The 226275-nt window shown below is 66.8% G+C and carries 213 protein-coding genes, 3 tRNA genes, 1 other RNA gene and 1 riboswitch (1 of these 218 cut by a window edge); of the genes, 106 read left to right on the forward strand and 111 right to left on the reverse strand.

The window, feature by feature from the left end; all coding sequences use genetic code 11:
* Window positions 1-755: the 3' portion of a glycosyltransferase family 2 protein gene (locus HAV18_RS24250; RefSeq protein WP_166960850.1), read on the forward strand. It extends 88 nt beyond the left edge of the window; 755 of the gene's 843 nt are visible here — the last part of the coding sequence; its start codon lies beyond the left edge, outside the window; its stop codon occupies window positions 753-755.
* A 161-nt stretch (window positions 756-916) separates the two neighbouring features.
* Entirely contained in the window at window positions 917-2197 is a 1281-nt protein-coding gene (locus tag HAV18_RS24255; protein WP_166960852.1) for an O-antigen ligase, read from the forward strand.
* Between the two features lie 128 nt (window positions 2198-2325).
* On the opposite strand, the gene HAV18_RS24260 is transcribed toward HAV18_RS24255, so the two are convergent.
* The 3 genes from HAV18_RS24260 to dnaE form a co-directional block, all read right to left on the reverse strand.
* The gene (locus tag HAV18_RS24260; RefSeq protein WP_166960854.1) at window positions 2326-3504 is read right to left on the reverse strand and encodes a glycosyltransferase family 9 protein; all 1179 of its coding nucleotides are present in this window, start codon (window positions 3502-3504) and stop codon (window positions 2326-2328) included.
* Between the two features lie 178 nt (window positions 3505-3682).
* Window positions 3683-4774 carry a glycosyltransferase family 9 protein gene (locus tag HAV18_RS24265; protein WP_166961362.1) on the reverse strand — a complete coding sequence of 364 codons (1092 nt, stop codon included), beginning with the start codon at window positions 4772-4774 and terminating at the stop codon, window positions 3683-3685.
* Between the two features lie 307 nt (window positions 4775-5081).
* Window positions 5082-8609 carry a DNA polymerase III subunit alpha gene (gene dnaE / locus HAV18_RS24270; protein WP_166960857.1) on the reverse strand — a complete coding sequence of 1176 codons (3528 nt, stop codon included), beginning with the start codon at window positions 8607-8609 and terminating at the stop codon, window positions 5082-5084.
* A 215-nt stretch (window positions 8610-8824) separates the two neighbouring features.
* Between dnaE and HAV18_RS24275 the strand changes: the two genes are divergently transcribed.
* Both HAV18_RS24275 and gluQRS read left to right on the forward strand, forming a co-directional pair.
* Entirely contained in the window at window positions 8825-9679 is an 855-nt protein-coding gene (locus HAV18_RS24275; protein ID WP_166960859.1) for a sulfurtransferase, read from the forward strand.
* 22 nt (window positions 9680-9701) lie between these two features.
* Window positions 9702-10595: a tRNA glutamyl-Q(34) synthetase GluQRS gene (gene gluQRS, locus HAV18_RS24280; RefSeq protein ID WP_166960861.1), complete on the forward strand. Its 894-nt coding sequence runs from the start codon at window positions 9702-9704 to the stop codon at window positions 10593-10595.
* Window positions 10596-10789: 194 nt separating this feature from the next.
* On the opposite strand, the gene HAV18_RS24285 is transcribed toward gluQRS, so the two are convergent.
* The 4 genes from HAV18_RS24285 to purT all read right to left on the reverse strand — a co-directional run bounded on the left by HAV18_RS24285 (window position 10790) and on the right by purT (window position 14634).
* The gene (locus tag HAV18_RS24285; RefSeq protein ID WP_166960864.1) at window positions 10790-12358 is read right to left on the reverse strand and encodes a DEAD/DEAH box helicase; all 1569 of its coding nucleotides are present in this window, start codon (window positions 12356-12358) and stop codon (window positions 10790-10792) included.
* 396 nt (window positions 12359-12754) lie between these two features.
* Window positions 12755-13135, reverse strand: a complete 381-nt coding sequence (locus tag HAV18_RS24295) for an MliC family protein (protein WP_069257242.1) — start codon at window positions 13133-13135, stop codon at window positions 12755-12757.
* Between the two features lie 80 nt (window positions 13136-13215).
* A complete protein-coding gene (locus HAV18_RS24300; RefSeq protein ID WP_166960866.1) occupies window positions 13216-13401 on the reverse strand; it encodes a DUF6726 family protein in 186 nt (61 codons plus the stop codon).
* Window positions 13402-13419: 18 nt separating this feature from the next.
* Complete coding sequence (purT, locus tag HAV18_RS24305) at window positions 13420-14634, reverse strand: formate-dependent phosphoribosylglycinamide formyltransferase (RefSeq protein WP_166960869.1); 1215 nt, start codon at window positions 14632-14634, stop codon at window positions 13420-13422.
* A 213-nt stretch (window positions 14635-14847) separates the two neighbouring features.
* On the opposite strand from purT, the gene HAV18_RS24310 reads away from it, so the two are divergent.
* Together HAV18_RS24310 and HAV18_RS40055 are read left to right on the forward strand one after the other, a co-directional pair.
* On the forward strand, window positions 14848-15393 hold the full coding sequence (locus tag HAV18_RS24310; RefSeq protein ID WP_166960871.1) for an META domain-containing protein: 546 nt from the start codon (window positions 14848-14850) through the stop codon (window positions 15391-15393).
* Window positions 15394-15648: 255 nt separating this feature from the next.
* Window positions 15649-20592 carry a DNA translocase FtsK gene (locus tag HAV18_RS40055; RefSeq protein WP_407062440.1) on the forward strand — a complete coding sequence of 1648 codons (4944 nt, stop codon included), beginning with the start codon at window positions 15649-15651 and terminating at the stop codon, window positions 20590-20592.
* Between the two features lie 100 nt (window positions 20593-20692).
* Here HAV18_RS40055 and HAV18_RS24320 read toward each other — a convergent pair whose 3' ends face one another.
* On the reverse strand, window positions 20693-21937 hold the full coding sequence (locus HAV18_RS24320; protein ID WP_208102108.1) for a lactonase family protein: 1245 nt from the start codon (window positions 21935-21937) through the stop codon (window positions 20693-20695).
* Window positions 21938-22103: 166 nt separating this feature from the next.
* On the opposite strand from HAV18_RS24320, the gene HAV18_RS24330 reads away from it, so the two are divergent.
* Window positions 22104-23933, forward strand: a complete 1830-nt coding sequence (locus HAV18_RS24330) for a glycoside hydrolase family 15 protein (protein ID WP_166960878.1) — start codon at window positions 22104-22106, stop codon at window positions 23931-23933.
* 317 nt (window positions 23934-24250) lie between these two features.
* Window positions 24251-25732, forward strand: coding sequence for a polyhydroxyalkanoate depolymerase (locus tag HAV18_RS24335; RefSeq protein WP_166960880.1), 1482 nt, complete (start codon window positions 24251-24253; stop codon window positions 25730-25732).
* 87 nt (window positions 25733-25819) lie between these two features.
* Here HAV18_RS24335 and HAV18_RS24340 read toward each other — a convergent pair whose 3' ends face one another.
* Window positions 25820-26452, reverse strand: coding sequence for a TetR family transcriptional regulator (locus HAV18_RS24340; protein WP_129512661.1), 633 nt, complete (start codon window positions 26450-26452; stop codon window positions 25820-25822).
* A gap of 156 nt (window positions 26453-26608) precedes the next feature.
* Here HAV18_RS24340 and rsxB point away from each other — a divergent pair, with 156 nt between their 5' ends.
* Window positions 26609-27613 carry an electron transport complex subunit RsxB gene (rsxB, locus tag HAV18_RS24345; protein ID WP_166960883.1) on the forward strand — a complete coding sequence of 335 codons (1005 nt, stop codon included), beginning with the start codon at window positions 26609-26611 and terminating at the stop codon, window positions 27611-27613.
* Window positions 27610-28254: an endonuclease III gene (nth, locus tag HAV18_RS24350; protein ID WP_085041993.1), complete on the forward strand. Its 645-nt coding sequence runs from the start codon at window positions 27610-27612 to the stop codon at window positions 28252-28254. The genes rsxB and nth overlap by 4 nt, the downstream gene beginning before the upstream one ends.
* 147 nt (window positions 28255-28401) lie before the next feature.
* On the opposite strand, the gene HAV18_RS24355 is transcribed toward nth, so the two are convergent.
* Entirely contained in the window at window positions 28402-29331 is a 930-nt protein-coding gene (locus HAV18_RS24355) for a DMT family transporter (protein WP_166960885.1), read from the reverse strand.
* A gap of 291 nt (window positions 29332-29622) precedes the next feature.
* On the opposite strand from HAV18_RS24355, the gene HAV18_RS24360 reads away from it, so the two are divergent.
* Window positions 29623-30090, forward strand: a complete 468-nt coding sequence (locus HAV18_RS24360; protein WP_373452734.1) for a DUF1841 family protein — start codon at window positions 29623-29625, stop codon at window positions 30088-30090.
* Window positions 30091-30189: 99 nt separating this feature from the next.
* Here HAV18_RS24360 and HAV18_RS24365 read toward each other — a convergent pair whose 3' ends face one another.
* Entirely contained in the window at window positions 30190-30549 is a 360-nt protein-coding gene (locus HAV18_RS24365) for a cytochrome c (protein ID WP_011352792.1), read from the reverse strand.
* Window positions 30550-30588: 39 nt separating this feature from the next.
* Complete coding sequence (locus tag HAV18_RS24370; RefSeq protein ID WP_043189035.1) at window positions 30589-30948, reverse strand: c-type cytochrome; 360 nt, start codon at window positions 30946-30948, stop codon at window positions 30589-30591.
* Between the two features lie 246 nt (window positions 30949-31194).
* On the opposite strand from HAV18_RS24370, the gene HAV18_RS24375 reads away from it, so the two are divergent.
* The 5 genes from HAV18_RS24375 (at window position 31195) to HAV18_RS24395 (ending at window position 36324) form a co-directional block, all read left to right on the forward strand.
* Window positions 31195-32037 (forward strand): MoxR family ATPase, encoded by an 843-nt coding sequence (locus tag HAV18_RS24375; protein WP_048249424.1) that lies wholly within the window; start codon window positions 31195-31197, stop codon window positions 32035-32037.
* Window positions 32038-32064: 27 nt separating this feature from the next.
* Window positions 32065-33240, forward strand: coding sequence for a VWA domain-containing protein (locus HAV18_RS24380; protein ID WP_166960888.1), 1176 nt, complete (start codon window positions 32065-32067; stop codon window positions 33238-33240).
* A gap of 54 nt (window positions 33241-33294) precedes the next feature.
* The gene (locus HAV18_RS24385; RefSeq protein ID WP_166960890.1) at window positions 33295-34506 is read left to right on the forward strand and encodes a benzoate/H(+) symporter BenE family transporter; all 1212 of its coding nucleotides are present in this window, start codon (window positions 33295-33297) and stop codon (window positions 34504-34506) included.
* A 168-nt stretch (window positions 34507-34674) separates the two neighbouring features.
* The gene (gene tal, locus HAV18_RS24390; protein ID WP_166960893.1) at window positions 34675-35628 is read left to right on the forward strand and encodes a transaldolase; all 954 of its coding nucleotides are present in this window, start codon (window positions 34675-34677) and stop codon (window positions 35626-35628) included.
* A gap of 240 nt (window positions 35629-35868) precedes the next feature.
* Window positions 35869-36324 carry a VOC family protein gene (locus tag HAV18_RS24395; protein ID WP_166960895.1) on the forward strand — a complete coding sequence of 152 codons (456 nt, stop codon included), beginning with the start codon at window positions 35869-35871 and terminating at the stop codon, window positions 36322-36324.
* Window positions 36325-36378: 54 nt separating this feature from the next.
* On the opposite strand, the gene HAV18_RS24400 is transcribed toward HAV18_RS24395, so the two are convergent.
* The 4 genes from HAV18_RS24400 to HAV18_RS24415 all read right to left on the reverse strand — a co-directional run bounded on the left by HAV18_RS24400 (window position 36379) and on the right by HAV18_RS24415 (window position 40246).
* Window positions 36379-36909: a hypothetical protein gene (locus HAV18_RS24400; protein ID WP_166960898.1), complete on the reverse strand. Its 531-nt coding sequence runs from the start codon at window positions 36907-36909 to the stop codon at window positions 36379-36381.
* 431 nt (window positions 36910-37340) lie between these two features.
* On the reverse strand, window positions 37341-38891 hold the full coding sequence (mctP, locus tag HAV18_RS24405; RefSeq protein WP_166960900.1) for a monocarboxylate uptake permease MctP: 1551 nt from the start codon (window positions 38889-38891) through the stop codon (window positions 37341-37343).
* Window positions 38888-39130 carry a DUF3311 domain-containing protein gene (locus HAV18_RS24410; protein ID WP_011657556.1) on the reverse strand — a complete coding sequence of 81 codons (243 nt, stop codon included), beginning with the start codon at window positions 39128-39130 and terminating at the stop codon, window positions 38888-38890. Before HAV18_RS24410 ends, mctP begins: the two co-directional genes overlap by 4 nt.
* A 198-nt stretch (window positions 39131-39328) precedes the next feature.
* On the reverse strand, window positions 39329-40246 hold the full coding sequence (locus HAV18_RS24415) for a spermidine synthase (RefSeq protein ID WP_166960903.1): 918 nt from the start codon (window positions 40244-40246) through the stop codon (window positions 39329-39331).
* 177 nt (window positions 40247-40423) lie between these two features.
* Here HAV18_RS24415 and HAV18_RS24420 point away from each other — a divergent pair, with 177 nt between their 5' ends.
* The 4 genes from HAV18_RS24420 to HAV18_RS24435 all read left to right on the forward strand — a co-directional run bounded on the left by HAV18_RS24420 (window position 40424) and on the right by HAV18_RS24435 (window position 42199).
* The gene (locus tag HAV18_RS24420) at window positions 40424-40702 is read left to right on the forward strand and encodes a YlcI/YnfO family protein (RefSeq protein ID WP_166961365.1); all 279 of its coding nucleotides are present in this window, start codon (window positions 40424-40426) and stop codon (window positions 40700-40702) included.
* Complete coding sequence (locus HAV18_RS24425) at window positions 40699-41007, forward strand: type II toxin-antitoxin system RelE/ParE family toxin (RefSeq protein WP_166960906.1); 309 nt, start codon at window positions 40699-40701, stop codon at window positions 41005-41007. Before HAV18_RS24420 ends, HAV18_RS24425 begins: the two co-directional genes overlap by 4 nt.
* Before the next feature lie 14 nt (window positions 41008-41021).
* Window positions 41022-41276 carry a hypothetical protein gene (locus tag HAV18_RS24430; RefSeq protein ID WP_166960909.1) on the forward strand — a complete coding sequence of 85 codons (255 nt, stop codon included), beginning with the start codon at window positions 41022-41024 and terminating at the stop codon, window positions 41274-41276.
* A 119-nt stretch (window positions 41277-41395) separates the two neighbouring features.
* Window positions 41396-42199, forward strand: a complete 804-nt coding sequence (locus tag HAV18_RS24435) for a hypothetical protein (RefSeq protein WP_166960912.1) — start codon at window positions 41396-41398, stop codon at window positions 42197-42199.
* A 35-nt stretch (window positions 42200-42234) separates the two neighbouring features.
* On the opposite strand, the gene HAV18_RS24440 is transcribed toward HAV18_RS24435, so the two are convergent.
* The 4 genes from HAV18_RS24440 to HAV18_RS24455 form a co-directional block, all read right to left on the reverse strand.
* A complete protein-coding gene (locus HAV18_RS24440; protein ID WP_166960914.1) occupies window positions 42235-42711 on the reverse strand; it encodes a DNA-deoxyinosine glycosylase in 477 nt (158 codons plus the stop codon).
* Window positions 42711-43310, reverse strand: a complete 600-nt coding sequence (locus tag HAV18_RS24445) for a chorismate lyase (protein ID WP_166961367.1) — start codon at window positions 43308-43310, stop codon at window positions 42711-42713. The genes HAV18_RS24440 and HAV18_RS24445 overlap by 1 nt, the downstream gene beginning before the upstream one ends.
* A gap of 8 nt (window positions 43311-43318) precedes the next feature.
* Window positions 43319-45217 carry a molecular chaperone HtpG gene (gene htpG / locus HAV18_RS24450; protein WP_166960917.1) on the reverse strand — a complete coding sequence of 633 codons (1899 nt, stop codon included), beginning with the start codon at window positions 45215-45217 and terminating at the stop codon, window positions 43319-43321.
* Window positions 45218-45375: 158 nt separating this feature from the next.
* Window positions 45376-46836 (reverse strand): PLP-dependent aminotransferase family protein, encoded by a 1461-nt coding sequence (locus tag HAV18_RS24455; protein ID WP_166960920.1) that lies wholly within the window; start codon window positions 46834-46836, stop codon window positions 45376-45378.
* 229 nt (window positions 46837-47065) lie between these two features.
* Here HAV18_RS24455 and HAV18_RS24460 point away from each other — a divergent pair, with 229 nt between their 5' ends.
* The 7 genes from HAV18_RS24460 (at window position 47066) to HAV18_RS24490 (ending at window position 55415) form a co-directional block, all read left to right on the forward strand.
* Complete coding sequence (locus tag HAV18_RS24460; protein WP_166960923.1) at window positions 47066-47758, forward strand: VOC family protein; 693 nt, start codon at window positions 47066-47068, stop codon at window positions 47756-47758.
* A 54-nt stretch (window positions 47759-47812) separates the two neighbouring features.
* On the forward strand, window positions 47813-48721 hold the full coding sequence (locus HAV18_RS24465; RefSeq protein WP_166960926.1) for a DMT family transporter: 909 nt from the start codon (window positions 47813-47815) through the stop codon (window positions 48719-48721).
* A 152-nt stretch (window positions 48722-48873) separates the two neighbouring features.
* Window positions 48874-50055 carry a PLP-dependent aminotransferase family protein gene (locus HAV18_RS24470; RefSeq protein WP_166960929.1) on the forward strand — a complete coding sequence of 394 codons (1182 nt, stop codon included), beginning with the start codon at window positions 48874-48876 and terminating at the stop codon, window positions 50053-50055.
* A gap of 42 nt (window positions 50056-50097) precedes the next feature.
* Complete coding sequence (locus tag HAV18_RS24475; RefSeq protein WP_006478174.1) at window positions 50098-50556, forward strand: RidA family protein; 459 nt, start codon at window positions 50098-50100, stop codon at window positions 50554-50556.
* 13 nt (window positions 50557-50569) lie between these two features.
* Window positions 50570-51454, forward strand: coding sequence for a PhzF family phenazine biosynthesis protein (locus HAV18_RS24480; protein ID WP_166960932.1), 885 nt, complete (start codon window positions 50570-50572; stop codon window positions 51452-51454).
* 218 nt (window positions 51455-51672) lie between these two features.
* Window positions 51673-54012: an EAL domain-containing protein gene (locus HAV18_RS24485; RefSeq protein WP_166960935.1), complete on the forward strand. Its 2340-nt coding sequence runs from the start codon at window positions 51673-51675 to the stop codon at window positions 54010-54012.
* Window positions 54013-54206: 194 nt separating this feature from the next.
* Complete coding sequence (locus HAV18_RS24490) at window positions 54207-55415, forward strand: chromate transporter (protein ID WP_166961369.1); 1209 nt, start codon at window positions 54207-54209, stop codon at window positions 55413-55415.
* 57 nt (window positions 55416-55472) lie between these two features.
* On the opposite strand, the gene HAV18_RS24495 is transcribed toward HAV18_RS24490, so the two are convergent.
* Entirely contained in the window at window positions 55473-55919 is a 447-nt protein-coding gene (locus HAV18_RS24495) for a multidrug/biocide efflux PACE transporter (protein WP_166960938.1), read from the reverse strand.
* A 113-nt stretch (window positions 55920-56032) separates the two neighbouring features.
* On the opposite strand from HAV18_RS24495, the gene HAV18_RS24500 reads away from it, so the two are divergent.
* Window positions 56033-56917 carry a LysR family transcriptional regulator gene (locus HAV18_RS24500; protein ID WP_166960941.1) on the forward strand — a complete coding sequence of 295 codons (885 nt, stop codon included), beginning with the start codon at window positions 56033-56035 and terminating at the stop codon, window positions 56915-56917.
* 57 nt (window positions 56918-56974) lie between these two features.
* Here HAV18_RS24500 and HAV18_RS24505 read toward each other — a convergent pair whose 3' ends face one another.
* From HAV18_RS24505 to HAV18_RS24525, 5 genes are all read right to left on the reverse strand, one after another.
* Entirely contained in the window at window positions 56975-57433 is a 459-nt protein-coding gene (locus tag HAV18_RS24505) for a CopD family protein (RefSeq protein ID WP_011352817.1), read from the reverse strand.
* Between the two features lie 250 nt (window positions 57434-57683).
* The gene (parC, locus tag HAV18_RS24510; RefSeq protein ID WP_166960943.1) at window positions 57684-60005 is read right to left on the reverse strand and encodes a DNA topoisomerase IV subunit A; all 2322 of its coding nucleotides are present in this window, start codon (window positions 60003-60005) and stop codon (window positions 57684-57686) included.
* A 69-nt stretch (window positions 60006-60074) separates the two neighbouring features.
* A complete protein-coding gene (locus HAV18_RS24515) occupies window positions 60075-62057 on the reverse strand; it encodes a DNA topoisomerase IV subunit B (RefSeq protein ID WP_166960946.1) in 1983 nt (660 codons plus the stop codon).
* A gap of 242 nt (window positions 62058-62299) precedes the next feature.
* Entirely contained in the window at window positions 62300-64285 is a 1986-nt protein-coding gene (locus HAV18_RS24520) for an ATP-binding cassette domain-containing protein (RefSeq protein ID WP_407062439.1), read from the reverse strand.
* Window positions 64286-64460: 175 nt separating this feature from the next.
* Window positions 64461-64865, reverse strand: a complete 405-nt coding sequence (locus HAV18_RS24525; protein WP_166960952.1) for a DUF4399 domain-containing protein — start codon at window positions 64863-64865, stop codon at window positions 64461-64463.
* A gap of 200 nt (window positions 64866-65065) precedes the next feature.
* Between HAV18_RS24525 and HAV18_RS24530 the strand changes: the two genes are divergently transcribed.
* From HAV18_RS24530 to HAV18_RS24540, 3 genes are all read left to right on the forward strand, one after another.
* Window positions 65066-65248, forward strand: a complete 183-nt coding sequence (locus HAV18_RS24530) for a rubredoxin (protein WP_045567368.1) — start codon at window positions 65066-65068, stop codon at window positions 65246-65248.
* 150 nt (window positions 65249-65398) lie between these two features.
* Window positions 65399-65473, forward strand: a tRNA-Arg gene (locus HAV18_RS24535).
* 163 nt (window positions 65474-65636) lie between these two features.
* Entirely contained in the window at window positions 65637-66851 is a 1215-nt protein-coding gene (locus tag HAV18_RS24540; RefSeq protein ID WP_166960955.1) for a phage integrase central domain-containing protein, read from the forward strand.
* Here the strand turns inward: HAV18_RS24540 and HAV18_RS24545 are convergent.
* The 11 genes from HAV18_RS24545 to HAV18_RS24595 form a co-directional block, all read right to left on the reverse strand.
* A complete protein-coding gene (locus HAV18_RS24545; protein ID WP_166960958.1) occupies window positions 66840-67637 on the reverse strand; it encodes a hypothetical protein in 798 nt (265 codons plus the stop codon). The genes HAV18_RS24540 and HAV18_RS24545 overlap by 12 nt on opposite strands.
* Window positions 67637-68125 carry a hypothetical protein gene (locus HAV18_RS24550; protein WP_166960961.1) on the reverse strand — a complete coding sequence of 163 codons (489 nt, stop codon included), beginning with the start codon at window positions 68123-68125 and terminating at the stop codon, window positions 67637-67639. Before HAV18_RS24550 ends, HAV18_RS24545 begins: the two co-directional genes overlap by 1 nt.
* Before the next feature lie 790 nt (window positions 68126-68915).
* The gene (locus HAV18_RS24555) at window positions 68916-71777 is read right to left on the reverse strand and encodes a DUF927 domain-containing protein (RefSeq protein ID WP_166960964.1); all 2862 of its coding nucleotides are present in this window, start codon (window positions 71775-71777) and stop codon (window positions 68916-68918) included.
* Window positions 71778-71905: 128 nt separating this feature from the next.
* A complete protein-coding gene (locus HAV18_RS24560) occupies window positions 71906-72232 on the reverse strand; it encodes a hypothetical protein (RefSeq protein WP_166960967.1) in 327 nt (108 codons plus the stop codon).
* A 9-nt stretch (window positions 72233-72241) separates the two neighbouring features.
* Complete coding sequence (locus HAV18_RS24565; protein ID WP_166960970.1) at window positions 72242-72589, reverse strand: hypothetical protein; 348 nt, start codon at window positions 72587-72589, stop codon at window positions 72242-72244.
* Window positions 72582-72794 (reverse strand): hypothetical protein, encoded by a 213-nt coding sequence (locus HAV18_RS24570; protein WP_006765346.1) that lies wholly within the window; start codon window positions 72792-72794, stop codon window positions 72582-72584. The genes HAV18_RS24565 and HAV18_RS24570 overlap by 8 nt, the downstream gene beginning before the upstream one ends.
* On the reverse strand, window positions 72787-73089 hold the full coding sequence (locus tag HAV18_RS24575) for a hypothetical protein (RefSeq protein WP_166960973.1): 303 nt from the start codon (window positions 73087-73089) through the stop codon (window positions 72787-72789). The genes HAV18_RS24570 and HAV18_RS24575 overlap by 8 nt, the downstream gene beginning before the upstream one ends.
* Window positions 73082-73258 carry a hypothetical protein gene (locus HAV18_RS24580; protein ID WP_017432173.1) on the reverse strand — a complete coding sequence of 59 codons (177 nt, stop codon included), beginning with the start codon at window positions 73256-73258 and terminating at the stop codon, window positions 73082-73084. The genes HAV18_RS24575 and HAV18_RS24580 overlap by 8 nt, the downstream gene beginning before the upstream one ends.
* Window positions 73259-73612: 354 nt before the next feature.
* Window positions 73613-73888 carry a hypothetical protein gene (locus HAV18_RS24585; RefSeq protein ID WP_166960976.1) on the reverse strand — a complete coding sequence of 92 codons (276 nt, stop codon included), beginning with the start codon at window positions 73886-73888 and terminating at the stop codon, window positions 73613-73615.
* A complete protein-coding gene (locus tag HAV18_RS24590) occupies window positions 73888-74151 on the reverse strand; it encodes an AlpA family transcriptional regulator (RefSeq protein WP_071751530.1) in 264 nt (87 codons plus the stop codon). Before HAV18_RS24590 ends, HAV18_RS24585 begins: the two co-directional genes overlap by 1 nt.
* A 117-nt stretch (window positions 74152-74268) precedes the next feature.
* Complete coding sequence (locus tag HAV18_RS24595) at window positions 74269-75138, reverse strand: hypothetical protein (RefSeq protein ID WP_166960979.1); 870 nt, start codon at window positions 75136-75138, stop codon at window positions 74269-74271.
* A 232-nt stretch (window positions 75139-75370) separates the two neighbouring features.
* On the opposite strand from HAV18_RS24595, the gene HAV18_RS24600 reads away from it, so the two are divergent.
* Together HAV18_RS24600 and HAV18_RS24605 are read left to right on the forward strand one after the other, a co-directional pair.
* On the forward strand, window positions 75371-76264 hold the full coding sequence (locus tag HAV18_RS24600; RefSeq protein ID WP_166960982.1) for a hypothetical protein: 894 nt from the start codon (window positions 75371-75373) through the stop codon (window positions 76262-76264).
* Window positions 76265-76479: 215 nt separating this feature from the next.
* A complete protein-coding gene (locus tag HAV18_RS24605) occupies window positions 76480-77055 on the forward strand; it encodes a recombinase family protein (RefSeq protein WP_166960985.1) in 576 nt (191 codons plus the stop codon).
* A 78-nt stretch (window positions 77056-77133) separates the two neighbouring features.
* Here HAV18_RS24605 and HAV18_RS24610 read toward each other — a convergent pair whose 3' ends face one another.
* Window positions 77134-78555, reverse strand: a complete 1422-nt coding sequence (locus tag HAV18_RS24610; protein WP_166960988.1) for a hypothetical protein — start codon at window positions 78553-78555, stop codon at window positions 77134-77136.
* Window positions 78556-78844: 289 nt separating this feature from the next.
* On the opposite strand from HAV18_RS24610, the gene HAV18_RS39710 reads away from it, so the two are divergent.
* The 3 genes from HAV18_RS39710 to HAV18_RS24620 all read left to right on the forward strand — a co-directional run bounded on the left by HAV18_RS39710 (window position 78845) and on the right by HAV18_RS24620 (window position 79860).
* Window positions 78845-79015, forward strand: coding sequence for a hypothetical protein (locus HAV18_RS39710; RefSeq protein ID WP_208102109.1), 171 nt, complete (start codon window positions 78845-78847; stop codon window positions 79013-79015).
* Between the two features lie 224 nt (window positions 79016-79239).
* Window positions 79240-79316, forward strand: a tRNA-Met gene (locus HAV18_RS24615).
* A gap of 211 nt (window positions 79317-79527) precedes the next feature.
* A complete protein-coding gene (locus HAV18_RS24620; RefSeq protein WP_166960991.1) occupies window positions 79528-79860 on the forward strand; it encodes a hypothetical protein in 333 nt (110 codons plus the stop codon).
* Window positions 79861-79903: 43 nt separating this feature from the next.
* Here the strand turns inward: HAV18_RS24620 and HAV18_RS24625 are convergent, their stop codons facing one another.
* Window positions 79904-80644: an SDR family NAD(P)-dependent oxidoreductase gene (locus HAV18_RS24625; RefSeq protein ID WP_166960994.1), complete on the reverse strand. Its 741-nt coding sequence runs from the start codon at window positions 80642-80644 to the stop codon at window positions 79904-79906.
* Between the two features lie 115 nt (window positions 80645-80759).
* Here HAV18_RS24625 and HAV18_RS24630 point away from each other — a divergent pair, with 115 nt between their 5' ends.
* Window positions 80760-81374: a TetR/AcrR family transcriptional regulator gene (locus HAV18_RS24630; protein ID WP_166960997.1), complete on the forward strand. Its 615-nt coding sequence runs from the start codon at window positions 80760-80762 to the stop codon at window positions 81372-81374.
* A gap of 43 nt (window positions 81375-81417) precedes the next feature.
* On the opposite strand, the gene eco is transcribed toward HAV18_RS24630, so the two are convergent.
* A complete protein-coding gene (gene eco / locus HAV18_RS24635) occupies window positions 81418-81918 on the reverse strand; it encodes a serine protease inhibitor ecotin (protein ID WP_166961000.1) in 501 nt (166 codons plus the stop codon).
* 143 nt (window positions 81919-82061) lie between these two features.
* On the opposite strand from eco, the gene HAV18_RS24640 reads away from it, so the two are divergent.
* Window positions 82062-82376 carry a hypothetical protein gene (locus tag HAV18_RS24640; protein ID WP_034190701.1) on the forward strand — a complete coding sequence of 105 codons (315 nt, stop codon included), beginning with the start codon at window positions 82062-82064 and terminating at the stop codon, window positions 82374-82376.
* Window positions 82377-82556: 180 nt separating this feature from the next.
* Here HAV18_RS24640 and HAV18_RS24645 read toward each other — a convergent pair whose 3' ends face one another.
* Window positions 82557-82958: a hypothetical protein gene (locus HAV18_RS24645; RefSeq protein ID WP_129512691.1), complete on the reverse strand. Its 402-nt coding sequence runs from the start codon at window positions 82956-82958 to the stop codon at window positions 82557-82559.
* Window positions 82959-83075: 117 nt separating this feature from the next.
* Here HAV18_RS24645 and HAV18_RS24650 point away from each other — a divergent pair, with 117 nt between their 5' ends.
* The gene (locus HAV18_RS24650) at window positions 83076-83456 is read left to right on the forward strand and encodes a DUF5594 family protein (protein ID WP_166961003.1); all 381 of its coding nucleotides are present in this window, start codon (window positions 83076-83078) and stop codon (window positions 83454-83456) included.
* Window positions 83457-83615: 159 nt separating this feature from the next.
* Complete coding sequence (locus HAV18_RS24655) at window positions 83616-84983, forward strand: MFS transporter (protein ID WP_166961006.1); 1368 nt, start codon at window positions 83616-83618, stop codon at window positions 84981-84983.
* Window positions 84984-85016: 33 nt separating this feature from the next.
* Here HAV18_RS24655 and HAV18_RS24660 read toward each other — a convergent pair whose 3' ends face one another.
* The 3 genes from HAV18_RS24660 to HAV18_RS24670 form a co-directional block, all read right to left on the reverse strand.
* On the reverse strand, window positions 85017-85610 hold the full coding sequence (locus tag HAV18_RS24660) for an AAA family ATPase (RefSeq protein WP_166961009.1): 594 nt from the start codon (window positions 85608-85610) through the stop codon (window positions 85017-85019).
* Window positions 85603-87024, reverse strand: a complete 1422-nt coding sequence (otsA, locus tag HAV18_RS24665; protein ID WP_166961012.1) for an alpha,alpha-trehalose-phosphate synthase (UDP-forming) — start codon at window positions 87022-87024, stop codon at window positions 85603-85605. The genes HAV18_RS24660 and otsA overlap by 8 nt, the downstream gene beginning before the upstream one ends.
* Before the next feature lie 141 nt (window positions 87025-87165).
* Window positions 87166-87363: a hypothetical protein gene (locus HAV18_RS24670; protein WP_043189690.1), complete on the reverse strand. Its 198-nt coding sequence runs from the start codon at window positions 87361-87363 to the stop codon at window positions 87166-87168.
* 288 nt (window positions 87364-87651) lie between these two features.
* Between HAV18_RS24670 and HAV18_RS24675 the strand changes: the two genes are divergently transcribed.
* Both HAV18_RS24675 and HAV18_RS24680 read left to right on the forward strand, forming a co-directional pair.
* Window positions 87652-88203: a hypothetical protein gene (locus HAV18_RS24675; protein ID WP_166961015.1), complete on the forward strand. Its 552-nt coding sequence runs from the start codon at window positions 87652-87654 to the stop codon at window positions 88201-88203.
* On the forward strand, window positions 88200-88694 hold the full coding sequence (locus HAV18_RS24680; protein WP_166961018.1) for a hypothetical protein: 495 nt from the start codon (window positions 88200-88202) through the stop codon (window positions 88692-88694). The genes HAV18_RS24675 and HAV18_RS24680 overlap by 4 nt, the downstream gene beginning before the upstream one ends.
* Before the next feature lie 122 nt (window positions 88695-88816).
* Here HAV18_RS24680 and HAV18_RS24685 read toward each other — a convergent pair whose 3' ends face one another.
* From HAV18_RS24685 to HAV18_RS24695, 3 genes are all read right to left on the reverse strand, one after another.
* Window positions 88817-89287, reverse strand: a complete 471-nt coding sequence (locus HAV18_RS24685) for a hypothetical protein (RefSeq protein ID WP_166961021.1) — start codon at window positions 89285-89287, stop codon at window positions 88817-88819.
* Window positions 89288-89578: 291 nt separating this feature from the next.
* Window positions 89579-90916, reverse strand: coding sequence for an AAA-associated domain-containing protein (locus HAV18_RS24690; protein ID WP_166961023.1), 1338 nt, complete (start codon window positions 90914-90916; stop codon window positions 89579-89581).
* Window positions 90917-90938: 22 nt separating this feature from the next.
* A complete protein-coding gene (locus HAV18_RS24695) occupies window positions 90939-92696 on the reverse strand; it encodes an ABC transporter permease subunit (protein ID WP_166961025.1) in 1758 nt (585 codons plus the stop codon).
* 509 nt (window positions 92697-93205) lie between these two features.
* Here HAV18_RS24695 and HAV18_RS24700 point away from each other — a divergent pair.
* Entirely contained in the window at window positions 93206-93472 is a 267-nt protein-coding gene (locus HAV18_RS24700) for a hypothetical protein (RefSeq protein ID WP_027786765.1), read from the forward strand.
* 42 nt (window positions 93473-93514) lie between these two features.
* Here the strand turns inward: HAV18_RS24700 and HAV18_RS24705 are convergent, their stop codons facing one another.
* Both HAV18_RS24705 and HAV18_RS24710 read right to left on the reverse strand, forming a co-directional pair.
* Window positions 93515-94831, reverse strand: coding sequence for an ATP-binding protein (locus HAV18_RS24705; protein WP_166961027.1), 1317 nt, complete (start codon window positions 94829-94831; stop codon window positions 93515-93517).
* Window positions 94815-95540, reverse strand: a complete 726-nt coding sequence (locus HAV18_RS24710; protein WP_021158495.1) for a response regulator — start codon at window positions 95538-95540, stop codon at window positions 94815-94817. The genes HAV18_RS24705 and HAV18_RS24710 overlap by 17 nt, the downstream gene beginning before the upstream one ends.
* Window positions 95541-95764: 224 nt before the next feature.
* Here HAV18_RS24710 and HAV18_RS24715 point away from each other — a divergent pair, with 224 nt between their 5' ends.
* Entirely contained in the window at window positions 95765-96316 is a 552-nt protein-coding gene (locus HAV18_RS24715; protein ID WP_166961029.1) for a periplasmic heavy metal sensor, read from the forward strand.
* Between the two features lie 69 nt (window positions 96317-96385).
* Here the strand turns inward: HAV18_RS24715 and HAV18_RS24720 are convergent, their stop codons facing one another.
* Window positions 96386-97081: a pirin family protein gene (locus HAV18_RS24720; RefSeq protein ID WP_166961031.1), complete on the reverse strand. Its 696-nt coding sequence runs from the start codon at window positions 97079-97081 to the stop codon at window positions 96386-96388.
* A gap of 368 nt (window positions 97082-97449) precedes the next feature.
* On the opposite strand from HAV18_RS24720, the gene HAV18_RS24725 reads away from it, so the two are divergent.
* The 4 genes from HAV18_RS24725 to HAV18_RS24740 all read left to right on the forward strand — a co-directional run bounded on the left by HAV18_RS24725 (window position 97450) and on the right by HAV18_RS24740 (window position 100659).
* Entirely contained in the window at window positions 97450-98232 is a 783-nt protein-coding gene (locus HAV18_RS24725) for an ABC transporter substrate-binding protein (RefSeq protein ID WP_166961033.1), read from the forward strand.
* Between the two features lie 229 nt (window positions 98233-98461).
* Entirely contained in the window at window positions 98462-99151 is a 690-nt protein-coding gene (locus tag HAV18_RS24730; RefSeq protein WP_011352852.1) for an ABC transporter permease, read from the forward strand.
* Window positions 99148-99861 (forward strand): ABC transporter permease, encoded by a 714-nt coding sequence (locus tag HAV18_RS24735; RefSeq protein ID WP_166961035.1) that lies wholly within the window; start codon window positions 99148-99150, stop codon window positions 99859-99861. Before HAV18_RS24730 ends, HAV18_RS24735 begins: the two co-directional genes overlap by 4 nt.
* An 18-nt stretch (window positions 99862-99879) precedes the next feature.
* Window positions 99880-100659 (forward strand): ABC transporter ATP-binding protein, encoded by a 780-nt coding sequence (locus tag HAV18_RS24740; RefSeq protein WP_166961038.1) that lies wholly within the window; start codon window positions 99880-99882, stop codon window positions 100657-100659.
* A 65-nt stretch (window positions 100660-100724) separates the two neighbouring features.
* Here HAV18_RS24740 and HAV18_RS24745 read toward each other — a convergent pair whose 3' ends face one another.
* The gene (locus HAV18_RS24745) at window positions 100725-101222 is read right to left on the reverse strand and encodes a GNAT family N-acetyltransferase (protein WP_166961041.1); all 498 of its coding nucleotides are present in this window, start codon (window positions 101220-101222) and stop codon (window positions 100725-100727) included.
* A gap of 133 nt (window positions 101223-101355) precedes the next feature.
* Between HAV18_RS24745 and HAV18_RS24750 the strand changes: the two genes are divergently transcribed.
* Both HAV18_RS24750 and HAV18_RS24755 read left to right on the forward strand, forming a co-directional pair.
* A complete protein-coding gene (locus tag HAV18_RS24750; RefSeq protein WP_166961044.1) occupies window positions 101356-102282 on the forward strand; it encodes a LysR family transcriptional regulator in 927 nt (308 codons plus the stop codon).
* Window positions 102283-102845: 563 nt separating this feature from the next.
* Window positions 102846-103925 carry a porin gene (locus HAV18_RS24755; RefSeq protein ID WP_166961047.1) on the forward strand — a complete coding sequence of 360 codons (1080 nt, stop codon included), beginning with the start codon at window positions 102846-102848 and terminating at the stop codon, window positions 103923-103925.
* Between the two features lie 136 nt (window positions 103926-104061).
* On the opposite strand, the gene HAV18_RS24760 is transcribed toward HAV18_RS24755, so the two are convergent.
* Window positions 104062-104400 (reverse strand): P-II family nitrogen regulator, encoded by a 339-nt coding sequence (locus tag HAV18_RS24760; protein ID WP_006398637.1) that lies wholly within the window; start codon window positions 104398-104400, stop codon window positions 104062-104064.
* 83 nt (window positions 104401-104483) lie between these two features.
* Entirely contained in the window at window positions 104484-106184 is a 1701-nt protein-coding gene (locus tag HAV18_RS24765; protein ID WP_166961050.1) for an NAD+ synthase, read from the reverse strand.
* Between the two features lie 110 nt (window positions 106185-106294).
* On the opposite strand from HAV18_RS24765, the gene HAV18_RS24770 reads away from it, so the two are divergent.
* On the forward strand, window positions 106295-107473 hold the full coding sequence (locus HAV18_RS24770; protein ID WP_166961053.1) for a GNAT family N-acetyltransferase: 1179 nt from the start codon (window positions 106295-106297) through the stop codon (window positions 107471-107473).
* 101 nt (window positions 107474-107574) lie between these two features.
* On the forward strand, window positions 107575-108447 hold the full coding sequence (locus tag HAV18_RS24775) for a GIY-YIG nuclease family protein (protein WP_166961056.1): 873 nt from the start codon (window positions 107575-107577) through the stop codon (window positions 108445-108447).
* A 54-nt stretch (window positions 108448-108501) separates the two neighbouring features.
* Here the strand turns inward: HAV18_RS24775 and ppa are convergent, their stop codons facing one another.
* Entirely contained in the window at window positions 108502-109029 is a 528-nt protein-coding gene (gene ppa / locus HAV18_RS24780) for an inorganic diphosphatase (RefSeq protein ID WP_011352863.1), read from the reverse strand.
* Between the two features lie 172 nt (window positions 109030-109201).
* Here ppa and HAV18_RS24785 point away from each other — a divergent pair, with 172 nt between their 5' ends.
* The 5 genes from HAV18_RS24785 (at window position 109202) to HAV18_RS24805 (ending at window position 114760) form a co-directional block, all read left to right on the forward strand.
* Entirely contained in the window at window positions 109202-110641 is a 1440-nt protein-coding gene (locus tag HAV18_RS24785) for an aldehyde dehydrogenase family protein (protein ID WP_166961059.1), read from the forward strand.
* A 71-nt stretch (window positions 110642-110712) separates the two neighbouring features.
* Complete coding sequence (locus HAV18_RS24790) at window positions 110713-111471, forward strand: SDR family oxidoreductase (RefSeq protein WP_166961062.1); 759 nt, start codon at window positions 110713-110715, stop codon at window positions 111469-111471.
* Between the two features lie 121 nt (window positions 111472-111592).
* Window positions 111593-112897: an MFS transporter gene (locus HAV18_RS24795; protein ID WP_166961065.1), complete on the forward strand. Its 1305-nt coding sequence runs from the start codon at window positions 111593-111595 to the stop codon at window positions 112895-112897.
* Between the two features lie 226 nt (window positions 112898-113123).
* Window positions 113124-113537 (forward strand): helix-turn-helix domain-containing protein, encoded by a 414-nt coding sequence (locus tag HAV18_RS24800; protein ID WP_166961068.1) that lies wholly within the window; start codon window positions 113124-113126, stop codon window positions 113535-113537.
* A complete protein-coding gene (locus tag HAV18_RS24805) occupies window positions 113534-114760 on the forward strand; it encodes an alpha/beta fold hydrolase (RefSeq protein ID WP_166961071.1) in 1227 nt (408 codons plus the stop codon). The genes HAV18_RS24800 and HAV18_RS24805 overlap by 4 nt, the downstream gene beginning before the upstream one ends.
* Before the next feature lie 114 nt (window positions 114761-114874).
* On the opposite strand, the gene HAV18_RS24810 is transcribed toward HAV18_RS24805, so the two are convergent.
* From HAV18_RS24810 to hemC, 3 genes are read right to left on the reverse strand one after another with little or no spacing between them, the layout of a single operon-like run.
* On the reverse strand, window positions 114875-116062 hold the full coding sequence (locus tag HAV18_RS24810) for a heme biosynthesis protein HemY (RefSeq protein ID WP_166961074.1): 1188 nt from the start codon (window positions 116060-116062) through the stop codon (window positions 114875-114877).
* Between the two features lie 2 nt (window positions 116063-116064).
* Window positions 116065-118035 (reverse strand): fused uroporphyrinogen-III synthase HemD/membrane protein HemX, encoded by a 1971-nt coding sequence (hemDX, locus tag HAV18_RS24815; protein WP_166961077.1) that lies wholly within the window; start codon window positions 118033-118035, stop codon window positions 116065-116067.
* Entirely contained in the window at window positions 118035-119039 is a 1005-nt protein-coding gene (gene hemC / locus HAV18_RS24820) for a hydroxymethylbilane synthase (protein WP_166961080.1), read from the reverse strand. The genes hemDX and hemC overlap by 1 nt, the downstream gene beginning before the upstream one ends.
* Window positions 119040-119246: 207 nt before the next feature.
* On the opposite strand from hemC, the gene ppc reads away from it, so the two are divergent.
* A complete protein-coding gene (gene ppc, locus HAV18_RS24825; protein WP_166961083.1) occupies window positions 119247-122273 on the forward strand; it encodes a phosphoenolpyruvate carboxylase in 3027 nt (1008 codons plus the stop codon).
* 137 nt (window positions 122274-122410) lie between these two features.
* Here the strand turns inward: ppc and HAV18_RS24830 are convergent, their stop codons facing one another.
* Entirely contained in the window at window positions 122411-123163 is a 753-nt protein-coding gene (locus tag HAV18_RS24830; protein WP_166961086.1) for a class I SAM-dependent methyltransferase, read from the reverse strand.
* 573 nt (window positions 123164-123736) lie between these two features.
* Here HAV18_RS24830 and HAV18_RS24835 point away from each other — a divergent pair.
* The 3 genes from HAV18_RS24835 (at window position 123737) to HAV18_RS24845 (ending at window position 126878) form a co-directional block, all read left to right on the forward strand.
* Entirely contained in the window at window positions 123737-124546 is an 810-nt protein-coding gene (locus tag HAV18_RS24835; RefSeq protein ID WP_166961089.1) for a helix-turn-helix transcriptional regulator, read from the forward strand.
* Between the two features lie 138 nt (window positions 124547-124684).
* Window positions 124685-126094: an argininosuccinate lyase gene (gene argH, locus HAV18_RS24840; protein ID WP_122946021.1), complete on the forward strand. Its 1410-nt coding sequence runs from the start codon at window positions 124685-124687 to the stop codon at window positions 126092-126094.
* A gap of 94 nt (window positions 126095-126188) precedes the next feature.
* The gene (locus HAV18_RS24845; RefSeq protein ID WP_166961092.1) at window positions 126189-126878 is read left to right on the forward strand and encodes an HAD family phosphatase; all 690 of its coding nucleotides are present in this window, start codon (window positions 126189-126191) and stop codon (window positions 126876-126878) included.
* A gap of 82 nt (window positions 126879-126960) precedes the next feature.
* On the opposite strand, the gene HAV18_RS24850 is transcribed toward HAV18_RS24845, so the two are convergent.
* The 5 genes from HAV18_RS24850 to apbC form a co-directional block, all read right to left on the reverse strand.
* Window positions 126961-127788 (reverse strand): lysozyme inhibitor LprI family protein, encoded by an 828-nt coding sequence (locus HAV18_RS24850; RefSeq protein ID WP_166961095.1) that lies wholly within the window; start codon window positions 127786-127788, stop codon window positions 126961-126963.
* Window positions 127788-130067: an arginine/lysine/ornithine decarboxylase gene (locus HAV18_RS24855; RefSeq protein ID WP_166961097.1), complete on the reverse strand. Its 2280-nt coding sequence runs from the start codon at window positions 130065-130067 to the stop codon at window positions 127788-127790. Before HAV18_RS24855 ends, HAV18_RS24850 begins: the two co-directional genes overlap by 1 nt.
* A gap of 81 nt (window positions 130068-130148) precedes the next feature.
* Complete coding sequence (gene dcd / locus HAV18_RS24860) at window positions 130149-130718, reverse strand: dCTP deaminase (RefSeq protein ID WP_047898759.1); 570 nt, start codon at window positions 130716-130718, stop codon at window positions 130149-130151.
* Window positions 130719-130913: 195 nt separating this feature from the next.
* Window positions 130914-131450 (reverse strand): superoxide dismutase [Cu-Zn], encoded by a 537-nt coding sequence (gene sodC, locus HAV18_RS24865; protein WP_166961101.1) that lies wholly within the window; start codon window positions 131448-131450, stop codon window positions 130914-130916.
* Window positions 131451-131583: 133 nt separating this feature from the next.
* Window positions 131584-132675, reverse strand: a complete 1092-nt coding sequence (gene apbC, locus HAV18_RS24870; RefSeq protein ID WP_166961103.1) for an iron-sulfur cluster carrier protein ApbC — start codon at window positions 132673-132675, stop codon at window positions 131584-131586.
* A 351-nt stretch (window positions 132676-133026) separates the two neighbouring features.
* On the opposite strand from apbC, the gene HAV18_RS24875 reads away from it, so the two are divergent.
* From HAV18_RS24875 to HAV18_RS24890, 4 genes are all read left to right on the forward strand, one after another.
* On the forward strand, window positions 133027-133671 hold the full coding sequence (locus HAV18_RS24875; RefSeq protein ID WP_166961106.1) for an OmpA family protein: 645 nt from the start codon (window positions 133027-133029) through the stop codon (window positions 133669-133671).
* 376 nt (window positions 133672-134047) lie between these two features.
* Window positions 134048-136204 carry a methionine--tRNA ligase gene (gene metG, locus HAV18_RS24880; protein ID WP_166961109.1) on the forward strand — a complete coding sequence of 719 codons (2157 nt, stop codon included), beginning with the start codon at window positions 134048-134050 and terminating at the stop codon, window positions 136202-136204.
* Between the two features lie 292 nt (window positions 136205-136496).
* Complete coding sequence (locus tag HAV18_RS24885) at window positions 136497-137651, forward strand: hypothetical protein (RefSeq protein WP_166961112.1); 1155 nt, start codon at window positions 136497-136499, stop codon at window positions 137649-137651.
* On the forward strand, window positions 137635-138759 hold the full coding sequence (locus HAV18_RS24890; protein ID WP_166961115.1) for a DNA methyltransferase: 1125 nt from the start codon (window positions 137635-137637) through the stop codon (window positions 138757-138759). Before HAV18_RS24885 ends, HAV18_RS24890 begins: the two co-directional genes overlap by 17 nt.
* 43 nt (window positions 138760-138802) lie before the next feature.
* Here HAV18_RS24890 and HAV18_RS24895 read toward each other — a convergent pair whose 3' ends face one another.
* Together HAV18_RS24895 and HAV18_RS24900 are read right to left on the reverse strand one after the other, a co-directional pair.
* Window positions 138803-142840, reverse strand: a complete 4038-nt coding sequence (locus tag HAV18_RS24895) for a translocation/assembly module TamB domain-containing protein (RefSeq protein ID WP_166961118.1) — start codon at window positions 142838-142840, stop codon at window positions 138803-138805.
* A 25-nt stretch (window positions 142841-142865) separates the two neighbouring features.
* Window positions 142866-144680 (reverse strand): autotransporter assembly complex family protein, encoded by a 1815-nt coding sequence (locus tag HAV18_RS24900; protein WP_166961121.1) that lies wholly within the window; start codon window positions 144678-144680, stop codon window positions 142866-142868.
* Window positions 144681-144945: 265 nt separating this feature from the next.
* Here HAV18_RS24900 and HAV18_RS24905 point away from each other — a divergent pair, with 265 nt between their 5' ends.
* The 4 genes from HAV18_RS24905 (at window position 144946) to panD (ending at window position 147548) form a co-directional block, all read left to right on the forward strand.
* Window positions 144946-145134 (forward strand): DUF3460 family protein, encoded by a 189-nt coding sequence (locus tag HAV18_RS24905; protein WP_166961124.1) that lies wholly within the window; start codon window positions 144946-144948, stop codon window positions 145132-145134.
* Window positions 145135-145138: 4 nt separating this feature from the next.
* Window positions 145139-146011, forward strand: a complete 873-nt coding sequence (locus HAV18_RS24910; protein ID WP_166961127.1) for a ScpA family protein — start codon at window positions 145139-145141, stop codon at window positions 146009-146011.
* Between the two features lie 265 nt (window positions 146012-146276).
* Window positions 146277-147116 (forward strand): pantoate--beta-alanine ligase, encoded by an 840-nt coding sequence (gene panC, locus HAV18_RS24915; protein ID WP_166961130.1) that lies wholly within the window; start codon window positions 146277-146279, stop codon window positions 147114-147116.
* 45 nt (window positions 147117-147161) lie between these two features.
* Window positions 147162-147548 (forward strand): aspartate 1-decarboxylase, encoded by a 387-nt coding sequence (gene panD, locus HAV18_RS24920; RefSeq protein WP_011545962.1) that lies wholly within the window; start codon window positions 147162-147164, stop codon window positions 147546-147548.
* Window positions 147549-147674: 126 nt separating this feature from the next.
* On the opposite strand, the gene HAV18_RS24925 is transcribed toward panD, so the two are convergent.
* The 4 genes from HAV18_RS24925 to HAV18_RS24940 all read right to left on the reverse strand — a co-directional run bounded on the left by HAV18_RS24925 (window position 147675) and on the right by HAV18_RS24940 (window position 150777).
* Window positions 147675-148343 (reverse strand): ParA family protein, encoded by a 669-nt coding sequence (locus tag HAV18_RS24925; protein ID WP_166961133.1) that lies wholly within the window; start codon window positions 148341-148343, stop codon window positions 147675-147677.
* Window positions 148344-148479: 136 nt separating this feature from the next.
* A complete protein-coding gene (locus HAV18_RS24930; RefSeq protein ID WP_166961135.1) occupies window positions 148480-148893 on the reverse strand; it encodes a DoxX family protein in 414 nt (137 codons plus the stop codon).
* A gap of 149 nt (window positions 148894-149042) precedes the next feature.
* Entirely contained in the window at window positions 149043-149180 is a 138-nt protein-coding gene (locus HAV18_RS24935; protein WP_166961138.1) for a hypothetical protein, read from the reverse strand.
* A 94-nt stretch (window positions 149181-149274) separates the two neighbouring features.
* A complete protein-coding gene (locus tag HAV18_RS24940) occupies window positions 149275-150777 on the reverse strand; it encodes a cobyric acid synthase (RefSeq protein WP_166961141.1) in 1503 nt (500 codons plus the stop codon).
* Between the two features lie 74 nt (window positions 150778-150851).
* Here HAV18_RS24940 and cobU point away from each other — a divergent pair, with 74 nt between their 5' ends.
* The 4 genes from cobU to HAV18_RS24960 are packed head-to-tail and all read left to right on the forward strand — an operon-like array spanning window position 150852 to window position 154270.
* Complete coding sequence (gene cobU, locus HAV18_RS24945) at window positions 150852-151406, forward strand: bifunctional adenosylcobinamide kinase/adenosylcobinamide-phosphate guanylyltransferase (protein ID WP_166961145.1); 555 nt, start codon at window positions 150852-150854, stop codon at window positions 151404-151406.
* Window positions 151400-152344 carry an adenosylcobinamide-phosphate synthase CbiB gene (gene cbiB, locus HAV18_RS24950; protein ID WP_166961148.1) on the forward strand — a complete coding sequence of 315 codons (945 nt, stop codon included), beginning with the start codon at window positions 151400-151402 and terminating at the stop codon, window positions 152342-152344. Before cobU ends, cbiB begins: the two co-directional genes overlap by 7 nt.
* A complete protein-coding gene (gene cobD / locus HAV18_RS24955; protein WP_166961151.1) occupies window positions 152337-153356 on the forward strand; it encodes a threonine-phosphate decarboxylase CobD in 1020 nt (339 codons plus the stop codon). Before cbiB ends, cobD begins: the two co-directional genes overlap by 8 nt.
* Complete coding sequence (locus tag HAV18_RS24960) at window positions 153353-154270, forward strand: cobalamin-binding protein (RefSeq protein ID WP_166961154.1); 918 nt, start codon at window positions 153353-153355, stop codon at window positions 154268-154270. Before cobD ends, HAV18_RS24960 begins: the two co-directional genes overlap by 4 nt.
* Before the next feature lie 103 nt (window positions 154271-154373).
* Here the strand turns inward: HAV18_RS24960 and cobC are convergent, their stop codons facing one another.
* The 5 genes from cobC to HAV18_RS24985 are packed head-to-tail and all read right to left on the reverse strand — an operon-like array spanning window position 154374 to window position 158627.
* Window positions 154374-154958 carry an alpha-ribazole phosphatase gene (cobC, locus tag HAV18_RS24965; RefSeq protein ID WP_166961156.1) on the reverse strand — a complete coding sequence of 195 codons (585 nt, stop codon included), beginning with the start codon at window positions 154956-154958 and terminating at the stop codon, window positions 154374-154376.
* Window positions 154943-155719, reverse strand: coding sequence for an adenosylcobinamide-GDP ribazoletransferase (locus HAV18_RS24970; RefSeq protein WP_166961372.1), 777 nt, complete (start codon window positions 155717-155719; stop codon window positions 154943-154945). The genes cobC and HAV18_RS24970 overlap by 16 nt, the downstream gene beginning before the upstream one ends.
* Window positions 155709-156764: a nicotinate-nucleotide--dimethylbenzimidazole phosphoribosyltransferase gene (gene cobT / locus HAV18_RS24975; protein ID WP_166961159.1), complete on the reverse strand. Its 1056-nt coding sequence runs from the start codon at window positions 156762-156764 to the stop codon at window positions 155709-155711. The genes HAV18_RS24970 and cobT overlap by 11 nt, the downstream gene beginning before the upstream one ends.
* A gap of 52 nt (window positions 156765-156816) precedes the next feature.
* Entirely contained in the window at window positions 156817-157632 is an 816-nt protein-coding gene (locus tag HAV18_RS24980; protein WP_166961162.1) for an ABC transporter ATP-binding protein, read from the reverse strand.
* The gene (locus HAV18_RS24985; RefSeq protein ID WP_166961167.1) at window positions 157629-158627 is read right to left on the reverse strand and encodes an iron ABC transporter permease; all 999 of its coding nucleotides are present in this window, start codon (window positions 158625-158627) and stop codon (window positions 157629-157631) included. Before HAV18_RS24985 ends, HAV18_RS24980 begins: the two co-directional genes overlap by 4 nt.
* 282 nt (window positions 158628-158909) lie before the next feature.
* Window positions 158910-159164: riboswitch (cobalamin riboswitch) on the reverse strand.
* Between the two features lie 155 nt (window positions 159165-159319).
* Between HAV18_RS24985 and HAV18_RS24990 the strand changes: the two genes are divergently transcribed.
* The 5 genes from HAV18_RS24990 to HAV18_RS25010 all read left to right on the forward strand — a co-directional run bounded on the left by HAV18_RS24990 (window position 159320) and on the right by HAV18_RS25010 (window position 161698).
* On the forward strand, window positions 159320-159670 hold the full coding sequence (locus tag HAV18_RS24990; RefSeq protein WP_166961172.1) for an ATPase: 351 nt from the start codon (window positions 159320-159322) through the stop codon (window positions 159668-159670).
* A complete protein-coding gene (locus tag HAV18_RS24995) occupies window positions 159667-159981 on the forward strand; it encodes a cell division protein ZapA (RefSeq protein ID WP_006478091.1) in 315 nt (104 codons plus the stop codon). The genes HAV18_RS24990 and HAV18_RS24995 overlap by 4 nt, the downstream gene beginning before the upstream one ends.
* Before the next feature lie 81 nt (window positions 159982-160062).
* Window positions 160063-160244: non-coding RNA, 6S RNA (gene ssrS, locus HAV18_RS25000), on the forward strand.
* A 71-nt stretch (window positions 160245-160315) separates the two neighbouring features.
* Entirely contained in the window at window positions 160316-160777 is a 462-nt protein-coding gene (locus HAV18_RS25005) for an EVE domain-containing protein (RefSeq protein WP_166961194.1), read from the forward strand.
* A 180-nt stretch (window positions 160778-160957) separates the two neighbouring features.
* Window positions 160958-161698, forward strand: coding sequence for an SIMPL domain-containing protein (locus tag HAV18_RS25010; protein ID WP_166961197.1), 741 nt, complete (start codon window positions 160958-160960; stop codon window positions 161696-161698).
* A 109-nt stretch (window positions 161699-161807) separates the two neighbouring features.
* Here the strand turns inward: HAV18_RS25010 and lgt are convergent, their stop codons facing one another.
* Together lgt and HAV18_RS25020 are read right to left on the reverse strand one after the other, a co-directional pair.
* On the reverse strand, window positions 161808-162698 hold the full coding sequence (lgt, locus tag HAV18_RS25015) for a prolipoprotein diacylglyceryl transferase (protein ID WP_166961199.1): 891 nt from the start codon (window positions 162696-162698) through the stop codon (window positions 161808-161810).
* 89 nt (window positions 162699-162787) lie between these two features.
* The gene (locus HAV18_RS25020) at window positions 162788-163702 is read right to left on the reverse strand and encodes a LysR substrate-binding domain-containing protein (RefSeq protein ID WP_166961202.1); all 915 of its coding nucleotides are present in this window, start codon (window positions 163700-163702) and stop codon (window positions 162788-162790) included.
* A 135-nt stretch (window positions 163703-163837) separates the two neighbouring features.
* On the opposite strand from HAV18_RS25020, the gene ilvD reads away from it, so the two are divergent.
* Together ilvD and HAV18_RS25030 are read left to right on the forward strand one after the other, a co-directional pair.
* Window positions 163838-165511, forward strand: coding sequence for a dihydroxy-acid dehydratase (gene ilvD / locus HAV18_RS25025; RefSeq protein WP_166961205.1), 1674 nt, complete (start codon window positions 163838-163840; stop codon window positions 165509-165511).
* Window positions 165512-165638: 127 nt separating this feature from the next.
* Window positions 165639-165965, forward strand: coding sequence for a c-type cytochrome (locus HAV18_RS25030; protein WP_166961208.1), 327 nt, complete (start codon window positions 165639-165641; stop codon window positions 165963-165965).
* A gap of 129 nt (window positions 165966-166094) precedes the next feature.
* Here the strand turns inward: HAV18_RS25030 and HAV18_RS25035 are convergent, their stop codons facing one another.
* The 3 genes from HAV18_RS25035 to HAV18_RS25045 are packed head-to-tail and all read right to left on the reverse strand — an operon-like array spanning window position 166095 to window position 168844.
* Complete coding sequence (locus HAV18_RS25035; protein WP_166961211.1) at window positions 166095-166856, reverse strand: DUF2486 family protein; 762 nt, start codon at window positions 166854-166856, stop codon at window positions 166095-166097.
* Window positions 166857-166881: 25 nt separating this feature from the next.
* Window positions 166882-167298: a DNA polymerase III subunit chi gene (locus tag HAV18_RS25040; protein ID WP_166961214.1), complete on the reverse strand. Its 417-nt coding sequence runs from the start codon at window positions 167296-167298 to the stop codon at window positions 166882-166884.
* 34 nt (window positions 167299-167332) lie between these two features.
* Window positions 167333-168844, reverse strand: a complete 1512-nt coding sequence (locus HAV18_RS25045; RefSeq protein ID WP_043189865.1) for a leucyl aminopeptidase — start codon at window positions 168842-168844, stop codon at window positions 167333-167335.
* A 122-nt stretch (window positions 168845-168966) separates the two neighbouring features.
* Here HAV18_RS25045 and lptF point away from each other — a divergent pair, with 122 nt between their 5' ends.
* Genes lptF through HAV18_RS25060 form a run of 3 tightly spaced genes read left to right on the forward strand, consistent with a single transcriptional unit; the run spans window position 168967 to window position 171618 of the window.
* A complete protein-coding gene (gene lptF / locus HAV18_RS25050; protein WP_166961217.1) occupies window positions 168967-170058 on the forward strand; it encodes an LPS export ABC transporter permease LptF in 1092 nt (363 codons plus the stop codon).
* Between the two features lie 3 nt (window positions 170059-170061).
* The gene (lptG, locus tag HAV18_RS25055) at window positions 170062-171210 is read left to right on the forward strand and encodes an LPS export ABC transporter permease LptG (RefSeq protein WP_166961220.1); all 1149 of its coding nucleotides are present in this window, start codon (window positions 170062-170064) and stop codon (window positions 171208-171210) included.
* 27 nt (window positions 171211-171237) lie between these two features.
* Window positions 171238-171618, forward strand: coding sequence for a sirohydrochlorin chelatase (locus HAV18_RS25060; protein WP_166961223.1), 381 nt, complete (start codon window positions 171238-171240; stop codon window positions 171616-171618).
* A gap of 81 nt (window positions 171619-171699) precedes the next feature.
* Here HAV18_RS25060 and cobA read toward each other — a convergent pair whose 3' ends face one another.
* From cobA to HAV18_RS25090, 6 genes are all read right to left on the reverse strand, one after another.
* Complete coding sequence (cobA, locus tag HAV18_RS25065; RefSeq protein ID WP_166961226.1) at window positions 171700-172449, reverse strand: uroporphyrinogen-III C-methyltransferase; 750 nt, start codon at window positions 172447-172449, stop codon at window positions 171700-171702.
* An 86-nt stretch (window positions 172450-172535) separates the two neighbouring features.
* On the reverse strand, window positions 172536-173852 hold the full coding sequence (locus HAV18_RS25070) for a sulfate adenylyltransferase subunit 1 (protein ID WP_166961229.1): 1317 nt from the start codon (window positions 173850-173852) through the stop codon (window positions 172536-172538).
* A 22-nt stretch (window positions 173853-173874) separates the two neighbouring features.
* Complete coding sequence (cysD, locus tag HAV18_RS25075) at window positions 173875-174837, reverse strand: sulfate adenylyltransferase subunit CysD (protein ID WP_166961232.1); 963 nt, start codon at window positions 174835-174837, stop codon at window positions 173875-173877.
* A 76-nt stretch (window positions 174838-174913) separates the two neighbouring features.
* Window positions 174914-175663 carry a phosphoadenylyl-sulfate reductase gene (locus HAV18_RS25080; protein WP_166961235.1) on the reverse strand — a complete coding sequence of 250 codons (750 nt, stop codon included), beginning with the start codon at window positions 175661-175663 and terminating at the stop codon, window positions 174914-174916.
* Window positions 175660-176217: a DUF934 domain-containing protein gene (locus tag HAV18_RS25085; protein ID WP_166961238.1), complete on the reverse strand. Its 558-nt coding sequence runs from the start codon at window positions 176215-176217 to the stop codon at window positions 175660-175662. The genes HAV18_RS25080 and HAV18_RS25085 overlap by 4 nt, the downstream gene beginning before the upstream one ends.
* A gap of 25 nt (window positions 176218-176242) precedes the next feature.
* Window positions 176243-177922, reverse strand: coding sequence for a nitrite/sulfite reductase (locus HAV18_RS25090; protein WP_166961241.1), 1680 nt, complete (start codon window positions 177920-177922; stop codon window positions 176243-176245).
* 218 nt (window positions 177923-178140) lie between these two features.
* Between HAV18_RS25090 and HAV18_RS25095 the strand changes: the two genes are divergently transcribed.
* From HAV18_RS25095 to HAV18_RS25110, 4 genes are all read left to right on the forward strand, one after another.
* Window positions 178141-179082 (forward strand): CysB family HTH-type transcriptional regulator, encoded by a 942-nt coding sequence (locus HAV18_RS25095; RefSeq protein WP_166961243.1) that lies wholly within the window; start codon window positions 178141-178143, stop codon window positions 179080-179082.
* A 64-nt stretch (window positions 179083-179146) separates the two neighbouring features.
* Window positions 179147-180304, forward strand: a complete 1158-nt coding sequence (locus tag HAV18_RS25100) for an ABC transporter substrate-binding protein (protein ID WP_166961245.1) — start codon at window positions 179147-179149, stop codon at window positions 180302-180304.
* A gap of 96 nt (window positions 180305-180400) precedes the next feature.
* A tRNA-Leu gene (locus HAV18_RS25105) sits at window positions 180401-180485 on the forward strand.
* A gap of 149 nt (window positions 180486-180634) precedes the next feature.
* On the forward strand, window positions 180635-180802 hold the full coding sequence (locus tag HAV18_RS25110; protein WP_166961247.1) for a hypothetical protein: 168 nt from the start codon (window positions 180635-180637) through the stop codon (window positions 180800-180802).
* A gap of 44 nt (window positions 180803-180846) precedes the next feature.
* On the opposite strand, the gene HAV18_RS25115 is transcribed toward HAV18_RS25110, so the two are convergent.
* Complete coding sequence (locus tag HAV18_RS25115) at window positions 180847-181749, reverse strand: LysR family transcriptional regulator (RefSeq protein ID WP_166961249.1); 903 nt, start codon at window positions 181747-181749, stop codon at window positions 180847-180849.
* Between the two features lie 117 nt (window positions 181750-181866).
* On the opposite strand from HAV18_RS25115, the gene HAV18_RS25120 reads away from it, so the two are divergent.
* Window positions 181867-182604, forward strand: coding sequence for an SDR family oxidoreductase (locus HAV18_RS25120; protein WP_166961251.1), 738 nt, complete (start codon window positions 181867-181869; stop codon window positions 182602-182604).
* Between the two features lie 40 nt (window positions 182605-182644).
* Complete coding sequence (locus HAV18_RS25125; protein ID WP_166961253.1) at window positions 182645-183544, forward strand: SDR family oxidoreductase; 900 nt, start codon at window positions 182645-182647, stop codon at window positions 183542-183544.
* Between the two features lie 30 nt (window positions 183545-183574).
* Here HAV18_RS25125 and HAV18_RS25130 read toward each other — a convergent pair whose 3' ends face one another.
* On the reverse strand, window positions 183575-184465 hold the full coding sequence (locus HAV18_RS25130; protein WP_166961255.1) for an alpha/beta fold hydrolase: 891 nt from the start codon (window positions 184463-184465) through the stop codon (window positions 183575-183577).
* A 106-nt stretch (window positions 184466-184571) separates the two neighbouring features.
* On the opposite strand from HAV18_RS25130, the gene HAV18_RS25135 reads away from it, so the two are divergent.
* On the forward strand, window positions 184572-185468 hold the full coding sequence (locus tag HAV18_RS25135; protein WP_166961374.1) for a LysR family transcriptional regulator: 897 nt from the start codon (window positions 184572-184574) through the stop codon (window positions 185466-185468).
* 41 nt (window positions 185469-185509) lie between these two features.
* On the opposite strand, the gene HAV18_RS25140 is transcribed toward HAV18_RS25135, so the two are convergent.
* The 4 genes from HAV18_RS25140 to copC form a co-directional block, all read right to left on the reverse strand.
* Window positions 185510-186457: a LysR family transcriptional regulator gene (locus HAV18_RS25140; protein ID WP_166961257.1), complete on the reverse strand. Its 948-nt coding sequence runs from the start codon at window positions 186455-186457 to the stop codon at window positions 185510-185512.
* 187 nt (window positions 186458-186644) lie between these two features.
* Complete coding sequence (locus tag HAV18_RS25145) at window positions 186645-187418, reverse strand: SDR family oxidoreductase (protein WP_166961259.1); 774 nt, start codon at window positions 187416-187418, stop codon at window positions 186645-186647.
* A 179-nt stretch (window positions 187419-187597) separates the two neighbouring features.
* A complete protein-coding gene (locus HAV18_RS25150; protein ID WP_166961261.1) occupies window positions 187598-188098 on the reverse strand; it encodes a DinB family protein in 501 nt (166 codons plus the stop codon).
* 63 nt (window positions 188099-188161) lie between these two features.
* Window positions 188162-188536, reverse strand: coding sequence for a copper homeostasis periplasmic binding protein CopC (gene copC, locus HAV18_RS25155; protein ID WP_166961263.1), 375 nt, complete (start codon window positions 188534-188536; stop codon window positions 188162-188164).
* A gap of 114 nt (window positions 188537-188650) precedes the next feature.
* On the opposite strand from copC, the gene HAV18_RS25160 reads away from it, so the two are divergent.
* Together HAV18_RS25160 and HAV18_RS25165 are read left to right on the forward strand one after the other, a co-directional pair.
* Window positions 188651-189367, forward strand: a complete 717-nt coding sequence (locus HAV18_RS25160) for a pseudouridine synthase (RefSeq protein ID WP_166961265.1) — start codon at window positions 188651-188653, stop codon at window positions 189365-189367.
* 106 nt (window positions 189368-189473) lie between these two features.
* A complete protein-coding gene (locus HAV18_RS25165) occupies window positions 189474-189662 on the forward strand; it encodes a hypothetical protein (RefSeq protein ID WP_166961267.1) in 189 nt (62 codons plus the stop codon).
* On the opposite strand, the gene HAV18_RS25170 is transcribed toward HAV18_RS25165, so the two are convergent.
* Window positions 189645-190682: an NAD-dependent epimerase/dehydratase family protein gene (locus HAV18_RS25170; RefSeq protein ID WP_166961269.1), complete on the reverse strand. Its 1038-nt coding sequence runs from the start codon at window positions 190680-190682 to the stop codon at window positions 189645-189647. The two genes, HAV18_RS25165 and HAV18_RS25170, sit on opposite strands and share 18 nt — an antisense overlap.
* Window positions 190683-190789: 107 nt before the next feature.
* On the opposite strand from HAV18_RS25170, the gene HAV18_RS25175 reads away from it, so the two are divergent.
* From HAV18_RS25175 to HAV18_RS25185, 3 genes are all read left to right on the forward strand, one after another.
* Window positions 190790-191821 carry a CDP-6-deoxy-delta-3,4-glucoseen reductase gene (locus tag HAV18_RS25175; protein WP_166961271.1) on the forward strand — a complete coding sequence of 344 codons (1032 nt, stop codon included), beginning with the start codon at window positions 190790-190792 and terminating at the stop codon, window positions 191819-191821.
* Between the two features lie 293 nt (window positions 191822-192114).
* A complete protein-coding gene (locus tag HAV18_RS25180) occupies window positions 192115-193299 on the forward strand; it encodes an acetylornithine transaminase (protein WP_166961273.1) in 1185 nt (394 codons plus the stop codon).
* A 13-nt stretch (window positions 193300-193312) separates the two neighbouring features.
* Window positions 193313-193768, forward strand: coding sequence for a GNAT family acetyltransferase (locus tag HAV18_RS25185; protein WP_166961275.1), 456 nt, complete (start codon window positions 193313-193315; stop codon window positions 193766-193768).
* Between the two features lie 24 nt (window positions 193769-193792).
* Here HAV18_RS25185 and HAV18_RS25190 read toward each other — a convergent pair whose 3' ends face one another.
* From HAV18_RS25190 to HAV18_RS25225, 8 genes are all read right to left on the reverse strand, one after another.
* Complete coding sequence (locus HAV18_RS25190; protein ID WP_166961277.1) at window positions 193793-194464, reverse strand: DUF2278 family protein; 672 nt, start codon at window positions 194462-194464, stop codon at window positions 193793-193795.
* Window positions 194465-194737: 273 nt separating this feature from the next.
* Window positions 194738-195454, reverse strand: a complete 717-nt coding sequence (locus HAV18_RS25195) for an ABC transporter ATP-binding protein (RefSeq protein ID WP_166961280.1) — start codon at window positions 195452-195454, stop codon at window positions 194738-194740.
* The gene (locus HAV18_RS25200; protein ID WP_011352945.1) at window positions 195454-196230 is read right to left on the reverse strand and encodes an ABC transporter ATP-binding protein; all 777 of its coding nucleotides are present in this window, start codon (window positions 196228-196230) and stop codon (window positions 195454-195456) included. Before HAV18_RS25200 ends, HAV18_RS25195 begins: the two co-directional genes overlap by 1 nt.
* 24 nt (window positions 196231-196254) lie before the next feature.
* On the reverse strand, window positions 196255-197424 hold the full coding sequence (locus tag HAV18_RS25205) for an ABC transporter permease subunit (protein ID WP_166961283.1): 1170 nt from the start codon (window positions 197422-197424) through the stop codon (window positions 196255-196257).
* A gap of 18 nt (window positions 197425-197442) precedes the next feature.
* Complete coding sequence (locus HAV18_RS25210; protein WP_006488946.1) at window positions 197443-198393, reverse strand: branched-chain amino acid ABC transporter permease; 951 nt, start codon at window positions 198391-198393, stop codon at window positions 197443-197445.
* A gap of 213 nt (window positions 198394-198606) precedes the next feature.
* Window positions 198607-199284, reverse strand: a complete 678-nt coding sequence (locus HAV18_RS25215; RefSeq protein ID WP_166961286.1) for an amino acid-binding protein — start codon at window positions 199282-199284, stop codon at window positions 198607-198609.
* 269 nt (window positions 199285-199553) lie between these two features.
* Window positions 199554-200534, reverse strand: a complete 981-nt coding sequence (gene ispH, locus HAV18_RS25220) for a 4-hydroxy-3-methylbut-2-enyl diphosphate reductase (protein WP_011352949.1) — start codon at window positions 200532-200534, stop codon at window positions 199554-199556.
* 2 nt (window positions 200535-200536) lie between these two features.
* Entirely contained in the window at window positions 200537-200992 is a 456-nt protein-coding gene (locus HAV18_RS25225; protein WP_046544593.1) for a peptidylprolyl isomerase, read from the reverse strand.
* Between the two features lie 135 nt (window positions 200993-201127).
* On the opposite strand from HAV18_RS25225, the gene radC reads away from it, so the two are divergent.
* The 4 genes from radC to nadB all read left to right on the forward strand — a co-directional run bounded on the left by radC (window position 201128) and on the right by nadB (window position 204304).
* Window positions 201128-201901: a DNA repair protein RadC gene (gene radC, locus HAV18_RS25230; protein ID WP_166961289.1), complete on the forward strand. Its 774-nt coding sequence runs from the start codon at window positions 201128-201130 to the stop codon at window positions 201899-201901.
* A gap of 237 nt (window positions 201902-202138) precedes the next feature.
* Window positions 202139-202372 (forward strand): 50S ribosomal protein L28, encoded by a 234-nt coding sequence (gene rpmB, locus HAV18_RS25235; RefSeq protein ID WP_004186391.1) that lies wholly within the window; start codon window positions 202139-202141, stop codon window positions 202370-202372.
* Window positions 202373-202389: 17 nt separating this feature from the next.
* Entirely contained in the window at window positions 202390-202557 is a 168-nt protein-coding gene (gene rpmG, locus HAV18_RS25240; protein ID WP_006478046.1) for a 50S ribosomal protein L33, read from the forward strand.
* Between the two features lie 160 nt (window positions 202558-202717).
* On the forward strand, window positions 202718-204304 hold the full coding sequence (gene nadB / locus HAV18_RS25245; protein WP_046544591.1) for an L-aspartate oxidase: 1587 nt from the start codon (window positions 202718-202720) through the stop codon (window positions 204302-204304).
* A 91-nt stretch (window positions 204305-204395) separates the two neighbouring features.
* Here the strand turns inward: nadB and nadC are convergent, their stop codons facing one another.
* The 6 genes from nadC to purN all read right to left on the reverse strand — a co-directional run bounded on the left by nadC (window position 204396) and on the right by purN (window position 211395).
* Window positions 204396-205280: a carboxylating nicotinate-nucleotide diphosphorylase gene (gene nadC / locus HAV18_RS25250; protein WP_166961292.1), complete on the reverse strand. Its 885-nt coding sequence runs from the start codon at window positions 205278-205280 to the stop codon at window positions 204396-204398.
* Entirely contained in the window at window positions 205277-206413 is a 1137-nt protein-coding gene (gene nadA, locus HAV18_RS25255; RefSeq protein ID WP_166961295.1) for a quinolinate synthase NadA, read from the reverse strand. The genes nadC and nadA overlap by 4 nt, the downstream gene beginning before the upstream one ends.
* A gap of 256 nt (window positions 206414-206669) precedes the next feature.
* Window positions 206670-207866 carry an acyl-CoA desaturase gene (locus HAV18_RS25260; protein ID WP_166961298.1) on the reverse strand — a complete coding sequence of 399 codons (1197 nt, stop codon included), beginning with the start codon at window positions 207864-207866 and terminating at the stop codon, window positions 206670-206672.
* Window positions 207867-208087: 221 nt separating this feature from the next.
* A complete protein-coding gene (locus HAV18_RS25265; protein WP_166961301.1) occupies window positions 208088-209452 on the reverse strand; it encodes a mechanosensitive ion channel family protein in 1365 nt (454 codons plus the stop codon).
* A gap of 18 nt (window positions 209453-209470) precedes the next feature.
* Entirely contained in the window at window positions 209471-210736 is a 1266-nt protein-coding gene (locus HAV18_RS25270) for an RsmB/NOP family class I SAM-dependent RNA methyltransferase (RefSeq protein ID WP_166961304.1), read from the reverse strand.
* Complete coding sequence (purN, locus tag HAV18_RS25275) at window positions 210733-211395, reverse strand: phosphoribosylglycinamide formyltransferase (RefSeq protein ID WP_166961307.1); 663 nt, start codon at window positions 211393-211395, stop codon at window positions 210733-210735. Before purN ends, HAV18_RS25270 begins: the two co-directional genes overlap by 4 nt.
* 122 nt (window positions 211396-211517) lie before the next feature.
* Between purN and HAV18_RS25280 the strand changes: the two genes are divergently transcribed.
* The 5 genes from HAV18_RS25280 to dut all read left to right on the forward strand — a co-directional run bounded on the left by HAV18_RS25280 (window position 211518) and on the right by dut (window position 217734).
* On the forward strand, window positions 211518-212510 hold the full coding sequence (locus tag HAV18_RS25280; protein ID WP_166961310.1) for a bifunctional riboflavin kinase/FAD synthetase: 993 nt from the start codon (window positions 211518-211520) through the stop codon (window positions 212508-212510).
* A gap of 102 nt (window positions 212511-212612) precedes the next feature.
* Window positions 212613-215450 (forward strand): isoleucine--tRNA ligase, encoded by a 2838-nt coding sequence (gene ileS / locus HAV18_RS25285; protein WP_166961313.1) that lies wholly within the window; start codon window positions 212613-212615, stop codon window positions 215448-215450.
* A 2-nt stretch (window positions 215451-215452) separates the two neighbouring features.
* Window positions 215453-215953: a signal peptidase II gene (gene lspA, locus HAV18_RS25290; RefSeq protein WP_166961316.1), complete on the forward strand. Its 501-nt coding sequence runs from the start codon at window positions 215453-215455 to the stop codon at window positions 215951-215953.
* A gap of 67 nt (window positions 215954-216020) precedes the next feature.
* Window positions 216021-217232: a bifunctional phosphopantothenoylcysteine decarboxylase/phosphopantothenate--cysteine ligase CoaBC gene (gene coaBC, locus HAV18_RS25295; RefSeq protein WP_166961319.1), complete on the forward strand. Its 1212-nt coding sequence runs from the start codon at window positions 216021-216023 to the stop codon at window positions 217230-217232.
* 55 nt (window positions 217233-217287) lie between these two features.
* The gene (gene dut, locus HAV18_RS25300) at window positions 217288-217734 is read left to right on the forward strand and encodes a dUTP diphosphatase (RefSeq protein ID WP_166961322.1); all 447 of its coding nucleotides are present in this window, start codon (window positions 217288-217290) and stop codon (window positions 217732-217734) included.
* A gap of 51 nt (window positions 217735-217785) precedes the next feature.
* On the opposite strand, the gene HAV18_RS25305 is transcribed toward dut, so the two are convergent.
* The 4 genes from HAV18_RS25305 to clpS form a co-directional block, all read right to left on the reverse strand.
* Complete coding sequence (locus HAV18_RS25305) at window positions 217786-218556, reverse strand: hypothetical protein (RefSeq protein WP_166961325.1); 771 nt, start codon at window positions 218554-218556, stop codon at window positions 217786-217788.
* A 135-nt stretch (window positions 218557-218691) separates the two neighbouring features.
* Window positions 218692-220071 carry an amino acid permease gene (locus HAV18_RS25310; protein ID WP_166961328.1) on the reverse strand — a complete coding sequence of 460 codons (1380 nt, stop codon included), beginning with the start codon at window positions 220069-220071 and terminating at the stop codon, window positions 218692-218694.
* A 103-nt stretch (window positions 220072-220174) separates the two neighbouring features.
* Complete coding sequence (gene clpA / locus HAV18_RS25315; RefSeq protein WP_166961331.1) at window positions 220175-222475, reverse strand: ATP-dependent Clp protease ATP-binding subunit ClpA; 2301 nt, start codon at window positions 222473-222475, stop codon at window positions 220175-220177.
* Window positions 222472-222786, reverse strand: a complete 315-nt coding sequence (gene clpS / locus HAV18_RS25320; protein ID WP_006398529.1) for an ATP-dependent Clp protease adapter ClpS — start codon at window positions 222784-222786, stop codon at window positions 222472-222474. The genes clpA and clpS overlap by 4 nt, the downstream gene beginning before the upstream one ends.
* Window positions 222787-223332: 546 nt before the next feature.
* Between clpS and HAV18_RS25325 the strand changes: the two genes are divergently transcribed.
* Entirely contained in the window at window positions 223333-223536 is a 204-nt protein-coding gene (locus HAV18_RS25325) for a cold-shock protein (RefSeq protein ID WP_006478030.1), read from the forward strand.
* Window positions 223537-223717: 181 nt separating this feature from the next.
* Here HAV18_RS25325 and HAV18_RS25330 read toward each other — a convergent pair whose 3' ends face one another.
* Window positions 223718-225325, reverse strand: coding sequence for a multicopper oxidase family protein (locus tag HAV18_RS25330; RefSeq protein WP_166961334.1), 1608 nt, complete (start codon window positions 225323-225325; stop codon window positions 223718-223720).
* 671 nt (window positions 225326-225996) lie between these two features.
* On the opposite strand from HAV18_RS25330, the gene HAV18_RS25335 reads away from it, so the two are divergent.
* A complete protein-coding gene (locus HAV18_RS25335) occupies window positions 225997-226221 on the forward strand; it encodes a hypothetical protein (protein ID WP_043190017.1) in 225 nt (74 codons plus the stop codon).
* The last annotated feature ends 54 nt before the right edge of the window (window positions 226222-226275 follow it).

Here is a 226275-nt window from a genome sequence, read left to right on the forward strand (position 1 = left end):
ACCAGATCATCGTGCACGTGAACGACGGCTCGGACGGTACGCTCGACTGGGTGCGCAGCGAAGGCATCGAACACACCGCGTCGCCGTCCAACATCGGCATCTGTCACGCGGTGAACTGGGCCGCCGCGCGCGCGACCCGCGACTACGTCGTCTACATGAACGACGACATGTTCTGCTGCCCCGGCTGGGACACGGCGCTCGTGCGCCGCATCGAACAAATGCCGACCGACCTGTTCATGCTGTCGGGCACGATGATCGAGCCGGTCGACACGCGCAACCCGTGCGTCGTGGTCAGCAATTTCGGCCGCGACGCCGAACAATTCGACGCGGCGGGCCTCGTCGCGGCAGCCCCGAAGCTCACGCGCGCGGACTGGCTCGGCTCGACCTGGCCGCCGACGCTCGTGCACCGCGACTGGTGGAACCGGATCGGCGGCTACAGCAGCGAACTGTCGCCCGGCATGAGCAGCGACAACGATTTCTCGATGAAATTCTGGGATGCCGGCTGCCGGATCTTCCTCGGTGTGGGCGACAGCCTCGTCTACCATTTCCAGCAGAAAAGCACCGGCAAGATCGTCAAGAACGACGGCCGCCGCCAGTTCCTGAACAAATGGGGCATGACCCAGGCGACGTTCGACCGCTACTACCTGCATCGCGGCGAACCGGCCGGCGCGCGCGTCGCGCTCGACACGCCGGCCATCGAAGGACGCCTGAAGCGCGCGCTGCTGCGCTCGCGGATCAAGCGCGCATTCAGCTGAATGTGCGCGGGTGATCGGACACGTCTGATCAGGCCCCGGAAACGACACGGAAACGCGGTCGGCTTCGCGTATACTGCGCGGTTCGTCCCGGCCCATGCCGCAGGGACACGCGGCGCGCAGCACGTGCCCGCGTGTTGCATTCGTCCATTCGACAGGTTCCGATGCTTTCGTTTTCCGCTCCCGCCACCCGGCGCCTGACCGCCGCCCGCGCCTTCGCCGTTGCCGCGCTCTGCATGGTGCCGGTCTCGACCGCGCTGACCAACGTCTTCTGCGGGTTGTTTGCCGCCGTGCTCGTCATCTCTCCCGAATTCTGGCGCGACCTGCGCTCGTTCGTCACCGACCAGGCTTCGCTCGCGGCACTGCTGATCCTCGCCGCGCTGACCGTCAGCGTCGCCTATACGGTTGCGCCGCACGACAAGGCGTGGAACTGGGTCGCCAAATACGACAAGCTGCTGCTGCTGCCCTTCGCCGTGCTCGCGTTCCGTCATTCGAACTGGGCGCCGATCGTGCAGCGCTGCTGGTTCGGCACGCTGTGCGTGATCCTGCTCCTGTCGACGACCAACTATCTCGGGCTGACCGCGATCGGGCCCGCGCATGCGACCCAGCTGCCGCTGTCGCGCGCGTGGGTGTTCAAGAACCACATCGCCGCCGGCATGTTCGGCGCGCTGCTGTTCTACCAGGCGGCCGATCTCGCGCTGTCGGCCCGCACGACGCTGTCGCGTGTCGCTTGCGCCGCCATCGCCGCGTGGTCGCTGGTGAACGTATTCGTGATGCTGCAGGGGCGCACCGGGCAAGTCATTGCGCTGCTGCTGATCCTCGTGGTCGCAGTGCGTTTCGTGCTGTTGCTGCGCCGCCGGTCGGCGCTGCGCGCAGGGCTCGTCGCCGGGGTGTTCGTCCTGGCCGGCATCGCACTGGTGGTCGCCGCGTGTACGGTTCACAACGGCCGGCTCGTCAAGGTCGTGTCGGAAGTGCAGCAGTATCGGCAAAGCGATGCGGCGACGTCGACCGGGCTGCGACTCGAGTGGTACAAGAAGGGGCTCGAACTGTATCGCCAGCGCCCGGTGATCGGCTATGGCGCGGGCGGCCTCGAATTCGAATTCGAGAAACTCACGGCCGGCAAGACGGCCGCCGAAGGCCAGCTCACGTCGAACCCGCACAACGAATACCTGCTGATGGCCGTGCAGCTCGGTATGCTCGGCCTGCTGCTGTTCATCAACTTGATCGTGCAGATCGCACGCGGCAGCCGCGCGCTCGACCCGCGCTCGCGGCATCTGCTGCTCGCCTGGCTCGCGATCTTCGCGATCGGCAGTCTCGCGAATTCGCTGCTGCTCGATTTCGCCGAGGGGCACCTGATCGTGCTGCTGGCCGGCATCCTGCTCGGCTGCGGCGAGCGCGGCGAGGCGCTGCCGCGCGAGACGTCGGCGATCCGGCGCAGCGCGTAACGACATACGCTCCGCGGCCGGCCGGTTTCGGCCACTGCGGAGTTCGCTATCTTCGAAGGAAACGGGCTGCGCGGCTCGTCACGTATCAAGGCGCCGGCAACCCGCGAAAAGCGCGCGCCTCCCGCGCGTCAGTCGGATCCGGTGCGATGCAGCCGCGACGTATCGACGACGGCTTCAGCCGGGCCCGGCGGATTCAGCCCGAGCATCTCGGCCGCGGCGGCTTTCACACGCTGCGCACCGAGATTGACGAGGCAGTCGCTGCGGCTGTCGACCTTGCGCTCGCAGCCCTCGTGCCGGCACGGCACGCAATCGCCCTCCCCCTGCAGCAGCCACACGTTGCCGTGCCGCCCCGAGCCGCGCAGCGGCCACGGATTCTCGGTCGCCGGCCAGTGCTGCGGCCATGGCCCCCAGCGCACCGGGTCGGACGGACCGAACAGCGCGATCGTGTCGGTGCCGGTCGCCGCCGCGACGTGTGTCGCGCCGGTGTCGGGCCCGATGAAGAGCCGTGCGCGCCGTACGAGTTCGGCGCTTTCACCGAACGTCAGGCGTCCGACCAGGTTCAGCACGTCACCGCCCGCTTCGGCCGCGACCTGCTCCGCATACTCGCGCTCGCTGTCGGCCGGGCCGCCCGACAACGCGACCGCGAAACCCTGCTCGCGCAGCCAGCCGACCATCTCGACCCAGCCGTCGAGCCGCCATTGCTTGTAACGGAACATCGGATAAGGATGCAGCACGACCAGCGGCCTGCCGTCGCGGATCGCCGGCGACTCGGCGAGCCACGCGTCGAAGCGCGCCCGCCGTGCCGGATCGTCGCCGATGCCGGGCGCGACGACTTCCGACACCGGCTCGATGCCGATCACCGGCGCGAGTGCCAGCGTACTGACGACCGTGTGCGCGGATTCGTGATGATTGATCGCGATCCCGTTCAGCATCATCCGCGTGAGCCACGTCACGCGGTTCGGATCGACGAGGCCCACCCGCTTGCGGCCCGCGAACCAGCTGTAGAAGCGCGGCCGGTCGGAGCTCAGCGCCGCGCACGCAAGATCGTAGCGGCGCCACATCGACAGCGCGTCGCGCAGCCGCTCGCGCAATCCCGCGCGCTGCGCGACGACGATCACGCGCCGCACGTCCGGATTGTGCTCGAGCACGCCTTCGGTGCCGCGAAACACCAGCATGTCGATCTGCGCATCCGGCCAGCGGGCCTTCAGCGAACGGACGAGCGGCGTCGTCAGCAGCACGTCGCCGATACGGCGCGGCGCGGCTACGAGGATGGTTCTGGGCGGGCGGGCGGAAGAAAACAGGGCCACGGCGATCGGTGTATCCGGCTGGCTGAACAAGGCTGGCAATGTACAGGATTTTGCAGCAGCCGGCGCGGCATGGCGAATCGGCCGTTCAGCTGCCCCGATACGGCCCCGTTCGCGGCGTGAACCACGGCAGGCGCAGCGTGTGCCGTTGCCGTACGCGGTGCTTGCAATGCCCGTGGTGCTACGAAGCGACCGTCATGATCGTCGGCGTTGCAGCAACGGTAACGGGCCGCGTGTGTGCTGCGTCGGCCAACGGTTCGTCGCGAAGGGCGGCCTGCGGCAGCAGGTGACGCACCGCGCGCTCGACCGCGTCGACATCGATCGCGTCGACGGTCGCGCCGGCGCGCAGGATCACGTGCGGCACACCGAGCGGGTGCCAGCGCAGGTATTTCTCGGGACGGTCCTCGAACAGCGCGGCGACCGGGACGCCGAGCGCCGACGCGAGATGCACGGGGGCGCTGTCGGCCGAGACGATCGCATCGAGCAGGCTCGCGGCCGCCACCAGTTCGGCGACCGAGGAAGGTGCAACATGGCGTGCGCTCACGTCGCGCCACGAATCGTCCTCGGGGGCGTGGCCGACGACCGGGTCGCGAAAGACGATCACGTCGGCGCACGGCGCAAGCCGCTCGGCAAGGTCGCGCCAGCGGTCCGCGGGCCAGCGGCGCTCGGCCGCCTTGTTCGTCACGAACAGCCCGACCCGCGGTTTCGTGCGCGCGCCGAGCAGCCGATACCACGCATCCTGCAGCACGCGGTCGGGATGAACCGACAACTCAAGACGGTCGAGATCGGCGCAGCCGAGCTCGGGCACGAGCCGGAAACCCGACAGCGCCTCGTGGCACATCGGCCGCTGCGCGACATGCTCGGGTTTGCGATCGTCGAATTCGGTTTCGGCATCGTGCCAGCGACAATCCTTCGCACCGATCTGGCGCGCGAACTGCATGCTGCTGCGATGCATGCCGCCGTTCGGCACGACCACGAGGTCGAACCGCAAGCGACGCAGGCGACGCACGAGCCGCAGCCGGTCGAAGAATGCGCGCATTCGCCCGGGACGGTCGTTGCGTTCGCATTGGCGGCTATACACGTAGGTGTGGATCGTGTCCACGTCCGGGTTTCCGGCCAGCGCCGCCGCGTTGTAACGGTTCGCGACCACATGCAGCTCCGCACCGGGCCAGCGCTCCTTCAGCGCGCCGAGAAACGCCGTCGTGCACAGCATGTCGCCCAGAAAATCAATCCGGATCACGAGGATCCGTTGCGTCGGGTTCCCATTGGCCATGGTCATGTGGTGACTGTCAGTTTTTGTCGTCGCGACGGGCCATTCCTCGGCATCCGATCCCGGGACGGCCTTGTCGCATATCGCCGTCCGCCGCAGGGATCGGACCCCATTCATGCGCGCGATACCGGCACCACCCGCCGGACGAGCGGCGAGCGATGCCGCGTTCGTGCGGCTAGCGCCGGATTGTATAGCGTCCGGATGGCCAGCCCAAGACCCGCTTGCGCGAACATGCAAAAACGGCCCGTCGCACCGCACGAGGGCGATGCGACGGGCCGCATGGCGCGACAGCCGTCCGGCTCAGGCGCGGTCAGTACGTGATTTCGACGACGCTACCGTCGAACGCCGCCCGCAGCTCCGCGAGCAGCACGTCGCTCGGTTTCACGCGCCATGCGTCGCCGAGGCGCATTTCGCCTTGTGCCCGTGCGTTGCTGTAATGGACCTGCACCGCGAGCCCGTTCGGCAGCGGCGCCTGCGGGCGGCGACCGCCGTCGCGCCCACCGCCACGCGGTGCCGGCGCCTCGACCGCAGCCGCGGGATCGTCCTTCGACACGTGCGGCTCGAGCACGCGGCGCAGCTCGGCCGCGTCGGCGTTGCCGTTCATCGTCAGCCGCACGGCCTGCGCATAACGGCTGCGCGCGCGTTCGAGATCCATCACCGTGTCGGTCGTGAAACGGATGCCGCCCGTGAACGCATCGTTGCGCGCCTGCCCCTGGACGATCAGCAGTTCGTCTTCCTTGAACAGCGCCTTGTTCGCCTCGAACTGCTCGTTGAAGATCGTGATCTCGCACTGGCCCGAGCCATCGTCGAGCAACGCGATCAGCATCTTGCCGCGCTGGGTCATCTGCGTGCGAAGCGACGCGATGATGCCGGCCACGAGCTTGTCGCGCCCTTCCTTCAGGTCGCCGACCTTCTGCCGCACGAAGCGACGCACCTCGTCGCGATACGCGTCGAACAGGTGGCCGGACAGGTAGAAGCCGAGCGCGCCCTTTTCTTCCTGCAGGCGGCGCTTGTCGTCCCACGCGGGCTCGTCGACGAGCGCATGCGCGTGCGGCGATTCGGCGCCCATGTCGAACAGGCCGGCCTGCATCGCATTCGCCTCGGCCTGGTCGGCCGCTTCCATCGCCAGCGGCACCGACGCGATCAGCTGCGCGCGGTTCGCATTCAGCGAATCGAATGCGCCGGCGCGGATCAGCGCCTCGACCGTACGGCGGTTGACGACGCGCCGGTCGATCCGCTCGCAGAAATCGAACAGGTCGGTGAACGCCTTTTCCTCGCGGGCGCGCAGGATTTCCTCGATCGCGTTCTGGCCGCTGCCCTTCACCGCGCCGAGGCCGTAGCGGATCGTGCGCGAACGCTTGCCGTCGGCTTCGGCGACCGGTTCGAAGCGGTAATGCGACTGGTTGATGTCGGGCGGCAGCACGGCGAGGTTGTTCACGACACAATCGTCGTACAGGATCTTCACCTTGTCGGTGTCGTCCATCGCGAGCGTCATGTTGGCCGCCATGAATTCGGCCGGATGGTGCGCCTTCAGCCACGCGGTGTGATACGCGAGCAGTGCGTAGGCGGCCGCGTGCGACTTGTTGAAACCGTAGCCCGCGAACTTCTCCATCAGGTCGAAGATCTCGTCGGACTTCTCGCGCGTGAGGCCGTTCGTCGCCGCGCCCTCGGCGAAGATCTCGCGGTGCTTGGCCATCTCCTCGGGCTTCTTCTTGCCCATCGCGCGACGCAGCAAGTCCGCGCCGCCGAGCGAGTAGCCGCCGATGATCTGCGCCATCTGCATCACCTGCTCCTGATAGACCATGATGCCGTAGGTCTCTTTCAGGACGGGTTCGACGCGCGGATCCGGATAGTCGACCTTCTCGCGACCGTGCTTCCGTGCGCAGAAGCTCGGGATCAGGTCCATCGGGCCCGGACGATACAACGACACGAGCGCGATGATGTCCTCGAAACGGTCGGGCTGCGCATCCTTCAGCATGCCCTGCATCCCGCGGCTTTCCAGCTGGAACACGGCGACCGTGTTGGCCTTCTTCAGGATCTGGAACGAGGCGGGATCATCGAGCGGCACCTGCGCGAGCGACCAGTCGGCCTTCGAAGGATCGAGGCGGCGGATGTAGCGCTCGGCCCAGTCGAGGATCGTCAGCGTCGTGAGACCCAGAAAGTCGAACTTCACGAGGCCGACGGCTTCGACGTCGTCCTTGTCGTACTGGCTGACGACACCGCCGTCGTCGCCCTGCGTGTACAGCGGGCAGAAATCGGTCAACTTGCCGGGCGCGATCAGCACGCCGCCCGCGTGCATCCCGACGTTACGCGTGAGGCCCTCGACGCGCTGCGCGAGATCCAGCAGCTGGTGCACTTCGTCCTCGTGGTCGTAGCGCTCCTGAAGCTGCGGCTCCTCCTTCATCGCGTCGGCGATCGTCACGTGCTTGCCCGGCTTGAACGGGATCAGCTTCGCGATGCCATCGGTGAACATGTAACCGACGTCGAGCACGCGGCCGATGTCGCGCACGGCCGCCTTCGCGGCCATCGTGCCGAAGGTCGCGATCTGCGACACCGCGTCCGCGCCGTATTTTTCCTTCACGTACTGGATCACGCGATCGCGGCCGTGCTGGCAGAAGTCGATGTCGAAGTCGGGCATCGACACGCGTTCCGGGTTCAGGAATCGCTCGAACAGCAGGTTGTAGCGCAGCGGGTCGAGGTCGGTAATGCCGAGCGCGTACGCGACCAGCGAACCCGCGCCCGAGCCGCGGCCCGGGCCGACCGGCACGCCGTTGTTCTTCGCCCAGTTGATGAAGTCGGCAACGATCAGGAAGTAGCCCGGGAAGCCCATCTTCGTGATGGTCCCGCACTCGAATTCGAGGCGCTTGTAGTACGTGTCGCGCTGCGCGTCACGTTCGGCTTCGGCCGGATACAACTGCGCGAGGCGGGTCTCGAGCCCTTCCTTCGACAGCTGGACCAGATAGTCGTCGAGCGACATGCCGTCCGGCGTCGGGAACAGCGGCAGTTTCGGCTTGCCGAGCTCGAGTTTCAGGTTACAGCGCTTCGCGATTTCGACCGTGTTCGCGATCGCCGACGGCAGGTCGGCGAACAGCGCGGCCATGTCGTCCTGCGTGCGGAAATACTGGTCGGTCGTGAAACGCTTCTGGCGCCGCGGGTTCGCGAGGATGTCGCCTTCCGAGATACACACGCGCGCCTCGTGCGCGGTGAAATCGTCGTCGGTCATGAACTGCGTCGGGTGCGTCGCGACGACCGGCAGCTTCAGCGCCGCGGCGAGCGTCGCGGCCTGCTGGATGTACGCCTCGGCGCCCGGCTGGCCGTAACGCTGCAGCTCGATGTAGAAACCGCCCGGGAACACCTTCGCCCAGCGCTCGGCGTGACGGCGCGCGGCTTCTTCGTTGCCCGCGGCCAGCGCGAGCCCGATATCGCCCTGTTGCGCGCCCGACAGCGCGAGCAGCCCCTGCGCGAGCTCGCCGTCGAGCCAGCTCGCGTCGAGTTCCGCACGGCCGCGGTACTGGTTCGTGAGCCACGCCTTCGACAGCAGCTCGCAGAGATTCAGGTAGCCGACCTTGTCCTTGACGAGCAGCAGCAGCCGCGACGGCTTGTCGCGATCGTCCGGATTGGCGATCCAGACGTCGCAGCCGGCGATCGGCTTGATGCCCTTGCCGCGGGCTTCCTGGTAGAAACGGACGAGACCGAATGCGTTGCCGAGATCGGTGAGCGCGAGCGCGCCCTGACCGTCTGCGGCCGCCGCCTTGACGATGTCGTCAATGCGCACGATGCCGTCGGCAATCGAGAATTCGGAGTGAACGCGAAGATGGACGAAGCGGGGATCTGACATGGGCGCTATTGTAGCCGCCCCGCCGCGCAGGCTGCCCAAAAAATCCCCGCGCCGGCCGTTCGGCCGATGCGCGCGAGCGCACGTCACGTGACTGGCCAAATGGCTGGATGCCGGCCCGAGCGCGGTTTGCGGGATAATACGGTTTTTCGAATCAACGCCCCGGCTTCGCACCCTTTTTTGCGGGCCGCCGTGCGGCCGTTTCCCGTCGGACCATCATGACCATCGTCAACCTCGCCGCCTACCACTTCGTGTCGCTCGACGCGACCGAGCAATGGCGCCCGCTCGTCACCGCCCGCTGCAACGAACTCGACCTGCGCGGCACGATCCTGCTCGCGCCGGAAGGCATCAACCTGTTCATCGCCGGCACGCGCGAAGCCACCGACGCGTTCATCGCGTACATCCGCCACGATCCGCTGTTCGAAGGCAAATTCGCGTCGCTGCAGTTCAAGGAAAGCCTGTCCGACTCGCAGCCGTTCCGCCGCATGCTCGTGCGCCTGAAGCGCGAGATCATCACGATGAAGAAGCCGGCGATCCAGCCGGAACTCCGCCGCGCGCCGTTCGTCGACGCGCGCACGCTGAAGACGTGGCTCGACCGCGGCCACGACGACACGGGCCGCCCGGTCGTGATGCTCGACACGCGCAACGCATTCGAAGTCGACGTCGGCACATTCGACGACGCGCTCGACTACCGGATCGACAAGTTCAGCGAATTCCCGGAAGTGATCGACGCGAACCGCGCCGACCTCGAAGGCAAGACGGTCGTGTCGTTCTGCACGGGCGGCATCCGCTGCGAGAAGGCCGCGATCCACATGAAGGAAATCGGCATCGAGAACGTGTACCAGCTCGAAGGCGGGATCCTGAAATACTTCGAGGAAGTCGGCGGCGCGCACTACCACGGCGACTGCTTCGTGTTCGACTACCGCACCGCGCTGAACCCGCAACTCCAGCCCACCGAGAACGTCACGTGCTTCGCGTGCCGCGCGGTCGTCACGCCGGAAGCGCAACAATCGCCGAGCTACGTGCCCGGCAAGTCGTGCCCCGCCTGCGCACCGGCAGCCAGCGCCGCGTAAGCGCGCGTTGCCCCGCGCCCCGATGAGCGCCTATCGCGGCCGCTTCGCGCCGTCGCCCACCGGCCCGCTGCACTTCGGCTCGCTGGTCGGCGCACTCGCGAGCTGGCTCGACGCGCGTGCGCACGGCGGCGCGTGGCTCGTGCGCATCGAGGATCTCGACGGCCCGCGCACGGTACCCGGCGCGGCCGACGACATCCTCGCGACGCTCGCGCATTTCGGCATGACGCCCGACGAGCCGCCCGTCTGGCAAAGCACGCGCGATGCGGCCTATACGGCCGCGCTCGAGCGGCTCGTCGCGGCGGGGCTCGTCTATCCGTGCGGCTGCACGCGCAAGGAAATCGCCGATTCGCTGCGCGCCGCGCATGAACGCCACACGACGCTCGCCTACCCGGGCACGTGCCGCACCGGCCTGCACGGCAAGCCCGCGCGCGCGTGGCGGCTGCGCGTGCCAGACGGCGACGGCGCGATCGTCACGTTCGACGATCGCTGGCAGCACACGCAATCGCAGAACCTCGCGACCGAAGTCGGCGATTTCGTGCTGAAGCGCGCGGACGGGCAATGGGCCTATCAGCTCGCGGTCGTCGTCGACGATGCCGATGCAGCCATCACGCACGTCGTGCGAGGCGCCGACCTGCTCGATTCGACCGCGCGCCAGATCCACCTGCAACACTGTCTCGGTGTGCCGACCCCGCAATACCTGCATGTGCCCGTCGTCGTCGATGCGAACGGCGAAAAGCTCAGCAAGCAGACGGGCGCGACCGCGCTCGACCGCGACGATCCGCTACCGGCGCTGCAGGCCGCCGCCGCGCATCTGGGCCTCGCGCCCGGCGGCACGCTCGCAGGCACGACGCTCGATGCGTTCTACGCAGCCGCAACGGCCGCGTGGGCGACGCGCTTCGGGCCGCAGGCCGGCTAACGCGCGGCAGCGCACCGGTTTCGCGGCGATCGGGCGCCCGCCGGGTGCCGCTCGCATCGCTCGCCGCCGACGCCCCGCGCCCTCCTCCGCTTCGCCATCGAACCACGGCCCCAATAAAAAACGGGCACATGCTCATCGCATGCACCCGCTTCTCCGGCGGCGCTCGCGCGCCGCCCCAGCCACGCCTGCCGGGCTTACGCCGACGGCTTGCGCGGCATCCCGAACCCGCCGAGCAGCGCGGCGACCTGGCGCTTCGGCCCCTTCTTTTCAGGCTGCTGAGCAGGCTCCGCATCGTGCTGCTTCGCCTGCGCCGACGGCTCATACGGCTTCAGGAAGAAATCGTCGACAGGCGCTTCGTGGCGACGCGGACGGCCACCGCGCTCGGCACCGGCCGACCGATGCGTCGACGCGCCACGATGCTCGTCGCGATCGCGCCGGCTGCCACGTTCGCCACCGCGCTCGCTTCGCTCACCACGCTCACCCCGCTCTCCGCGGTCACCGCCGCGCTCGTCGTGACGCTGGCGCGCCGGCTTGTCGAGCGCGAGCGTCTGCACTTCGAGCGGACGCTTGATCAGCTTCTCGATATCGGCGAGTTGCTTGCGCTCGTTCGGGCTGCACAGCGACAGCGCGTCGCCCGTCGCACCCGCGCGGCCGGTACGGCCGATCCGGTGCACGTAGTCTTCCGCGCTGAACGGCAGGTCGAAGTTGATCACGGCGGGCAGTTCGGCGATGTCGAGGCCGCGCGCGGCCACGTCGGTCGCGACCAGCGCCTCGATCTCGCCGCGCTTGAACGCGTCGAGCGCCTGCATCCGCTCGAGCTGCGTCTTGTCGCCGTGGATCGCCGACGCGACCACGCCGTCGCGCTCGAGATTGCGCGCAAGCCGGCTTGCGCCGATCTTGCTGTTGCAGAACACGATCACCTGCTTGAGCCCGCGATCGCGCAGCAACTGCACGACGGCCGCCTGCTTGTCGCCTTCGGCGACGTCGTAGACGATCTGCGTGACGTTCGCGTTGGTCGAGTTGCTGCGCGCGACTTCGATCGTCTGCGGATTGCGCAGATAGGTCGATGCGAGCTTCTTGATTTCGCCCGAGAACGTGGCTGAAAACAGCAGCGTCTGACGTTCCTTCGGCAGCAGGTTCAGGATGCGCTGCAGATCGGGCAGGAAGCCCATGTCGAGCATCCGGTCGGCTTCGTCGAGCACGAGGATCTGCACCTGGCCGAGGTTCGCGGTCTTCTGTTGCACGTGGTCGAGCAGGCGGCCCGGCGTCGCGATCAGGATCTCGACGCCGCGGCGCAACTCTGCCGACTGCGGATTCATGTCGACGCCGCCGAACACGACCGCGCTGCGCAGCGGCGTGTGCTTCGCATATGCGTGCACGTTCGCGGCGACCTGGTCGGCGAGTTCGCGGGTCGGCGTGAGGATCAGCGCACGAACCGGGTGGCGCGCGGGTGACGCGCTCGTGTTGGCTTGCGGCAGCAGGCGCTGGATGATCGGCAGCGAGAAGCTCGCGGTCTTGCCGGTACCCGTTTGCGCGGCGCCCATGACGTCGCGGCCGGCGAGCACGACCGGAATGGCCTGCGCCTGGATCGGCGTCGGCGTCGTATAGCCCTGCTCCGCAATGGCTTTCAGGATATCGGCGGCAAGGCCGAATTGGTCGAAGGTTGCGTCGACGGGCTTGGCGACAGAATCGGACATGGTGGCGTTTCGCTCAAAAGGCGCGGCGGGGACATCGTGCGTCAGGCCAGCCGGGCCTGCGCTCATCACAATTCGGAAATAGACGGAGCCGCGGCGCGCCGCGCGGCGCCGCTCTGGCGCTTGGGACCGGTTCAATACGAACGCTGGACGCCAGGCCGTGCGGACTCCGTTCGGCGCGAATGCCGGCGGAAAGGGGCGTATTGTAGCACTGCGCGGCCATCTGTCCGTGACAACGCCGCGAACGGCCGCAACGGCAGTTGGCGCAGCGGGGCCCAGGCAGGTCCCGCGCGGTCGACGGAGGCCCGATCGGGCTATCCCGATCGGCCGGCGGGCAGCTTAAAGGGTCCGATCCCGGATCGTCTTGTCCGATCGCGCGCCGCCAGCCAGCGTGCCAGGCAGTGAGGCCCAAGAGCCGGCCGCCGGCCGGCACCGGCCGGCACGATCCTCGTTCCCGCCAGGCGCTCAGCCCTTCTTCTTTTTCTTCTCGACCTGTACGCAGTCGCCCAGCAGCGGCGGCGAATTCTGGTCGGCGATCTCGTCGCGCAGCGTCGCTTCCTTGCCCTTCGTCCACCACGTATAGCGGCCAGCCTGGTAGCGCGCGCCCGACGCCGACACGGTGTCGACGAACAGCATCTGCTTCCCGTTGACCGGTACGAGCGCGAAGCTCTGGCCGTTGCCCGCGAGCCAGTACGACACGCGCACGGGCTGCTTCTGGTTCGCGCACTGGTAGACGGTGAACTGGCGCGAATCGGCGTCGATCTCTTCGACGGTCAGCTGCGCGGCATGCGCGACAGAAACGGCGGTGCCGGCGAGCGCGAGCGCGGCGAGGGTTTGACGAATCATGCAGGTCCTCTCACGAGACGGGTGGAAACGCGCCCTCGCGGGGCGCGCGGTTATTGTCGGTTTCGCGTCGGGTCGCGCTGTCAGGGATCGATGACGTCAGCACACGCGTCGGTCGGCGCGGCCGCGAGATGGCCGACGAGCGGCACGATCTTGAGCCCGGCCGACGCGACCCGGCACGGCGCGGCCGCGACGCCACAACCCGCGAGACTCGCGGCAAGCGCCAGCACGACCCCCAGTTTTCCGATACGCAGCCATCTCGGCGCCATCGCCCTCTCCTTGTTCCGTCAACGGGCCGACACGGGCCGGACGGCCGCGGCGGCGCGCTTCGCGCGTTCGCGGGCTTCGTCGACGGTCGCGCCGGTGGCCAGCGCGACGCCCATGCGCCGCTTCGCAAAACTTTCCGGTTTGCCGAACAGGCGCAGGTCGGCGCCCGGCACCGCGAGCGCGTCGCGCACGCCTTCGAACGCGATGCCGCGCTCGTCGAGCCCGCCGTAGATCACGGCCGACGCGGCCGGCGTACCGAGCGCCGGATCGACCGGCAGCCCGAGAATCGCACGCGCGTGCAGCTCGAATTCCGACTGGCGTTGCGACGCGAGCGTGACGAGGCCCGTATCGTGCGGCCGCGGGCTCACCTCGGAGAACCACACGTCGTCGCCGCGCACGAACAGCTCGACGCCGAACATCCCGCGCCCGCCGAGCGCCTCGGTGACCTTGTGCGCGATCTCGCGCGACTTCTCGAGCGCCGCTGCGCTCATCGGCTGCGGCTGCCACGACTCGACGTAGTCGCCCGCGACCTGCACGTGGCCGACCGGCTCGCAGAAGTAGGTACGCGTGGCGTTCGTCGCCGGATCGATCGCGCGCACGGTGAGCTGCGTGATCTCGTAGTCGAAATCGACGAAGCCTTCGACGATCACGCGGCCGTGATTCACGCGGCCGCCCGCCATCGCGTAGTCCCACGCCGGCTTCACGTCCGCTTCGGTCTTGACGACCGACTGCCCCTTGCCCGACGACGACATCACGGGCTTCACGACGCACGGCATGCCGATCTGCGCGACGGCCGCGCTGAACGCGTCGAACGAATCCGCGAACGCATACGGGGACGTCGGCAGGCCGAGCTCCTCGGCCGCGAGCCGGCGGATCCCTTCGCGATTCATCGTGAGCTGCGTCGCGCGCGCGGTCGGGATCACCTCGGCGAGGCCGGCCGCCTCGATCGCCGCGAGCGCATCGGTCGCGATCGCCTCGATCTCGGGCACGATCAGGTGCGGGCGCTCGGCCTCGACGATCGCCCGCAGCGCGGCGGCGTCCGTCATGTCGATCACGTGCGCGCGATGCGCGACCTGGTGGCCCGGCGCGTCCGGATAGCGGTCGACCGCGACGACTTCGACGCCGAGCCGCTGCAACGCGATGATGACTTCCTTGCCGAGTTCGCCGGCGCCGAGCAGCATGACGCGCGTGGCCGAAGGTGAGAGCGGCGTACCGAGCCGCTGACCGATCTGCATGTGATTACCCGCTTCTGGTGGAGGACGAAAACGGCTCCGATGTTAACACGCGCCACGACACCGGTTTGGCGCGTTTCGCCGCGCCGGCGCCCGGCCGCGGGCCGCTCGCGAGCGGGCTGCGAACGTTTTCACGCGCGAAGTGTCGACTCGCCTGCCGCGGGGCGGGTGCGTTACTCTTACGCCTTGATCAGAATCCGATGAGGAACGAGGCTCATGTCCCACCTGTCCGCAGCCGCACGCGCACGCACCCGCCTGCTTCGCCCGCTGCGCGCGCCGCTCTGCGCGTTGACGCTTGCCACGCTTCTCGCCGCCTGCGCGATGCCGACCCATCCCGATTCCGCCGCCCCCGCGCCCGATCCGTACAACCCGGCCGCCGTCCAGCTGCTCGACGACACGAGCTGGGAACTCACCAGCTGGCTGAACGCCGACGGTACGCAGCGCGCGATCCCGCACGGCGACAACGGCGAGCCGATCAAGCTCGCGCTGTCGACCGAGTCGGGCATCCGGCGCGCCAGCGGCTTCTCGGGCTGCAACCGCTACATGGGCACCTACGCGATCAAGAACGGCCTGTTGAGCTTCGGGCCGCTCGCCGGCACGCGGATGGCCTGCCCGAATACGCTCGGCGGCCAGCTCGAACCCGCGTACCTCGACGCACTCACCCACATCGACAAGACCGGCGTGCAGATGCGCGACCCGCAGCAACTGCAGATCGTGACCGCTTCCGGCGCAACGCTGACCTTCACGCACCGGAGCCCCTGATGCACGGCGCGCGCGAAGGCCGACCGACCGCCTTCGCGTAGCGCGCCACGCGCGTGTGCCGCGCACACGCGTCGCGCGGCGTGAATCGGATGCACGCCGCGTTAGAGTCTTGTTCGCCGGCCGGTTAAACTCGGCGGGTCGCGCCCCGCGCGCCCCTCCCCACTCCTGTTTCAAAGCATGCACACGGTTGTCTTCGGCTGGTTCGGCATTTCCGCCGTCTGGTTCCTCATTCTCCTCGGGCGTCTCGTGCAAACGATGCTGCCTGGCGGCGTCGGGCTCGCCGGCCGCGGCTCGATCCGTCTGTGGCTCGGCTTCGCCGCGGTGTTCGTGGCGAGCTGCACGCTGACGAGCCCGCTGTCGGGCCCCGACACGAACGCGCTCGGCCATGCGTTCTCGGCAGGCTTCGCCCACGTGCTCGGCCCGATCGGCACGCCCGTCGCGATGGTCGTGCTGTTCTTCGCCGGGCTGCCGTGGCTGACCGGCATCGGCTGGCGGCAGTTCGCCGCCTGGGTCGACACGTCGTTCGGCGTCAAGCTGTCGCGCGACGGCGGTGACGACGATGCGCGCGGCATTGCCGACCTGCCGCGCAGCGCGCTGCATCGCGACGACGACGTCGTACAGCCGACCACCGCGCATACCGTCAATTCGATGGCACCGCGCCAGAACGGCCGGTATTCGCGCCCGACGCTGTGGAAACCCGACCCGCAGGCGCGGCCGAAACCGCGTAGCAGCACGCCCCCGCGCCCTCACGTGGAACCCGTCGCGCCATCGGGTTGGTTGAAGCCGACCGCATCCCAGCGCATGCCGACGCCGCCCGCGCCGATTCCCCCGGCCAGCGCGATGCCGCCGCCCACGACCGGCAGCACCGCCAGCCTCGCGCGCGCAGCAGCAAACTCGCAAGTCCCGCGCCCCGATCCAGCCCCGCTTCCTGTCGGATTCGAACCCGTCCGTCCGCGGCCGACTGCCGCGCGACCGGCAACCGCCGCGTTGAAGCCGGTCGCGCCGCGTACCACGGTTACGCCGCGGCCAGCCGCCGCGCAGCCGCCGCGCCCACCGGTACGCCCCGTCGCAGGAGCAGGTTCGGCCGGCCTGCCGTCGGATACGGCACGACGCCGTCCGGCGCCGCAAACGCCGGCGCGTGCGCCGCTCTATGCATGGACGGAAAAGCCCGCCGCGCCGATCGCGCCGGCGCCGAGCGTGCACGACACGCTGCGCTCGATCGAGGCAAGTACCGCGCAATGGGCATCGCTGGGCGGTGCGCAGTCGGCCGACGCAGGGCATGCGGCGGCCGCAGCCGCTACCGTGGCCGGTATAGCCGCGGCAGCAACCGGCATTGCAACGCCGGCATCGGCGGCCGCGTCGACCGGGGTCGTCGCCGCGACCCACGGCCTCGCGGCGCATGACGCCCGTGTTTCGCTCGCACGCGATGCGGCGCCGGTGTACGACGACAACGCACCGATCGTGCTCGACGCGTTCATGCCGGCAGCTCCCGCTGTTCATGCACCGGTTGCCAATGCGGACACCACGGCGTTCGACGACGCCGCACCGCACGCGCTGTCGAATACCCGCATCGACGATGCCGCGTTTTCGCATCACGCCGATGACGAGATCCGGCACGCCGGCGGTGTACCTGCCGCGCCGGTGTCGGGAATCACGCCCGCACCGTCGTTCGATGCGCCCATCGATCTCGCACCTTGGGAAGACCTCGCCAGCCAGCCGGTTTCCGCGTTCGACGCATCCGCCTGGAACCCGGTAGCCGAATCATCAACGGACGCGACGGGATCCAAACCGGCCGATGCTGCCGCCGAGCAACCCAGGACCGAGGCGGTTCACGACATCGCCGCGAGCAACCCGCCGGCACCCATCGATTCCGGCGACAAGTACACGGCACAACCGGCTCCCGCAATCGATCGCACGGCATCGGCCCGCGTGCCGCAGGGTATCGCCGATGCGCACGCCGACGTGAAACCCGCGGGGAACATCGCACCGTTCGCGGCCCTCCCCTCTTCGCCGATCGCCGAAACGACGCCGCGCGCAAGTGTCGAAACCAGGCCGTTTGCGGCAGCGTCGGCACCGGCCGCATCGGGTGCAGCGTCGGGTGCAGCACTTGAAGCCGCCAAGCCGGACGCGGCGGAACCTGCGGCGCCGCTGTCGGCAAACACTCTGGGCGCCGCGCCGGCAGCGAAATGGACGTGGACGCCGTCGACGGCGCAACCTGCCCCGACGAATACCACCGTCGCCGCGGAATTGCCGAAATCGCCGGTCGCTGCTCAACCGTTTGCCGCCGCGCAAACGGCTTCGGCTACCGCTGCGTCGCCGCTCGTCGGCGCCGCCCACGGTTCGACCGCGCAAGCCCCTGCATCCGCTTCGAGCATTGCTCCTGTCACCGTTACCGCTTCATTGGATCGCGTGACCGGCACTGCATCCGGTTCGCCTGCTCAACCGCCTGCATCGGCATCGACCATTGCATCCGTCGCACCAACATCCCCGGTCGGCGTAACCGGTGCTGCGTCGGCTTCGCTTTCGCAGTCGGCCGCATCGGCATCGACCGTTGCACCCGCCGCGTCGACATCTCCGATCGGTGTAACTGGCGCTCCGCCGGCTTCGCTCTCGCAGCCGGCCTCATCGGCATCGACCGTTGCATCGGCCGCGTCGACACCCCCGATCGGTGTAACTGGCGCTGCGCCGACTTCGCTTTCGCAGTCGGCCGCATCGGCATCGACCGTTGCACCCGCCGCGTCGACATTCCCGATCGGTATAACTGGCGCTGCGTCGGCTTCGCTTTCGCAGTCGGCCGCATCGGCATCGACCGTTGCACCCGCCGCGTCGACATCCCCGATCGGTGTAACCGGTGCTGCGCAGGCTGCGCTCTCGCAGCCGGCCCCATCGGCATCGACTGTTGCATCTGTTACGTCGGCGGCCCCGGTCAGCGGGACGGGCACGACTTACGGTTCGCTCTCCCGCGCGTCGACGCCCGCGTCATCCGTTGCGCCCGCCGTAACGCCGTCGACGGCCGGCACGTCGGCTTCGACATCCGGTTCGACCGCACCGGCGCCAGCACCGACTGCCACACCGGCGCTCGCTACCGCGACGCCCGTGAATGTCGTGTCCGGCTCAATCATTGCACCGCCTTCCGCGCCCGCACCGACGTCTCAGGCCAACCCGGCAAGCTCATCGACGGGTACGACATTCGGCACATTCGGCACGGTCGCACCGCAGCCTTCCGCAAGCCTGCCCGTACCGCCGGCGGTTTCCGACACGACTGCACCGCTCTCCGGCACAGTCGCACCGATCACGCCCGCCGCCACGACTCCGGCGCAACCGATCGCCGGCTCGCCTGTCGCTCCGGCCGACTCGCTGCCCTCCTTCGCGGCAACCGCCGCCACGCAGGCACCGTCGATCGCTTCCGCACCGGCTGCAATCGGGGCCATGACGTTCTCGGCCCCGCCCGCCCCGGCCTCGTCGCCGGCAAGCTGGTCCGTGTCGAATGTCTCCGCAACATCGGCAGCCCCATCAGCCGCGGCACCGCAACCCGCAACAACCATCCCCGGTGCGAGCCTGTCCGCACCGGCGACGGTCACGACCGTACCGGCGATTCCCGTTGCCCCGCCGGCCGAAGCAACCACCGCCACGGCGACCGAACCCGCCACACCGGCCCCCGACACCCCCGCCCGCCCGCCGCGCCCGAACGCGTTCGAATTCCACGCGCCCGCGTCGTTCAACGTCGAACTGCCGACGCTCGACCTGCTCGAACCCGCGTCCGGCGACATCGAGACGATCACCGACGAACACCTCGCGCAGACAGCGCAGGTCATCGAACAGCGGCTCCAGGAATTCAAGGTGCCGGTGACGGTGGTCGGCGCGTCGGCCGGCCCCGTGATCACGCGCTTCGAGATCGAACCCGCGCTCGGCGTGCGGGGCAGCCAGATCGTCGGGCTGATGAAGGACCTGTCGCGCGGCCTCGGCCTCACGTCGATCCGCGTCGTCGAGACGATTCCCGGCAAGACCTGCATGGGCCTCGAACTGCCGAACGCGAAGCGCCAGATGATCCGCCTGTCGGAAATCCTCGAGTCGCGCCAGTACCAGCACTCGGCCTCGCAACTGACGATCGCGATGGGCAAGGACATCACCGGCCACCCGATCGTCACCGATCTCGCGAAGGCGCCGCACATGCTCGTCGCGGGCACGACGGGCTCGGGCAAGTCGGTCGCGATCAACGCAATGATCCTGTCGCTGCTGTACAAGGCGACACCCGAGGACGTGCGGCTCATCATGATCGACCCGAAGATGCTGGAGCTGTCGGTCTACGAAGGCATCCCGCACCTGCTCGCGCCGGTCGTCACCGACATGAAGCTCGCGGCGAACGCGCTGAACTGGTGCGTCGGCGAGATGGAGAAGCGCTACCGGCTGATGTCGGCCGTCGGCGTGCGCAACCTCGCGGGCTTCAACCAGAAGATCCGCGACGCCGAAGCGAAAGAAAAGAAGATCGGCAACCCGTTCTCGCTGACGCCCGAGGATCCCGAGCCGCTGTCGACGCTGCCGCTGATCGTCGTCGTGATCGACGAGCTGGCCGACCTGATGATGGTCGCCGGCAAGAAGATCGAGGAACTGATCGCCCGTCTCGCGCAGAAGGCGCGCGCGGCCGGCATCCACCTGATCCTCGCGACGCAGCGCCCGTCCGTCGACGTGATCACGGGCCTGATCAAGGCGAACATCCCGACGCGTGTCGCGTTCCAAGTGTCGTCGAAGATCGACTCGCGCACGATTCTCGACCAGATGGGCGCCGAGTCGCTGCTCGGGATGGGCGACATGCTGTTCCTGCCGCCGGGCACCGGTTATCCGCAGCGCGTGCACGGCGCATTCGTCGCCGACGAGGAAGTGCACCGGATCGTCGAGTACCTGAAGCAGTTCGGCGAGCCGCAGTACGAGGAAGGGATCCTCGACGGCCCGGCCGCCGACGGCGCGACGCAGGACCTGTTCGGCGATGCGCCGGACGCGGAAGCCGATCCGCTGTACGACGAAGCCGTCGCGTTCGTCGTGCGCACGCGGCGCGCGTCGATCTCGTCGGTGCAGCGGCAGTTGCGCATCGGCTACAACCGCGCCGCACGCCTCGTCGAGCAGATGGAAGCGGCCGGGCTCGTGTCGCCGATGGGCATCAACGGCAGCCGCGAGGTGCTCGTGCCGGCCGCGGCCGACTGAACGCGGCGGCCGCTCGGCCGCCGTCGATCGATACGGGCGCACCGGGAAACCGGCCGCCCCGGAAAGCAAAGGGCGCTGCATCGGCAGCGCCCTTTGTCCTTTACTGCACCGGCACCAGCTTGAAGTCGACCGGCTTGCCGACCGCCACCTTCTGCGGATTCGGGCCGAGCTGCCCCGTTTCCACATTGCGGCTGAACACGTAAAACGTATCGCTGTCCTGGTTGCCGACGATCAGCCACTTGCCGGTCGGGTCGATCAGGAACTCGCGCGGCGTCTTCCCGAGGCTCGACTGGCGGCCGACGTGCTTCAACCGGCCGTCCGCCTGGTTCACCGCGTAGATCACCAGGTCGTTCGCATCGCCGCGGTTGCTCACGTACAGGAAGCGGCCGTCCGGCGACAGGTGGATCGCGCCGCCGCCGACCTTGCCCTTGAAGCCCGGCGCGGTCATCGATACGGTCTCGACCGGCGTCAGCTTGCCGTCGTGGTAGCCGAACACCTCGACCGACGCGTTGAGCTCGCTCGTCACGTACGCGTAGCGGCCGTCGGCGCTGAACACCATGTGACGCGGGCCCGAGCCCGCCTTGACCGGCGTGTAGCGCGTGTCGGTCGGGCTGATCAGCCCGCGGCTGCCGTCCACCGTGTAGCGGTAGCCGTAGATCTTGTCCGTGCCGAGATCCTGCACGAACAGGTAATGGCCGTCCGGCGAAAACACCGTCGAATGCACGTGCGCGCCGTCCTGGCGGCCCTTCACGGGCCCCGTGCCCTCGTGGTGCACCGTCAACACGGCCTGGCCAACCGCGCCGTCGTCGCGCAGCGGAAACACCGCGAAACTGCCGCCAGGATCCTTCGCAACCGAGTAGTTGGCCGTCACGAGGGTCTTGCCGTCCGGCGACAGCGCGAGATAGCAAGGATCGTTCCCTTCCGACGACACGCGGTCGATGAAGCTCAGTGCACCCGTCTTCGCGTCGAAGCGGAATGCGCTGACGCCGCCGCGCTGCGACGCCGGCCCGTCGTCGCCGGGCAGTTCGTTGACCGCGTAGACGGTGCGACCGTCGCGGCTCGGCAACAGGTACGACGGATTCACGGTCTTCGCCGACGACACCGGCGCGACGCTGCCGGTTTTCGTATCGAAGCGGTAAACATAAATCCCGTCGCTGCCGCCGCCCGTGTAGGTGCCGACGAGCAGGTTGTAGACGCCGTCGGCCGGGGCGGGCGATTGCTGCGCAAATGCGTGGGTCGCGGAAAGAGAGAGCACGATCGCGAAACCTTTCATCCAGTGAGCGAGCCTAAGCGGGAACCCTCGTGTCGAAGCGCGTGCGTCACGCTCGCGTAAACGGTTGGGCATTGAATCCTCCTTGCATCGAGTCGCTTCAAGTGTTGAGATAGGACGAAACGCCGGCCGTTCATGCGCTCCGCCGCCCGGCCGAGTATACGGGGCGCGGTGCCAGCGCGTGAAGCCTTGGCCGCCGCCGTCCGCATTGTGAACTCGAATACCCAAGGATCGCCTGCCCATGCCTGCCCTGATCGAAGACTACGCCCTCGTCGGCGACGGCCATACCGCCGCGCTGATCTCGAAAGACGGCTCCGTCGACTGGCTGTGCTGGCCCCGCTTCGATTCGGGCGCCTGTTTCGCGGCGCTCCTCGGCACGCCCGAGCACGGCCGCTGGCTGCTCGCACCGGCCGCCGACGCCGCGATCACGCACACGACGCGCCGCTATCGCGGCGACACGCTGATTCTCGAAACCGATTACGAAAGCGCCGACGGTGCCGTCACCGTGGTCGACTTCATGCCGCCCGGCAACGGCTGGTCGGAGCTGGTGCGGATCGTCATCGGCCGCCACGGCACGATGAAGATGCGCATGGAGCTCGTGTTGCGCTTCGACTACGGCTTCTCGGTCCCTTGGGTCACGCAGTTGACCCGCGAGGACGGCATGAAGGCAATCGCGGGCCCTGACACCGTCGTGCTTCGCACGCCGGTGCCGCTCACCGGCGAAAACCTCCATACGCTCGCGGAATTCACGGTGAGCGCCGACGAGCGCGTGCCGTTCTCGCTCGGCTATGCGGCGTCGCACCTGCGGCTGCCGCCCGCACGCGATCCGCTGTCGATGCTCGCGCGCACCGAGAACTACTGGCTCGAATGGTCGGGCCGCTGCCAGGTGCAGGGCCGCTACGCGGCCGCCGTGCGCCGTTCGCTGATCACGCTGAAGGCGCTTGCGTACGAGCCGACCGGCGGCATCGTCGCGGCGCCGACCACGTCGCTGCCCGAGAAGATCGGCGGCAACCGCAACTGGGACTACCGCTACTGCTGGCTGCGCGACGCGACGATCACGCTGCTCGCGCTGATGCGCGGCGGCCACTACGACGAGGCGCGCGCGTGGCGCTCGTGGCTCGGCCGCGTGATGGCCGGCTCGCCCGAGCAGATCCAGATCATGTACGGGATCGCCGGCGAACGCCGGCTGCCGGAAATGGAGCTCGACTGGCTGCCCGGCTATCAGGACTCGAAGCCGGTCCGTATCGGCAACGGCGCCGCGAACCAGCTCCAGCTCGACGTGTTCGGCGAGGTGATGGCCGCGCTGCACCTCGCGCGCGTGGGCGGCCTGCAGGCCGACGACACGGTCTGGTCGGTGCAGTGTGCGCTGCTCGACCATCTCGAGAAGATCTGGCAGGAACCCGACGAAGGGATCTGGGAAACCCGCGGCGGCCGCCGCCATTTCACGTTCTCGAAGGTGATGGCGTGGGTCGCGTTCGACCGCGCGATCAAGTCGGCGGAAATGTTCCGGCTGCCCGGCTCGCTCGACCGCTGGCGCGCGCTGCGCGAGCAGATCCATGCGGATGTCTGCGCCAACGCGTGGCACGAAGGCAAACAGGCGTTCGCGCAGAGCTACGGCAGCGACGAGCTCGACGCGAGCGTGCTGCTGATGCCGCTGCTCGGCTTCCTGCCGCCGGAAGATCCGCGCATCGTCGGCACGGTCGAAGCGATCGAGCGCGAATTACTGCACGACGGGCTCGTGCTGCGCTACCGCACGACCGACTACGACGACGGCCTGCCGCCCGGCGAAGGCACGTTTCTCGCGTGCAGCTTCTGGCTGGTCGACAACTATGCGCTGCTCGGCCGGATCGACGACGCGCACCGCCTGTTCAGCCGGCTGCTCTCGCTGTCGAACGACCTCGGGCTGCTCGCGGAGGAGTACGACCCGGTGGCCGGGCGGCTCGTCGGCAACTTCCCGCAGGCGTTCTCCCACGTGGCGCTCGTGCATACCGCGATGAACCTGATGCACCACGAGGACGCGATGGCGCGCGCGGCCGGCCAGCCCGCGCCGGCCGTCGCCACGGGGCGTTGAACGGGGGCGCGAGCGGCTTGTTTGGAGCGCCCCCGGACCTGCCGCTTCGCGCCAGCCCCCCGAGGGGGTCATCCCCCAAGGGGACTTCCTTCGGAGCGGAAAACTTGGGGCGGCCCGGCGTTTTCTTGAGAGAACGTCAAATCGCAAAATCTTGATGAAAAATCGGGGAAATGTTGCATTGCACCACCCATCGTTGTCCGATATGATCGACGCGATTGTCCGGCTGCAGTGCAACATGGCCGGTCGCTGACCCACACGGCACGCCGCGACGCCCCACGCCGCCCTTGCGCACCGTCCCCCACGCGGGAGTAGTCTGCATGCTTTACCAACTGCACGAATTCCAGCGCGCCATGCTGAGCCCGCTGACGGCCTGGGCCCAGGCCGCGTCCAAATCGTTCGCCAATCCGTCCAGCCCGTTCTCGCTGATGCCCGGCGCGACGCGGATGGCCGCCGCGTACGAACTGATGTACCGGCTCGGCAAGGATTACGAGAAGCCCGAGTTCAACATTCACCAGATTGTCAAGGACGGCCACAACATCCCGATCGTCGAGCAGACGATCGTCGAGAAGCCGTTCTGCCGGCTGCTGCGCTTCAAGCGCTATTCGGACGACGCCGACGCCGTCACGCAACTGAAGGACGAGCCGGTCGTGCTGGTCTGCGCGCCGCTGTCGGGCCACCACTCGACGCTGCTGCGCGACACCGTGCGCACGCTGCTGCAGGATCACAAGGTCTACATCACCGACTGGATCGACGCGCGGATGGTGCCGGTCGAGACGGGCCCGTTCCACCTGCACGACTACATCGCGTATATCCAGGAGTTCATCCGTCACATCGGCGCGCGCAACCTGCACGTGATCTCGGTGTGCCAGCCGACGGTGCCGGTGCTCGCGGCGATCTCGCTGTTGGCGAGCCGCGGCGAGGACACGCCGCTCACGATGACGATGATGGGCGGCCCGATCGATGCGCGCCGCAGCCCGACGTCGGTGAATTCGCTCGCGACGCAGCACTCGACCGCGTGGTTCGAGAACAACGTGATCCACACGGTGCCCGCGAACTATCCGGGCGAAGGCCGCCAGGTGTATCCGGGCTTCCTGCAGCATACGGGCTTCGTCGCGATGAACCCGGAGCGGCACGCACAATCGCACTGGGATTTCTACCAGAGCCTGCTGCGCGGCGACGAGGACGACGCCGAAGCGCACCGCCGCTTCTACGACGAATACAACGCGGTGCTCGACATGGCCGCCGAGTATTACCTCGAGACGATCCGCGTCGTGTTCCAGGAATTCCGGCTGGCCGAGGGTACGTGGGATGTCACAGGCGAGCGCGTGCGTCCGCAGGACATCAGGCACACCGCGCTGATGACGATCGAGGGCGAACTCGACGACATCTCCGGCAGCGGCCAGACGCACGTCGCGCACGAGCTGTGCACGGGCATCCCGCAGGACCAGCGCCGCAGCCTGACCGCCGAGAAGTGCGGTCACTACGGGATTTTCTCGGGCCGCCGCTGGCGCACGATCATCTATCCGCAACTGCGCGACTTCATTCGCGAGCATGCGCCGGAGCCGAAACACGGCGCGACGAAGGATGTCCCGGATGCGCCGACGACCACGACGCTCGCGGCCGTGCCGGCCAGCGACGCGCCCGCCGAAACGGCGCGCGCCACCGCGGCGAAGCGCACGCGCGCGAAAGCCCCTGCCAAGGCCGTCGCACCGGCTCCCGCGAAGGCCGCACCGGCTGCGAAACGCGCCACCGGCGGCAGCCAGCGCGCAAAGACCGTGCGCACGCGCAAGGCCGCCTGACGCACCGCGTTCCGACGAAACAACGCCGCCGTTGCCTGCGCACGGCGGCGTTTTTACATCCGGCGGCCGCTTCTGCCGGTCAGCGCGTCAGCGACGCAGCAGATACGCGAGCAGCACCTCGGTGTTCATCCGGACCATCTCGGCGCGCTCGTCGGTGTCGGTGAAATCGCGGCCGAGCGTCGCGGCGAGCGTGAAGCGGTTCGACACGATGTAGTAGCCGAGCCCCGACAGCGTCACGTAGAAGCGCAGCGGATCGACGTCGGTGCGGAACAGCCCGGCCTTCTGGCCGCGCGTCAGCACGTTGCCGAGCTTCGCGACGATCGGCGACATCATCTCGCGGATCCGCGTCGACTTGTGCAGGTAGCGCGCTTCGTGCAGGTTCTCGTTGTTGATGAGCCTGAGCAGTTCCGGATGGTCGCGGTAGTAGTCCCAAACGAAATGCGCGAGCCGCGTGACGGCTTCGACCGGCGCGACGCCGTCGAGGTCGAGCACGCGTTCGGCCTCGGTCAGCGCGGAGAACGCGTGTTCGAGCACGGCCGTAAACAGCTGCTCCTTGCTGCCGAAGTAGTAATAGAGCATGCGCTCGTTGGTTTCGGCCCGCCGCGCGATCTGGTCGACGCGCGCGCCGAACAGCCCTCCACTCGCGAACTCTTCGGCGGCCGCCATCAGGATGCGGCGGCGCGTACCTTCAGGATCTCTTTTGATTTTTGGCTGATTCATGGTGGCGTTTTGCTATGTGAGCCGCTTGATCCGGACCGGCACCCCCACCGCCTTGGCGCCGGCCGCCCTGGAACGGGCGCGCCGCGAACGGCCGCCCTCCTGCTGAGCCCCTGCAAAAAAGCGGTTCGATTATGCGCACAGACGGCGTCCAGCGCAATGCGGGAAATCGGCGATAATCGAGCTTTGGCAAACCTTTCCGGCTGCGCCCGACGCGGCCGAGAGCCATTCGGCGCCGCTGCGCCCGTTGTCACCGTGACCGACTCCAAAACACTTGCAGATCGCATTGAAGATCTGCTTCCCCAGACGCAATGCACGAAGTGCGGCTATAACGGCTGCCGACCGTACGCAGAGGCGATCGCCGCCGGCGACGCGAACTACAACCAGTGTCCGCCCGGCGGCGCCGAAGGCATCGCGCGCCTCGCAGGCCTGCTCGGCAAGCCGGTGATTCCGCTGAACCCCGTCAACGGCAGCGAGCATCCGCGCGCCGTCGCCTTCATCGACGAAAGCCTGTGCATCGGCTGCACGCTGTGCATGCAGGCGTGCCCGGTCGACGCAATCGTCGGCGCACCGAAGCAGATGCACACGATCATCGAGTCGCTGTGCACGGGTTGCGACCTGTGCGTGCCGCCCTGCCCGGTCGACTGCATCGCGATGCTGCCGGTGACCGGCGAACGCACCGGCTGGGACGCGTGGTCGCAGGAACAGGCCGATGCCGCACGCGAACGCCACGACCTGCGGCTCGCGCGCCAGCGCCGCGAACGCGAAGCCGCCGAAGCACGCGCGGCCGCACGCCGCGCGGCCAGTGCCGCAAAGCCGGCCGCGGCACAAGCGGGAACGCCATCCGCCGCGCCGGCCACCGCACCAGCCGCAGACGACGCCGAAGCGAAGAAGCGCGCGATCATCGCCGCCGCGCTCGAACGTGCGCGCAAGAAGAAGGAAGAACTGTCCGGGCAAGGTGCCGCGCCGCAGAACACCGAAGGCGTGAGCGCAGCCGTCCAGGCGCAGATCGACGCGGCCGAGGCGCGCCGCAAGCGGCTCGCCGAACAGCAGGCCCAACGCGACGCCGAAGCAGCGGCCGCGAGCGGCAACGATGACGAGAACGACGCAGGCAACGACGGCCCGGGCGGCCCGTCTGCACCGCCCGACCAGAGCGCACCATGAACGCCAGCAAACGACACGCGATCTACGAAACGCTGCAGAGCCTCAATCCGCATCCGACCACCGAGCTCGAATACTCGACGCCATTCGAGCTGCTGATCGCCGTGATGCTGTCCGCGCAGGCGACCGACGTCTCGGTCAACAAGGCGATGCGGAAGATGTTTCCGGTCGCGAACACCCCGCGACAAATCGTCGCACTCGGCGAAGAAGGCGTCACCGAGTACATCAAGACGATCGGCCTGTACCGGACCAAGGCGAAGAACGTGGTCGCGACGTGCCGGATCCTGCTCGAGCGCTACGACGGCGAGGTGCCGGCCGATCGCGAGGCGCTCGAAGGCCTGCCGGGCGTCGGCCGCAAGACCGCGAACGTCGTGCTGAACACCGCGTTCGGCCAACCGACGATCGCGGTCGACACGCATATCTTCCGCGTCGCGAACCGCACGGGGCTCGCGCCGGGCAAGGACGTGCGCGCGGTCGAGGCTGCGCTCGAGAAGTTCACGCCGAAGGAGTTCCTGCAGGACGCGCATCACTGGCTGATCCTGCACGGGCGCTACGTGTGCAAGGCCCGCAAGCCCGAATGCTGGCACTGTGCGATCGAGCCGCTGTGCGAATTCAGGCCGAAGACGCCGCCGCCCAACGAGTGACGCCCAGCCGCGGGTGACCCGCCGCAGACCGTCCGGCGCCATGCGGCCAGGCGCTCGATGCACGTCCCGCCGGTCGTTGTTTTGTCGGCAAGCCGCGGCCGCGACCGCGCGCAGCCACCCGTGCCGCCGCCGCTTTCCCCTTTCCGACTATGCGTTGGACGTGGCAGTCGCATCGTCGGCAGCCGCACCGCCCGCCCGCACCAGCGCCAGCACGGCAGCCAGAATTGCCGCGCCGCCCGCCCACTGCAGCGGCGACAGCGCTTCGCCGAACAGCAGCGCCGCAAGCGCGACCGTCACGACCGGTTCGAGCGTCGACAGCATCGACGTGCGCGCGGCCCCGAGCCGCTCGAGCCCGGCAAAGAATGCGATCATCGCCGCGACCGTCGACACGAGCGCGATCGCAAGCATCGACGCCCAGCCACCGGCTGTCGCCGGCCAGCGCGGCGGCACGCCGAACGCCGAGGTCCGCACGACGGCGATCGCCACGAGCGTCGCGGTCGCCGACAGGCAGATGATCGCGGTGGTCGCGAGCGGATCGACACCGCGCGTCGCCTTCGTGCCGCCGACGATGTACAGCGAATAGATCACCGCGGCAGCCAGCGCGAGCCCGATCCCGAGCGGCTCGCCATGCCCGCCGCCGACCATCAGCGCCGAACCCGCGACGCACAGCACGAGCGCAACGCCCTTCGCGCGCGTGAGATGCTCGCCGAGCCACCACGCGGCCAGCAGCGTGACGAAGGCCGGATACAGGTACAACAGCAGCGCGACAAGGCTCGCCTGCGCGTGTTGCAGCGCGCTGAAGTAGCAGAACGACTGCCCGACGTAGCCGAGCGCGCCCATCGCCACGAGCGGCGCGAGCGCGCGCCCGCGCGGCCATGTGACGCGGCGATGCCGTGCGATCGCGGCGAGCACCGCGCCGCCGATCGCGAAGCGCACGATCAGCAGCCCGAGCACGTCCACACCGGCTGCATATGCATAGCGGCCGAAGATCGCCATCGCGCCGAACGCGGCGGCGGACAGCGCGACGTAGAGCGTGCCCTGCAGGGCGGCGGACGACGGGCGGATGGTGGCGGTCATGACGGAACGGACACGGACGGCGTGGCGACGGAAATCGTCGGAGTGTAACGGCGCGGCGGCGGCAAGCCTAGCCCGCGCTTACCCGTTCCACGGCCCGGGCACGACACGGCTGCAATCCGAGCCGCACGCCGGCTGCAACCAGCAACCACCGCGCCGCCAGTCCGGCTGCCACGCCCCTGCCCTCACCACCGCGCATCGCCCCGGCACTGCCTCGCCACCGCGAACCCCGCGAACCGCACCGGGCCACCGCCAGCGCCGCCCGCCGACCCGGCGTACAATGCGCGACGCGGCATCACGCCGTCCGAATCACGACGTTTCCCCACCATGTTCAATCCAAGCCGCGACGAAGTGCGTCGCTTTTTCACCGAGACCTGGCGCAAGCAGCGCGCCGGCGAGATCCTGACGCCGCTGGAAGCGATGGCCGCCGACTGGATCGTCGAGCATCCCGAATACCACGACGAACTCGCCGACGCCGATGGCGCCACCGCGCGCGAGTACACGCCCGAGGAAGGTCGCACGAACCCGTTCCTGCACCTGTCGATGCATCTCGCGATCAGCGAGCAGCTGTCGATCGACCAGCCGCCCGGCATCCGCGCCGCGCACGACAAGCTCGCGGCAAAGCTCGACTCGACCCACGACGCGCAGCACGTGATCATGGAATGCCTCGGCGAGACGATCTGGGAAGCCCAGCGCACGAGCACGCCGCCCGATACCGACGCGTACCTGCAGCGCATCCTGCGTCGCGCATCGCGCGACTGAGCGCCGCCCCGGTGGCCCACGGGCGCCGGCGCGCGGACAAAAAAATACCCCGCCGAGGCGGGGTATTTTTGCTGCGCGGGCCCGCCGGGCCCGTCGCGCTTACTTCTTGAACACGAGATCGGTCTCTTTCAGCGACTCGATGTAGGCCGCGATGTCCTTCATGTCGCTGACCGACAGGCTCTGCACCTGCGCCTGCATGATCGCGTTGTTGCGACCGAGCAGCGGATTCGTCAGGCCCATCTGGTACTGGCGCATCGCCCACACGAGGTAGTCGGCATGCTGGCCGGCGAGGCGCGGATATTCGGCGTTGATCGGCTTGTTCATCTGCGCGCCGTGGCAGGCGGCGCAGTTGTGCGATTCGACCAGTTCCTTGCCCTTCGTGGTGTCCGCCGCGTGTGCGGTACCGATCGCGAGGCCGGCCGCCAGTGCAACCGCCGCCGTCTTGAATGCGTTATTCATGAATGCTCCTGTCCCGCCGGAGAGATCGGCGGCGCGCGCTTACTTGTAGGGGTTGTCCTTCGAGTCGGCCTTCTGGGCGGCGTAGTACGCCGACAGATCCGCGATGTCCTGATCCGTCAGCGAACCGGCGATCGCATTCATCGACGGGAAGTGACGATCCTTCTTGCGGTAGGCCTTCAGCGCGTTCTCGAGGTATTGCTGGTTCTGGCCGCCGAGGACAGGCACCCGGTAGACCTCCGGGTACGCCGCGCGGTAGTCCTGGATGCCGTGGCAACCGATGCACATGGCGGCCTTGCTCGCCCCGTCCTTCGGGTTGCCGACCACACCGGCCGCCTGCGCGCTGCCCGCGAGCGCCACGAGCGCTGCGACAACGACGTGTTTGCCGACGAATTTGTTCATAGCTCTTGTAACCTAGCTTGAGGGGAAACTGGCGCCAAAGCGGCAACGGCCCGCGCCGTTATTGCTTATCGGATCGCCACGCAGGCCAAAAAAAACGGCCAGATTGTACCGCGTCGGCGGGGAACGCGTCCACCAAGCGCCCCGGTTCGCCCCGCCACAGCCCCGCTACGATACGCGGGCGCGGCCCAACCGCACAGCCCTTCTGACTTATACTGGGTTTTTTTCCCGATTGAGAAGAGCGCCGCCATGCGTTTCGAAGGGTCCTCGCACTACGTCGCCACCGACGATCTGAAGCTTGCGGTCAATGCCGCACTGACGCTGCAACGCCCGCTGCTGATCAAGGGCGAGCCCGGCACCGGCAAGACCATGCTCGCCGAGGAAGTGGCGGCCGCGCTCGACATGCCGCTGCTGCAGTGGCACATCAAGTCGACCACCAAGGCGCAGCAGGGCCTGTACGAATACGATGCCGTGTCGCGGCTGCGCGATTCGCAGCTCGGCGACGAGCGCGTGAAGGACATCTCGAACTACATCGTCAAGGGCGTGCTGTGGCAGGCGTTCGACGCCGAGCACCCGAGCGTGCTGCTGATCGACGAGATCGACAAGGCCGACATCGAATTCCCGAACGACCTGCTGCGCGAGCTCGACCGGATGGAATTCCACGTGTATGAAACACGGGAGACGGTCCGTGCGAAGCACCGCCCGCTCGTCATCATCACGTCGAACAACGAGAAGGAACTGCCCGACGCGTTCCTGCGCCGCTGCTTCTTCCACTACATCCAGTTCCCCGACCCGTCGACGATGCAGAAGATCGTCGCGGTCCATTTCCCGGACATCCGCGAGGAACTGCTGCGCGCAGCGCTCGAGAGTTTCTTCGAATTGCGCGGCGTGTCGGGCCTGAAGAAGAAACCGTCAACGTCCGAGCTGCTCGACTGGCTGAAGCTGCTGCTCGCCGAGAACATCCCGGCCGACGCGCTGCGCAGCGCGGACGCGAAGCAGATCGTGCCGCCGCTCGCGGGCGCGCTGCTGAAGAACGAGCAGGACCTGAGCCTGCTCGAACGGCTCGTCTACATGAACCGGCACAACCGGTAATTCCCCCTCACCCGCGAAGGCCCGGCCATGCTGCTCAATTTCTTCTACGCGCTGCGCGCAGCCAAGCTGCCCGTCTCGGTAAAGGAATACCTGACGCTGCTCGAATCGCTGAAGGCCGGACTGATCTCGCCGTCGATCGACGCGTTCTACTTCCTCGCGCGGATGACGCTCGTCAAGGACGAGCAGTACTTCGACAAGTTCGACCAGGCGTTCGGCGCGTACTTCCACGGTGTGTCCGCGCTGCCGTCCGAAGCGTTCGACATCCCGCTCGACTGGCTCGAAAAGCGCCTCGAGCGTGAGCTGTCGCCGGAAGAGAAGGCGCAGATCGAGGCGATGGGCGGGCTCGACAAGCTGATGGAGCGCCTGAAGGAACTGCTCGACGAGCAGAAGGAGCGCCACGAGGGCGGCAACAAGTGGATCGGCACCGGCGGCACGTCGCCGTTCGGACACGGCGGCTTCAACCCGGAAGGCGTGCGCATCGGCGGCCCGTCGAACGGCAACCGCACCGCGGTCAAGGTGTGGGAAGCACGCGCATACCGCGACTACGACGATTCCGTCGAGATCGGCACGCGCAACATCAAGGTCGCGCTGCGGCGGCTGCGCCGCTTCGCGCGCGAAGGCGCCGCCGAGGAGCTCGACCTGCCCGGCACGATCCGCAGTACCGCCGCGAACGCGGGCTGGCTCGACCTGCGGATGGTGCCCGAGCGCCACAACAACGTGAAAGTGCTGATGCTGCTCGACGTCGGCGGCTCGATGGACGATCACATCAAGCGCACCGAGGAGCTGTTCTCGGCCGCGAAGGCCGAATTCAAGCACCTGGAGTTCTTCTACTTCCACAACTGCGTGTACGACCACCTGTGGAAGAACAACCGCCGCCGCCACTCGGAACGCACCGCGACGTGGGACGTGCTGCACAAGTTCACGCCCGACTACAAGCTGATCTTCGTCGGCGACGCGACGATGAGCCCGTACGAAGTGCTGCAGCCCGGCGGCTCGGTCGAATACAACAACCCGGAAGCCGGCGCCGTGTGGCTGCGCCGCCTCGCCGACCAGTTCCCCCATCATGCGTGGCTGAACCCGGAGCCCGAGCGGCTATGGGAATACCGGCAGTCGGTCGCGGTGATCCGCGACCTGCTCGGCCATCGCATGTATCCGCTCACGCTCGCCGGCCTCGAAGCCTCGATGCGCGCACTCAGCAAGTAACGCCCCCACCAAGACACGAAGGCCGCGTCCGAGCGGCCTCCCCCCGGAGATAGCATGAACCCCTCGCCCACCGCGAGCGCCAGCCGCGCCGGCGGCCGCCGCTTTTTCGCCGATACCTCCGTCTCGGCACTCGTCGCCGGCTTCGTCGCGATGATGACGGGCTACACGAGCTCGCTCGTGCTGATGTTCCAGGCCGGCCGCGCCGCCCACCTGACCGATGCGCAAATCTCGTCGTGGATCTGGGCGCTGTCGATCGGCATGGCACTGACGACGATCGGCCTGTCGCTGCGCTTTCGCGCGCCCGTCGTCGTCGCGTGGTCGACGCCCGGCGCCGCGCTGCTGATCGCGTCGCTGCCCGGCGTGCCCTACCCCGAGGCGATCGGTGCGTTCGTCGTCTGCGCGGTGCTGCTGACGGCCGTCGGCGTGAGCGGGCTGTTCGACACGCTGATGCGCAAGATTCCGGCCGGCATCGCCGCCGCCCTGCTCGCGGGCATCCTGTTCGAGATCGGCATCGAGATCTTCCGCGCCGCGCAGTTCCAGACCGCCCTCGTGCTCGCGATGTTCTTCACGTACCTGATCGTCAAGCGGCTCGCGCCGCGTTATGCGATCGTCACGACGCTGATCGTCGGCACGGCGGTCGCCGGCGGGCTCGGCCTGCTCGACTTCAGCGGCTTTCACATCGCGTTCGCGAAGCCCGTGTTCACGATGCCTGCGCTCTCGATCGCGTCGATCGTCAGCATCGGCATTCCGCTGTTCGTCGTCGCGATGGCGTCGCAGAACGTGCCGGGCATCGCGGTGCTGCGCGCGGACGGTTATCAAACCCCGTCGTCGCCGCTGATCGCGACCACCGGCCTCGCGTCGCTGCTGCTCGCGCCGTTCGGCTCGCACGGCGTCAACCTCGCGGCGATCACGGCCGCGATCTGCACGGGCCCCGAGGCGCACGAGGATCGCGCGAAGCGCTATACGGCCGCCGTGTGGTGCGGCACGTTCTACCTGATCGCGGGGATCTTCGGCGCGACGATCGCCGCGTTGTTCGCGGCGCTGCCGAAAGCGCTCGTCGTGTCGGTCGCCGCGCTCGCGCTGTTCGGCTCGATCATGAGCGGCCTCGCGAACGCGATGCAGGACGTGAAGCAGCGCGAAGCGGCGCTCGTCACGTTCATGGTCACCGCGTCGGGCCTCACGCTGCTGTCGATCGGCTCGGCATTCTGGGGGCTCGTCGCGGGGATCGTCACGCAGGTGATCCTGAACGCGCGCCGCCCGGCGTGACGCGGCGCGGCGCCCGCCACCGCGGCGATCGGACACACCAGAACGTGCCCGACACGAATCGGGCCTAGAATAGCGGATCGGAGGCGGCGCCCGGCGCCGCTTCGCTTCGCCGCCGCGCTCGCGCGGCCCGTGAGAACCCGGCGCCTTGCGCCCTTCTTCCGAATCGCCATGACTACCGCACTCGACCAGCTGAAGCAGTACACGACCGTCGTCGCCGACACGGGCGATTTCCAGCAGCTTGCGCAATACCAGCCGCGGGACGCGACCACGAACCCGTCGCTGATCCTGAAGGCCGTCCAGAAAGACGCGTACAAGCCGATTCTCGAGAAAACCGTCCGCGATCATCGCAACGAAAGCACCGATTTCATCATCGACCGACTGCTGATCGCATTCGGCACCGAGATCCTGAAGCTGATCCCGGGCCGCGTGTCGACCGAGGTCGACGCGCGACTGTCGTTCGACACCCAGCGCTCGATCGACAAGGGCCGCGAGCTCATCAAGCTGTACGAAGCAGCCGGCATCGGCCGCGAGCGCATCCTGATCAAGCTCGCGTCGACGTGGGAAGGCATCCGCGCGGCCGAAGTGCTGCAGAAGGAAGGGATCAAGTGCAACATGACCCTGCTTTTCTCGCTCGTGCAGGCCGCCGCCTGCGCGGAAGCCGGCGCGCAGCTGATCTCGCCGTTCGTCGGCCGCATCTACGACTGGTACAAGAAGCAGGCCGGCGCGGAGTGGAATGAAGAGAAGGACGGTGGCGCGAACGATCCGGGTGTGCAGTCGGTGCGCCGCATCTACACGTACTACAAGACGTTCGGCTACAACACCGAAGTGATGGGCGCGAGCTTCCGCACGACCAGCCAGATCACCGAACTCGCCGGCTGCGACCTGCTGACGATCAGTCCCGATTTGCTGCAGAAGCTGCAGGACAGCAACGAGACGGTCACGCGCAAGCTGTCGCCGGAAGCGCTGCAGGACAAGCCCGCCGCGCGGATCGCGATCGACGAGGCGGCGTTCCGCTTCCAGCTGAACGACGACGCGATGGCGACCGAAAAGCTCGCCGAAGGCATCCGCGTATTCGCCGCCGATGCGGTGAAGCTCGAGAAGCTGATCGACTCGCTGCGCTGAATCGCGACACGCGTCAGCGGCTGTCAGCAACACTGACAACAGCCGTCAGCAAGCACGACGCACACGGCCGCGAACGTCATGTTCGCGGCCGTTTTTATTTTTCATTCCATCGTCAAGCACGCGCACTACAATCCACGTCACGGGTGCGACGGCCGCCTCCCGATGCACCCTTTCCCAGTCAGTCTTGCACGACGCCGAACCCGCGCAGATGCGCAGGCCGGCCCATCACAGGAGACAACGATGCAAGTTCAACCGTACCTGACGTTCTACGGTCGTGCCGACGAAGCCCTTCAGTTCTACGAAAAGGCACTCGGTGCGAAGACGATGTTCAAGATGCACTTCAAGGACGCACCGCCGAATCCGGACTACCCGATGACGCCGGAGATGGCCGACAAGGTGATGCACGCGAGCTTCACGATCGGCGACTCGATGATCATGTGCTCGGACGGCGACTGCAGCCAGCCGGCAGGCGCCGCGCACGCCGGCTATTCGCTGTCGCTGAACCCGGCGACGGTCGAGGAAGGCCAGAAGCTGTTCAATGCGCTCGCCGACGGCGGCGAAGTGACGATGCCGTTCGGCAAGACGTTCTGGGCGCTCGGCTTCGGGATGGCAAAGGATCGTTTCGGCGTGCACTGGATGGTCAACGTCGAAGACCTGTCACAGCGCGAAGACCTCGCGCAACGCGCGGGGCAGTAACGCACGCGCGTGCCGCCCGGACGCCGCGCTGCCGCGACGATCCGGGCGGGCCCGCTACTTGCGCAGCACCTCCGTCAGCGCCTGCTCCAGCGTGCCGTTCGAACGGCATGCGACGCGCGCGCCCTTCTGCTTGCCGGCCGCGACCACGCCGGCCATGCCCGCGACGTCGATCGACTCGGTCACGCCCTGCGTCGCTTCGTCGATGCGCGCGACGACCTTCAGCGTGTGCGTCACGTTCGACGTCTGCTTCAGTTCGGAACAGTCGAGAAAGTTGCCCGCGTTCGGATAATCGGCATACGCGGCGGCAACGAGCCCCGCGTCGCGATCACTGACGCGCACCGCCAGCTTGTGGTCCGCGTAGAACTGCGCGACCGCCGCCCACACTTCGTCATACTTGCGATTGCCGATCACGATGCGCGATGCGGCTTCGGTGCCGGGCGACTCGGACGCGCCAGCCGCGCCTTCAGCCGTATCGTGTTTTCCCGGCGGCGCATCGCGCGCCGCGTATCGCTGCCCGGGGCCGTACACCGAAATGCAGCCGGCGAGCGCCGCACACAGCACGGCGGCCGACAAGATCGTTTTCATCGCGGCCCGCCGTCAACGGTAGTACATGTTCGCGCAACCGGCGAGCAGGACCGGCGCGACGAGCGCCCACATCAACAGGACTCTCATGGTGCGCCTCACCGGTAGTACGCGTTGACACAACCGGCCAGCGCCACGCAGCACATGCCCAATACCAGAACCCAAATCTTCGTCATTGCATCCCTCATATAATCGGATCGTGTGGAGATCGAATCACCCGGTACAGCCGGGCGGGACGCATTATTGGCAAGCGGACCACGCGCCACCTAATCGGTCTTGCACCGATTTTCGCCACGGCGCGGCCGCCCTAGAATCGCTTGGAGATCGGCGCAAACGGACGCACGGCCGCACGGGGTGTTCGCGGCGCACCATGCAAAACGCCCGCGACTTGGGTCGCGGGCGTCGTGTCGAAACTGCAACAGAAAGTGGGGGAATCAGCCCTCGACGACGTCGAGATAGTCCTCCGGCCGCGTGCGATCCTCCGCATGCGCCATGCCCATCACGCGCACCAGCACGCTCACCGCCACCGCCACCACCAGGTTCACGATCAGCGACCACACGGCGGCGTAGCCGGGAATCGCGAGACCGAACAGGTGGATCGTGAAGATCGATCCGGCCAGCTTCAACGAGATCGCCATCCACGTGCCGCACACGATGCCTGCCGCCCAGCCGGCCAGCAGGCCGCGATGGTCCAGCACGCGCGTATAGAGGCCGAGCACGATCGCGGGCAGCGTCTGGATGATCCAGATCCCGCCGAGCAGCTGCAGCTGGATCGCGTAGGTCAGCGGCAACCCGAGGATGAACGCGACCGCGCCGACCTTCACGATCAGCGACACGAGCTTCGCGACGTGCGTCTCCTGCTCGTGCGACATGTTGCGGTTCACGAACTCGCGATGAATGTTGCGCGTGTACAGGTTCGCGGCCGCGATCGACATGATGGCCGCCGGCACCAGCGCGCCGATGCCGATCGCCGCGAACGCGACGCCGACGAACCACGACGGGAAATACTCGAGGAACAGCGCGGGCACCGCGAAGTTCGGGCCGAACGCCTTGAAATACGGCGCGTACTGCGGCATGTCCTTCACGCCCGACGCGAGCGCCATGTAGCCGAGCAGCGCGAGCAGGCCGAGCACGAACGAGTATGCGGGCAGCATCGCCATATTGCGGCGGATCGAGTTGCCGGACGACGACGACAGGATCGCGGTGACCGAGTGCGGGTACAGGAACAGCGCGAGCGCCGAGCCGATCGCGAGTGTCGCGTACGCGCTGTAGCCGTTCAGGCTCATCGCGTCGGGTGCCTTCAGCAGCAGCTTCGCGGGCGGTACGCTCGCGAAGATGTGCCCGAAGCCGCCGAGCTTCGCCGGAATCACGATGACCGCCGCGGCGATCGTGATGTAGATCAGGATGTCCTTGACGATCGCGATCATCGCGGGCGCGCGCAGGCCCGACGTGTACGTGTACGCGGCGAGGATCGCGAACGCGATGATCAGCGGCAGATCGCCGACGAAGCCGGTCGTGTCGAAGCCGAGCGCGCCGATCACCACTTCGATGCCGACGAGCTGCAGCGCGATGTACGGCATCGTCGCGAGAATGCCGGTCACCGCGATCGCGAGCGCGAGCATCCGGCTGCCGTAGCGCGCGTTGACGAAGTCGGCGGCCGTCACGTAGCCGTGCCGCTTCGCGATGCTCCACAGTTTCGGAAACACGACGAACGCGAACGGATAGATCAGGATCGTATATGGCAGTGCGAAGAAGCCCATCGCGCCGGCGCCGAACACGAGCGCGGGCACCGCGACGAACGTGTAGGCCGTGTAGAGGTCGCCGCCGAGCAGGAACCACGTGACGATCGTGCCGAAGCGGCGTCCGCCGAGGCCCCATTCGTCGAGATGGGCGAGATCGCCGCGCCGCCAGTTCGCGGCCAGGAAACCGATGATCGTGACGCCGATGAACAGCAGGACGAAGACGAAGGTTGCGCCGAGATTCATCGCGCACCTCCCTGCGGGCCGCTCGCCTTCCACGCGTTCTTGGTCTTGAAATAAACGAATGCGGTGATCACCGCGCTAATGAAGACCCACAGCAGCTGGTACCAGTAGAAAAACGGAAAACCGAACCATTGCGGTTCGATCTTGCTGTACGACGGTACCCAGACCATCGCGATCAGCGGCAGTACCAGCAGCCAGAGCCAGCGCTTGGCGGCCCGGTTGGCGTCGGCATCGTGAGCCATGACGTCTCCTCATCTTTCCCGGTTATCGATCTTGTTGAGCGGGTACGGCGCCGAGAGGAGCGCAAAACGGGTAGGCTGCGGCTCCCCTGGCTTCGCGCCAGTATAGGAGCCGCGAGCACGCGGTCAAGCGGGGGCGAACCCGAGGTGATCCGCCCCTTGTCGCGTGGTTGCACCGGCATGCCGCCGGCGCATGAAGCGTCAGATCGCGAACGCGGTGTCGCGCGCGCCGGTCGTTTCTTTCAAGGCTTTCACCCACTTGCGTGCGGGCAGCTTCAGCGTGTCCTCGATCAGCTTCGCACGCGCGTCGAGCTGGGTGAACGACACGTCGAGCGCGGGGCCCGAGAACGCGATCGCGATCCGGTTGCCGTCATGCACTTCCGGCAGCGCGATCACGCGATTTTCGAACGCCGCGTTCAGGTGCTTCATGTTGCGCACGAAGCTCGGATGGTCGCCGAACAGGTTGATCGTCGCGATGCCCGCATCGGCGAGGCAGCCGCGCACCGCGCGGTAGAACGCGACGCTGTCGAGCACGGGGCCGCGCGCGGTCGCGTCGTACAGGTCGATCTGGATCGCGCCCGTCGTGCCGCGGTTGGCCGGATCGTTGACGAAATCCCATGCGTCGGCTTCGTGCACGGCGAGACGTGCGTCGTCGGGCGGCAGCGCGAACATCGTGCGCGCGGCGACGATCACGGCCGGGTTCAGCTCGACGGCCTCGACCTTCGCTTGCGGGAGGAAGCGGTGCGAGAACTTGGTCAGCGCGCCGGTGCCGAGCCCGAGCTGGACGATCCGCTCGGGCGTTTCGAGGAACAGCAGCCACGCCATCATCTGCTGCGCGTATTCGAGCTCGATATGCAGCGGCTTCGAGATCCGCATCGCGCCCTGCACCCATTCGGTACCGAAGTGCAGGAAGCGCACGCCGCCCTCTTCCGAGAACGTGACGGGCGCGAAGCGCGGCTTGCGCGGCGCTTCGAGCACGGGCACGTCGTCGTGTTCGTCGATGTCCGGGCGGCGCTTCACGCGCGGCGGCTGGAGTTTGTCGGAGCCGTTGTAGGAGGACGGCTTGCCATTCTTGAACGCGCGCGCCTCGGCGGACGCGCGCTTGATCAGTCGGGTCATGATTGAATCTCGCTGGGTGATGCTGGTTTTAGCGGACGAGAGGATAGCATTGGTGCGGGGACGGAAGCCGCCGACCGCTGACAATGGGCGCCGACGACACCTGGCCGATCGGCCGACTTGCACCCTCGGGCAACGTAGACGATAATGCATCGCAATTGCGATGCATTAAGGCCAATGATGAAAACCGCCACTTTTCCATCCGTTCGGGTCGAACCGGAACTGCGCGACGCCGCCGAAAGCGTCCTTCAGGAAGGTGAAACGCTGTCGAGCTTCGTCGAACAATCGATCCGCGAAGGCATCGAACGCCGCCGCCTCCAAAGCGAATTCATTGCACGCGGCCTTGCGTCGCGCGACGAGGCCCGCCGTACTGGCGAATATGTGTCTTCTTCCGAGGTTCTGGAACGACTGGGTCGGCGGCTCGATACGGCGCGCGACAGGAAACGTCAGGCTCGATGACGTATACGGTTCGCTTCACAGTCGCAGCATCCGATGATCTGGACCGGCTCTATGCATTCGTCGTCGACGGCGACGAGGCAGACGTCCAACTGGCCGAACGTGCGTTGACGGCTATTGCTGCTGGCGTCGCCACACTCGAAGCGTCACCGTTCACTTGCCGTAAAGTCCATCCATCGATGCCGTTTCTGCGGGAATTGATCATCCCGTTCGGTGCATCTGGCTATGTCGCGCTGTTCGAGATCGACGACAGCCGAACGGTGACGATCCTGGCTGTACGTCATCAGCGAGAAAGCGACTACCACTGACGACGAGGAATCACATGACCTCGAACGACAAGAAAATCTGGTTCCCTGCGAAACGCTATGGCTGGGGCTGGGGATTGCCGGTCGCGTGGCAGGGCTGGATCGTGCTGCTGCTGTTCGTGATCGGAATCATCGCGAGCGCGTGGCTGGTGCCGCCGCAACGCTCGCCGGTCGCATACGGGGCGTGCATCGTGGCGCTGGTCGCACTGCTGACCATGGTGTGCTGGATCAAGGGCGAGAAGCCCAAATGGAGATGGGGCAAGGACGATTGAACGTCGGGCACGACGGCCGCCCGTCCCCGCGCCTCATGCCGAAGCGAGGGTCACCGGACGTTGCGGGGTGTGCGGTGAGTTGCAGGAATGGCGCATACTGGGGAAACCTGGAGGTTTCAATGGCCGATCAAGACAAACTGCATCCGCTACGTCCGTTCCTGAAAAATTGGGTTTGGGAGCACGGTCGAATCGGGACTCGCTATCTGGACTGCGTCGATGGCGAAATCAAGTTCGATGAAGGCAAGAAATCGCATTTCGCTGCCGAGAAATATATCTACGTACCCCTGGGCAAGAACGCTGACGACGATGCATCTGCGGATGGTCCTGCGATCCACGAGGCGGGACTTGCCCGCTTTTTGCGGGCTGCGCAGATGGGCAAGCCAGAGGAAGCCGGTTCCGTAGCGGACGCTCAGCGCGCCGTGCAGGACTGCGTGGAGATCGGCCTGTTCAGCGCGTATCAATGGGAGGCTCGAAAGGCATTTGCCCGCTACGCGCAGGAACCCATGTTCGAGGACGAGATCCGCGCGGCGGTTGTCGACGACATCCGGCGAATTTACGTCGGCATGCGAGAGCAGCTGGCGCTGTACGATTTCAGTGTGCTCTACGGCTTGCCCACGCCGCTGCTGATCAGCGAGACACCCTTCATCGACTGGCGCGTGATCGCCAGTCCGGCACTTCCGTTCGTATCGCTTCCGCTGGGACCTTACTGCCTGCTGGTAGGCGCGCCGTCGGGCAGAAGTAGCCGAATCGGCCCGGTGGTCTGGAAGGCCGCTGCCGCGATGGGCCCGTTGAAGGACCACAACCGCCGGATCGAGGAGCACGCACGTCTGTGGCTGGTGGCGACCACCGATGACCAACTCGTCGCTGCACAAAGTCGCATTGCCGCGGCCACGGGCGCCAGGCACCTGCTGCCGCCCACCTGATACCGCTTTACCGAATACTCGGCATCGAACGCGCCTCAGGAGCGAAGTGCGCGCCAAAGCACCAGTTTCTGTTCGAACGACAACATCGCATTCGCCGGGCTCGACGAAGGCAGCACGAGCGTCTCGTACCCGGCCTCGCCGATCACATCGGCGAACCGCCCTGCCGTCTTGCCGTTGAAGCACACGCGCTTCAGCAACGGCGCATGTTCCCGCAACGAATCGAAGTCGTTCGGCTTCGCATTCCGGATCGCAGAATCGAGGCTACCCTGACGATGGCACGCATCGAGAACGTCCCAGATACCGATACCGTGTGACAGCACGCACACGAGCCGCGCATCGTACGGCAGGTCATGAAGTGCCGGCTCGCCGAGCACCGCCCCCAGCAATCGCCAAAACTGATTGCGAGGATGCGCGTAATACTGCGCGGCATCGAGCGACGCCTCGCCCGGAAAGCTGCCGAGGATCATCGTGTGCGTATCCGGCCCGACGACCGGCCCGAAGCCCTGCAGCATCACACACCTCCGCCCGGACCGCCCGAGCGCGGCCCGTCGCCGTGCGCATCGAGATGACGCCACAGCGCCGGCAGCATGCACTCGGTCACCATCAGCGGCTTGCCGTGGCGCTGGAACACCGAACGCCGCGCAGCGAACGCGTGCGGCGGCCGGACGCCCGCGCCAAGCGCATGGGTCGCCAGTGCATACAGCGGATGGCCGGCGATCACGCGCCGGCTGACGAGCGCCGACCGCTCGACCTGCGGATCGCTGTACAGCAGCTCCGCGAGCGGCCGCGTGCGCAGGCGCCGCATCGCCTGCCACACACCCTTGCTGGCGGCGAGCGGCGCGATGCTGTGCGCGGCAACAAAAGGCGTGCCGTCAACCGACAGGATCACCTCGCGCACCCACATCGGCGCGCGCGGCGAACTGGCGAGCGCGTCCGGCTCGTCGAACCACGGACAGTCGACGGCCTCGCGCGTCACGCGCACGTTCACGCGGCCGAGCCGCGCGAGGTGCGCGGTCAGCGATCCGCCGCGCGTCAGCCAGTCGCGCTGGTCGAGCGTGCAGCCAGGCCGCGGCATCTCGCGCCAGCCGGCCTGCCCGCCGTCGAATCGCAAGCGCGCGTTCACGCGGCTCGCGACAGCAGCAGCGCGTTGGTCCGCTTCACGAAGCTCGCCGGATCGTCGAGCATGCCGCCTTCGGCCAGCAGCGCCTGATCGAACAACAGATGGGCCCAGTCACCGAAATCGGCGCTGTCGGCCTTCAGTTGCTTCACGAGCGCGTGCTCGGGATTGATCTCGAGGATCGGCTGCATCGCCGGCGCGTTCTGGCCGGCCGCCTTCAGCATCCGCTGCAGGTAGCCGCTCATGTCGTTGTCGTCCGCGACGAGGCACGACGGCGAATCGGTCAGGCGGAACGTGACACGCACTTCCTTCACTTTGTCGCCGAGCGCTTCCTTCATCTTCTCGACGACCGGCTTGATCGCCTCGCCCGCCTGTTCCTGCGCCTTCTTTTCCTCGTCGTTCAGCTCGCCGAGGTCGAGATCGCCGCGCGCCACGCTCGCGAGCGGCTTGCCGTCGAACTCCTGCAGGAACGACAGCATCCATTCGTCGACGCGGTCGGTCAGCAACAGCACCTCGACGCCCTTCTTGCGGAACACCTCGAGATGCGGGCTGTTCTTCGCGGCCTGCCATGCGTCGGCCGTCACGTAGTAGATCTTGCTCTGCTCGGGCTTCATGCGCGACACGTAGTCGGCGAGCGACACGTCCTGCGCGTCGGTGTCGCCGTGCGTCGACGCGAAGCGCAGCAGCTTCGCGATGCGCTCGCGGTTCGCGTGATCCTCGCCGAGGCCTTCCTTCAGCACCTGGCCGAATGCGCCCCAGAACGTCTTGTACTTCTCCTTGCCGGCATCCTCTTCCGCGTTCGCGAGCTCTTCGAGCATCGACAGCGCGCGCTTGGTCACGCCTTCGCGGATCGCCTTCACGTCGCGGCTTTCCTGCAGGATCTCGCGCGACACGTTCAGCGGCAGGTCGGCCGAATCGACGACGCCCTTCACGAAACGCAGGTATTGCGGCAGCAGCTGTTCGGCGTCGTCCATGATGAACACGCGCTTCACGTACAGCTTCAGGCCGCCGCGATAGTCGCGGTTCCACATGTCGAACGGCGCGTGCGACGGCACGAACAGCAGCTGCGTGTATTCGCTGCGGCCCTCGACACGGTTATGCGTCCACGTGAGCGGATCCTGGTGGTCGTGCGCGATGTGCTGGTAGAACTGCGTGTACTGCTCGTCCGTGACGTCGCTCTTCGAACGCGTCCACAGCGCGCTCGCCTGGTTGACGGTCTCGTCCTCGTCCTTCAGGACCATCTCGCCCTTTTCCTGATCCCATTCTTCCTTCTGCATCAGGATCGGCAGCGCGATGTGGTCGGAATACTTCTGGATGATCGACTGCAGGCGGTGCGACGACAGCAGCTCGTCCTCGCCTTCGCGCAGATGCAGCGTGATCGTCGTGCCGCGCTGCGCGCGCTCGATCGCGTCGATCGTGAAGTCGCCCTCGCCCGCGCTTTCCCAGCGCACGGCTTCGCTCGCCGGCAGGCCCGCGCGGCGCGTCTCGACGGTGATCTTGTCGGCGACGATGAAGCCCGAGTAGAAACCGACGCCGAACTGGCCGATCAGCGCCGCATCCTTCTGCTGGTCGCCGGACAGCTTCGTGAAGAATTCCTTGGTGCCCGAACGCGCGATCGTGCCGAGGTTCGCGATCGCCTCGTCGCGGCTCATGCCGATGCCGTTGTCGTCGATCGTGATCGTGCGCGCGGCCTTGTCGTAACCGATGCGGATGCGCAGGTTCGGATCGTTCTCGTACAGCGCGTTGTCCGCGAGCCCTTCGAAACGCAGCTTGTCGGCCGCGTCGGACGCGTTCGACACCAGTTCGCGCAGGAAGATTTCCTTGTTGCTGTAAAGCGAATGGATCATCAGGTGGAGGAGTTGCTTGACCTCTGCCTGAAAGCTCATCGTTTCATGTGCCATGGATGCTGTTTCCTCTTACTTGAACTTGAAAGGTGTGGCGCAGGCGGCCGGCGCGCGATGCCGGACGGCCCCTGAAGGGCCACCGCCTGGCGCAAGCGGTTTGCGCGCGTATCTGGGGACCGCACGCCCGATTTCAAGGGCCGGCGTACCGCGCCGGGTCACGACGCGCGGCGCACGGCCGAATCGATATAGCGCGACAGCAGCCCCGGCAGCGCCGGATCGCCGCAGTTCGCGACGTTGAAGCGCATCCACGTCGACGGCGATTGCTGCGGCGAGAACAGGCTGCCCGGCGTCAGCAGAAAGCCGGCCTCGTGCGCGACCGCCGCGAGCGCGTCCGAATCGACGCCCGTGTCGGCCCACAGGAACATCCCGGCCGCCGGCATCGTGAAGAGGCCGAGCCCCGTGCGCTCGAGCATCCGTGCGGTCTTGTCGCGCACACCGTCGAGCCGCGCGCGCAGCCGCTCGACGTGGCGCCGGTAATGCCCTTCGGTCAGGATCTTGTAAAGCACGCGCTCGTTGAGCTCGGGCGTCGTCATCCCGACCAGCATCTTCTGGTCGGTGACTGCCTTCGCGATCTCCGGCGCGCACGCGACATAGCCGACCCGCAGGTTCGCCGCGAGGGTCTTCGAATAGCTGCCGAGGTAGATCACGCGCTTCAACTGGTCGAGGCTCGCGAGGCGCGTGGCCGGATAGCTCGGCGGGCACAGGTCGCCGTACACGTCGTCCTCGACGACGAGGAAGTCGTACGCCTCCGCGAGCTTCAGGATCCGGAACGCCTGCGCGGCCGACAACGATGTGCCGGTCGGGTTCTGCAGCACCGAATTGATCACGAGCATCTTCGGCCGCCACATCTGCACGAGCGTCTCGAGCGCGTCGAGATCGGGGCCGTCCGGCGTGTACGGCATCCCGACGAGTTGCGCGCCCTGCGCCGCGAAGCGGCCGAACATCTGGAACCAGGCCGGATCGCCGACGATCACCGCATCACCGGGCTTCACGTAGATCCGCGAGATCAGGTCGATCGCCTGCGTGATTCCCGACACCAGCACGATCTGTTCGGGCTTCACGCCGATCTCCACTTCGGCGAGGCGCGTCTGCAGTTGCTGTCGCAGCGGCAGGAAGCCCTGCGCGGTGCCGAAGCCGAGCATCTGCGCGCCGGACTGGCGCCCGAGCGCGCGCAGCGCACCGGTAATCAGTTCGCCGTCGAGCCAGCGGCCCGGCAAATAGCCGAGACCCGGCCCCTTTTCCGGGCTGACGGTGTGCAGCATGTTGCGCAGCAGCCAGACGACGTCGATCGTGTTGTGTACCGGCGCGGCCTCGGCCACGCGCGCGACGCTGTCGGCCGGCTGCGGGCCGGCGGCCGTGCGCTCGCGCACGTAGAAGCCCGAGCCGCGCCGCGAGTCGAGGTAGCCCTGTGCGACGAGCCGCTCGTACGCCTCGACGACGGTAAAGCGCGACACGCTCTTGTCGAGCGCGAGCTTGCGGATCGACGGCATCCGCATGCCGGGCCGGAACACGCGTTCGTCGATGCGCCGCCGCGCCCACTGGACAAGCTGGTCGACGAGCGTGAGCGTGGCCGTGTCGTGCGGCACGGGAATCTGGGCGAGTGGAACGGTGGACATGGGCGGGGGCTCCAACTGTACCGAAGGCTATCGCGCCGATTGTACCGTTACTGTGCCGGTAGCGACGATTACAGTTGACCGGAATGGCGACCGTGCGGCCGCCGTTCCGGCCACGCCGCACCTGGCGCCGCGCCCACCGGCCTGCATCGCGGCCGGTACGCCGGCCGGTTCGGCCACCGCCCGGCGCATCGCCTGCCCACCAGACACTTTCGCTTCCCGACCGACGTTCATGCCAGCCCGCTCCCTGACACTCGACCATCTCGTGATCGCCGCGCGCACGCTCGACGAAGGCGTACGCCATGTCGCCGACGCGCTCGGTATCGAACCCGCCGGCGGTGGCCGACATCCGCTGATGCGGACCCACAATGCGCTGTTCGGCGCGTGGGGCGGGATCTATCTCGAAGTGATCTCGATCGACCCCGATGCGCCGGCGCCGAACGACGGCGCGCAGGCGCCGCGCGCGCGGCTGTTCGGGCTCGACGATCCGGCCATGCACGCGCGGCTCGCTCAAGGCCCGTTTCTCGCGCACTGGGTCGCGCGGGTCGACCGTCCGCGCCAGCTCGCGCTGTGGCAGAGCCAGTATCCGGCCCGCATCCCGCCCGTCGTCGCGATGCGGCGCGGCGACCTGGGCTGGGGCCTGACGGTGCCCGACGACGGCACGTTTCCCGCATGGCAAGGCGCGGGCGACGGCCTCCTGCCATCGCTGATCCAGTGGGACAGCGCGCGCCACCCGGCCGAATCGCTGCCGGGCGACGGCGTCGCGCTGAAGGCGCTAAAGGGCGCCCACCCGCGCGCGGACGCGATCCGCGAGCAGCTCGACTGGCTCGGCGCCGCCCACCTGCTCGATCTCGAAGCGGGTGAAGGCCCGCCCGCGCTCGTCGCGGAATTCGACACGCCACAGGGCGCACGCACGCTGCGCTGAACGCCCTGCCGCTTTCCTGATTACAACGACCTGCAATACGGAGACACCCGCAACATGAATTCGCGCGAAACCCGGGGCATGCTGCTCGGCCTGATCGGCGTGATGATCTTCAGCCTGACGCTGCCGATGACGCGCATCGTCGTGTCCGAACTCAACCCGCTGCTCAACGGGCTCGGCCGTGCGCTCGCCGCCGCGGTGCCGGCCGGCCTGCTGCTGTGGTGGCGCCGCGAGCCGCTGCCGACCCGCGCGCAACTGAAAAGTCTCGCGATCACGTCGGTCGGCGTGATCATCGCGTATCCGGTGTTTTCCGCGTGGGCGATGAAATCGGTACCGGCCTCGCACGGTGCGGTGGTCAACGGCCTCCAGCCGCTGTTCGTCGCGCTGTATGCGGCATGGCTGTCGCACGAGCGGCCGTCGAAGGCATTCTGGGCCAGCGCGGTGGCCGGCAGCGCGCTCGTGATCGCGTTCGCGCTGCGCGACGGCGGCGGCACCGTGCAGGCCGGCGACGCGCTGATGCTCGTCGCGGTCGGCATCGGCGCGCTCGGCTATGCGGAAGGCGCGCGCCTCGCGCGCCAGATCGGCGGCTGGCAGGTGATCTGCTGGGCGCTCGTCGTGTCCGCCCCGTTCCTCGTGCTGCCGGTCGGCTGGCTCGCCTGGATGCAGCACGTCGCGCATCCGGGCCCGCTCGCACTGCGCACCTGGCTCGCGTTCGGCTACGTGACCCTCTTTTCGCAATTCATCGGCTTTTTCGCGTGGTATGCGGGGCTCGCGATGGGCGGCATCGCGCGCGTCGGCCAGGTGCAACTGCTGCAGATTTTCTTCACGATCGCCTTTTCCGCCCTGCTGTTCGGCGAAACCGTCACGTCGTCGACGTGGCTGTTCGCGGCCGCGGTGATTGCCACCGTCGTGCTCGGGCGCCGCTCGGCGGTCGCCACCGCCGCGCGACCGGCTCGCGCCGGCTGAACAGGTGCGCCATAATGGACGTTTTGCCTGATCGGTTTTGCCCACCCGGCCGCGAAGGCTCGATCGCGTTCGCGCGTGCCCACCCGGCAGCGTCGAGGCGATTTGCCCGAACGACCTTTCTTGACTGACCACGATATCCGAACGAGGAGACTATGAATCCGAGCGACCTGCATCCGCCGCACTGGCAGCTTTCCGAACGCGCCCGCAAGCTGACGAGCTCTGCGATCCGCGAAATCCTGAAGGTCACGGAACGCCCCGAGGTCATCTCGTTCGCCGGCGGCCTGCCCGCCCCCGCGACGTTCCCGGCCGAGCGCATGCGCGCTGCCGCCGATCGCGTGCTGCGCGACGCGCCGGCCGCCGCGCTCCAGTACAGCGCAACCGAAGGCTACCTGCCGCTGCGCGAATGGATCGCCGAGCGCTACAGCGTGCGCGTGTCGCAGGTACTGATCACGACCGGCTCGCAGCAGGCGCTCGACCTGCTCGGCAAGGCGCTCGTCGATCCGGGCAGCCCGATCCTCGTCGAAACCCCGACCTACCTCGGCGCACTGCAGTCGTTCTCGCTGTACGAGCCGCGCTACGTGCAGGTGCCGACCGACGAGTTGGGCCTGTTGCCGGAAGGCCTCACGCCCGAACTCACCCAAGGCGCGCGCCTGCTGTACGCGCAGCCGAACTTCCAGAACCCGACCGGCCGCCGCATGCCCGTCGAGCGCCGCCGCGCGCTCGCCGCGTTCGCGCAGTCGAGCCCGTTCCCGGTGCTGGAGGACGATCCTTACGGCGCGCTGAACTACCGCGGCGAGCCGCTGCCGACGATGCTGTCGATGGCACCCGATCACGTCGTGCACCTCGGCACGTTCTCGAAGGTGCTCGCGCCGGGCCTGCGGATCGGCTACATCATTGCGCCCGAGGAACTCCACTTCAAGCTCGTGCAGGCGAAGCAGGCCACCGACCTGCACACGCCGACGCTCACGCAGCGCATCGCGCACGAGGTGATCAAGGACGGTTTCCTCGACGAGCACATCCCGTCGATCCGCGAGCTGTACAGCGCGCAGTGCGACGCGATGCTCGGTGCGCTCGAGCGCCACATGCCGGAAGGCGTCACGTGGAACCGGCCGGAAGGCGGGATGTTCATCTGGGTGAACCTGCCCGCGCAGATCGACAGCATGAAGCTGCTCGCCGCGGCCGTCGACAACCACGTCGCCTTCGTGCCGGGCGCGCCGTTCTTCGCGGACAACGCACAGCAGAACACGCTGCGCCTGTCGTTCGTGACGGTGCCGCCCGAGAAGATCGAGGAAGGCGTCGCGCGCCTCGGCACGCTGCTGCGCGAGCGCCTCTGATCCCCTTTTTCCTGTCACGACTCTCTACGAGGAATCGAACACATGGCTAACGTCTACGACAAACTGAAGTCGCTCGGCATCGAGCTCCCGACCGCCGGCGCACCGGCCGCCGCCTACGTGATGAGCGCGCAAAGCGGCAATACGGTCTACCTGTCGGGCCACATCGCGAAGAAGGACGGCAAGGTCTGGGCCGGCAAGCTCGGTGCGGATCTGCAGACGGAAGACGGCAAGGCGGCCGCACGCTCGATCGCGATCGACCTGCTCGCGACGCTGCACGCGCACACCGGCGACCTGAACAAGGTCACGCGCATCGTCAAGCTGATGAGCCTCGTCAACTCGACGCTCGACTTCACCGAACAGCACGTCGTGACGAACGGCGCGTCGGAGCTGATCGCAGAAGTGTTCGGCGACGCCGGCAAGCACGCACGCTCGGCCTTCGGCGTCGCGCAGATCCCGCTCGGCGCGTGCGTCGAGATCGAGCTGATCGCCGAAGTTGCGTAACGGGCGCAGCGCGATGCCCGGCCGTCTCGTCCGCTTCAAGCAGGTCGACGTGTTCTCGTCGGTGCCGTTCAAGGGCAACGCGCTCGCCGTGGTGTTCGACGCCGATTCGCTCGACGACGACGCCATGCTCGAGATCGCCCGCTGGACGAACCTGTCGGAAACCACGTTCCTCTGCACGCCGACCGATCCGGAAGCCGACTACCGCGTACGGATCTTTACGACGGGCGGCGAACTGCCGTTCGCCGGCCACCCGACGCTCGGCACCGCGCATGCGTTCCTGGAAAGCGGCGCACAGCCGCGCACGCCGGGCCGGCTGATCCAGCAGTGCGGGGTCGGCCGGGTCGCGCTGCGCGAGCAGGCCGGCGGCTGGGCATTCGCCGCGCCACCGGCCCGCGTCACGCCGCTCGACCGTTCGGACTACGCGGTGCTCGCCGCCGCGTTGTGCAGCGACGCGCTCGACCTGGAAGCCGAGCCGTGCGCGGTCGACAACGGCGCGCCATGGCTGGTCGTGCGGCTGAAGTCGGCCGACGCGTGCCTCGGCCTGTCGCCCGATCCGGCCGCACTGGAGGCGCTTACCCGCCGCTACGGCGTGGACGGCCTCGCCGCCTACGCGCCGCACGCCGAAGGCGGCCCCGCGACGTTCGAGATCCGTTGCCTGATGACGGGCGGCAAGTTCGGCCCCCCCGGGGAGGATCCCGTCACCGGCAGCGCGAACGCCGCGCTGGCCGGGCTGCTGACGCGGCAGGCGCGCCGCCCCGGCCCGTCGTATACGGCCCGCCAGGGTACGGCGATCGGCCGCGACGGCCGCATCTTCGTCAGCTATGCCGAAGACGGCACCCCATGGATCGGCGGCCATGTCGTCACGGTCGTCGACGGCACCTTCCTGTCACCCGTGTGACATTTCGCGATGTGCGATGGCGCCGGCCCGTCCGGCGCCCCCTACGATTCGCCCAACTATCGCAAAAACGTTCCAACCAGTAATATCGGGCCTAATCCGTTGTTTCGGAGGTCTGTCCATGGTTGCGTGTCCCGCGAACGAACAGACGTCGGGACAACCCGAACCATAGCCAGCCATCCAGACGGCTGGCGCACGCGAGCAGGACGCTGCCCTCTTCGATGAGCTCCGCCCGGTCCAACCACACGCCGCCGACCCGGCCGCTTCGCGCGCCGCGCAAATCGCGCCGGCGTGCGCTATTTGCGATCCCGCTGCTCGGGATGCTGGCGCTCGCGCTGCTGTGGGCCGTGATCATCGCGCGTCTCTCGGTGGAAAAGGACAGCGCATACAAGGAAGCGGCGGCTTCCGCGGCGATCCTGTCCTCCGCGCTCGAGCAGCATACGGTCAAGGCGATCCACCAGGTCGACCAGATCACCCGCTTCGTCAAGTTCGAATTCGAGAAGTCACCCGCGCGCTTCAACCTCGCGAGCGCCGTCGAGAAAGGCGTCGTGCCGAGCGACACGCTGATCCAGGTGTCGCTCGTCAACGCGAAGGGCATCCTGTTCGCGAACACGGCCGAGCTCCATCCGCAGCCGATCAACCTGTCCGACCGCGAGCACTTCAAGGTCCACCTCTCGCACAACGACGACCGCCTCTTCATCAGCAAGCCCGTGCTCGGCCGCGTGTCGAGCCACTGGACGCTGCAGATGACGCGGCGCCTGAACAACCCGGACGGCAGCTTCGCGGGCATCGTCGTCGTGTCGGAAGACCCGAGCTACTTCACGAACGACTTCTACAACAACGCGGCGATCGGCAAGGAAGGCGTGATCGCGGTCGTGTCCGATACGGGCGCCGTGCTCGCGCGACGCACGGGCTCGGTCAGCAACGCGCCCGGCGCGTTTTCGGCATCGGGCGTCTACCCGATCGCCGAGCGCGTGACGGGTACGATCATCGACCCGATCGACGGCGTGACGCGCATCGTGTCGTACCGCCACCTCGACGGCTACCCGCTCGCGGTGATGGTCGGGCTGTCGCAAACCGAGGAATTCGCGGACTACTACCACACGCGCAACGTCTACCTGCTGATGACGAGCTTCATCACGCTCGCGATGCTCGCGTTCTTCGGTGTCGCGACGGGCCTGATCGGCAAGCTGCTCGGCCGTGAGCGCGAGATGACGCAGCTCGCCGAATACGACCTGCTCACCGGCCTCGCGAACCGCTATGCGACGCTGCGCGGGCTGCGCAACGACGTATCGATGCCGACGAGCCTGTCGCGGCTCGGCCTGCTGTTCATCGATCTCGACAACTTCAAGACCGTCAACGACACGCTCGGCCACAACGCCGGCGACATCGTGCTGCAGATGACCGCGTCGCGCCTTGCCGATGCGGTCGGCGACGAAGGCTCGCTCGCGCGCATCGGCGGCGACGAGTTCGTCGTCGTGATGAAGGGCGACGACGTCGAGCGCCGCGCGGTGCGGCTCGCGGAAGCGATCATCCGGATGTTCGGCGAACCGTTCGACGTGCGCGGCAGCTCGTTCGTGCTGCATGCAAGCATCGGCATCGCGCTGCACAGCGTTGCGAACGAAAGCGAGATCGACCTGCTGAAGAAGGCCGATCTCGCGATGTATAGCGCGAAGGACGCCGGCAAGAACTGCTACCAGTTCTATGCGCCGCACCTGTCGCACCGCGCCGACCACCTGATGCGCTGGGAACAGCAACTCCGCGTCGCGCTCGCCGAGGGGCAGCTGTTCCTCGCGTACCAGCCGAAGATCGACCTCACGCACCGCTATATCACCGGCTTCGAGGCACTCGCGCGCTGGGATCACCCCGAGCACGGGATCATCTCCGCGAACGAATTCATTTCGATCGCCGAATCGACGGGCCTGATCGTGCCGATCGGCGACTTCGTGATCCGCACCGCGTGCGAGCAGATCGCGCGCTGGCGCGACGAGGGCCACGATACGCTGACGCTCGCGGTCAACATCTCGCCGGTGCAGTTCTGGCGCGGCGACCTGATCGAGACGATCTCGCGCACGCTGCAGGAAACCGGCATCGACGCGAACCGGCTCGAAATCGAGATCACCGAAACCGCGATGATGGAATATCCGGAACTCGTGTCGGAGAAGATCGTCGCACTGAAGAAACTCGGCATCCGGATCGCCCTCGACGATTTCGGCACCGGTTATTCGTCGCTGTCGTACCTGCACCGCTTCTCCGTCGACACGCTGAAGGTCGACCGTTCGTTCGTGCAGGCGATCCCCAACGACCGCAGCGTGTGCGTGATGGTGTCGTCGATCGTGCATCTCGCGCGCTCGCTCGGCCTGACCGTCGTCGTCGAAGGTACGGAAACCGAGGAGCAGATCACGTGGCTGTCCGCGCTCGGCGAGATCGAGGCGCAGGGCTTCCTGTTCTCCCGACCGGTGCCGGCCGACGCGATTCCCGCGCTGATCGCGCGCTTCGGCGTGCGCGGCGACTCGCCGAACGTGATCGCGCACCGCGCGACGGGCAGCACCGGCGCGTAAGCGCACCGCAGGCGTGGCGGGCGTTGCGCGCGCCGTGATTGTTTCGTTTTCCGATCTGATTGTTTAGGTCATGAACTAGCGTTTTCGCGCATGGCTGTGTCACGGTGCGCGGCGGACAATCAGGAGGGCCAACGTGTCGGCGGGCCGCCGGCATGGCTACACGCGAGAGATCGGGCCCCGTGTCCACCACCAACATGACGACCGTCGAAATCGAAGCGACCGCTGATGTCGAACAGGCACAGGCGTCCCTGTGGGACCTGTTCAAGGTCGTCGCCAGCATTTCGGCAGTCTCGTGGGGCGGGCTCTCGATGATGGCGCAGCTCGAACGCCACTACGTGGAACGGCTGCGGCGCATCGAGCCCCACGTATTCGGCGATCTCGTCGCACTTGCGTGGCTCGTACCGGGCCCCGTAGGCTGCAACGTGGCGGTACAGGTCGGACAAATCCTGCACGGCCGCGTCGGCGCATGGGTCGCCGGCATCGCGAGCGTGCTGCCTTTCTCCATCCTGATGACGCTGTTCGCGATCTTCTATCGCACGCCGCTCGTGCGCTCGCTGGCGGCGCCAATGCTGATCAATCACTTCGGGATGGTGCTCGCCGCGCTGATCGGCGTCACGTGGGTCAAGCAGGTGCGCTCGCTCGCTCGCACGAGGCGCGAACAGTTGATCGCGGCGCTGTCGACGATTCTGCTCGCTTTCGCGCATAATCCGGCCGCCTTCGTCGGGATTCTTTTCGCTGCGTTCGCGGCGGGCTGGCTGACCGGGCCGCCGCAACGCGACGCGGTCGATTTCACGCTGTCGACCCGCGACCGCAACCTGCTCGTGCTGCTCGGCGTGCTCGTCACGCTGTTCGCGATGCCGCTGCCCGGCGATTACCAGGCGACGCTGCTGTGGCCGCGCCTCGCCGGCGCCGGCATGACGCTGTTCGGCGGCGGCTTTTCCGCGCTGCCGGTGCTCAAGACGCTGTTCGTCACGCCGGCAACGGGCATCTCCGATCACGACTTCACGCTTGCATTTGCGCTGTCCCCCGTCGCGCCGGGGCCGCTGCTGAACGTCGTGCCGTTTCTCGGCTACCTGACCGACGGCTGGGTCGGCGCGCTGCTCGCGACGGCCGCGCTGTTCATTCCGTCGGGCTTTCTCGTCGTGTTTGCGCAAACCCATCTGTCCCGGCTCAAGCGCCATTCGCGCTTCGAGCACGGGATGCGCCTGCTGCGCGCGGCGACCACGGGTTTTCTCGTCGTCGCCGTCGTGAGGATCCTGCACCGCGAACCGGCCGACCCCGTTTACTGGCTGACGGGCGCCTTCGCGACGCTTTGCTTCGCCCGCTTCAAGGTGCCCGTCTATGCCGTGTACGGCACGGTCGCGGTGGCCTGCGGCGTGTGGCTGTGGGCCGCCGCGCGCTGACGGGCAACGGCCGCCGGCCCGCCAGACTCGACCGGCGTTCGCCCGTCCTGCCCGTCCTCAACCTGCCTGCACCGCGACCCGGCGCGCCATCCAGCGGGCGCGCAGCGCGTCGTACGCCAGGTTGAAGCAGAACGTGTAAGGCAGGAAGAACAGCACGATGCCGAGGTCGAGCAGCAGCGCCTCGACGAGGCTCACGTTCAGCCACCACGCAGCCACCGGCACCACCATCACGATGAGGCCGAGCTCGAACAAGGCCGCATGCGCGATCCGCATGCCGAGCGTGCGCGACAACCCCGCGCGTCGCTCGATGCGGTCGAACAGCGTATTGAACGCCATATTCCACGCCATCGCGATCAGCGACACCATCACCGTCAGCACGCCGACGTGCGACACCGGCATGTCGAGCAGCCACGCGCCGATCGGCGCGCACAGCGCGATCGCGACCAGCTCGAACGTCAGTGCATGCAGCAGCCGTTCCGTCACCGTTTTGTTGACCTGTTTCATGATTCCCTCCGATTCGTCTACTTCGTTCATGGCAGCCATTTTGATCGGCGAAACCGCATGAATCCAGTTTGATATCATCGGTTTTACCGATATAACGTCTCCAGGAACACCGTATGCGCCACGCCCCCGAAGCCCTGCTCGCCTTCGCCGAAGCCGCGCTGCTCGGCTCGTTCACGGCCGCCGCGCGCAAGCTCGGCAAGCGCCAGTCGACCGTGTCGGAGGCGATCGCGAACCTCGAGATCGATCTCGGCGTGCAGTTGTTCGACCGCTCGACGCGCGCGCCGACGCTGACCGACGCCGGGCGCGCGCTGCTGCCGCAGGTGCAGCGCGCACTCGAGGCCGGTGCGGCGATCGACCGCACGGCCGCGCGGCTCGCGGGCGGCGAGGAAGCGCGGCTGACGCTCGTCGTGTCCGATACGTACCAGTCGAAGCGCTACGAGGAAACGTTGACGGCGCTCGAACGGCGCTTTCCGGCGCTCGAGTTCGAATGCCAGATCGCCGAGCACGACGACGTGCTCGACCTGATCCAGCAGGGGCGCGCGCAGCTCGGGCTGATGGCCGCACGAGCGGCCTACCCGGCCGATATCGGTGCGGCGACGATCGCGGAGGAATCGGAGATCGGGCTGTTCGTCGGACGCATGCACGCGCTCGCCGAATACGGCGACGCCGACGTGCCGCACGCCGCGCTGCGCGACGTGCGCGAACTGCGCCTCAATACCTATGTGAAAACGGAAGGCCGCAGCACCGACGACCGGATCGTCGTCGGCACGCAGCACTGGCTGGCGCCGAGCTACCTGATGCTGCTGGAGATGGCCGTGCAGGGGTTCGGCTGGGCCGAGCTGCCGCGCTGGATGGTCGACCACTTTGCGCGCGATCGCCTGTGCGAACTGCGTGCGCGCGGCTGGCCGCGCCGCGTGCGGGTCGATGCGGTCTGGTCGCGCAACCGGCCGCTCGGCCCGGTTGGCTCATGGCTGCTCGATGCGATGCTGGCCGCGTAGCGACGCGGGCCGATGCGCCGGCGGCTGCGTGCCGGCCAACGGCCGACGGCCGCCAGGTCAGAAGCCGCGCGACAACACCGCCGCGCCGATCGTGACGACGCCCAGCACGAGATTCACGAGGACGAGCAGGCGTACCGTATTCACCGCGCGCGCGCCGTCCGGCCACTTCTGCGCCTGCACCGCACGACGGATGCGCGGGAACAGCGCGAACCGGATATGCCCGAAGATCAGCATCATCACGACGCCGAGCCCGGCCATCGCGTGCAGCGACCACGTTGCGTGCGCGCCGCCGAATTCCATGAGCAGGAAGCCGCCGGACAGCAGGATCACGATCACGGAACCCGATACCCAGTTGAAGAAGCGGCCGAACACGCCTTCGATCAGCGGCAACCGAAGCTGCGGCGACAGGTCGGACAGCGCCGGACGCAGGCAGAAGTTGGCGAAGACCATCCCGCCCACCCACACGGCGACGGCCAGCAGATGAAGAAACAGCGCGACGGAGACAGCATGGGACATGACGGCAATCCTGTGAGGAGTTGGGTGCGGCGAACGGCCGCGTCGTACGCGGCATCGAGCGACGTTCGACCGGATTGTCGCCGCCCGGTTCAGACCCCAGGCGCGATTTCACACTATTTTGCAAGTTCCGCGTGACAGCGCCACGCTTGCTTACCCGAATCCCCGCTCAAAAAGAACAGGCCGCACGTCCGCCGAAGCGGAGGTGCGGCCTTCGATCACGGCCGAACCGGACGATCGATCGTGCGGCGCGTCAGCCGAGCAGCGGACGCAGCTCGTTGACGACCTTGAGCTTCGTCTCCGGCGCGCGGCCCTTGCGTGCGCGCTTGCCGATGTGCGGCGCCAGCCCCGCATACGACAGCGTCTCGTCCTGCGCCTTGCCGCCGCGGCCGGTGCCGATCAGCACGACGCCGGCAGGATCGATCGCAAGCGCCTGAACCAGCGCCTCCTTGTCGTCGAGCGCCATCAGGATCACGCCGCGACCGCCGCCGGACAGCGTCTTCATCTCGTCCATCCCGAACACCAGCAGGCGGCCGCCGCTCGACAGGCACGCGACCTGCGTCGCATTCAGCAGCACGGGCATCGGCGCGAGCGGCACCGCTCCCGCATCGATCGTCATGAACGCCTTGCCGGCCTTCACGCGGCTCACCATGTCGCCGACCTTCGCGAGGAAGCCGAAGCCGTTGCTCGACGCGAGCAGCAGTTGCTGGTCGGCCGGCGCCGCGTAGTAGTGCATCAGGTGCGAACCCGATTCGAGCTCGATCAGCGACGTGACCGGCACGCCGTCGCCGCGCCCGCCCGGCAGCACCGACACGTCGACCGAGTACACGCGGCCGCTGCTGCCCCACGCGATCAGGCGGTCCGGCGTGCGGCACTGGAATGCCGCGTACAGATGATCGCCGGCCTTGAACGTGAAGCCGGCCGGGTCGAGCCCGTGGCCCTTCAGCGCACGCACCCAGCCCTTCTGCGACACGACGACCGTCACCGGCTCGTCGACCACCTTCGCCTCGAACGTCGCGCGCTTTTCCTGCTGGATCAGCGTGCGGCGATCGTCGCCGTACTGCTTCGCGTCGGCCTCGATCTCCTTGATCATCAGCCGCTTCATCGCGCTTTCGTTCGCGAGCAGTTCCTCGAGCTTCGCCTTCTCGTCGCGCAGCGCTTCGAGTTCCTTCTCGATCTTGATCTTCTCGAGCCGCGCGAGCTGGCGCAGCCGGATTTCGAGAATGTCTTCCGCCTGCCGTTCGCTGAGGCCGAACGCGCTCATCAGCGCGGCCTTCGGCTCGTCCGACTCGCGGATGATGCGAATCACCTCGTCGATGTTCAGGAAGACGATCATCCGCCCTTCGAGGATGTGGATGCGGTCGTCGACCTTCGCGAGACGATGGCGGCAACGGCGCGTCATCGTCAGCTGGCGGAACTTCACCCATTCGTCGAGGATCGTCAGCAGGCCCTTCTGGCCCGGCCGGCCATCGGCGCCGATCATCACGAGGTTCAGCGTCGCGTTCGATTCGAGGCTCGTGTACGCGAGCAGCGTGTTCACGAATTCGGTCTGGTCGATCGTGCGCGACTTCGGCTCGAACACGAGCCGCACCGCCGCTTCCTTGCCCGACTCGTCACGCACCGCGTCGAGCAGGTCGAGCATCGCCTTCTTCGTGTTCAGTTGCTCGGGCGTGAGCGTCTTCTTGCCGAGCTTGAGCTTCGGGTTCGTCAGTTCCTCGATTTCCTCGAGCACCTTCTGGCCCGACGTGCTCGGCGGCAGCTCGGTGACAACCAACTGCCACTGGCCGCGCGCGAGATCCTCGATCTTCCATTTCGCGCGCACCTTCAGACTGCCGCGGCCGGTTTCGTACGCCGCCGCGATTTCGGTGTCGCTCGAGATGATCTGGCCGCCGCCCGGGAAATCCGGGCCGGGGATCAGGTTCATCAGCTCCGCGTGCGTAAGCTTCGGATTGCGGATCAATGTGACCGCCGCAGCAGCGACCTCGCGCAGGTTGTGCGACGGGATTTCGGTGGCGAGACCGACCGCGATGCCCGACGCGCCGTTCAGCAGCACGAACGGCATGCGGCTCGGCAGCGTCTTCGGCTCCTCGAACGAGCCGTCGTAGTTCGGCATGAAGTCGACCGTGCCCTGGTCAATCTCGTCGAGCAGCAGCTTCGCGATCGGCGTGAGCCGCGCTTCGGTGTATCGCATCGCCGCCGCGCCGTCACCGTCGCGCGAGCCGAAATTACCCTGCCCGTCGATCAGCGGGTAGCGCAGCGAGAAATCCTGCGCGAGACGCACCAGTGCGTCGTACGCCGACTGATCGCCGTGCGGGTGGTATTTACCGAGCACGTCGCCGACCACGCGCGCCGATTTCACCGGCTTCGCGTCCGGGCCGAGGCCCATTTCGTTCATCGCGAACAGGATCCGGCGCTGCACCGGCTTCTGGCCGTCGCACACGTCGGGCAGCGCGCGGCTCTTCACGACGCTGACCGCGTAGCTGAGATACGCCTGCTCCGCGTAGTTGCCGAGCGTCAGCGCATCGCTCTCGGGCGCGTCGGAGCCGGCAAAGAGATCGGAGGTGTTGTCGTCCATCTGAATTCCGTATTCGTAAGTGGCGTGAGGCCGGGCCGGGCGTCATGCCCGGCCGCGCGGATTCCCGGCTTAAATGTCCGCTTCGACGTCGTTGCCCTTTTCCTCGAGCCAGCCGCGCCGCGCGGCTGCCTCGCCCTTGCCCATCAGCATCGTCATGCGCGCGACAGTCGCCTCGTAATCGAGCTCACCGAGCTTCACCGGCATCAAGCGGCGTGTATCGGGGTTCATCGTGGTATCCCACAGCTGCTCGGCGCTCATTTCGCCGAGACCCTTGAAGCGGCTGATGCTCCATTGGGTCTCGCGCACGCCGTCCTTGCGCAGCTTGTCGAGGATTGCTTCCAGTTCACCGTCGTCGAGCGCATAGAGCTTCTGCGCGGCCTTCTTGCCGCGCGCAGGCGCATCGACACGGAACAGCGGCGGACGCGCGACGCACACGTGGCCGCGCTCGATCAGCTGCGGGAAATGCTTGAAGAACAGCGTGAGCAGCAGCACCTGGATGTGCGAGCCGTCGACGTCCGCGTCCGACAGGATGCAGATCTTGCCGTAGCGCAGGTTCGACAGGTCGACGCTTTCATCCGGGCTGTGCGGATCAACGCCGATCGCCACCGAGATGTCGTGCACCTCGTTGTTCGCGAACAGGCGGTCGCGCTCGGTTTCCCACGTGTTCAGCACCTTGCCGCGCAGCGGCAGGATCGCCTGGTATTCCTTGTCGCGGCCCATCTTCGCGGAGCCGCCCGCCGAGTCGCCCTCGACGAGGAACAGCTCGTTGCGCGCGATGTCCTCGGTCTCGCAGTCGGTCAGCTTGCCGGGCAGCACCGCGACGCCCGAGCTCTTGCGCTTCTCGACCTTCTGGCCCGCGCGCGTGCGCGCCTGCGCCTGCTTGATCACGAGTTCGGCGAGCTTCTTGCCGTGCTCGACGTGCTGGTTCAGCCACAGCTCGAGTGCGGGGCGCGAGAACGACGACACGAGCTTCACCGCGTCGCGGCTGTTCAGGCGTTCCTTGATCTGCCCCTGGAACTGCGGATCGAGCACCTTCGCCGACAGCACGAACGACACGCGCGCGAACACGTCTTCCGCGAGCAGCTTCACGCCCTTCGGCTGCAGGTTATGCAGCTCGACGAAGCTTTTCACCGCCTGGTAGAGGCCGTCGCGCAGGCCGGATTCATGCGTGCCGCCGGCCGGCGTCGGGATCAGGTTCACGTACGACTCGCGCACGAGCGAGCCTTCCTCGCTCCATGCGACGACCCACGACGCACCCTCGCCTTCGGCGAAGGTGTCGTCGCCCGAACGCGAATCGGCGAAACGCTCGCCTTCGAACAGCGGAATCAGCAGTTCGCTGCCGTTCATTTCGTCGAGCAGGTAGCCGCGCAGGCCGTCTTCATATTTCCAGGTCTGGCGCTCGCCGCTCTTCTCGTTGACGAGCACGACCTCGACGCCCGGCAGCAGCACGGCCTTCGAGCGCAGCAGGCGCTGCAGTTCGCCGAGCGGCAGGTTCGGCGAATCGAAGTACTTCGTATTCGGCCACACCTGCACGCGCGTGCCGGATTTCTTCTCGCCGCGGCCCGCGCCCTGCGTCACGAGCGGCTTCACCACATCGCCTTCGGCAAAGCCGAGCTCCGCGATCTTGCCGTCGCGCCACACCGTCACGTCGAGGCGCGTCGCGAGCGCATTCGTCACCGATACGCCGACGCCGTGCAGGCCGCCGGAGAACGTGTAGGCGCCGCCTGCGGCCTTGTCGAACTTGCCGCCTGCGTGCAGGCGCGTGAACACGATCTCGACGACCGGCACGCCCTCTTCAGGGTGCATGCCGAACGGGATGCCACGACCGTCGTCCTCGACCGAGGCCGACTGGTCGGCGTGCAGCGTGACCGTGATCTGCTTGCCGTAGCCGCCGAGCGCCTCGTCGGACGCGTTGTCGATGACTTCCTGGATGATGTGCAGCGGATTTTCGGTACGGGTGTACATGCCGGGCCGCTGCTTGACCGGCTCGAGACCCTTGAGCACCTTGATCGATGCTTCGCTATAGGCCGCGCTGGGTTTCTTCGTAGACATAGGCGCTGAATTTCGTCATTCATCGGGACGTTGTCCACACCTCGTGTGGATAACGTCGTGGACAAAACGTTGAGTTCCGTAAAAAAGCGAATCGAAACAACGGTGTGCTTGGACTGCTCCGAAAGCGGGCGCGCCGCGTTGGCTGCGCTGCCCGGGACGCGCGGTATTTTACTGGTTCCGCGTGGCACGCCAATCGCGGAATCGCGCGCAGCGGCCACCGGCCGCGCGACGCGTCACACGTATTACGCGGGCTTGCGCTTCGCCTCGAGCGTTTCCCACCGTTCGAGCGCGGCGAGCAATTCGTCGTCGATCGCCGCGAACCGCTCGGTCAGGCGCGTGCCTTCCTGCGGATCCTTCGCGAAGATCGAACCGTCTTCGAGCCGGGCATTGATCGTCTTCTGCTCCTCTTCGAGCGCGGCGATCTTCTCCGGCAGCGAATCGAGCTCGCGCTGCTCGTTGAACGACAGCTTCACCGTGCGTTGCGCGTTGCGGCCCGCAGCGCTTTTCGCCGCGTCTTCCTTGACGGGTGCCGCCTCCTTGACCGCGCGCTTCGCGGCTTCCTGCTGCGCGAGCTGATCCGCGCGCGCGCTCTGGATCTGCCAGTCGCTGAAGCCGCCGACATATTCGCGCCACTTGCCGTCGCCCTCGGCCGCGATCACCGACGTCACGACGTTGTCGAGGAACGCGCGATCGTGGCTGACGAGCAGCACCGTGCCGTCGTAGTCGGCCAGCAGTTCCTCGAGCAGTTCGAGCGTCTGGATGTCGAGGTCGTTGGTCGGTTCGTCGAGCACCAGCACGTTGGCCGGACGCGCGAACAGGCGCGCGAGCAGCAACCGGTTGCGCTCGCCGCCCGACAGCGACTTCACCGGCGAACGTGCGCGTTCCGGCGCGAACAGGAAATCACCGAGATAGCTCATTACGTGCTTGCGCACGCCGCCGATCTCGACCCACTCGCTGCCGGGGCTGATCGTATCCGCGAGGCTCTTTTCCTGGTCGAGCTGCGCACGCATCTGGTCGAAATAGGCGACCTGCAGGTTGGTGCCGATGCGCACCGTGCCTTCGTCGGGCTTCAGTTCGCCGAGAATCAGCTTGAGCAGCGTCGTCTTGCCAGCGCCGTTCGGGCCGATGAAGCCGATCTTGTCGCCACGCATCACCGTCGTCGAGAATCGATCGACAACCGCGCGGCCGCCGTAGCGCTTCGTCACGTCGGTCAGCTCCGCGACGATCTTGCCGGACTTCTCGCCCTGCGCGACATCCAGCTTCACGTTGCCCAGCGTGTTGCGGCGGTCCGCGCGCTCGTTGCGCATCTGCACGAGCCGCGCGATGCGGCCGACGCTGCGCGTGCGGCGCGCTTCGACCCCCTTGCGGATCCACACTTCTTCCTGCGCGAGCAGCTTGTCGAACTTCTCGTTTTCCACGCGCTCGACTTCGAGCTGCTGCGCCTTGCGCGTCTGGTACGCGGAGAAATTGCCCGGGTACGACAGCAGCCGGCCGCGGTCGAGATCGACGATACGCGTCGCGACGCGGTCGAGGAACGCGCGATCGTGCGTGATGAACAGCAGGCCCGCGCGCTGCGTGACGAGCAACTCTTCCAGCCAGCGGATGCCGTCGAAGTCGAGGTGGTTGGTCGGTTCGTCGAGCAGCAGCACGTCGGGCTGCAGCACCAGCGCGCGCGCCAGCGCGACACGCTTCTGCATCCCGCCCGACAGCGCGTCGACGGGCGCGTCGACGTCCGCCAGGCCGATCTGCGCGAGCGTCATCGACACGCGCGTGCGCCAGCTCCACGCGTCGTGCGCGTCGAGCGACGACTGCAGCGCGTTCATCCGCGCGAGCAGCGCATCGTGTTCGGCGCCTTCGGGTATATCTGCGAGGCGGTGCGCGATCGAATCGTATTCTTCGAGCAGTTCGCGCGTGTGTGCGAGCCCCGATGCGACTGCATCGAACACCGTCGCGCCCGGTTCGAATTCAGGCTCCTGCGGCACATAGACGGTCACGAGCTCCTGCTGGCGCGTGACCAGCCCGTCGTCGGGCTTCGCGAGCCCGGCGACGATCTTCAGCAGCGACGACTTGCCCGCGCCGTTGCGGCCGATCAAGCCGACGCGCTCGCCGGCTTCCAGCGAGAAATCCGCGTGATCGAGCAACGCGACGTGACCGAACGCGAGCTGCGCGCCGGTAATGGAATAGAGCGACATGGGGAGACGGCGAAGAGAGGAATCGGAAGCGCCCATTGTACCGGGCGCGGGCGCCGGCACCGGTATGGCCGGACGGATAAGGTGCAAGACCGGTCGCGCGCGGCGGTTGCCGGAGGTCGGGTGCCGCGCGCGGGCGGCGGGCACCCGAGCCCGCCGGCGCGGGCGCACTCCGTCACGAGGACGGCCTGGCCGCCCTTGCGGGTATACGTGCTTACTTGACGTTGACGGAGATGGTCGAGCTCATTTCGGGACCGTACGAGCGGTGCGCACCGTCGCCGAACTGCAGCGTCAGCGTGTGCTGGCCGGGCGGCAGCTTGATGTCGGTTTCGGTCTGCGCCTTGCCGAAGTGCAGCGAACGTTCGCTCGCGGGAATCACGTCGCCCTTCGGAATCGGCCGGCCGTCGATCAGCAGGTGATGATGGCCGGTATCCGGCGTCATGTCGCCGGCAGGCCGAAGCTCCATCCCTTCGAGCCCGAACTTCACGTGCACCGGGTTCGACACCGTCGCGCCGTCGCTCGGCGCTTCGAAATACACGCGCGCCTCGGCCCGCGCGACCGTCGACACGGCCATCGCCGCCACGCATACCGCACTCGCGATCCACTTTCTGTTCAGCATCGCATTCTCCTTATGGTTGGACAGCCCGGGAAGCATACACCGCACGTACGGCATATGCGTTTCGGTTGCATTGTTCGCGATGCGTACGTTTAAAACGACGTTGCGCAGGCGTTCGGCGAAATTCCGGTACCATTGCGCCTTTCGTCCGCCGGCCAGGTCGCGGACGGCATCACCGGATTTCCATTTTTCCCGAGCACCACATGAGCGAAGTAACCGAATACCAGAGCTGGGTCTGCCTGATTTGCGGGTGGGTCTACAACGAAGCGGAAGGACTGCCCGACGAAGGCATCGCACCCGGCACCCGTTTCGCCGACATTCCCGCCGACTGGCGCTGCCCGCTGTGCGACGTGGGCAAGGACGATTTTGTTGTCGTCGATTTCTGATTTCGCGATGTTCTGATCGCGGTTGATTGCGCGATCGCGCGCGTCGGTGTGCATTCCGCCCCGCCGACGCGCCGCGCGTTTGTTATACTCTGCGCGCTGTCCACACTGCCTCCGGTTCGCGTTGTTTCGTGCGATCACCCGGACATGGCTCTCCCCGTAGTTCAATGGATAGAACAAGCGCCTCCTAAGCGCTAGATACAGGTTCGATTCCTGTCGGGGGGACCAGCCATGCCCCAAACCTCCCCCAAGATTCACAAGAAATCCCCCGCTCAAGCCCGTCTGGCGGCGCTCTAGCTCCTATCGTTACCCAAGGTTGCTCAGTGACAGCCAGCGAAAGTGTTGGTATTTTTGTTGGTATCAGCAGATACCAACAACACAGATACCAACAATGCCTCTCACTGACATACAGGTGCGGAACGCGAAGGCCAGCGCGGCACCATACAAACTGACGGACGGCAACGGGATGTTCTTGCTCGTCCAACCGAACGGCGCGAAGTACTGGCGTTTGTCCTATCGCTTCCTTGGCAAGCAGAAGACGCTCGCCCTCGGCGTCTATCCGGCCGTCACGCTTGCGACGGCACGGAAGAAGCGCGACGAGGCCCGCGAGCAGATCGCGGCCGGCATCGATCCGGGCGAGGCGAAGAAGGACGCAAGACGGGCCGCCGAGATCGCCGCGGCCAACTCATTCGAAGCGGTAGCCCGCGAGTGGTTCGACTCCCAGCGCCCGGGCTGGAGCGACGGCTACGCGGAGAAGGTGCTGAATTCGCTTGAGGTCGACGTGTTCCCGAAGATCGGCCCTCGCCCGATCGCGGAGATCGATTCGCCGCAGATGCTCAGCATCGTGCGTGAGGTCGAAGCGCGCGGGGTGCGCGAGACGGCGAAGCGAATCCTCCAGCGCTCTCGCGCGGTCTTCCAGTACGGAATCATGACCGGGCGATGCTCCAGGAATCCGGCGGCCGACATCGACGCGCAGACGGTGTTGAAGAAAGGTCCGGGCGTACAGCACATGGCCCGCGTGAAAGCGACGGAGATTCCGCAGCTCATGCGCGACATCGACGCTTACCAAGGCGACCTAGTCACGCGGCTCGCGCTTCGCCTGATGGCACTGACCTTCGTACGGACAACGGAAATGATCCGTGCGGAGTGGTCAGAATTTGACGAGGCCGCCGCAGAATGGCGCGTGCCGCCGGAACGCATGAAGATGCGCGACCCGCACATCGTGCCGCTATCGCGGCAGGCACTCGACGTGCTCGCTCAGCTCCGCGCGCTCAACGGCCAGCATCGATTCGTGTTCTACAGCGTGCAAGGCCGGAGTCACATCTCGAACAACACCATGCTCTACGCGCTCTATCGCATGGGCTACAAATCCAGGATGACCGGGCACGGCTTTCGCGGGCTGGCGGCTACGGCTCTCCGTGAACTCGGCTTTGGCCGGGACGTCGTCGAGCGCCAGATGGCGCACGCCGAACGCAATCAAGTGACAGCCGCGTACGTCCACGCTGAATACCTGCCGGAACGTCGGCGAATGATGCAGGTATGGGGCGATCATCTCGACCGCCTCAAGACAGGCGCGGAGGTAATCCCTATCGCGTCAGCCGGCTAGTGTGCCGAGAATCCTCTCCGTAGGCACCATGTACGGATAGCGATCCGTGCTAAGGAAGATCGACTGTACTTCAAGAGCGTCATCCTCTTTGAACACTTCGCCGTCCCCGTAGGGCGTAATTTCCCAAGAGAGCTTATCTCGATGACCATCTTTGGTCTTGAACGAAACAACGCGACAACGCTTATCCGCCGGAGTTTTGACCATGGCAACGTGGTCACCTCTCGGTTTGCGGTGAACTACCTCGCAGAATTGCCCCATATAAGGCCTTCCGCGCAGATGCTCGCACTTTGAATAGCGCTCGCCACAGATAGAACAGTCCAATCTATTCGCAACAAATCCTGCGCTCAGGAATACCTGTGGCGGGAAAATTTGACCTTCAAGTTGCTCCAAATTCTTCAGGCGTCGCGCGCAGTCCGCAAAGCCGCTATGCGCGCGAGTTGCATCCAAGCATCCCATCTGAGCCGCCACAAGGCGATCCCATGCTTCATTCGGCATGTCCCGCTTTAGCAGAATCCACATCATCAACTCGGACCGTATCGCCCCTATGGCGCACTCGAAACCCAAGAAGAGGTTCGCAGCATTTTCATCGACACGGCGAACTGCCTCGTGCTTGGCACGTGTCGCGTTATGCGAGAGCAAATCGAGAGCTAAGCACTGTTCCAGTTGCAGCTTGCTCGACCTCGCGAGACATAGAAAAACTTCCGCTTTCTCGATACCAGCGTTGAAGTAATCGACCAACTGCGTGAGGGTCATCCTCACCTGTTGCTCCACGAGTGGCACGCTCATTACTGCCCTCCCAACTCCTTTACGATTTCGGCGACCTTAGACAAGCCGTCGGGCGGGCCACTGTAGCGGACCGATTTGCACGAACCGTCTGCGTGCTGTACGACCACATCAAGCGAAGCCTTGCCCTCATTGGTACCTTTGAACAGGTCATAGAGGTAGTTCGTGATGACTCCCAGAGCTACGGATAGGACGTTGGGATCCTGCGAGAGCAGGCCGGCCGATACAAACAGGGTTGGGCCGAACCACTCAAAACTGTACTGTTGTAAATACGGCGGCTGATCGTCCTCGTCAAAAATCTCGGCATAGGCAATGTTGTTCGCCTTCAGCAGCGTCCGCACTGTGTCAGATTCCACTTGCTGCCGAAGGTCATCAATAGATGTGGCCGTCGCAAGATTTCCCGGCAAAAGTACAAGTCCACTAGGAAGAGAAACCCCGAAGCTCTTTAGCTTTTCGGAAACAGAAACGTAATCGCGTACTTCCGTGCTCATTTGACGCCCCTTTAGCATGTTATTTTCGAGTTGACTGCGAACGAAGACGCATAGTAGCCGTTTCCAAAAGTATCTACGAGTCGCCGAGTGACCGAACTCTGTTGCATCACCAATGTGCGTTCTCGAAAGCCCGATCAGTCCGGGGCAGCGGAAGGCCGGCGTTCCGTCTCTTGATCTTCCCTGCATGGTTATGCCCCCCCTTGCCGCGCACCTCCCACCGATTTTTCAGAAATGACACGGCACTGCCGGCCACCGGTATTTCGGTATGAATATGACCCCCCTTAGGCGCGCCGGGAGTAGGAAAAACACGCGGGTGTGAGCCCCCGCGTCTTTGCCCTAGACGCAGGGTCCCCCGCTTTCCGGCCGCCCCGACACTTGCGGCCGGCGCAACAATGCCCGATCGGGGCGCATCGCGGACACCCCCCCTCAAAAACGCGTTACCGACACCCCTCGAATCCCGGAGAGCCACGCCCCGTCTAGCTTCGCGGTCGACGCAGACGCTCGCTGCCTGTCCGCTCAGTGCAAAACGAGTTGGAGAGTTGGAGATAAACGCCCGAATCGGCCGCAAAGCCTTATGGGGTAAGGCTTCGCGTGTCTCCAAACGATTTGGAGAACGCTGGAGATACTGGAGATAAACCGAGCTGGATTGTTACGGTTACGGCAAGATTCGCGGCAACCGTCGGCCCGGTTCCGTCTGGAGCAGATCGCTCAAAGTAACTTTGACGCACGGGCGAAAAATGCCGCGCAAAGGAATGCCCGCCACCGCCCTACCGGACGGCGACGGTGCATTTCACAGCTCAAGCGTGAAGATGGACGGCAGCACGCGGTAGACCATGGCCGGGCCATGTCCCGGAATGTGCTCACGTCGGTACGGATAGCCGTCGGTGCGGGGCCTCAGCACGCCACGCTTTATCAGGGCGTTCGCGACCATCTTGTGATCGAAGCCGGCGCACACGTCCTTACGGAACACGGTCGACTCGATCAGATATTCCGTCTCGACGCACTCCGCATCTTCGGCGCTCATCTTGTCGCCGAACTCCGCGTAATAGGCTTGATTCGACTCAATCGCGATGCTGCTCTTGTCCTGTTTCACGAGTCGTTTCCAGCCCGCACGGTGCGGCGCGTTCGGCCGATGGTCGTCCTGCGCCCGGTTCATCCACACGAAACGGTTGTCGCCGTGTGCGACGAGGAAGTGCAGCACCTGCCGGACGGCTTCCGCCTCGTCCGAGTTGCCGGTGCCGCCGCGTAGTTCGAGCCAGCCTTCGAAGCAACGACGCGCGGCCTCGACCGCTTCGCCCTGCGGCCAGCCGGTCAGCCCGTGGGCCGTCGCCAGCTCGCCGGCTACCGCAACAAGGCAGAACCGCTTAGCAACGCGTGCAACCTGCGAATGCGAACCGTCCGGCACCCATTGCCCGACCAGCTCGTCGACGCGCATGCGCAGATGCTCGGCCAGCTCGCCGGCCTGCGACGAGGCCCACTCGATGAACGCGGGGCCGGCCGTGCCGTAGTGCATGCCTGCGTGCCGCTCTAGATGCTCGATCAGCGCGGCCGGCGTCGGGAAGCCGTGCAGCTTCTCCACGACGCCCATTTCGCCGACCTCGGCCGGGATCGCGGGCAAGCGCACCTCGATCCCGCCTTTCATCGGCTTGTTGCCCTCGGCCATCAGCGCGGACACGCTCTTTTCGCCGTTCGACAGGAACAGCAGCCGCCACGTGAGAACCGGCTTTGCCGAGCCGCTACGCGACGCACGGGCCTTGCCCGACTCGTTCGCAAGCATGTAGATCACATCGCCGACCAAGCGCGGCTCGACCTGTCCGATTTCGTCGAGAATCAGCAGCGCATCGCTATGCTGAGTGGCGACCGCTTCGAGGGCGTTGTCGGTTGCCTTCCAGCTCCGCACGTAGTCCGGCGAGCCGAACACGGACGCGGCGATGACGCCGCCGGTCGACTTGCCCTTGGACGTCGTGCCGAGCAAGTGAAAACCGCCCGACTGAAGCCCGGAGAAGTGCAGCAGCGGACCAGCGAAGGCGGTAGCGACGCAGAACAGCAGCCGGCTATTGCCAACGCAGTAGGCCGCGACCTCCCGTCGCCAGCCCTCCAGCGTGCCGCGCTCCTTGAACTGGCTCTGGATGGGCGTGTCGGCCTGATAGATCAACGCCTCTTTGCCGGTGCCGATGACGCGATCGGGCAGCACGAACGCGCCGTGATGCCAGCCGACACGCGGCACGCAGCGCACACGCTCGTCCGGCTGCGCCATCTGCACATAGTTCGCGATCTGCGTGCGGGCGATCTGCGTCACGCCGAGCTTCACGCCCATATCGAGCAGCATGCGGCGCAGCTCCGTGCCGTCGCCGGCAAAGAGGCCGGCCGGCACCGCCCATCGTTTCAGGATGCCGTCGCGGTCCGTGAATTCGAGCAGGTAGCCCCACTCGCTGTTCATCTCGTTTCGCGTCTCCGCGATCACGTCGATACGCGTGCTGACCCAATGCGGCGGGAGCGGGTCGCCCTGATTGTTGAAGCCGTGAAACCACACGCCCTTGTCGTCGACGACGAACCGCGACTTGCCGTCCTGCGCGCGGGCCGTTTTGGGGCGCTTGGCGGGCTTCGCGGCGGCTGGAGCGGCCTTGCCCTTGCTGGCGTCAGCCGAGCCGGCCGGCGCGAGCGCAGCGCGCACGGCGGCGGCCACCGCATCCGGGCCAAGGTGCGCAGCCAGGTCGTTGAAGTCGGTGCCGGCCGCTGGGCGGTTCGAGCCGAAGTCGGGCACGGCGACGATGCCGGCGACAGCGTCGGCCGCCGCGCGGGCCTTCGTCACGCCCGGATTGCCCTTCGTCGTGTGGTCGTCGTCGGCGCACACGACAATGCGGGCGTCCGGATACTGGCCGCGCAGCGCCGTCGCGACCGCATGCAGGTTGCCGGCGTCGAACGCGACGGCGGCCGGATAGCCCGTCGCGGCCGCGAGCGTCGCGCACGTCGCGTAACCCTCGCCAAGCAGCAGCGTGGACGGCGTGGAAGATAGCGGGCCGCCGATCAACGAGAAGCAGCCCGCCTTGCGGCCGTTCGGCAGATAGCGTTTCTGGCCGTCCGTGAGGACGAACTCCAGCGTCCACAGCTTGCCTTCCGCGTCACGGGCGGGGATGACGAGGGCGCCGTCGCATGCGGCCGTGCCGATGCACAAGCCGCCGCGATAGACGCGCAGCGCGTCGACCGGGATGCGCTTGCGAACGAGATACGGGTGATCGGCCGACGCAGGCTCGGCCGCCGACCAGATCGACTCAGCGAGCGCCGACGCGGTTTGCTGTTTCTCGGTCAGCTCCGCCAGCTCGGCCGCTTCACGGGCCGTGCGCTCGGCTTTCTGTCGCTCGCGCTCCGCTGGATCGACCGGCTTCGCTCGATGCGCACGCGGATCGAAGCCGCCACGCTTGGCGAGGTGAAACAGCGTGTTGATGGTGATCTTGCCGCCCTTGAACGACTTCCACACATCGCGCGCGTCCTTGCCGTTGTAGTTCTGCGCGCCTTGGCTCCATTCGTTCCAGAGGGCGAAGCCCTCCTCGCCAAACTCGGCCTTGAGCGCCATCCCCACCTGACTCCACGTGTCGCGGTCGTCAGGCGGGAGATAGCCGAGCGCGACTCTCGCCCGCTCGAATTCGGACATGGGTGCGTTACTCATAGGTTCCTACTGGACGCGCGTCGGTCGGCTTGCCGATTAGTAGTCCATATCGGGCAAGCAGCTACCCGACGCGCGAAGAATTGAATGATGCGGCGATGCCTAGCGGCGGAGCGTTAGCCGGTCGCGCGAGGCACCGACAGAACCGCCCCGCCGGCCGTGACGTCGTTGCTGTAGACGTAGCGGCCGAGCCGCGACTCGCCAAGGGCGTCGTTTGCCGCCTCCAGCGCCGCGCCGATCGACGGCAGGGACGCGCGGAACAGGCTCAGCACAAGCCAGTAGTCGTCATCGGACATGGCCTTGTCGGCCGCCCAATGCAGGCTGTCCAGCAGCTCCATGGCGTCACTGATCCGCGTGCCGATACGGTTGCGGTCGGGCCGGTTCACCTCGGCCACGAAGTGCGAAGCGAGCGATTGCACGGCGTTCTTGTTCGTCTTTGCCATGACCGCCCCTCAGTGCGTCGTGCGCGGTTCGCGCGTGACGAGCCCGAGGGCCGCGAACAGGTGCTGTTGTACGCGCCCCATCAGGCCGGCCGCGAACGCTTGGCGGCTGATCGTCACGCGGTGCGCGTCGACGTCGCCTGCGTCCTGCATGGCGGCTTCAATGCCGCGCGCGAACGCTGCGGCTTGATGTGCCGCGTAGTCGTGCAGCCGCACGTCGCCTTTCAGGTCGAGCCATGCGTCGGCGCAGATCGCGCCCAGGTCCACGGCGAATTGCAGCTCGATCGGTGCACCCGTATCCAACGGCGGTGCGTTGTCGAATCCGTCGACAACCGCGGTTCGGATGCGCTGGTCAGTCATGGCACACCTCCGGCTGCGCGGTGCGGCGCATTTCGGCGGAGTACCGGCTCGCAACGCTTTGCCCCATGTCGACGAGCGCGCGCTCGTAAGTGCCCTCCGCAAGATGCGAACGGACAGCATCGAACAGGGCTTCGAGTTGGGCGAACTGGTGCGCCGCGCACATGGCGATCATCGTGACTTCGTTCGGCAGGCGGTATTTAGACATGGCGCACCTCCAGAATCGACGCGAGGAGTTGCCCGACATCGATCGCGCAATCCAGCTCCGCTTCGCCGCGAATCGGCGTGAGGTTCCAGTCGTGGACGGCTGCGTGCGTGAAATCGCCGGACCGCCGACCGTAGACGCTGCGCCCCGAGACGGGGCCGCCCAAGATCCGCACGCGCCAATCGTGATCGGGCGTCGGACAAGCCGATGCCACCTCAACCAGCATGCCGATGCGAGCGCGAGCATCGCATTTCGTGACGATCGCCAGATCGCCGATCTTGCAGCGCAGCTCAGCCATGACGCACCTCCGCACGAACGAGCGCGGCGATTGCGGCCAATGCCGCACCGGTTGCATCGAGCGCGTCCTGATACGTGCTGGCGGTTGCCGCATCGCGCAGCGCTGCGCGGACGATGGATTGAATGAGGTGGGATTGCTGCCCGGTACGGGCGTGCGTGGACTGGCGCATTGAATGCGACCTCCTTGGACGGGTTGAACCCGCTCCCCACTTCCAAATGGGGTGGGCGGGCAGACAGCAGGGTTGGAAGACCGGCGTCCAAGGGAACCGGCAGGCCGAAGCCTCCCCACCGTCGCCCACCCATTGATCGTAGAGGCGCGCGAAGGCACACGGACGTAAAAAAACCGCACTGCGGCGGTCGTCCGCCTTGGAACAATCGGGCTTCCAAACCCGGTCGCTTCTGTGTCGGCGACATGCATAGAATACTGCGTGCCGTCGCGACGTGCAAATCCGGCGCAGAACGGTCCAGAGAAAGCGGGGCCATGCCCGCCGTGCGCTGGCATGGCAAAGTAACTTGGCAAACACTCATGCCGACACCTTCGGATCTAGCATGAAAATCGCCTCCTTCAGCAGCCGGACGGCATGCTTAGCGCGCGTCGGCATCCGAACCGCGTCGCGCTCGAAGACGCCCGCAGCGGTAACGATCATGCATGCAGCATCGCGCCGCACACCCTGCTCCGTACACTGGAGCACGTCGCTGAACAGTTCGTGCAGGCGGGAGAGTTCACAATCGTAGAACTCCGCGTCGGCCTGTTTTTTGGTGTCACGCGCCATCGCTCGCGCGTTCGTTGCGCTCGTCATCACACGCCCTCCGTCACTTCATTCACGGCATCGGCAGCGCGATAGTTCAGCGGATCAGCGAGATAGCGATGGATTTCGCGGTTGTTCCAAACCGTACACCTCTGAGTCAAGCGGATCGAGCGCGGAAACTTCCCCTCCTGTTCGCGCTTGCGAACAGTCTCACGAGACAGGCAAATTGATCGACGCAGATCGCGCCATTTGGAAAGACCATCAAGCGGCAGAGTGGCCGGAGCTTGCGTTGCGAATGCGTTGTTTGCGGACATTTGTGCTCCCTGAGTGACAGTAACGGGAGCGACTATCGCCGTGCGATCAGCACCTTTTAAAGTGGAATGTCCGGATTGCAGGAATGTCCTGCACTTTCACACTGAAATGTCCGTCCCTCAATCGTCGTCTGCAAGTTGTTCTATCACCCGGCGCACGTGACGCTCAGAGATTCCCAGCTTCACTGCGATAGCTTTTCGCTCGTCGATTCCAATCTGGACCCCACGATTGCGATAGCGCGCGACTTCGGTCTTGACCAGTGCACGCGTTGCCGCACCCTTCGCGACATTGGCATCCCGGCCAACAGATCCGTCTCGCTTTCGCGTCTCGCGGCGCACCGCCTCTGCCGCCAGTTTCGCGGAAGCGGTCTTCAAGCGCCGATGCAGAAGTTCGAGCGTAGCGGTAAAGGCATGAGTGCTGCCGCAATGGACGAAAGCATAAATCCGCTGTTCGCGCTGGATGCTGCTGACATCAGCAGAAACAGCAAATTCAATCGCGCGCTCCATGTCCGGCCATAGCTTTCGAATCTGCGCAGCGACGGCCTTGTCCGGCTTCGGTAGGTCGGACAAGTCTCCGCCAGCGCGCGCTCGCCGCCTTGCCTCCGCCACTCCACGCAAATACAAGGCGTACATCCATTCCGCCCGGTCGTACTTCCCGCCGCTTAGGCGTGCAACGTGCCCCGCATTCTGTTCCAGCGGATACGGCAATGAATCGCTCGATGCAAGCCGTCGGGCCCGAAGCAAATCTAGGCGCTCCATCTGAAAATGCTCGCGCTCCCACCGCTCATACTCCGCCTTGATTAGCTGAACAGCGGCGGCCTGTGCCGCAGGACTATCCCTGTCGACCTGATCGAGATGCAGAAAATGATCGGAGACTTGTTTGATTTTCGCTGACGGGCCGCGATCGACAAACGCGGTCAGCTCGTTCGCTGATACCGGCTCTTCGTCGGGATCTATTTCCTCGTGCACGAGGTTGCGCGACTTTCTCATATCCACCCTTCGCGTGGACCTTCACGAAGAACGCCGAGCCAGCCGGTGAAGGTGTCCGGTTTTCGGGTGGCCGCCCTAGGCTCGACGGCAAGCATTTTCTCACGAGTTACCACGCCGATAATTCCGCGCACTGAGTTCGAAGCCGCCAGCCTCTACCTATGCCGTCGCAGCCTACCGGTTATGCTTGAGCGGCAGCGTCACGTCGGGCCCCGAATAAGACGGAGAGACAACGATGACTTTGATCATTGGACACGCCACAAGAGAAATAGGCTTCTTGATCGCCGACACCCTTCTAAGCTCGCCCGTCACATTGCGGGGTGATGGGGGCCCGTTCAACGGCGCACGTCATACATTGAAGGTTCACATACTGTCCGGCCGTCTAGCGGTCGCGTTCGCTGGTGATCCCAGCTTAGCCTGCGACCTCATTGCGGAACTGAAAGCAGAGACTGAAACGCACCCAAACGTTGACGTCCCGAGATGTCTTTTGGAGATGTACCAACGACGCGCAACTGAGATACCGGAAGCCCAGCGCGCAGACTTTCTAATTCTGCGACTGCTGGACAATGGCCCGATGCTTGACAAAGTGACGTTGGAGGACGGCATACGAAATGCCGAACGAGCCTACATTGGCGACGCAGAAGGCTACCGCCAGTTAAGCGCACTGTTGGGTGCGTATGCCGGGCCGAAGATACGCATGGTGCAACAGCCGGACGGCTCATTCATAACGGAGCCATTCGAGCCGATGGATGGCGAGCGATGGTTCGCGGTCGCGGCGGATGCATTGGAAAGGCTGTGTCATAGGAAATCCGTCGAAACGGTCGGCTCCGTAACCGACGCAGTTACCAGAGTGGTAAATGCTCGAATCTCTGGGGAACTGGAGTATTTGCAATCGGTGTACGTGGGACGGTCGACCGAAGAAGGGCTGACCGGCTATACGTTTCTTGCCGCAAACGAGGACCCTCGGGCGACAGCTATCTATTTCTACGCAGGTAAAGTGGGCTTCGTGTTTCTACCCGGTGACCCGGCTGGAAGCCGAAGAATAGCTGCTGACTCAGACGTCCAGTTTATCGACGCGGCCCGGCAGCACTACGGGATCGAATTGACCGGTCCAACTCAACCGGCGTGACGTCTATCCGTTGGTCACGATTGTTGGCGTTCGACCAACTGCGTGTTCCCTTTCGCCCAGGCGGCCGATCGAACGACCATCTACCGCCAACCCAGCCATATGTCCGAAACCGAACCCTTTTGGACACTATCGCGAAGCTATGTCCGAAAATAAGGTTTCGTTACTTTCGGACATAGGCTATGATTCGGACATCCATTTCGTACATAGAGAACGGCATGTCCCGAACCTTCGCATACGCCCGAGTAAGCACGACCGATCAGACTGCGGCCAACCAACTTCGCGAGATCGAGGTGGCAGGCTTTTCGGTCGACAAGCGCCGCGTCGTTACGGAAAGCATTTCTGGAAGCGTAAGCGCGCACCAGCAACCGGGGTTTTCCGAGCTGCTACTTAAGATGGAGGAAGGCGACGTTCTGATCGTTACGAAGCTCGATCGCCTTGGCCGTAACGCAATGGATGTTCGCGCGACGGTCGAGATGCTGGCAGAACGAGGCATCCGGATTCACTGCCTTGCACTCGGAGGAGTCGATCTGACCAGCGCTGCCGGCCGCATGACGATGCAGGTATTGAACGCCGTCGCTGAATTTGAACGTGACCTGTTGATCGAGCGCACCCAATCCGGGATCGCGCGGGCAAGAGCAGAAGGGAAAACTATGGGTCGACCGGCCGCGCTAACGAAGCAACAACAAAACGAAGTGCGTCACTTACTCGGCGAAGGCGCGTCTGTGGCCGCACTTGCCAAACGATATGAAACGAGCCGTCAGACGATCATGCGTGTACGGGATGCGACGTAGAGCAGTGACGGCCAAAGTTACTTTTCACCGAATCGGCAAGACCCGCCTCGATTTTAACGACAATTGAGCAACCGCCGATTATTCATCAGCTTTACTGGCAGAAGGCCGCGGGACACCATCAACGATAATAACCTCTGGCGCATCCTTTCCCGCAGACATAACCAGATTACGGAATGCAGCCATTCGATCGTCAGAGGCACCTCCGTTATCGATGACCAGATACACTCCCTTTGTCGCTTTCTCGGCCTTTTGGTATATCGGGAGTTGCTTCTCAAATCCATGGAATAGCTGAGAATTACTAGTCAGCTTCACCTCAACCAATACCCGGCCATCAAAACCACTGCTTAGCTTAAAGTCCACCGGACCACGCCCACCGTCACTCTCTGGGGATAGCTCAAGACCGTTGGCGCGGCAATATGCGGATGCTATTCCGAAAAACACCAGTTGAGCCGCCGACTCATGTTTTCGGGTTCCATCTTTATTATAAAGAAGCTTGCAAAGCTGATTATCCTCAATCAGCTCTCGGAAATGCTGACAGATCTTCCGCACCACCGCAAAGACGCGATCCGTATCAGCAGGCGCTTCAAGCGTAAGCTCTAGTGGATATGCCGCAGAGAATTCCTTAGAAGCTCGATACCAGCGAGTCTCGCCGGCTGGGTCATCCTTGAAATCGTACAAACTCCTACCGGCCTTGTGATACGCCCCGAGAACCTCCAACAGAATATCCGGATATTTAATGAACGAATTTCGCAGGACCTCCTTCTGATCAGAGAGAGTCGCCTTTCGCCACGAATCACCGATGATCGCATTTAGCTCATCCCGGAGCAGCTTATTCTCATAGGCAATTCGAGAAATGTCGCCATACGTTTCCGCTATTGGAAGATCTCGCAATATATCCAGAGGAACCAAGATAACCGCCTTTCCAGTAATTGGATTCAGCGGCATATCCTCTTTCGGCACCCCCTTTGACACGACCAGCGGTTCCATTGGAATTCCGCAATCGCTACATACACGCTGGGTGAACTTAACAAGATCATCAAGGATGATTCGGGCGACCATGTCGCTGATTCTGTCTGGGCCAATATTGTCCTCGAATGCGCCGACCAGCTCGAACAGTGCTGGATCTTTCACGCCCGCATCGATGATCTTCTTTACCGTTGCAAGCAAAGGCTTTCGAAGCCCCGCCCCCATCCCACTCCCGGTTTTCCCGTTAGTGGCATATCCGATGCACAACCCATGCACTTCCGGAAAAGTAAGCCTCTGATCGGCGGCACGCCAGAAAACGTCCCCCTCGGCTCCGATATTCGAGACGATCTTGAGAACGTCTGCAAAATGCTCGGACACGCGATCGTAACTGTGGACTAGCTCAGGAGTATCCGTATGCTTGAGCAGGCACGGATCGATGAAGAGCCTAGTATCAACACCGAATACGGGATCCAGCGCACCTGACGCCTCGAATACATCAGGATCGATACCGTAGTAATCGCAAAAGCTCTGCATTGCCCTACCCCGTGCTGATCGTTCGTCTTGTCTCGATATTCTAGCTTGAGACAGTGGGCGCCCCATCCCTATCGTTCACCACGCTCGATTGCTGTCGCCGGCCGGGCAAGCGGCGGCGGGGGGAGTTCTTTTGCGCGGAGCGCTCCAGACGGAGCGAAAGTTTGCGAGCAGTCATACGAACGCACCTGCTAAATCCGCCTGTCTCCAAAGTTATCTCCAAGAAAATGTGTACTTTGGAGATAGACTTGGAGATAACCGCAGCCTTACCAGACAAGGCTCACAAGCCGAAATGACTGTCTATCTCCAAATCTCCAGATATTTTTTCTTCTGGCGGCACAGCAACGTTTCGCACAGCGCCGGCCTTCAACTGGTCGAGCCAACGCCGATGCGCCTGTTGGTATTTTTGTTGGTATTTACGGAACATCGTCGCCCAAACGGCGCATCCAGCCGAGCGATATGAATTCTGTCGGGGGACCAGCCATCCTCATGGTTTCATCCACTTTCCCACGCTCAAGTACCGCAACGACGGCGACGAAAATCGCCTGACGTCGAGGCAGACCGGCAAGCACCAGCAGTCAACTCACACGCCAGATCGTCGCACCCGGTGAAGGTGAACCGCGGCTTCCATTCGACGCAAATCAAAGATCGTTTGACTCTCCACATCAGCCCGAGTACACTTCGCGCCGCGGGGTGGAGCAGTCTGGCAGCTCGTCGGGCTCATAACCCGAAGGTCGTAGGTTCAAATCCTACCCCCGCAACCAATACCGAAGCCCGCTCCGCGAAAGCAAGCGGGCTTCTTGCTTTCCGCATGCACTGCCGCGTGTGCACTGCCTGGCGCACCGCACACGGATTGCGGGACATTCATCCACCGGCGTCACCTGCGACACTCAATCGCATCCCATCCAATCGCCGCGTCCCTGCACCAGAGATTGCGTAGAATTCCGAACCTTCCCAAGCATCCGGACTCCCGCAATGATTCGAGCGATCGCGGCACTCGCCGCGCTTTCAGCGATGACCGGCACGGCGAACGCAGCCGACACCATCACCGCGCCCGCGAAGCAGCGCTATGTCAGCCCCGGCATCGCCAACATCACGAACGCAGCGGCACCGCGCCCGGAAAACCCCTCCCCCGACTCACGCTGCCGTGAACTCGCCGCAGGCATCGACGCCGTGACGCACACCCCCGACCGCGGCCAGAAGGTCGTGCGCGGGATGGGCCCGGACGGCAAGCCGCGCAACGAACTGCGCGCTTACGACAAACGGGCCGATCTCGAAGCTGAGCATCAACGGCTCGGCTGCCGATAGCGAACGCAACGCCGCCCGGTCAACTCACACCGGGCGCCAACAATCACGCGTTCGCACCACCATCGATCGTCAACCCGGTCCCGTTGATCGACCGCCCTTCCGGCCCGACGACGAACGCGACAAGCGCCGCGACGTCGTCGGCCTTGCCGTACTGCGGAATCGCCATCCGCGAACGCTGTGCACCGGCATGTTCGCCGTCGGCCGGGTTCATGTCGGTATCCGTCGACCCCGGATGCACGATATTGACCGTGATGCCGCGCGGGCCCAGATCGCGCGCGAGCCCCTGCGTCCAGCCGATCAGCGCGGCCTTGCTCGCCGCATAGAGGCTCATCCCCGCATCGGGCACGCGCGTCGCGAGGCAACTGCCGGTCGACACGATGCGCCCGCCCTCGCCGAGATGCCGCGCCGCCGCCTGCGACGCGACGATCACTGCGCGCACGTTCACGTTCAACGTCGCGTCGATATCGTCGAGCGTGAGGTCCCCCAGCGTGCCGGCCCGGAAAATCCCCGCGTTGTTGACGAGGATGTCGAGACCGCCGAGCGCCTCGGCGGCACGATCGACCGCGTCGCGCACGGCCACCGGATCGGCGCTGTCGGCCTGGATCGCGACGGCGCGTCGGCCCAACGCCTCGATGCCGGCAACGACGGCCTGCGCCCGCTCGGACGATTTCTCGTAGGTAATCGCGACGTCCGCGCCATCGGCCGCCAGCCGTTTCGCGATCGCCGCACCGATGCCGCGGCTGCCGCCCGTGATGAGTGCACGCTTGCCCTGAAGTCGGTTCATGTCGGTTCCTTTCCTCATTTATGTAATGACCAACACAGAATGTGCGAAGTTGCGCGGCACAGTCAATTGATTTATTTTATCGATCGATACAGATATCGACGAAGGAACGGACGCAATGGCTGAACGAGGCCGACCGAGAAGCTTCGACAAGGAAGCGGCGCTGGAACGCGCGATGGAGGTGTTCTGGCGCCTCGGCTACGAAGGCGCGTCGATGACCGACCTGACGGCCGCGATGGGCATCGCATCGCCGAGCCTGTATGCGGCGTTCGGCAGCAAGGAAGCGTTGTTCCGGCAGGCGCTCGATCACTACCGCGCAACGGAAGGAAAGGAAATCTGGGGTGGCGTCGAGCAGGCCGGCAGCGCGCACGACGCCGTGCGGAACTACCTGATGGATACCGCACGCGTGTTCACGCGGCGGTCGAAGCCGGCCGGCTGCCTGGTCGTGCTGTCGGCGCTGCACCCGGCCGAGCGTTCCGATACGGTTCGGCAAACGCTGATCGCGATGCGCGAGGGCACGGTCGAGAGTCTGCGCGAGCGCCTCAGGCAAGGTGTCGCGACCGGCGAGATCGCAAAACAGGCAAACCTCGACGCGATCGCGCGGTACTACGTGACGGTCCAGCAGGGCATGTCGATCCAGGCGCGCGACGGTGCGAGCCGTCGCGACCTGGAGGCCGTCGCGATGGCTGCACTAGCTGCATGGCCAGCGCTCGTCGGTACGGGCGGCGCGTAGTAGCAGAACGCCGATTGCAGCCGCACGCGGCCGCGCCGGCAGGTTACTGCTTTGCAGCGTGCTGCACGTCCTTCGACGCATGCCACACGCGATAGCGCACCTCGAAACCGTCCGGCACGTAGACGACGAGCGGCAGGCGGCTGTTGTAGCGCAGCAGCTGACCATCGCCGCGTACCTGCACGAACCGTTGCTGCGGCGCCTGCCCCGGGCACGCCATCAGCGTCGATGCCGGCCCCTTCACGTCGGTGAGCTGGTAGTACGTATAGCCCCAGCCCTTCACGTCCTCGGCGCTCAGCTCGCCGCCGAACCACTGCTGGTTGCAGTCGGTCTGCAACGTCTTGCCGATCATCAGCTCGACGCGCGCATCGCCTTCGTTCTCGAGCGCGGGCAGCGCGATCACGACGCGCTGCTGGCCGGCGGCTGCCTGCGGGAACATCTTGATCGACTCGGCCGGCACGGCAGGCGCCGATGCAGGCCCGGCCACGCAGGCGGCGGCAGTCGTCACGCAGAAGGCGGCCAGCGCGGCCCGGATCGCGAATTTCATCGATGTGCTCCTGAAAAACAAATGAGCCCCGGATGCTAACACTTTCGTCGCACGACCTTACGGCGCTGTAATTTGACGACACAATTGCAAACAGCTGGCAATCCCCTTGCGCGGTACTTATAGGGGAACCAACGGAGAACATCATGCTGAAGCTCATTGCTGCCGCCGGCGTCGCGACCTTGCTGGCCGGCTGCGTCGTCGCCCCGGATGCCGGATACGGCTACGGGCAGCCCTACTATTCCGATCCTGGCTACGCATACGCGCCGTCCCCCGTGTACGGCACGGTCAATATCTGGGGCGGTGGCGGCGGGCGCGACTGGGATCGCGGCCGGCGCGATTACCACCGTTGGGACGGCGATCGTGGCAACCGCGGCAATGGCTGGGGACGCGGCGGACGCCGCGGCGACTGGAATGATGGCGGCGGGCGCGGTGACGGAGGCGGCGGCCATCGTCACTGACGCGCATTTGCAACCGTTTGTATCCGCGCACGGCCCACCGACGGCCGGCGCGTCACGCAGACGAACGGACGGCCGCACAAAAGGCAAAGGCCCTCGCATGAAGCGAGGGCCTTTTGTCGTCCGGTGCGGCGAAGCGAACGCCGGCGGCGCCGGCCGTTCACGCGTCACGCATCCGCCCGCTTACCAGCCGGCCGGTTGCGCGTAGCCGCCCGATACGGGCGCACCGCACACATACGCGCGCTGGTAGCGGTCGTAGCAATAGTTCGGGCCGTCGTCCTGGTACTGCGCCTGCTGGTAGGTCGGATAGGCAGGCTGCTGGTACGCGGGGGCCTGGTAGTACGTCGGCGGCTGATAGGCCGGTGCCTGGTACGCGGGCGCCTGATAGGCAACGGGCGGATTCATCGCGGACGTCACGATCGCGCCCAGCACCGCGCCGCCGATCAATGCGCCGATGACGGCACCGCCGTCGTGACCATGCGCAGACGCCGGACCCGCCACGGCAAGCGAACCGGCGAGGACACACACTGCGGCAATTTTTTTCATGATGGACTCCCACGCGAAGTGGTACTGGATGCGATGCATTGTGGCGGCACGCGGCCGTAATAGATGCAGCAAGTGGTAACGCGCGATTACCGCTATCACGCACACCGAAATGCGGTGCCGCCATGCTACGATTTTCGGCATACAGGAGACGCCGTCATGCAGCCCGAAACCGCCCACCGTTTCGATACCGAATTCGCCCCGCGCATCGCGCACGCGATCGCCGCCTTCTTCACCGATCACGTACTGACCGACGTCGTCCCGTATGGCGGCCACGGGCACCCGACGCGCGTGCAGATCCGCAGCGCGCCGCACGAGCATGTCAGCGGCTTCGAGCATCCGCTGAACCTCGAACTGACCTGGGACACCGACGAAATCGAGCGGCTGATGGAGCCGGACGGCCGGCAGCGCTTCGAGCACTACCTGGCCGCACTGCCGAAAAAGCTGGGTGCATGGGAAGGCGCGCGCGACATCGATCTCCTGTCACGCACGCAGGCCGACCCGCTCGTGCGGCTCGGCGGCCTCGACTTCGAAGGCTGAGTGCCGGCGTCGCGCCATGCGGCCCGGTGATACACTCGACCGGCCCCGCTCCGGTGCAGTTGCGCCGGCCGGGACGCTCATCGCCGCCTCCACCCTTGCGCATGGTTGTGTACGCAACCGGCAACCGGGCGCGCGGACAACCACGCATTTGCTCCCGCCATGAACGCCGACATCGGCCTGCCGCTTCCACAACGCTACTGGGCGATTCTCTGCGTCGCACTGGGCATCACGCTCGCCGTGCTCGATGGCGCCATCGCGAACGTCGCGCTGCCGACGATCGCGCGCGACCTGCACGCGTCCGACGCCGGATCGATCTGGATCGTCAACGCGTACCAGCTCGCGGTCACGATCACGCTGCTGCCGCTTGCTTCGCTCGGCGAGCGCATCGGCTATCGCCGCATCTATATCGCGGGGCTCGCGCTGTTCACCGCGGCGTCGCTCGGTTGCGCGCTCGCCGGCTCGTTGCCGATGCTGGCCGTGATGCGCGTGATCCAGGGTTTCGGTGCGGCCGGCATCATGAGCGTGAACGCGGCGCTCGTGCGGATGATCTATCCGTCGTCGATGCTCGGGCGCGGGCTGTCGATCAACGCGATGGTGGTGGCGTTGTCGTCGGCGATCGGGCCGACGGTCGCATCCGCGATCCTGTCGTTCGCATCGTGGCCGTGGCTGTTCGCGGTCAACGTGCCGATCGGCATCGCCGCGGTAATCGGCAGCCTGCGCGCGCTGCCATCCAACCCGCTGCACGATGCGCCGTACGATTTCCCGAGCGCACTGATGAACGCGTGCGTGTTCGGGCTGCTGATCACGGCGGTCGACGGGCTCGGTCACGGTGAAGGCCATGCGTACGTCGCGGCCGAGCTGGCCGTCGCGTTCGTCGTCGGCTACTTCTTCGTGAAGCGCCAGCTGTCGCAACCGGCGCCGCTACTGCCCGTCGACCTGATGCGCATCCCGATGTTCGCACTGTCGATCTACACGTCGATGGCGTCGTTCACGTCGCAGATGCTCGCGTTCGTCGCGCTGCCGTTCTGGCTGCAGAACTCGCTCGGCTTCTCGCAGGTCGAGACGGGCCTCTACATGACGCCGTGGCCGCTCGTGATCGTGTTCGCCGCACCGCTCGCGGGCGTGCTGTCGGATCGCTATTCGGCAGGCATCCTCGGCGGAATCGGGCTCGCACTGTTCGCGGCCGGGCTGCTGTCGCTCGCGACGATCGGCGCGCACCCGGGCACCGTCGACATCGTGTGGCGGATGGCGCTGTGCGGTGCAGGCTTCGGGTTGTTCCAGTCGCCGAACAACCGCGCGATGCTGTCGTCGGCGCCGCGCGAACGCAGCGGTGGCGCGGGCGGCATGCTGAGCACCGCGCGGCTGACCGGCCAGACGCTCGGCGCCGCGCTCGTCGCGTTGATTTTCGGGCTCGTCCCCGATCGCGGGCCGACGATTGCGCTCTATGTCGCCGCGGCATTCGCGGCGGTGGCCGCGATCGTCAGCATGCTGCGCATCGCGTCGCCGCGACCGGACGCGGTGACCTGACACCGCCGCACGCCGCACGCAGATCCCCGCGCGTCATTCGGCGTCGAGCGCATCCATCACGAAACGCATGCGCGCCTGCACACTCACGCGCGGCAGTTCGATCAGCCAGTAGCCATATGACGTGTAGCACTCGACCATCGCGTCATAGGTGCGCAAGGCTTCCGCGAAATCCTGCCGACGCTCGGTGTCCTGTGCATAGATGTCCGGCCACGGCGGCGCGATGAACACGCGCCGGTGATAGCGGAAACGGCGCGCCGCGGCCTCCGCATGCGCGGGCACGGCCAGCCCCGTCAGCCGCAGATAGCCGATCACGTCCGGCACGCCACGATCGAAGAACACGGGCCCGCGCGCATGCTGCGCGAGATCGTACGAGCGCATCTCCCAGCTCAGCATCAGCTCGGCAAACGCGGCCGGGTCGCGCCACGGCAACGCCTGACCGTCGATCGCCATCTGGTCGCGGATCACGCCGCGCCCGGCTTCCTGCGAGCGCGCGTAACCGGCGTGCTCGAGCGCATCGAGCAACGTGCTCTTGCCCGAACCCGGGCCACCGGTCACGACGAGGAAGCGGCGGGTGGCGTCGTCGATCGCGTCGTCCTCCGCGCCGGGCCCCTGTACGATCTCACGCATGCACGGCCCGCCGGCCTGCGCGCCGCGTGACCGACGCGGCGGCCGCGACACTGCGCAAGTCGGCGACGAACGTATCGCGCCAGACCGACAGGTCGTTCCCGCGCAGCCGCGCGAGGTTTTCCTCATGACGCGCCTGCCGCTCCGCGAGCGGCATCGACAGCGCACGCTCGAGCGCCTCGGCCATCTGCGACAGGTCGTACGGATTGACGAGGAGCGCGCCGGTCAGTTCGGCCGCCGCGCCCGCGAACTCCGACAACACGAGTACGCCCGGATCGGCCGGATCCTGCGACGCGACGTACTCCTTCGCGACGAGATTCATCCCGTCGCGCAACGGCGTCACGTAGCCGACCTGCGACATCCGGAAGAACGCCATCAGCAGGTTGCGCTCGTACTTGCGGTTCAGGTACTGGATCGGTGTCCAGTCGAGCTGCGAGAAGCGGCCGTTGATGCGGCCGGCCTCGCCTTCGAGCGTTTCGCGAATGTCCTGATAGGTCTGCACGTCGGAACGCGTGGGTGGTGCGATCTGCAGGAGCGACACGCGCCCCTGCCAGCCCGGCGCGTTCGCGAGCATCCGCTCGAACGCCTGGAAGCGCTCGACGAGCCCCTTCGAATAATCGAGGCGGTCGACGCTCATCACCAGCTTGCGGCCGTCGAGCGCCTCGCGCAGCATCTTCACCGGCTTGCGCGCGCCGTACTGGACGGCCGCCTGCGCGATCGCGTCGGGATGGACGCCGATCGGATAGGCGGCGACCTTCACGACGCGACCGTGCGCATGCAGCATCCCGTCGTCGCTCGCCGCGCCGATCCCGCGCCGCTCGATGTAATCGGTAAACGCCTGCTTGTCGGCCTCGGTCTGGAAGCCCGCGACGTCGTACGCGCACATGAACTTCACGAGCTCCTCGTGCGGCGGCACGAGACGCAGCATGTCGGGCGACGGAAACGGTATGTGCAGGAAGAAGCCGATCGGGTTCGTCACGCCGAGCTCGCGCAGGTAATGCGCGAACGGCAGCAGGTGATAGTCGTGCACCCAGATCAGGTCGTCGGGGCGCAGCAATGCGGCGAGCTGCTTCGCAAGCATCGCGTTCACGCGCAGATAACCCGCGTACTCCTGGCGGTCGAAGCGTGCGAGATCGCCGCGGTAATGGAACACCGGCCACAGCGTCGCGTTCGAGAAGCCGCGGTAATACTGGTCGTAGTCGCGCCGGGTCAGCCCGACCGTCGCGTAGGTGACGTTGCCGTCCCGCTGGATCGCGGGCCCGGTGTCGGGTGTGCCGACGATCTCGCCATTCCAGCCGAACCAGACGCCGCCCGTTTCCTTCAGCGCGTCCATCACGCCGACCGCCAGGCCACCGGCGCTCGGGCGCGTGTCCTCGCCGGCGGCGACACGGTTCGATACCACGATCAATCTGCTCATGCGGCTTCCCCTCCTCGATTCGATTGGCTGGCGCACGGCGCGCGCCAAGGCGGACACGGCTGCCCGAAGGCGACCGTGCGGCGATTCAGACGTGAGAAATGCAGGTGTGAAAGGCAGCGGCGGAATACGGCGGCAACGACATCAGGCGTCCTGCTCCTGACCGAGATCCCGCTGATAGTCGAGCCCTTCCGGGCGGGCGCCGCCCTGGTTGTGATCGCCGTCGGACGGCGTCTCGCCGGGCGCGCCGGCAGGCGGTGCCGATGGCGCGTCGGTCTGCGGACGCGGGCGGTCTGCGCCTGCATCGGGCGGCCGGGGCGAAAACCGTTTCGAACGGCGCATGGCCGGGTGTCTCATGTGCGGCGCGGCCCGAGGCCGTCGTAGAAACATTCCATAACTGAAAAGTCTAGGTCGCTTCCTTGCACGCCAAAGTAACAATTACCTTCAATTTGTAACGTTTCGACCCCGCACGATCCACGTGTCCGACAATAGCGCCGCGCGCACGCGCGCGGCATGCCGTCCGGCGATTTGTCAAAGCTTTGCAGTTTTCCTATGACAATTGCGAAACAATGACGCGGCATGAGGGCGCGCATGCGTTGCCGCTCACCCAGACAGGACTTGCACTCAGGGATGAACATTCGTTTCGAATCGCCGCGCCGGGCCATCTCGGCGCGCATCGTGCTGGCCGCGATCGCCACGGCCGCACTGCTGTCCGGCTGCAACTCGCTGTACAGCGAGGGCGCGACAGCCGGCGCCGGTATCGCGGGCGCCGCGATCGCCTCCAAGGTCACCAACAACGCCGCCGCGGCGACGGGCATCGGCCTCGGCGCCGTCGCCGGCGCGCGTGCGGGCGTCCAGTACACGCAGCGCGTCGCACACCGTTACACACAGGAACAGATCGCGAAGGCAGCCGGCCCGCTCGACGTAGGCGGCGTCGCGCCGTGGTCGACGCACCACTCGTTCCCGATCGAGGACGACGAGCAGGGCCGCGTGACGGTCAGCCGGATGATCAGTGTCGGCCCGCTCGACTGCAAGGAAATCGTGTTCGCCGTCGACACGCCCGCGAAAGCCGACAAGGCCGCGCAATCCGCGTTCTACGTCGCCACGATCTGCCGCGACGGCCCCGCGTGGAAATGGGCGTCGGCGGAACCGGCGACCGAACGCTGGGGCGCGCTGCAATGAGCGTCGCAATCCGTATCGCGGCCATCGGCGCGCTTTGCGCGGCGGCGGCCACGCTGTCGGGCTGCGGGTCGGTCGGCGCGGCGAGCGGCGCGCTTGCCGGCGCCGCGACGGGCCTCGTCACCGCGAACCCGGCGGTCGGCATCGGCGTCGGGATTGCCGTGCAGGCCGCGACCGACGAAGCCGTCAACCGCACGATGAAGCAGCTCCATCAGAACCAGCAGGACGCGATCGCGAAGGTAGTCGGCAGCCTGGCCGTCGGCGAAGTGAAGCCGTGGAAGGTGAAGAACACGCTGCCGCTGGAAAACGGCGAAGGCGAGGTGCGCGTCGCGCGCGCGTACTCGTCGGCACTCGCGTTGTGCAAGGAATTCGCGTTTTCGGTGAAGGACGGCGACAAGGCCGACTGGTATTTCGCGAACGCGTGCCAGCAAGGCACGCACTGGAAGTGGGCGTCGGCGGAACCGGCGGTCGATCGGTGGGGGAATTTGCAGTAAGGAGGCCGTGCGCATCATGCGGGCAGACCCCGCTGCCCCGGACTTCGCGCGGGACGCCACATCACCCTGCCCTTGATCGCGGCGGACAATGCATCGTCCGGATTCCGGAAAATCGATCCGACTCAGCGGACGGCTTTCCCGATCAGATCGCTCAGGTAGCGCTCCAGCACGCTGAACCGGACGATCGACGCATTCCGCCTCGTCGGATGCGGACTCGCCGCGGCCCTGACGTCGACCGGCAAATCATCCCTCAGCCACATCTCCGGAATGTGCAACCTGGTGTACGTTCCGCCCGCGATTTCCTCAAGAACCATGTGTCCGCGCCACGGATACTCGCCGAACGACCCGGATCGTGCGCTGACGAACATGAGGGCACGCTCCCCGACCTGCAGCGGTACGTTACCCCAGGTCGGCGGACCGCCGACGAACTCGAGCTCAGCCCCGAGATGGTCCGGTGCAATGCCCTTTCCAGTGGAATAGAGGTGTTCGACCTGAGCACGAAACACTTGTGGGCGTGGAGAATCGAGAACGGATACAAGCACCAGATCGTACTGTTCCGCGGCGACCGCATACAGCCCCGTCTTCTCGCTCATGGGCACCTTTTGGATCGCTGACGAGGTTCGAAGGCATCGAATCGGCCCTGCAATCGACAGGATTCGTTGCACCAGCCTCCGGCACTTGCCTGCCAGCCTGTCAGCGCATCGGCGATGCGCGTCACCGGCAAACGTCCCGGCCGCGACGGACTCAGTGCCTTTTGCTCTGCCAACGAACCGGGCGCCCGTCGCCGGCGCCAGGGACAAGCCGCGCTCGCATCGACACGAAGCGGTCGAATGAAACCGCGAAACCGGCATTCAGGCGATGTGGGCCCGAATGCCCCGCCGGCTTCAGGACTCGACGTCCTCGAGACTGAAAATCTCGGTCTGGTCGTTGTACGAGAAGATCTCGCCATAACGACCCCAGTCGATCACCGCGTCGAGCGTTTCCTCGGCGGCACCGTCCGACAGGGAATCCTCCAGCTCCTGCTCGAAGCGCACACGCGGCGCGCGATGGCCGGGGCGCTCGTTCAGCACCTTCTTGATCCGCGCGGCCAGCGGCACGTGCTTCAGCAGGTGATCCGCGAACATCAGCTTGCGCTCCTGCGTGCCGAATTCCGCGAACACGCGCCCCGGCGGCGTCAGGAACACGTCCCCTTCCCGCACGTCCGCGAAGCCGAGGTATTGCAGCACTTCGGCGATCGGGAACAGGTCGTCGACCTCGAGGTGCAGCGTGCGAGCGATTTCCGGCATGTCCGCACGGCCGTGGTACGGCGCCATCGCGAGCGTTTCGATCAGGCCGGCCATCAGGTTGGTCGACACCTGCGGCAGCCAGCTGCCGAGCTCCAGCCCCTTCTTCGTCGCCTCGCCGGTCTGGCGGGCCGTCATCTTCGCGTAGATGTCGTCGACCAGCTTGCGGAACGCCGGGTCGAGCCGGTTGCGCGGATGCTTGAACGGCACCTTGATCTCGGCGATCACGCGGCCCGGGTTCGACGACAGCACGAGGATCCGGTCGCACATGAACACGGCTTCCTCGATGTTGTGCGTGACGATCAGCACCGACTTGATCGGCATGCGGCCCTGCGTCCACAGGTCGAGCAGGTCGGTACGCAGCGTCTCGGCGGTCAGCACGTCGAGCGCGGAAAACGGCTCGTCCATCAGCAGGATCGTCGGATCGACGACGAGCGCACGCGCAAAGCCGACGCGCTGGCGCATGCCGCCCGACAGCTCGCGCGGGTACGCGTTTTCGAAACCGTCGAGACCGATCAGGTCGATCGCGGCGAGCGCACGCTCGCGCCGCTCGCGTGCGCCGACGCCGAGCGCCTCGAGGCCGGCTTCCACGTTCTGCAGCACGGTGAGCCACGGGAACAGCGCGAAGGTCTGGAACACCATCGCGACGCCTTCGGCCGGGCCGCTCAGCGGCTTGCCGAGGTAGGTCACTTCGCCGCCGGTCGGCTCGATCAGGCCGGCAATGATGCGCAGCAGCGTCGACTTGCCCGAGCCGGAACGGCCGAGCAGCCCGACGATTTCGCCTTCGCGCAGCGACAGGTTCGCATCGTCGAGCACGAGCAGCTCGCCCTGCGTCTTGTTGAAGCCGCGACAGACGTGATCGACGCGCAGGATTTCCTCACCGAGGCGCGGCGGCTGGTTCGTCTGGACGGGGGCGTTTACAGCATTCGGATTTTGCATCGCGTTTCGCTCTCAATCGGTCTCAGTCGAGCCGCAGCTTCGCTTCGGCGAAGGCATACAGCGGACGCCACAGCAGGCGGTTGAACAGGGTGACGAACAGGGACATCACGGCGATGCCCAGGATGATCTTCGGAAAATCGCCGGCGGCGGTGGTCTGTGCGATATAGGCACCGAGGCCATGCGCCTCGATCTTGGTATTGCCCCACTGCACGGCTTCCGACACGATGCTCGCGTTCCACGCGCCGCCCGATGCCGTAATGGCACCGGTCACGTAGTACGGGAAGATGCCGGGCAGGATCGCCTGCCGCCACCACTGCCAGCCACGGATGCGGAAGTTCGTCGCCGCTTCGCGATAGTCGTTCGGGTAGGACGTCGCACCGGCGATCACGTTGAACAGGATATACCACTGCGTGCCGAGCACGATCAGCGGCGACAGCCAGATATCGGGGTTCAGGTGGAAGCGCGCGATCACGATCACGAACGCCGGGAACAGCAGGTTGGCCGGGAACGCGGCGAGGAACTGCGCGAGCGGCTGCAGTTTCTCGGCGAGCCGGGGGCGCAGCCCGATCCACACGCCGATCGGCACCCAGATCACCGACGCAATCGCGATCAGCACGACCACGCGCAGCAGCGTGATGAGCCCGAGCACGACCACATGGCCGACCTCGGGCATCGTCACGCCGGTCGACACGAAGCTGATGACGCGCCACACGATATAGGCCGTGCCGATCAGCACGAGAATGGCCCACGCGATGTCGACCGTGCGCGACGCCTTCTTCTCGACTTTCGGCAGCGTGAAGCGCATCGCGCCGGACAGCGGCAGGCGCAGCGGAATCCGCGCGGCCTTTGCAAAGAACCAGCCGGCCGGCACGAGCAACTGATGGATCAGGCGCGTACGGCGGACGAGGTCGAGCAGCCAGGATTGCGGTGCATCGCCCGACGCGGTGTTCTCCATCCGGAACTTGTCGGCCCACGCGATGAGCGGGCGGAACAGGAACTGGTCGTACGCGAGGATCACGACCGTCATCGTGAGGATCACCCAGCCGATCGCGCCGAGGTTCTTGTCCGAGATCGCCTGCGCGAGATACGCGCCGATCCCCGGCAGCGTGATGGTCTGGTTGCCGACGGTGATCGCTTCCGACGCGACGACGAAGAACCAGCCGCCCGACATCGACATCATCATGTTCCAGATCAGGCCCGGCATCGAGAACGGCACCTCGAGCTTCCAGAAGCGCTGCCAGGACGTCAGGTGGAAGCTCCGCGACACTTCGTCGAGATCGCGCGGCACCGTGCGCAGCGACTGGTAGAAGCTGAACGTCATGTTCCACGCCTGGCTCGTGAAGATCGCGAAGATCGCCGCGAGCTCGGCGCCGAGCACGCGGCTCGGGAACAGCGCGAGGAAGAACGTGACCGTAAACGAGATGAAGCCGAGCACCGGCACCGACTGCAGGATGTCGAGGATCGGGATCAGCACCATGCCGGCACGCCGGCTTTTGGCGGCAAGCGTGCCGTAGACGAGCGTGAACGCAAGCGACGCGACCATCGCGGCGAGCATCCGCAGCGTCGTACGCAACGCGTATTCGGGCAGGTTCGACGGGTCGAGCGAGATCTTCTGCGTCTGCAGGACACCGATCGGCGCCATCGTTTCGTGGAAGCCGACGATTGCCATCGCAAGCAGGCAGATGATCAGCGGAAACGCGATGAAGTCCCACCGGTTCGGCAGAACGCGCCACGCGGACGCGTTGGCGGTCCGGTTCGGATTGAAGAATCCGACGTCCATCAGGCGCCCTCCCCGGTAAGGCCGAACGAAGCCGGCAGTCGATGTTGATTCATGGCAAAGCGCACGGGTGCGGTAATTCGATTGACTGACGATCGCGCGCGAGCGCGATGCGCCGTGCGTGCATGCGCTGCCGCGCCCCGGACGAGTCGGGCCGCGACGGCACGACACTACACCAACCTGTATTTCAGGTACAACCGTCCGGGAACGGCTCAGGCGGCGCACGGATCGTGCCTGGCGCATGGGCGGATGGCGGGTGCGCGGTACGCGCAGCCCGGCCGCAGTCCTTCGGCGGGCATGCAGGCCCGAATTATGCCGTGATCCGGCCCGGCCGGGAACCCGCCAGCTGCACGCTCGCGCAAACCATGTCGGGCGTCACCAGCCGGATACGACTAAGCGGGTATGATCAGGGCTGGCCCTCGGGGCCTGTTGCGGCCGTTCTGATGGCGACGCATGCGCGTTCCCGATGTCAACAGGCCCTGGGGATCGATCGACGAGCGGGAGGAAAGGGAATGGCAGGAAACTTGGTGATCGTCTGCCGCGATCAGGATGCCGACGCGTTCTACGAATTGATGCAGGAGTATGGGTCGTTCCAGACACGGCTGTCGTCGACGGCGTGGTACCTGAACATGAACGTCGTGCCTGAATCGCTGCAGGAAGAAATCCTGGAGCGCCTCGGCCGGTATACGACCGTCTACATCTTCGAGGCCACCAGCGTGACCTACAACACCATCGACAGCAACGCGGCCGAGACGCTCGGCACGCTGTTCGGCGAATGATGCCGCGCGGCGCCAGCCCGGCCGGGCTGGCGCCGCAGCCGCTTATGCGGCCTGTGCGTGAGGTTCGTCCTTCGGCACGACCTCGAACGGAAACGTCATCGCGACGCGCAGGCCGCCTTCGGGGCGGTTGCCGATGTCGCACGCCCCGCCCAGCCTGAGTACGAGCCGCTCGACGATCGCCAGCCCGAGCCCGCTGTGGCCGTTCCCGCCGCGCGCGGGGTCGAGCCGCACGAACGGCCGTGTAGCCGCCGCGAGGTCGCGTGGTGCGATCCCGCCACCGCTGTCGCTGACCGACAACACATAGCCGGTCGGCGTGCGTGCCGTCTCGACGAACACGGGCGGCGCACCGTACGCATGCGCGTTGTCCAGCAGGTTCGACAGGATCCGGTCGAGCGTCGCCGTCGGCAGGCGGAAACCCGGATCGGCGTCGAGCCGGGTCTGGACCGTCGGCGCGTTCGGCGCGACAGCGCGATAGCTGCGTGCAATCCGCTCGCACGCCTGATCGACCGGCACCGGTTCGCTGCGATCGGAACCGCCGTGTGCAAACACCAGAAATTGATCGACGATGTGCGACATCGAATCGACGTCGCGCACGACGCCGTCGCGCAACCGGACGTCGTCCATCATTTCCGCCCGCAGCCGCATCCGCGCAAGCGGCGTGCGCAGGTCGTGCGCCACGCCCGCCAGCATCACCGCGCGGTCGCTCTCGGCCTGCGACACCTGTTCCACCATCTGGTTGAAGCCGTGCGTGAGCTGGCGCAGCTCGCGCGGGCCGCGCTCGCGCAGCGGCGGCACCGGCTGGCCGCGGCCGAAGCGCGCGACCGCACGCGCCAGCGAACGCAACGGCTGCTGCAGCTGCCAGGCGGCGAACAGCGCGGCGATCACGCCGGCCGAGAAGATCGTGCCGAGCCACAGCAGCATCCGGTCGAGCGAGCGCGGCGGCCGCAGCGGCTGCACCGGCACCACGATCCAGTTGCGGTCGGTCGGCTCCTTCACCCACAGCACCGGCGGATGGCCGGGCGCGCCGATCTCGACGCGCGTGCCGGGCGGCATCCGCTCGCTCACGTCGTCGCGGAACCGCTTGAGCGCCGCCGGCAGGCTCGACGGGTCGCCATTCGGCACGTCGGCGCTGCCCGGCGTCACGAGCCGCACACGCGACGGCAACGGCTGGTCAGGCGTGCGCTCGACGTGCTGGCGCACGGCGTCGACCAGGAACGCGGCCTCTTCGACCGCGTAGCGCGTCTGCATCTGGCTGCGCTCGAGCCGCATCGCGAAAAACCACGCGAAGTGCGACAGGAGCAGGACACCGACGACGAGCAGCGCCAGCCGCCCGAACAGTGAATCAATGGGTTTGCGCATGGGCCTCGCCGTCGGGCACGAACACGTAGCCGCGCCCGCGAACCGTCTGGATGAAGCGCGGCGTCGACGGATCCGTTTCGAGGATGCGGCGCAGGCGCCACACCTGCACGTCGATGCCGCGGTCGGTACCGTCGTACTCGGGCCCGTGCAGCAGCTCGAGCAGCCGCTCGCGGGTGAGCGTGCGCAGCGCATGGTTCACGAAGATCTTCAGCAGCGCGAATTCGCTGCTCGACAGCGTGGCCGGCTTGCCGTCGACCGACAGCGTACGCGCCTGGAAGTCGAGCACGAAGCGGCCGAACCCGAACGGCTCGCGCTGTTCGGGCGCCGCCGCCGACGGCGTCGCGCGGCGGCGGCGCAGCACGGCCTGCACGCGCGCGAGCAGCTCGCGCGGGTTGAACGGCTTGCCGAGGTAATCGTCCGCGCCGAGCTCGAGCCCGACGATGCGGTCGACGTCGTCCGCACGCGCGGTCAGCATGATCACGGGGATGTCGTCGCCGGCCGCGCGCAACTGGCGCAGCGCGGTCAGGCCGTCGACGCCCGGCATCATCAGGTCCAGCACGATCAGGTCGGGCCGCTCGCGCTCGAGACGCTTCTCGAGCGTCGCCGCGTCGTGCAGCACGGACACTTCCATCCCCTGGCGCACGAGATAGTCGCGCAGCAGGTCTCGGAGTTCTTGGTCGTCGTCGACGATGAGGATCTGGGTAGTCATGGCTCGAAGTTTACCGCGCGAGGGCGGAGTCAAAGAACGAAACAAAGGGACGAAAGGGTTACTGCGGGTTACGGCGCAAGGGAACTGTAATGCGCGGTAACCCGACCACCTCCCCACGTAACACCGGCGGCGGCCTGCCTCGCTAACCTGCGTCTTACCGGATGCGGTACACGGCCTTCCCGGCACCGCATCGCCGGACCCTTTGGATACAAGGAGTTTCTGAAATGTATAAGAAGACTTCCCGCGTGGCCATCGCGGCCGCCACTGTGCTCGCTCTCGCATTCGGCACCGCGCACGCCGCGCAGCCCAACGACATGCCGCCTCCGGGCGGCCCCGGCGCCCACCAGATGCACGGCGGGCACGACGGCGGCCCGTTCGGCGTGATCATGAAACTGCACGACCAGTTGAAGCTCAACGCGTCGCAGGAACAGCAATGGCAGACGGCCATCAACACGATGAAGCAGAACCGTGAGGCGATGCGCAAGAGCCACGAGCAGATGCGCGAGCAGTTCAAGGCGCAGCAGAACCAGCCGATCCTCGACCTGAGCGCAATGCACGCCGCGCGCCAGCAGGCCGAGCAGCAGAACGCGCAACTGCGCGAGCAGACGTCCGCCGCGTGGCTCACGTTCTACAACGGGCTGAACGACCAGCAGAAGACCACGGTCAGCACGGCGCTCAAGCAGCAGTTCGCGAAGATGGAACAGCGCCACGAGAAGATGAAGGAGCGCTGGCAGCAGCATCGCGCGGCCAAGGCCGCGTCGGCACCGGCGCAGTAAGCCGGCGGGCCGCTCCCCGGAGCGGCATCGAAGGGGACGCGGGCACCGGCCCGCGTCCCCTTTTGCGTTTCAGGCGACGTCGAACAGCAGCACCTCGGCCGCACGGCCTCGTGCGAACGCCACCGCGTCCACGCCGCCGATCCGCACGCCGTCACCCGCGGCCAGCGCGCGGCCGTTCACCTCGACGTCGCCGCGCACCACGTGCACGTAGGCGCGGCGCCCGGCCGGCACATCGAATGCCGCCGCCTCGTCGCCGTCGATCAGCCCCGCGAAAATACGTGCGTCCGCACCGAGCGGCAGCGCGCCGCCGCCGCCGTCCGGCGCCGCGACGAGCCGCAGCCGCCCGCGCTTCTCCTCGTCGGCAAAGCGCGTCTGCACGTAGCCGGGCCGGCCGCCCGACCCGGCCGGCGCGAGCCAGATCCGCAGCAGGCGCAACGGCTGGTCACACGACGCATTGGTTTCGCTCAGCATGACGCCGGTGCCGGCGCTCACGCGCTGCACGCCGCCCGCACGCACGATTGCCCCGTTGCCGAGGCTGTCGCGATGCGCGAGCGCGCCGCCGAGCACGCAGGTGACGATTTCCGCATCCCGGTACGGCCGCATCCCGTAGCCGCGGGTCGGCGCGATGCATTCCTCGTTCAGTTCGCGCAACGCGCCGAAGCCCGGCGCCCCGCTCCGGCCGGACGCACAAGGAAAGCTGTGAAGAAATTCGTGCCAGCCATGGCTGCGCTGGTCGCGATCGGCGGCACGGCGGATCTGGAACATGGAACGGGCACTCCGTGAGATGCGTTGTTCTGGCATGCCGTCACTGTATGAGTGTGCCAATCGCGCCACAATCCACCGCCTGCGCACCGCATCGTTGCACCTGCGGATGCAATCAACGCAATGCGCATTGCGAATACGACGATTAGCGCAACAGCCGGATCAATGCGTCGAAGAATCGATCGATCGCACCGGATTGCCGTTTTCCGGATATCGCGTTCGGGTAAAATACCGGCCTTTTGGCGTTCGCCCTTCCGGCGGCGCCATCGCCAGAGCGCCGATCGGCGAATTTTGGCCGTCTAGAATACGCCGCGGCGCCCGGTCCCACCGGCCGCGAGCGCTCCCGGAAAGTCAGCAACAGAAGGATGGAAATGAAGAAGGCCGCCCTGTGCGCCGCCCTCGCCCTCGTGGCGGGCAGCGCCTTCGCGAAGGAGTGGAAGACCGTGCGGATCGGCGTCGATGCCAGCTACCCGCCGTTCGAGTCGACCGCGCCGAGCGGCGAGATCGTCGGTTTCGACGTCGATCTCACCAAGGAAATCTGCAAGCGGATCAACGTGAAATGCGTGTGGGTGGCGCAGGATCTCGACGGGGTCATCCCGGCGCTGAAGGCGAAGAAGTACGACGTCATCGTGTCGTCGCTGACGGTCACGGACAAGCGCCGCGAGCAGATCGATTTCTCCGACAAGGTGTACGACGCGCCGGCGCGCATGATCGCGAAGACCGGCTCGCCGCTGCTGCCGACGATCGCATCGCTGAAGGGCAAGCGCGTCGGCGTCGAGCAAGGCTCGACGCAGGAAACCTACGCGAAGGCGTACTGGGAACCGCAGGGCGTGACCATCATCCCTTACCAGAACCAGGACCAGGTCTATGCCGATCTCGGCTCGGGCCGCCTCGACGCGACGCTGCAGGACGAACTGCAGGCCGACTACGGCTTCCTGCGCACGCCGCGCGGCAAGGGCTTCGCGTTCGCCGGGCCGGAAGTGAAGGATCCGAAGACGATCGGCGACGGCACCGCGATCGGCCTGCGCAAGGAAGATACGGACCTGAAGCTCAAGATCAACAAGGCGCTGGCCGACATGCACAAGGACGGCACGTACGACCGGCTGTCGCACAAGTATTTCGCGTTCAGCGTCTATTCGGCTTCGGCCCGCTGAGCGCCGAAAAGAAGAGACAACGGATGCGGGGGCGGCCCCGTGTCCGGGCAGTACAGGCAGTCGACCACGCGCCGCCCGCCCCCTTGCCCGCCGCTCGCGCGACGGGCTGGCCCGGCACCGATGCCGGGGCGGACGGTCATGATACGCACGGGGCGTTCCGCGCAGCTTGGCGGGCGCGTCTTTCGCGGCGCACCGCGTGCGCCCTAAGGGACCACACCAGGGACCACATATGTTTCTACAAGGTTACGGCCCGCTGATCCTCGCTGGCACCTGGCAAACCGTCAAACTGGCGGTGCTTTCGCTTGCGCTGTCGTTCCTGCTGGGGCTGCTCGGCGCGGGCGCGAAGCTGTCGCGCAACCGCTTCACGAGCGGCGTCGGCACCGTCTACACCACGCTGATCCGCGGCGTACCCGACCTCGTGCTGATGCTGCTGCTGTTCTACAGCCTGCAGATCTGGCTGAACATGGCGACCGACGCGCTCGGCTGGGACCAGATCGACATCGATCCGTTCCTCGCAGGCGTGCTCGTGCTCGGCTTCATCTACGGCGCGTACTTCACCGAGACGTTCCGCGGCGCGTTCCTGTCGGTGCCGCGCGGCCAGCTCGAGGCCGGCAGCGCGTACGGGATGACAAACTGGCAGGTGTTCACGCGGATCATGTTCCCGCAGATGATGCGCTTCGCGTTGCCGGGCATCGGCAACAACTGGCAGGTGCTCGTGAAGTCGACCGCGCTCGTGTCGATCATCGGCCTGGCCGACGTCGTGAAGGCATCGCAGGACGCCGGCAAGGGCACGCTGCGGTTCTTCTTCTTCACGCTGATCGCGGGCGCCGTCTACCTCGCGATCACGACGATCTCGAACTTCGTGCTGATGTGGCTCGAAAAGCGCTACTCGACCGGCGTCCGCAAGGCTGACCTATGATCGAACTCATCCAAGAATACTGGCGCAACTATCTCTACACCGACGGCTATCGCATCACCGGTGTCGCGATCACGCTGTGGCTGCTGGTCGTGTCGATCGGCCTCGGCTTCTGCCTGTCGGTGCCGCTCGCGGTCGCGCGCGTGTCGAAGAAGAAGTGGCTGTCGAGCGCCGTGTGGCTCTACACGTACGTGTTCCGCGGCACGCCGCTCTACGTGCAGCTGCTGCTCTGCTACACGGGCCTCTACAGCCTGCAGGCCGTGCGCGGCACGCCGATGCTCGACGCGTTCTTCCGCGACGGGATGCACTGCACGCTGCTCGCGTTCACGCTGAACACCTGCGCGTACACCACCGAGATCTTCGCGGGCGCGATCAAGGCGACGTCGTACGGCGAAATCGAAGCCGCGCGCGCGTACGGGATGACGCCGTTCACGATGTATCGCCGCGTGATCCTGCCGTCGGCGCTGCGCCGCGCGCTGCCGCTGTACAGCAACGAAGTGATCCTGATGCTGCACGCGACCACCGTCGCGTTCACCGCGACCGTGCCGGACATCCTGAAAATCGCCCGCGACGTGAACTCGGCGACCTACATGTCGTTCCATGCGTTCGGCATCGCCGCCCTGCTCTACCTCGTGATCTCGTTCACGCTCGTGTGGCTGTTCCGCCAGGCCGAGCGTCGCTGGCTCGCGTATCTGCGCCCGCAAGGCAAGTAAGTTTTCGCAGGACTATTGATGAATTCCCAGACTCAGAAGCTTTTCGTCGACGATCTGCACAAGCGGTACGGCGACAACGAGGTGCTCAAGGGCGTGTCGCTGAAGGCGAACTCGGGCGACGTGATCAGCGTGATCGGCTCGTCCGGCTCCGGCAAGAGCACGATGCTCCGCTGCATCAACTTCCTCGAGCAGCCGAATGCGGGCCGCATCGTCGTCGACGGCGAGGAAGTGCGCACGACGCCCGACAAGTCGGGCGCGCTGCGCGCGGCCGATACGAAGCAGCTGCAGCGCGTGCGTACCAAGCTGTCGATGGTGTTCCAGCACTTCAATCTCTGGTCGCACATGAACGTGATCGAGAACGTGATGGAAGCGCCCGTGAACGTGCTCGGCATCCCGAAGAAGGAAGCCGAGGAGCGCGCGCGCGCGTATCTCGAGAAAGTCGGCCTCGCACCGCGCGTCGAGAAGCAGTATCCGTCGCACCTGTCCGGCGGCCAGCAGCAGCGCGTGGCGATTGCGCGCGCGCTGGCGATGCATCCGGACGTGATGCTGTTCGACGAACCGACGTCGGCACTCGACCCGGAGCTGGTGGGCGAAGTGCTGAAGGTGATGCAGAAGCTCGCCGAGGAAGGCCGCACGATGATCGTCGTCACGCACGAGATGGGCTTCGCGCGCAACGTGTCGAACCACGTGATGTTCCTGCACCAGGGCCGCGTCGAGGAAGAAGGCGTGCCGTCCGAGGTGTTTGCCCACCCGAAGAGCGAACGCCTGCGCGGGTTCCTGTCCGGCAGCCTCAAGTAACGCTCGCCGCACGAGCGGGCGCCCGCGGTTCGCCGCGCGGCGCCCGTTTTGCGTTTACGTGGCGTTCATGCGGCGCTCACCGGCGCGCTGTCGGCAAACGCGCGCAACTCATCACCCGCGAGCCGGTAACGCACCCATTCGCTCTGCGGCGCCGCGCCGACGCTTTCGTAGAAGCGGATCGCCGGCTCGTTCCAGTCGAGCACGCTCCACTCGAAACGCCCGCAGCCCGACTCGACCGCGATCCGCGCAAGCGCCTTCAGCAGTCGCAGCCCGGCGCCCGCGCCGCGAAAACGCGGCGACACGTACAGGTCCTCGAGATACAGCCCCTGCCGGGCGAGCCACGTCGAATACGAGAAGAAATACACGGCGAAGCCGGCCGGCTCGCCGTCGACCTCGCAGATCAGCGCGCGCGCCGGCGATCCGTCGCCGAACAGGCTGCGCTCGAGCGACGCGGGCGTCGCGACCACTTCGTGCTCCGCCTTCTCGTAGACGGCCAGTTCGGTAATGAAACGCAGGATCAGCGGCACGTCGGCGACGGTGGCGGAACGAATGTCGATTTGCACGGGATGAGCCCTCCTACGGCCCGGACTTGAAACGGAAAGCGGCGCCGCGCAACCGCGCTGGCGCCAATCAGACCGTCATGCTACGTTCACGCGGTGCCTGCAGGAAGTGCAGTTTCTTCATCCGGACCTGAACATGATGCATCCAGACCTGCGCCGTCTCGACCTGAACCTGTTGCTCGTGTTCGACGCGCTGTACCGCCACCGGTCGGTCGCGGCGGCCGCGCACGAGCTCGCGTTGAGCCCGTCCGCATTGAGCCACGCGCTCGCACGGCTGCGCGACGCGATCGGCGATGCTCTGTTCGTGCGCCTCGGCAACGAGATGCAGCCGACCGTGCGCGCCGACGACATCGCCACCTGGGCCGGCGACGCGCTCGACGCGATGTCGAAGGGGCTCGCCCGCGCGCGCCGCTTCGATCCCGCGCAAAGCGACCGCACGTTCGTGTTCGCGGCGACCGACTACACGGCATTCGCGGTGCTGCCCGCGTTTCTCGCGCGCATCCAGCATGTCGCGCCGCGGTTGCGGATCCGCGTCGTGCATTCCGACCGGAAGATTTCCGTCGACGAACTCGCGGCCGGCCGCATCGATTTCGCGCTCGGCTACCACGAGGAATCGGCGGCCGACGCGCCGGGCATCGAGGACTTCGACTGGTTCTCCGACGACTACGTCGTGATCGCGAGCGCCGCGCATCCGGACATCCACCGGCGGCTGACGCTCGACCAGTACCTGGCGGCACGCCACGTGGTCGTCACGCCATGGAACGAGTCGCGCGGCGTCGTCGACCATGTGCTCGACCGGCTCGGCCTCGCGCGGCAAGTCGCCGTGCAGTTGCCGACCGTGCTGGCCGCGCCGTTCGTGATCGCGGAATCCGCGCTGCTGATGACCGTGCCGAACCGTGCCGCGCAGGCGCTGCGGCACGCGGCGCCGATCCGCATCTTTCCGGCGCCGTTCGAGATCCCGCGCTACACCGTGAAGGTCTACTCGCACGCGAAGCATGCGCGCACCGACGCGCATCGCTGGATTCGCGCGCAGTTGCTCGAAGCGAGGCCGGAGCCGGCCTGACCGAAGCGCGCCGTTGCATCGCGTTGCGCGTTGCCGGGCCGGTGCTACAGGCTCCGGCCGGCGACGTCCGGTGGCCAACCATTCATTACGAAATACTTACCAATTCTTCATGTCAGGCGCTTACGCCCGCGCCCCCCGCAGCGTCAATAGTGGCAATCCTTGACCCCTGTTTGCGAAAGTCGTGTCTCCCTTGTGGGACAAGGGTTTTCCGTTAATTGCAAACCCTTGGCGCACCTGTTGCCCACCGTGTTGCATGGCAATTTGACGACAGGTGTTAGTCAAACAACGATTTCCATCGCCACAAAATTGTATTTTTGCTAAATTAGTAACCAAAGTAGCAAAACGAAGTTCGTGAAATGTAGTTTAGCTTCACGACACTACAAGGAGACCCCGCAGGCCGACCCGGCTGCGCGGGACCGCTCAACGGTTTTCCGTCTGCTTGCCCGCGTGCTGCGCTTACCGGCCCTGCACGAGGTCTCCCTGGTTATCCCGCTTTTGCCCGGCGCTCGCGCTCCGGGCATCTCGTGCAGTCTGGGTTGACTTTTTGACAGGGTATGGAGGAGATGATGAAGAAAGCTTTGGTCGCGGCCGCGCTGATGGCTGCTGGGGTGGTGACGGCGCACGCGCAGAGCAGCGTCACGCTGTACGGCCGCCTGGATGCCGGCATCGAGTACATGAACGGCCTGCAAAACGGCCACCAAGTGCGCGCGGAAAGCGGTGACTGGGGCACGAGCCTGTGGGGCTTGAAGGGCACCGAGGACATCGGCGGCGGCAACAAGGTCCTGTTCCACCTCGAAGGCGCGTTCAACACGATGACGGGCGGCTTCAGCGGCTCGATCTGGGATCGTTATGCGACGGTCGGCATCTCCAACGACCGCTACGGTACGCTGCTGTTGGGTCGCGAACTCGCGATCGCCAACGGTGTGTGGGACTTCGACCCGTTCGGCCAGTCGGCCTGGTCGACGGCATCGCTGGTGCGCGGCCGCAACTGGAACAAGACCAGCAACAACGTGTCGTACCAGTCGCCGCAGTTCTACGGCCTCGACTTCTACGGCCAGTTCTCGTTCTCGAACTCGACCAGCTTCAACGGCAACACGACGGCCGGCCAACCGGGCCGCGCAATGGGCGCCCAGGTTACCTACACGAACTCGCTGTTCCAGTTGCGCGGTATCTACGACGAAACGCGCGACAGCAACGGCCGCTTCTCGGACGTGTTCAACTACTCGCGTGAATACTTCGCGGGCGTGAACGTGTTCCTCGGCCAGTTCAAGGTTCAGGCGGCCTACCAGGCCTCGCGCGCGGACGGCAGCGGCGGCCCGGCAGTGAACGCCGGCGTCACCGGCACCCAGCAGGTCTGGGGCGGCGTGACGTGGCAGGCAACGCCGGCAGCGGCGCTGATCGCGGCCGCGTACCACGTGAACGCGAACCACGGCGGCGGCAACGCGAACATCTACACGGTCGGCGGTTCGTACAACATCTCGAAGCGCACGCTGTTCGACCTGCAGGTCGCGACGGTGCGCAACAGCAAGAACGCCAACTTCGGCCTGAACGCCAACGGCGCCGGTACGGCCGTGTCGACGGGCAACCCGAATCCGGGCGGCAGCCAGACCGGCGTCTACGCCGGTATCCAGCACCTGTTCTGATCAGGCGCCGTCAAGGAACGATTCGACAACACTTTCCACGCTGCTGCGAGAGGCGCGTATCGGTGCGGTACCCAACCGGGTATCGCACCGTTTTTTATTGGCGGGGCCTGAAACGGCCCGCTGACGAATGCGGCGCTCAGACGGCCGCTTCGTTCTCTTCGCCGGTACGGATGCGAATCACGCGCTCGACATCCGACACGAAGATCTTGCCGTCGCCGATCTTGCCGGTGCGCGCCGCACCGATCACAGCGTCGATCACCTGGTCGACCTGCGCTTCCGCGACGACCACTTCGATCTTCATCTTCGGCAGGAAATCGACGACGTATTCGGCGCCGCGATACAGCTCGGTATGCCCCTTCTGGCGGCCAAAGCCCTTCACTTCCGTCACGGTCAGGCCCGTGAGACCCACTTCGGCGAGCGCTTCGCGGACTTCGTCCAGCTTGAACGGCTTGATGATGGCGGTGATGCGTTTCATGGTGGTTGTCCCCCAATGCTCGTTTGGATGAAAAATCGCGATCCCGATTGTAAGCCTGCGAGCCGCATGCGGCCCAGCCCGGCTCAATCGAGACGTTCGGTAAAACGTGACGTGATCGGGTAGCGCCAGTCGCGCCCGAATGCGCGATGCGTGACGCGGATACCGATCGGCGCCTGACGGCGCTTGTATTCGTTGATCTTGATGAGCCGCGTCACGCGCTCGACATCGGCCTGCGCATAACCAGCCGCGACGATCTCGGCGAGCGGCCGATCCTCTTCCATGTACATCCGCATGATCGCGTCGAGCACGTCGTACGGCGGCAGGCTGTCCTGGTCGGTCTGGTTCTCGCGCAGCTCGGCCGACGGCGCGCGCGTGAGGATCCGCTCGGGGATCACGTCGCGCAGTGCGTAGTCGGCCGTTTCGTTGCGATAGCGGCAGAGCCGGTACACGAGCGTCTTCGCGATGTCCTTGATCACCGCGAACCCGCCCGCCATGTCGCCGTACAGCGTACAGTAGCCGACCGCCATCTCGCTCTTGTTGCCGGTCGTCAGCACGATCGAGCCGAACTTGTTCGACAGCGCCATCAGCAGCGTGCCGCGGATGCGCGCCTGGATGTTCTCTTCCGTCGCGTCTTCCGCGCGGCCCGCGAACTCGCCGGCGAGCGATGCGCGGAATGCGTCGAACATCGGCGCGATCGCGATCTCGTCGTAGCGCACGCCGACGCGCCGCGCCATTTCCGCCGCATCGGTGGTCGAGATGTCAGCCGTGAAGCGTGACGGCATCATCACCGCGCGCACGCGCTCCGGCCCGAGCGCATCGCATGCGACCGCGAGCACCAGCGCCGAATCGACGCCGCCCGACAGCCCGATCAGCGCGCCGGGAAAGCCGTTCTTGCCGATGTAATCGCGCACGCCCGTCACGAGCGCGCGGTACACCTGTGCGTCCGTCGACAACTCGGGCGCGATCGCGCCGGGCAGCGGCCGCGCGCCGTCGAATTCGACGATCGCATGGCCTTCGTCGAACTGCGGCATCTTCGCGACGAGCGCGCCCTGCGCGTCGAGCACGAACGAGCCGCCGTCGAACACGAGTTCGTCCTGGCCGCCGACGAGGTTCACGTACACCATCGGCAGCCCGGTTTCGCGAATCCGCGCGCGCAGGATGTCGAAGCGCACCGCTTCCTTGTTCATGTGATACGGCGAGCCGTTCGGGATCAGCAGCACCTGCGCGCCGGCCGCCTTCGCGATCTGCGCGGCCGACGCATGCCATGCATCCTCGCAGATGATCACGCCGTATTTCACGCCGTTCAGCTCGAACACGAGCGGCTCGGCGTCCGTCGCGAAGTAGCGCTTCTCGTCGAACACCTCGGCGTTCGGCAGATCCTGCTTGCGGTAGGTGCCGGTGATCTCGCCGCCGACGATCAGCGATACCGCGTTGAAGGTATCGGTGGGCGGCACACCGCGCTCGATCGGGCGGTTTGCATTACCATCGACGGCTGGCGCGCCTTCGCCCGCGCCGCGCAGCGGATGGCCTACCAGCACCGCGAGCCCGTCGAACGCCTTCAGCGCGTCGGCCAGGGCGTCGAGCGCAGCGGCCGCCGCCGCGTAGAACGCGGGGCGCAGCAGCAGGTCTTCCGGCGGATAGCCGGACAGCGCGAGTTCAGGCGCGACCATCAGCTGCGCACCATCGTTGTGCGCGGCGCGCGCGGCCGCGACGATCCGCGCGACGTTGCCGGCGAAATCGCCGACGGTGACGTTGATCTGGGCGAGAGCGAGTCGGGTCTTCATGGCGGGATCGGCGCAGCCCGGCGGCGCGCCCTGAACGGCTGACGAAATCGTCCCGGTGCGGGCCGCGCAGGCCTTCGCATCCGGCGACACAGAACGGTACGGATTCACGCTTGAAACACGAACGCATCGATTATCGCACGGGCATCCTGTCGTCCCCCGCGGAGGTACCGGCCGACGAATGGAACGCGCTGCTCGCCCGCGACGCGCAGCCGACGCCGTTCCTGCGCCACGAATTCCTCGACGCGCTGCACGTCGCGCGCTGCGCGGTCGACGATACCGGCTGGTCGCCGCACTTCGTCACGCTGACCAACGAGCGCACCGGCCGCCTCGCGGCCGCCGCGCCTGTCTACGCGAAGCAGCATTCGTACGGCGAATACGTGTTCGACTGGGCGTGGGCCGACGCGTATCAGCGCAACGACCTGCCCTACTATCCGAAGCTGCTGTGCGCGGTGCCGTTCACACCCGTGCAGGGCACGCGCCTGCTCGCGGCCGACGACGATGCGCGCCGCCGGCTCGCGGCCACGCTGCTCGCGTTCGCCGAGCAGAGCGACGTGTCGTCGCTGCACGTGCTGTTTCCGACCGGCGACGAAGCCGCGCTCCTCGAATCGATGGGGATGATGCTGCGTGAAGGCGTGCAGTTCCACTGGCTCAACGACGGCTACCGCCACTTCGACGATTTCCTCGGCACGCTCGAGCAGAAGAAGCGCAAGAACATCCGTGCGGAGCGGCGCAAGGTGCACGACGCGGGTGTGACGTTCCGGCGACTGACCGGCGATCAAATCAGCGACGCCGACTGGCGCTTCTTCTCGCGCTGCTACCGGCAGACCTACCGCGAACACTATTCGAGCCCGTACCTGAACCTCGATTTCTTCCGCACGATCGGCGCGACGATGCCCGAGAACCTGCTGCTCGTGATCGCGGAAGCCGACGGCCAGCCGATCGCGAGCGCCCTCGCTGTCTACCGGCGCGGCGAAAACGGCGGCGGCACGCTGTACGGCCGCTACTGGGGCGCACTCGAGCACGTGCCCTGCCTGCATTTCGAAACGGCGTACTACCAGCTGCTCGAATTCTGCATCGAGGCCGGGCTCGATACGTTCGAAGGCGGCGCGCAGGGCGAACACAAACTCGCGCGCGGTTTCCTGCCGACCGTCACGCACTCCGCGCACTGGCTCGCGCACCCGGCGTTCTCGGACGCCGTCGCGCGCTTTCTCGAACGCGAGACCGAGCATATCCACGCGTACGTCGACGAGTTGCGTGAACACGATCCGTTCAGGCGCAGCGCCGAGTAGCGGCGGCACGCCGAGCCGCTCGAGCGACGGACACGGCGACCGCTGGCGTTGATGCACGCGTTTTCTGAGACACTGGCGGCTTCGCATCCCGCCGCCCTGCCATGTCCTGGTTTCTGTATCTGATCGAATGCGCCGACGACAGCGTCTACACGGGCATCACGACCGACGTTGCCGCGCGCTTCGACGAGCATGCATCCGGCAAGGGCGCGCGCTACACGCGCTCGCGCAAGCCGCGTACGGTGCTCGCGTCGTTTCCGCTGCCCGACCGGTCGATCGCATCGCGTGCCGAGTACTGGGTGAAGCGGCTCACGGCCGCGCAGAAACGCGAGCTGGCGGCCGGGATCCGAACGCTCGAGTCGGTGTTGCCGGCCGGGACGTCGATCGACGGGAACGTCGATGCGGCCGGGTTGAAGGCCGGTACGCGCGGGCGGAAAAAAGCCAAGGAGCAGTCTGCCGACATCGCGACACGGGCCGCCGAAACGGACAAGCCCCTCAAGAAAGCCGCGAAGGCCGGGAATGGCGGGAAAGCATCCGCGTCCGCAAAGACCGCGAAACGCGGACAAGCCGTGCAGGCGCCCACCAAGACAAAGGCCACGCCCGCCACGAAGCGTGCGAAGACCGACGACGCTGCCAAGTTGAAAACGACCGCGTCGCGCGGCAAGTCGGGCACGAAGTCCATGAAGGCCACACCGAAGCAGAAAGCGCCGGTAGCCGGCGGCAAGTCCGTCGCAAAGCCACGCACCGACGTTGTTTCCGCACCGACGCGCAACCGTGCATCGGCAACAAAGGCCACCACCGACACAGTCGAAACCCCAGCGACTCCCGTCACCGCCGCACGCCGTGCAACGAGCGCGAAACGTGCGAGGACCGCACCGAACGCTACCGCCCTGCCCGCGCCAGCCCCCGCACGCGCACACAAGAAGGCCACCCCAGGCGCCAAACCGCGCACAAAACAAAACCGCGCGGCCTCCTGAGGAGACACGCGCGGTTTGCGTTTCGCACGATCCGGCCATCGGCCGGTACGTCGCCTACTTCTTGTAGTTCGCTGCGCCGTCGGTGATTTCCTTGTGCGCGGCTTCGATGCCGGCCCAGCCTTCGACCTTCACCCACTTGCCCTTCTCGAGCGCCTTGTATTGCTCGAAGAAGTGCTTGATCTGGTCCTTCAGGTACTCGGGCACGTCGTCGATCGACTTCAGGTTGGCCGTCATCGGGCAGACCTTGTCGTGCGGCACCGCGACCAGCTTCGCGTCGACGCCCGACTCGTCGGTCATCTGCAGCATGCCGAGCACGCGCGAACGCACGATCGAGCCGGCCAGCAGCGGGAACGGCGTGATCACCAGCACGTCGACCGGATCGCCGTCACCCGACAGCGTCTGCGGGATGTAGCCGTAGTTCACCGGATAGCGCATGCCCGTGCCGATGAAACGGTCGACGACGAGAAGGCCCAGTTCCTTGTCCGCCTCGTACTTCACCGGGTCGCTTTGCGCGGGAATCTCGATGATCACGTTGAAATCTTGCGGCAGGTCCTTGCCGGCCGGAACATGATTGAAGCTCATGAGCACTCTCTGTAGGTCGATGGGAATTCGGGACAGGGCGCCGCGGCCGATACATCGCCGCAGGCGTCCCCCAAAGGAATGCGCCATTATAGCCAATCGACCGGTGGCGTCCGGATGACGATCGGCGCGATAATCGTTCCGGATGTCCGGCCGTCGAACCACAGGAGCAGGCATGGAAGAGGCGAAGCACTTCATCGCGGGCGAATGGACGTTGCCTGCGCAACTGGAAACCATCGCGGTCGTCGATCCCTCCGACGGCCAGCCGTTCGCGACGATCGCCCGCGGCACGGCGCCCGACATCGAGCGCGCGGTCGCCGCGGCCCGCGACGCATTCGCGGGCCCGTGGGGCGCCAAAAGCGCCGCCGAGCGCGGCCGCGTGCTGATGCGGCTGTCGGCACGCGTGGCCGATTCCATCGAGGAACTCGCGACGATCGAGGCTCGCGACACCGGCAAGCCGCTGAAGCAGGCGCGCGCCGATGCCGCCGCGCTCGCGCGCTACTTCGAGTTCTACGCGGGCGCCGCCGACAAGCTGCACGGCGAAACCCTCCCCTATCAAGCAGGCTACACGGTGCTGACGGTGCGCGAGCCGCACGGCGTCACGGGCCACATCGTGCCGTGGAACTACCCGATGCAGATCTTCGGGCGCAGCGTCGGCGCCGCGCTCGCGGCCGGCAACGCATGCGTCGTCAAGCCGGCCGAGGATGCGTGCCTGTCGTTGTTGCGCGTCGCCGAGCTGGCCACCGAGGCCGGGCTGCCGGCCGGTGCGCTCAACATCGTCACCGGCTACGGCCATGAAGCGGGTGCCGCGCTCGCGCGCCATCCCGGCATCGATCACATCTCGTTCACCGGTTCCCCGGCCACCGGCAAGCTGGTCACGCAGATGGCGGCCGAGAACCACGTACCCGTCACGCTCGAACTCGGCGGCAAGTCGCCGCAGATCGTGTTCGCCGATGCCGATCTCGAAGCGGCGCTGCCCGTGCTCGTGTCGGCGATCGTGCAGAACGGCGGGCAGACCTGCTCGGCCGGCAGCCGCGTGCTGATCGAGCGCGCGGTGTACGAGCCGCTCGTCGAGCGGCTCGCCACCGCGTTCAACGGGCTGCGCGTCGGCCCGAGCCGCGCCGATCTCGACTGCGGCCCGTTGATCAACGCGAAGCAGCAGCAGCGCGTGTGGGATTTCCTGTCCGACGCGCAGCACGACGGCATTCCGATGGCCGCGCACGGGCAGGTCGTCGCCGATGCGCCCGAAAGCGGCTTCTACCAGGCACCCGCGCTGTTGCGCGACGTGCCGCCGTCGCACCGGCTCGCGCAGGAGGAAGTGTTCGGCCCCGTGCTCGCCGCGATGCGGTTCGTCGACGAAGACGAAGCCGTCGCGCTGGCGAACGGCACGCCGTACGGCCTCGTCGCGGGCATCTGGACGCGCGACGGCGCACGCCAGATGCGTCTCGCCCGGCGCCTGCGGGCGGGCCAGGTATTCATCAACAACTATGGCGCGGGCGGCGGCGTCGAGCTGCCGTTCGGCGGTGTCGGCCATTCAGGGCATGGCCGCGAGAAAGGCTTCGAGGCGCTGTACGGCTTCACCGCGCTGAAAACGATCGCGATCCGGCACGGTTGAACACGCGGCCGGTAGCGACCGGCCGCATGCCGAAGCACGACGACACTCATATCCAGCACAGGAGACAGACCATGCGGTTGAGCGGCAAGACGGCAATCGTCACGGGCGGCGGCTCGGGGTTCGGCGAAGGCATCGCGAAGACGTATGCGCGCGAAGGCGCGAACGTCGTCGTCAACGACCTGAACGGCGCGGCAGCCGAGCGCGTCGCGAGCGAGATCGCGCTCGCGGGCGGCAAGGCAATCGCGGTGGCCGGCGACGTGTCGCGGCAGGACGACTGGCACGCGCTGCTGCAGGCCGCGCTCGACGATTTCCACGCGGTGCAGATCGTCGTGAACAACGCGGGCACCACGCATCGCAACAAGCCGGTGCTCGACGTGTCGGAGGCCGAATTCGACCGCGTGTACGCGGTCAACATGAAGAGCCTGTTCTGGTGCGTGCAGACCTTCGTTCCGTACTTCCGCGAACAGGGCGGCGGCGTGTTCGTGAACGTCGCGTCGACGGCCGGCGTGCGGCCGCGGCCGGGCCTCGTCTGGTACAACAGCACGAAGGGCGCGATGATCACCGCGAGCAAGTCGCTCGCGGCCGAGCTCGGTGCCGACCGCATCCGCGTGAACTGCATCAACCCCGTGCTCGGCGAAACCGCGTTGATGACCGAGTTCATGGGCTGCGAGGACACCCCCGAGAACCGCAGCCGCTTCCTCGCGACGATCCCGCTCGGCCGCTTCTCGACGCCGCAGGACATCGCGAACGCGGCACTGTACCTGGCATCCGACGAGGCCGAGTTCATCACGGGCGTCTGCCTCGAAGTCGACGGCGGGCGCTGCATCTAGCCGCATCCGTCGCGCCGCGCCCGGGCTCGCCGGCCGGCACGACATCCACGCATTGCTTCGCACGAAACCGGATCGGCCGCCGATGCGCCGGTTCCGGTCAACAACAAAACCAGGAGACAACATGGCAACATCGACGCAGTCGCTGCCGGGTTCGTCCGGCGCATTCGAGGAAGCAACCTACCGCAAGGTATCGTGGCGGCTCGTGCCGCTTCTGCTGCTGTGCTACGTGGTCGCCTATCTCGACCGTGTGAACGTCGGGTTCGCGAAGCTGCAGATGGCGACCGACCTGAACCTCAGCGACACCGTCTACGGGCTCGGCGCCGGGATCTTCTTCTTCGGCTATTTCCTCTTCGAAGTGCCGAGCAACATCATCCTGCACAAGGTCGGCGCGCGCGTGTGGATCGCACGCATCATGGCGACGTGGGGCGTGATCTCGATCCTGACGATGTTCGTCACGACGCCCGCGATGTTCTACGTGATGCGCTTCCTGCTCGGCGTCGCCGAGGCAGGCTTCTTCCCCGGCGTGATCCTCTACCTCACCTACTGGTATCCCGCGCACCGGCGCGGCCGGATGACGACGTTCTTCATGACGGCCGTCGCGTTGTCCGGCGTGATCGGCGGACCGCTCTCGGGCTTCATCCTGAAGGCGTTCGACGGCATGAGCGGGTGGCACGGCTGGCAATGGCTGTTCCTGCTCGAAGGCATCCCGTCGGTGCTGGTCGGCGTGCTCGTGTTCTTCAAGCTCGACGAGCGAATCGCGAAGGCGAAGTGGCTGACCGACGAGGAAAAGGCGCTGCTCACCCGCAACGTCGACGCGGAGGAAGCGACCAAGGAAGACCTGCCGCTCGGCGCCGTGATGTCGAGCCCGCGCGTGTGGCTGATGGCGCTGATCTATTTCTCATTCGTGATGGGGCTCTACGGCGTCGGCTTCTGGCTGCCGACGATCATCAAGGCCACCGGCGTAACCGACACGTTCATGATCGGCCTGCTGTCGGCGATTCCGTATGCGGCCGCGGTGGTCGCGATGATCCTGATCGCACGCAGCGCGGACCGGCACCGCGAACGCCGCTGGCACGTCGCGATTCCGGCCGCGATCGGCGCGCTCGGGCTCGTGCTGTCGGTGATCTGGGCGCACCAGACCGCGCTCGCGATGCTCGGCCTCACGCTCGCGACGATCGGCATCCTGACCACGCTGCCGCTGTTCTGGAGCCTGCCGACCGCGTTCCTCGGCGGCACGGCGGCCGCGGCCGGTATCGCGATGATCAACTCGATCGGCAACCTCGCCGGCTTCCTGAGCCCGTACATGATGGGCTGGCTCAAGCAGGCAACGGGCGCCAACGATTCGGGCATGGTCATGCTCGCCGGGTTCCTCGTGCTCGGCGGGCTGCTCGCGCTGTCGGTACCGAAGCGGCTGGTCGACAAATGATGCGGGGCGCATCGGCGCCCCCCTGCCGGCGGATGATCCGCCCCCAAAACGCCCCGCTGGCCGGAACCGCTCCGGCCAGCGGGGCGTTTCCGCTTCCACTCAGGTGCCGCCCGGACGATGCAGGCTCGGCATCCCGCTAACGCTGATGCCATGATTTCCGTAATATTCCCTATTGATCCTTATTTCATGGAACAATAGGTAACATATTGAGCACCACGAGCCAATCATGCTCCATACCGTCGAAGAGTCCGCCGCCCGCCTGCGCCTCCACCCGAAGACCGTCCTGCGCTTCATTCGCGAGGGCAAGCTGCGTGCAACGCGGGTCGGCCGCGCCTACCGCATCCTCGACACCGACCTCGCCGCGTTCGCGCAAACCGAACCGGCCGCGCCCGTGTCGCGTGCGGTGCGCGTCACCAGCATCGTCGACATTCCGGACGCGTCGCAGTCGCTGCACCAGTACCTGTCGCGATCGCTGCATGCGATGGCGTCCGGGCGCACGTCGTACGTCGACCCCGTGCGGATCGACGTCGCGTTCGATCCCGCCGCGAGCCAGGTCAAGATCATCGTCGCCGCGACGCCAGCCGACACGGCCGCGCTGATGTCGTCGCTCGAGGCGCTGCTGCAGCAAAGCGGTACATGAGCGCGATCTTCAGGTCGCCGCACCATGCACGCGCCATTCGTGCCGCTTACGAAGCCGCGCTGTCGCACTGGCCGGCCGGGCATCGGCGCGTCACGGTGCAGACGCGCCATGGCGCGACGCACGTGATCGCCTGCGGCCCCGAACACGCGCCGCCGGTCGTGCTGATCCACGGCGCGCAGACGACGGCGGCGAGCTGGCAGCACTACGCGGCCGCATGGTCGGCGCACTTCCGGCTCTACGCGATCGACGTGATCGGCGAAGCGGGACCGAGCGCGCCGTCGCGGCCGCCGCTCGCGGGCGACGCGCATGCGCAGTGGCTCGACGACGTGCTGGACGGCCTGCAGGTGCCGCGCGCCGCGTTCGTCGGCATCTCGCTCGGCGCGCGAACGGCGCTCGACTTCACGTTGCGGCGGCCGGCACGCGTGACGCGGCTCGCGCTGCTCTGCCCGTCCGGCATCGGCCGGCAGAAGCCGTTTCTGTGGTGGGCGCTGCCGCTGTTGCTGCTCGGCGATGCCGGGCGCGCATGCGTGCGACGGCGCGTGCTCGGCCGTCTGCCGCCCGCGTCGACGCCGGCCGAGCGTGACACGCTCGCGCTGATGCGCGCCGTCGATCGCGGGTTTCGCCCGCGTATCGAACCGATCCCCGTGTTCCCCGACGACACGCTACGCACGCTGTCGGCGCCCACGCTGGCGATCGTCGGCGGCCGCGACGTGATGCTCGATTCGCGAGACACGCGTGATCGCCTGACGCGTCTCGTGCCGCACGCGCAGGTCCTGTTTCTTCCCGAGCAGCCCCACTTCATCCGCGGGCAGCGCGACAGCGTGCTCGCGTTTCTCGCATCGACGGAATCCATCGACATGCACCACCGAATCGTCCAGGCCGCCGGCAGCCGCGTGTTGCTCCGCGATCCCTCCGCCGCCCTCGTGCAGCGGGAAAGCGATGCGCTCGACCTCGTCGCCCTCGCGCACGAGCACGAAGCCGACTGGGTCGCGGTGCCCGCGGACGCGCTGCACGACGATTTCTATCGGCTCGAAAGCGGCCTCGCGGGCGCCGTGCTGCAGAAGCTCGTCAACTACGGCGTGAGGCTCGGCGTGGTCGGCGACATCGAGCACTGGCTCTCGCGCAGCGAAGCGTTCCGCGCACTCGTGCGCGAATCCAATCGCGGGCAGTCGGTGTGGTTCGTCGCCAGCGAGGACGACCTGCTGCGCAAGCTCGGCGCATGACGTGTCGTCCAGGCTCACCCTGGACGTAAAAAAGCCCCGACGGCCTTCCGGCATTCGGGGCTTTTTTGCGCGGATTGCGCGAGCCGCCTGCAGCAGGCAGCCACGCCGCCCGCGTCAGACCACGGTGATCGCAAGCGCGCTTTCGCGGTAGTGCTTTGCGGCCTTGTCGGTTTCGCCGAGATGCTCGAACAGGCGCGCGAGCGCACGATGCGCACGCACCTTCAGCGCCTCGTTGTCGGCGAGCTTCAGCGCCGATTCGAGGAACGACTGCGCCTTGCCCCACAGTTGCTGCTGCTGGCACAGCCGGCCGAGCGCGAACAGCAGGTCGGCGTCCTCCGGGTGATCCTTCTTCCACCCTTCCGCCTTCTGGATCAGCGGCAGCGCATCGGCGCCGGCCGTATCCGGGTAACGGCGCAGCAGGCGGGCATCCCAGTTGTGCGCAAGCGCGTCCTCGACGATGCGGCGCGCTTCGTTGCGACGCTCGAGCGGAACGAGGAGATCGGCCGCGAGATCGGCGAGACGCGGCGACTGGCGCTCGACCGCCGACAGCGACTGCCACACCTCGAGCAGCGCATCCGGGTCGTGCCGGCGTTCGCGCAGCAGGTTTTCCGCAGCCTGCTGGCGCAGCCGCACGGCGGCTGCCGGATGCAGCGCCTCGCGCTTCTCGAGCGCCTTCGCAAGCTTCAGCACCTCGGCCCAGTTCTTCAACTGCTGCTGCGCGCGCAGTGCGACCTGCTGCGCATGGATACGCTTGCCGCCCGCCTGCAGGTCGGCCAGCGCGGCGAGCGCGCCGTCGGCATCGCGCGCGTCCGCGCGCATGTCGGCAGCGGCGAGCAGCCGCGCGTCCTGCCATTCGGGCGCGTCGACCTTCGACAGCCAGTCGTCGCGACGCGTGTACTCGTGCATCCGGTGCGCGGCAGTCGCCGCGACGAGACTCGCCGCACCCTGGTTCGCGTCGACCGACAGCGCTTCACGCGCGGCCTTCTCCGCGCGCGAGAAGCGGCCCGCGTACAGGTTCGCGATCGCGTCGCGCAGCGATGCCTGCGCCTTCTCGTTGCGCGAACGCGCGCGATACGCGGCCACCCGCTGCGGCATGCGCCAGATGTTGCGCACGATGCGCAGCAGCGCATACACGACGATGAACAGCACGACGATGGCGATCACGAACAGGTTCAGCGACACGTCGATCCGGTACGGCGGATAGACGAGCAGCACCTGTCCCGCGTCGAAACGGCCAACGGTGGCGAGCGCAGCGGCGATCGCGAACAGGACCGCGAGCCAGACGATTCCTCGAAGCGTCATCGTTACCCCCGGCTCTTGAACTGCTGAACGGCGTTCAGGCTCGTGTTCAGGTTCGGCACCGCGACCGTCAGCGACGCGCCGTCAACCTGCTTGAGCAGATCCTCGACGGTCTGCGTGTCCTTCGATGCCTGGTCGAAATACTTCCCGAGCGACGCCTGAGCGGCGTGCAGGTCGGCCTTCATCGCGCTGTCGTTGCGCGCGAGCAGCGACAGGCGCGCGGTCAGCAGGCGCAGCTTCACGTTCTCGCGCACGAAGTAGCCCTGGTCGGGTGACGCGAGCATCGCGTCCGCGTTGTCGATCCGGCGCACCTGCACGAGCCCCTTCAACTGCTGGCCGAGACCGGCCGAGAAGTCGTGCCACCACACCTTCCAGCGCGGCTCGCCGGCCACGGCCGACGACGCGGCATCGGCCGGCGCGGCCTTCGGTACTTCGTGCGGGACGATCGCCTCGCCGGACAGCGGCAGCGCGTCGATCTTCGCGATCGCATCGTCGAGCTTGATCGCGAGGCCCGTGAGATCGGCCGCCGGTGCGGCCTTCAGCTTCTCGATGTCCAGCGCGAGCGCCTTGCGCACAGTGACGGCCTGCGCGCTCTGCGAGGTCGCGAGGCGCGCGTCGGCGTTCTGCAGCGCGATCAGCGCGAGCTGCGTGTTGCCGGTCAGCTGAAGCTGCTGGCTCGCGCTAGACAGCATCTGGTCGACTTCCTCGAGCATCCACGCATCGCGGTTGCGCGACAGGTCCTGGTATTGCTGCTGCAACGCCTGCTGCGCGCTCTGCGCGTCGGCGAGCTTGCCGTCGAGCTGCGCGAGCTGCGTGTCGACCTGGTGCGTGCTCGCCAGCGCCTGCTCGGTCTTCATCCGCGTTTCGGCTGTCTGCGCGTCGAGCGCCTTCTGGCGCGTGACGAACGTGCCGTCGAGCCGGTCGATCTTGCGGTTCAGCGCGTAGCCGCCGACGCCCGCCGCGCAGCCGAGCACGACGACGACGAACCACAGCACCGCGCTGCCGCCACGGCGCGCGGGCGGTTCGGACGCCATATAGGCGGGACGGGACGGCGGTGCGGAGGCCGCGGCCGGCTGGGAAGCGACGCTTTTGGAATCGTTGGTATCTGTCATGCGTTTAGTCACCGGTGCGGCTGTCGCCGGTTGGACGGCCTCGTCGGCCATCGTTCGAAACGCGCGGACGATGCGCTCATCGCCCGCGCCGGTCAGCGTAATCCTATCAAAACCCAATGCGCGCGCGGTCTGCTCGATCCGCGGATGCGGCGTGACGAGCGGCGCATGCTTCAGCGCGTCGATCTCGGCATCGTTCAGGTGCGCCCGCGCGAGTTCGTGCAGGTTGCGCACACCTTCCGAGCTCGTGACGAGCCACGCATGCGGTTCGCCGTCGAGCAGCGCGTGCACGCGCTCCCACGCGCCGACGCGCGGCTCCGGCACGACGCGCCGGTATGCGGCGACGAGCGTGACGTCCGCGCCGGCCTCGCGGAGGCGGTCGGCGAGCCATTCGCGCCCGCCGTCGCCGCGTACGATCAACACGCGCTTGCCCGCCAGCGCCTGCGCGCCGCCGAACGCGGCCTCGATGCTCGCGAACAGGCTTTCGGAATCGTAATGGGGTACGCCTCCGTCGGCCGGCGCCTGCGGCGCGATCACGCGATGCGCGGGGGCCGCGATGCCGTGACGCTCGAGCGCCGCGACACTGCCGGGCCCGACCACGCCGACCGGCAGCGCGTTCGGCCAGATCGCGCCGTACTGCGCGAGCGCGCGGTCGATCGCGTTCGGCGACACGAAAATCACCAGTGCGTAATCGGCAAGCGCCGCGAAGGCTGCGTCGAGCGGCGCCGGATCGTCGACGGGCGCAATGTCGATCAACGGGAATTCGAGCACGTCGCAGCCGGCCTCGGCCAGTTGCGACGCAAGCGCGCCGGACTGGCCGTCCGGGCGCGTCAGGACAGCGGTGAACGCGCGCGCGCCGCCCGCCATCAGGCGTCGCCCTTGCCGGCGGCCTGCGAGCCCGCGAGCAGCGCCTGGACGATCTCGAGCGCGCCTTGCGCCTCGAGTTCGTCGGACACGGCGCGGCCGAGCGCGAGCGCATCGGCGACGGTCATGACGGCCCCGCATTCTTCGGCCGTCAGCACGCGCTTGCCGTCGGTCGTCGACACGCGGCCCGTCAGGTACAGTTCGCCCGCGCGCCACACCGCGTGCGCGGCGAGCGGCACCTCGCAGCTGCCGCCGAGTGCGCGCGACACCATCCGCTCGGCCTCGACCGCGAGTGCGGTCTGCGAGTCGTGCAGCGGTGCGAGCCATGCGGCGACGTCGTCGCGGTGCGAGGCGATCTCGATGCCGAGCGCGCCCTGGCCCGCGGCGGGCGGGCTCGCCTCGACGTCGAGCAGCGCGCGGATCCGCGCTTCGAGGCCGAGGCGCTTCAGGCCGGCGGCCGCGAGGATGATCGCCGCGTAATCGCCGCGATCGAGCTTCGACAGGCGCGTGTCGAGGTTGCCGCGCAGCGGCAGCACGTTCAGATGCGGGTAGCGCGAGCGCAGCATCGCCTCGCGGCGCAGGCTCGACGTGCCGACCACGGCGCCGGCCGGCAGCGCGTCGAGCGACGCGTAGTCGTTCGACACGAATGCATCGCGCGGGTCTTCGCGCTCCATGATCGCGGCAAGCGAGAAGCCTTCCGGCAGCGCCATCGGCACGTCCTTCAGCGAATGCACGGCGAGATCGGCGCGGCCGTCGGCCAGCGCGGCCTCCAGTTCCTTCACGAACAGGCCCTTGCCGCCGACCTTCGACAGCGTGCGATCGAGAATCTGGTCGCCGCGCGTCGTCATCCCGAGGATTTTCACGTCACAAGCTGGATATAATTTGCGCAGCGCATCACGCACATGTTCGGCTTGCCACATCGCCAGGCGGCTCTCGCGCGAAGCAATCGTCAACGTCGCGGGCGGCTGTGCCTGTTGCGGCCCGGCCGCAGGGGTCTCGGAATTCATTGCTGGAACATCGAAGGACGGGATTGAAGATCGAACAATGGTAGCACGCACGCCCCCGCCCGCCCGGGCCCGGAGCCTGCGCCCGGCCTGCCGCCGAGCGGGTCGCGGCGCCGATGTGCGGATGTGCCGCACGTAGCTGGTTGCTTGACCGCAGTTTCGCAGTTCCCGCAGTTCCTTTTGACTCGAGCTTTCCCAAGGAAACCCATCGTGAAGTCTTCCGGATCGGCGCGTACGGCGCGCCGCAATGCTGCCCTGTCCTCCTCCGACGCCTCGACGGACACCGTCGCCACCGCCGCGAACGGCCGTGCGAAAACGGCAACGAAACCGAAAGACCCGATACGTCAGACCAAACGCACGACGAAGGCCGCCGGCCCGGCCGCCCGCACCGCGGCCCGCACGGCCGGTGCGACGAAGTCCGGCACCCGCACGCGCGACGACAAGGACGGCCCGCTGTTCGACGACATCCGCTTTCTCGGCCGCCTGCTCGGCGACGTCGTGCGCGAGCAGGAAGGCGACACCGTGTTCGACGTCGTCGAGACGATCCGCCAGACCGCGGTCAAGTTCCGCCGCGAGGACGACAGCGAAGCCGCGCAGACGCTCGAGAAGAAGCTGCGCAAACTGACGCCGGAGCAGACGGTGAGCGTCGTGCGCGCGTTCAGCTATTTCTCGCATCTCGCGAACATCGCGGAAGACCGCCACCACAACCGCCGGCGCCGCATCCACGCACTGGCCGGCTCCGCGTCTCAGCCTGGCACGGTCGCGTACGCACTCGAACAACTGAAAACGACCGGCAATGCGTCGAAGCGCCTGCTGCAGCGCTTCTTCGACGATGCGCTGATCGTGCCGGTGCTGACCGCGCACCCGACCGAAGTGCAGCGCAAGAGCATCCTCGACGCGCAGCACGACATCGCGCGCCTGCTCGCCGAGCGCGACCAGGAGCTGACCGGCCGTGAGCGCCAGTACAACGAATCGATGCTGCGCGCACGCGTCACCACGCTGTGGCAGACGCGCATGCTGCGCGACGCGCGCCTGACGGTCGGCGACGAAATCGAGAATGCGCTGTCGTACTACCGCGCGACCTTCCTCGAAGAACTGCCCGCGCTGTACGGCGACATCGAGGCCGCGCTCGCCGAGCACGGCCTGTCCGCGCGCGTCCCCGCGTTCTTCCAGATGGGCAGCTGGATCGGCGGCGACCGCGACGGCAACCCGAACGTGACCGCGCCCACGCTCGACGAAGCGATCAACCGCCAGGCTGCGGTGATCCTCGAGCACTATCTGGAACAGGTGCACAAGCTCGGCGCCGAACTGTCGGTGTCGAACCTGCTCGTCGGCGCGAACGACGCCGTGAAGGCGCTCGCGGCAGCTTCCCCCGACCAGTCGCCGCACCGCGTCGACGAGCCGTATCGTCGCGCGCTGATCGGCATCTACACGCGGCTCGCCGCAAGCGCACGCGTGCGCCTCGGCGAAGGCACGGTGCCCGTGCGCAGCGCGGGCCGCGGCGCGCCGCCCGTGCGCGCGGTGCCGTATGCGGATTCCGAAGCGTTCGTCGCCGACCTGAAGGTGCTGACCGCGTCGCTCGACGAACATCACGGCACGTCGCTCGCCGCGCCGCGCCTCGCGCCGCTCGTGCGCGCGGCCGAAGTGTTCGGCTTCCATCTCGCGAGCATCGACCTGCGCCAGAGCTCCGACATCCACGAAGCCGTGGTCGCCGAACTGTTCGCGCGCGCAGGCGTCGAGGCCGACTACGCGGCGCTCGCCGAGGAAGACAAGCTGCGCGTGCTGCTCGCCGCGCTCGCCGATCCGCGTCCGCTGCGCTCGCCGTACATCGAATACTCGGCGCTCGCCCAGAGCGAGCTCGGCGTGTTCGAGAAGGCGCGCGACGTGCGCGCTCAATTCGGCGCACGCGCGGTGCGCAACTACATCATTTCGCATACGGAAACCGTCAGCGACCTCGTCGAGGTGCTGCTGCTCCAGAAGGAAACGGGCCTGCTCGAAGGCACGCTCGGCGTGCCCGGCGGCAATGTGCGGAACAGCCTGATGGTGATCCCGCTGTTCGAGACGATCCCCGACCTGCGCGACGCATCGCGCATCATGCGCGAATACTTCGCACTGCCGGGCGTCGATGCGCTGATTGCGCACCAGGGCGCCGAGCAGGAAGTGATGCTCGGCTATTCGGACAGCAACAAGGACGGCGGCTTCCTCACGTCGAACTGGGAGCTGTACCGTGCGGAACTCGCGCTCGTCGACCTGTTCCGCGACCGCAAGATCACGCTGCGGCTGTTCCATGGCCGCGGCGGCACGGTCGGCCGCGGCGGCGGCCCGACCTACCAGGCGATCCTGTCGCAGCCGCCGGGCACCGTGAACGGCCAGATCCGCCTGACCGAGCAGGGCGAGGTGATCGCGAGCAAGTTCGCGAACCCGGAGATCGGCCGCCGGAACCTCGAGACGGTCGTCGCCGCGACGCTCGAGGCGACGCTCCTGCCGCAGAACAACGCGCCCGCGCAGCTGCCGGCGTTCGAGGCCGCAATGCAGACGCTGTCCGATTCGGCGATGGCCGCGTACCGCGCGCTCGTCTATGAAACCCCGGGCTTCACCGACTATTTCTTCTCGTCGACGCCGATCACCGAGATCGCCGAGCTGAACATCGGCAGCCGCCCGGCCTCGCGCAAGCTGCAGGATCCGAAGCAGCGCAAGATCGAGGATCTGCGCGCGATTCCGTGGGGCTTCTCGTGGGGCCAGTGCCGGCTGCTGCTGACCGGCTGGTACGGCTTCGGCAGCGCGGTGAGCGCGTATCTCGACGGCGCGCAGGACGACACCGAACGCACGAAGCGTGTCGCGCTGCTGAAGAAGATGAACAAGACCTGGCCGTTCTTCTCGAACCTGCTGTCGAACATGGACATGGTGCTCGCGAAGACCGACCTCGCGGTCGCGTCGCGCTACGCGCAACTGGTCGCCGACCGCAAGCTGCGCAAGCACGTGTTCGAGCGGATCGTCGCGGAATGGGAGCGCACGTCGCAGGCGCTGGCGGAAATCACCGGGCAGGAAGGCCGCCTCGCGACCAACCCGCTGCTCGCGCGCTCGATCAAGAACCGCTTCCCGTATCTCGATCCGCTGAACCACCTGCAGGTCGAGCTGATCAAGCGCCACCGCGCGGGTGACACGAACGCGCGGCTGCGCCGCGGGATTCACCTGACGATCAACGGGATCGCAGCCGGCCTGCGCAACACGGGCTGATCCGCATGCGGCGCGGCGTGATGCCGCGCCGGCCGGCGTCGTGAAAGCCGCGATACGCCACCGTGCACACGGTGTGCGTATCGCGGCTTTTTTCATGCGTGCATGCGTCGACGAAACAGCGACGGCGCACCGCAAGCTCAGTGCGCGTCGATCAGCAGCGCGTCGTGCTCGAACGAACCGTCGGGCTGCACCGCATAGTAGCCACGCACCTCGTCGGGCGCATGCGCCCACAGCGCGCGAATGCCCGTGACGCTGTCGGCCGGCGTGCGGATGCGCGCGACCCACGTATCGAAATCGATCGGCAGCCGCCAGCGGCTGTGCACGTGCGCGTCGAAGCCGGCCTCGCGGAACATCGCGAGCCATTCGTCCGCGCGGTAGTCGCGCACGTGCGACGCGTCGCGCAGCACTTCTGCGGCCTGCAGGTACGTATCGAGGAGCGGATGGTCGTTGCCGGCGATGTCGATCATCAGCACGCGGCCGCCCGGTTTCAGCACGCGACGTACTTCGGCGAGCGCCGCGCGCATGTCGTGCCAGTGGTGCGCGCTCATCCGGCTCACGACCCAGTCGAACGTCGCCGTATCGAACGGCAGTTTCTCGGCCGGACCCTGCTGCGTACGGATGTTCGCGAGCCCGCGCTCGCGCGCGGCGGCGTCGACGGTCGCGAGCATCTGCGCGGCGAGATCGTATGCGACCACGTCGCGCACGTGCGGCGCGACCGCGAAGCTCGCGTGGCCGGCGCCGCAGCCGAGATCGAGCACCGCGGCATCGGGCGTCGCGCGTACCGCGTCGGCGAGCGTCTGCAGATCGGCGCCCGTCGCGTGGACCGTGCTCGTCAGATAGGCGGCGGCTGTGGTGCCGAATGCGTCGGCGACCTGGTCGTGGTGTTTCATCGTTCGCTCCTTTGTGTGTCGACCGCAGTTAGCGCTTTAGCGCTTACTGCGGTCCCATGCCTTGTGCGGTCGACCGCAGTTGGCGCTTTAGCGCTTACTGCGATCCCATGCCTTGCGCGATCGACCGCAGTTGGCGCTTCAGCGCTTGCTGCGGTCCCATGCCCTGTGCGGTCGACCGCAGTTGGCGCTTTAGCGCTCGCTGCGGTCCCATGCCTTGCGCGGTCGACCGCAGTTGGCGCTTCAGCGCTTACTGCGATCCCATGCCTTGCGCAGTCGACTGCCGTTCGCACTTCAGCGCTTGCCGCAATCCCATGCCCTGCGCGATCGACCGCAGTTGGCGCTTCAGCACTTACTGCGATCCCTCGCCTTGTCCAGCCGAACCGGTGCGACAGTCGCCCCGGCCCTTGTTCCGGCCCCCTGCAACGCATCTTTCAGGACACCCGCTCCCCTGCCAGCGCTTGAGCCGCTACAATAGGCCTGCGCTTGTACCAGTACAAGTTAAGCAGTTATTCTGGTATTCGATACACCTGTCTGATCGTTGCCGCGTCCCCGCTTCCACTTCGTCGTTTCCGCATGAACCAGCCGTCCTCCGCATCCGTCCCGCCGCTCGACGCCACGCCCGCCCGTGCGCTCGGCGAATTCATCCGCGCCCACCGCGAGCGGCTGTCGCCGCAGGCCGTCGGTCTGCCGCCCGGCCCGCGCCGCCGCACGCCGGGGCTGCGGCGCGAGGAAGTCGCTCAGCTCTGCGGCGTCAGCCCCACCTGGTACACGTGGATCGAACAGGGCCGCCCCGTCTCCGCGTCGGCCGACGCGCTCGCGCGGATCGCCGTCGCGCTGCAACTGTCGAAGGCCGAGCGCGCGTACCTGTTCGAGCTGGCCGCGCAGCGCGACCCGGCCGAGCCCGACGTCGCCGGCGGCGACCTGCCCCCGACACTCGCCGCGACCGTCGCGGCAATCGCGACGCCCGCGTACGTGCTCGACCGGCAATGGAACGCACTCGCATGGAACGCACCGGCCGCCGCGCTCTTTTCCGGCTGGCTCGACGGCGAGCACGACCGCAACCTGTTGCGCTTCACGTTCATGTCGCCGGCCGCGCGCACGCTGATCGTCGACTGGGAAACCCGCGCGCGGCGGCTCGCGGCCGAATTCCGCGCCGATTCGATCCGCCACCTGACCGACGCGCCCACGCGCGCGCTGATCGACGCTCTGACCGCCGGCAGCGATGCGTTCGCGCAGTACTGGGCATCGCAGGACGTGTTCGAGCGCGAAGGCGGCCTGCGCGAATTCGACCATCCGGCCGACGGCCGCCTCGTGTACCAGCAGATCACGCTGAAGCCCGCGCACCGCGAAGACCTGAAGCTGGTCGTGCTCGTGCGCGACTGAACGGGCCGGCCCGCGCCGGCCACGGCCGGCGGCCCGCCGCGAACGGCTGCGCGCCGCGGCGGGCAGGCCCGCGAATGTTAGAATCGCGGGATTCCCTCGGCGGCGCACGCCGCCCAACATCCCCTTCGAAGAATCGCCATGACGTCCCAACTGCACAAAAAGGGCGAGGCCTGGTCGGCCCGCTTCTCGGAACCGATGTCGGAGCTGGTCAAGCGCTACACGTCGTCGGTATTTTTCGACAAGCGTCTCGCGCTCGTCGACATCGCCGGCTCGCTCGCGCACGCGAACATGCTCGCCGCGCAGAAGATCATCAGCGCCGACGACCTGGCCGCGATCGAACGCGGGATGGCGCAGATCAAGGGTGAAATCGAGCGCGGCGAATTCGAATGGCAGCTCGACCTCGAAGACGTCCACCTGAACATCGAGGCGCGCCTGACCGCGCTGATCGGCGATGCCGGCAAGCGCCTGCACACGGGCCGCTCGCGCAACGACCAGGTCGCAACCGACATCCGCCTGTGGCTGCGCGGCGAGATCGACCGCATCGGCGGCCTGCTGAACGACCTGCGCGGCGCGCTGCTCGACCTCGCGGAACAGAACGCCGACACGATCATGCCGGGCTTCACGCACCTGCAGGTCGCCCAACCCGTCACGTTCGGCCACCACCTGCTCGCGTACGTCGAGATGTTCTCGCGCGACGCGGAACGCATGCGCGACTGCCGCACCCGCGTGAACCGCCTGCCGCTCGGCGCGGCCGCGCTCGCGGGCACGAGCTACCCGATCGACCGCCACGCGGTCGCGAAGACGCTCGGCTTCGACGGTATCTGCGCGAACTCGCTCGACGCGGTGTCCGATCGCGACTTCGCGATCGAATTCACGGCTGCATCGGCACTCGTGATGACGCACGTGTCGCGCTTCTCCGAAGAACTCGTGCTGTGGATGAGCCCGCGCGTCGGCTTCATCGACATCGCCGACCGCTTCTGCACCGGCAGCTCGATCATGCCGCAGAAGAAGAACCCGGACGTGCCCGAGCTCGCGCGCGGCAAGACGGGCCGCGTGAACGGCCACCTGATGGCGTTGCTGACGCTGATGAAAGGCCAGCCGCTCGCGTACAACAAGGACAACCAGGAAGACAAGGAACCGCTGTTCGACACGGTCGACACCGTCGCCGACACGCTGCGGATCTTCGCCGAGATGGTGGCCGGCATCACCGTGAAGCCGGACGCGATGCGCGCGGCCGCACTGCAGGGCTTCTCGACCGCCACCGACCTCGCCGACTACCTGGTGAAGCGCGGCCTGCCGTTCCGCGATGCGCACGAAGCCGTCGCGCACGCAGTGAAGATCTGCGACGACCGTGGCATCGACCTGGCCGACCTGACGCTCGACGAGATGAAGCAGGATCTGCCGAACGTCGCGCACCTGATCGGCGAAGACGTGTTCGGCTACCTGACGCTCGAGGGTTCGGTCGCCAGCCGCAATCACCCGGGCGGCACCGCACCCGACCAGGTGCGTGCGGCGGTCAAGGCTGCCCGCGCCGCGCTCGGCCAGTAAGCCCGCTGTTCCGGACGGACGCCATCGGCGTCCGTTTTTCATTCGGGCGGCCGTTGCGCCGCCCATTGCCTGCCCCGCCTCCCGAATGCCGCCGATGACCTTTTCCGCCGCGCTCTTCGACATGGACGGCCTGCTCGTCGATTCCGAGCGGACCATCATGAATACGTGGATCGACGTGTCGAATGCGCACGGCTTCACGCTGACCACCACCGACTACCTGCAGATCGTCGGCCGCTCGTTCGCCGAGGGCCAGGTGATCCTGGCACGGCTGATCGGCAACCCCGATACGTTCGACGCGGTGCGCACCCGCGTGCGGGAGCAGCTCGCCGCGCCCGAACCGCATCCGAAGTTTCCGCTGAAGCCCGGCGCGTTCGCGCTGCTCGACGCGCTCGCGCAAGCCGGCATTCCGTGCGCGGTCGCGTCGTCGTCCGCGCGCGACGTGATCCGCGCGCGGCTCGACGCGGTCGGCGTGCTGCCGTTCTTCCGCGCGATCGCGGGCGGCGACGAAGTCGCGCGCGGCAAGCCCGACCCGGCCGTCTACCGGCTCGCGGCCGAACGCCTCGGCGTGCCGGCACACGCATGCGTCGCGTTCGAGGACAGCGACTTCGGTGCGCAGTCGGCCGCCGGCGCGGGCGCCTCGGTCGTCACCGTGCCCGATCTGAAAGCACCGACGCCCGAAATCGTCGCGCTGAGCCTGCACGTGCTCGCATCGCTCGACGATGCGCTCGCGCTCGTGCCGTCGTGGTTCGGCGGGCACGATAACGATACGCAACGGCCCGCCTAGATCGCGTGCCATCCAATGCAAAACGGGCACCTTCGGGTGCCCGTTTTGCCTTATCGCCGAACCACCGGCATCGCAATTGCGATTACTTGTTGCCGGCCGTCTCCGACAGCCGCTTCATCGTCGCGATGCGTGCGCCGATCAGGTCGACGCGGCCGTCCTCGCCGACGAGCGGCGCCGTCGCATCGCGGAACCCGACCCACGCGCGCTGCGCGCGTACGAGCGTCGCAGCCGAATGCGCGGGCATCTTGCGGCGCAGCTTCTGGTAATAGCGGTTCAGGTCGAACAGCGCGTGCTCGCACGCGGCGTCCTGTTCACACGGCCGCACGCGGCGCACGGCCGGATCGCGCGGCGCGTTCGCCGGCTTGACGTTCGGTTTGGCCACACCCTGGGCCGCACTCGCGCCACCCTGCGCGCCGCTCGTGGCCACTACCGGCACGGCGGCGGGCGGCGGTGCATAGCGATCGGCCGCGCCGCGCAGCGCCAGCGCGCGATCGCGCACGGGCTGCAGTTGCAGGTCGGCACTCGACATCGCGTACGACGTGCCGCGCGTGGTGTCGTACACGGCCTTCAGCAGATGCACTTCGTCCTTGCGCCACGTGAGCCAATGGCGCTGGCTGTCCTGCCAGCCGCGCTTCGCGTCGGCCGGCGCATCCTTCAACAGGCGCTGGTACGCGCCATCCATTACGGCCTGCCACTGCTGCTGCGCTTCGCCCATGCACTGGATCTGGCCGGCCGGCGAGGACCGGTCGCGCCGCGCGAGGCACTGCCGCATCGCGACGTCGATCGGATCGGCCGCCGCGACTTCCGCATGCGCGACACCCACGCCCGCCAGCCCAGCCGACCCTGCCGCCCAGACGACGAGCGCGGCCACCGCCGCGCGCATCGCCTGGATTCGTCCATGCGTCGCCATCAGTCGCGCACGCAGTCGACGAAGTACTCGACGCGGCCGTTCACCTCTTCCGCGACGAGGCCGTGGATGTCGGTGTGGAAGCCCGGGAAGCGTTCGTTGAAGTCGCGCGCGAACCGCAGGTAGTTCACGATCGTCTTGTTGAAGCGCTCGCCCGGAATCAGCAGCGGAATGCCCGGCGGGTACGGCGTCAGCAGGATGCTCGTCACACGACCCTCGAGCTCGTCGAGCGGCACGCGGTCGATCTTGCGGTGCGCGAGCTTCGCGAACGCGTCCGACGGCTTCATCGCCGGTTCCATGTCCGACAGGTACATCTCCGTCGTCAGGCGGGCGATGTCGTTCGCGCGGTACACGTCGTGGATCTGCGCGCACAGGTCGCGCAGGCCGACACGCTCGTAGCGCGGATGCTGCGCGACGAATTCCGGCAGCACGCGCCACAGCGGCTGGTTGTTGTCGTAGTCGTCCTTGAACTGCTGCAGCTCGGTCACCATCGAGTTCCAGCGGCCCTTCGTGATGCCGATCGTGAACATGATGAAGAACGAGTACAGGCCGGTCTTCTCGACGATGATCCCGTGCTCGGCCAGGTACTTCGTGACGATCGCGGCCGGAATGCCCGTCTCGCCGAACTCGCCGTCGACGTCGAGCCCCGGCGTGATGATCGTCGCCTTGATCGGGTCGAGCATGTTGAAGCCTTCCGCCAGCGGGCCGAAGCCGTGCCAGTGGTCGTTCGGCTTCAGCATCCAGTCTTCGCGCGAACCGATGCCTTCTTCCGACAGCTCATCCGGGCCCCATACGCTGAAGAACCAGTCGTCGCCGTATTCGGCGTCGACCTTGCGCATCGCGCGGCGGAAGTCGATCGCCTCGGCAATCGATTCCTCGACGAGCGCGGTGCCGCCCGGCGGCTCCATCATCGCGGCCGCGACATCGCACGACGCGATGATCGCGTACTGCGGGCTCGTCGACGTGTGCATCAGGTACGCCTCGTTGAAGCGGTGCTTGTCGAACGTGCGGTTCTCCGAATCCTGCACGACGATCTGCGATGCCTGCGAGATGCCCGCGAGCAGCTTGTGCGTCGAGTGCGTCGCGAACACGAGCGCGCCCGTGCGCGGACGGCCGTCGCCGATCGCGTGCATGTCGCGATAGAAATCGTGGAAGGTCGCGTGCGGCAGCCACGCTTCGTCGAAGTGCAGCGTGTCGAGCAGGTCGCCCAGCAGGTCCTTGATCATCTCGACGTTGTAGACGACGCCGTCGTACGTGCTCTGCGTGATCGTCAGGATCCGCGGCTTCATGTCCGGGTTCTGGCGCATCGCTTCGCGCGCGAACGGGTTCGCCTCGATCTTCTTGCGGATGTTCTCCGGCTTGAATTCGTCGCGCGGGATCGGCCCGATGATGCCGAAGTGGTTGCGCGTCGGCGTGAGGAACACCGGAATCGCGCCCGTCATCGTGATCGCGTGCAGGATCGACTTGTGGCAGTTGCGGTCGACCAGCACGATGTCGCCGGGCGCGACCGTCGCGTGCCAGACGATCTTGTTCGACGTCGACGTGCCGTTGGTCACGAAGAACAGGTGGTCGGCGCTGAAGATGCGCGCCGCATTGCGCTCGGACGCCGCGACCGGGCCCGTGTGGTCGAGCAGCTGGCCGAGTTCGTCCACCGCGTTGCAGACGTCCGCGCGCAGCATGTTCTCGCCGAAGAACTGGTGGAACATCTGGCCGAGCGGGTTCTTCAGGAACGCGACGCCGCCCGAATGGCCCGGGCAGTGCCACGAGTACGAACCTTCGTCCGCGTACTTCACCAGTTCCTTGAAGAACGGCGGCGCGAGCGAGTCGAGATAGACCTTCGCCTCGCGGATGATGTGGCGCGCGACGAACTCCGGCGTGTCCTCGAACATGTGGATGAAGCCGTGCAGCTCGCGCAGGATGTCGTTCGGCAGGTGGCGCGACGTGCGCGTCTCGCCGTACAGGAAGATCGGGATGTCCGCGTTGCGGCGGCGCACTTCGGTGACGAACGCGCGCAGCTCGATGATCGCGGTCGCGAGCTCGGGCAGTTCGCCGTCCGCGCCGGTTTCGCCGAGCATGAGTTCGTCGTCGTCGATCGACAGGATGAAGCACGACGCACGGCTCGATTGCTGCGCGAACGACGTCAGATCACCGTAGCTCGTGAGACCGAGGACTTCGACACCCTCCTTCTCGATCGCTTCGGCCAACGCCCGGATGCCGGAGCCCGAGATGTTCTCGGAGCGGAAATCTTCGTCGATGATGACGACGGGGAAACGAAACTTCATGGGCGATTCTCCAAAAAGAACGACCGCGGCGCGTCACGCGCAGCGGTCACCCGGAAACTGGTGAGACGTTATGCAACCAGATCAGGTTTTCGGCAGCGTGACACCGCGCTGCCCCTGATACTTGCCGCCGCGATCCGCGTACGACACGTCGCACACTTCGTCGCTCTCGAAGAAGAGCACCTGCGCGACGCCTTCGTTCGCGTAGATCTTCGCGGGCAACGGCGTGGTGTTCGAGAATTCCAGCGTGACGTAGCCTTCCCACTCGGGTTCGAACGGCGTCACGTTGACGATGATCCCGCAGCGCGCATAGGTCGACTTGCCGAGGCAGACGGTCAGCACGGTGCGCGGGATGCGGAAATATTCGACGGTGCGGGCCAGCGCGAACGAGTTCGGCGGGATGATGCACACGTCGCCCTTGAAATCGACAAACGAACCCTCGTCGAAGTTCTTCGGATCGACGATCGTCGAGTTGATGTTCGTGAAGATCTTGAATTCGTCTGCGCAGCGGATGTCGTAGCCGTAGCTCGACGTGCCGTAGCTGACGATCCGGCGGCCGTCCGCGGACTCGCGAACCTGATCGGGCATGAACGGCTCGATCATCTTGTGCTCTTCGGCCATGCGCCGAATCCATTTGTCGGACTTGATACTCATGTCGGCCTCCGCCGGGCCGCCCCAAGGAGGCTGACCGCCCCCTCGGGGGGCAGCGAACAAAGTGAGCGTGGGGGTCGATTCATATCGGGGCGCCAGGAAACGCTGCGTGACGGAAAACGAAAGCCGCCGATACAAGACGGCGGCCGGGAAAGGCGGACATTTTACGCGATCATCGGCCGGCGCACGCGGCGGCCGTCAACGGATCACGCCGCAGGCCAGCGCGGGCCCCGCGCCATGCTGCGGAAACGCGGGATCGCTCGGGTCGCGGTGCACCAGCGCCGCGCGGTTCATCGCCGAGCGCACGCCATCGAGGGCCAGATCGGGCGCGACGATGAAGCCGGCCGCGACGCCGTTCGCGTCCGCATGAATGTTGCCGAGATCGCCGGCGACGCGGGCGCCCGCGCGCAGGCGGTCGGCGGCCGGCGCGAACACCTGGCCGGCGCTCGAGCCGTCGCCCGCGTTGCAGTCGCCGCGTTCGTGCACCTGCAGCGCATGATCGCTGTTCGGCGGGAGGCCGGCCAGGTTGTAGGTGACCTGCACACCGTCCGGACGCTCGACGAACGTCACCGCACCGCGCGCCTGCGAGCCGACCGTCGGCTGCAGTTGTGCATCGGCCCGTTTTTCGTGCGACGAGGAAAAGGAGGTACAGCCGGCCAGCAGGCCCAGCGCGGCGGCGGCCAGCAGCGCGCGCTGCGCGCGGCCGGCGCGCACGCCGTGATGTCGTTGTTTCATTCGATCCTCATGCCGGCTGGCGGCCGTTTGACACGACGGCCGCGCCGGGCGGGTAAAGGGACCCGGGAAAAGTCGCCATGATACCGCGCCTCGTGGCGCCGTAAACAGCGTAAGGGCCCGCCCCGCAAGGGTTTTACGTATTTTGAACAACGATCGACGGGAACTTCGACGTCATGTCGCGCGATCGCTCGGCAATCGCCAGCGCGACGCCGCGCGCGATGTCGCGGTAGCGGCGCGCCAGCGCGCCGTCCGGATCGGCCGCCACCGTCGGCGTGCCACTGTCGGCGCGCTCGCGGATCGCGATGTCGAGCGGCAGGCTGCCGAGCACGTTCACGTCGTAATCCTTCGCCATCCGCTCGGCGCCGCCGGCGCCGAAGATGTGCTCTTCGTGGCCGCAGTTCGAGCAGATGTGGATGCTCATGTTTTCGACGATACCGAGGATCGGAATCCCGACCTTCTCGAACATCTTCAGGCCCTTCTTCGCATCGAGCAGCGCGATGTCCTGCGGCGTCGTGACGATCACCGCGCCGGTGACGGGCACGCGCTGCGCGAGCGTGAGCTGGATGTCGCCCGTGCCGGGCGGCATGTCGACGATCAGGTAGTCGAGCTCGCGCCAGTTGGTCTGGCGCAGCAACTGCTCGAGCGCGGAGGTCGCCATCGGGCCGCGCCACACCATCGGGTTGTCTTCCTCGATCAGGAAGCCGATCGAGTTCGCCTGCAGCCCATGGCCGACGAGCGGGTTCATCGACTGGTTGTCCGGCGACTCGGGGCGCTGGCCGTGGATGCCGAGCATCGTCGGCAGCGACGGGCCGTAGATGTCGGCGTCGAGGATGCCGACCGACGCGCCTTCGGCGGCGAGCGCGAGCGCGAGGTTCACGGCCGTCGTGCTCTTGCCGACGCCGCCCTTGCCCGACGCGACCGCCACGATGTTCTTCACGTTCGGCAGCAGTTTCACGCCACGCTGCACCGTGTGCGCGACGATTTCCTGCGACACGGCGACGCGCGCATCGCGCACGCCCGGCACGGCCTGGAGCGCCGCGGTGACGCGTGCGCGCACATCGTCGTGCTGGCTGCGCGCGGGATAACCGAGCACCACGTCGAGCGCCACGACGTCGCCGTCGATCGCGACGTTGCGCACGCCCTTGCTCGCCGCATACGGACGGCCGGTATTGGGGTCGACGACGGCCGCCAAAGCGGCGTCGACTTGTGCCCGGTCAATGCTCATTGAAACTCCGTGAAAACGTTTTTCTCGCGCGCAAACGTCAAAAAATATCAAATTACGCTGCGAAAATCGGGAAAAGTGAAAGAATCTGTTGCACGCCATTGCGCGAACGCGCGACCCGGCGCACTCTTCGCGTGCGGCATGCTATGGGGCCAAATCGGCCACCAACCGCCTATATTGTAGAGGCTGACGCGTCGCACTGTCCCAACAGCCACGCTGACGGACAGGGCATGCGGCCGCCTCGGCGGCTGCCGCGAGCGCAGGCCTGCCCGCCTTTGCCGGGCGGCCCGCGCGGGGAGCCGTAACTGTTGTTGTCGTCGTTGTCGACTCGTTCAACCAAGAGAGGAATCCAAGATGAACATGAAAATCGCGACTCGCCTGTCCGTCTTCGCCCTGGCCGGTGCAGTGCTGGCCGGCTGCGCATCGCCGCAAGGCACCAACACGGCCGTCGGTACCGGCACGGGTGCGGCGCTGGGCGCAGGCATCGGCGCGCTGGCGGGCGGCGGCAAGGGTGCGGCGATCGGTGCAGGTGTCGGCGCACTGGTCGGCGGCGTGACGGGCTACAACTGGCAGGCGATCAAGAACAAGCTCGCGCCGTCGGCAGCGCAAACGGGTACGCAAGTGACCGAGCAGCCGGACGGCTCGCTGAAGCTGAACGTGCCGAGCTCGGTGACGTTCGCGACGAACCAGTACGCGATCACGCCGGCCTTCACGCCGCTGCTGAACGACCTGGCGACGACGCTGAACCAGAACCCGCAAGTGACGGCATCGATCGTCGGCTACACGGACAGCACGGGCTCGGCGCAGCTGAACCAGACGCTGTCGCAGAACCGCGCGCAAAGCGTCGTGAACGCACTGGCACAGCGCGGCGTGAACGGCGGCCGCCTGTCGGCGCAAGGCATGGGTGCGTCGAACCCGATCGCGGACAACGCGTCCGAAGCCGGCCGCGCACAGAACCGCCGCGTCGAGATCTACCTGCGCGCGGCGCAGGCGCAGTAAGCGCACGACGAGGGGAAGGCGCGGGCCCGCCGCCCGCGCAGCCCTGCCGGACAAGGCTTCCGGCGGAGCCGGTAACAAATCGAAAATATTTTCGAACTTCTGTCGCGGGCCGTGGTCAGTATTTACGGTACGCGGCTGGTGTTGCCGGCGCGTCACCATTCTCCTCTTGTCGTTGTTGCTCCGGGGCCGTATCCGCCCCGGTTTTTTTTGCCCGCAGAATTCGTGCTGCATCGCAGCACCCCGCCGTCGGGTACGCCGCTTGCGCGGCCCCGCCCGTTCCAGCACCCGGTCAACGGCGCCCGCCCGCGTCGCTGCCGCGCGCCCCTGCTAGAATCGCAATTTCCCGTCGTTTTTCCGCCGTTCCTCTACAGACCCTATGTCCGCATCCGACCTCACTTCCGTGCAGGCTGCGGCGCCGCAAGGTGACCGCCAGATCCTCGTTACGTCCGCACTGCCCTATGCCAACGGGCAGATCCACATCGGCCACATGGTCGAGTACATCCAGACCGACATCTGGGTGCGGACGCTGCGAATGCATGGCCATGAGGTCTACTACATCGGCGCCGACGACACGCACGGCACGCCGATCATGCTGCGCGCGGAGAAGGAAGGCCTGACCCCGAAGCAGCTGATCGACCGCGTGTGGAACGAGCACAAGCGCGACTTCGACAGCTTCGGCGTGTCGTTCGACAACTTCTACTCGACCGATTCGGACGAAAACCGCGTGCTGAGCGAGAAGATCTACCTCGCGCTTCAGGAAGCCGGCTTCATCGCCGAGCGCGAGATCGAGCAGGCATACGATCCCGTCAAGGAAATGTTCCTGCCGGACCGCTTCATCAAGGGCGAGTGCCCGAAGTGCCACGCGAAGGATCAATACGGCGACAACTGCGAAGTGTGCGGCTCGACCTACCTGCCGACCGAACTGCTGAACCCGTATTCGGTCGTGTCGGGCGCGACGCCGGTGCGCAAGACGTCGAAGCACTACTTCTTCCGCCTGTCCGATCCGCGCTGCGAGTCGTTCCTGCGCGAATGGGTGAGCGGCCTCGCGCAGCCCGAAGCGACCAACAAGATGCGCGAATGGCTCGGCGACGCCGGCGAAGCCAAGCTCGCCGACTGGGACATCTCGCGTGACGCGCCGTACTTCGGCTTCGAGATCCCGGGCGCGCCCGGCAAGTATTTCTACGTGTGGCTCGACGCGCCGGTCGGCTACTACGCGAGCTTCAAGAACCTGTGCGAGCGCAACGGCATCGACTTCGATGCATGGATCCGCCCGGGCACGAAGGCCGAGCAGTACCACTTCATCGGCAAGGACATCCTGTACTTCCACACGCTGTTCTGGCCCGCGATGCTCGAGTTCTCGGGCCACCGCACGCCGACCAACGTGTTCGCGCACGGCTTCCTGACGGTCGACGGCGCGAAGATGTCGAAGTCGCGCGGCACGTTCATCACCGCGCAGAGCTACATCGACACGGGCCTGAACCCCGAATGGCTGCGCTACTACTTCGCCGCGAAGCTGAACGCGACGATGGAAGACATCGACCTGAACCTCGACGATTTCCAGGCGCGCGTGAACAGCGACCTCGTCGGCAAGTACGTGAACATCGCGAGCCGCGCGGCCGGCTTCCTGATCAAGCGCTTCGACGGCCGCGTGCAGGACAGCGCGATGAACCATCCGCTCGTCGCGAAGCTGCGCGATGCGATTCCGCAGATCGCCGCGCACTACGAAGCACGCGAATACAGCCGCGCGCTGCGCCAGACGATGGAACTCGCGGACGAAGTGAACGCGTACGTCGACGGCGCGAAGCCGTGGGATCTCGCGAAGGATCCGGCCAACGCGGTCGCGCTGCACGAAACCTGCAGCGTGAGCCTCGAGTCCTTCCGCCTGTTGTCGCTCGCGCTGAAACCGGTGATGCCGCGTATCGCCGAAGCCGTCGAGTCGTTCTTCGGAATCGCGCCGCTTGCGTGGGCCGATGCCGCGAAGCCGCTGTCGTCGGAACAGCCGATCAAGGCGTACCAGCACTTGATGACGCGCGTCGACCCGAAGCAGATCGAGGCGTTGCTCGCCGCGAACCGCGATTCGCTGCAGGCCGAGGCTACCGGTGCGGCCGCCGCTAGCGCCAATGCCGCGAAGGACGCGAAGAACAACGCCAAGGCGAACGCGAAGCAGGCGGTCGTGAACGGCGCCGACGACGCACCGATCTCGATCGACGATTTCGCGAAGATCGACCTGCGCATCGCGAAGATCGTCGCGTGCCAGGCCGTCGAGGGTTCGGACAAGCTGCTGCAGCTCACGCTCGACGTCGGCGAGGAAAAGACCCGCAACGTGTTCTCGGGCATCAAGTCGGCGTACCAGCCCGAGCAGCTCGTCGGCAAGCTGACGGTGATGGTCGCGAACCTCGCGCCGCGCAAGATGAAGTTCGGCCTGTCCGAAGGGATGGTGCTCGCCGCGTCGGCCACCGACGAGAAAGCGGAACCGGGCCTCTACATCCTCGAGCCGCACAGCGGCGCGAAGCCCGGCATGCGCGTGAAGTAAGCCGCACACGCAGCCGCTTGCGTGAAAAAAGGCCCCGCACGATTCGATTCGTGCGGGGCTTTTTTCATCGCGCATCGCGAATAAACGGGGCGTGTCATTCTCGTTCGTTCGACCGGGAACCCGCACGATGCCCCCGGGCGGTTCGGCTATCCTGTGACATTGCGCCTGCCCGTGGCGGCGCACGGCGGACACTGTCGGCCGCAGGCCGTCAACACCGGGTCTGCCCACCGAACGACGACATGAGAACACACCCGATGCCCTTCCGGCCGGCCGGACGCGCGTTACCCAGCGCATGAGTGATACCCGCTCGCGGGCAACGATTCCGCTCGTGCCGATTGCCGATGCGGGCAGCGCCGCGCCGCTCATATCGCGCAGCCGCGCATTCGGCATGCTGGCCGACCGCTTTGTGTGGCTCGCGCTGCGCGAGCCGCCCGCCGACGATCGCACGCGCTGGCACACGCACACGCTCGGCAAGCGCACGATCCGCTTCGCGCAGCCGCTCACCTTGACCCCCTACGCGGCCGCGCAGCCCTGCTCCGCGCGCTGCCGTTTCTGCTCGGAAACACTTGTCGACGCGACCGCGCATGGCCCGATGGCGGCGAGCCTGCGCCCGCCAGCCGACTACTTCGACCGGCTCGGCCGCGCGCTGCGCGCACTGCAAGGCGTGCCGCTGTCGTACTCGCTGTCGGGGCTCGAAAACACCGACGATCCGGCCTGGTTGTTGTCGCTCGCGGCAACGCTTGGTGCTGCCGGCGACGACGGCCCCGATGTCGGCGGCAGCGTGCTGTACACGAACGGCGCGGGCCTCGTCGAGCACGGCGGCCACCTGCTGCCTGCGCTCGCGAATCTCGGGTTGTCGTGGCTCGAATGGTCGCGCCATCACGATCGCGACGACGTGAACCAGTCGATCATGCGTTTTCGCGCCGGTCAGCGCGTGATGCGAGACGCCGCATTCGAGGCCGCGTTCACGGCCGCGCGTGCCCGCTTCCCGGTCAAGCTCGTCTGTATCGTGCAGCGCGGCGGCATCGAAACGCCGACAGACGTGCTGCGCTACCTCGAACGTGCGCGCACGCTCGGCGCCAGCGCGGTGATCTTCCGCGAATTCTCGGTACTGCCCGATACGTACCGGCACAACGCGACGCGGCGCTACATCGACCGCGCGCGCATCGCGATCGATGCGCTGCTGCTTGCATGCATCGCGGATCCGGTGTTTTCCGCGCAGTACGAACCGGTTGCGCTGACGGGCGGCTACTACTTCTGGAATGCGCGGTGGGCGCATCGCGACGGTGTCGAAGTCGTGTTCGAGACGTCCGACTACGGTGCAATGCGTGAACACGAGCTGCGCGACGCCGTGTACAAACTCGTCTTCCATCCGAACGGCAATCTGTGTGCCGGCTGGCAACCGATGCGCGACATCCTGTGGAGCGACGATGACTGCCGTAACTAGCTGGTTGCGCCTGACCCGCGAGGCCGCCGACACGGCCCTGCCTGCCGACCTGCGCGCACGGGATTCGTTCGCCGCGCGCGATTGCGGCTGGGTCGAGCAGATGACGCCGTTCATCGGCAGCCACGCGACGCCCGGCGGGTGGATCGTCGATCCGTTCTGCGGCTTCGGCACGACGCTCGTCGCAGCCGCGCGCTGCGATGCGCTCGCGCTCGGCGTCGAGATCGACCCGGAGCGTGCGGCGTTCGCACGCGAGCGGCTCGCGCGGGTCGGCACGACGGCCGCCCGCCATCCGGTGCTCGCAGGCGACCTGTCGCGCGCCGCGACGCAGGCCGCCGCACGCGAAGCAGGCGGCCCGTTCACGCTGTGCCTGACGAACGTGCCGTACTTCGGCTGCGACGCGTTGCCCTGCAAGCCGGCCGACGGGCAGCTGTACGGTGTCGCGAACTACGCGCCTTATCTGGAGCGGATGCGCGACGTGTTCGCGGGCGTGCATGCGCTGCTCGAACCGGGCGGCTGGTGTATCGCGATGGCGCAAAACCTGCGGCTCGGCGGCCGGTTCGTGCCGCTCGCATGGGATGTCGCGCGGCTGCTCGGCGAACGCTTCGTGTTGCACGAGGAGCGCGTGCTGATCTACGAAGGCCCGGACGGCCCCGCGCCGCACGGCAACGGGCCGTCCGACCGCACGCATGAATACGCGCTCGTGTGTCGCAAGGCGCCGCTTGCCAGCGATGCCGACGCGGCACACGCACTCGTTGCCGCACTGACACGCGACGGCTTCACGTTCGCCGTGTTCGGCGGTTTCGCACGCCGGCTCGCAACCGGCACGCGCAACATCGATGTCGCCGCGCCGCTGAACGACGTCGACCTCGTCGTGCCGCCCGACGATGCGGACGTGTCGCGACTACTGCAATGGATGGATGCCGGTGGCTTCTCGATCGAATCGTGGAATTCCCGGATCACGCCGCCGGTCGCGGCCGCCGCGTTGCGATACCGCCACTACTTTCGCGCACGGCGGATCGATGCGTACGGCCGGCTGCTGCAAGTCGACGTCACGGTCGCCGATACGCACGAGGGATTCGCTGTGTACGCGGCAGCGAACCCGGTATGACAACATCTGCCGCGAGTGACACGCGACTGGCGACGCGCCCCCGTCACCGCTGCCCGAACCACCGGTCGAAACGCCGCGTGTAGTTCAGGTCGACGCCCTGGAACGTGCCGCCGTACGCGGACACCGACCAGAAGCGCGACAGGTTGATCGTCGCCTTGAACGCGTTGCTCGCCGATTGCAGCCCCTGCTCGAAGCCCAGCACGAACCGCTCGTTGATCGCCTTCGACACCAGCACGACCTGCGGATCGGTCAGGCCGACTTCGCTGCGGCCGACCGAGACCTCGTCGAGACCGAAGGTCTGCGCGACGCGCTTGCCGGTCACGCTGCCGAGCAGCCCGAGCGCCGCCGTCATCGCACCCTGCTGGCCGACGTTGTTGCCCTGGTCGGTGCCGTGCCCGAACAGCAGCCACGACAGCTTTTCGTTGTCCGTGACGTTCGGCTCCGACACGAGCTTGACCGTCAGCGACTGGATCGTGCCCGTCACCTGCACGCCGGCCTCGACCTCCTGGTTGCGTCGCATCGCAAGGATGTTGACGCCCGGGTTCGACACGGGGCCGTTGAACGTGAAGAAGCCGTTCTCGATCGCGAGCTTGCGGCCGAACGACGTGTACGTCGATCCTTCGGTCACGCGCACGTTGCCGACCGCGCGCAGCGGCACGCCCGGTGCACTCATCACGGTGATCGTGCCGCGCAGCCCGAGATCCGCGCCGTGGCCCTTGAAGCGGAAGTCGTTGCCGAGACCGATGTCGATGTTCGCGCGCGGCGCGAGTGACGGCGCCGGCTTGTCCGCGGCCGGCTGCGGCTTCGCGACCGCGGTGCCCGTCGGCGTCTCGCCGCGCACCGTGCCGTCCGGCTGCATGACCACGACATCGTCGGACAGGTGCGGCGCCGACTCCTCGGGCAGGTCGAACAGCGCGCGGTCAACGACGAACTTGCCGTCGATCGACAGCGCGCCGCGCGGCCCGTCGTTCGCGACCGTCGCCTTGCCCGACAACGACAGCTTGCGATCCGGCGCCGCAAACAGCTCGAGCTTGTCCGCGACGATGCTCGCGGTCAGGTCGGGCGCCTCGCCGTCGAGGCGCACGCGGCCGAGCATCCGCAGCGTACCGTCGCCGCCGTGGAACTCGACCTGCTGGAATTCGACGAGGTTTTCCGCGAGCTTCACGCGCACGATGCCGTCCTTCAGCTGCACACCCTGGTCGATGAGCGTCGCGGACAGGTCGTCGCCCGTCAGCATCCCCGACAGGTTCGGCTTCGCCGGCGTGCCGGCGACCGACAGCTTCAGTGCCGCGCGCCCGCCGAGCAGGTAGCTCGGGCCGAACAGGTTGCCGGTCGTCTTGAGCGCCGGGATGTCGGCGTCGATGCGGCCCGACAGCGCGCCGTCGTCGACGACGCCGAACATGCCGTCGCGCAGCGCGAACGGCACCGTGACATTGGCGTCGAGCGTGCCAACCCGGTTCGCCTTCGCGAGCGCCGTCACGTTGAGCCGGTTGCCGGGCGCAAAGCTCGCGCGCGCGGACAAATCGGTCAGCCCGAGCGACGCGATGCCGCGCCCGCTCTCGATCGTCACGTCGCCACCGCGGCGCTTCACCTGCACGTAGCCCGTCGCGTTCGCGCCGAGCGAGAAATCCCAGTCGGCGTCGAGCACGACGTCGGTCCGCAGCGGCGGCCGCTGGCCCGTCAGCTCCTGACGGACCTCGAGGAAGCGTGCGATCGACGCGCCGCTCACGGAACCCGCCGAGCGCATCTGGCCGTGATCGAACACGAACGATTTCAGGTCGATCGCCGCGCCTTCGAGCGTGAGCCGCGTCGCGCCGAGCGTCACGCGGCCGGCGCCGGCCGACACAGTGAGCGGCGCCTGCAGCGCGACGGCCGGCGTGCCGCGGTTCGCGAGGCGCGTGACGGTGCCGTCCCAGCGCATCCCGTCGCGGTTCTCGACCACGCCGCCGTTCGCCGCGAGCGTCACGTCGATCACGCGGCCGCCGGCCGTCCCGAGCGCCGACGCGTCGAGCGTGTGCTTCGCGCGCGTGCCGTCGAGGTTCGCGCGCAGCGATTTCAGCTTCAGCGAGCCGAGCGCGATGTCGGTCGCGTCGGCCGTGAACACGAGCGCGCCGTGCGCGCCGTCGCGGATGTCCGCGCGCCCCTGCGCGGCACCGATCCGGTTCGACCCGACGACGACGTGCTCGGCCTTGTAGGTGGCCGTCACGTTCGGGTGCGCGAAGCTGCCGGTCAGGTCGCCCTGCGCCTGCACGAGCCCTTCCACGCCGAAGCCGAGCCGGTCGAGCTGCGGCGCGTCGACGACGAAGCGCAGCCGGTCGCCGGGCGCACCGAAGCTGCCGCGCAAGTCGACATGATTGCCCGCGATCGACAGGGTCGCGTTGCTCGGCAGGATCCGCGAGCCGGCAAGCTGCACGACGCCGGCGCCGGTCAGCGGCACGCCGTCGTACAGGCTGTCGCCGAGCTTGAAGGTCGCCTTCGTCGACACCTGTGGCGCGAACGCGCCCGACGCCGTCAGCGTGCCCGACACGCGCGTCTCGCCGCGCTTGGCCGGCGCCTTGGCCGCCTTGCCGCCGGCCTTCGGTGCGCTCATCGCGGCGAGCAGCAGCGGATCGAATGCGGTCAGCGTCGCCTTCGCGTCGTAGCTCGAATGCGCATCGTGGCGGAACACCCCCGTCAGGTCGATTCGGCCCTTGTCCGCCGTCACGCGCGCGTCGGTCAGCACGGTCTGCTGCGGCGTCAGCGCAACCTTCGCGCGTGCGCCGAGCGCGAGCTTCGGATCGTTCAGGTTGAAGTCGACGGTCGTCACGTCGCCCGCGAGCGTCACGCCGAGCGGGCCGGCGAGGCGCATCGGCCGCAGCTCGGCGACGAAGGCGTTCAGGTCGAGGTTCGCGACCTTCAGGTCGAAGCGGCCCTTGCCGCCCGCCAGCGTGCCGTTGCCCGTCACGCTGCCGTCGCGGATCAGCTTCAGCGCGAGTGCGTCGATCCGTTGCGCGTGCGCGTCGAGATGCACGTTCGCGTGCGCGTCGATCACCGGCAACAGGTGGTCGCCGAGCGTGCCCGGCTTCGCGTTGACGATCGACACCGGCCCCGTCACCGCGAAACCGGTCGCGGGCGCGGCGCCCGCCGGCGCGGTCACGGGCGCGAGTTCGGCGCGCACCGCGAGATCGGCGGCCGGTGCGCCGGGCGCGAGCGCCTGCGGGTTCACGTGATCGAACACGAGCGACGCGCGCGTGAGCGGCACCGCGCCGAACGGCGCGGCCTCGACGTGCGCTCGCCCGTTCAGCTTCATCCCGCTCGCGTCGACTTCGGCGACGAGCGCCTCGAGCGAGCCCGACACGCGAGCGCGCGCATCGACCGGCTCGTCGGACAGCTTGCCCGCATATGTGGCTTCCCCCGTCAGCGCGAACGGCTTCACGCCGTCGAGCTTCGCACGCGCGGTCAGCGCGCCGAACGGCGTATCGACGCCGTCGAGCACGAGTTCATGGTGGCGGCCGTCGCTGCGGCCGTTCAGCGCGAGATGGTCGAGCTGCGTCGTCGAGCCGCCGTCGTGAATCGCCAGGCGATCGACGCGCAGGTCGTCGATCCGCAACTGCAGCGGCAGGCTCAGGTCCTGCGGCGTCGTACTCGGCGTCGACGGCCCCGGCGCGATCCGCACGTCGATGGTGCCGGCGCGAAGATAGGCGATGGACAGCCGCCACGGCGCGCGGGTCAGTGCCCAGCGGCCGTCGAGCCGGTCGATGCGGATTTCGGTGCCGGTACCGTCGGGGCTCGTCCAGGCGAACCCGCGCAACCGCACGCCGGTCGCGAGCGAGCCACCTTCGAGCGTGCCCGCGAGCCGCGTGCCGAGCACCCGCTCCGCCACCTGCCACGCGAGCCGCGTGCCGTGCTCGGTCGTCACCGCGGCCAGCACGAGCCCGACCGCCAGCACGACGAGCAGCATGACCGTCGCGAGCGTCCACGCGACGACACGCCCGATGCGCGCGACGGGCCCGCGACGCGGCGCGCGCGGCGGTGCGTCGGGCGCGCCGTCGGGCGTATCCGGATCGTGAGGCGGCGGCGTGTCGTTCGGGTCCTTCGTCATGCGGTTGGTCGATGAAGCAGTACGTTCAGAAAGCGATACCGAGCGTCAGGTACGGGCGCACGCTATGGTTGCGCAACCCGTACGCGACGTCGACGTTGATCGGGCCGACGGGGCTGCGCCAGCGCGCGCCGATGCCGACACCCGGGTAGAACACGCGCTCGCCCCACGCATCGGTGGCCGTGCCGATGTCGAAGAACGTCGCGGCGCCCCAGTCGCGGTTGAACCAGTGCTGGTATTCGGCGGTGCCCGTCATCAGGTACTTGGTCGGCAGGACGGAGCCGTCGACACTGTTGCCGATGCTCTGGTAACCGTAGCCGCGCACCGAGTTCGAGCCGCCCGCGCGGAACAGCAGCGACGCCGGCACGCCGGTCGAGCTGCCGCCCGTGAACACGCCGCCGAGCTCCGCGCGGAACACGAACAGGTCGCGCTTGCCGACCGGCAGGTACTGCTGGCCGCGCGCGTAGCCGCGGACGAAGGTCTGGTCGGTCAGCACGCCCTTGACCGCGAAGCCGGCCTCCGCGTGGATCAGGTTGCCCGAACGCGGAAACAGCGGATCGTCGACATTGCGGCGCGTCCACGCCCATTGCGGCACCAGCGCGCGGCTCGTGGTCGGCCCTGCGCCGTTCTGGTCGAGCCGGTCCTGGTAAAACATCAGCGAATACGTGTAGTCGATGAACTGGCCCGTGCGCGTGCGCTGCACGCCGACCCGCGCGCTGTAGATGCGCGTATCCGACACGTTGGTGTTCGTGTACGACGCGAGCACGCTGTTGGTCCACCCCTTCTCGCCCGGCGGCATCGACAGCTGGACCTGCCCGTATTGCTGGATCTGGTCGAGCCGGCCCGACACGGTCAGCGGCCACGCGGCGCCGAACGTGTCGAGATACGTGTAGGAGCCCTGCACATGCGGCCCGGTATCGGTGGCAAAGCCGACACCGCCGCGGATGTTGTTGTACGGGAACTCGCTTACCTTCACGTGCACGGGCGTGCGCTCGGGCTTCGCCGTATCGTCGCCGACGTCGATCGCGACGCTCGCGTAGTACGGCGTGTTCTGCAACTGCCGCTGCAATTCGGTGATCCGCTGCACGTCGTAGATCTCGCCTTCCGACAACGGATTGACGTTCGTGACGATCTTTTCCGGATAGCGGCGCACACCGTCGACGTCGACCTTGCCGATCGTGAAGGTCGGGCCGCTGTCGAACGTGACCGCGAGCGTCGCGCGCTGCGTGCGCGGGTCGATGCGCGCCTCCGACGACGCGATCTTCGCGCCGAGATAGCGGCGCGACTGCAGTTGCCTGAGCGCCGCTCCCTTCGCGCCATCCCAGTCGGATTGCGTGAACGGATCGCCCGGCTTCAGCGAAAACGCGAAACGGGTCGCGGCTTCCTGCTTCGGATCCTCGGTGCCGATGGGCCCCTTGAACGTCAGGTCGACGCTCGACACGACGGTCTGCTTGCCCGGATCGACCGCGATGCGCACGTCGCGCTTGCCGTCGCGCGTGCGCACGTCGGTGCGCACGACCGGCGAGAAATAGCCGGCCGTCGCGGTCAGGTCGCGCACCTGTTGCGGCGTGGCCGTCACGAGGAAGTCGAACTGGTCGTCGCTGATGTCGTCACGCTTCGCGAAGCGCGCGATGTCGAGATGCGTCTTGAGCAGCTTGCGAACCGAGCGCGGCGCGTCGATGTCGACGTCGTACTTCGCGTGGGCCGGCAGCGCGAAGCACGCGGCCAGGCAACCCGCAAGGGTCGCTCGCGCGGCGCGGGCCGCGACGCCGGCGCGATTGCGTTCCACGCGCGGGCCCGCGTCATGTGCCGGATGTGCTTGATGGTTCGACTGCCCCGCCAAATATGACCTCGCCCTCGGTTGTCACGGTTTTGTGGAAAACCCTGTATTTGACCACAGCGTGCCAGCGTCAAAGCTTAATGTTTGTAAACCGCTGCGCGCGCGAGCGTGGTCGCGGCGTCATGCCTGACGGCGCGCTTGCGGGCACCGGCTGCGCGCCGGCCCGCGGATTCGACGCGCGATTGCCGCCGGCTGTTCCCGCGATGCGGTAAAATCCCGCCATCGTGAATCCGGCGCATCGTGCGCCGCCCGAAACGGAAAACCAGCCATGCCGTACCAGTCCGATGTCACGCAGTTCCTGAACCAGCTCAAGCAGCAGAAGCCGACGCTCGAGGAAGAGCAGCGCAAGGGCCGTTCCCTGCTGTGGGACAAGCAGCCGATCGACCTCGACGAGCGCGACGAGCAGCAGGAATCGCGCGTGAAGCAAACGTCGTACGTCTACTACCAGAACTTCTGACGACGTGAGCGCCGCCGACGAGGCCAGCGCCGCCCGGCAGGACGACGCGATCGCCGCGCCCGCGGGCGCCGATTCGACGCCCGACACGGTCGACGGTGTCGCGGCATTTGCTCGCCTGTACGGCGAGCCGCTCTTCAAGCTGCCGCAGGATCTCTACATCCCGCCCGATGCGCTCGAGATCTTCCTCGAGACCTTCGAAGGCCCGCTCGACCTGCTGCTCTACCTGATCCGCAAGCAGAACTTCAACGTGCTCGACATCCCGATGGCGCAGGTCACCGCGCAATATCTGGGCTACGTCGACCAGATCCGCACGTCGAACCTCGAGCTCGCAGCCGAGTACCTGCTGATGGCCGCGATGCTGATCGAGATCAAGTCGCGGATGCTGCTGCCGGTCAAGAAGGCCGACACCGGCGAGGAAGCCGAGGATCCGCGCGCCGAACTCGTGCGCCGCCTGCTCGAATATGAGCAGATGAAGCTCGCTGCACAACGTATCGACCGGTTGCCGCAGCTCGGCCGCGACTTCCTGCGCGCCGACGTCTACATCGAGCAGAGCGTCACGCCGCGCTTCCCCGACGTGAATTCGGACGACCTGCGCGCCGCATGGGCCGACGTGCTCAAGCGCGCGAAGCTCGTCCAGCACCACAAGATCTCCCGCGAGGAGCTGTCGGTGCGCGAACACATGAGCCTGATCCTGCGCCGGCTGCAGAACGCGCGCTTCATGGAGTTCGCCGAGCTGTTCGACACGTCGCGCGGCGTGCCGGTCGTTGTCGTGAATTTCATCGCGATGCTCGAACTCGCGCGCGAATCGCTCCTCGAGATCACGCAGGCCGAACCGTTCGCGCCGATCTACGTGCGCCTCGCGTACCTGCCCGCGTAACGCCCGCGCCCGCCCTTCCCGTTCTCCCGATTCATCCCGGCACACTTGCCGCCTCACCGCAGCCCGACGCGGCCGCGCGGGCCGGTGCCGGCACGCCCGATTTAAAAGTGAACGATCGTTCTTTTTTCGATGCGTTTGGCGGCCAAATCCTCTACAATCCGCCGACGCCCGATGCGCCGCCCGCGCGCCGGCGTTCTCCGCTTCGACCCCGACGCCGCCGCTGCGGCGCCAACGCGCGCATGCGCGAGGAACCCGCTACCCGATCATGAAAGTCATCAGCTCGATCCATGAACTGCGCGACCAGTTGCGCGGACAGAACCGCACGGCGTTCGTGCCGACGATGGGCAACCTGCACGAAGGGCACCTGTCGCTGATGCGCCTCGCGCGCCAGCACGGCGACCCGGTCGTGGCGAGCATCTTCGTCAACCGGCTGCAATTCGGCCCGAACGAGGATTTCGACAAGTATCCGCGCACGCTCCAGGACGATATCGAGAAGCTGCAGAAGGAAAACGTCTATGTGCTGTTCGCGCCGACCGAGCGCGACATGTACCCGGAACCGCAGGAATACCGCGTACTGCCGCCGGATGACCTCGGCGGGATTCTCGAGGGTGAATTCCGGCCCGGCTTCTTCGCCGGCGTGTGCACGGTCGTCACGAAGCTGATGTCCTGCGTGCAGCCGCGCGTCGCGGTGTTCGGCAAGAAGGATTACCAGCAGTTGATGATCGTGCGCCGGATGTGCCAGCAGCTCGCGCTGCCGGTCGAGATCATCGCGGCCGAAACCGTGCGCGACGAGGACGGCCTCGCGCTGTCGTCGCGCAACCGCTACCTGACGGCCGACGAGCGCAAGGAAGCGCCCGAGCTCGCGAAAACGCTGCAGCGCGTGCGCGACAGCGTGCTCGGCGGCGAACGCGACCTCGGCAAGCTCGAGCAGCACGCGCGCACGCACCTGGCCGAGCGCGGCTGGGCGCCCGACTACATTGCGATCCGCCGCCGCGCGAACCTGATCGCACCGAGCGCCGCCGAACTCGAAGCCGGCGAGCCGCTCGTCGTGCTCGCGGCCGCGAAGCTCGGCGCGACGCGCCTCATCGATAACCTGGAAATCTGACGGGCCGCCCCGCCCGCGCCTCACACGACGCATCACGGAGACACCATGCAGCGCCACATGCTCAAATCGAAGATCCACCGCGCGGCCGTCACGCACTGCGAGCTGCACTACGAAGGCTCGTGCGCGATCGACGAAGACCTGCTTGAAGCGGCGGGCCTCATCGAAAACGAACGGATCGACATCTGGAACATCAATAACGGCGAGCGCTTCTCGACGTACGCGATCAAGGGTGAGCGCGGCAGCGGGATGATCTCGCTGAACGGCTCGGCCGCGCGTCGCGCGCAGCTCGGCGACCTCGTGATCATCGCGGCATTCGCGATGGTCGACGAAGCCGAGCTGCAGGCCGGCTGGAAGCCGAAGCTCGTGTTCATCGACGACGGCAACAAGATCAAGGGCCACCGCGATCACGTGCCGACGCAGAACTGGACCTGACCGGCCGCCCGCGTGCCATGGCGCGCGGGAGCGGCTGCGCCGCCTGCGGTCGAAGGGCCGGATTCCGTGTACCGCGGGATCCGGCCCTTTCTCATTTCATCGCGTACCGGCCCGGCGACCGCGCGATCAGGACGCCTTGGCGGCCTTCTCCGTCTTCTCTGCCTTCGGCGCGCGGCGTTCGGCCCATTCGACGATCGGCCGCCACTGTTCGAGATCCTTCTCGACCCGGCTCTTCGCGACGTCCCACAGCGTGAGGCCGTGCGCGGCGATCTGCACGTAGTTCTGCGTGTCGCGCACGTAGCCGAGCACCGGCAGGCCGAGCCCTTCGACGAACCGGTGAAGCTGGTCCGACGAACGCGTGCGCGCATCGACCCGCATCCCGACGATCCCGACCTCGACGCTGCCCTTGCGCACCGCCTTCTCGCCGGCGAGGCGCTCCAGAAACTGCTGCGTGGCCAGAATGTCGAACAGCGACGGCTGCAGCGGCACGATCACCTTGTCGGCCAGTTGCAGCGCAACGTTGAGCCGGTTGCCGTGCAGGCCGGCCGGCGTATCGATCACCGCATATTCGAGGCCGCGCGGCGGCTTCGTCGGCGCGTCCGGATCGAGCTCCCATGCCTCGATCGCCGGCAATCCGGCCGGCCGGAGGTCGAGCCACGCGTGCGCGGACTGCTGCCGGTCCAGGTCGGCAAGCGCGACCCACGCGCCCTGCGCCGCGAAATAGCCGGCAAGATTGGTGGACAGCGTGCTCTTCCCCACGCCGCCCTTCGGATTCGCCACCACGATCACCGTCATGAATTCCCCCGAAAAAGCCGCGCGGCGCCCGCCGCATGGCAGGCGCCGCTCGATTGCGGATACAGGGAGCGATGATATCGGCAAACGGGGTGTCACCGGAACGGGTTGCGCCGCACCGCGGACGCCGAGCTACCCGTTACGCACGCTGAACCGCGGCCTCCCGTGCGCCGAGCGCGTACGCGCCGCCGCCCAGCAGCGCCTGCACGGCAAGCGTGACCGCCCAGAACGCCGGATATTCCCAGCCGCCGTTCGGTGACGTGAAGCTCCAGCCGTTCGGCAGATGCGCGGCGATCGCGCCGAGCATGAACGGCAGCAGCACGAGCGCGGCGACCCGCACACGGAAGCCCGCGAGCAGCGCCAGGCCGCCGGCCAGTTCGACGAACGTCGTCAGGTACGCGAGCCAGCCCGGCAGGCCGATCGACGCGAAGAACTGCGCGGTGCCGGGCAGCGTGAAGACGAACACCTTCTGCGCGACGTGCGCGAGGTACAGCACGCCGAGCGCGACGCGCAGCAGTGTCGCGGCGAAATCGTTGAGGCGATTGGGGTTCATGGCAAATTCCTTCGTGAGTGGATGAGAATGAATCGCACTCTATTCGAATCGATTTAGCCGATAAACACGCCAATCCGATTTAACTGATTCCCGAAAAGAACGAATCAGGCATAAAAAAGGGCATGACCGATCATGCCCCGATGCGAACTTCAGTAACCACTTTTGCCTTGTGACGAATCTGCGCCGGACGGGCTGCCGCCCGCGCCGTACGAATCGCACGCGTGCGCATAAGCCGACGCGCCCAGCAGCGCCGCCAACAGCACGCTCCACCACCACCGAACCTTCATCGCCGCACTCCTCCGGACGAACCACCGCCCACCTGTGTTGTACGCGATCCGGCGAAAAATGCGAGGCCTGTTGCATCGGGCCCCGGCTGGCGCGTCAGCGGAATTCCGCGTACAGCGCGTCGAGGTCGAGATGGTCGGCGAATGTGTCGGCCAGCCGCTCGAGCGATGCCTCGCGCAGCGCCGGATAGTCGATGCGCTCCGCGCCGTCGAGCCCGGCCCACGCGAGCAGCGCCGTGCATGCGTCGGGCGAGTCGAACAGCCCGTGCACGTAAGTCGCGAGGAGCTGGCCGTCGGCGGACACCGCGCCGTCCGGGCGCGTGCCGCCCTGCGCGGCGTCGGCTGCGAGCGCGAGCGCAGGCGCCGCGAGCGCGGGCCCATGCGTGTCGCCCATGTGGATCTCGTAGCCGCTCACGGCGGCCCCGCCCGCCAGCGTGAGCTGCCCGGTCACGTTCTTCAGCGTCTTGTCGCGCTGCAGCGTCGTGTCGAAATCGAGCAGCCCGAGCCCCGGCACGCTGCCGGGCGCGCCTTCGAGACCGAGCGGATCGTCGAGCGTGCGGCCGAGCATCTGCATCCCGCCGCAGATGCCGATCACCTTGCCGCCGTAACGCAGGTGGCGACGGATCAGCGTGTCCCAGCCCGCGTCGCGCAGCCATGCCAGATCGCGCTGCACGCTCTTCGAACCGGGCAGGATCAGCAGGTCGGCGTCCGGCACCGGGCCGCTCTTCCAGTAGGTGAACTCGACCTGCGGATGCGCGCGCAGCGGATCGAAATCGGTGTGGTTGCTGATGCGCGGCAGCGCGGGCACGACGACGCGCAGCACGCCGGCGTCGCCGCGTGCGGCGGCGCTACGCGCCTGTGCGGGCAGCATGTCCTCGGCATCGAGCGTCAGCCCGTGCAGGTACGGCAGCACGCCGAATACCGGCTTGCCCGTCTGCACGCGCAGCCAGTCGAGCCCCGGTTCGAGCAGCTTGACATCGCCGCGGAAGCGGTTGATCACGAAGCCGCGCACACGTGCGCGCTCGCTGTCCGACAGGCACGCGAGCGTGCCGACCAGGTGCGCGAACACGCCGCCGCGGTCGATGTCGGCGACCAGCACGACCGGGCAGTCGACGCGTTCGGCAAAACCCATGTTCGCGATGTCGCCGGCGCGCAGATTGATCTCGGCCGGGCTGCCCGCGCCCTCGACGATCACCGTGTCGTAGCCGGCGCGCAGGCGCGCGTAAGACTCGAGCACCGCTTCGAACGCGACCGGCTTGTAGTCGTGATACGCGCGCGCATCGAGGTTCATGCGCGCCTTGCCGTGAATGATCACCTGCGCGCCGCGGTCGCTCGTCGGCTTCAGCAGCACGGGGTTGAAATCCGTATGCGGCGCGACGCCCGCGGCCAGTGCCTGCAGCGCCTGCGCGCGGCCGATTTCGCCGCCGTCGGCCGTCACCGCACTGTTGAGCGCCATGTTCTGCGGCTTGAACGGCGCAACGCGCGCGCCGCCGCGGCGCGCGAGGCGGCACAATCCCGCGACGAGCGTGCTCTTGCCCGCGTCGGACGTCGTGCCCTGGATCATCAGCGTGCCGCGCGGCCGCGGCTCGGGTGCATTCATCGTGTAAAGGTCATTGCGAAGCAAAGGCCGCATTATCGCCCGCGCCGGTATGCCCGCGCCGTTACAATCACGCGATGATTCCGCACGACCTCACCTTCGTCCTCGGCGGCGCGCGCTCGGGCAAGAGCGCCTACGCCGAGCAGCTCGCCGCCGACAGCGGCCGCCCCGTCACCTACATCGCGACCGCGACCGCCGCCGATGCCGAATTCGCGCAGCGCATCGCGCACCATCGTGCGCGCCGGCCGGCCGCCTGGGGTTTCGCCGACGCCCCCGTCGACCTCGCCGGTACGCTCGCGCGGCTCGACGATCCGCACGCGTGCCTGCTCGTCGACTGCCTGACGCTGTGGCTCACGAACCTGCTGTGCCCGGCCGACGGCGAACCGCTCGACGATGCGCAGTACGCGGCGCAGGTCGACCGGCTCGAGCACGCGTTGCGCGGCGCGCGCGCGAAGGTGATCGTCGTCAGCAACGAGATCGGGCTCGGCGTCGTGCCGCTCGGGTCGGTCACGCGCCGCTACGTCGACGAACTCGGGCGCCTGAACCAGCGTGTCGCCGCGCTCGCGACGCGCGTGACGCTGCTCGTCGCCGGGCTGCCGCTCGACCTCAAGACGGGAGCGCCGTCATGCTGATGCTGTCGCTGCCCGTTGTCGCGATGTTCGCGGTCGCGGCCGCGATCATCGACCGCGCGATCGGCGAACCGGCCGGCTGGCATCCGCTCGTCGCGTTCGGCCGCCTCGCCGCGCGCATCGAAGGCGCGCTGAACACCGGCCGGCGCGGCCGCGTGGTCGGCGTTGCCGCGTGGATCGCGGCGGTCGTGCCGCCGGTCGCCGTCGCGGCATGGCTCGCGGCCGTGCTGCCGTGGCCGCTCGCAGCCGCGCTGCACATCGCCCTGCTGTGGTTCGCACTCGGCGCGAAAAGCCTCACTGACCACGTCGCGCCGATCGCCGCGGCACTGCTGCGGCGCGACCTCGGCACCGCCCGCACGCTGACCGCGCGCATCGTGTCGCGCGACACGAGCGACGCGGACGAAGGCGCGCTGTCGCGTGCGGCCGTCGAATCCGCGCTCGAGAACGGCAACGACGCGATCTTCGGCGCGCTGTTCTGGTTCGTCGTCGCGGGCGGCCCGGGCGCGCTGCTGTTCCGGCTCGCGAACACGCTCGACGCGATGTGGGGCTACCGCACGCCGCGCTTCCTGACCTTCGGCTGGGCCGCCGCGCGCCTCGACGACGCGCTCAACTGGATTCCCGCGCGCCTCACGGCCGCGAGCTACGCGCTGCTCGGCGATACGGCCGCCGCATGGCGCTGCTGGCGCACGCAGGCGCGCCACTGGGACAGCCCGAACGCGGGCCCGGTGATGGCCGCCGGCGCCGGCAGCCTGAACGTGCAGCTCGGCGGCCCGGCCGTCTATCACGGCGAGATCGAGGATCGTCCCGCGCTCGGCACCGGCGCAACGGCGACCGCCATCCACATCGTCGCCGCGTTGTCGCTCGTCACGCGCACGCTTGCCCTGTGGCTCGCGCTGCTGGTCGCGAGCGGCGCACTCGTCATGGCCACCCATCATGTCTGACATCCGCATCGCGCACGGCGGCAACCTGCATGAAGCCGCACGCCGCCACGGCATTCCGTACGACACGTGGCTCGACCTGTCGACCGGCATCAATCCGGTCGGCTATCCGGTGCCCCCCGTCCCGGCCGACGCATGGCGCCGGCTGCCCGACGACGGCGACGGCCTCGCGGCCTGCGCCGCGCAGTACTACCACGCGCCCGATCCCGCGCACGTGCTGCCGGTTGCCGGCAGCCAGGCAGCAATCCGCGCATTGCCCGCGTTGCTGCCGACCGGCGACGCCGGCGTCGCGGCGCTCGCGTACGGCGAATATGCGCCCGCTTTCGCGCGCCACGGCCATCGCGTCGTCGCGCTCGACATCGGCACGGATACGTTGCCTGCAACGTTGCGCCACGTCATCGTCGGGAATCCGAACAATCCCACCGCCGAATTCGTGCCGGCCGGGCGCCTGCTCGGCTGGCATGCGCAACTGGCGGCGCGCGGCGGCACGCTGATCGTCGACGAGGCGTTCGCCGATACGGGCGCGACGCAATCGCTCGCGCCGCAGGTCGATCGCCCGGGGCTCGTCGTGCTGCGCTCGGTCGGCAAGTTCTTCGGGCTCGCCGGCATCCGCGCAGGCTTCGTGCTCGCGTGCCCCGACCAGATCGCCGCGCTGCGCGACATGCTCGGCGCATGGACGGTCGGCGGTCCGGCACGCCACGCGGTCGCCGCGGCGTTCGCCGATCGCGCATGGCAGGCCGCCGCCCGCGAGCGGCTCGCGGCCGACGGCGAGCGGCTGGCTGCATTGCTGCGCGCGCACCGCTTCACGGTCCGCGCGACGCCGCTCTTCAGCTGGACCGACGACCCGCGGGCAGCGGCACTGCATGCGGCACTCGCGGCACGCGGGATCTGGACGCGGCACTTCCCGGCACCATCGAGCGTACGCGTCGGCCTGCCGGGCAGCGAAGCCGAATGGCAGCGCCTCAGCGACGCGCTCGCCCACTGCGTGCCGCTGCTGCAGCGGGAATCCGCATGAATGCGCGCATGTTTCGCCGGCTGACACCGGTCGCGATGCTGGCCGCACTCGCTCACGCGCCGCTTGTCCATGCCGATGTCACGACGCGCGACGACGCCGGCAACACCGTCACGCTGCCTGCGCCCGCGCAGCGCGTGATCAGCCTCGCCCCCCACGCGACCGAACTGGTCTACGCGGCCGGCGGCGGCGCGAAGCTCGTCGGCACGGTCACGTACAGCGACTATCCGCCCGCCGCGCAAGCGATACCGCGCGTCGGCGACAACAAGGCGCTCGACCTCGAGCGGATCGCGGCGCTGAAGCCCGACCTGATCGTCGTCTGGCGGCACGGCAATGCCGAGCGGCAGACCGACGCGTTGCGCGCGCTGCATATCCCGCTGTTCTTCAGTGAACCGAAGCATCTCGACGACGTAGCGGCGTCGCTGCGCCGGCTCGGCACGCTGCTCGGCACGCAACCGGCTGCCGATACGGCCGCGACCGCCTATACGCGCGACATCGCGACACTGCGCGCACGTTATGCCGCGCGAGCGCCCGTCACGATGTTCTTCCAGGTCTGGGACCGGCCGCTGATGACGCTCAACGGCGCGCACCTGATCAACGACGTGATCGAGCTGTGCGGCGGCCGCAACGTATTCGCATCGCTCAAGCCGCTCGTGCCGACCGTCACCGACGAAGCGGTGCTCGCGGCGAATCCGGAGGCGATCGTGACGACCGGCGCGGGTGCGTCGCGCACGGACGAACCGCTGCCGAGCCTGGCGCGCTGGCGCACGTGGCCCGCGCTGACGGCCGTGGCGCGCAACAACCTGTTCGCGATCGACGGCGATCTGCTGACGCGGCCGTCGCCGCGGATCGCGCAGGGCGCGGCCGCGCTGTGCGAGGATCTCGATGCCGCGCGTGCACGGCGGCCGGCGCGCTGATTTCCGGCGACTTGCGCGCGCATTGCGCACCTGCGCCCGATGCGCCCGTGTTTGACACAGATCGACCGCGCGCTGCGTCGTTCGCATGCGGACGCCGGTGCGCCTATTCGTCCCAGTGCACCACTTCCCACGTTCGCGTGGCGGCATCGGCGCGCAGCCAGACGACACCCCCTGTCGGCACCGGCCGCGACAACAGTGTATCGAGCGGCACGCGCAGTACATGCGATGCAAACGCGCGGATCACGCCCGCATGCGTGACGGCCCATTGCGGCCGGTCGAACTGCACCACGGCATCGGCCTGCCGTGCGACCCGGGCAGCGAACCGCGCGACGCTTTCGCCGCCATGCGCACACGCATGCATCAGGTCGGCCGCCCACGCGTCGAGCGCGGCGCGATCGATATCGTCCCAGCGCTGCATTTCCCACGCGCCGAAATCCATTTCCTGCCAGTCCGCGTCGCGCCGCAGCGGCACGCCGCATGCCTGCGCGAGCCGTTCGGCAACCGACGCGCAGCGCGTCAGCGGGCTCGTCCAGACCTGTTCGGGAAGCGGCGCGTCAAGTGCCGACAGATGCGCGCGCACGGCCTGCGCGCCGGCATCGGCCGGCGCGGCGAGCGGCACGTCGCTGCGTCCGTAGCAAATGCCCGGCTCGACGCCGACGGCCGGATGACGGATCAGGACGACGTCCACCCGAGCACCACGAGATAGATCGCCAGTTCGCACAGTTGTTGCGTGAAGCCGAGGCAGTCGCCCGTATAACCGCCGATCCGCTTCACGAAATAGCGGGCTGCCCACGCGCGCACGAGCACGAGCGCAACGCATGCGGCGACCCCCATGCGCCAGTCGGGCCAGAACAGCCAGGGCAATCCGAACAGCGCGGCGACGCACGCCGCGCGTGCCCCCATCCGTTGCGCGACCGGTTTCGCCTTGCCTTCGGGCCGCACGTAGTCGAGCGTCATCAGCAAGCTCACGGCCGCCGCGCGGCTCGCCGCGTGCGCGGCGATCATCGTCCATGCGGCACGCAACGGCAGCATGGACGCAAGCGCCTGCCATTTCACGCCGAGCGCGATCACGAGCGCGACCGCGCCGAACGTGCCGATCCGCGAATCGTGCATGATGCGCAGCACGTCGTCGCGCGTATAGCCGCCGCCGAACGCATCGCAACTGTCGGCCAGGCCGTCCTCGTGAAAGGCACCCGTTGCAAGCAGCGTGGCGGCCATCGACAGCCCGACCGCGATCGACACGGGCAGCGCGCGCAGCGCGACCAGATACACGAGCGCGCCCCACGCGCCGACGCATGCGCCGACGAGCGGGAAATAACGCGCGGCCTGGTCGAGATCGCCGGCCGCGTAGCCGATCGTGCGCGGCACGGGCACGCGCGTGAAGTAGCCGAGTGCGACGAAGAAGTAGCGCAGTTCGGCTCGCACGCCGCGCGCGCGATCAGGCGTCACGATTGTCGACACCCGCGGATTCGAAGCTCGCCATTTCCGTGAGGAACGCAGCAGCAGCACGCACGAGCGGCAGCGCAAGCGCCGCGCCGGTGCCTTCGCCGAGCCGCAGGTCGAGCGCGAGCAGCGGCTTCGCGCCGAAATGCTCGAGCATGCGCCGGTGCCCGGCCTCGTGCGACGTATGCGAGAACACGCAGTAGTCGCGCACGCCGGGCGCGATGCGCTCGGCGACGAGCAGCGCGGCCGTCGCGATGAAACCGTCGACGAGGATCGTCATCCGCTCGCTCGCGGCCGCGAGATACGCGCCCGTCATCATCGCGATCTCGAAGCCGCCGAACGTCGCGAGCACGTCGAGCGGCGCAATCGCGTGCGAGTGCTTGACGAGCGCACGGCCGAGCACCGCGCGCTTGTGCGCGAGGCCCTGGTCGTCGAGGCCCGTGCCGCGCCCGACGCAGGCGTCGATCGGCACGCTGAGCAGGCGGCTCATCAGGCACGCGGCCGACGACGTGTTCGCGATCCCCATCTCGCCGAAGCCGATCGTGTTCGTGCCGAGCGACCCATGCAGGCGCACGCGCGCCGCGCCGGCCGCGAGCGCCGTCATCGCCTCGTCGCGCGTCATCGCCGGCTCCGCCGCGAAGTTGCGCGTCCCGCGCGCGACCGGCAGCGACACCAGCCGGTCGGACAGCGGCAGCGGCGACGCGACGCCCGCATCGACGATCTCGAGCGTGCTCTGCGCGACGCCCGAGAACGCGTTGATTGCCGCGCCGCCGGCGAGGAAGTTCGCGACCATCTGCGCGGTCACCGCTTGCGGATAAGGACTCACGCCCTCGGCGGCAATCCCGTGATCGCCGGCAAACACGATCGTCACGGGACGCTGCACGACCGGCCGCTCGGTGTGCTGGATCAAGCCGATCTGCAGCGCGATCGCCTCGAGCTGGCCGAGGCTGCCGGGCGGCTTGGTCTTGTGGTCGATTACGTGCTGCAGGCGCTTGCGCAGCGCGTCGTCGAGCGGCGCGATCGCGGGCGGGAAGTGGGTCGGAGTCGTCATCAAGGAGCCGTGTCGTTGGCGCGGTATGCGCCGCGCATCGGAAAAGAAAACGTCATTGTCGCTCGGGCCACGCCGGCAGCAGCGCATCGCGGCCGTTCTCGCGGATCAGCACGAGCGGATAACCGAACGCATCGCTGGCGCGCTCGGGCGTCAGCACGTCGTGCACGGGGCCGGCCCACGCGTGGCCGCGGCCGTCGAGCAACAGCGCATGCGTCGCGAAACGCCGCGCGAGATTCAGATCATGGCACGAGAACAGCACCGTGCGCGGGCCCGCGTCGAGCCACGCGGCCAGCGCGGTCAGGCAATCGATCTGGTGATGCAGGTCGAGGTGCGCGAGCGGTTCGTCGAGCAGCATCAACGGCGCGTCCTGGCACAGCGTCGCGGCCAGCGCGACTCGCTGTCGCTCGCCGCCCGACAGCGACAGCACGTCGCGCGACGCAAGCGCAGCCAGGTCGAAGGTCGCCAGCGCGTCGCGCGCGGCCGCGCGGTCGCCGTCTCGCTCCCAGCCCCAGCCGCCGAGATACGGAAAGCGGTTGAGCAGCACCGTATCGAACACGGTCGCGCTGAATGCGTCGTGCAGTTGCTGCGGCATCAGGGCGCGGCGCTGCGCGAGCGGCGCCGGCTGCCACGCGGCGAGCGGCCGGCCATCGATCTCGACTCGTCCGCCGGCCGGCGTCTGCAACCCCGCGAGCGTCGCGAGCAGCGTCGTCTTGCCCGCACCGTTCGGCCCCGCGATGCACCAGATCTCGCCCGGGCGGAACGCCTGCGTGAAGCCGTCGAGCAGCGTGCGCGCGCCAGCCTTCAGCGTCAAGTCGACGGCCGCGTAGCGCATCTCGCCGCCGGTGGCATGCAATGCGGCATGGGTCATCGCATCGGCCTCCTGAGCAACATCCACAGGAACACCGGCACGCCGATCAACGCGGTCATCACGCCGACCGGCAACTGCGCGGGCGCGATCGCGGTGCGTGCGAGCAGGTCGGCCGCCATCACGCCGCCGCCGCCCGCGAGCATCGCGGCCGGCAGCAGCATCCGCTGGTCGTTGCCGAAGGCAAGCCGCAGCGCATGGGGCACGACGAGGCCGACGAAGCCGATCGTGCCGGCCGTCGTCACCGCGGCCGCGGCGGCCAGCGACGCGACGAGATAGATCCGCACACGCAGGCGCGCAACGGGCACGCCGAGCGCAAGCGCCGTCGCATCGCCGCGCAGCAGCACGTTCAGTTGCGGCGCGGCCGGCAGTGCGATGCACGCGGCCAGCAGCAGCGCACCCCACGCGAACCATGGCGCGGTCACGCCGTTCAGGTCGCCGGTCAGCCAGAAGATGATCCCGCGCAGCCGTGCATCGGGCGCGAGCGACAGCAGCAGCGTGACGAGCGCGCCCCACCCGGCTGCGATCACGACACCCGTGAGCAGCAGCCGCGGCGACGCGTCGCGCGACTCGCCGCGCCACAGCTCGCGGCGCGCGAGGCCGAGCACGAGCGCGACCGACACGAGCGAGCCCGCGAACGCCGACGCATCGACAAGCCACCACGCGCCGCCCGCGATCATCGCGACAAGCGCGAAACCGGCCGCACCGCCGGACACGCCGAGCACGTACGGGTCGGCAAGCGGGTTGCGCAGCAACACCTGCAACAGTGCGCCGGCCAGCGCGAGCAGCGCGCCGCACGCGAAGCCCGCGAGTGCGCGCGGCAAACGCAGCGTGCGAACGATATCGGAAAACAATGTGTCGCCGCCATGCGGCAGGAGCGACGCGAGCGCCTGCCATGGCGACATCGGCACGCTGCCGATCGACAGCGACGCGACGAACAGCAACGCGACCACGGCGACCAGCGCGGCCCAGATCGCCGCGGCGCGCGCGGCGCTCATGCGGCCCTCCGCGCGACGGACGACGCTGCGCGCATCGGCGCGTTACCGCTGCCGGCCGGGCGCGACATCGGCACAGTGCGGCGTGTTGCAGGCATCCCCAAGCTCGTGATCCTTGTCGGTCAGGTGGTCGACGTGCGCGGCGGCCTTCGGCGCTCGCCTCGTTCGCAAACGTCACCAAGATGGCAGAAATCGGCGCCGACGACGATTGGGGTCGGCATCGAAGATCCATCCCGTGAAGCACTGCGCACCCTGCTTCCCCGCAGGCCGCGCGTCACGAAGCCCGTGCGGGCTTCCCGCCTCGGCCGGTATCCGGGCTGGCGGCGGTCCGGCTCGCCTTCCCGCGCGACAACGCGCAGTGGCCCGCGCCCGCCTGCGGTAACCGCATGCGAAACGCGCCCGAGCCGGCCTGCGTCATGCGACGCGGCCGCTTACCGTTGCGGGGGCAGCGCAGGTTGGCGGCTTCCTGGCGGAGCCCGCGCCCTGCTTCCCGTTTAACCGCGCGTTCCACGCGCGAGCACCGAGGCGGCGCCAGTTTAGGAGCCGCTCGCGCGAGCGTCAAGGAAGCGTCCCGGACATGCGCGGGACGCGCTGATTCGCGGCAAGAAGCAGGGGTGTTACGACTGGAAACGTTACAGATGTCGGTTTGCGCGTTATTCCGCGCTAAAATGCTGGGTCTTTAGAGGACGCAGCAAATGCTCAACGAACTCGAAACCTTATCTCAAAATATTGGCCGTCTGATTTCGCTGAACAAGCGCTATCACTCGGAACGGCTCGCGCTCGAGGAGCAAGTCGCGCAATTGCGCGCGGACGCGGACACAGTCCGCGCGGAACTCGCGCAACTGCGCGACGAACGCAATGCGCTCGCAGCCGAGCGCGACACACTGTCGGCAAAGATCGACGACGCCCAGGTGAAGCTGAACGCGATTCTCGAAAAGCTGCCGCGCTCGAAAAGTGCGGAGCAAGCCGACAACCAGCTCGACCTGCTGGATGGGCAGGCGCGTACGGATGGCGATGACGCGGCCAGCCACGGAGAACATGCATGAGCACCAAGCAGATCGAAGTCTCGATTCTCGGTCAGCCCTATCGGCTCGCCTGTTCGGCCGAGACCGAAGCGGCGCTGCTCGAAGCGGTTGCGCGTGTCGACGCCGAAATGTCGAAAATCCGCTCGAACAGCTCGGTACGCGGCACCGATCGCATCGCCGTGATGGCGGCGCTGTCGCTCGCATCCGAATTGCTGCGGCTGCAAACGAGCGTGCGGCACGGTGAAGCATTTCCGGCGGAGGAAATCCGTCGTACAATGCACCAGATGAACGAACAGCTCGGCGCGGTGCTCGCACAGCACGAGACGCAGTAACGTTTTAATCGATACGTCGATTCCCCTTGATCTCGGCGATCAACGGTGGTCAAATTGGCGCATCGATTCACAGTTCAGTCAGCTTCCCTGCCTGGTTCGCCAAGGTCATATATTCCTTGAACCAATGCCATGTGCACGGTTGCGGAAATTTGTAGCACGGGCGCGCGCGTCACTCTGTCTGATGTACCCGAAGTGCTGCTAACTGCGACCAATTCTGAACCTCAGGTTCAGGATGCCGGCCTAGCGGCCAAGGCGGGGGCCTATCCAACGGCATCGGGCGAAGCCCGATGCCGTTTTCTTTTGTAGCAGCCTCTTTCTGCGTCGATCACGATCCATGCAATACTGGCTGATGAAGTCCGAACCGGACGAAGCAAGCATCGACGATCTCGCCAACGCACCGCAGCGCTCGCTGCCGTGGACGGGCGTGCGCAATTATCAGGCGCGCAATTTCATGCGCGACACGATGAAGATCGGCGACGGCGTGCTGTTCTATCACTCGAGCTGCCCCGAGCCGGGCATCGCGGGCCTCGCCGAAGTGTCGTCGACACCCTACCCCGATCCCACGCAGTTCGATCCGAAAAGCCCCTATTACGATTCGAAGTCGAGCCAGGAAGCGCCGCGCTGGCTGCTCGTCGACGTGCGCTACGTGAAGAAATCGCCGCTCGTGCCGCTTTCCGCGCTGCGCGAACACGACGAACTCGCCGACATGCGCGTGCTCGCACGCGGCAACCGGCTGTCGATCACGCCCGTCACACGCGCCGAATGGAAGTTCATCACCGAAAAGCTGATGAAGTAGGCGCACGCCAAAGGTCAAATCTGGTCAGTACGTGCCGCCGCCACGGAACTCGCGGCACTTTCGCGCGGCCTAAGCAACCGCTGTCGGCCGATCGAGCCGGCTGTCGTTTTTTCGTCGCGCGGTACGCCCGCGTCGTGCACGCGCGATCCGCGTGCACGCCCTCGCACAAGGAGTCCAACAATGACCAAGAAATCTGCACTCGCGCTGTCGCTCGCCCTTGCCGCCGCCGTTCCCGTCGCGCTGACGCTCGCGTCGCCCGCCGCGCACGCGCAAACCGCGAACCCGCACTTTCCGGAGCCGGCAGGCGTGCTGTCGCTGTCGTCACAGGCCAGCGCCGACGTGCCGCAGGACATCATCCACATCACGCTGTTCTACGAGCAGCAGGCCAAGGATCCGGGCAGCCTCACCGCGCAATTGAACCAGCGCGCCGACGCAGCGCTGTCGCAGGCGAAGGGCGTATCGGGCGTCACGGCACACACGGGCGCATTCTCCGTCTATCCGAGCACCGATCGCGACGGCAAGATCTCCGCATGGCGCGGCCGCACCGAGGTCGCGCTCGAATCGCGCGATTTCGCCGCGGCGTCGAAGCTGGCCGGCCAGTTGTCGAACCTGATGCAGGTCGCGAACGTCGAGTTCTCGCTGTCGCCCGAAGCGCAGCGCGCAGCCGAGCAGAAGCTGACGACCGAGGCGATCAAGTCGTTCCGCGCCCGTGCGGACGAAGCCGCGAAGGCATTCGGTTACAACAGCTACACGATCCGCGACGTGAACGTCGGCGGCGGCCGCAACGTGCAGCCGTACCCGCGCATGATGGCGATGGCCGCGGCGCCGATGGACAGCGCAAAGATGAGCGCACCGATCGCGGTCGAAGGCGGCAAGGCCACCGTGTCGGTCACCGTCAACGGCTCCGTGCAGATGAAGTAACGCGCGGCGCGCGGCAGTCCGAAATGAAAAACGCCGGCCCTCGGGCCGGCGTTTTTCATTTCACGCGTGTGCCGATGCACGCGCCGATCGCGCGTGCATCGACATCGCATCAGGCAGCGGCATTCGCCGCGCGACGGCGATACGCCCACACCATCAGCGCGATGCCCGCGAGGATCATCGGCAGCGACAGCCATTGCCCCATCGACAGGCCGAGCGCGAGCAGGCCGAGGAAGTCGTCGGGTTCGCGTGCGAACTCGACCGTGAAGCGTGCGAGGCCATACCCGATCAGGAACAGCGCGGACACGGCGCCCATCGGCCGCGACTTGCGCGAGAAGAAGAACAGCGCGAAGAACAGCACGATGCCTTCGAGCGCGATTTCATAGAGCTGCGAAGGATGGCGCGGCAGCATCTGGTATTGCATGAACACGTCGGCGAGATGCCACTTCTCGACGAGCTCCGGATGCTTCGGCAACCATGCCGCATCGTCGCGCATCGCACCCGGGAACAGCATTGCCCACGGTGCCGACGGATCGGTCACGCGGCCCCACAGTTCGCCGTTGATGAAGTTGCCGAGCCGCCCGGCCGCGAGCCCCGTCGGCACCATCGGCGCGACGAAATCGGTGACTTGCAGCCAGTGGCGCTTGCGCTGCCACGCGAACAGCACCATCGCGAGCGTCACGCCGAGGAAGCCGCCGTGAAACGACATGCCGCCTTCCCACACCTTGAACACGTCGAGCGGATGCGAGAGGTAGAAATCGGCCTTGTAGAACAGCACATAGCCGAGCCGGCCGCCGAGCACGGTGCCGAGCACGCCGTAGAACATCATGTCGTCGATGTCCTTCGCGGTCCAGCCTTGCGCCGCGACGTGCGGCAGCTTCAGGCGGATCCGGCCGACGACGATCGCCGCGATGAAGCCGACGAGATACATGAGGCCGTACCAGCGCACGGCCAGCGGCCCGAGATGGATCGCAACGGGGTCGAAATTCGGGTGAATGATCATGGGTTAGCGAAGAAGTTTTCGAATGCGGTACGGCCGTCGCGAACGCGCAGCACCGCGCGTTGGACGGCACCGGCGCAGCATCGTTCACGTCACGTGGCGAGACCCTGCGCGCGCACGACGTCGATGAAGCCGGCCAGCACGGGGCTCACGTCGCCGGTACGCCACACGAGGCCCGTCTCGACGACCGGCGCGTGACCGGCGAGCGGCCGGTAGACCACGCCGGTGCGCCGCAGGTTACGCAGCGATTGCGGCACCAGTGCGACGCCCATGCCGGCCGACACGAGGCTGACGATCGTCTGCATCTGGATCGCCTCCTGGCCGATGCGCGGGGTTTCCCCCGCCGCGCCGTAGCAGCCCGTAATGATGTCATAAAAGCCGGGCGCCAAACGACGTGGAAAGATCACGAGCGGCAACGCGGCGACCTCCGCGAGATGGACGGGCTCGTCTTCAGGCGCGTCGCTCGCAGCCGCCGGCATCGCCACCACCAGCGGCTCGCGCACGACGGGCAGGTACGACAGCCCGGCCGCGTGGCGCGGCGGCACGGGCGGAATGACGAGCCCCGCGTCGATGCGGCCGGCGACGAGTTCGTCGATCTGCACGTCGCTCGTCGCCTCCGCGAGTTGCAGGCGCACCTGCGGGTAGCGCGCGCCGAACGCACGCAGCAGCGAAGGCAACAGCCCGTAATCGGCGGTCGACACGAACGCGAGCGACAGCGAGCCGGCCTCGCCGCGCGCGAGCCGTCGCGCAAGCGGCGGCAACGCATCGGCCGACGCAAGCAGCCGGCGCACATCGGGCAACAGCGCAGCCCCGACCGCCGTCAGCGCCACCGAGCGCTTGGTGCGCACGAACAACGCGACGCCGAGCGCGTCCTCGAGCGCGCGGATCGCCTGTGACAGCGGCGGTTGCGTCATCGACAGGCGTTCGGCCGCGCGGCCGAAATGGCGCTCGTCGGCGACAGTCACGAAATAGCGCCACTGGCGCAGGTCGGGAGTCGGATCGGCCATGCCTCTCTCATTCGTGAAACGACTTAATAAGCGACAAATAATATATTGGACATCCCAATCCGGAAACTCCATTCTTGATTGATCCGAACCGGCGCGCCGTTCACCGGCGTTGCCCAGACAACGATGGAGTCCCCCATGGCTTACAACCGTCGCTCGAAGCACATCACGCAAGGCGTGGCCCGATCGCCGAATCGCTCGATGTATTACGCACTCGGCTACCAGAAGGACGATTTCGACAAGCCGATGGTCGGCATCGCGAACGGCCATTCGACGATCACGCCGTGCAATTCGGGCCTGCAGCGCCTGTCGGACGCGGCCGTCGCGGCCGTGAAGGCAGCCGGCGCGAACCCGCAGATCTTCGGCACGCCGACGATTTCGGACGGCATGTCGATGGGCACCGAAGGCATGAAGTACTCGCTCGTGTCGCGCGAGGTGATCGCCGACTGCATCGAGACCTGCGTGCAGGGGCAATGGATGGACGGCGTGGTCGTCGTCGGCGGCTGCGACAAGAACATGCCGGGCGGGATGATCGCGCTCGCGCGCCTGAACGTGCCGGGCATCTACGTGTACGGCGGCACGATCCGCCCCGGCAACTGGAAAGGCCGGGACCTGACGATCGTCTCGTCGTTCGAGGCGGTCGGCGAATTCACCGCGGGCCGGATGTCGCAGGAGGATTTCGAAGGGGTCGAGCAGAACGCGTGCCCGACGTCGGGTTCGTGTGGCGGGATGTACACCGCGAACACGATGAGTTCGTCGTTCGAGGCGCTCGGGATGTCGCTGCTGTACTCGTCGACGATGGCGAACCCTGACGAGGAGAAGGTCGATTCGGCCGCCGAATCGGCGCGCGTGCTCGTCGAGGCCGTGAAGCGCGACCTGAAGCCGCGCGACATCATCACGAAGGAATCGATCGAGAACGCGGTGTCGGTGATCATGGCGACCGGCGGCTCGACCAATGCGGTGCTGCACTACCTCGCGATCGCGCACGCGGCCGAGGTCGACTGGACGATCGACGACTTCGAGCGCATCCGCAAGCGCGTGCCCGTGATCTGCGACCTGAAGCCGTCGGGGAAGTACGTCGCGACCGACCTGCATCGGGCCGGCGGGATTCCGCAGGTGCTGAAGATCCTGCTCGACGCAGGGCTGCTGCACGGCGACTGCATGACGATCACCGGCCGCACGATCGCCGACGAACTGAAGGACGTGCCCGGTGTGCCGCGGGCCGACCAGGACGTGATCTTCCCGATCGACCGCGCGCTGTACAAGGAAGGCCACCTTGCGATCCTGAAAGGCAATCTCGCCGAGGACGGCGCGGTCGCGAAGATCACCGGCCTGAAGAACCCGGTCATCACCGGTCCGGCGCGCGTGTTCGACGACGAGCAAAGCGCGATGGATGCGATTCTCGGCGACCGGATCCGCGCAGGCGACATCCTCGTGCTGCGCTACCTCGGCCCGAAGGGCGGCCCCGGCATGCCGGAAATGCTCGCGCCGACGTCCGCGATCATCGGCAAGGGGCTCGGCGAATCGGTCGGCTTCATCACCGACGGCCGCTTCTCGGGCGGGACCTGGGGCATGGTGGTCGGCCACGTCGCGCCCGAGGCGTTCGTCGGCGGCACGATCGCGCTCGTACAGGAAGGCGACTCGATCACGATCGATGCGCACCGGCTGCTGCTGCAGCTGAACGTCGACGACGCGGAACTCACGCGCCGCCGCGCCGCGTGGCAACAACCGGCGCCACGCTACACGCGTGGCGTGCTCGCGAAATTCGCGGCACTCGCCGGCCCGGCGAACCAGGGTGCCGTCACCGGTTGACGCGGATGTATTACGGCATGCGACCCCGATAACCATGGCCGCCGGGGGAACGCGCAAAACGCGCTTTCCCTTTGCTTTTATAATGCGCGGGTCATGAAGCCGGCCGTCCCCGCCGGCGGAGAACCGCATGAAACACTCGATATTGCGCGCCCTGCTCGCCACGCTGCTGATCGGCAGCGCGGCGGCGGCGCGTGCCGACCAGGCCGACGGGCTCGCGCTTGCCCAGCGCAAGAACTGCATGGCCTGTCACGCGATCAGCAAGCCGCTGATGGGCCCGTCGTTCCGCGACATCGCCGGCAAGTATGCGGCGCGCGGCGACGCCGTCGATTACCTTGCCCAGTCGATCGTGAAAGGCAGCGTCGGCGTATGGGGCAGCGTGCCGATGCCCGCCAATACGCAACTGACGAACACCGAAGCCCACACGCTCGCGCAATGGGTGCTGTCGGTGCGCTGATCCGGACGCCCCGGGCGGGATAGCCTCTGCCGGCAGCGCGAGCCAGCCCCGGCTGACCAGCAACTCGCCGGCCGCTTCGCCGGCTCTTAGTGGAATCGCACCCCGTTTTTCACCGGATCGGCCGCGCGCTCAACCGGCATGGCCGGTGCGGCGGCGTGCGATCTCTTCGTCGACCGCGTCACGCACCCAGTCCATCACCTCGGTTTCCAGTGCCAGTGCCACTTCGCGCGTGATCTGGCCGACCAGCCAGGCCGAATGCTCATGCAGCGCGTCGCGGCAGCGGGCCTCGATGGCATCGCGCCCTTCCCCGGTCAGGTAATTCGTCAGCCGATTGCGCAGGCGCTCGGCAACGTGCTGTGCATCTTCCGGCGTCAGTCCGGCCGCTGCCTGCGCATCCGGCGGCGGTGCGGCGGCCGCTACGGCGGCCTCCGGCATGTGCGCTTCGCGCGCGTGCCCGATCGCTTCGTGTGCCACCGCGGTGAACGCGTGCTGCGGTACATCGCCGCCGGCCAGCGACGAGCGCAGCGGCGCACTCATCGCCACCGAATCTTCGGCGACCACGTGTTCCGCGGCGCCGGGTTCGGCCGGCGCATCGGTCTCGCCCATCGCGGCAGCGCCAGCCACCGCCTCGTCGCCCGGCAATTCGACTGCCGGCACGTACGGCGTCGGCACGAGTTCGACCACGACGGAATCGGCATCGAGCGCGCCGGGCATGGAATCGACCGGCGCAGCACCCGTGGTGTGTGGTGCGACCACGTCGGTGAGCACCGGAATCGCCGCACCGGCGGGCGGCTGCGGCGCGTCGGGCGCGGGCGAACGCGCCGGTACCGGCTTGCCCGGCACCAGCACGTCGGTCAGCGTCGGGATCGAGGATGAATCGGCTTCTGTCACGGCAACACTCCGTCGACGGTTGCGGCTAGCTGCCCTGCTTGTAGTTGTTCAGCGCGTATCCGCGGTCGCGGTAGAACCGGTAGCGGTCGCGGCCCGCGGCCAGCTCGTCCGGCGCGTTGCCGACCACTTCGAGCAGGCGCTCGAAGCGGGCGAACTGCGCAGGCACGGCAGCGCCGAGGTTCAGCAGCACGTGATGATGCGGTGCGCGGTCGAGATCCGCGGCCAGCACGATCGGCGTGCCGGCTGCGTGCTCGCTGTCGACACCGCAATGCGGGATGAAATCGAGCGGCGAGAACGTCCAGAGCAGCTCGTCGAGCGCGCGCAGGCGCGCGGGCTCGGCGAGCACGACGACCGGCTGCCCGGCCTGGTAGGCCTTGCGCAGCAGCCGGCACGCGTACGCGAGCGAATCGCCGACGTTCGAGTGGAAATCGATCCGCGTCATTGCCCGCGTACCCGCAGCGTCGTCAACACCGCCATCACTGGCCGGCGCGGTCGATCAGGAACTGCGCGAGCAACGGCACCGGACGGCCCGTCGCGCCCTTCGCCGCACCGCCCTTCCAAGCCGTGCCCGCGATGTCGAGGTGGGCCCACGGATAGCTGTCGGTGAAGCGCGACAGGAAGCACGCGGCCGTCACGGCGCCGGCCGGGCGTCCGCCGATGTTCGCGAGATCCGCGAAGTTCGACTTCAGCTGATCCTGGTACTCGTCGTCGAGCGGCATGCGCCACGCCGGGTCGTTCGCCTCACGCGACGCGTCGAGCAGTTCGCCCGCAAGCGCGTCGTCCGTCGAGAACAGGCCGCTGTTGTGGCCGCCCAGTGCGATCACGCAGGCGCCCGTCAGCGTTGCAACGTCGATCACGGCGGCCGGCTTGAAGCGCTCGGCATACGTGAGCGCGTCGCACAGGATCAGGCGGCCTTCGGCGTCGGTGTTCAGCACCTCGATCGTCAGGCCCTTCATGCTGGTGACGATGTCGCCCGGCTTCGTTGCGTTGCCGCCCGGCATGTTCTCGCAGGTCGGCACGATCGCGACGACGTTGATCTTCAGGCCCATCTCGGCGACCGCGCGCATCGTGCCGAGCACGGAACCGGCGCCGCACATGTCGTACTTCATCTCGTCCATGCCCTCGCCCGGCTTCAGCGAGATGCCGCCCGTGTCGAACGTGATGCCCTTGCCGACCAGCACGACCGGCGCGGCCTTCGCGGCGGCACCCTGGTAGTGCAGCACGATGAACTGCGGCGGCTCGACCGACGCGCGCGCGACCGACAGGAACGAGCCCATCTTCAGCGCCTGGATCTGCTTGAGCCCGAGCACTTCCGCCTTCAGGCCCCAATCCTTCGCGATCTTCTTCGCGGTGTTGCCGAGGTAGGTCGGCGTGCACACGTTACCGGGCAGGTTGCCGAGGTCGCGGGTGAGATCCATCCCGTTCGCGAGCGCGACGGCCTGCTTGACCGCGACCTTCGCGGCCTTTTCGTCGGACGGATCGACGCTGAACACGACGCGCTTGAGCGTGTGCGACGCCGGTTCCGGCTTGCTCTTCATCTGCGTGAAGCGGTAGGTCTCGTTGCGCAGCGCGAGAATCGCCGCGCGCACACCCCAGTCGGAGCTGCGCTCGTCGACAGGCAGTTGCGCGAGCGTGAACGTGACCTGGACGACCTTGGTCGCCAGCAGCGCGCGCCACGCGGCCGTCACCGCATCGTTATAGGCTTTCTGGTTGAAAGCATCCTGCTTGCCGAGGCCGACGAGCAGCACGCGCGACGCGCCGATGCCCGACACTTCGTGCAGGAACAGCGTCTTGCCGCGCTTGCCGTCCATGTCGCCGGCCTTCACCACGCGCGAAATCAGCCCCTTGGTGGCCGTGTCGATGTCGAGCGCCGCGCCCGAAAGCGTCTGCGCCTCGAAGATGCCGAGCACGATGCAGTCGGACTTCCCGGTCAGGAACCCCTTGGCCTCGCCTTTGCTCCAATCACAGCCTTTTATGCTAAAGTCCATCGCGCTTGTCCTCGGATAAAATCTGGGCTAAGGATGAAAGCCGCAATTATCCGCTATTTTTCCCGTGGCGGCGCGAGCGCTCCGCTACGCGTGCGCAGCCTCCCGCCCTCTTCTCATCAAGAATGATCTTCGAACGCTCCCTCCAGCGCGAGCTTGCGTATACGGCTGGCGCCGTGTTCATGGTGCTGCTCACGATCATGCTCACGACGATGATGATCCGCATCGTCGGCTATGCCGCGTCCGGTGAAATCGATCCGCGGGACGTGCTCGTGCTGATCGGCCTGACCGTAATCGGCTACCTCGCCGTGATGCTCGTCGTCACGCTGTTCGTATCGATCCTGTTCGTGCTGACCCGGTGGTACCGGGATTCCGAAATGGTGGTGTGGCTCGCGTCGGGCGTGAGCCTCACGCGCCTCATCAAGCCGATCGGCGTGTTTGCCACGCCGATCATCCTGCTGATCGCGTTCTTCGCGTTCGTCGGCTGGCCGTGGTCGAACCAGCAAAGCAAGATGATCAAGGCGCGCTTCCAGCAGCGCGATGAAATCTCGCTGCTCGCACCGGGCCAGTTCCGCGAGTCGGCCACGAACCACCGCGTGTTCTTCATCGAGAAGATGACGCCCGACCAGAGCAAAGTGCAGAACGTGTTCGTCACGTCGACCGAGAACGGCAAGGTCAACGTGGTCGTGTCGCAGACGGGTCACACCGAAACGCACGACGGCAGCCGCTTCGTCGTCCTGGAAGACGGCCGCCGTTACGACGGCACGCCCGGCCAGCCGAACTTCAAGATCATGGAGTTCGAGCGCTACGGCGTGAAGATCACGAGCACGCCGGTCACCAACGTGCCGACCACGAACAGCACGTCGACGCCCGACCTGCTGCGCAACCCGACGCGCGACAACCTCGCGGAATTCGCGTGGCGCGCCGGGCTGCCGCTGATCGCGATCAACCTGCTGGTGCTCGGCATTCCGCTGTCGTACCAGAACCCGCGCCGCAGCCGCACGATCAACCTCGTGATGGCCGTGCTGATCTACCTCACGTACTCGAACCTGCTGAACGTCGTGCAGTCGCAGATCGAGCAGGGCAAGATGTCGTTCGTCGTCGGCCTGGTCGGCCTGCACCTGGTCGTCGCGGCGATCGTCGCGGTCATCTTCTGGTTGCGCGTGCGCAATCGTCCGCTGTTTACACGCGCGCTGTTCGGCCGCTCGGGAGCATGATCGATGCGGCTCTATGAAAAGTACTTCGCGCGACAGATCTACATCACATTCGTCTTCATCCTGTTCGCGTTTTCGGGCCTGTTCTTCTTCTTCGACCTGATCAGCGAACTGAACTCGGTCGGGCACGGCAACTACAAGTTCGGCTACGCGGTGCTGCGCGTCGCACTGCAGACCCCGTCGCGCTTCTACGAGATCATCCCGGTCGCCGCGCTGATCAGCGCGATCTACGTGTTCGCACAAATGGCCGCGAACTCGGAATTCACGATCTTTCGCGTGTCGGGGCTCGCGACCAACCAGGCGCTGCGCTCGCTGCTGAAGATCGGCATTCCGCTCGTGATCGTCACCTACCTGATCGGCGAATTCGTCGGCCCGTACGCCGATCAATTGTCCGAGCGCGTGCGGCTGCAGGCCCTCGGCGCATCGGTGTCGTCGAACTTCCAGTCGGGCGTGTGGGTGAAGGACACGCTCGCGGCCCGCAACAACGGCGAGCAGGTCACGCGCTTCGTCAACGTCGGCAGCCTGTCGCCCGACTCGACGATCAGCAACGTGCGCATCTACGAATTCGATTCGAAGTTCCAGCTGCAGAACGTGCGGATCGCGCAAACGGGACGCTACGAGCCGCCCGGCCACTGGCTGCTGAAAGGCGTCACCGAGACCGAGCTGACGCCGATCAAGCCGATCAGCGGCCAGCCGGCCGACGCGCTGAACCCCGTGTACCGGTCGCAGCAGGTATCGCTGCCCGAATACCGGCTGCGCTCGGACCTGACGCCGCAGATCCTGTCGGTGCTGCTCGTGTCGCCGGAGCGCATGTCGATCATCAACCTGTTCCGCTACATCCAGCACTTGCGCGAGAACCAGCAGGACACGCAGCGCTACGACATCGCACTGTGGCGCAAGCTGCTGTATCCGTTCGCGGTGTTCGTGATGCTCGTGCTGTCGCTGCCGTTCGCGTACCTGCACACGCGTGCGGGCGTGGTCGGCGTGAAGGTGTTCGGCGGCATCATGCTCGGCATGAGCTTCCAGTTGCTCAATACGCTGTTCTCGCACATCGGCACGCTGAGCGCGTGGCCCGCGCCGCTCACCGCTGCGACACCGGGCCTCATCTATCTCGCGCTCGGCCTGTTCTCGCTCAAGTGGGTCGACCGGCACTGAGCGCCGCGTCATGACGGAGGCTTCGACATGAGTTCGCACGGCATCGTCCTGTTCGGCCATGGCGCTCGCGATCCGCGCTGGGCCGAGCCGTTCGAGCGGCTCGCCACGCGACTGCGCGGCGCCGGCTCCCCTGCCCCGCACGTGTCGCTCGCGTTCCTCGAACTGATGACGCCGTCGCTCGCCGACGCCGTCGCCGCGCAGGTCGCCGCCGGCTGCACGCGCATCACCGTCGTGCCCGTGTTCTTCGGCCAGGGCGGCCATGTCCGCCGCGACCTGCCGCAGCTCGTCGATGCATGCCGCGCCGCGCATCCCGCTGTCGAGATCCGCTGCGCGACGGCCGTCGGCGAAGACGACGGCGTGCTCGACGCGATCGCCCGCTACTGCATCGACCAGATCGGCAGCGCGTAAGCCCCGCGGTCACGGCACACAAAGAAAAAGCGCTGGCCTTCGCCAGCGCTTTTTTCGTTTCAGACTCCAGCCGGATCCCGCTCAGGCCGCATTTCGCAGCGAATCGCCCTCTTTCGCCTGCCCGGCGCGCTCGGCGAACGCGTCGCCGATCATCAGCAGGCTCGGTTCTGCGGGATCGAGCCACGCCTGTGCGTCGCCCGCCGCCATCTGCGCGAGCGTCAGCGTCAGCGTGCGCTCGCGCGTGGTGCTGCACGCCTCGACGATCGCCACGGGCGTCGCCGGCGCACGGCCTGCGTCGATCAGTTCCTGCGCGATGCCGGGCGCGCTGTCGCGGCCCATGTAGTAGACGATCGAATCGGCGCGCGCGGTTTCGCGGATCTCGTCGCTGCCCGGCGCACGGCTGTGGGTCGCGAACGCGACGCTGCGCGACACGCCGCGCAGCGTCAGCGACCGCTTCAGCGTCGCCGCACCGGCCAGCGCCGCGGTGATGCCCGGCACGACCTCGTAGTCGATGCCGGCCGCTTCCAGCGCGCGCATCTCCTCTTCGGCGCGACCGAACAGCATCGGGTCACCGCCCTTCAGCCGCACGACGCATGCATGTTCGCGCGCCGCATCGACGATCTGCTTGTTGATGAAGTGCTGCGCGGTCGAGCGCTGCCCGCAGCGCTTGCCGACTGCGATCCGGCGCGCATTCGGCGCGTAGTCGAGCATCGCGGGCTCGACGAGCGCGTCGTGCAGCACGACGTCCGCCTGTGCGAGCAGCCGCGCGCCGCGCACCGTGATGAGGTCCGCCGCGCCCGGCCCTGCTCCGATCAGATACACCTTGCCCATGTTTGTCGCTTCGCTTCGTCCGTGCGGACGTTTGCGTACAGCCCGCGCCGCCGTGTGGCGGCGCGGTTTGCCGCGCAGATTGACGATTACGCCGAGAACGCCCGGATCATGCCGGCGGCGACCGTGTGGTGCGTCGCTTCGTCGATCAGCACGAACGCGCCCGTGCCCGGATGCGCATCGTACGTATCGCAGACGATCGGCTTCTGCAGCGTCAGCGCGACGCGGCCGATGTCGTTCATCTTCAGGTCGTGACGGTCGGTCGCGTGCGACAGCGTATGCACGTCGAGCACCTGCTTGACCGCGCCGATCTTCGCGAACACCGTGCTCGTCGTCTGCTTCAGCAGGTACTTGCGCTGCGGCGACAGCGGCGTCTCGTCGAACCAGCACAGGTCGGCCTCGAGCTTCTTGGCCGGCTCGACCGGCTCGGCGGTCGTGACGAACATGTCGCCGCGCGACACGTCGACGTCTTCCGCCAGGCGAATCGTCACGGCCTGGCCCGCGAACGCATGCGCGACGGACGCGGTGCCGCCCGGCACCGGCGCGACGATCTCGGCGATCGTTGCCGTGCGGTTCGACGGCAGCACGACGATCTCGTCGCCGACCTTCACTTCGCCCGACTCGATACGGCCCATGTAGCCGCGGAAATCGTCGGCCGAGCTGCCGTCCTGACGCGCGACCCACTGCACCGGGAAGCGCAGCGCGTCATGCGCCTGCGTCTCGACCGGCAGAGACTCGAGCACGTCGAGGAGCGGCTCGCCTGCGTACCACGGCATGCGCTCGCTCGCGCCGACGATGTTGTCGCCCTTCAGCGCCGACACCGGCACGAAGCGCACGTCGGTGAGGCCGAGCTGTTTCGCCAGCGTGACGTACGCGTCGCGGATCTCGTTGAAGCGCGCTTCGCTGTAGTCGACGAGGTCCATCTTGTTGATCGCGACGATCACGTGCTGCAGCGCGAGCAGCTTGACGATCGCGCTGTGGCGCTTGGTCTGCGGCAGCAGGTCGGCGACACCGTTCTCGACCGTCACGCGCGTCGCGTCGACCAGGATGATCGCCGCGTGCGCGGTCGATGCGCCCGTCACCATGTTGCGCGTGTACTGTTCGTGGCCCGGCGTATCGGCGATGATGAACTTGCGCTTCGCGGTCGCGAAATAGCGGTACGCGACGTCGATCGTGATGCCCTGCTCGCGCTCGGCTTCGAGACCGTCAGTCAGCAGCGCGAGGTCGAGCTCGTCGCCGACCGTGCGCTTGTTCTTCGCACGCGACAGCGCGGACAGCTGGTCGGACAGCACGGCCTTGCTGTCGTACAGCAGGCGGCCGATCAGCGTGCTCTTGCCGTCGTCGACGCTGCCTGCGGTGATGAAGCGCAGCACGCCGAGGTCTTCGGTGTTCTCGATGATGCTCATGATGTGAATGTCCTCGTGTGCTTCAGAAATAACCTTGCTTCTTGCGCTGTTCCATCGCGGCTTCGGAGGCCTGGTCGTCCATCCGGGTCGCGCCGCGCTCGGTGATCTCGGTCACCGCCGTCTCGGCGATGATCTTCTCGACGTCGTCCGCGTCGCTCTCGACCGGGCACGTGCAGGAAATATCGCCGACCGTGCGGAAGCGCACCTGCGCGAGCTCGCTCGTTTCACCCTCGCGCATCGGCGTGAGCGGCGTGACCGGCACGAGCAGCCCGTTGCGGCGCACGATCTCGCGCTCGTGCGCGTAATAGATCGACGGCAGTTCGAGGTTCTCGCGCGCGATGTACTGCCACACGTCGAGTTCGGTCCAGTTCGAGATCGGGAACACGCGCAGGTGCTCGCCCTTGTGCAGGCGGGCGTTGTACAGGCTCCACAGTTCCGGGCGCTGTGCCTTCGGATCCCATTGGCCGAATTCGTCGCGGAACGAGAAAATGCGCTCCTTCGCACGTGCCTTCTCTTCGTCACGGCGCGCACCGCCGATCAGCGCCGTATAGCCGTGCTGTTCGATCGTCTCGAGCAGCGTGACGGCCTGTGCGGCATTGCGCGAATCGGTTTCGCGGCGCAGCACGACCGTGCCGCGCTTGATCGAATCCTCGACGTGGCCGACGACCAGCTCGGCACCGAGCTCTTGCGCGCGGCGATCGCGGAAGTCGATCACTTCTTCGTAGTTGTGGCCCGTGTCGATGTGTACGAGCGGGAACGGCAGCGTCGTCTTGCGGTTCGCGCCGAGGCCGAATGCCTTCAGTGCCAGATGCAGCACGACGACCGAATCCTTGCCGCCCGAGAACAACAGCGCCGGCTTGCTGCATTCGGCGACCAGTTCGCGCAGGATATGAATCGACTCGGCTTCGAGCCAGTCGAGGTGGCCCATGCGGTTGTCGGCACCGGCGGGCGGGGCAAAGGCGGATTGCTCGAGCGTCGTGCTCATGATTTCAGTCCTTCTCTTCTGGGTTCGTGCCGCCCGCTGTCGCAGGCGGCGCAATATTCAGTTTCTTGTCAGGCTTTCAGTGCGTGGCGCCGGCGACGGCTTCCGCGGGAATCGGCGTGATCGTGATGTGCAGGCCGCATTCCTTCGTATCGCGCGACTCCCACCACCAGCGGCCCGCGCGGCTGTCCTCGCCGGGACGGATCGCCCGCGTACAGGGCTCGCAGCCGATGCTCGGGTAGCCGCGTGCGTGCAGCGGGTTCACCGGCACGTCAAACGCGTTAAGGTACGCCCACACGTCGGCTTCCGTCCAGTCGGCGAGCGGGTTGTACTTCGCGATCCCGCGCGCTTCGTCCTGTTCTTCCTCGTGCAGCTCGGCGCGCGTGACCGACTGCTCGCGGCGCTGGCCCGTGACCCATGCACCGACGTCCGAGAGCGCGCGATTCAGCGGCTCGACTTTGCGGATGTGGCAGCACGACTTGCGCAGCTCGACGCTCTCGTAGAACGCGTTCAGGCCGTGCTCGGCGACGTACTGGTCGACCGCGTCCTGCCGCGGATGGAACTGCTCGATCTCGTAGCCGTAGCGCTCGCGCACGCGGTCGATCATGCCGAGCGTTTCCGCGTGCAAGCGGCCCGTGTTCAGCGAAAAGATGCCGATCCGCGCACCCTTCGACAGGATCGCATGCGTCAGCAGCATGTCTTCCGCCGCGAGGCTGCTCGCGAACTTCACCTGCTCGTGACGGGCACCGATCTGCGCGAGCAGCGCGTCGAGGCGCTCGACCTTCGCGGCGAGTTCCGGGCTCAGCGCGGTGGCGGCGGCGGTGCTCATGCGCTCACCTTCGCTTCGGGCGTCGCTACGTCCGCCGTCGCGGCGCGGCGGCGGAACAGCGGTTCGGGCTGGTCGAACGCGCCCTGATAACGCTGCGTGAATTCCGTGAACGCATTCAGCGCGTCGTGGATGTCCTTGTCGGCGCGCACCGCGAACGCGTCGAAGCCGCAACGCGACATGTACAGCAACTGGTCGCGCAGCACGTCGCCGATCGAGCGCAGTTCGCCCGTCCAGCCGTGGCGCTCGCGCAACAGGCGCGCGATGCTGTAGCCGCGGCCGTCCGCGAAGCGCGGGAAATCGACCGCGATCAGCGAAATCGCGCCGAAGTCGGCCACGAGATCGGCCGGCTCGCTGTCCGGGGCGAGCCACACGCCGAGCTCGTCCTTCGTCTTCGCGGCGACGAGCGCCGCGCGCTCGGCCTGCCACAACGCGAACGGGACCAGCACCTTGCCGGCCGGCAACGCGTCGACCGCGGGCAGTGCACCGTCTTCCGCCGCGCGCACGACCTGCCATGCATCGTCGATCACTGCGCGGTTCTTGATAATCGAAGCCATCTGCTAATTCCTTGTACCCGGTTGGTTACGCGTTCACTGCCTGGCGCGCCGCATACACGCGCTCCTTGAACGGCGCGATGCCGATGCGGTCGTACGTTTCGACGAAGCGTTCGCCGTCGATGCGCGATTCGACGAACGTATCGATCAGCTTCGCGATCACGTCGGGCACTTCTTCCGCCGAGAACGACGGCCCGATCACGCGGCCGAGGCGCGCGCCGTTCCGGCCCGTGCCCTGCTCGCCGCCGAGCGACACCTGGTACCACTCGGCGCCGTCCTTGTCGACACCGAGGATGCCGATGTTGCCGACGTGGTGGTGACCGCACGAGTTCATGCAACCGGAAATGTTCAGCGACAGGTCGCCGAGGTCGTACACATAGTCCAGATCGTCGAAACGCTGCTGGATCGCCAGCGCGATCGGGATCGACTTCGCGTTCGCGAGCGAGCAGAAATCGCCGCCCGGGCACGCGATGATGTCGGTCAGCAGGCCGATGTTCGGCGTCGCGAAACTCGCCGCCTTCGCCTTTTCCCACACCGCGAACAAGTCGCGCTTCTTCACGTTCGCGAGAATCAGGTTCTGCTCGTGCGACACGCGCAGCTCGCCGAGCGAGTATTCGTCGGCCCAGTCGGCCACCAGTTCCATCTGCGCGTCGGTCGCATCGCCCGGCGCCACGCGGTGATCCTTCAGCGACAGCGTGACGGCCGCATAGCCGGCCACCTTGTGCGGCGCAACATTACGCTCGACCCAGCGCGCGAATGCCTTGTTTTCGAGCAGGTGCTGCTCGAACGATGCGTCGGTGTCGGCCAGTTTCTCGTAGACGGGCGGCTGGAAGTATTGCGACACGCGATCGACTTCCACCTGCGTGAGCGTCGACGGGCCGTCCTTCAGGTGCTGCCACTCTTCCTCGACCTGCTGCGCGAACTTCGCGGGCGACAGCGCCTTCACGAGGATCTTGATGCGCGCCTTGTACAGGTTGTCGCGGCGGCCGTAACGGTTGTATACGCGCAGCACGGCTTCGCAGTAGGTCAGCAGATGCTGCCACGGCAGGTCTTCCTTGATCACCGCGCCGATGATCGGCGTGCGGCCGAGGCCGCCGCCCGCGAGGATGCTCGCGACCACTTCGCCCTGCGCGTTCTTCTTCAGGTACACGCCGAGGTCGTGAATCTGCACGGCCGCGCGGTCGTCCTTCGAGCCCGACACCGCGATCTTGAACTTGCGCGGCAGCCACGCGAATTCGGGATGGAACGTCGACCACTGACGCAGGATTTCCGACCACGGACGCGGATCGATCTCTTCGTCCTGGGCAACGCCGGCGAACTGGTCGGCGGTGATGTTGCGGATGCAGTTGCCCGAGGTCTGGATGCCGTGCATCTGCACCGACGCGAGCTTCGCGAGGATCTCGGGCGTGTCTTCCAGCTCGATCCAGTTGAACTGGATGTTCGAGCGGGTCGAGAAGTGACCGTAGCCGCGGTCGTGTTCGCGGGCGATGCGCGCCAGCATCCGGAGCTGGTCGCTGCGCAGGTTGCCGTAAGGAATCGCGATGCGGTGCATGTATGCGTGGCGCTGCATGTACAGGCCGTTCTGCAGGCGCAGCGGACGGAATTCTTCTTCGCTCAACTCGCCCGACAGGCGGCGGCGCACCTGATCGCGGTACTGCGCGACACGCTCGTCGACGATCGTCTGGTCGTATTGGTCGTACTGATACATTCGGGGACCCCAGGGGTTTTCGTGGTGACCGCGCGACGTCCTAGCCACGTCGCGCCCGAATCTCCGTTCCACCGTCACTGTCGCCGGCATCCGCTGCCGGGTGGATTGCTAATGACGAAAACAGATATCCATATTTGAAAAACTCCGGTGAATCGTAATAAACTCGCCTTATATTTCAAACGACTAAAAAATTCTGTTGATATGCGGAAGGGTTATAAATGAACCTGCACCAATTTCGCTTCGTGCGCGAGGCCGTCCGGCAGAATTTCAACCTAACCGAGGCTGCCAAGGCGCTCTACACGTCGCAACCGGGGGTATCGAAGGCGATCATCGAGCTCGAGGACGAGCTGGGCGTGGAGATCTTCACGCGGCACGGCAAGCGCGTGCGCTCGCTCACCGAGCCGGGCAGGATCATCCTCGCGTCGGTCGAGCGGATTCTCCAGGAGGTTGAAAGCCTTAAAAGGGTCGGGAAAGATTATGCCGCACAGGATCAGGGCAACCTGACCATCGCAGCGACCCACACGCAGGCCCGCTACTCGCTGCCGGCCGCGATCGCCGAATTCAAGAAGCGCTTCCCGAAAGTGCACCTGTCGATCCTGCAGGGCAGCCCGACGCAGGTGGCCGAGATGGTGATCCACGACCAGGCCGATCTCGCGATCGCGACCGAGGCGATCTCCGACTACAAGGAACTCGTGTCGCTGCCCTGCTTCCAGTGGCACCACGCGGCCGTCGTGCCGGCCGACCACCCGCTGCTCGAACGCAAGCCGATCACGCTCGACGATCTCGCGCAGTACCCGCTGATCACATACGAGGGTGCGTTCGCGGGCCGCAAGAAGATCAATCACGCGTTCGCGCTGCGCGGGCTGTCGCCGGACATCGTGCTCGAGGCGATCGACGCCGACGTGATCAAGACCTACGTCGAACTCGGCCTCGGCGTCGGCATCATGGCCGACATCGCGTTCAACCCGGAGCGCGACCGCAACCTGCGGTTGATCCCGGTCGGCCACCTGTTCGGCAGCAACGTGACGCGTGTCGCGCTCAAGCAGGGCGCCTACCTGCGCAGCTATGTGTATACGCTCGTCGAACTGCTGTCGCCGACGCTGAACCGCAAGCTGATCGAACAGGCGCTCAAGGGTGAAGCCGAATCGTACGAGCTCTGAGCCGCGTGTATAAACAGAGGGGCGCACATCGCGCCCCTTTTTGCTGCCCGACGGAGATTCCCGCATGACGCTTTCCGCCCTGTTGCGCCGCGCCGCCGCCGGCGCCCTCATGCTGACCTGCGCGGCCGCGCATGCCGACCTGAAGGTCGGCGTCGACCTGTCGTCGACCGGCCCGGCCGCCGCGATCGGCATCACGAGCAAGAACGCGATCCTGATGTGGCCGAAGACGATCGCCGGGCAGCCCGTGCAGGTGACGGTGCTCGACGATGCGTCCGACCCGGGCACCGCGGTGCGCAACATCCGCAAGCTGGTCGACGAGGATCACGTCGACGTCGTGGTCGGGCCGAACATCACGCCCGCCGCGCTCGCGGCACTCGATGCGGTGGCCGCCGGGCAGACGCCGATGATCACGCTGGTCGGCTCCGGCGCGATCGTCGAGCCGCAGGAAGGCGCACGGACCTGGGCGTTCAAGATGGCGCAGAGCGACCGCGCGATGGCCGACGTGATGACGCGCTACATGGCGAACCATGGCGTGAAGACGGTCGGCTTCATCGGCTTCGCGGACAGCTACGGCGACAGCTGGCTGAACGAGTTCACGCGCTTCGCGGACTTGCGCAAGATCCGCGTCGTCGCGACCGAGCGCTACAACCGCACGGACGCGAGCGTCACGGGCCAGGCGCTGAAGTTGATCGCGGCGAAGCCCGACGCGATCCTGATCGCGGGCTCGGGCACGCCGGCCGTCCTGCCGCAGCGCACGCTGATCGAACGTGGCTACAAGGGCCCAATCTACCAGACGCACGGGATCGCGACACCGGAATTCATCAAGCTTGGCGGCAAGGACGTCGACGGGACGCTGTTCCCGACCCAGCCGGTGGTCGTCGCGCGCACGCTGCCGGCCGATCATCCGGCCCGCAAGGCCGCGCTCGCATTCGTCGACGCATACGAGGCGAAGTACGGCGCCGGCACGGTCACGCAGTTCGCGGGCGACGCGGCGGGCGTCTACCCGCGCCTCGCCGACGCGGTCGGCCGCGCGCTGAAGGCCGCGCAGCCCGGCACGCCCGCGTTCCGCGCGGCGCTGCGGCGCGAGCTGGAACGCGCGCACGAACTCGTCGTGCCGAACGGGGTCGTCAATACCAGCGACAAGGACCATGTGGGACTCGACCAGCGCGCGAGCGTGATGGGGATCGTCAAGCAGGGCCGGTTCGTCTACCTGAGCCAGTGACGTGCGCGACCGGCATTCGGGCAGCTTGCCCGGCGTCGGGATTTCGGACATAATCCGCGTTTCGCCGCGCACAATCGCACGCGCGGCCAGAATCAAGCCCAGGTGGTGAAATTGGTAGACGCAGGGGACTCAAAATCCCCCGCCGCAAGGCGTGCCGGTTCGATTCCGGCCCTGGGCACCAGCATTCTCGCAGCGTGAAGCGCTGCGTCCCCCGAAACCCGCGCAAGCTCGCCGCTTCGCGGGTTTTTTGTTTTTGCCGCACGCACGCGCAACGCGTACCCCCGCGCAGCAGTCCAAGCATTATGAGGATGCGCGGCACGGAGGCACGCCATGTCCATGCGCACGATTTCATCTCCGCTCTGCCGACGCGTGCTCGCCGTGGCGCTGTCGTTCATGCTGGCCGGATGCGACGTACTGACCGCGCCGCCGGTGCCCGACTGGCCGGGCCCGCACGCGCCCTACCCGTTCCCGGACAGCATTCCGCATCGCACCGAATGAATGGACGGGAAGGCCGCCGTCGGCACTTCGACTCAAGCCCGTGTTCAGGCCATCAACGCCCGAACGAAGTCGAGGAACACCCTCACCTTCGCGGAAACGAGATTGGACGCGTGGTGATACGCGTAGAGCGGAAACGTCTCGTCCGCCCATTCCGGCAACAGCAGCACCAGCCGCCCGTCGGCCAGGATGTCCCGCGCATAGAGTTCCAGCAACTGCGCGACACCCGCGCCGCCCAGGCATGCGCCGAGCAGCATGCCCGTGTCGTTGACCATCAGCCGGCCAGCGGCATCGAACGGCACCACCTCCTTGCCGCGATGGAATTCCCATTCGAACGGCCGCCCCGTCACCGGATCGCGGATCAGCACGCAGCGATGCCCGCTCGCAAGATCCCGCGGGTGCCGCGGTTCGCCGTGACGCGCGACATAGGCCGCCGACGCACAGGTGAGCACGCGCGTTTCCAGCAACAGCCGCGCACGATATGACGACGGTTCCGGAATGCCGAACCGCACCGCCACGTCGAACCCGTCGGCGACGAGGTCGCCCATCCGGTCGCGCACGCTGATCTCGACCGACAGATCGGGGAAGCGGTCGAGAAACTCCGCCATCTTCGGCGCCAGCACGTAGTGGCCGAAGGTCGCGTCGACGTTGACGCGCAGCCGCCCCCTGACACGCGCTTTCGACTGGCCGGCGTCGATCGCCGCGTCCGCGATGCCGGCCAGCAGCGGCGCGACCGCCTCATAGAAACGCCGGCCTTCGTCGGTCAGCGTGATCGCGCGCGCCGTGCGGTTGAAGATCCGGATGCCGACGCGCTCTTCCAGCCGGGCGACCGCACGGCTCACCGCCGGCTGCGTCAACCCCATCGCCTCGCCGGCGCGCGCGAAAGTGCCGGCCTCGATCACCGCCGAGAGCACGCCGATCCCGCTCAGGAGCCTGCTATCGAATGCCATTAGACATACTTTCAGTCATTCTTGATCTGCTAATTATTCATTATTTTTATTGACCGAGGAAGCCTACATTGGTCCTGTCGCCGGATCGCACGGCACTCACGAACCAGGGAGCAGGACATGAGCACATCGGAACAGGTCGCCCTCGTCACGGGTTCTTCGCGCGGCATCGGCGCGGAAATCGCCCGCCGTCTCGCCCGCGACGGTTTCAGGGTCGTCGTGAACTATGCCGGCGGCGCCGGCCCGGCCCGGGAAGTGGTCGACGCGATCGTCGCCGACGGCGGCACCGCCGTCGCGGTACAAGCGGACGTCGCCGATCCGGCGGCGGTGGCCGCGCTGTTCGACGCGGCCGAGCAGGCGTTCGGCCGTATCGACGTGGTCGTCAACAGCGCGGGCGTGATGAAACTCGCGCCCCTCGCCGAATTCGACGACGCAGCATTCGACCAGACCGTCGCGATCAACCTGAAGGGGGCGTTCAACGTCAGCCGCGAGGCGGCGAAGCGCGTGCGCGACGGCGGCCGCATCGTCAACCTGACCTCGAGCGTGATCGGCATGCGCCTGCCGACCTACGGCGTGTACATCGCGACCAAGGCCGCCGTCGAGGGCATGACACAGGTGCTCGCACAGGAGATGCGCGGCCGCAACATCAGCGTGAACGCCGTCGCGCCGGGGCCGGTCGCGACCGAGCTGTTCCTGCACGGCAAGAGCGCCGAACTCGTCAACCGGATGGCGAAGATGAACCCGCTGGAGCGGCTCGGCCAGCCCGCGGACATCGCCAGCGTCGTCGCGTTTCTCGCCGGCCCCGACGGCGCATGGGTCAACGGTCAGGTCCTGCGCGCCAACGGCGGCATGTGCTGACGGGCCGCCTGCCGCGTCCCCCCGTTACCGGAGATCGATCATGAAGGAAGTCATTCTCGTCACGGGCGCGTCCAGCGGCTTCGGCCTGCTGACGGCCCAGGCGCTCGCCCGCGCCGGCCATGCCGTCTACGCGTCGATGCGAGAAAGCACCGGCCGCAACGCGCCGCGCGTCGCCGCCATCGCCGCCTATGCGCAGGAACACGGCGTCGACCTGCGCACCGTCGAGCTCGACGTCGGCGACGACGCGTCCGTCGGCACCGCCATCGACCGCGTGATCGCGGACAACGGCCGCCTCGACGTCATCGTCCACAATGCCGGGCACATGGTATTCGGCCCGGCCGAAGCGTTCACGCCCGAGCAGATCGCCCGGCTCTACGACATCAACGTCGTGTCGACCCAGCGCGTCAACCGCGCGGCGCTGCCGCAACTGCGCCGCCAGGGCCGCGGCCTGCTCGTCTGGGTGTCGTCGTCGTCCGCACGCGGCGGTACGCCGCCGTTCCTCGCCCCTTACTTCGCCGCGAAAGCCGCGATGGATTCGCTCGCGGTGTCCTATGCGGCCGAACTCGCCCGCTGGGGTATCGAGACGTCGATCGTCGTGCCGGGCGCCTTCACCCAGGGCACGAATCACTTCGCCCACGCGGGCAAGCCGGCCGATGCGACCGTGCAGGCCGCCTACGACGACGGCCCCTATGCGGGCGTCGCCGAGCAGGCGCTCCAGGGCCTCGCCGCGCTCGAACCGGCGGACGCCGATGCCGGCACCGTCGCGACGGCAATTGCCGACATCGTCGCCGCACCCGCCGGCAAGCGCCCGTACCGCGTATTCGTCGATCCGTCGCAGGACGGCGCGGAGGAAGTGTTCCGCGTCGGCGATCGCATCCGCCGTGAGATGTTCAGGAACATCGGCCTCGCCGACCTGCTCGCGGCCCGCGTCGGCAGTTGATCCGCTGCGCGCCGGGCACGCCGGCGCGCGTCAGCGTTGCTCGCAGAACCCGAGGATCGCGCCGGCGACCGCCGCCGGCGCCTCGCGCTGCGGAAAGTGACCGACGCCGTCCAGCACCTGCCGCGCGTAGCGTCCCGTAAAGAAACGCTCACGCCCGGCCGAACTGTCCGGATGATTGCAGGTGTCCGCGCCGCCGTGCAGCACGAGCGTCGGCACCGCCAGCACGGGCGCCGGGTTCAGCCGCGCATTGTCGTCCGCATAGGCCGGCGTGCCCGGCGCAAATCCCCACCGATGCCGGTACGAATGCAGGACGACGTCGATCCAGTCGGGCCCGTCGAACGCGTCTGCGGCCGCCTCGAAATCGCCGTCGCGATACCAGCCCGGCGGCGACCACGTGTCCCACATCAAGCGGGCAAGCGCGCGGCGATCGTCGCGCAACGCCTGCTCGCCGCGCGGCGTCGCCATGAACCAGTGATACCAGTAATTGCGCGCCTGCTGCAGCGACAGTGGCTGCCCGGGATCGTTGGTGCCGTACCCGACCGACAGCATCACGAGATACGATGCGGCGGCGTCGCGCAGCCCGCACGCGTTCGCGGCCGCCCGGGCGCCCCAGTCGTGCCCGACCAGCACGGGCCGCTCGATACCAAGCGCATCGACGAAGTCGAGCAGGTCGCGTCCGAGCGCCGCGAGCTGGCCGCTGCGCGGCACGGACGCGTCGCGAAAACGGGTCGGCGCAAAACCGCGCAGCGCGGGCGCCAGCACGCGGTAGCCGCGCGCCGCCAGCGCTGCTGCCACCGCTTCCCAGCCGGCAGGACTATCCGGCCAGCCGTGCAGCAGCACGGCCACGCGCTCGCCGCGCGGGTTCCATTCGAGATAGGCAATATCGAGCGACGCGGTCGTCGCATACGCATAGGTCGTCATCGTGTACTCCGTTGGGTCAGCCTGAGCGCACGATGGTAGGTCGGCATTTCATCACGATTCACGGAGTATCATGATTCATTCTTTGAATTTCACGTTGAATCGACTGATGGAACCGCTGACCGATCCCGCGTCGACCGCGCTCGACATCACGCTGCTACGCACCTTCCTCGAAGTCGTCGACAGCCACGGATTCGCGCCGGCCGCGGAACGTCTCGCGCTCACACCCTCCGCCGTCAGCGGCCACATCAAGCGGCTCGAACAGGCGGCCGGCACGGTGCTGCTCGCGCGCACGACACGCCGTATCGCACTCACGCCGGCAGGCGACACGCTGTACGCGTACGCGCGCAACATCGTCGATATGGAGCGCGAAGTACGCGCGCGGCTCCGCGGCGCGCCGGCGCACGGGCCGCTGCGGGTCGGTGCGTCGGAAGATTTCGCGGGCGCGTGGCTGCCGCATGTGCTGCGCACGTTTCGCGACCGCCATCCACGCACGTCGATCGAGTTGAAGGTCGGCATCACTGCGTCGCTGCTGCGCGAGCAGACGCTCGGCCGGCTCGACGTCGTGTTCGGCAAGCAGTGCCGGCAGGTCGACACACCGGGCGAACTGCTGTGGGAAGAGCCGCTCGTGTGGGCGTTCGCATCGGACCGCGCGCTCGACGCGGGCGGCGAAGTGCCGCTCGCGCTGTTTCCGCAGCCATGCGTGTATCGCGAAGCCGCCGTCGCGGCACTCGCCGCCGCGCTGCGACCGTTCCGCGTGCTGTTCGAGAGCAGCAGCATGGCCGGCTGCGTGTCGGCCGCGCTCGCCGGCTTCGCGGTCACCGCGCTGGCACGCAGCCAGCTGCGCGACGGCTTGCGCGAATGCGGGCCGCAAGACGGTCTGCCGGCGCTACCGGCCGCGCGCTTCTACGCGTTCGCGGCGAAATCGGACGGCGCGGGTGCGGCATTGATCGACGCGGTGCGGGATACCGGGCGCAGCCGGCAGTTCGCGGCGCTGCCCGGTTGAAACTGGCGCGGCGCGCACATGGCGCAAACCGCGCGCGTCGGTCAGTCGCCTTCTCCGTCCTCGCCGCCCTCCCCGCCTTCCCCGCCCCTAGTCAGTGCACTCGCCATCAGCTCGCCGAACCACTCGACGAACGCATTGAGCCGGCGCGAACGATGGCGCCGATGCGGATACACGGCCGACACGTCCATCGGTGCGGCGCGGTGGCCGGGCATCACGTCGACGAGTGCGCCGCTGTCGAGCAGATGCTCGACGTCGAAGCGCGGAATCTGGATCAGCCCCATCCCCGCGATACAGCTCGCGATATAGGTTTCGGCGTTGTTGACGATCACGCGGCTCGGCAGCGTAAGTGTGTGCCGCTGGCCGTCCGCGCAGTATTCCCAGTCGAGCTCGCGCCCTGTCGTCGGCGACGCATAACCGATCGCCCAGTGTCCGTGCGCGAGCGCGTCCGGATGCTCGGGCACGCCGCTTTCGCGCAGGTAGTCGGGGCTCGCGCAGTTGATCAGCGTGAACTGCCCGAGCGGCCGCACGACGAGGCTGCTGTCCGCGAGCCGCCCGACGCGGATCGCGCAGTCGACGCCCTCCTGCACCAGGTCGATCGAACGATCCGTCGAGCCGAGCGACAGTTGCAGCTTCGGGTAACGGTGAAACAGCGACGGCAGCGCAGGCGCCACCATGCGGCGCGCGATCCGGCTCGGCACGTCGACATTCAAGCGGCCGATTACGTCGCGGTCGCGGCGGCGGAACAGGCGGTCGAGTTCGTCGGCTTCCGCGAGCAGGCGCCGGCCGCGTTCGAGCAGCAGCGCGCCATCGGCAGTGAGCTGCACCTGGCGCGTCGTACGATGCAGGAGGCGCGTGCCGAGCCCCGTCTCGAGTTGCTGGACGGCCGCCGACACGGTCGCGCGCGGCACGTCAAGCGCGTGCGCGGCCTTGATGAAGCTGCCCATCTCGGCAACCTGCAGGAAGATTCTGACCTGATCCAGCTTGTCCATCGGCGGGGAACGTAGGTTCGGAAGATCGTCGCCGCCGGCTGTCGCGCGTCGCGGCAAGGTCCGGCGGCACAGAGAAAACGGGCGCGCAGCTGCAGGGCCGCGCGCCCGTCCATTGTCCACGCAAACGCGCCATTGCGGTGCGCCACGCGCCCGCGACAGCCGCCGGCGCGGCCCGTTGCCGGGCAGGTTACTTGGTCGTATAGCCGCCGTTGATCAGGATCGTCTGGCCCGTGATCCACCAGCCGTCGGTGACGAGATGGCGAATGAACGGCACGACGTCCTCGATGTCGGTCAGGCCCGTCTTGCTGAACGGCGACAGCGCGGCCGCGGTCTTGTGATACGCGACCGCATCGGCACCCTCGGCCGGATAGAAGAACGGCGTGTCCATCGGACCCGGCCCGACGGCCGTCACCGAGATCCCGCGCGCGCCGTATTCCTTCGACGCCGCGCGCGTGAAATGCTCGACCGGCGCCTTCGACCCTTCGTACGCCGCATAGAACGGCGTGAACGCGCCGAGCAGCGACGTCACGAGCGTGACGAGCTTGCCGTGATCCTCGAGGTGCCGCCCCGCTTCCTTGATGAAGAAGAACGCCGACTTGCTGTTGACCGCGAACATGTCGTCGTACTCGGCCTCGCTGATCTCGGTGAACGGCTTCTTCAGCACCTTGCCGACCGTGTTGATCGCGATGTCGATCTTGCCGAAGCGCTGCTTCGCGTCGTCGAACAGCTTCTCGACCGCAGCGGCCGTCGTCAGGTCGGCCTGGAACGTGGCAGCTTCCGCGCCGGCCGCGCGCACCGCAGCGGCCGTCTCCTCGGCCTGTGCCTGCGACGCCGCGCTGTTGTAGTGAATCGCCACCGCCTTCGCGCCGTGGCTCGCCAGGTCCCGCGCGATCAGGCCGCCGAGATTCTTTGCGCCGCCTGCGATCAGGACGACCTTGTCTGCGAGCGTATGAGTTGCCACGGTTGACTCCTTTTTCCGTTGAACGAAGCTAGGAGTGTAGGCACGCGCGACGCGCCGGTCAGCCAGTCGCGGCTGGATGGATTATCCAGAAAAACGATCCAATCGCAGCGAGGTAATGTTGCCTGCCGTACGGACAACAGCACCGGAATCTGACACCGATGCAGCGCATGCCAGCCGGCTCAGCGGGCGTACAGTTCCGCGTCGATCTTGCCGAGCAGCCACTGCATGCCAGCGAGATGCTGCTGGTCGTGGCTGCACAGGTAGTGGACGAGCCCGCGCACGGTCAACGAGCCGTAGCCGTCGAACTCCCCGGTGCGCGCAAGCTGTTCGGGCGTGAGGCGCGACACGAGATCCAGCGTCTCGCGCCGCGCTTCGCGGATCGCCGCGAGCACGTCGGACGCATACGCGTCGTTATAGCGGCGCTCGATCGCGAGTGCGTCGCCATCGATCGACACGAGCAGCGGCCGGTCTTCGTCGAGCATCCGCCGCAACCGCACGTGATAGCCGTCAGTCTCGATGTCGCGCACGTGGCAAAGCTGCCCGAGCGGCGAGAAGTGCTCGCTCGGGATCCCGGCCCAATCGTCGGGCGTCCAGCGTGCATAGCCGTCGGGTACGGCCGCGAAGTGCGCTTCGAGCAGGCGGGGGAAATCGGCGAGTGCGTCGAGCGTCGTCGGATTCATGCGGGACTCCCTGTCGAATAGGGGCGACTGCAGCCCTGGCACGGGCCTGCCGCCGCCGTTGCGTCACTTCACGCTGAAGCCGTACGCGCCCTGCGTGCGGTGCCCGTCGGTCGCGACGGCCACCCATTTCACCGTATAGGCACCAGTGCCGACTGCCGTGAGCGGCACCGTCATCCGCTTGCGGTTCGACGCGTCGATGCGCGCGTGGCCGTCCGACACCGTCTTGCCGTCGCCATCGACGACGACGATCGAGCTGAATGCCGGCTCCAGCGGCTCGGTGAAGTCGATCGTGACGGCAGCCGGTGCGGCGGCCACCGCCGCGCCTGCCGCCGGATCGCTCTTCGCGAGATGCGCGTGCGCGAACGCGGCCGACGAGACGGTCGCGGCAACGATGAGGGCGGCTGCCTGGCGGCCAAACGGGAATGAATCGAAACGCATGGACTTTCCGTGAAGAATGAACGGGCGCCGCACCCTGCGCGGCGTTCCGGCAGCTTACCAGCGCATGCGCGTTCATGGCGGTCATCGGCCGCCGCTTGATAGAATGCGCGCGCTATGGATCTCGAAAGCATTCTCTACACCCAGGGCTTCGGCTCGCGCCGCCAGTGCCGCGGCCTGATCGAAGCGGGCCGCGTCGCCGTGGCGGGCGCCAGCGCGACCGACCCCGACGCCGCGTTCGACACCGACGGCCTCGTGTTCTCGGTCGACGATACGACGTGGCCGTTCCACACGCATGCGTATCTCGCGCTCAACAAGCCGGCCGGCTACGAGTGTTCGCGCGACCCGCAACACCACGCGAGCGTATTCAGCCTGCTGCCCGCGCCGCTCGTCGCGCGTGGCGTGCAGTGCGTCGGCCGTCTCGACCAGGACACGACGGGCCTGCTGCTGCTGTCCGACGACGGCCAGTTCGTGCACGCGTACACGTCGCCGAAGCGCAAGGTGCCGAAGACCTACGTCGCGACCGTGCGTCACCCGCTCGACGATGCGCAGCTGAATGCGCTGCGTAGCGGCGTGCAGCTGCACGGTGAGCCGAAGCCGATCGCGGCCGTCGCCGCCGACGCGCGCGACACGCACGCGCTCGCGCTGACCGTCCTCGAAGGCAAATACCACCAGGTCAAGCGCATGGTGGCGGCAGCGAGCAATCGCGTCGAGTTGCTGCACCGCGAAAGCATCGGCGGCTTCACGCTGCCGGACGACCTCGCACCGGGCGCGTGGCGCTGGCTTGACGAAGCCGACCTTTCATCACTCCGCAATCCCGTCAAAACCCTGTAAGGGAAAATCCGCACGACCGTTCGGTGCCCGGCCGCGTCTCGGCCGCATGTTCCCCCGCTATACTGAAATCACAAGCTGCAAGAGCAGCGATGCAGGGGGAGATACCATGAACATCAACCATTCTTTCGAACTGTCGTCCGTGATGATCGCGTTCGCGGTCATCGGTGTCGTCGTGATCGGCGGCCTGCTGGCCATGATGCACGCGAAGCACAAATACCATCCGAACCTGATTGGCGCGCTGATCGGCGCGCTGCTTTGCTTCCTGCTGATCGAGGCGTTACCGGCGCTGACCTGACGCGCTGCCCGGCGCGAGCGTTTGAAGGAAATCGTCTACGGTCGGATACCGCAGCGTCACGCACAATTCGGCCTTGAGCCGTGTGTTGGACAGGCGCCGCGACTCGCGCATGAACGACAGCAGTGTCGGTTCGAGCTGACGCTCGGCGTCCGCGCGGCTGACGCGTGGCGGCCTCGGCAGGCCGAGCGCCTGCGCGACCCGGTCGAAATACTCCCCCATCCGCAGCTCGCTGTCGTCCGACGCATGCACGGCGCGCGCCGGCTTGCCGCGTTCGGCCGCGCGGCGCAGGATCGCCGCGAGATCGTCCGCGTGGATGTGGTTCGTGTAGACGTCGTCGGCCGGCTCGAGCGCCGGCGTGCCGCGCTCGAGCCGAGCGACCGGCAGACGGTTCGCCGCGTAGATGCCCGGAATGCGCACGATGCGCGCGGACAGCACGCCGCGCACCGTCGCCGCGCGCAGTTGCCGCTCGGCCGACACGCGCCGGAACGCCCGCGGATTCGCGGGGCGCAGCGGATGCGTTTCGTCGATGCGTGCGCCACCGCAGTCGCCGTATACGCCCGTCGTACTGGCGTAGACGAGCCTCGGCGCACGAAGGCCGTCGGGTACAATACGCGCTGCCCGAACGGGCGCGCCGGCCTGTCGAGCAGCGGTGCGCAGCGTTCGGAGCCGGCCGACCGCCGGTGCCGGCGGCACCGGTGGCCGTCGTGCAGGCACGGTCGTTGCGGCGATCAGCGCACGCGTGCGCCGGTCGTCGCGGCCGTCGGACTGCGGCGGCGCGAGATGCAGGATCGTGCGGGCCAGACCCGCGAGGCGGCCGAGCGTCGCCCGGCGATCGAGGTCGCCGACGATCGGCGTCGCGCCCGCGGCGCGCAGTTCGTCGCGGCGGGCCGGGTGGCTCGTCAGCGCGAAGATCCGCAGGTTGCGGTGCGAGTCGCGCCATTGCGCGACGCAGCGCATGCCGACGTCGCCGCAGCCGACGATCAGTGCGCGCGGCCGGCGCAGGATTCGAGTCGCGATCATGTTGGTTGCGAAATCAGTAGCCACCGTTGCGCGACGCGCAACGGGCTTGCATTGTAGCTGCCGTGCTCGACAGGCACGGTCCCCACATTTTGTTCTAGTTTGGTTCTATGGCATTCAACGTCACTCTCAAGCAAAGCGGCCGGCAATTCCAGGTCGAGTCGGACGAAACCGTGCTGGCGGCTGCGCTGCGCCAGAACGTCCATCTGCCGTACGGCTGCAAGAACGGCGCGTGCGGCTCCTGCAAGGGCCAGATCGTGTCGGGCCAGATCGAACAGGGACCGCACGCCGCGTCGGCGCTGTCCAACGACGAGCGCACGCGCGGCCTCGCGCTGCTGTGCTGCTCGAAGGCGCAGTGCGATCTCGAAATCGACGTGCGCGAAATCGCCGGCGTCGACGGCGTGCAGGTCAAGAAGCTGCCGTGCCGGATCGCCGCGCTCGAACGAAAGGCCGACGACGTCATGGTCGTGAAGCTGCAGTTGCCGGCCAACGAACGCCTGCAGTATCTCGCGGGCCAGTACGTCGAGTTCATCCTGAAGGACGGCTCGCGCCGCAGCTACTCGATGGCGAACGCGCCGCACGAGGAAGGCCCGGTCGAGCTGCACATCCGCCACATGCCGGGCGGCAAGTTCACCGACCACGTGTTCGGCGCGATGAAGGAGCGCGACATCCTGCGCTTCGAAGGCCCGCTCGGCACGTTCTTCCTGCGCGAGGATTCCGACAAGCCGATCGTGCTGCTCGCATCGGGCACGGGCTTCGCGCCGATCAAGGCGATCATCGAGCACGTGAAGCACACGGGCATCACGCGCCCGATGACGCTCTACTGGGGCGCGCGCCGCAAGAAGGACATCTACCTCGGCGAGCTCGCCGAGCAGTGGGCACGCGAGATCCCGAACTTCACGTACGTGCCGGTGCTCTCCGAGCCGGACGCCGGCGACCAGTGGACGGGCCGCACGGGCTTCGTCCATCGCGCGGTGATCGAAGACCTGCCCGATCTGTCGGGCCACCAGGTGTACGCATGCGGCGCGCCGGTGATGGTCGAATCCGCACAGCGCGACTTCACGCAGCACCACGCGCTGCCGGCTGACGAGTTCTACGCCGACTCGTTCACGAGCGCCGCCGATCTCGCGCATCCGGTCTGACACCCGCGCACCCGCGTCCCGCGTTGCGCACCGCGATGTCACATCCGTGGCATCGCGGCGGTTTACAGTTGGGCGCGGGATGCCTTATGCTTGCGCACATGAACTGCTTCCTGTCCGCCCTTCGACGTCGCCGCTCGCCGCTCCGCCCGGATGCCGCAGGCTCGTCACGGACTCGCGCGTAACCCCCGCACTGCTTCACCGGTTACGCACAAGCTGTTCGACCCACCAGCCACGGCCTTCCGTGGCTTTTTTATTGCCTGTTTCCCTTTCAACGTCCGCTGGAGTCTGCTGCCATGCCCCTGAACGATTATCCGATCGACTCGCTGATGTACATCACGAACCGCCCCGACATCGTGTTTACGCACGGCAAGGGTTCGTGGCTCTACGATCACACGGGCAAGCGCTATCTGGACTTCATCCAGGGCTGGGCCGTCAACAGCCTCGGCCACTGCAACGACGGCATCGTCGAAGCACTGAAGACGCAGGCGGAAAAGCTGCTGAACCCGTCGCCCGCGTTCTACAACGAACCGATGGCGAAGCTCGCCGGCCTGCTCACGCAGCACAGCGTGTTCGACAAGGTGTTCTTCACGAACAGCGGCGCGGAAGCGAACGAAGGCGCGATCAAGCTCGCGCGCAAGTGGGGCCGCAAGTTCAAGAACGGCGCATACGAGATCATCACGTTCGACCACAGCTTCCACGGCCGCACGCTCGCGACGATGTCGGCCAGCGGCAAGCCGGGCTGGGACACGATCTACGCGCCGCAGGTGCCGGGCTTCCCGAAGGCCGAGCTGAACGACATCAACTCGGTCGAGAAGCTGATCACCGACAAGACCGTCGCGGTGATGCTCGAGCCGATCCAGGGTGAAGGCGGCGTGATTCCGGCGACGCGTGAATTCATGCAGGCGCTGCGCGCGCTGACGAAGCAGCACAACCTGCTGCTGATCGTCGACGAGGTGCAAAGCGGCTGCGGCCGCGCGGGCACGCTGTTCGCGTACGAACTGTCGGGCATCGAGCCGGACGTCATGACGCTCGCGAAAGGCATCGGCGGCGGCGCCCCGCTCGGCGCGCTGCTGTCGAAGGCCGACGTCGCGGTGTTCGAGGCCGGTGACCAGGGCGGCACGTACAACGGCAACCCGCTGATGACGGCGGTCGGCTATTCGGTGATCTCGCAGCTCGTCGCGCCGGGTTTCCTCGAAGGCGTGCGTGCGCGCAGCGAATACCTGAAGCGCAAGCTGCTCGAGCTGTCGGAAGAGCGCGGTTTCGAAGGCGAACGCGGCGAAGGCCTGCTGCGCGCGCTGCTGCTCGGCAAGGACATCGGCCCGCAGATCGTCGAGAAGGCGCGCGACATGCAGCCCGACGGCCTGCTGCTGAACGCCGCGCGGCCGAACCTGCTGCGCTTCATGCCCGCACTGAACGTGACGACCGAAGAGATCGACCAGATGATGGCGATGCTGCGGTCGGTTCTCGACACGCTCTGAGGAGAGCCCGCCGATGGATGCCGCCAACGATACTGTCGCAATCCGCCCGTTCGAACGCGCCGACACCGAAGCCGTGCTCGCGGTATGGTGCGACGCGTTCCCGCAGTACGACGAAGCCGGTGCGCCGCCGCACCGCGATCCGCTGCGCTCGATCGAGCTGAAGCTCGCGACGCAGCCGGAGCTGTTTTTCGTCGCGACCAGCGGCGCACGCGTCGTCGGCACGCTGATGGCGGGTTTCGACGGACATCGCGGCTGGCTCTACTCGTTCGGCGTATCGAACGACGCGCGGCGGCTCGGCATCGGCCGCGCGCTGATCGCGCATGCGGAACGCGCGCTCGCCGCGCGCGGCTGCCTGAAGATCAACCTGCAGGTGCTGCCCGGCAACGACGATGCGTGCCGCTTCTACGCGGCGCTCGGCTACCGCGTCGAGGAGCGTATCTCGTTCGGCAAGACGCTGCCGGCCGCATGACGCGAAAGCCGGCAGCCGGCGATCTCAGCGTGTGATCGGCCCCGCGCCCGGCAGCGGATTGCCGAGCGCGTCGGTCGGCACGGCCTGCTGCTCGAACGCGGCGAAATACGCGGCCCACTGCGTGTCGCTCACGCGCACGATCAGCGCGCCGTCCTGCCAGATGTCGTTGTGGTCGTTGTGGTCGTCGCCCGCGCGGTGCAGGTAGTTCGAGCCGGTCGAACCCTGGTTCATGTGCGTGTCGTGGATGCCGTTGCCTTCGGCATACGAGCGGCCGAACACGACGACGTCGAGCCCCTGCGACTGCGCGGCGCTCACAAGCCGCAGCAGCGACGGGATCGGCTCCGGATTCTCGGTGCCGTCCATCACGGCGCTCGCGCGCCACGCCCCCGTTTCGTTCAGGATGTCGCTGCGCATGTAGTCGAGCGCGGGCAATGCCGCCTGCCCCGTCAGGTCCGTATAGCCTTCGGCCGCGGCCGCGAGCGTCTGCGTGATCGGGTGGTGGAAATCGTAGACGAGCTTGTAGTTCAGCAAGTCGTCCGCGTCGCTGGTGCCGACGTTGATCGCGACATCCCAGTTGCCGCCCGGCAACGCCAGCGTCAGGTGGATGTGATATTGAATCTCGCTGCCGTGCGGCGAGCCCTTCAGCTGCGCCACCGATGTCACCTTCGCCTTCACGAAACCGTAGTCCAGACTCATGCGTGCTCTCCATGTCCCGATGGGCCGCCGATGCTACACGGCCCGTGTGTCGGTTTGCAGGCGACCGGCTTCGGGCGGCCGCCCCCATCGCTCCCGCGCCGCGTACGCGGCGCAACAGTCGAATGGAGTCGCACCCGCACGCACAAGTTCGACCCGAATCGCAGGACACGAAAAAAAGGCTGTCACGGCATCCCGTGACAGCCTTTCGAAAGCCCGTGTGCGGCACGCCCGGCATCTGCCGTCGCGCGCCACCGGGCCCGCTCATTCACTCACTCATTCACCCAGATATGCGGCACGCACCTTCGGATCGTCGAGCATCTGCTTCGCATCGCCTTCCATCGTGACCGTGCCCGAATCCATCACGTAGCCGCGGTCGGCCGCCTGCAGCGCGAGGCGCGCGTTCTGCTCGACGAGCAGCACCGTGATGCCCTCCTTCGAGATTTCGCGCACCACTTCGAAGATCTTCTCGACCATGATCGGCGACAGCCCCATCGACGGTTCGTCGAGCAACAGCAGCTTCGGCTTCGACAGGATCGCGCGCGACATCGCCAGCATCTGCTGCTCGCCGCCCGACAGCGTGCCCGCGAGCTGCGTCGCCCGTTCCTTCAGGCGCGGGAAGAAGCCGAACATCCGCTCGACGTCCTTCTTGATCTGCTCGTTGTCGTTGCGCAGGTACGCGCCCATCTGCATGTTCTCGATGATCGACATCCGCGCGAAGATCCCGCGGCCTTCCGGCACCATCGCGAGGCCGCGCTTGAGCAGCTCGTGCGACGGCACGCCCTTGATCGACTTGCCGTCGTACTCGATGTCGCCTGCCGAATACGCCTTCAGACCCGTGATCGCCTTCATCGTCGTGGTCTTGCCTGCGCCGTTCGCGCCGATCAGCGTCACGAGCTCGCCCTGACGGACTTCCATGTCAACGCCCTTGACGGCCTGGATGCCGCCGTAGTTGACCTGCAAGCCCTTGATTTTCAACATTGCCGCTGCCATCAGTGCACCCCTGCGCCGAGATATGCCTCAATCACCTTCGGATTCTTCTGCACGTCCTGCGGCAGACCCTCGGCGATCACCTTGCCGTAATCGAGCACCGTCATCCGGTTGCACAGCCCCATCACGAGCTTCACGTCGTGCTCGATCAGGAGAATCGTGCGGCCGTCCGAGCGGATCTTGTCGAGCAGGCGCGTGAGTTCGACCTTCTCGGTCGCGTTCATCCCGGCCGCCGGCTCGTCGAGCGCGAGCAGCTTCGGGTCGGTCGCCAGGGCCCGCGCGATCTCGAGACGGCGCTGGTGGCCGTACGACAGGTTGCGCGACGTATAGTCCGCGTATTGCAGCACGCCGACGTACTCGAGCAGCTCGATCGCACGTTCCTTGATCTCGCGCTCTTCCTGGCGTTCGGCCGGCGTCTGGAACACCGCGCCGAGCAACCCGTGCTTGGTGCGCACGTGGCGGCCCACCATCACGTTCTCGAGGGCCGTCATCCCGCCGAACAGGCGGATGTTCTGGAACGTACGCGCGATGCCCGTCTTCGCGACCTGATGCACCGCCGTCGGCTTGTATTCCGTGCCGTCGAGCTTGAACTCGCCGGAGTCCGGCGTATAAAGGCCCGTGATCACGTTGAAGAACGTCGTCTTGCCGGCGCCGTTCGGGCCGATCAGCCCGTAGATCTCGCCTTCCTTGATCTCGAGGCCGACGTCGGACAGCGCCTGCAACCCGCCGAAGCGCTTGTTCACGCCCTTGACGGACAGTCGGATTTGCTTGTCGCTCATGTGTATATCCCCTGTGTCCGTAGGTTAAGCGCGCACCGGCTTCTTGCTGGCGCGCTTCGCCAGTTTCGCGATCTTGTCCTCATGCTTCGGCGCGGGCCACAGGCCTTCCGAGCGATACAGCATGATGACCACCATCGCGAGGCCGTACAGCGCCTGACGGATCACTTCCGTATCGACGATGTCGTGACCGAACAGCGCATGCTGCAGCGGGCTCATCGTCGAGCGCAGGAATTCCGGGAAGATCGCGAGCAGCACCGCGCCCAGGATCACGCCCGGGATATGGCCCATGCCGCCCAGCACCACGCACGCCAGCACCACGATCGATTCCCAGAACGTGAACGATTCCGGCGACACGAAGCCCTGGAACGAACCGAACATCGCGCCCGACAGGCCGCCGAACGATGCGCCCATCGCAAACGCGAGCAGCTTCACGTTACGGGTGTTGATACCCATCGCCTTCGCGGCGATTTCGTCCTCGCGGATGGCTGCCCATGCACGGCCGATACGCGAGTGCTGCAGACGCGTACACACCCAGATCACCAGCAGCGAGCACAGCACGAACAGGTAGTAATACATGTAGACCGACGGCAGCTGCAGGCCGAACAGCGAGTGCGTCTGCGACAGGTTGAAGCCGCCGATGTGCACCGGATCGATGCCCGTGATCCCCTTCGGGCCGTTGGTGATGTTCACCGGACGGTCGAGGTTGTTCATGAAGATCCGGACGATTTCACCGAAGCCGAGCGTCACGATCGCCAGGTAGTCGCCGCGCAGGCGCAGCGTCGGCGCACCGAGCAGGATCCCGAAGGTCGCCGCCAGCGCCATCGCGATCGGCACGATGATCAGGAACGGCACGTGCAGCCCGTTCGGCGCGATCGCCGCGATCCACTCGAACTGCGAACTCAGGTGCGGCGAGCTCAGCAATGCCGCCGTGTACGCGCCCACCGCGTAGAACGCGATGTAGCCCAGGTCGAGCAGGCCCGCGAAGCCGACCACCACGTTCAGGCCCAGCGCGAGCATCACGTACAGCATCGCGAAGTCGAGCACACGGACCCAGTAATTGCCGCCGGCCGAGCCGATGATGATCGGCGCGGCAATCACGAAGGCAGCGGTCAGGATGCCGATGATGATCGTCTTGGCGGTGTTGCGCTCTTCGACGAGCGACGTCGAGGATTCGATCGGTTGAATGGATGTCATGTTGTTTGCTCCCTTCCGTTACGCGCGATCCGCGACACGTTCGCCCAAGAGGCCGGACGGACGGAATACCAGCACGATGATCAGCACGATGAAGGCGAACACGTCCTGGTAGTTACTGCCGAATACGCCACCCGTAAGGTTGCCGATGTAGCCGGCCCCGAGCTGCTCGATCAGGCCGAGCAGCACGCCGCCGACCATCGCACCGCCGAGGTTGCCGATCCCGCCCAGCACCGCGGCCGTGAATGCCTTCATGCCGGGGATAAAGCCCATGTAGAAGTGCACGTTGCCGTATTCGGACGCAATCATCACGCCGGCCAGCGCGGCGAGCGCGGAGCCGATCATGAACGTCGCGGAGATCACGAAGTTCGGGTTCACGCCCATCAGGCTCGCGGTGTTCGGGCTTTCGGCGATCGCGCGCATCGCGCGGCCGAGCTTGGTCTTGTGCACGAGCAGCAGCAGGCCGCCCATCACGATGAACGCCACCGCGATGATCACGATTTCAGTGACCGAGATCACGGCGCCGGGCGTCGTGTCGGTCGCCTTGATCACGTTGATCGGATCGGTCGGCAGCAATTGCGGGAACGGCAGCGGGTTGCGCGACCAGATGATCATCGCGGCGGTTTGCAGCAGGATCGACACGCCGATCGCGGTGATCAGCGGGGCGAGGCGCGGTGCGCGACGCAGCGGCCGGTATGCGACCCGTTCGATCGTGAAGCCGACGAACGCACAGACGACTGCGGCGATGCCCAGGCCGATCGTCAGCGTCGCAACGTTGCCGAGTCCGGGGAAATGGTTCTGCAGCACGGTGATGGCCGACAGGGCGACCATCGCGCCGATCATCAGCACGTCGCCATGCGCGAAGTTGATGATGCCGAGAATGCCGTACACCATCGTGTAGCCCAACGCGATGATGGCGTAGACACTGCCGAGCACCAGCCCGTTGAGAACCTGCTGGACGAAAATATCCATTTAAAGCTCCTTGGCCCGTGCTGCCGGAGGACGGTGCGCCCCGCGGGTAAGCGAGGAATCGCGCCTTCTCGGCGACACTGCGGGTACTAGTCGATACCGGTAAGGGTGGATCGTCCCGGCGCGCGCCGCCCGGCCTGTACGGCCGGACCTGCCGCCGGAGCGGATACAAAAACGGCACCGCACTGTTCTCCGGTGCCGTCATGAGTCCCGTCGCTAAATCGTCACGACGTCGAGGACGGTGTTCGTGGCCTCCTTGAAGTCGTAGGGCAGCATGCCGAGACGGCCATCGTCCGGTTGCCCGGCATCCGTGCCTTTTCCCGCCCGGTACGAGGCAAGCCCCGCGCCCGGACAGATCGGATTCCGTGTCGCGCTGCCTCGCAAGGCACCGCGAGCGCCGCGCCCGACATTCGTCAGGACTGCGTCGGAATCCATCGTACGAACCAGACCGCGCGCCGCGACACCATTGCTCGCGGCAACGCGCTGTTTCGTCGAATCGAAATGAAAGGGGGCCGGCGACATCGGCACGCTGCCCGCATCGCCGGGCACCATGGCCGGCCTGCGTCGATCGGCGCGCACGGTCGCTGTCACGCCACGACCGGCGGCCTGCTGTGTTGCAACCTGCGTGCCCGCTGCCCGGCCGTTCGCCAGGCCAAGCGCGTTGATTTCCTCGATCGCCAAACGTGCCCCGTTTTCCTTGTCCTTGCCCAATCGCGCGATGCGGCACGCGAAGGATGCCGCACGACCGGCTCCGGCGACGCGCACGCCGCTGGCCGGCGGTGCCACGAACACCGCAGCCTCCCTCCCCGCCCCGTCGTCGCTCTTTTTGCTGCAGCCGGCAAGCATTGCAACCGGTGCGGCGACGGACATGGCGTAAGCCAACTTCACATGCATTGAGTGGTCTCCCGCGCCTTGCCAAAACCCGATCTCAAAGCCATTCCGGCCTGAAAACGGGCGCATTGTAACTCCATTTATAGGACGCCAATAATCCTGATTCGATGGGGTTTTCCTGCATTGCAACCAATTTTGAGAGACGCTCGGGGACGCGCAGAGCAACCCGGTTGCACCATGAACGCGAATAATGGTTGCGATTACAATTCCGACAGGCAAAAAAAAGCGCGCCGGGAGGCGCGCTTCGGTGTTCCGCGAGTGCGATGCGTCAATCAGGCGGCGGGCGGCAGGTTCAACCCGCGCGGCAGCGGAAACGACACGTTTTCCTCGATGCCGTCGAGCGCGCGGACGTTGCGCACGCCGAGCTCGCGCAGGCGCGCGATCACGGCCTGGGCGAGCACTTCGGGCGCCGACGCGCCGGCCGTCACGCCGATGCGGCGCTTGCCTGCGACCCATGCCGGATCGATCTGGTCGGGTGCATCGACCATGTACGCGTCCACACCGCGCTTCTCGGCCACTTCACGCAGGCGGCTCGAATTCGAGCTGTTCGGGCTGCCGACGACGATCACGACATCGCACTGCGGCGCCATGAACTTCACTGCGTCCTGGCGGTTCTGCGTCGCGTAGCAGATGTCCTGCTTCTTCGGCTCGCGAATCTTCGGATACTTGGCCTTCAACGCCCCGATGATCTCGGCTGCGTCGTCGACGGACAGCGTCGTCTGCGTGACGAGCGCGATGCGTTCCGGATCGGCAAGCTCGAGCTTCTGCACGTCCTCGACGCTCTCGACGAGATGCATGCCGCGCTCGACCTGACCCATCGTACCTTCGACTTCCGGGTGACCCTTGTGCCCGATCATGACGATGTCGACGCCGTCCTGGCGCATCTTCGCCACTTCGACGTGCACCTTCGTGACGAGCGGGCAGGTTGCGTCGTAAATGCGCAGACCGCGCACGTCGGCCTCGTCGCGCACGGCCTTCGACACGCCGTGTGCGCTGAAGATCACGGTATTGCCGGCCGGCACTTCCTCGAGTTCCTCGACGAAGATCGCGCCTTTCTTCTTCAGATCCTCGACCACGTACTTGTTGTGGACGATCTCGTGACGAACGTAGATCGGCGCACCATGCATCGCGATTGCGCGCTCGACGATCTCGATCGCGCGATCGACGCCCGCGCAGAAACCGCGCGGCTGGGCCAGCAGGATTTCGGCGTCGGCTGCGACGGTCTGCCCGGACAGCGTATCGGTGGTGCTCATGATTACAGGATTCCGATGATTTTCACTTCGAACGTGAGCGCCTGGCCCGCGAGCGGATGATTGAAGTCGAACAGCGCCGAGGTCTCGCTGACTTCCTTCAGCACCCCCGCGTATCGACCGCCGTCCGGCGCGTTGAACTCGATCAGTTCGCCCGGCGTGAAATCGTCGCCGACCATCCCGTTCTCGCGCAGCGTCGACAGCGTGACGCGCTGGAGCATGTCGGGATTGCGGGGACCGAACCCCTGCTCGGGCGCTAGCTGAAAAGTCGAGTGGTCGCCGACCCTGAGCCCGATCAGAATCTGTTCCAGCGACGGCGCCAGTTGCCCCGCGCCCAGCAGCAGCGTGGCCGGCTTGTCGGTGAAGGTGTTGACGATGTCGGCGCCGTCGGCCAGTGCCAGCCGGTAATGCAACGTGACGTGGGAACCGGGCTTCACTTCGGATAGATCGATGAGGCTCATGAATTACTCGTTCAGTCGGCGCCCGATACGGCCGAAAGGCCCGGCGCAAAGCCAATATTGTAAGTCACCTGAGCGCGCAAGGCGGAAAGTGCGACGACGTCGCGCACACCGCCCGCCGCCAATGGAGTTCCAAGCATGCTGTCACCCTGCCTCGCCCCGCCGCCCGTCGAGTGCCGCGACACCGCCGATCTGCCGGCCGATCCGCCCGGCCGCGGCCTCCCGATCCACCGGCGCAAGCGCCGCCCGGGCGACTGGCGGCCCGAGCGGCCGCGCGAGCGATTGCTTGAGCGCGGGCCGGCTGCACTGACCGACGACGAACTGATCGCCCTGCTGCTCGGCACGGGCAAGCCCGGGCACGACGTATTCGTCACCGCCCGCGCACTGGTCGGGCAGTTCAGGACGTTGCGCGGGCTGCTCGAGGCAAGCACCGACGATTTCGAGGCGCATCCCGGCATCGGCCCCGCGCGTTCCGCGCGGCTGGTCGCGGTCACCGAGATCGCACGGCGCGTGCTGAAGGAGAAAGCGCACGAGAAGAAGCATATCGATTCGCCCGGCGCGGTCGAGGACTATCTGCGGATGAAGATCGGCGCGCGTCCGTACGAAGTGTTCGCCGCGGTCTACCTCGACGCGCGCCACGGCCTGATCGAAACGGAGGAAATCACGCGCGGCTCGCTGACGCGCATGGCCGTCTACCCGCGCGAGATCGTGCGCCGCGCGATGGTGCACAACGCCGCTGCGCTGATCGTCGCGCACAACCATCCGTCGGGTGCGGTGCAGCCGAGCGCGGAAGATCGCCGCCTGACCCGCGTGCTGCACGACGCACTCGCGCTCGTCGACGTGCAGCTGCTCGATCACGTCGTCATCGGCACCAGTGATACTTTTTCGTTCGCACGGGCCGGATGGCTGTAGACTGTGCGGTTGCGGCCCGCCTGAGGGCGCCGCAACGGTGAAGCGAAATTAGGTTTGATTTTTCTGAACTTTTTCTGCTAGAATCGCCGTCTGTCTTTTTTCCAACCAGTTCTAGCCATCGAAGGGCCTTGTCTGTAAGGGCTTCGGCGTTCTGAGTGCAGCCATGGATCACGTGGCGGTACGATGGAACCTTCATCGGCGATCGAACCCCGAATTTAGCGTATTAGGAGTGCTCTCATGGCACGCGTATGCCAAGTAACTGGGAAAGCGCCGATGAGCGGCAACAACGTTTCCCACGCCAACAACAAGACCAAGCGTCGCTTCCTGCCGAACCTGCAAAACCGCCGGTTCTGGGTTGAGAGCGAAAACCGCTGGGTGCGCCTGCGCGTCTCGAACGCCGGCCTGCGCCTGATCGACAAGAACGGCATCGATTCCGTGCTCGCTGACCTGCGCGCACGCGGCGAAGCCTAAGCCCAAGGAGCACAATCATGGCAAAAGGCGCCCGCGACAAGATCAAGCTTGAGTCGACCGCTGGTACGGGTCACTTCTACACGACCACGAAGAACAAGCGCAACATGCCGGAAAAGATGGCGATCAAGAAGTTCGATCCCGTCGTCCGCAAGCATGTGGAATACAAAGAAACCAAGATCAAGTAATCTCCGGTTTCTGCCAGCCTGACGGCGACCAAAAAGCCCCGCACATGCGGGGCTTTTTGTTTTGCGCGCACGCTCCGGCGCGACGCGGTATGCTCTCCCCTTTCCGCGGCCACGGCCGCCGGAACGCACAAGATCAAAAGCGTAACGATGGAGATGCAGCATGAAATTCGACGTGGCGATCGTCGGCAGCGGCCTGGCAGGGCTGTCAGTCGCACTCAACCTGGCCAGCACGCGACGTGTCGCGCTGATCGCGAAACGGTCGATGATGGAGGGCGCGAGCGATAACGCGCAGGGCGGCATCGCGGCTGTCCTCGATTCGGCGGACAGCATCGAGAACCACGTCGACGACACGCTGGTCGCCGGTGGCGGGCTGTGCGACGAAGGCGCGACGCGCTACATCGTCGAGCACGGCCGCGAAGCGATCGAATGGCTGATCTCGCAGGGCGTGCCGTTCACGAAGGACGACGCCGCCGAGCTCGGCTTCCACCTCACGCGCGAAGGCGGCCATAGCCACCGCCGGATCATCCACGCGGCCGACGCGACCGGCCATGCGGTTCTCGCGACGCTGTCGGCACGTGCGCGCCAGCATCCGAACATCACGTTCTTCGAAAACCACCACGCAATCGACCTGATCACGTCGGACCGGCTCGGCCTGCCCGGCCGCCGCTGTCACGGCCTGTACGCGCTCGACGTCGACAACGACCGGACGATCACGATCGAGGCACCACATACGGTGCTCGCAACCGGTGGCGCCGGCAAGGTCTACCTGTACACGACGAACCCCGACACCGCGACCGGTGACGGCATCGCGATGGCGTGGCGCGCGGGCTGCCGCGTGTCGAACATGGAATTCATCCAGTTCCACCCGACCTGCCTGTTCCATCCCTATGCGAAGTCGTTCCTGATTTCGGAGGCCGTGCGCGGCGAAGGCGGCCTACTGAAGCTGCCCGACGGTACGCGCTTCATGCCCGCACATGATCCGCGCGCCGAACTCGCACCGCGCGACATCGTCGCACGCGCGATCGACTTCGAGATCAAGAAGCGCGGGATCGACTGCGTGTATCTCGACATCAGCCACCAGCCGGAAGCGTTCCTGCGCGAGCACTTCCCGACGATCCACGCGCGCTGCCTCGAATTCGGCATCGACATCGCGAAAGAGCCGATTCCCGTCGTGCCGGCCGCGCACTACACGTGCGGCGGCGTCGTCACCGACCTCGCCGGGCGCACCGATCTCGCGGGCCTGTATGCGGTCGGCGAAACGTCGTACACGGGGCTCCACGGCGCGAACCGGCTCGCGAGCAACTCGCTGCTCGAATGTCTCGTGATCGGCCGCGCGGCGGCCGAGGCGATCGAGGCGGCCGGCTTCGATGCCGAAACGCCGGCCACGCTGCCCGCGTGGGACGAAAGCCGCGTGTCGGATGCGGACGAGGAAGTCGTCGTTGCGCACAACTGGGACGAGCTGCGCCGCCTGATGTGGAACTACGTCGGCATCGTGCGCACCGACAAGCGCCTCGAACGCGCGAAGCACCGGCTGTCGCTGCTGCGCGACGAGATCCAGGAGTACTACGCGAACTTCCGCGTGACGCGCGACTTGCTCGAACTGCGCAACCTCGTCGACGTGGCGACACTGATCGTGAAAAGCGCACACTCACGCCGCGAAAGTCGCGGGCTGCACTACAGCCGCGACTGGCCGAATTCGCTGCCGAAAGCGCTGCCGAGCGTACTCACACCGCGCGCGCGTCGTTGAGAGGAACGCCCTTCCCGGCTGCGGTCGCACAGGAAAAAAGCCGTTGGCGTTTGCGCGCCAACGGCTTTTTTGTCTGGTCGACGGCGTTCGGTCAGTCGACGATCCGCATCGAATAGTCCGTCGCGCGCACGTCCTTCGTCAGCGCGCCGATCGAGATACGGTCGACACCCGTTTCCGCGAACGCTCGCACCGTATCGAAATTGACGCCGCCCGACACTTCGAGCATGGCCTTGCCGTCCGCGACTCGCACCGCTTCACGCATCATGTCGAGCGTGAAGTTGTCGAGCAGCACCGACTGCGCGCGATGCGCGAGTGCGGTATCGAGTTGCGCGAGCGTCTCGACCTCGACCTGCACGGGCACGCCCGACTCCAGCGCGAATGCCGCGTCGAGCGCCTCGCCTACACCGCCTGCCGCTGCGATGTGGTTCTCCTTGATCAGGATGCCGTCATACAGCGCGAGACGCTGGTTCTCGCCACCGCCGACGCGCACCGCGTACTTCTGCGCGAGCCGCAGGCCCGGCAGCGTCTTGCGCGTGTCGAGGATCTTCGTGCGCGTGCCTTCGACGCGATCGACGTAACGGCGCGTCGCGGTCGCGACACCCGACAGCAATTGCAGGAAGTTCAGCCCGTTGCGCTCGGCCGTCAGCAGCGCGCGCGCCGGCCCTTCGAGCTCGCAGACGGTCGAATCCGGCGTCATCCGGTCGCCTTCGCGATAGCGCCATTGCACGACGATCGCCGGATCGATCCGGGCGATCACGGCCTCGAACCACGGCACACCGCACAACACGGCTTCCTCGCGAACGATGATGCGCGCGCGGCGACGCCCGCCGGCCGGTACGAGCCGCCCGGTCTGGTCGCCCGTGCCGACGTCTTCCGCGATTGCATCGGCCACGTTGCGCGCGATTGCGTCGTCGAATGCCGCGCCGTATTGCTCGCGGACGATGCCGAACAGCGGGGATACGGCTGCGTTCGTCATGCAGCCCCCACGTTCGCAAACAGTTGCTGGTCGCGCTGCAGATCGCCGCTCGCCTGCACGCGCTTCTTGTGCGCCGCTGCGAAAGCGAGCATCCGGTCGATCGGCAGGCGTGCGCGCTCACCGATCGCGGGCTCGACGAAGATCTCGTTGTGACCGCGTTCGAGCACGTCGGCGAGGTTCGCGAGGCCGTTCATCGCCATCCACGGGCAGTGCGCGCAGCTCTTGCAGGTTGCGCTGTTGCCGGCCGTCGGTGCGGCGATGAAGGTCTTGCCGGGCGCCGCAAGCTGCATCTTGTGCAGGATGCCGAGATCGGTCGCGACGATGAAGCGCGTCGCGTCGAACTTGACGGCGGCGTCGATCAGCTGCGTGGTCGAGCCGACCACATCGGCCTGCGCGACGACGTTTTCCGGCGATTCGGGGTGGACGAGCACTTTCGCGTCCGGATACTCGGCGCGCAGCAGGTCGAGCTCGATGCCCTTGAATTCGTCGTGGACGAGGCACGAGCCTTGCCACAGCAGCATGTCCGCACCGGTTTTCTTCTGGATGTAGCTGCCGAGATGGCGATCCGGCGCCCAGATGATCTTCTCGCCGCGCGCGTGCAGGTCGGCCACGATTTCGAGGCCGATCGACGACGTGACCATCCAGTCCGCGCGCGCCTTCACGGCGGCGCTGGTATTCGCGTAGACGACGACGGTGCGATCGGGATGCGCATCGCAGAACGCCGAGAATTCGTCGACCGGGCAGCCGAGGTCGAGCGAGCAGGTCGCATCGAGGTCGGGCATCAGGATCCGCTTGTTCGGACTCAGGATCTTCGCGGTTTCGCCCATGAAGCGCACGCCGGCGACGACCAGCGTCTGCGCGTCGTGATCGCGGCCGAAGCGGGCCATTTCGAGCGAATCGGCGACACAGCCGCCCGTTTCGTCGGCCAGCTCCTGCAATTCGGCGTCGACGTAGTAGTGCGCGACCAGCACGGCCTTTTCACGCACGAGCAGCGCCTTGATGCGCGCTTTCAGTGCAGCGCGTTCTTCGGCGGACGGGGCGTCGGGCACCTTGGCCCATGCCTGCCCCACGCCGCACACGGTCCCTGCTGCGATGGGCCGATCGTATTCGACGGGTTTGATCGTCGATTGCATCTCCATATCTCCTGTCGATCCAAGTTAGCGCTTTAGCACTTGCTCCGATCCCATGCTTCGCGGTCGGCCAGCGTCGGCGCTTTCGCGCTCCGTCCGGCCTCATCCCCTGCGCTCGCCCCAGGGCACCCATTCACCGCTGCCCCAAGCCTCATACAAAATCCGGCCCGACCGGTCACCCTTCGAAAACCGGCGGCCCAAATAAAAAACCCCGCCAACGCGGGGTTTTTGACGTCCTTAGATTCTAATCGATTTCGAATCAGGCGTAGCGGCGCAGGCGCGTCGCGAATTCCTGCAGCGCCTTGATGCCGCTTTGTTCTGCGCGATGGCACCAATCCTGCAATTGCGCGAGAAGCTGTTCGCGCGATGCGGTCGAACGATCCCAGATCGCGGCGAGATCCTGGCGGAGCTGGAAGTACGTTTGCAGCTTCTGGCTGTTCGCAAAGATTTCCGGCAGCAGCTTCTTCTGCGGCTCGTCGAGGCCGTCCGCATCCTTGTGGAACCACTTGCGCGCGCCACGCATCAGCTGGTACTTCTCGCTCGAGCCGAGTTCCTTCAGGTGTGCGAGTTCCTGGGCATACGCACGCTTCACGGCCTTGCCGTAGCGTGCCATCACTTCATAGCGGTTCGACAGCACGGCCTGCAGCGTTTCCTGGTCGAGTACCGTCTTCGGCTTGTTCAGGCGCGGGGTCGGCGCGACCTTCTTCACCTTCGCAAGACCGAATGCCGACATGATGCGGATGTACATCCAGCCGATGTCGAACTCGTACCACTTGTTCGACAGCTTCGCCGACGTCGCGAACGTATGGTGGTTGTTATGCAGCTCTTCGCCGCCGATCACGATGCCCCACGGGAACAGGTTCGTGCTCGCGTCGGCCGAGTTGAAGTTGCGATAGCCCCAGAAGTGACCGAAGCCGTTGACGACGCCAGCCGCCCAGAACGGAATCCAGACCATCTGCACGGCCCACACGGTCAGGCCGAGCACGCCGAACAGCGCGACGTCGATCACCATCATGATGCTGATGCCGAGAATCGGGTACTTCGAATAGACATTGCGCTCGACCCAGTCGTTCGGCGTGCCGTGGCCGAATTTGCGCATCGTCTCTTCGTTCTTCGCTTCCGCGCGATACAGTTCCGCGCCCTCGAGGAACACCTTCCAGATGCCGCGCGTCTGCGGGCTGTGCGGATCTTCCTCGGTCTCGCACTTCGCATGGTGCTTGCGGTGAATCGCGGCCCACTGACCCGTCAGCATGCCGGTCGTCATCCACAGCCACAGGCGGAAGAAGTGGCTCGCGATCGGATGCAGCTCGAGCGCGCGATGCGCCTGGCAGCGGTGCAGGTAGACCGTCACGCCGATAATCGTGACGTGCGTGACGGCGAGCGCGAACAGCGCGACCTGCCACCACGAAAAATGCAGGAGCCCGTGGGAAAGAAAATCGAGCAGGGAATTCAACAAGGCAGTTACCTGTGAAGAGAGCGACGCCGGCCCGCGCCAAGCGTCAGAAAAATGAAAGCATACCGCGTGTAGACCAGAATTTTACTTCAACCGTTCCAAGTCTTTGTAAAAAATGAACATTTTCTTGCCCTGACGCAACAAGCGCAGTCCATGGGCGGACTTGGAATGGCCCGCGATCCGGTTCCGACCGCGGGGTCGATACGTTTGACGACCGGCGAGCGCTACGCAGCCGGTGCGCGCCCGTCCACCGCGCCGTTGCCGGCCGCCGCGCCCGCGGCGGGAAAACCGTCGGGCAACCCGACGACGCGCACTTCGCGCTGCGGGAACGGAATCGAAATCCCCTGCTCGCTGAACAGCCGCCAGATATTGCGGTTGACGGTCGAACGCACGCCCGACGTGCCTTTCGCCGAATCCTCGATCCAGAAACCGAGCTCCAGGTCGATTCCGTCCGCACCGAAACTCACCAGATAGGGGGTCGGAGCAGGCTCCGCCAGCACGCGCGGCACGCCCTTGGCCGCATCGGCGAGCAGCGCGAGCGCGTGCTCGACATCGCTCGTGTACGCGACCTGCACCGCGACCTTCGCATAGCCGCGCGTCAGGTACGACGACTGATTCTGCACGACGTCGGTGATCAGCTTCTCGTTCGGGATCAGCGTCTCGTTGCCGTCTAGGCCGCGCACGACCGTGTAGCGCGTACGAATCTGCGTGACGATGCCCTGCAGCCCGCCGACACTGATCGCGTCGCCGAGCCGCAGCGAGCGGTCGAGCAGGATGATGAAACCCGACACGTAGTTGCTCGCGATCTTCTGCAGCCCGAAACCGAGGCCGACACCCACCGCACCGCCGAACACGCCGAGCACCGTCACGTCGATGCCGACCAGCGACAGCCCGATCAGGATCGCCGCGAACACGAGCAGCGCGCGGCCGACCCGCGACAGCACGACCTTCAGGTTCGCGTCGAGCGTGCTCGCGCGCGTGAGGCGATCCTCGAGCACCGAGCCCAGCCACATCGCGACCATCAGCGTCACGCACACCCACAGCGCGCCGGAGATCACCGACAGCAGCGTGAGGTGCGCATTGGCGACACGGAACTGCACGCTGTCGAGCCAGCCGAGCACATCGCGCTGAATGCCGAGCACGGTCAGCACCATCGCGGCCCACACGACGGTCGACACGATCTTCTCGACGATCGACAGCCACGCATGCGTGTGGCCGTCGCGCGCGAACACGCGCCGCGCGAAGAAGAACAGCACGTAGATCAGCCCGATGCCGAACAGCGGCACGAGCGCGAGCGACAGCAGCGACGTCGACATGAACGGGTCGAACGCGAGCTGCGCGCCGCCCACGAACACGGCACCGAACAGCGGGAACAACGCACGCTTCAGGCTTTGCGCGCCCGCGCCGGGCGCGCGTCCGGCCGCCCGGCGGCGCGCATCGATCCGGCCGTGCACGAAGCGCGCGGCCACCCACGCGAAGCACAGCGCGCCAATGAGGATCGCCGCCTGCCAGATCATCACCGGCTGGTGGAAATCACGAATGACCGATGCCAGCCGGTGCGACAGCAGGCGGCTCTGCAGATTTTCCATCGTCCGTCCGGCCCGCCGTTACTGCGCGGCGCGCCGTTCGAGCACCGCGGCGAAGAAGCCGTCGGTCGCGTGACGATGCGGCCACAGCGACAGATAGTCGCCCATCTCCAGCTCGATGCGCTGGTCGGCCAGCACCTTCTGCGCCGGCACCAGCACGAACTCGGGATGATCGGCCAGGAACTGTTCGACGATCCGCTCGTTCTCGGCGTCGAGCACACTGCAGGTCGCGTAGACGAGCCGGCCGCCCTTCTTCACGAGGCGCGCGGCGCTCGCGAGGATCGACGCCTGCTTCGGCGTCAGTTCGTCGATCGCCGTGCGCGTCTGGCGCCACTTCAGGTCCGGATTGCGGCGCAGCGTGCCGAGGCCGCTGCACGGCGCGTCGACCAGCACGCGGTCGATCTTGCCGGCGAGCCGCTTGATCTTCGCGTCGTGCTCGCTATCGATCAGCACCGGGTTCACGTTCGACAGCCCGCTGCGTGCGAGGCGCGGCTTCAGCTTCGCGAGGCGCTTTTCCGACACGTCGAACGCATAGAGGCGTCCGGTCGAGCGCATCATCGCGCCCAGCGCGAGCGTCTTGCCGCCGGCGCCCGCGCAGAAATCGACGACCATCTCGCCACGGCGCGGCGCGACGAGCGAGCACAACAGCTGGCTGCCTTCGTCCTGCACCTCGATCTGGCCTTCCTCGAACAGCTTCAGGCGCGTCAGCGCCGGCTTGCCGACGACGCGCACGCCGAACGGCGCGAACGGCATCGCGCCCGCCTCGATACCGTTTGCGCGCAGCGCGTCGATCACCTGGTCGCGAGTCGCCTTCTGCGCGTTGGCACGCAGGTCGAGCGGCGCCGGGTAGTTCAGCGCGGCGGCGAGCTGCGCGAGCTCCTCGGCGTCGAAACGGGCCGACAGCGCCTGGTGGATCCAGTCGGGCAGGTTCGTGCGCACGCGCACCGGCAGGCTCGCCGGATCGATCTTCGACACGTGCTCGAGCCATGCCGACTCGGTGTCGGACAAAAACGGCCTCAGCGCGTTGCGGCCGGCCGTCTGCATCAGGCCGAGCAGCGTCAGACGCCGCGCGGGCGTGCCCGTGCCGCTTTCGGCCAGGTGCGAAAACTCCATCTTCCGGCGCAGCACCGCGAAGACAGCCTCGGCGATCACGCCGCGCTCGGCATGCCCGAGCTTCGGGTGCGCGCGGAAGAACCGGCTCGTCGTCGCATCGGCGGGGCCGGCGAACTTCAGCACCTCGGCCAGCAAGGTCTCGGTCTGGCCAATCAGGAATCCGTGCAGCTTCATACACCCTCACTCGTTTCGGTATGCGGTTGATCCGCGAAAATCCAGCGTGCTTCTTCCGGCGCCACGACGGCACGGCCGTTCTCGAGGCGCAAGCGCCCCTCGACGAACCAGCGCACCGCGCGCGGATACAACACGTGCTCGACCGTCAGCACGCGCTGCGCGAGCGCGGCCGCGTCGTCGCCCGCGCGCACGGGCACCGCGCCCTGCGCGACGATCGCGCCGCTGTCGAGTTCGGGAATCACGAAGTGAACGGTCACGCCGTGCAGTGCGACGCCCGCGTCGAGCGCCTGCTGGTGCGTGTGAATGCCCTTGAAGCTCGGCAGCAGCGACGGGTGGACATTCAGCAGCCGGCCCTCATATCGTCTGACGAATGCGGGCGTGAGGATGCGCATGAAGCCGGCGAGGACGACGAGATCGGGGGCGAAACGGTCGATCTCGGCGGCGAGTGCCGCGTCGAAGCTGTCGCGGCCGTCGAACGACCGGTGGTCGACCACCGCCGTCGCCACCCCGTGCGACGCGGCAAAAGCCAACCCGGCCGCATCGGGCCGGTTGGCGATCACGGCGGCAATCTCGGCCGGCCAGCGTTCCTGCGCGCACGCGCGGACGATGGCCTCCATGTTGCTGCCGCGACCGGAAATCAGGATCACGAGTTTTTTCATCCGCGAATTTTACCATTCGCCCCCGCGTTTCCCGCCTTCTCGGCCGCCGGCTCGCCCGAACGTTTATAATCTTCTGCTTTGCGGCACCCCACCGCCCATTCCCCGACGCTGCATCCGCTATCGTGAAAGTCTTCCGCGGCCTGCCCAACGCCGAGAGCCGCGCGCCGTGCGCGCTGACGATCGGCAACTTCGACGGTGTCCATCGCGGTCACCAGGCCCTGCTCGCGCGCGTGCGCGCGGCAGCGGACACGCGCGGCCTGCCCGTGTGCGTGATGACCTTCGAGCCGCATCCGCGCGAATTCTTCAACCCGGCCGGCGCGCCGCCGCGCATCGCGATGCTGCGCGACAAGCTGGAAGCGCTGCGCGACCACGGCGTCGATCGCGTCGTCGTCGAGCACTTCAACCACACGTTCGCGAGCCAGTCGCCGCAGGCGTTCGTCGAACGCACGCTGGTCGGCGGGCTGCACACGCGCTGGATGATGGTCGGCGACGATTTCTGCTACGGCGCGAAACGCGCGGGCACCTTCGACACGCTGAAGGCGGCCGGCGAGCAGTACGGCTTCGAGGTCGAGCAGATGGGTACGGTGGCCGGCAGCGACGGCACGCGCATCTCCAGCTCGGGCGTGCGCGCCGCGCTCGCCGCGGGCGATCTCGACGCGGCCGCGCAAGCGCTCGGCCACGGCTATGCGATCAGCGGGCACGTCGCGCACGGGCTGAAGCTCGGCCGCGACCTCGGCTTCCCGACCCTGAACCTGCCGATCGCACACAAGCGGCCCGCGCTCGCGGGCATCTTCGTCGTGCAGGTGCATGGCCTCGGCCCCGCTCCGCTGCCGGGCGTCGCGAGCCTCGGGCTGCGCCCGACCGTCGATGATTCCGGCCGCGTGCTGCTCGAAGTCCACCTGCTCGACTGGCACGGCGATGCGTACGGCAAGCTCATCCGCGTCGAATTCCTGAAGAAGCTGCGCGACGAGGCGAAATTCGACGATCTCGAGGCGCTGTCGCGCGCGATCGCGCTGGACGTCGCGAATGCACGCGCGTACTTCATCGAGCGCGACCGTGCGCCGGGCAGCCGCGCCACGGGCTTCTCGACGTCGGCCACCGACCGAATTAGCTGATCCGGACGGCGGCGCCTGGCGCCGCACCCTCGCGCCGCTCACTCGCGCGCATCCCCGATTCACGACGCTCGCGCGTCTCCCGATTTAGATAGCGATCCCATCATGAGCAACAAGAAAGCCGATTCGAAACCGCAGGCCAAGTATCCGGTCAACCTGCTCGACACGCCGTTCCCGATGCGCGGCGACCTGCCCAAGCGCGAGCCGCAGTGGGTAAAGGAATGGGAAGAGCGCGGCCTCTACGAGAAGATCCGCGCAGCCAGCAAGGGCCGGCCGAAGTTCATCCTGCACGACGGCCCCCCGTATGCGAACGGCGACATCCACCTCGGCCACGCGGTCAACAAGATCCTGAAGGACATCGTCGTCAAGTCGCGCAACATGGCCGGCTTCGACGCGCCGTACGTGCCCGGCTGGGATTGCCACGGGATGCCGATCGAGATCCAGATCGAGAAGCAGTTCGGCAAGTCGCTGCCGGCGGCTGAAGTGATGAGCAAGGCGCGCGCGTACGCGACCGAGCAGATCGAGAAGCAGAAGGTCGGCTTCAAGCGCCTCGGCGTGCTCGGCGACTGGGCCAACCCGTACAAGACGATGAACTTCGTCAACGAGGCGGAAGAGCTCCGCGCGCTCGGCAAGATCATCGAGAAGGGCTATGTGTATCGCGGGCTGAAGCCGGTGAACTGGTGCTTCGACTGCGGCTCCGCGCTCGCCGAAGCGGAAGTCGAATACAAGGACCGCACCGATCCGACGATCGACGTGATGTTCGCGTTCGCGGAACCAGAAAAGACCGCGCAGGCATTCGGCCTGGCGGCGCTGCCGCGCGCTGAGGGCGGCATCGTGATCTGGACCACCACGCCGTGGACGATCCCGGCGAACCAGGCGCTGAACCTCCATCCGGAAATCGTCTACGCGCTGGTCGACACCGAGCGCGGGCTGCTGATCATCGCGGAAGAACGCGTGGCCGCGTGCATGGAAGAGTTCAAGCTGACGGGCCGCGTCGTCGCGACCGCGCCGGGCGTGAAGCTCGCGAACCTGCGCTTCCACCACCCGCTCGCATCGGCCCACCCCGGCTACAAGCGCACCGCGCCCGTCTACCTCGGCGACTACGTGACGACCGACACGGGTACCGGCGTCGTGCACTCGTCGCCCGCGTACGGCATCGAGGACTTCATGTCCTGCAAGGCGCACGGGATGACCGACTCGGACTTCATCAACCCGGTGATGGGCGACGGCCGCTATATCGAATCGCTGCCGCTGTTCGGCGGCCTGTCGATCTGGGACGCGAACCCGAAGATTGTCGAAGCGCTGAACGCGGCCGGCTCGCTGCTGCGCAGCGAGAAGTACACGCACAGCTACATGCACTGCTGGCGCCACAAGACGCCGATCATCTACCGCGCGACGTCGCAGTGGTTCGCCGGCATGGACGTGACGCCGCGCGACGGCAGCAAGACGCTGCGCGAAACGGCGCTCGAAGGCATCGACGCGACCGCGTTCTACCCGTCGTGGGGCAAGCAACGCCTGTTCAGCATGATCGCGAACCGTCCCGACTGGACGCTGTCGCGCCAGCGTCAGTGGGGCGTGCCGATGGCGTTCTTCGTGCACAAGGAAACCGGCGAGCTGCATCCGCGCACGCTCGAGCTGCTCGAGGAAGTCGCGAAGCGCGTCGAGCAGTCGGGCATCGAGGCATGGCAGACGCTCGACCCGCGCGAGCTGATCGGCGACGACGCGAACCTGTACGAAAAGAACCGCGACACGCTCGACGTGTGGTTCGACTCTGGCACGACGCACTGGCACGTGCTGCGCGGCTCGCACAAGGATCAGCTGCAATTCCCGGCCGACCTCTACCTCGAAGGCTCGGACCAGCATCGCGGCTGGTTCCACTCGTCACTGCTGACCGCGTCGATGATCGACGGCCGCGCGCCGTACAAGGGCCTGCTCACGCACGGCTTCACGGTCGACGGCGAAGGCCGCAAGATGAGCAAGTCGCTCGGCAACGGCATCGATCCGCATGAAGTCGCGAACCGCCTCGGCGCAGAAATCATCCGCCTGTGGATCGCATCGACCGACTATTCGGGCGAGCTCGCGATCTCCGAGGAAATCCTGAAGCGCGTGACCGAAGGCTATCGCCGCATCCGCAACACGCTGCGCTTCCTGCTCGCGAACCTGTCGGACTTCGACTTCGCGCAGCACGCGGTGCCCGTCGACGAATGGCTCGAGATCGACCGCTATGCGGTCGCGTTCTCGCAGCAGCTGCAGACGGAACTGCTCGGCCACTACGAGAAGTACGAATTCCACCCGGTCGTCGCGAAGCTTCAGACGTACTGCTCGGAAGATCTGGGCGGCTTCTACCTCGACGTGCTGAAGGACCGCCTGTACACGAGCGCGGCCGATTCGCGCGCACGCCGCTCCGCGCAGACGGCGCTGTACCACCTGACGCACGGCCTGCTGCGCGTGCTCGCGCCGTTCCTGTCGTTCACGGCGGAAGAAGCGTGGAAGGTGTTCCAGCCGTCCAGCGACACGATCTTCACGGAAACCTACTACGCCTATCCGGAAGTCGCCGGCTCGGCCGCGCTGATCGAGAAGTGGGCGCTGCTGCGTGACGTGCGCGGCAACGTGACGAAGGCGCTCGAGGAAGCGCGCACCGCGAACCGCATCGGTTCGTCGCTGCAGGCCGAAGTCGCCGTGCACGCGAGCGGCGCACGCTACAACGCGCTCACGAGCCTCGGTGATGATCTCAAGTTCGTGCTGATCACGTCGGCCGCGACGGTCGTCAAGGTCGACGACGAAGCGCAGGAAAGCGTCGACGTGGCCGCGTCGAAGTACCAGAAGTGCGAACGCTGCTGGCACTACCGCGAAGATGTCGGTGCACACGCCGATCATCCGACGCTGTGCGGCCGCTGCTTCTCGAACCTGTTTGAAAACGGCGAAATCCGGAGCGCTGCTTAAATATGGCGAAAACCCTGTCGAAACCGGCCAGCGGCGCACTTGCGCCCTGGCTCGGCATTTCGCTGATCGTGATCCTGTTCGATCAACTGTCGAAGATCGCGATCCTGAAAACGTTCGTGTACGGCGCGCAGCATGCGCTGACGTCGTTCTTCAACCTCGTGCTGGTCTACAACCGCGGCGCCGCGTTCGGCTTCCTGTCGACCGCGAGCGGCTGGCAGCGCTGGGCGTTCACCGCGCTCGGCATCGGCGCGACGCTCGTGATCTGCTTCCTGCTGAAGCGCCACGGCCACCAGCGGCTGTTCAGCGTGTCGCTCGCGCTGATCCTCGGCGGCGCACTCGGCAACGTGATCGACCGGCTCGTGTACGGCCACGTGATCGACTTCCTCGATTTCCATCTCGGCGCCTGGCACTTCCCGGCGTTCAACCTCGCCGATTCCGCGATCACGGTCGGTGCGGTGCTGCTGATCTACGACGAACTGCGTCGCGTGCGCGGCTCTCGCTAAGCGCGCATACTCGGCGTCGACGGCCGGCTTCGCGCCGGCCGTTCCGTTTGACCCTTGGAGGCCTGAGTTGGCACACGCAGAACTCGCAGGAAAACACCTCGTTCTCGGCCTGACGGGCGGCATCGCCTGCTACAAGATCGCCGAGCTCACGCGGCTGCTCGTGAAGGCCGGCGCGACCGTGCAGGTCGCGATGACCGAAGCCGCTACCCAGTTCATCACGCCCGTCACGATGCAGGCGCTGTCCGGCCGGCCCGTCTACACGAGCCAGTGGGACGCGCGCATCGACAACAACATGGCGCACATCGACCTGTCGCGCGAAGCCGACGCGATCGTGATCGCGCCCGCGTCGACGGATTTCCTCGCGAAGCTCGCGCACGGGTTCGCCGACGACCTGCTGTCGACGCTGTGCGTCGCGCGCGATTGCCCGCTGCTCGTCGTTCCCGCGATGAACCGCCAGATGTGGCAGAACCCGGCCACGCAGCGCAACGCCGCGCAACTGCGCGCAGACGGCGTGTCGGTGCTCGGCCCGGACTCGGGTGCGCAGGCTTGCGGCGAAGTCGGCGACGGCCGGATGCTCGAGCCCGAGGCGATCTATGAAGCGATCGTCGCGCACTTCGCGCCGAAGGTGCTCGCGCACCGGCGCGTGCTGATCACGGCCGGCCCGACGTTCGAACCGCTCGACCCCGTGCGCGGCCTCACGAACCGCTCGAGCGGCAAGATGGGCTTCGCGCTCGCGCGCGCCGCGCAGCAGGCCGGCGCCGACGTTCATCTCGTCGCGGGGCCGGTCGCGCTCGACACGCCGTGGGGTGTCTACCGCCAGGACGTGCAGACCGCCCAGCAGATGTACGACGCGGTGATGCATGCCGTGAACAACGCCGACATCTTCATCGCGGTGGCCGCGGTCGCCGACTGGCGCGTCGCCCAACCGGCGGAGCACAAGATGAAGAAGACGGCCGATCGCAAGATGCCGGCGCTCACGTTCGTCGAGAACCCCGACATCCTCGCGTCGGTCGCGGCGCTGCCCGATCCGCCGTACTGCGTCGGGTTCGCGGCCGAAAGCGGCGACCTCGACGTGCACGGCGACGAGAAGCGCAAGCGCAAGAACGTGCCGCTGCTGGTCGGCAACCTCGGCCCGCTGACGTTCGGTCGCGACGACAACGAAGTCGTGCTGTTCGAGGCCGCCGGCCTCACGCGCCTGCCGCGCGCACCGAAGGACGAACTCGCGCACACGCTCGTCGCGGAAATCGCGAAGCGCCTGCCCGACAACCGCCTGATCTGATCTCCCGCGCGGCGGCCGTCGCTGCCGCGCCCTTCCCGCCTCATCCGACGACCGCATGAAACTCGACCTGAAGATTCTCGACGCGCGCATGCGCGACTACCTGCCCGCCTACGCGACCACCGGCAGCGCGGGCCTCGACCTGCGCGCGTGCCTCGATGCGCCGATCACGCTGCAACCGGGCGAAACGACGCTCGTGCCGACCGGCCTCGCGATCCATCTCGCCGATCCCGGCTATGCGGCGCTGATCCTGCCGCGCTCGGGCCTCGGCCACAAGCACGGGATCGTGCTCGGCAACCTCGTCGGCCTGATCGATTCCGACTACCAGGGCCAACTGATGATCTCGACGTGGAATCGCGGCCAGACCGAGTTCGTGCTGAATCCGTTCGAACGGCTCGCCCAGCTCGTGATCGTGCCGGTCGTGCAGGCACAGTTCAACATCGTCGACGACTTCGCGGAAAGCGATCGTGGCGAGGGCGGCTTCGGCAGCACCGGCCGTCACTGAGCAACGCAACAAAAAAGGGGCCTCGCGGCCCCTTTTTCTTGTCCTTTACCGTCATTCCTCGACGGGTTGCGCGATCCGCGCGGGCATCAGGTCGCGCTGCCGCGCCTGGGCCACGATCGCGTAGATCACCAGTGCGACCAGCACGCCGAGCAGCACGGCCGACGAACCGATCGTGCCGAGCGCGAGGCCGCCCTTCGCAACCGGCTTCGTGAGCAGATCGCCGACCGTCGCGCCGAACGGACGCGTGAGCACGAACGCGGCCCAGAACAGCAGCACGCCCGAGATCCGCGTGAAATAGTGCGCGAGCACGATCACCGCGAGCAGCCCGCCGATCAGCAGCGCGCCGCCGCCGAAGCCGAGCCCCGAGCTGTCCGCGAGGAAGTCGCCGAGCGCGGTGCCCAGCGTGTTCGAGAACAGGATCGCGATCCAGTAAAGCAACTCGACCTTGCGCGTGCGGATCAGGTCGACCGACAGCGATTCGCCGCTGAGGCGCCACACGGCGAAGATGGCCAGCAGGATCGCGACCAGGATCGACGAGCCGGCCGCATAGCCAAGGCCGAGCGTGCGGTCCATGAAATCGGACATCGTCGTGCCGGCCGTGCTCGTCGCGACGATCACGGCCCAGTAGATCGCCGGGCGATAGCGTGTCGTCCTGAGTTGCGCGCCCAGCGTCACGAGAAAGAAACCGAACAGCAGGATCGAGCTCACCGCGTAGCCGACGTTCAGCGTCATCGACAGCAGGTCGCCGCCGGTTTCGCCGAACGTCGTCGCACAGATCTTCATGATCCAGAACGCGAGCGTGATTTCGGGAAGTTTGTTCATTCGAACCCCTTTTTGCAGGAAAGCGGCGGGCCGGCGCATGCCGGCCCGCCTTGCAGACAGGATCGAATGTAGTCGCCGCGGGCTTAACGGAACCTTAGCGGGCGTGAAGAACGGTGTGGGGGTACGCCGGCGCGGTCAGCGTGCATGTTCGTGCCGGTAATGCAGCGCGTATGCGAGCGTCAGCAAGACGACGAACACGACGCCGACCACCATCGTCATCCGGAATTCGCGCGTAAACGCGGTCGTGAACAGGATCGCCGCGACGAGCCCCGCACCGAGCAGGCTGCCGAACGGGTGCCCCCACATCCGGAACGCGAGCGCGGGGCCGCGATACCGCGCGCGGAAGCGCAGGTGCGTGACGAAGATCATCATCCATGTGAACAGCGCACCGAACATTGCGATCGCCATCATCACGGTGAACGCAGTGTCTGGCGCGAGCGCAACCAGCACGGCCGCCACCGCGACGCCGCTCGTCGAGATCCACAGCGCTGCACGCGGCACGCCGTTCGTGCCGAGCCGGCCGAACACCGCTGGCGCGAGCCGTGCACGCGACAGGCTGAACATCATCCGCGTCGTCACGTAAAGCTGGCTGTTCATCGCCGACAGCGCCGCGATCAGCAGCACGAAGTTGATCACGCCTGCCGCGTACGGCACGTGCGTCGCGGCCATCACCTTCACGAACGGGCTTTCGTCGGTGCCGGCCTGCGTCCACGGCACGATCGCGAGCATCAGCGACAGCGTCAGCAGGTAGAACAGCACGAGCCGGAACACGGTCGAGCGGAATGCGCGCGTGACCGCGTGCTGCGGATCGCGCGCCTCGCCGGCTGCGATCGCGACGGCTTCGATGCTCATGTAGCTGAAGATCGCGACGATCACCGCGACCCAGGTGCCCCACGGCCCCTTCGGCATGAAGCCGCCGTGCGCGGTGTAGTTCGCGAAACCGATGCCCGATGCGGCCGGCGCCGACCACACGAGATACGCGCCGAGCACGATGAACACGACGATCGCCGCGATCTTCAGCAGCGAGAATGCGTATTCGACCGTGCCGTACAGCGTGACGCTGGCCAGGTTCACGGCGATCAGCAGCGCGGAGAGGCCAATCACCCAGTACCAGCCGGGCACGGCCGGAAACCAGTACTTCATGAACACGGCGATCGCGCTGATCTCGGTGCCGATCGCGAACACCACCGCGAACCAGTACGCATAGCGCACCAGGAAGCCCGCGAGCGGGCCGACATAGTGCTCGGCATACGCGCCGAACGAGCCAGCCGTCGGATGCGCGACGGTCATTTCCGCGAGCGCGCCCATCAGCAGCAGCGCGATCAGCGCGCCGATCGCATAGGAGACCAGCACGCTCGGGCCGGCGAGACCGATCGCGAACCCGCTGCCGAGGAACAGCCCCGTGCCGATCGCGCCGCCGATCGCGATCATCGCCATCTGCCCCGACGTCAGCGCGTGGCGCAACCCTTGTTCTCGCGCGACGATGCTGTCGAACGATCGTTGTTGTTGTGTCACTGCGTTACCACTCCCCTGCACCACCATTGCGCCGCCGGCGCCGGATAAAACGAAACGGCGCGGAGAACTTCCCGCGCCGTTCGCATGAACAACGAATTATCGCTTACTCGACTTCGACCGTCTCTTCGTTCGGCTTGTGCGGCGGATTCGCCAGCTTGTCGAACGACAACAGCACCTTGTCGTTTTCGTCGACGTCGACCGTCACGTGACCGCCGTTGACGAGCTTGCCGAACAGCAGTTCGTCGGCCAGCGCGCGACGGATCGTGTCCTGGATCAGCCGCTGCATCGGCCGCGCGCCCATCAGCGGATCGAAGCCGTGCTTCGCGAGATGCTTGCGCAACGCGTCGGTGAAGAGCGCGTCGACCTTCTTCTCGTGCAGTTGTTCCTCGAGCTGGATCAGGAACTTGTCGACCACCCGCATGATGATTTCCTCATCGAGCGAGCGGAAGCTGATGATCGAATCCAGGCGGTTGCGGAACTCCGGCGTGAACAGGCGCTTGATGTCGGTCATCTCGTCGCCCGTCTCGCGGCGCGTCGTGAAGCCGATCGTCGCCTTCTGCATCGACTCGGCGCCCGCGTTCGTCGTCATGATGATGATGACGTTGCGGAAATCCGCCTTGCGGCCGTTGTTGTCCGTCAGCGTGCCATGGTCCATCACCTGCAGCAGCACGTTGTAGATGTCCGGATGCGCCTTCTCGATTTCGTCGAGCAGCAGCACGCAGTGCGGCTTCTTCGTGACGGCTTCGGTCAGCAGGCCGCCCTGGTCGAACCCGACATAGCCCGGAGGCGCGCCGATCAGGCGGCTCACCGCGTGACGCTCCATGTATTCCGACATGTCGAAACGGATCAGCTCGATGCCGAGCGTGAACGCGAGCTGGCGCGCCACTTCGGTCTTGCCGACACCCGTCGGGCCGGAGAACAGGAACGCGCCGATCGGCTTGTCCATCTTGCCGAGGCCCGCGCGCGCCATCTTGATCGAGGCCGCGAGCGCATCGATCGCCGGATCCTGGCCGAACACGACGCTCTTCAGGTCGCGGTCGAGCGTCTGCAGCTTGCTGCGATCGTCCTGCGACACGCTCTGCGGCGGCACACGCGCGATCTTCGAGATGATTTCCTCGATCTCGCTCTTGCCGATCGTCTTCTTCTGCTTCGACTTCGGCAGGATGCGCTGGGCGGCGCCCGCCTCGTCGATCACGTCGATCGCCTTGTCCGGCAGGTGACGGTCGGTGATGAAGCGCGCCGACAGTTCCGCCGCGGCCGACAGTGCGCCCGACGAATACTTGACGCCGTGATGCTCCTCGAAGCGCGACTTCAGGCCGCGCAGGATCGCAACCGTCTGCTCGACGGTCGGCTCGCTCACGTCGACCTTCTGGAAGCGCCGCGACAGCGCCGCATCCTTTTCGAAGATGCCGCGATATTCGGTGAACGTGGTCGCGCCGATGCACTTGAGCGTGCCCGACGACAGCGCCGGCTTCAGCAGGTTCGACGCATCGAGCGTGCCGCCCGACGCGGCGCCCGCGCCGATCAGCGTGTGGATTTCGTCGATGAACAGGATCGCGTGCGGACGCTCCTTGAGCTCCTTCAGCACCGTCTTGAGACGTTGCTCGAAATCGCCGCGGTACTTGGTGCCCGCGAGCAGCGCGCCCATGTCGAGCGAGTAGACCTGCGCGTTCGCAAGGATGTCCGGCACTTCGCCACGCGTGATGCGATAGGCGAGCCCTTCCGCGATCGCGGTCTTGCCGACGCCAGCCTCGCCGACGAGCAGCGGATTGTTCTTGCGGCGACGGCACAGCACCTGGACCACGCGCTCGACCTCGGGCTCGCGACCGATCAGCGGATCGATGCGGCCGTCCTTCGCCATCTGGTTCAGGTTCTGCGTGAATTGCGCGAGCGGCGTTTCCTTCTGCGCATTCGCGTCTTCGCTTTCCGCGTTCGCGTCGGCCGACTTCGCGGCTTCGCCGCCGTTGGTCTTCGCGATGCCGTGCGAAATGAAGTTCACGACGTCGAGGCGCGTGACGCCCTGCTGCTGCAGGTAGTACACGGCATGCGAATCCTTCTCGCCGAAGATCGCGACCAGCACGTTCGCGCCGGTGACTTCCTTCTTGCCGTTCGACGTCGACTGGACGTGCATGATCGCGCGCTGAATCACGCGCTGGAAACCGAGCGTCGGCTGGGTATCGACATCGTCGGTGCCCGGGACGGTAGGTGTGTTGTCGTGGATGAAATTGCGCAGGTTCTGACGCAAGTCCTCGATGTTGGCCGCGCACGCGCGCAACACCTCGGCTGCCGTCGGATTATCCAGCAGGGCCAGCAGCAGATGCTCGACCGTAATGAACTCATGGCGCGCCTGGCGTGCTTCCATGAACGCCATGTGCAGGCTGACTTCCAATTCCTGGGCAATCATGCTTCCTCCATCACGCACTGCAGCGGATGCCCGGCCTGCCGCGCATGGGTAACGACTTGCTCAACCTTGGTCGACGCGATGTCCCGCGTATAGACCCCACAAACCCCTCGCCCTTCGCGATGGACCTTCAGCATGATCTGCGTGGCCGTCTCGCGATCCTTCTTGAAATACTCCTGGACCACCATCACGACGAACTCCATCGGCGTGAAGTCGTCGTTCAGCAGCACCACCTTGTACATCGAAGGCGGCTTGAGCTTCTGCTGCTTGCGTTCCAGGACGGTGCTGTCCTGCTTGTCCGGGATAATCGCCATACACCCATTCTAAACAACTCGGACAGGCCCGCAATCCTGCCATTACCCGACCGACCGGCCGGCGCCCTCCCCGGAATCCCGGAACACGCGATCTTCTTCGCGCCATACGAAAGCCGGCTGCGGTGCCGGCTTTCACGCGTGGCGTGGAACACGAACCGTCAGGGGGAACCGCACCGGAACGTCGTATCCGCATCCAGTATCCCACAAGCCGGCACGACTCGAACGCGTGTCACTCGAGCCTGGTATATGAGCCGATTATGCTGCTTTTCAAGTCCTCGCGCTTGGCCGCGTGCTGCAAAGCAAAGCCGGAAAAACCCTGAAAATGGGTTCTTTACAACGTCCCTCTAAACGTCTAAAAATTCCTCTTGACACTCCAATAAAGAGCGCCAACAATCAAGCTGGCACTTTTTTCAATTTGCCAGTTGGCGAAATGAAAGAGGCCGAGGTGAGCTTGTGAGGGGGGAACGACTGCATTTTCCGGTCGTTTAGCTTTTCGAGCGTGCTCGTGGTAAGTAGCAGCGACTGTGTGACAGGGGAAGTAGGAAAATGGCAACTGGTATCGTTAAGTGGTTCAACGACGCGAAGGGCTTCGGTTTCATCACTCCCGACGAGGGCGGTGAGGATCTGTTTGCGCACTTCTCGGCTATCACCATGAATGGCTTCAAGACGCTGAAGGAAGGCCAGAAGGTGAGCTTTGACGTCGTTCAAGGACCGAAGGGCAAGCAAGCGTCGAACATCCAGGCCGCATAAAGGCATCGGATATCGGACGAAGAAACCCGGCGCATTGCGCCGGGTTTCTTTTTTTGAGGCCGGCCAATCGATAATCGATTGGCCGGCCTTTTCGTTCAATCCCGATAATTGAACACATATTGTCTTGTCACACATGCAGATAGGTTATCGGTCCTGCGCGTGAAACATATTCACCACATCGTTACACGACCTTCAGCGTGCCCATCATGCCGAGATCCTCGTGTTCGAGAATGTGGCAATGAAACATGCGCTCGCCGGGCATGTCTTGTGTGACGAGAATCGACACCGTTTCGCCGCTGCGCACGTTCACGGTATCGCGCCATGCGCGGAACGGTTCGGTCGTGCGCGCGCCGCCCGACGCTCGCTCGATCACCTGGAACTGCGTGCCATGCAGGTGGAACGGGTGATCCATGTCGGTGGTATTGCGAATCTCCCAGCGCTCGATGTCGCCGCGGCGGCTCGTCAATGTCACGCGGTGCGCGGCGTAGGTTTCGCCGTTGATCGTGAAACGCATGCCGGCCGGTCGGCCGTGCGCCGCGCCCTTCATCATCGCGTCCATGTCCATTTCCTCGCCGAACGCGACCGTCTTGTGCGCGACCGGCTCGCCCAGCGGCTGCACTGCGCGCAGCGTGGCCGGCAATGCGCGCGCGGCGGCGGGCGCAAACGCGACATCGGCCAGCGCCAGCGCCGGATCGGGCGGCAGGCTGCCGTGACCGTCGTCGTGTGACATCGCCATCTTGCGGCGGTCGTACTCGGCCGCCTGCAGCACCGCGCGCGACGCACGGTCGCCGGCGCGCACCAGCAGTTCCGCACGCTCGCCCGGCGCGATCAGCAGCGACGTCACGCGACGCGGGGCATCGAACAGCCCACCGTCGGTGCCCGCGTGCTCGAACGCTCGGCCATCGTCGAACGCGACGCGCAGGTAGCGCGCGCTGCACGCGTTCCACACGCGCCAGCGCTCGTCGCCCGCGACGTCGATCCGCGGCCGGCGCGCGCCGTTGACCAGCACGAACTGGCCCTCGCGGCCATTCATCCAGTCCATCATGTCGTTCGGTGCAATCGTGCCGTCGCGCGCAAGCTTCAGGTCCGACACGAACAGGTTGCGTTCGGGCCAGCCCGCCAGCGGATCGTCCGCGGCGCGCACGACGAACGGGCCGGCGAGCCCGCGAAACACCTGCTCGGCCGTCATCATGTGCGGATGCGGGTGGTACCAGTAGGTGCCGGCGCTCCCCTTCGGCAGCGTGAAGCGATACACGCGCGATGCGCCGGGCGCGACGGGGTCGGACGGGTTGCCGTCCTGATCGGGCGGCACCGGCAGGCCGTGCCAGTGGATCGTCGACGGCTGCGGTAGCTTGTTCACGAACTTGATCTCGACCGTGTCGCCCTCGCGCACGTCGATCAGTGGACCCACGACAGGCCCCTGCGTGCCCGCGCCGAACTGCCAGAACGGGGTCGGCCGTGCACCGTGCAGCATCGGTCGCGCTACCGGCTGCGCGACCAGCGTGGCCCGGAACATGCCGGGCTCGCGGCTTTCGTTCGCGAGCGTGCGCAGCGCCGCGAGCGGCGCGCCGGCCGGCAGCGCGTCGGCGGCCGCGAGCGCGGCCGGTGCGGACTTGCCGTGCTGCCCATGACCCGCCATCCCTGGCATGCCCGACATGCCGGGCATGTCGTCCATCGAGTCCATGCCGGCCATGCCAGCGTGACCGGCATGCTGCGCCCACGCGGCGCGCGCGAACAGCGACGCGGCCGCGGCACCGATGGCGCGCGACAGGAAGGTTCTCCGTATCATCAATCGTTCCTCGTTATCCATGCTGCGTCGCGCGGCCGCCACGACGCCCGCGCCGGCCGGCTGAAGCGCCGATGCGCGACGCAAATCCTGATGCCCGCGTCATCATAACCGCAGGCTCATATCGAGACGCTTCGCCGCCGGCCGGGCGGCGATACGCCGCATGGCTCGACAACGCCCCACCGGATTCGGCACGCATCGAGCGGCATCGTCGATCGACGATGCACGGCCCCTCACTCGCGACCGCAGCACCACTCAACCCTGCCCCTTGCTGCGTCCAGACGGTCGCCTGGCGCCTGCCGTTCGGCCCCGCCCCGGCGCCGGTCGCGCCACCGGTTCGCAAAACCGCCAATATTTCACGATGTGGAACAAGTCTCTGCGTTGTAAAAATTCGTGGTGCAGGGCACAAATTTCCCGTTTCGCGATGCCAAAAAACGTTCCGCAATACAAAACGACGAAAGTAATTATTTGTTTTTAAACGATAATTTTTGTTTAGTGAAGCCGTTCTACATGCACCATCCGACCGGGTCGCGGACGTAGACTTTGTCCCATGCACTGACGCTTCGCCACGACGTTCGATACGGAACCCGGCGCAAGCAGCCAGTCGGGACACAGCCGGTCGAGCCGGCAAGCGGCACAACAGAATCGCTTGTAATCAGAAAGGGAGAACGGAAATGAAGGGATTTCGCTTTGGTTCAGCGCTCGGGTCGTTCTACATCCTGCCGGGTAACGGTGGCTGGGAAGCGACGTTCGGCAACGCCCTGCTCGGTGCATTCTCGTGCCCCGAAGTGGCGGCCGACCACATCTCCCGCGGCGACTGCGAGCAACCGTCCGAACTCGACACGGCAACGCTCGAAGTGCCGCACGAAATCGCCGAATGGGAAATCGTTCACGTCTGAATGGCAAGCCTGCAACGAAAAACGCCCCGGGCGACCGGGGCGTTTTTATTGGGT

Source organism: Burkholderia sp. D-99 (assembly GCF_011605345.1).
Taxonomy (GTDB): Bacteria; Pseudomonadota; Gammaproteobacteria; order Burkholderiales; family Burkholderiaceae; genus Burkholderia.

Excerpts from the sequence above, each read along its gene's own strand:
- dcd (WP_047898759.1), bottom strand. The coding sequence starts at position 130,718 with ATGAGTATCAAGTCCGACAAATGGATTCGGCGCATGGCCGAAGAGCAC.
- HAV18_RS24370 (WP_043189035.1), bottom strand. The coding sequence starts at position 30,948 with ATGAACAAATTCGTCGGCAAACACGTCGTTGTCGCAGCGCTCGTGGCG.
- HAV18_RS25190 (WP_166961277.1), bottom strand. The coding sequence starts at position 194,464 with ATGAGTCTGGACTACGGTTTCGTGAAGGCGAAGGTGACATCGGTGGCG.
- HAV18_RS39710 (WP_208102109.1), top strand. The coding sequence starts at position 78,845 with ATGACTGTCTATCTCCAAATCTCCAGATATTTTTTCTTCTGGCGGCAC.
- HAV18_RS24295 (WP_069257242.1), bottom strand. The coding sequence starts at position 13,135 with ATGATTCGTCAAACCCTCGCCGCGCTCGCGCTCGCCGGCACCGCCGTT.
- HAV18_RS24395 (WP_166960895.1), top strand. The coding sequence starts at position 35,869 with ATGCAAGTTCAACCGTACCTGACGTTCTACGGTCGTGCCGACGAAGCC.
- HAV18_RS25100 (WP_166961245.1), top strand. The coding sequence starts at position 179,147 with ATGACGCTTTCCGCCCTGTTGCGCCGCGCCGCCGCCGGCGCCCTCATG.
- sodC (WP_166961101.1), bottom strand. The coding sequence starts at position 131,450 with ATGAAACAACGACATCACGGCGTGCGCGCCGGCCGCGCGCAGCGCGCG.
- HAV18_RS25045 (WP_043189865.1), bottom strand. The coding sequence starts at position 168,844 with ATGGACTTTAGCATAAAAGGCTGTGATTGGAGCAAAGGCGAGGCCAAG.
- HAV18_RS24680 (WP_166961018.1), top strand. The coding sequence starts at position 88,200 with ATGAGCGTCGCAATCCGTATCGCGGCCATCGGCGCGCTTTGCGCGGCG.
- HAV18_RS24585 (WP_166960976.1), bottom strand. The coding sequence starts at position 73,888 with ATGACGAGCGCAACGAACGCGCGAGCGATGGCGCGTGACACCAAAAAA.
- HAV18_RS24795 (WP_166961065.1), top strand. The coding sequence starts at position 111,593 with ATGGCAACATCGACGCAGTCGCTGCCGGGTTCGTCCGGCGCATTCGAG.
- cobA (WP_166961226.1), bottom strand. The coding sequence starts at position 172,449 with ATGGGCAAGGTGTATCTGATCGGAGCAGGGCCGGGCGCGGCGGACCTC.
- HAV18_RS24835 (WP_166961089.1), top strand. The coding sequence starts at position 123,737 with ATGAACCAGCCGTCCTCCGCATCCGTCCCGCCGCTCGACGCCACGCCC.
- HAV18_RS24600 (WP_166960982.1), top strand. The coding sequence starts at position 75,371 with ATGACTTTGATCATTGGACACGCCACAAGAGAAATAGGCTTCTTGATC.
- HAV18_RS24605 (WP_166960985.1), top strand. The coding sequence starts at position 76,480 with ATGTCCCGAACCTTCGCATACGCCCGAGTAAGCACGACCGATCAGACT.
- HAV18_RS24545 (WP_166960958.1), bottom strand. The coding sequence starts at position 67,637 with ATGAGCGTGCCACTCGTGGAGCAACAGGTGAGGATGACCCTCACGCAG.
- cbiB (WP_166961148.1), top strand. The coding sequence starts at position 151,400 with ATGCTGATGCTGTCGCTGCCCGTTGTCGCGATGTTCGCGGTCGCGGCC.
- mctP (WP_166960900.1), bottom strand. The coding sequence starts at position 38,891 with ATGAATCTCGGCGCAACCTTCGTCTTCGTCCTGCTGTTCATCGGCGTC.
- HAV18_RS24365 (WP_011352792.1), bottom strand. The coding sequence starts at position 30,549 with ATGAATAACGCATTCAAGACGGCGGCGGTTGCACTGGCGGCCGGCCTC.
- HAV18_RS24505 (WP_011352817.1), bottom strand. The coding sequence starts at position 57,433 with ATGTCCCATGCTGTCTCCGTCGCGCTGTTTCTTCATCTGCTGGCCGTC.
- tal (WP_166960893.1), top strand. The coding sequence starts at position 34,675 with ATGACTACCGCACTCGACCAGCTGAAGCAGTACACGACCGTCGTCGCC.
- lgt (WP_166961199.1), bottom strand. The coding sequence starts at position 162,698 with ATGATCATTCACCCGAATTTCGACCCCGTTGCGATCCATCTCGGGCCG.
- HAV18_RS24725 (WP_166961033.1), top strand. The coding sequence starts at position 97,450 with ATGAAGAAGGCCGCCCTGTGCGCCGCCCTCGCCCTCGTGGCGGGCAGC.
- HAV18_RS24740 (WP_166961038.1), top strand. The coding sequence starts at position 99,880 with ATGAATTCCCAGACTCAGAAGCTTTTCGTCGACGATCTGCACAAGCGG.
- HAV18_RS24430 (WP_166960909.1), top strand. The coding sequence starts at position 41,022 with ATGACCTCGAACGACAAGAAAATCTGGTTCCCTGCGAAACGCTATGGC.
- HAV18_RS25110 (WP_166961247.1), top strand. The coding sequence starts at position 180,635 with ATGTCCATGCGCACGATTTCATCTCCGCTCTGCCGACGCGTGCTCGCC.
- HAV18_RS25140 (WP_166961257.1), bottom strand. The coding sequence starts at position 186,457 with ATGGACAAGCTGGATCAGGTCAGAATCTTCCTGCAGGTTGCCGAGATG.
- HAV18_RS24995 (WP_006478091.1), top strand. The coding sequence starts at position 159,667 with ATGAGCACCAAGCAGATCGAAGTCTCGATTCTCGGTCAGCCCTATCGG.
- hemC (WP_166961080.1), bottom strand. The coding sequence starts at position 119,039 with ATGAATTCCGAGACCCCTGCGGCCGGGCCGCAACAGGCACAGCCGCCC.
- HAV18_RS25225 (WP_046544593.1), bottom strand. The coding sequence starts at position 200,992 with ATGAGCCTCATCGATCTATCCGAAGTGAAGCCCGGTTCCCACGTCACG.
- rsxB (WP_166960883.1), top strand. The coding sequence starts at position 26,609 with ATGCGGGAAATCGGCGATAATCGAGCTTTGGCAAACCTTTCCGGCTGC.
- HAV18_RS24530 (WP_045567368.1), top strand. The coding sequence starts at position 65,066 with ATGAGCGAAGTAACCGAATACCAGAGCTGGGTCTGCCTGATTTGCGGG.
- HAV18_RS24875 (WP_166961106.1), top strand. The coding sequence starts at position 133,027 with ATGAACATGAAAATCGCGACTCGCCTGTCCGTCTTCGCCCTGGCCGGT.
- HAV18_RS25115 (WP_166961249.1), bottom strand. The coding sequence starts at position 181,749 with ATGGCATTCGATAGCAGGCTCCTGAGCGGGATCGGCGTGCTCTCGGCG.
- nth (WP_085041993.1), top strand. The coding sequence starts at position 27,610 with ATGAACGCCAGCAAACGACACGCGATCTACGAAACGCTGCAGAGCCTC.
- HAV18_RS25130 (WP_166961255.1), bottom strand. The coding sequence starts at position 184,465 with ATGACGACCTATGCGTATGCGACGACCGCGTCGCTCGATATTGCCTAT.
- HAV18_RS24570 (WP_006765346.1), bottom strand. The coding sequence starts at position 72,794 with ATGTCTAAATACCGCCTGCCGAACGAAGTCACGATGATCGCCATGTGC.
- radC (WP_166961289.1), top strand. The coding sequence starts at position 201,128 with ATGCTGTCACCCTGCCTCGCCCCGCCGCCCGTCGAGTGCCGCGACACC.
- HAV18_RS24985 (WP_166961167.1), bottom strand. The coding sequence starts at position 158,627 with ATGAGCGCCGCGCGCGCCGCGGCGATCTGGGCCGCGCTGGTCGCCGTG.
- HAV18_RS25205 (WP_166961283.1), bottom strand. The coding sequence starts at position 197,424 with ATGACATCCATTCAACCGATCGAATCCTCGACGTCGCTCGTCGAAGAG.
- cobT (WP_166961159.1), bottom strand. The coding sequence starts at position 156,764 with ATGACGACTCCGACCCACTTCCCGCCCGCGATCGCGCCGCTCGACGAC.
- ilvD (WP_166961205.1), top strand. The coding sequence starts at position 163,838 with ATGGCTTACAACCGTCGCTCGAAGCACATCACGCAAGGCGTGGCCCGA.
- HAV18_RS24500 (WP_166960941.1), top strand. The coding sequence starts at position 56,033 with ATGCGCCACGCCCCCGAAGCCCTGCTCGCCTTCGCCGAAGCCGCGCTG.
- HAV18_RS24610 (WP_166960988.1), bottom strand. The coding sequence starts at position 78,555 with ATGCAGAGCTTTTGCGATTACTACGGTATCGATCCTGATGTATTCGAG.
- HAV18_RS24700 (WP_027786765.1), top strand. The coding sequence starts at position 93,206 with ATGGCAGGAAACTTGGTGATCGTCTGCCGCGATCAGGATGCCGACGCG.
- HAV18_RS25195 (WP_166961280.1), bottom strand. The coding sequence starts at position 195,454 with ATGGCAGCGGCAATGTTGAAAATCAAGGGCTTGCAGGTCAACTACGGC.
- htpG (WP_166960917.1), bottom strand. The coding sequence starts at position 45,217 with ATGGCACATGAAACGATGAGCTTTCAGGCAGAGGTCAAGCAACTCCTC.
- cobD (WP_166961151.1), top strand. The coding sequence starts at position 152,337 with ATGTCTGACATCCGCATCGCGCACGGCGGCAACCTGCATGAAGCCGCA.
- HAV18_RS24355 (WP_166960885.1), bottom strand. The coding sequence starts at position 29,331 with ATGACCGCCACCATCCGCCCGTCGTCCGCCGCCCTGCAGGGCACGCTC.
- HAV18_RS24540 (WP_166960955.1), top strand. The coding sequence starts at position 65,637 with ATGCCTCTCACTGACATACAGGTGCGGAACGCGAAGGCCAGCGCGGCA.
- HAV18_RS25085 (WP_166961238.1), bottom strand. The coding sequence starts at position 176,217 with ATGGCTTCGATTATCAAGAACCGCGCAGTGATCGACGATGCATGGCAG.
- HAV18_RS24660 (WP_166961009.1), bottom strand. The coding sequence starts at position 85,610 with ATGCGTGAGATCGTACAGGGGCCCGGCGCGGAGGACGACGCGATCGAC.
- HAV18_RS24460 (WP_166960923.1), top strand. The coding sequence starts at position 47,066 with ATGCCAGCCCGCTCCCTGACACTCGACCATCTCGTGATCGCCGCGCGC.
- HAV18_RS25215 (WP_166961286.1), bottom strand. The coding sequence starts at position 199,284 with ATGCATGTGAAGTTGGCTTACGCCATGTCCGTCGCCGCACCGGTTGCA.
- HAV18_RS24485 (WP_166960935.1), top strand. The coding sequence starts at position 51,673 with ATGAGCTCCGCCCGGTCCAACCACACGCCGCCGACCCGGCCGCTTCGC.
- HAV18_RS25210 (WP_006488946.1), bottom strand. The coding sequence starts at position 198,393 with ATGGATATTTTCGTCCAGCAGGTTCTCAACGGGCTGGTGCTCGGCAGT.
- HAV18_RS25060 (WP_166961223.1), top strand. The coding sequence starts at position 171,238 with ATGAGTTCGCACGGCATCGTCCTGTTCGGCCATGGCGCTCGCGATCCG.
- HAV18_RS24850 (WP_166961095.1), bottom strand. The coding sequence starts at position 127,788 with ATGGCGACGCATGGACGAATCCAGGCGATGCGCGCGGCGGTGGCCGCG.
- HAV18_RS24620 (WP_166960991.1), top strand. The coding sequence starts at position 79,528 with ATGATTCGAGCGATCGCGGCACTCGCCGCGCTTTCAGCGATGACCGGC.
- HAV18_RS24340 (WP_129512661.1), bottom strand. The coding sequence starts at position 26,452 with ATGAATCAGCCAAAAATCAAAAGAGATCCTGAAGGTACGCGCCGCCGC.
- HAV18_RS24435 (WP_166960912.1), top strand. The coding sequence starts at position 41,396 with ATGGCCGATCAAGACAAACTGCATCCGCTACGTCCGTTCCTGAAAAAT.
- HAV18_RS24515 (WP_166960946.1), bottom strand. The coding sequence starts at position 62,057 with ATGTCTACGAAGAAACCCAGCGCGGCCTATAGCGAAGCATCGATCAAG.
- argH (WP_122946021.1), top strand. The coding sequence starts at position 124,685 with ATGACGTCCCAACTGCACAAAAAGGGCGAGGCCTGGTCGGCCCGCTTC.
- HAV18_RS24310 (WP_166960871.1), top strand. The coding sequence starts at position 14,848 with ATGTCCCACCTGTCCGCAGCCGCACGCGCACGCACCCGCCTGCTTCGC.
- HAV18_RS24655 (WP_166961006.1), top strand. The coding sequence starts at position 83,616 with ATGAACGCCGACATCGGCCTGCCGCTTCCACAACGCTACTGGGCGATT.
- HAV18_RS24960 (WP_166961154.1), top strand. The coding sequence starts at position 153,353 with ATGAATGCGCGCATGTTTCGCCGGCTGACACCGGTCGCGATGCTGGCC.
- HAV18_RS24385 (WP_166960890.1), top strand. The coding sequence starts at position 33,295 with ATGAACCCCTCGCCCACCGCGAGCGCCAGCCGCGCCGGCGGCCGCCGC.
- clpA (WP_166961331.1), bottom strand. The coding sequence starts at position 222,475 with ATGATTGCCCAGGAATTGGAAGTCAGCCTGCACATGGCGTTCATGGAA.
- HAV18_RS25170 (WP_166961269.1), bottom strand. The coding sequence starts at position 190,682 with ATGATCGCGACTCGAATCCTGCGCCGGCCGCGCGCACTGATCGTCGGC.
- HAV18_RS24905 (WP_166961124.1), top strand. The coding sequence starts at position 144,946 with ATGCCGTACCAGTCCGATGTCACGCAGTTCCTGAACCAGCTCAAGCAG.
- metG (WP_166961109.1), top strand. The coding sequence starts at position 134,048 with ATGTCCGCATCCGACCTCACTTCCGTGCAGGCTGCGGCGCCGCAAGGT.
- HAV18_RS24375 (WP_048249424.1), top strand. The coding sequence starts at position 31,195 with ATGCGTTTCGAAGGGTCCTCGCACTACGTCGCCACCGACGATCTGAAG.
- HAV18_RS25270 (WP_166961304.1), bottom strand. The coding sequence starts at position 210,736 with ATGAAGCTGCACGGATTCCTGATTGGCCAGACCGAGACCTTGCTGGCC.
- HAV18_RS25325 (WP_006478030.1), top strand. The coding sequence starts at position 223,333 with ATGGCAACTGGTATCGTTAAGTGGTTCAACGACGCGAAGGGCTTCGGT.
- HAV18_RS24275 (WP_166960859.1), top strand. The coding sequence starts at position 8,825 with ATGACCATCGTCAACCTCGCCGCCTACCACTTCGTGTCGCTCGACGCG.
- HAV18_RS24470 (WP_166960929.1), top strand. The coding sequence starts at position 48,874 with ATGAATCCGAGCGACCTGCATCCGCCGCACTGGCAGCTTTCCGAACGC.
- HAV18_RS24595 (WP_166960979.1), bottom strand. The coding sequence starts at position 75,138 with ATGAGAAAGTCGCGCAACCTCGTGCACGAGGAAATAGATCCCGACGAA.
- HAV18_RS24440 (WP_166960914.1), bottom strand. The coding sequence starts at position 42,711 with ATGCTGCAGGGCTTCGGGCCGGTCGTCGGGCCGGATACGCACACGATG.
- HAV18_RS24715 (WP_166961029.1), top strand. The coding sequence starts at position 95,765 with ATGTATAAGAAGACTTCCCGCGTGGCCATCGCGGCCGCCACTGTGCTC.
- HAV18_RS24730 (WP_011352852.1), top strand. The coding sequence starts at position 98,462 with ATGTTTCTACAAGGTTACGGCCCGCTGATCCTCGCTGGCACCTGGCAA.
- HAV18_RS25175 (WP_166961271.1), top strand. The coding sequence starts at position 190,790 with ATGGCATTCAACGTCACTCTCAAGCAAAGCGGCCGGCAATTCCAGGTC.
- HAV18_RS24790 (WP_166961062.1), top strand. The coding sequence starts at position 110,713 with ATGCGGTTGAGCGGCAAGACGGCAATCGTCACGGGCGGCGGCTCGGGG.
- HAV18_RS24560 (WP_166960967.1), bottom strand. The coding sequence starts at position 72,232 with ATGGCAAAGACGAACAAGAACGCCGTGCAATCGCTCGCTTCGCACTTC.
- parC (WP_166960943.1), bottom strand. The coding sequence starts at position 60,005 with ATGGACGACAACACCTCCGATCTCTTTGCCGGCTCCGACGCGCCCGAG.
- HAV18_RS24690 (WP_166961023.1), bottom strand. The coding sequence starts at position 90,916 with ATGCAAAATCCGAATGCTGTAAACGCCCCCGTCCAGACGAACCAGCCG.
- HAV18_RS24705 (WP_166961027.1), bottom strand. The coding sequence starts at position 94,831 with ATGCGCAAACCCATTGATTCACTGTTCGGGCGGCTGGCGCTGCTCGTC.
- HAV18_RS24455 (WP_166960920.1), bottom strand. The coding sequence starts at position 46,836 with ATGTCCACCGTTCCACTCGCCCAGATTCCCGTGCCGCACGACACGGCC.
- HAV18_RS24685 (WP_166961021.1), bottom strand. The coding sequence starts at position 89,287 with ATGAGCGAGAAGACGGGGCTGTATGCGGTCGCCGCGGAACAGTACGAT.
- HAV18_RS25030 (WP_166961208.1), top strand. The coding sequence starts at position 165,639 with ATGAAACACTCGATATTGCGCGCCCTGCTCGCCACGCTGCTGATCGGC.
- HAV18_RS25180 (WP_166961273.1), top strand. The coding sequence starts at position 192,115 with ATGCCCCTGAACGATTATCCGATCGACTCGCTGATGTACATCACGAAC.
- purN (WP_166961307.1), bottom strand. The coding sequence starts at position 211,395 with ATGAAAAAACTCGTGATCCTGATTTCCGGTCGCGGCAGCAACATGGAG.
- HAV18_RS24580 (WP_017432173.1), bottom strand. The coding sequence starts at position 73,258 with ATGCGCCAGTCCACGCACGCCCGTACCGGGCAGCAATCCCACCTCATT.
- copC (WP_166961263.1), bottom strand. The coding sequence starts at position 188,536 with ATGCGTTTCGATTCATTCCCGTTTGGCCGCCAGGCAGCCGCCCTCATC.
- HAV18_RS24555 (WP_166960964.1), bottom strand. The coding sequence starts at position 71,777 with ATGTCCGAATTCGAGCGGGCGAGAGTCGCGCTCGGCTATCTCCCGCCT.
- apbC (WP_166961103.1), bottom strand. The coding sequence starts at position 132,675 with ATGAGCATTGACCGGGCACAAGTCGACGCCGCTTTGGCGGCCGTCGTC.
- HAV18_RS24885 (WP_166961112.1), top strand. The coding sequence starts at position 136,497 with ATGAGTGATACCCGCTCGCGGGCAACGATTCCGCTCGTGCCGATTGCC.
- HAV18_RS24265 (WP_166961362.1), bottom strand. The coding sequence starts at position 4,774 with ATGGCCAATGGGAACCCGACGCAACGGATCCTCGTGATCCGGATTGAT.
- otsA (WP_166961012.1), bottom strand. The coding sequence starts at position 87,024 with ATGAGCAGATTGATCGTGGTATCGAACCGTGTCGCCGCCGGCGAGGAC.
- HAV18_RS24425 (WP_166960906.1), top strand. The coding sequence starts at position 40,699 with ATGACGTATACGGTTCGCTTCACAGTCGCAGCATCCGATGATCTGGAC.
- rpmB (WP_004186391.1), top strand. The coding sequence starts at position 202,139 with ATGGCACGCGTATGCCAAGTAACTGGGAAAGCGCCGATGAGCGGCAAC.
- HAV18_RS24300 (WP_166960866.1), bottom strand. The coding sequence starts at position 13,401 with ATGGCGCCGAGATGGCTGCGTATCGGAAAACTGGGGGTCGTGCTGGCG.
- HAV18_RS25095 (WP_166961243.1), top strand. The coding sequence starts at position 178,141 with ATGAACCTGCACCAATTTCGCTTCGTGCGCGAGGCCGTCCGGCAGAAT.
- HAV18_RS24550 (WP_166960961.1), bottom strand. The coding sequence starts at position 68,125 with ATGAGCACGGAAGTACGCGATTACGTTTCTGTTTCCGAAAAGCTAAAG.
- HAV18_RS24895 (WP_166961118.1), bottom strand. The coding sequence starts at position 142,840 with ATGACGAAGGACCCGAACGACACGCCGCCGCCTCACGATCCGGATACG.
- hemDX (WP_166961077.1), bottom strand. The coding sequence starts at position 118,035 with ATGGCGGGCGGCGCGCGCGCGTTCACCGCTGTCCTGACGCGCCCGGAC.
- HAV18_RS24575 (WP_166960973.1), bottom strand. The coding sequence starts at position 73,089 with ATGGCTGAGCTGCGCTGCAAGATCGGCGATCTGGCGATCGTCACGAAA.
- HAV18_RS24650 (WP_166961003.1), top strand. The coding sequence starts at position 83,076 with ATGCAGCCCGAAACCGCCCACCGTTTCGATACCGAATTCGCCCCGCGC.
- HAV18_RS24480 (WP_166960932.1), top strand. The coding sequence starts at position 50,570 with ATGCCCGGCCGTCTCGTCCGCTTCAAGCAGGTCGACGTGTTCTCGTCG.
- lptG (WP_166961220.1), top strand. The coding sequence starts at position 170,062 with ATGCGGCTCTATGAAAAGTACTTCGCGCGACAGATCTACATCACATTC.
- HAV18_RS24775 (WP_166961056.1), top strand. The coding sequence starts at position 107,575 with ATGTCCTGGTTTCTGTATCTGATCGAATGCGCCGACGACAGCGTCTAC.
- HAV18_RS24320 (WP_208102108.1), bottom strand. The coding sequence starts at position 21,937 with ATGCCCAACCGTTTACGCGAGCGTGACGCACGCGCTTCGACACGAGGG.
- panD (WP_011545962.1), top strand. The coding sequence starts at position 147,162 with ATGCAGCGCCACATGCTCAAATCGAAGATCCACCGCGCGGCCGTCACG.
- HAV18_RS40055 (WP_407062440.1), top strand. The coding sequence starts at position 15,649 with ATGCTGCCTGGCGGCGTCGGGCTCGCCGGCCGCGGCTCGATCCGTCTG.
- HAV18_RS25005 (WP_166961194.1), top strand. The coding sequence starts at position 160,316 with ATGCAATACTGGCTGATGAAGTCCGAACCGGACGAAGCAAGCATCGAC.
- HAV18_RS24855 (WP_166961097.1), bottom strand. The coding sequence starts at position 130,067 with ATGAAGTTTCGTTTCCCCGTCGTCATCATCGACGAAGATTTCCGCTCC.
- HAV18_RS24630 (WP_166960997.1), top strand. The coding sequence starts at position 80,760 with ATGGCTGAACGAGGCCGACCGAGAAGCTTCGACAAGGAAGCGGCGCTG.
- HAV18_RS24380 (WP_166960888.1), top strand. The coding sequence starts at position 32,065 with ATGCTGCTCAATTTCTTCTACGCGCTGCGCGCAGCCAAGCTGCCCGTC.
- HAV18_RS24255 (WP_166960852.1), top strand. The coding sequence starts at position 917 with ATGCTTTCGTTTTCCGCTCCCGCCACCCGGCGCCTGACCGCCGCCCGC.
- lptF (WP_166961217.1), top strand. The coding sequence starts at position 168,967 with ATGATCTTCGAACGCTCCCTCCAGCGCGAGCTTGCGTATACGGCTGGC.
- dnaE (WP_166960857.1), bottom strand. The coding sequence starts at position 8,609 with ATGTCAGATCCCCGCTTCGTCCATCTTCGCGTTCACTCCGAATTCTCG.
- HAV18_RS25165 (WP_166961267.1), top strand. The coding sequence starts at position 189,474 with ATGAACATCAACCATTCTTTCGAACTGTCGTCCGTGATGATCGCGTTC.
- rpmG (WP_006478046.1), top strand. The coding sequence starts at position 202,390 with ATGGCAAAAGGCGCCCGCGACAAGATCAAGCTTGAGTCGACCGCTGGT.
- HAV18_RS24400 (WP_166960898.1), bottom strand. The coding sequence starts at position 36,909 with ATGAAAACGATCTTGTCGGCCGCCGTGCTGTGTGCGGCGCTCGCCGGC.
- HAV18_RS24980 (WP_166961162.1), bottom strand. The coding sequence starts at position 157,632 with ATGACCCATGCCGCATTGCATGCCACCGGCGGCGAGATGCGCTACGCG.
- HAV18_RS24285 (WP_166960864.1), bottom strand. The coding sequence starts at position 12,358 with ATGAGCGCAGGCCCGGCTGGCCTGACGCACGATGTCCCCGCCGCGCCT.
- HAV18_RS24490 (WP_166961369.1), top strand. The coding sequence starts at position 54,207 with ATGACGACCGTCGAAATCGAAGCGACCGCTGATGTCGAACAGGCACAG.
- HAV18_RS24640 (WP_034190701.1), top strand. The coding sequence starts at position 82,062 with ATGCTGAAGCTCATTGCTGCCGCCGGCGTCGCGACCTTGCTGGCCGGC.
- HAV18_RS25125 (WP_166961253.1), top strand. The coding sequence starts at position 182,645 with ATGAAGGAAGTCATTCTCGTCACGGGCGCGTCCAGCGGCTTCGGCCTG.
- HAV18_RS25150 (WP_166961261.1), bottom strand. The coding sequence starts at position 188,098 with ATGAATCCGACGACGCTCGACGCACTCGCCGATTTCCCCCGCCTGCTC.
- HAV18_RS24760 (WP_006398637.1), bottom strand. The coding sequence starts at position 104,400 with ATGAAACGCATCACCGCCATCATCAAGCCGTTCAAGCTGGACGAAGTC.
- cysD (WP_166961232.1), bottom strand. The coding sequence starts at position 174,837 with ATGAGCACGACGCTCGAGCAATCCGCCTTTGCCCCGCCCGCCGGTGCC.
- HAV18_RS24710 (WP_021158495.1), bottom strand. The coding sequence starts at position 95,540 with ATGACTACCCAGATCCTCATCGTCGACGACGACCAAGAACTCCGAGAC.
- HAV18_RS24335 (WP_166960880.1), top strand. The coding sequence starts at position 24,251 with ATGCTTTACCAACTGCACGAATTCCAGCGCGCCATGCTGAGCCCGCTG.
- HAV18_RS25070 (WP_166961229.1), bottom strand. The coding sequence starts at position 173,852 with ATGAGCATCATCGAGAACACCGAAGACCTCGGCGTGCTGCGCTTCATC.
- HAV18_RS24925 (WP_166961133.1), bottom strand. The coding sequence starts at position 148,343 with ATGACGGTGATCGTGGTGGCGAATCCGAAGGGCGGCGTGGGGAAGAGC.
- HAV18_RS24810 (WP_166961074.1), bottom strand. The coding sequence starts at position 116,062 with ATGACGCTTCGAGGAATCGTCTGGCTCGCGGTCCTGTTCGCGATCGCC.
- HAV18_RS24590 (WP_071751530.1), bottom strand. The coding sequence starts at position 74,151 with ATGTCCGCAAACAACGCATTCGCAACGCAAGCTCCGGCCACTCTGCCG.
- HAV18_RS24330 (WP_166960878.1), top strand. The coding sequence starts at position 22,104 with ATGCCTGCCCTGATCGAAGACTACGCCCTCGTCGGCGACGGCCATACC.
- HAV18_RS24420 (WP_166961365.1), top strand. The coding sequence starts at position 40,424 with ATGAAAACCGCCACTTTTCCATCCGTTCGGGTCGAACCGGAACTGCGC.
- purT (WP_166960869.1), bottom strand. The coding sequence starts at position 14,634 with ATGCAGATCGGTCAGCGGCTCGGTACGCCGCTCTCACCTTCGGCCACG.
- lspA (WP_166961316.1), top strand. The coding sequence starts at position 215,453 with ATGGCGAAAACCCTGTCGAAACCGGCCAGCGGCGCACTTGCGCCCTGG.
- HAV18_RS24785 (WP_166961059.1), top strand. The coding sequence starts at position 109,202 with ATGGAAGAGGCGAAGCACTTCATCGCGGGCGAATGGACGTTGCCTGCG.
- HAV18_RS25305 (WP_166961325.1), bottom strand. The coding sequence starts at position 218,556 with ATGAACAAACTTCCCGAAATCACGCTCGCGTTCTGGATCATGAAGATC.
- nadC (WP_166961292.1), bottom strand. The coding sequence starts at position 205,280 with ATGACGAACGCAGCCGTATCCCCGCTGTTCGGCATCGTCCGCGAGCAA.
- HAV18_RS24415 (WP_166960903.1), bottom strand. The coding sequence starts at position 40,246 with ATGACCCGACTGATCAAGCGCGCGTCCGCCGAGGCGCGCGCGTTCAAG.
- HAV18_RS24565 (WP_166960970.1), bottom strand. The coding sequence starts at position 72,589 with ATGACTGACCAGCGCATCCGAACCGCGGTTGTCGACGGATTCGACAAC.
- HAV18_RS24645 (WP_129512691.1), bottom strand. The coding sequence starts at position 82,958 with ATGCATCGCATCCAGTACCACTTCGCGTGGGAGTCCATCATGAAAAAA.
- HAV18_RS24940 (WP_166961141.1), bottom strand. The coding sequence starts at position 150,777 with ATGAATGCACCCGAGCCGCGGCCGCGCGGCACGCTGATGATCCAGGGC.
- HAV18_RS24990 (WP_166961172.1), top strand. The coding sequence starts at position 159,320 with ATGCTCAACGAACTCGAAACCTTATCTCAAAATATTGGCCGTCTGATT.
- HAV18_RS24520 (WP_407062439.1), bottom strand. The coding sequence starts at position 64,285 with ATGGGCGCTTCCGATTCCTCTCTTCGCCGTCTCCCCATGTCGCTCTAT.
- HAV18_RS24750 (WP_166961044.1), top strand. The coding sequence starts at position 101,356 with ATGATGCATCCAGACCTGCGCCGTCTCGACCTGAACCTGTTGCTCGTG.
- ppa (WP_011352863.1), bottom strand. The coding sequence starts at position 109,029 with ATGAGCTTCAATCATGTTCCGGCCGGCAAGGACCTGCCGCAAGATTTC.
- HAV18_RS24670 (WP_043189690.1), bottom strand. The coding sequence starts at position 87,363 with ATGCGCCGTTCGAAACGGTTTTCGCCCCGGCCGCCCGATGCAGGCGCA.
- HAV18_RS24800 (WP_166961068.1), top strand. The coding sequence starts at position 113,124 with ATGCTCCATACCGTCGAAGAGTCCGCCGCCCGCCTGCGCCTCCACCCG.
- HAV18_RS24930 (WP_166961135.1), bottom strand. The coding sequence starts at position 148,893 with ATGAACCCCAATCGCCTCAACGATTTCGCCGCGACACTGCTGCGCGTC.
- HAV18_RS24735 (WP_166961035.1), top strand. The coding sequence starts at position 99,148 with ATGATCGAACTCATCCAAGAATACTGGCGCAACTATCTCTACACCGAC.
- HAV18_RS25135 (WP_166961374.1), top strand. The coding sequence starts at position 184,572 with ATGGAACCGCTGACCGATCCCGCGTCGACCGCGCTCGACATCACGCTG.
- HAV18_RS25040 (WP_166961214.1), bottom strand. The coding sequence starts at position 167,298 with ATGACGCGGATCGATTTCCACTCGAACGTCGGCGATTCGCTCGCGTAC.
- nadA (WP_166961295.1), bottom strand. The coding sequence starts at position 206,413 with ATGCAATCGACGATCAAACCCGTCGAATACGATCGGCCCATCGCAGCA.
- HAV18_RS24805 (WP_166961071.1), top strand. The coding sequence starts at position 113,534 with ATGAGCGCGATCTTCAGGTCGCCGCACCATGCACGCGCCATTCGTGCC.
- HAV18_RS24695 (WP_166961025.1), bottom strand. The coding sequence starts at position 92,696 with ATGGACGTCGGATTCTTCAATCCGAACCGGACCGCCAACGCGTCCGCG.
- nadB (WP_046544591.1), top strand. The coding sequence starts at position 202,718 with ATGAAATTCGACGTGGCGATCGTCGGCAGCGGCCTGGCAGGGCTGTCA.
- HAV18_RS24525 (WP_166960952.1), bottom strand. The coding sequence starts at position 64,865 with ATGCTGAACAGAAAGTGGATCGCGAGTGCGGTATGCGTGGCGGCGATG.
- HAV18_RS24830 (WP_166961086.1), bottom strand. The coding sequence starts at position 123,163 with ATGAAACACCACGACCAGGTCGCCGACGCATTCGGCACCACAGCCGCC.
- ileS (WP_166961313.1), top strand. The coding sequence starts at position 212,613 with ATGAGCAACAAGAAAGCCGATTCGAAACCGCAGGCCAAGTATCCGGTC.
- clpS (WP_006398529.1), bottom strand. The coding sequence starts at position 222,786 with ATGGCGATTATCCCGGACAAGCAGGACAGCACCGTCCTGGAACGCAAG.
- HAV18_RS24845 (WP_166961092.1), top strand. The coding sequence starts at position 126,189 with ATGACCTTTTCCGCCGCGCTCTTCGACATGGACGGCCTGCTCGTCGAT.
- HAV18_RS24765 (WP_166961050.1), bottom strand. The coding sequence starts at position 106,184 with ATGAAGACCCGACTCGCTCTCGCCCAGATCAACGTCACCGTCGGCGAT.
- eco (WP_166961000.1), bottom strand. The coding sequence starts at position 81,918 with ATGAAATTCGCGATCCGGGCCGCGCTGGCCGCCTTCTGCGTGACGACT.
- HAV18_RS25185 (WP_166961275.1), top strand. The coding sequence starts at position 193,313 with ATGGATGCCGCCAACGATACTGTCGCAATCCGCCCGTTCGAACGCGCC.
- cobU (WP_166961145.1), top strand. The coding sequence starts at position 150,852 with ATGATTCCGCACGACCTCACCTTCGTCCTCGGCGGCGCGCGCTCGGGC.
- panC (WP_166961130.1), top strand. The coding sequence starts at position 146,277 with ATGAAAGTCATCAGCTCGATCCATGAACTGCGCGACCAGTTGCGCGGA.
- HAV18_RS24465 (WP_166960926.1), top strand. The coding sequence starts at position 47,813 with ATGAATTCGCGCGAAACCCGGGGCATGCTGCTCGGCCTGATCGGCGTG.
- HAV18_RS25020 (WP_166961202.1), bottom strand. The coding sequence starts at position 163,702 with ATGGCCGATCCGACTCCCGACCTGCGCCAGTGGCGCTATTTCGTGACT.
- HAV18_RS25265 (WP_166961301.1), bottom strand. The coding sequence starts at position 209,452 with ATGGAAAATCTGCAGAGCCGCCTGCTGTCGCACCGGCTGGCATCGGTC.
- ispH (WP_011352949.1), bottom strand. The coding sequence starts at position 200,534 with ATGAGCACCACCGATACGCTGTCCGGGCAGACCGTCGCAGCCGACGCC.
- HAV18_RS24675 (WP_166961015.1), top strand. The coding sequence starts at position 87,652 with ATGAACATTCGTTTCGAATCGCCGCGCCGGGCCATCTCGGCGCGCATC.
- HAV18_RS24890 (WP_166961115.1), top strand. The coding sequence starts at position 137,635 with ATGACTGCCGTAACTAGCTGGTTGCGCCTGACCCGCGAGGCCGCCGAC.
- HAV18_RS25335 (WP_043190017.1), top strand. The coding sequence starts at position 225,997 with ATGAAGGGATTTCGCTTTGGTTCAGCGCTCGGGTCGTTCTACATCCTG.
- HAV18_RS24475 (WP_006478174.1), top strand. The coding sequence starts at position 50,098 with ATGGCTAACGTCTACGACAAACTGAAGTCGCTCGGCATCGAGCTCCCG.
- HAV18_RS24935 (WP_166961138.1), bottom strand. The coding sequence starts at position 149,180 with ATGAAGGTTCGGTGGTGGTGGAGCGTGCTGTTGGCGGCGCTGCTGGGC.
- gluQRS (WP_166960861.1), top strand. The coding sequence starts at position 9,702 with ATGAGCGCCTATCGCGGCCGCTTCGCGCCGTCGCCCACCGGCCCGCTG.
- HAV18_RS25160 (WP_166961265.1), top strand. The coding sequence starts at position 188,651 with ATGGATCTCGAAAGCATTCTCTACACCCAGGGCTTCGGCTCGCGCCGC.
- HAV18_RS25010 (WP_166961197.1), top strand. The coding sequence starts at position 160,958 with ATGACCAAGAAATCTGCACTCGCGCTGTCGCTCGCCCTTGCCGCCGCC.
- dut (WP_166961322.1), top strand. The coding sequence starts at position 217,288 with ATGAAACTCGACCTGAAGATTCTCGACGCGCGCATGCGCGACTACCTG.
- HAV18_RS24495 (WP_166960938.1), bottom strand. The coding sequence starts at position 55,919 with ATGAAACAGGTCAACAAAACGGTGACGGAACGGCTGCTGCATGCACTG.
- HAV18_RS25090 (WP_166961241.1), bottom strand. The coding sequence starts at position 177,922 with ATGTATCAGTACGACCAATACGACCAGACGATCGTCGACGAGCGTGTC.
- HAV18_RS25200 (WP_011352945.1), bottom strand. The coding sequence starts at position 196,230 with ATGAGCGACAAGCAAATCCGACTGTCCGTCAAGGGCGTGAACAAGCGC.
- HAV18_RS24755 (WP_166961047.1), top strand. The coding sequence starts at position 102,846 with ATGATGAAGAAAGCTTTGGTCGCGGCCGCGCTGATGGCTGCTGGGGTG.
- HAV18_RS24720 (WP_166961031.1), bottom strand. The coding sequence starts at position 97,081 with ATGTTCCAGATCCGCCGTGCCGCCGATCGCGACCAGCGCAGCCATGGC.
- HAV18_RS24410 (WP_011657556.1), bottom strand. The coding sequence starts at position 39,130 with ATGGCTCACGATGCCGACGCCAACCGGGCCGCCAAGCGCTGGCTCTGG.
- HAV18_RS25330 (WP_166961334.1), bottom strand. The coding sequence starts at position 225,325 with ATGATACGGAGAACCTTCCTGTCGCGCGCCATCGGTGCCGCGGCCGCG.
- HAV18_RS24625 (WP_166960994.1), bottom strand. The coding sequence starts at position 80,644 with ATGAACCGACTTCAGGGCAAGCGTGCACTCATCACGGGCGGCAGCCGC.
- HAV18_RS25120 (WP_166961251.1), top strand. The coding sequence starts at position 181,867 with ATGAGCACATCGGAACAGGTCGCCCTCGTCACGGGTTCTTCGCGCGGC.
- HAV18_RS25080 (WP_166961235.1), bottom strand. The coding sequence starts at position 175,663 with ATGAGCACCGCCGCCGCCACCGCGCTGAGCCCGGAACTCGCCGCGAAG.